This window comes from Streptomyces sp. SID13031 (assembly GCF_010548305.1).
In the GTDB taxonomy this organism is placed as follows: domain Bacteria; phylum Actinomycetota; class Actinomycetes; order Propionibacteriales; family Kribbellaceae; genus Kribbella.
Genome location: NZ_JAAGLV010000007.1, coordinates 1 through 226,135, shown reverse-complemented (window position 1 = coordinate 226,135; position 226,135 = coordinate 1). Strand labels below are relative to the sequence as shown.

Here is a 226,135-nt window from a genome sequence, read left to right as displayed (position 1 = left end):
ACTTCCGGCAGATGTTCAAGGAGGAGGGCGAACTGTGAGAACCCGCCTCAGCCGCAAGATCGTGCTGAACCTCGTCGGCCTGGGCGTCTTCGCCTTCTCGGTCTTCCCCGTCTACTGGATGGTGCTGACCGCGTTCAAGCCGACCAGGGAGATCCAGGCCGAGACGCCGTCGTTCTTCCCGACGCACGTCACCTTCACGCACTTCAGTACCGCGGTGCACGCGGACGGCTTCTGGACCTTCTGGCGCAACAGCGGGCTGGTCGCGATCAGCGCCGTCCTGCTGTCGCTGGTGGTCGCCTGCCTGGCGGCGTACGCCGTCGGCCGGATGAAGTGGAAGGGCCGGCAGGGGTTCATCCTGATGGTGTTCATCGCCCAGATGACGCCGTGGGAGGCGCTGCTGATCCCGATGTACGTGATCGCCCGCGACACGGACATGCTGGACAAGTTGCCGATCCTGACGCTGATCTACTTCATGATGACGCTGCCGTTCACGATCGTGACGCTGCGCGGCTTCCTGAAGGGCATCCCGGTCGAGCTCGAGGAAGCAGCCCAGGTCGACGGCTGCAACCAGTTCGAGGCGTTCCGGCGGATCGTCTTCCCGCTGCTCGCACCCGGCCTGCTGTCGACGTCGCTGTTCGGCTTCATCACCGCGTGGAACGAGTTCGCCTTCGCGAACCTGCTGATCATCAAGAACCAGGACCAGCGCACGCTGCCGGTCTGGCTCTCGTCGTTCAGCAACACCTTCGGCACGGACTGGGGCGCGACGATGGCCGCCGCCACCTTGTTCATGCTGCCCGTCCTGCTGATCTTCCTGGTCCTGCAGGGCCGCGTCACCTCCGGCGTCGCCGCGGGCGCCGTCAAGGGCTAGTCAGCCTTCAGGCTGTATCAGTCTGGAAAGGTCAACCGCGTCGTGATCCGGTACCGGTCTCCTCGATAGATGGAGCGGGTGTACTCGATCACGGCGCGGTTCGCGTCGCGCGTCGTGCGCTCGAAGAGCAACGCCGGTGAATGCAGCGGTACGTCGAGCAGCGCGGCCTCCTGCGCGTCGGTCACGGTCGGCTCGGTGGTCTGGACCGCGTCTCTCGCGGCGACCCCGTACCTCGCCTTCAGCAACCCGTAGAGCGAGCCGACCTCGAAGTCGCGCCCAGTGATCCCAGGGACGAAGGCGGCCGGGATCCGGATCCGCTCGATGCACATCGGTGCGCCGTCGACGAACCGCAGCCGGACCACCGAGACGAGCTGGTCGCCGGGTGAGATCTCCATCCGCTGCCCGAGCCGCGCGCCGGCGGGTTCGAGCTCGAAGCTGACCAGCTTGCTCTGCCAGGGCGTGCCCTCGGCCGGCGGTACGTGGAAGTCGCCATCCACCGTCGGCTCGAGCGCCTGGTGGATCTTGCGCGAGCTGGTGAACGTGCCGCGGCCGTGCTCGCGGATGATCAGCCCGTCGCGGGCCAGGTCGTCCAGCGCCGCGCGCAGCGTCGGGCGGGACACCCCGAGCGATTCGCTCAGATTGCGTTCGGACGGCAGGGCCTCACCCGGGTTGCGCAGCTCGATCAAACGCAGCAGGCGGTCCCGCGCCTCGGTCCTTCTCATGTGGCGCCTCCAGGATCGCATTGCGGCTAGTGCAACCCTAGCAATACTTACCAGTGGTTTTACCTATGTGAGCGTGTTCATTCCGTGGCAAGGGCTTGACTTGACCAATTGGATAGACCACTTTATGAGGAGATCTCCGCCCCGAGACAAAGGTGTGTGACCCCCATGGCTCGTTCACGCAAGCTCCGCATCACCGCGACAGCCGTAGTACTGGCTGCTCTCGCCGCCGCCGGTGCCAGTACTACGGCGAGTGCCCGCCCCGGCCCTGAGAAGGCGCAGAAAGCGGCTGCCTGTGGTGCGTTCTTCGACGACTTCAACTACAGCTCCCGGACCGACCCCAACTTCACCGGCCACAAGTGGAGCGTCCGGACCGGCGGCGGTGGTCCCGGCATCGAAGGCACCTGGACCGCGAGCAACGTGACCTTCCCGACCGTGGACGGGCAGAAGTCCCTGCAGCTTCGCGCCGCGACCAACGGAACTGTCGGCGGGACCACGCAGTCCCAGGTCCAGCAGAACGATCTGCGCTTCTTCGAGGGCACCTATGCGACCCGGTTCAAGTTCAGCGACACCCCGTCGAGCGGCACCGACGGCGACCACGTCAACCAGACCTTCTACACGATCTCGCCGCTCGACTACGACTGGGAGCCGACCTACAGCGAGCTCGACATCTCGGAGTACCTGCCGAACGGCGGCTGGGGCGAGACCGGCCCGGTCAACTTCATCACCAGCTGGAACACGTACCAGGTCGACCCGTTCGACGGCTGGCGGATCAGCGCCGCACGCAACTACAGCCACGCGGGCTGGCACACGCTGGTCGCCACGGTCGGCGGCGGCCACGTCAAGTACTACATCGACGGCACCCTCGCCGCCGACCACACCACCGACGGCAACGGTCACTCGGTCTACCCGCGCCGGCCGATGACCCTCAACTACAACCAGTGGTTCATCGACCTGGCCGGGCACACCGGTGGTACCAGCGCCTACGTGCAGTCGGCGGACTGGGTGTACTACGCGAAGAACGAAGTACTTTCGCCGGCGACGGCCACCGCGCGGGTGAACTCCTACCGCTCGGCCGGGGCGACGCACGCGGACACGATCAGCTGCTGAATCAGTGACCCGTCAGTACGGTGAGACGGCTCCCATGACCCATGGACAATCGGTTCCGGACTGAGTACGGTCCGTAGCGGCGTCCGCACCACGCCACCGTAGGAGAAGGACTTCACCGTCCTCCTCCCACCAGTCGGTGAGGTGCCGCCCGCCAGTGGTGCCTCACTGGTGGACGGGCTAGCAGCCCGTGGCAGCCGCCGCGAGCTGATGGGGGCCCGTACACCTAGGTGGGGCGGCCGAGCGCCAAGCGCTCCCGCCCCACCGACTCAACTCCCACGCTGCTGACACCTTCCGGCCTACCCCCAACGGTGCACCGTCCCTGTTCGTCATGATGGCTGACAGAGAAACCTACGGATGGTGCTCATGGCTGACTGGGAAGACGCGTTCACCGAGCTACTCGCAGCTCGCGGCGCCGCGCTGCGGTCCTACGCCTATCTGCTGACCGGCGAGAGGGCAGCAGCGGGCGACCTCGTGCAGGACGCTCTGCTGCGAGTGTTCAGCCGGCTGCGGCTCGGCAGCGACGTACTACAGCTCGAGGGGTATGTCCGGCGAGCGATCCTCAACCAGTACATCGATGGCCGCCGCCGCGCCAAGCTCTGGGCGGCGTCCCGGCATCTGCTGGTAGAGCCGCCCGTGCACGAGGACGCGGATGCCACCGTCGCCGACGAGGTCAGGCAGGCGCTGTCGACTCTGTCGCCCAAGCAACGTGCCTGCGTCGTACTGCGGTACTACGAGGACCTGACGGTCCCCGATATCGCCGAGCAGCTGGGCTGCGCCGAGGGCACGGTGAAACGCCATCTGGCCGACGCGAGGGTCAAGTTGGCCGCTCAGCTCGGCACGACCGAAGAGAGCATGAGATGACCTCCCGCGACTTGAAAGACCTTCTCCAGACCGTGGCCGCCAACGGCACCGACCGGGTGGCCGTCGACGAGCAGACACTGATCCCCCGCATCCGCTCCCGCCGCCGTCGTCGCGCGGGCCTGGCAGCTGCTGTCGGCGCCTCGACCGCGGTGGTGATCGCCGCGGCCGCGTTCGCAGTACTGCCGAACGGCGACCAGAAGCAGCCGCCGGTCGCAGCGCCGAATCCCGTACCGACGGTGACCCTCAAACCTGACCGGGTCAAGGGATTCGCCTGCGGGTCCCCGTTGACCGGGGCGATCACTGGCGATCCGTCGCTGCGGCTCGACCTGAACGACAAGGTGCTCACCGTTGATGCCCGTGGGTTCGCCGGACCGTTCAACGCCCAGCTGACCAACACCGGCAGCAAATCGCTGGATCTCTTCGGTACCCCTTACGGACCGTGGATCGTGGTTGTCAAGGACGGAGTCGTGGTGGGCGGCACCTTCGTTGAAGCCCAACCCGGAAAGGGGTGGAAATTCGCCCCCGGTCAGACCATCACCGTGCCGACATCCTTCAGCGCACGCCAGTGCACTCCCGACGGTCTGGAGGGTTCTGCCCGGCTCGCTCCGGGGACCTACCAGCTCTACGCCACCAAGGATCTCCGCCAGAAGAGCGACCTGCCCTCGGGAATCGTCGCCGCCGGCGGACCCTGGACAGTCGAGCTGAAGTAGCGGTCATCCGGGGTTTGCCGGATTGTCGGACAAACTTTGCCCGGTTTTGACGTTCAACCGGTGCGTGTGGCGGGCAGACTGACTGGCAATGCAGTGGTTCCCAACCGCCCCTGGGAGATTGCCGTGACTGCCCTACGTTCACTACGTCCTGTTGTGGTCATCGGCGTGCTGCTGGCGCTGATCGGCTTCGGTGTCACTCCGTCCACCGCCGCGACGACGGCGAACCTCACCGTGAGTGCCGCGATCGGCCAGCAGAACGGGTCGGTCGGCACCGTCGAGGGGTACGTCGTCGGCCAGCCGACGGCGGCCAACACGGTGATCCGGAGCAGCTACACCGCCGACACCGCGCTCGCGCTGGCCGACTCCGCCTCGCAGACGAGTACGGCGTCGATGCTCTACGTGCAGATCCCGAGCGCCTTCCGGGCGCAGTACGGGCTGAAGACGAACCCGGGTCTGCTGGGGACCAAGATCACCGTCACCGGGACGCTGACGCCGTACTTCACGCCGCATGCGGGGCTGAAGGATCCGACCGCGTTCAGCGGTGGGGGCGGTTCGGATCCGGGCGACCCGGGTGATCCGCCGGACCCGGGCGACTACTACTACGCAGCCGCCTCCGGCAAGACCGGCGCGGCCTTGAAGTCCGCCTTGCACACGATCATCTCGAGCCAGACCAAGCTGACCTACGACCAGGTGTGGAACGCGCTCAAGGACACCGACCAGGATCCGGCGAACTCGAACAACGTGATCCTGCTGTACTCCGGCCGCTCGCAGAGCAAGACCACCAACGGTGGCGGCGTGAACGACTGGAACCGCGAACACGTCTGGGCCAAGTCCCACGGCGACTTCGGTACCGCGACCGGCCCCGGCACGGATGTGCACCACCTGCGTCCCGAGGACGTCTCGGTGAACGGTGCGCGCGGCAACCTCGACTTCGACAACGGTGGGTCCACCGTGTCGGAGTGCCCGGGGTGTGCCGCGGATGGCGACTCCTTCTCGCCGCGGGCCGCGGTACGGGGTGATGTCGCGCGGATGATCCTCTACATGGCGGTGCGCTACGAGGGTGGCGACGGCTGGCCGAACCTGGAGCCGAACAACTCGGTGGGCAACGGCTCCGCGCCGTACATCGGCAAGCTCACGGTGCTGAAGGCGTGGAGCGCGGCCGACCCGCCGGACACGTTCGAGAAGCGCCGCAACCAGGTCATCTTCGACACCTGGCAGCACAACCGCAACCCGTTCATCGACCACCCCGAATGGGTCACCTCGATCTGGCCGTAAGCCCGCACGCCTCTTGCTTACGTCCGAAGAACTGGAGGGACGTCATCGTCACTTCTTCGGACGTAAGCAGCGGACATATGGTCGGGGGATGACGATTCCCCGGTTTCACCTCGCCGTGCCGGTCGACGACCTCGCCGCCGCCGCGGAGTTCTACGGCTCCGTGGTCGGCTGCGAACGCGGTCGCAGTTCCGACACCTGGATCGACTGGAACCTGCGCGGCCACCAGTTCGTGACCCACCTGGCCCCCACCCGCCAGCAGCCGATCCACAACCCGGTCGACGGCCACGACGTCCCCGTCCCCCACTTCGGCCTGATCCTGGAAATCCCCGACTTCCACCTCCTGGCCACCCGCTTCCGCGAGGCAGCCACCCCCTTCGTCATCGAGCCCTACCTCCGCTTCGAGAACCAGCCCGGCGAGCAATGGACCATGTTCCTCCACGACCCCGCCGGCAACGCCCTCGAGTTCAAGGCCTTCGCCCACGACGAAGACGTCTTCGCCACCTGAACTGCCCCACCCCTGCCCATCGATCTGCACCGACCCCGATACAGGTCGATGGGATCGTCAGCGATTTGGTGTCAGAGCAACGGCGATGACTACCTCTCGGCAGGGACCAGGCGGCGTAGTTGGCTGGATCACTCCGCCTGAGTCCGCCGCACCACGGACCGAACCTACAAGCGCACTAGCGAACCCGGATCGATACACCTTCCGCTGAATACATCGGTTGCTGTACTATCCTCGCTGTGGACACGATCAGTCGCGGTGAGGTGCTGGCCCGTTTCGGGCATGCGTTGTCGGATCCGACCAGGACCCAGGTCATGCTCGTCCTCACCGAGGGCGCGAGCTACCCGGCCGACCTGGCCGAGCGGATCGGCGTCAGCCGCCAATCCCTCTCGAACCACCTCGCCTGCCTCCGCGGCTGCGGCCTGGTAGTAGCCGAACCAGAAGGCCGCCGCACCCGCTACGAACTGGCCGACCCCACCCTCGGCACCGCCCTGACCCACCTCCTCAACGTCGTCCTGGCAGTAGACCCAGCCTGCTGCCGCCCCGACGCCACCGGTGAATGTCAATGAGCGACCACCCCACCACCGCCCGAGAGCCGCGTCTGCTCCCGCTCACCACTTCGCCTGTGACGGCGCAGGCGTCGGCTGAGGAAGTCGCGAGGCGCAAGAAGCTCGGGCGACGGGCACAGCTGCTCGCCGGGGCGAGTGTCAGTTACAACGTGGTTGAGGCTGCGGTGGCCATCGCAGCCGGCACCATCTCCGGGTCGGTGGCGTTGGTGGGGTTCGGGCTGGACTCGATCGTTGAGGTCGCGAGCGGGCTGATCATCCTGTGGCAGTTCCGGAGTGCGTTGCCTGAGAGTCGGGAGCGGCGGGCGTTGCGGTTGATCGCCTTGTCGTTCTTCGGGCTGGCGCTTTACGTCGGCGTCGAGTCCGTCAGGTCGCTGGTCACCGGGTCGACGCCCGACGCGTCCACGGTCGGGATCGGGCTGGCGATCGCGTCGCTGGTCGTGATGCCGGTGCTGTCGGCTGCGCAACGGCGTACCGGGCGGGCGCTCGGATCCAACTCGGTAGTTGCCGATGGCACCCAAACGCTGCTCTGTACTTATCTGTCGGCGGTGCTTCTGGTCGGGCTGGTGCTGAACGCGACCCTCGGCTGGTCCTGGGCCGACCCGATCGCCGGACTCGTCATCGCCGGTATCGCCCTCCGTGAAGGCATCCAGGCCTGGCAGGGCAAAGGCTGCTGCGCCCCCACCAAGGCGGGCTCCAGCGGGCACGCCTGCGCAGACGGCTGCTGCTAGCCAACCTGCTACCCAGCCCGGTGGATGAGCTGGCGCTGAACCCCTCAGAACACTTGATGCAGATTCGGGGCAGAAAGTTGCGGGAAATGCAGAATTGATTCTCTATTGGTCATCCAAAGGTAGTACAGAATCAATCCTGAATGGCATCCCGGACAATCAACAGTGAAACTCTAGGCAATTGCCGAGCCTTATGTCATCCTGCGGAAATGGACATAGGGGCGAGGAAGTTGCGGGTGGGAATAGCGGCGCTGACGGCGGTCATGTCGATGACGGCGGTGCTGGTCGCGGCTCCGACAGCGACAGCCACCACCACGGCGGTCCCCAGGGTGGCTCAGTCGCCCGATGAGAGGCTGACCGTCAGCGATGTGGACCTCGGCCGGACGACGGTCACCGTCTCAGGGCTCAACCGGGTGGCCGTACCGGTCACGGTCAAGGCCGGCTACCACTCCGACGATCCGGGCGATCAGGGCATGACGCTCGTCGTGATGCTGAAGCGCTCCGGCGGGACCGGCGCGGTGAATCAGATGGTCGCCGGTCGCCTGCCCCGGACCGCCGGAACACTGAAGAACGGCACCTGGACGGGCGCGGTGGAGGTGCCCTCGACCGCGAACGGGACCTTCAAGGTCTACGGGCTGTACCCCGGTTACGTGCTGGACGATGTCGGCAGCATGCTCACCGAGACGCCGTTCGACGGGCCGAGCCTCACGGTCAACGGCGTGCACCAGCCGAAACTGGCGGTGCAGGTGCTCCCGCGGGTGGTGCCGTTCGGTTCGGCGTACAAGGTGAAGGCGGCGATTTACGACTCGGCGACCGGCAAGCCCTACGGCAGCCGGATCCTGCTCCAGGTGGCGGTCGACAACCTGTGCGCGGAGGGCGACGCCCCGTCCCAGAGGTTGACCGACAAGGCAGGCATCCTCGTGACGTCGTTCAAGGCTGAAACTGCCGATTGGCTCAACTGCGTCCGGGTACGCGGCAAGTTCTTCGACACCCTCGGTCTCGGCTTCTTCCCGCTCCGGCCGGGCATCGTCGGCGCCACCCCGTCGAAGACCACCGCGCGGGTCGGGACGATCGTGCCCGTCAACGGCACCGTGGCGGGGGCGCCCTATCGCTGCCCAGTGGCTCTACAACGTCTCTACGGCTCCAGCCGGTGGCGCGGAGTGAGCCTGGACACGGTCCGCCAGAGCGGCCGCTTCACCGTCCTGGCCCAGCCGCCGTACAAGGGCAACGTCATCTACCGCGTGTACTTGCCCACTTGCAACAGGTTCCAGGCAGGCGTCAGCAAGAGCTTCGTGATCCGCGGGACCTGAGCGTTTGGGCGGGGTGGGTTAGCCTGACTTAGGTATGCCTAACTCATTCCGCCCGACCGTCGAGAGGACCGTGCTCGCGTGAGTACCCCCGCACCCCGTAACCGCCGCGCAAAGCTGGGGATCGTCCTCAGGACCGAGCGCGTCACCCCGCACATGATCAGGGTGGTGCTGAGTTGCGACGAGTTCGTCGACAACGGCTCGACCGACCACTACGTCAAGCTCCTCTTCCTGCAGCCGGGGGTGGAGTATCCGGACCCGCTCGACATGGGTGTCGTCCGCGAGCAGCTCCCCTCCGAGCACTGGCCGACGATGCGGACCTACACCGTCCGCTCGTGGGACGAGGCCGCCAAGGAGCTGACGATCGACTTCGTCCACCACGGTGACGAGGGCATCGCCGGTCCATGGGCCGCGGCTGCCCAGCCTGGCGACAAGCTCTGGTTCAACGGTCCCGGCGGCGGTTACGCGCCGCAGGAGACGGCCGGCTGGCACCTGCTGGTCGGTGACGAGAGCGCGCTGCCGGCGATCAGCACCGCGATCGAGGCTCTGCCCGCGGGCGCCCACGCCAAGGTGTTCATCGAGGTCGAGGACGAGACCGAGGAGCAGAAGTTCAGCGGCTCCGGCGATGTCGAGCTGACCTACCTGCACCGCGCCGGTACCACCGCGGACCGCGGCGAGGGCCTGGTCAAGGCGGTCGAGGGGCTGGAGTTCCCGGCCGGCGACGTCCAGGCGTTCGTCCACGGCGAAGCAGGGTTCGTACTGCGGTTGCGCCGCCACCTCTTCACCGAGCGTGGCCTCACGCGCGACCAGGTCTCGCTGTCCGGCTATTGGCGGCTCGGCAAGAACGAGGACGGCTGGCAGGCCGAGAAGGCCGACACAGCCCGCAAGGAACGGGCAGCCGCCGGCAACTGAGTAAGGCGACCTGATCAGTGCGTGCGTGCCGTGGCGATGCGGCGTTCGAGGATCTCGGCGATAGCTGGTGCCTCGTTCTGCGGTAGTACCCAGTCCTGGCCCTGTGCTTGCAAGATGAGCGCGGGGCCGGGGCTGCTCGCGGGAGCGAGCTTCATCGCCACCGGATACTTGAGCCGTTCAGCCCCCGACAGCGTCACCGCGTAGACGCCCGTGACGGCGGTGAGCGGGTAAGACTTCTCGCGTACGGTCGTGTCCCCCTCGACGGTCTGCAGCACCATCTGCTCGTGCAGGGTGACCTGATCCGCGCTGATCGAGAGCCGCAGCCGGGTCAGCCCGCGCATCCGGAAGCTCAGCTCGTACTGCGATTCGGCCAGCTCCGGGATCGCCGGGCTCATCAGGACCCGGAACCCGTACCGCCCGAACCCCGCACCGAGAATCGCGCCCACCACCGCGAGCAGGACGAACCACCCCGCGAGCGGATGCGAGTCGAGCACGACCGTGAAGTACGACGTGAACAACCCCGTCACGCCACCCATCAAGCTCCCGGCCCGGCTCCAGCGGATCGGTTGGTAGCGACTCTTCTCGCGCCGCCACCACCCGAGAGCGAGCACCGCGAGCGGAACCAGCGCGCCTGCCAAGTCGACCGCATCGCCGCCGGCCGCGCCGATCCACAGGACCAGTCCCAGGAAGATGACCGGGATGCCGAGGTAGATGAACGACACGACGAGCTGCGCCTGCCGGTGCCTTGTCTCCAGTGAGCTCACCGGAAAACCCAAGCACATCGAGTCGCCGACAACTAATGTTGCCGCCGATGAGCCTCTTCGAAGTACCGGCCCCGCTGTTCGAAACGCTCGCCGACGAGGTGTCCTGGCTGGAGGCTGCCCCCGAGCTGGCCGCCGAGTACCTCGAACGCTGGAAGCTGCAGCTCGACGGGAAACCACTGCATGGCATGGCCTCGGTCGTGCTCCCGGTACTGCGCACCGACGGCACCCCGGCGATGCTGAAACTGCAGCCGCCCAACGACGAGAACGAGAGCGAGGCGCTCGCCCTCCGGACCTGGCCTGACGACGCGGTCGTCAGGGTGCTCGAGGACGACCAGGCCAGCGCGACGATCCTGCTGGAGCGGCTTGAGTCCCGCGCGCTCGACGACCTCCCCGACGACACCGAGGCGACCCGCATCCTCGCCGAACTGCTCGCCCGGCTCAGCGCAGTACAGGCTCCTCCCGGGATCCGCGGGCTGGACGATGTCGTGGCGGAGCTGCTCGACGACGCCCCCGGCCTGATCCCCCAGCTGGCCGACCCGGACCAGCAAGCCCTCGTACGCCGGTACGTCGCGCAGGCGGCCGAGTTGGCGCAGGAGCCCGGCGATCGCTTGCTGCACTGGGACCTGCACTACGGCAACGCGATGGCGGGCGGGCGTGAGCCCTGGCTGGTGATCGACCCGAAGCCGCTCGCGGGTGACCCGGGGTTCGAGCTGTTCCAGGCGCTGAACAACCGCTGGGACGACCTGGTGGCGACGGGTGATCTGCCGCGGGCGATCCGGCGGCGGTTCGACCTGATGGTCGAGGTGGCCGGGCTCGAGCGGGACCGGGCGGTCGGCTGGACGATGGTCCGGATCCTGCAGAACGTGCTCTGGGATCTCGAGGACGAAGAGGACGAGATCGACCCGGTCCAGCTGGAGATCTCGCTGGCCCTGACCCCCGCCGCCTGATTACATAGTTACATGACGACGCCGACGGTATACGACTGGGCGGGCGGTGCGGAGGCGTTCCTCCGGCTGACCGAGGTGTTCTACGACAAGGTGGCGGTCGATCCGATCCTCGCGCCGGTCTTCGCGCAGATGAGCGACCAGCACAAGGAGCACGTCGCGATCTGGCTCGGCGAGGTCTTCGGCGGCCCGAGCCGCTACACCGACGAGCTCGGTGGCTATCCCGCGATGCTCGCCCACCACCTGAATCTCGGCCTGACGGAGGAGCAACGCTCCCGTTGGGCCGCCCTGATCGCCGCCAGCGCCGACCCGGCCGGTCTCCCGGCCGACCCCGAGTTCCGCTCGGCCTTCGTCGCCTACGTCGAGTGGGGCACCCGCCTGGCCCTGGCCAACTCGCAGCCCGGCGCGATCCCGCCTCCGAAGGCTCCGGTTCCGCACTGGGGTTGGGGTGAAGCACCGCCGTACCAGCCCTGAAAGCTGTGACCCAACCGGTGCGACGGCGGGCTTTGAGCGTGGGTACAGGGGGGTAAGACCTGGTAAAGGTTGAAGTGTCAGACACCCGTCGGGGGAAACCGGGAACCGGGGCTTCGATATTGTCGGCGGTTCACGACGAACCCGGTGGCCGGGATGCGAGGGTGAACCATAGTGACCGCTCAGCTCGAGTACCCCGACTTGCAGGACAGCGAGGCACTGCTGTCGATCCAGGGTCTGTGGAAGGTGTTCGGGCCGAAGGCGGCCCGGGTCCCCCGCCGGCCGGAGCTGGCGGCGCTGAGTCGCGCCCAGTTGCTCGACCAGACCGGCTGTACCGCGGCCGTCCGCGACCTGAGCTTCAATGTCGCCCCGGGCGAGGTCTTCGTCGTCATGGGCCTGTCGGGTTCCGGCAAGTCCACCCTGGTCCGCTGTCTGACCCGGCTGATCGAGCCGACCGCGGGCAGCATCTTCTTCGAGGGTGAGGATCTGCGCGCCGCCGACGAGAAGCGGCTGCGGACGCTGCGCCGGAGCAAGTTCTCGATGGTGTTCCAGCACTTCGGTCTGCTCCCGCACCGCAAGGTGATCGACAACGTCTCGTACGGCCTCGAGGTCCGCGGCGAGAGCAAGCCCGACCGCAAGCGCCGCGCCCAGGAGGTCATCGACCTGGTCGGCCTGCGCGGCAACGAGAACCTGTACCCCGAACAGCTCTCCGGCGGGATGCAGCAGCGCGTGGGCCTGGCTCGCGCGCTCGCCTGCGACCCCGACGTACTGCTCTTCGACGAGCCGTTCTCCGCGCTCGACCCGCTGATCCGCCGCGAGATGCAGACCGAGGTCGCCCGGCTGCACCGCGAGGTCGGCAAGACGATGGTGTTCATCACCCACGACCTGTCCGAGGCGCTCAAGCTCGGCGACCGGATCCTGCTGATGCGCGACGGCGAAGCGATCCAGCTCGGCACCGGCGACGAGCTCGTCGGCGCCCCGGCCGACGACTACGTGCGCGATTTCGTCCGCGACATCCCGCGCGCCGACGTCCTCACCCTGCGCTGGATCGTCCGGCAGCCGCGCGACGGCGAAGAGCTGGCCAACCTCGAACTCGGGCCGGACCTCCTGGTCCGCGAGGCGACCCGCCAGGTGCTGGAGTCGCCGCATCCGGTCAAGGTGGTCGCCGACGGGCAGTTGCTCGGCGTGATCGGAGACGAAGAGATCCTCGCCGTCGTCGCCGACCGGGACACCTCTCCTTCCCCTGCGCGGCCCTGACGTGGCCTCCATCACCGGCTCGGTCGAGATCCGGGTCCGCAAACCCCGCCGTGGGGTGATCGTCGGCGTCCTGCTGGTCGCCTGGGTCGCCGCGTGGTTCGTGCTCCGGGGCGTCAACACGCTTGCGCTCGGCGGGCAGGAGACGACCGGGCTGCATCGCTGGCTGACCGACAACCGCGATTTCCTCGGCAACGGCAACGCGTTCTTCGACGCGATCCGGGTCGCCGTCGACCAGTTCGTCATCCTGTTGCAGGCGGTCATCGCGCAACCGTCGTACGGGCGGCCGGTTCCGGTCATCGGCTGGCTCGGCGTGGTCGCGATCTCGGCGTACCTGGCCTGGGCCTTCGGGAACTGGAAGGTCGCCCTGCTGACCGCGGCCGGGCTGACCTTCATCGGTCTGCAGGGGTTGTGGCAGCAGAGCATGGACACGCTCTCGCTGACCATCGCGGCCGTCATGCTCGCGCTGCTGGTGGGCATCCCGCTCGGCATCTGGGCCGGGTTGTCGAACAGGGTCTTCAAGGTCGCGACGCTGATCCTCGACCTGATGCAGACCCTGCCGACCTTCGTGTACCTCGCACCGCTCACGTTGTTCTTCGCGATCGGCCCGGCGGCGGCGACGATCGCCACGCTGATCTACGCGGCGCCTCCGGTCGTGAGGCTGACCGCGCACGCGATCCGCTCGGTGCCACGCGAGAGTGTCGAGGCGGCGCGGTCGCTGGGCTCGTCGGGCGGCCAGACGCTGATGAAGGTGCTGCTGCCGATGTCGCGAAGTACGGTCGTCGTCGGCATCAACCAGACGATCATGGCCGCGCTCTCGATGGTCACCGTCGCCGCGCTGATCGACGCGCCCGGCCTCGGGCAGACCGTGCTGAAGGCGCTCCAGACGCTCGACGTCGGTGTCGCGTTCAACGCCGGCCTCGCGATCGTCGTACTGGCCATCGTGCTCGATCGGGTCACCACCGCCGCGGGCGACCGGCCCTGGCGTACTGCGAGCCTGCGGCGCAGGGTGCTGCTCGGCGTTGGTGCTGCGGCTGTGCTGGTGGCCGTCTGGTTCTCGCGGACCTACCTGTGGGCGGCCGAGTTCCCGACCGGGGCGAACGTCGGCTCCAAGATCGCCGTCGCCGCGAGCGACGTGACGAGCTGGGTGCAGGACGTCTTCGGCGGCTTCACCTACGGCCTGCGCGACGCGGTCACCAATGGTGTGTTGAACCCGCTCGAAGCCTTGCTCACCGAGTCGCCCTGGTGGCTCGTGACCGTGGTGATCGTCGGGCTGGCCGCCCTGCTGGGGAGCTGGCGTGGCGCCGTACCGGCCGCTGTCTGCCTCGGGCTGCTGGTGGCCACTGGTGTCTGGCACGACAGCATGGTGACGCTCGCGTCGACGCTGCTCGCCACCGTCGTGGTCGTCGCCGTCGGGCTCGTGCTCGGCGTGTGGACCGGGCGCAACCATCGCGCCGACAGCTGGCTCCGGCCGATCCTGGACGCGGGCCAGACGATGCCGCCGTTCGTGTACCTCGTACCGTTCCTGGCGCTGTTCGGGACCAGCCGGTTCACCGCGATCGCGGCAGCGGTGGTGTTCGCCGTACCGGTGACCACGAAGATCGTTGCCGATGGCATCAGAGCTGTCCCGGTCGCGACCGTCGAGGCGGCGAACTCGGTCGGCTCCAGCACCTGGCAGGTGATCAGCAAGGTGCAGCTCCCGGTGGCCCGGCGGGCGATCACGCTCGCGGTCAACCAGGGCCTGATCTACGTACTCTCGATGGTCGTCGTCGGCGGCCTCGTCGGCGCCGGCGCACTCGGGTACGACGTCGCCGCGGGCTTCGCGCAGAGCGAGCTGTACGGCAAGGGACTCGCCGCCGGGCTGGCCATCGTGCTGCTCGGCGTGATGCTCGACCGGATCACGCAGGCCGCGGCCGCGCGGACCCGGAAGTACAAGGGAAGATCTAGAGGAGACAACCTGTGGTGACCAACAAGCTCCGTACTGCTGGAGTGCTGACCGCTCTGGCCCTGGCTCTGACCGCCTGTGGGGGCGCCAAGGTCGGAGAGGCCGACAAGCCGGCCGCCGGTAGCAGTGGCAAGGAGTGCGGCACCTTCAACCTGACCGTCAGCCCGTGGGTCGGGTACGAGGCGAACGCGGCCGTGGTCGCGTACGTGGCGACCAAGGAGCTCGGCTGCAAGGTGGTGAAGAAGAACCTCAAGGAAGAGATCGCCTGGCAGGGATTCAGCACCGGCGAGGTCGACGCGAACCTGGAGAACTGGGGTCACGAGGATCTGAAGAAGAAGTACATCACCGAGCAGAAGGTCGCCGTCGAGGCCGGGCCGACGGGCAACAAGGGCGTGATCGGCTGGTACCTCCCGCCGTGGCTCGCGGCCGCGCAGCCGGAGCTGAAGGACTGGAAGAACCTGAACAAGAACGCCGCCCTGTTCAAGACCTCCGAGTCCGGCGGCAAGGGTCAGTTGCTGGACGGCGACCCGTCCTTCGTCACCAACGACGAGGCGCTGGTGAAGAACCTGAAGCTGGACTACAAGGTCGTCTACGCGGGCTCGGAGACGGCGCTGATCCAGGCGTTCCGGGACGCGGAGAAGAACAAGAAGCCGGTGATCGGGTACTTCTACGAGCCGCAGTGGTTCTTCAACGAGCTGAAGCTGGTCAAGGTCGACCTGCCGGCGTACACGGCCGGCTGCGACGCCTCGCCGGCGAAGGTCGCGTGCGACTACCCGGCGTACGACCTGGACAAGATCGTCTCGAAGAAGTTCGCCGACTCGGGCAGCCCGGCGTTCGACCTGGTGAAGAAGTTCAACTGGACCAACGACGACCAGAACGTGGTCGCGAAGTACATCGCCGAGGACAAGCTGACGCCGGACGCGGCCGCCGAGAAGTGGGTCAAGGACAACCAGTCGAAGGTCGACGCCTGGCTCGGCAAGTAGGTCAGAACATCTTCGGTCCGGGAGTCAGAATCCCGGCCGGGTCTGCCTCTTGCTTCAGCGCCTGGAGTTGCGGCCAGCGGTCGCCGTAGTGGTCTGCCCAGTCGTCCTGGGTGAAGGCGACCGACTCGATCGGGTACCGCGTGCCGCCGAGCGCGCGGGCCCGGTCGTACAGGCGGCGGTTCCTGGCCAGCATCTCGTCGCCGAACTCGGTGCTGGCCGGTCCTGCCGTCATGAGGGTGAACAGGTAGACCCACTCGCTGTCGTCCTGGGGTAGGCGCAGCGACGGTCGGGTCAGCTGGGAGCGGCGGTGGGCGTAGAGCAGTACGAAGCCGCCGTTGCCGACGTCCCTCGGGGTGAGGTTCTGGACCACCTCGGTGACGTACTGCTCCACGGATGCCTCGGGGAGCCAGAGGGTCAGCCACGGTTTCGCCAGGTGATCCCAGTCGAGGACCTCCCGGAGTTGCTCGACGGCGACGTCGATCCGGGTGACATGCGGGAGGAAGTCGCTCTGGCTGACCACGGTCTCTGCGGGCGTGAGGCCGCGTAGTACGTGCTGGTCGTCCGGCGGTGTGGCTGCGGAGTGGAAGGTGAAGGCGCTGAGGTGCTGGACCTCGCCGTGCTCACCCGGCCGCCACCAGTCGCCGTAGATCTCGCTGATCTCGGCCCTGGTGAGCAGGGTCCGGAAGTCTTTGAAGAAGTCGGTTATGTCGGGGTAGGTGAGCTCGTGCCCACGGACTTTCGCCGGTGCCGGCCCGAGCCGGACGGTGGCCTTGGTGATGATCCCGTACTGCCCGAGGCCCGCCAGGACGGCTTCGAACAACTCACGGTCATGCTGTTCCGAGCAGCGACGCAGCTCGCCAGTCCCGGTGACGACCTCCAGCTCGATCACGCTGTCCACCTGAGCACCCGACTGAATCGCCGGCGGCACTCCGCCAAACGACAAGGTGCCTCCAAGACTGAGCCCGAGGAAGCCGGTCAATGCCGGTGGGGCGAGCCCTCTCGCATGCGCCGCATTGGTCAGCTGTAGCCAATCAACCCCGGCGTCGACGACTGCGCGGTCCTCGCCGATCTCGTGGATGGTGTTCATCGACCGCATGTCGATCAGTACGCCGTCGACCAAGCCCTGGCCATCGGTGGTGTTGGCCAGCCCGCGAGCCGCGACCGGGATCCCGTACTGCGCGCAGAACCTGACGATCTCCTGGATGTCCTCGACAGACCCCGGCCGAAGCACGCCTCGGGGCACCTTCGTGCGGTATCGCCCCGCGTCCTGCGAGAACTCCTGGCGGCTGGACTCGTCGAGCAGCAGCTCGCCGTCCAGCGGTCTCCCGAACCTATGCATCACGTCGCTCATCCAATCGCCGCCCGTCAGCTCTCTCGCCCTCAGGCAACGGCACACCGACCCTCCGCCGCAACTCCGGCTTCCCGGGATCACCGGCGGCCTGATCGCTACCACGGACTGCCCACGGCGTACAGGTTGAAGGGTGGTTGAGCTTGTTCGGGGCTGCTGGCAATTATCACGCGGCGCGCGAGCAACGCCGACGACACGCCGGAAATTGGAGGGAACCGGGTAGCGTCGGTCCCATGATCATCGTGACAGCTGCACTGAAGGGCGGGGTAGGTAAGACAACCACGTCGGTGTATTTGGCCGCGCTGGCATCTTCCAACCGTCGCACAGCCACCCTCATCGATGCCGATCCGCAGGGGAGCGCGGCAGACTGGATCGCCGACTCCGACGACGAACACCTGGCCAGGATCGAGATCGCCGAGGCGCCGACCGAGCGGCTCCTGACGAAGGCGCTGGACCGGGTACCACCGGAGGGCATCGGGGTGGTGGACATGCCACCATCACACGAGCGGCTACTGAACAAGGCACTCGAGCGGGCCCGGATGGTGGTCATCCCCACTCGCGTCGGCGGGGTGGAAACCCCCCGGGTGAAGGCGGTTCTGGAGCTGGTCCCCAAGGAGATCCCAGTCGGCCTGGTGATCTGCTCGGCGCGGACGTACACGCGCAGCTACCAGGAAGCCATGCAGCAGTACGCCGAGGAGAACATCCCGGTCTGGGGCACCATCCCAGAGCGAGTCTCCATCACCGCCGGCCCCACCGGACCCCTGGCCGAAGACGGCCTGGAGTCCTACCGCAAGGTCTGGCGCAAAATCCTGGCAGCCGCCCGCAGCTGATCCACCCCCACAACCGCCCTTCCAGCCACCACAGCCGGAGGGGCGGTTCCCCACGCCCACCTCACCAGCAGCCCGACAGGTCAGCGGGTAAGTGGTGGTTCGCCTTTGACGTAGGAGCGGATGACTGTGGTGGCGGCGCCTCGGGCCCAGTCGTCGAAGGTGTGGGAGCGGAGCATGAGGCGGCAGTCGCCGGCTGCGCCGAAGGCGTGTTCGGCGAAGGCTTGGCGCATTCGCTGGTCGTAGAGGTCGTAGTCGGTGACGCCTTCGCCGGCGATCACCACCAGCTCTGGGCCGACGAGGTTCACCATCGCGGCCAGCGCTGAGCCGATGACCTCGCCTGCGCGGTCGAAGGCCTCCCGCGCGTGCGCGTCTCCGCTGTGCGCCAGGTCGATCGCGCCCGACAGATCCAGATCCTGCTGGCCAGTGGTCTCCCGCACCCGCGCCAGGATCGCGTCCGACGAAGCCACCGTCTCGACACACCCCCGTCGTCCACAGGTACAGACGAGATCCCCAGGCGCCAACGGCAGATGCCCGAGCTCACCAGACACCCCGTGCGCACCCGACACGACCTCGCCGTTGATGTAGAGCCCGCACCCGACTCCGGACCCGATCGTCACCACCGCGAACGAGTCGGCATCGACCCCGACCCCGAACCAGTGCTCAGCCACCGTCAGCGCGCGCACATCGTTCGACACCACGACCGGAACCTTCACCTGGTCGGACAGCAGCGAAGCGACCGGAATATCCCGCCAGCCCATGAACGGCGAGTCCCGTACTACGCCGTGCCGCGCGTCCACGTCACCGGAGACAGCGACCCCGATCCCGATCAGCGGCCCGGCGGGGTCGGCGGGGTCGGCGAGCGTCTCGATCAGCTCCTTGGCCAGCTCGGCCAGCCGCTTGATCACCGACTCGGGAGATGTGTCGGTCACCTGCTGGTGCCGGACCGCGCGAATCCCCGCGCGGAAGTCCGTCGTCACGCCGATCAGATCCGTCGGCGTCACCTTCAGCCCGATCACCGAGATGCTGTCCGGGATCACCGTCAGCGGGCTGACCGGCCGCCCGATCCCCAGCTCGGCCCGGATTCCACCACCGCCACCATCACCGTCGGCCGGTCCGGGGACCGGCTGGTCGGTCACGAAACCCGCCTCGATCAGCGGCGCGACGGCCTTGGTGACGGCAGCCTGCGAGAGTCCGGTGCGGCGCGCGATCTCGACCCGCGGGATCGGTCCCTGGGTCAGAATCCTGGTCAGCACCTCGACCCCCGCCGGAGTAGCGAGAGGCAGCGGGCGGTTCGGGCGCAACGACACAGGAACAAACTACCGGCGCCGGGCGCCATTCATCGCTCCTGGCGCACCTCTCATCGCAAAACAGTGCAAAGACCTCGGCACTCACCAGGGGATGGCGTGCAATCCGCGCGACGGCAGCGAGAGGAAAGCCCGGCCGCCGGCCTCCGCGCAGGCGCCGGCCAGATCCTGTACTGCGGCCTCGCGCGCAAGCCGTAAACCTCAGGGCGATTTGTCGACACTCATCGCCGCGCTGAGTGTCGGCGAGGCCAGCGCCCAGCGGATCGTCCGGGTCAACCCTTCACCAGCAGCCCGTACCACCGTGCTCTCAGCCAGCGGCAGGAGCGGCAGCCGCAGTGGCCACCGCGTCCACCAAGGCAACAGACCAACCGCCGCAGTCGTCAGTACTGCGTACGCGGGCCGCGCAGCGAGTGGCACCGGCGGGTGCACCAGGATGAAGCGCGCCGCCTGCCGAGCTTCCGTCGTACCGCGTAGCTCTGGCCGGTACTCGTCCAGCATCTGGCGCAGCTCCACCTGGGTGGTCGGCGGGTCCACAACCCCCAACGCGCGAGCCACCCGAGCCGTGTCCTCGACGTACCCGTCCCTCTCGCCCGAGTCGAGCGGTGCAGCGCCGTACTGCTGGTGGGCCGCCAGGAAGCTGTCCACCTCGGCCAGGTGCACCCACTTGAGCAGATGCGGGTCAGACGCCTTGTACCGCTCGCCATCGGGGCTGGTCCCGCGCACTCGCTCGTGCACACCGCGCACGCGGGCGACGGCCTCCTCCGCGTCAGTAGCGGCGCCGTACGTCGTGACGGCCAGGAAGTAGCTCGTCCGCTGCAGCCGCCCCCAGGGGTCGCCGCGGTAGCCCGAGTGCGCCGACACCGCCGCCATCGCCAGTGGGTGCAGCGACTGCAGCAGCAGCGCCCGGAGACCGCCGGCGAACATCGAGGCGTCTCCGTGCACGCGCCGGATCGGCCGATCCGGCGCGAACCACCTAGGCCCCTCGGTGTTGTGAACCCGATCCCGCTCGGCCAAGGGATCTGGGCCGGCCACCTTCGTCAGGATCATCCGAGCGAGCCCGTCCCTTAATGGGGTGAGCAGGTTCTCCTGGGGCGTGGCGGACATACCACCAGTCTGCCCACCACTCCAAGCCCTCCACCATGGTCAGTGGCTGACATCCACGAACACTGGGTTCGTGTAGAGCCAGGTGTCGAGCCACGGGTCGCCATCGCCGTTCGGGTGCTGGATCGGGCCGGCCGGGTCGATCTTGCGGCCCAGGTAGCCGGGACCGTTCCGCCGGCCGTCGCTGCCGCGCAGGCGGACGTAGTGCGACCGCTCTGCGCGTCCAAGCGGGATGCGCAGCGTGTAGGTGCCGGTCTTGCGGTGCACGTCGACCTGCTCGACCACTCGGGTGTCCGGTGCACGCCAGCTGTCCTTGTCGGGCGCAGTACCGGTGACGACGCCACGGATGACGTCCAGCTGAGCAAGCCGAGGCAGTAGGCCGTGGAAGTTCGGCCGGGTCGCACTTGTCACCGTGACGCGCAGCTCGAGCCGCTCACTCCGGCGGACCTTCAATCGGCCGCCCAGCGTGACCCCTGGATGCGACGAGCCGGCTGGAGCCACCCGTACATCGATGCCGTCGACCAGCTGCCCGTGATCCACCCAGACCCGCCCGGCCCGCAGACCGGCCATCACGTCCAGGTAGCCGTACTTCGTCACCCCCACGTGCGTCCTGCTGAACTGACCGGGCCAGAAGTCGCTCCCCGCCTGCGGCACCCCCGAGTCGGTCGGGGACGGCTTCCACCCGAGCGAGTCGAAATTCTGCCCGGCCGGGAACACCCCGTCCGTCCAGGTGTCCCAGATGGTCCGGTGGTTGTCGCTATTCGAGGTGATCGAGAACAGCTTGCCCTCGGCGAGCATGGCGTCCCACAGGCCACCCACGGTCGCCGTGGCCCAGTCGAAGCCGCCATACGTGCGGTAGGCGTCGTTCGGGTACCCCGGGAAGCTGCCGGTACCAGGGTTGTTCACGTACTCGCCGCGCTGCGAGTTGGTCGTACCGCGGTAGGCGACCCAGGCCGGATCCGCGTCGCCCTGCGAACCGGGCGCGCCCTCCATACCGATCATCACTCCGCTGTCGCGCCAGCCCCGGAGCTCGTGCGGCGAATCGATGCCGAGCCGCAGCGGATGGTTCGCCAGGACGAGCACGTCGTCGACAAACCCGCTCCTCTTCTGGGCGGCCAGCCATTGGAGCGCCTTGAGCGCGTGCAGCTCGTTCTCGGCGGTGTCGGCCGAGCGGCTGGTCAGCTTGCCGTCGTACTCGCGCTCGAACTGCTGGAGCAGCGCGACGTTGTTCGGCCCCGGCGCGACCAGGACGGTGCCGTGCTCGGCGGCCGGGATGTACCACTCGAGGCCCTGGAAGATGAGCATCCGCGGGTTCTCCGCACGAGCCTTCAGCACCTCGGCGTTCTCCGCCTGCGCACCCTTGTCGGCGTGCCCGAAGTTGCTGTGCTCGGTGAACGCCATCCAGTCCAGCCCGAACTGTGCCCCGCGCTGCGCGTGCTGGGTGAAGTCGTACTTCGCGTCGTGGCTGTATCGGGTGTGCACGTGATGGTCGCCCACCAGATAGACCAGCTCAGGATCCCCGTACGACGTACCGCTGGTCGCCGCCGCCTCGCCGGCTCCCGTGACACCGCTGATCCCGGCGGCCGCGAAGCCCGCACCGAGCAGCCCGGCACCCCGGATCAGCCCACGACGCGACACCCCCTGCGGATCGAGCGCCTCTTCGGGAACGTCGGGGTCGGCCCACTCGGGGACTTGCTGCTCGGTCATGACGGAACCTTTCTTGTGCTGACAAGGCACTGTCAAGGCCCGCGATGACGCGAAGATGTGCACCAGGTGAACTGTCGGCCGAGAAGGCTCAGCCTGCCGGGAACTCCGTATCGAGCACCGAGTAGAGCAAGGAGTCGCGCCAGTCGCCGTTGGTGAAGACGTGGTGACGGATCCGGCCCTCGTAGCTGAAGCCGAGGCGCTTGACCACCGCCACCGAGGCCAGGTTCTCCGGGCCGATGGCCGCGCTGACCCGATGCAGGCCGAGCGTTCCGAACGCGAACTTCACCATCGTCCGGGCCGCGTCGGTGGCATGGCCGCGGCCCCAGTGGTCCGCGGCGATCGCGTAGCCGAGGTGGGCGGCCTGGATCCCGGTGGGTCCGAGGCGGGCGAAGCCGATCAGCCGGTCGTCGTCCAGGCGGGTGACGGCGAGGGTGTAGTCCGGCCGATCGGCGAGCGCCGCGCGCTCCACCATGGCGCCGAGGGATTTCTCCGCGGCGGCACGGTCGCGGCTGTCGAAGGACAGCCAAGTGGTTACCCGGTCGTCACCGACGACGGCGAGATAGTTGTCCAGGTCGTCGAGCCGGAACTCGCGCAACCTGACGCCATCGCCGGTGAGGGGGTCCATCCCGCCTGCTACTGCGGGAAGGTCTGCATCGGCGTACGGGTGAACATCTCGATCTCTTCCTGCAGGTCTCGGGCGTCGTCGCCGTGCCCGGACTGCCGCAGCGCTTGGTGCACCCGGCGGGCCGAGTGCACGACACCGTTGATCCGGCGCTCGGTCGGCAGACCGAGAACCGGGGCGAGCGCGTCGGCGGCGCCTTCCAGCTCACCGTTCGCGATCCGGGTGATGGCCATGGCGGCGTGGCTGCCGGCGGCGTCGCCGAAGGCCCACTCGGGGTGCGATTGGTCGGTGTAGGCGTCCACTGCCTGCCGAGAGTACTGCTCGGCGGTCTCACGCTCACCCGGAAGCCAGGCGAGGGCGTCGGCCGCGTAGTACAGCTGACGGTTGCGGCCGAAGGTGCACAGGCCGCCCATCTCGTCGAGCTCGTCGGCCTGGACCGTGCCCCACGCGTTCTCCGCGCGGACCAGGGCGGCCCGGGCGGCGTCGGCGTTGCCCAGCGCGGCCCAGGCACGGGCCTCGCTGACCGGGAGCCAGACGCCGGTGGTGCTGTTGGCCTGCTCGGCGTAGCCGGCGCCCAGCTGGGCGTACCGGACCGAGTCGTGCGGGTTACCGGCCCAGTAGGAGACCAGCGACTGCAGCCCGCGGACCCAGGCGCGCAGCCCGTGGTGGTCGGCGTTGTCGGCGCACAGGAAGGCGGTCCTGGCCTGGGTCAGCGCGGCATGCGGGTTGCCGAGGTCGTGTGACGCCTTGGCGAGCAGACCACCGGTCACGCCGCCGAGGAAGTACAGCTGCCGCAGGTGTTCCGGACGCTGCCGGCTCTCCAGCAACGCGAAGACCAGGTCCTGCGTCTCGACCAGTTGGCCGAGGATCTCCGGCAGCGGCCGCTGCGGATAGGCCTTCGCGACGTGTCTCACGTCGTCGTACACCTGTTCCATGGCCTCGCTTCCGAGACCGGTCTGGGCCGCGAGGGCGAAAGCCCGCGCACGGCTGGCAGCCATGTCGAGTACCTCCATCTCATTACCTGTCGTGATTCGTCCACTTGCAGCCGCCGGCACCACCTGGGCGACCGGCTCGGGGACGTACGGAGCGAGGAGTTCCTCGACCGGCTTACCGAACATGCGTTGCAGGGTGCGCCGAGTCTGTGGCGTGGTCCCTGCCCGCTCGCCCGATGCGAGACGCCGCAGATGCCGCTCGGTGATGGTTCCACCCAGCTCGACGAACTCGGCGACGATCTCGGAGTAGGTCTGGTTCCGGCGCTGGATCAGGTGCGCCAGGACCGTTCTTGGCGTATACCTACCCGCCATCGTTCCTCCCGTTCACGTCAGGTAGACGTTGTCTCGACTGATGCCCCACGACAAGGTGCAGTCCTCAAGATGTCCGCCAGAGGTCCGGGAGAGGTCCGGCAAAGGTCCTCTCCAGGTCCTAGAGCGGTCACGGTCGGTCTGTGCACCATTACTGCCATGACAACCAGTAAGTCCAACTGGTTGCAAGGGCTGAGAGTTACGGGGTGAGCAAGCAGTGACTGTTGCGGAAATGACGTCGAGGCAGCACCGGCGCCGAGTTCGGGTCTGGTTCGGCGAGCATGTGATCGCGCAGTACGTCGCGGAAGCCCCGCTGGCAGCGCGGTACGAGCAGGCGATGCGGCGCCGGTTCGCCGGCCTCCGGGTCACCAACGACCTGCTCGGCCCGCAGCAGGAAGCGGATATTTAACTCTTCAAAAAGCTTCCGGGTCCTCCTCAGACCCGGAGCTGCTCCTGGGGTCTCCTCACGTCCAGGAAGCAGCAATCGAAGGTCCGGGGCACTCCTCAGCTCCGGACAAAACCAGAGGTGCGGTCCGGGGCGTCCTCAGCTCCGGACCGCACCGCCCAACAGCCCGGCTGGGCTGGCGGTTGAGTCCCTGTATCGCCGCCGCCCAGCCGTTCCAATCCACCTCCTGGCCGACACCTCGGGCCGGGCGGGGCAAGTGGCTCCTGACACCTCACCAGGAGCCGCACTCCGAGGTGGCCGACTCCGTTGTGTGACCACCGCGCCTGGGTGGTCACACAACGGAGTCATTTGCGTCCGGCGGCCGAGATTCGCGGCCATCCGGCGGAGTACGTCGACCGTCTGCAGGTACTCCGCGTCGACGATCCCGTTCGTCACCCGCCGCCGCTGCGCCTGCACCTTCTCGGTCAGTACCGCGTGCGCGGCCGCTCCGGCCGGCGTGAGCCGGTCGCCGTCGAGCCAGCCACGGGCGGTCAACGGGGCTGTCAACGATGCCACCTCGGGACGAGACCGTGTTTGTGCCTTCGTAATCGATTGACTACGGTCTGTGCGTCTGGTTCGGCCGCCTTCGGGCAGACGCGCTCTGTTCATAACGAATCCCTGGAGGACCACCCCATGAAGAACCTGACCCGCCGCATCACCGTCGGACTGGCGACAGCAGCGCTGGGAGCGTTCGCCGCCGCGGCGCTGTCCGCTCCGACCGTGGCCAACGCTGGAATCATCGACGGCTCCCTCAACAACGCTCACGTTGCCGCCGGCAGCAACGTCCTCGGCGTCCTGGCCAACTCGCAGGTCTCGGACATCTCCAACGCGAATGCAAACGTGAAGGTCAGCTCGGTCGGCAACGGGCTGTACCTCTAGCAACGCTTCACACGTCGGCAGCAGCCCGGCGGCTGGCGCCGGGCTGCTGTTCTGGGTGGACCCCCAGGTTGATCCCGTCTCGCGAGGAGGACCGCAAATGCCTCAACTCGGCCAGACTCTGTCGTTCGCCTCGGGCCTTTACCGACAACGCATCAACACTCTGTGGGCGGGCTACGCCCTGGATGATCCGATGGCGCTGCTGCAGTTGCGGCCCGGCCGCGACAACCCGTACCGCATCTACGAGCGGCTGCGTCGCGACGGCACAGTGACCCGCACCCGATTGGGCAACTGGGTGACCACCAGCCATCCCGTCTGCGACCAGGTACTCCGCGACCGGCGCTTCGGCGTCCGCCCGGCCGGCAACCCGATCGGCGAAACGCCCTCCGACGACCTCGACCTGTCGTTCCTCGACCTGAACCCGCCTGATCACACCCGGCTGCGCCGGCTCGCCCAACCGGCGTTCAGCCCGAAACAGATGGCCGGATACCGGCCGCGGATCGAAGCCACGGTCAGCCAACTGCTGGACCGCGCCGCCGCGGCCGGGAGCTTCGATCTCGTCAGCGCGCTGGCCGCGCCGCTGCCGATCGCGGTCATCACCAACCTGCTCGGCATCCCGGACCCGGATGCGGAGAACTTCGCCCGGTACGGCGGCGTCATCGGCGGCGCGCTCGACGGGGTCCAGTCGCTGTCCCACGCAGCCCGGCTGCAGAAGGCCGACGCCGAGTTGAGCGCGCTGTTCACCGACCTGTTCGCGCTGCGGAGGCGCGAACCCGCCGACGACATCGTCTCCCGTCTGGTCGCCGCGGAAGGCGACCAGGTGCAACCCGCGGAGATGGTGCCGATGTGCGTACTGCTGCTGGTCGCAGGCTTCGAGACGACCGTCAACCTGATCGGCAACGCGGTCAACGCCCTGCTCGACCACCCCGATCAATGGGATGCGCTCCGCGCCGATCCGGCAACCATGGCGCCCAAGGCCGTCGAGGAGACCCTACGGTTCGATCCGCCCGTCCAACGCACCGGCCGATTCGCGCTGCAGTCGCTCGAACTGGCGGGCAAGCCAGTCCGGGAGGGGGAGTTCGTGGTGACGCTGATCGGCGCGGCCAACCGCGACCCGCAGGTGTACGCCGATCCGGACCGGTTCGATATCACCCGCAAACACACACCGCCGACCACCTCGCCTTCTCCAGCGGCATCCACTACTGCGTCGGCCAGCCACTCGCCCAACTCGAAGCCACCATCGCTCTGCAGACACTCGCGGAATGCATGCCAACGCTGCGGCGCGCCGGCCCGACCCGCCGACGCAACTCGCGCACCATCCGCGGGCCCATCCACCTCCCGGTTCGCGTCGGCCTCCCCGCACACCACGCGCCGACCACCATCCGATGACGAGCCGCTGGCAGACTGGCGGGTATGCGTGCGGATCGGGCGGTTCTGTTCAAGCTGGCGACCAACGAGCGACTCGAGCAACTGGTGAAGGGGCTCCCCGGCGGGGAGGAGAACGCCTGGCGGGCAGCCTCCCGGTATGTCGCCGGCCGGACCCGCGACGAGGCGCTGCAGGTGGCAGCGGCCCAGGTCGCCAAGGGCCACGGCATCAGCGTCGACCTGTTCGGTGAGATGTCCACTGACCCCGCAGACGCCGCCCGGGTAGTCGACGAGTACTTAGAGCTGGCCGACCTCCTCCCGGAGCCGCCCGCCGACGTCTGGTTGTCGCTGGACCTCTCGCATCTCGCACTGGACGTCGATCCCGCCGGTGCCGCCGACCTAGTCGCCAGGATCGCCGCGGCACTCCCGCCCGGCAGACTGCTCCAGATCGGCGCCGAGGACACCGCCCGGACCGACAGCATCCGGCAGTGCGTCCTGGAGGTCGCGAGTCGCGGTCTCGCGGATCGCATCGGCGCCACCGTCCAGGCGAACCTCCACCGCTCCCCTGGCGACATCGATGCGCTGACCGCGGCCGGCGTACAGGTCCGGCTCGTCAAGGGTGCGTACGTCGAACCAGTCGGCGCTCACCCGTACGGCGAGCCCACAGACATCGCGTACCTCCGCCTGGCTCACCAGTTGGCGGCCAGTGGCGGCAGGTGGTCCCTCGCCACCCACGACGGCCGCCTACGCGAGGCAGTACTGCTCTCAGTCGGCCCTACCCCTGTCGAGCACCTACTAGGCGTCCGCCCCGACGTACTGGACGACCTGCGCACCCGGGACATCCCCACCCGCGTCTACATCCCCTACGGCCCATCCTGGTTCCGCTACTGGCTCCGCCGGGTGGCAGAGTCCCGCGGTGCCTAGCCCACGCCCCAGTCGATGAACCGCGGTGCGACTGGCAGCGAGAGGATGCGCTTCGGGTGGCCGTGACCGTTGGCGGGTAGCTTCATCAGCGAGAACTTGCCGTGGTCCTCGAGCCGGTAGGCGATCCAGCAGCCGTCCGGTGAGTACGAGCCGGTGAGCGCGTTGATCTCGCCGCCGCGGTGGTTGGTGAGCATCCGCAGCCCCGAGCCGTCCGGCCGGATGGTCGCCACGTTCGCCGAGGTCCCGGCCGGCTGGCGATCGGCGTTGGCGATGATCGCGATCCGGGAGCCATCCGGCGCCCAGTCGTGCTTGATCCCGACATCCAGCGAGTACGGCGTCAGTTGGCGCAGCCGGCTCCCGTCGACCCGTATCGAGAACAACGCCTGTTCCTTCTCGGGCACCCTGATCCGGACGAAACTGATGAACCGGCCGTCCGGTGAGACATTGGCGTCGGTGTCGTACCCGACCCCCGGGAACGGATTGTGCGTCAGCGTTCGCCGGCCGGTGCCGTCGGTCCGGATGATCTCGACGTTGCCCGATTCGGAGTCGAACACGACGTGCCGGCCATCGGCGGTGAACGCCGGATTGCCCTGGAACCCGATCGGCGTCAGATCCCGCAGACCGGACCCGTCGCGGTTGATCAGGAAGACGCCCGCGTGGGTTTCGCCGCCGAACTCGAAGACCAGCCGGTGGCCGTCGCGCGACCAGTCCGGATGAGCGGCGTCCCCGTCGACCCGGGTGAGTTGCCGTACTCCGCTGCCGTCCGGGCGGACGGTGAAGAGCTGGAGACCGGCGCTGGTCTCCGCCGCATAGACGAGCCGGCCGTTCCTGCCGGGTGCTGTCGCCTGTGCCACTGATGGCACGGACAGCCCCGCGAATGCTGCCAGCGGAATCAGTGTCAGTCGCCCGACTTCACGTCGGGTCAGTCTGGTGTTCATGAGTGCCCCCTTCGACTCCTCGAAGTGTCAGCGCCAGCAGGCCTTGCCCACACTCCCTACTTCTCGGGATGCCGTCTGGGTGTCACGATGGCCAGATGGGGGCTACCGTTCGCGCTGCCCGGCAACTGATCGCAGAGACCGTGCCTGCGGCGCTGCCGGGACTCCCGTTCGCCGAAGAGGTGATGCGGTCGGTGAACAGCGCGGTCGGGTTCGATGGCTACTACCTGTTCGCCGTCGACCCGATCACCCAGCTGCGTTGCGCGATGTACGCCGAGAACGGCCTGCAGGTCGCGACCCGGCGGCTGATCCTGAACGAGACGGTCGAGCAGGACTTCAACCGCTACACCGAGTTGTTCCGGCGGCCCGGTCACGTCGGCGTGCTCGCCTTCCGGGCGGCTCCGGAGCCGCACAGCCCGCGACTGCACGAGATACTCCGCCCGCAGGGGTTCATGTCCGAGCTCCGGCTCGTCCTGGTCGACGGCGGCCGGTACTGGGGTGCACTGTCCTTGTTCCGCGACGAGCGACGGCACCCGTTCACCGACGCCGATGCCGAGGTGGCGACCGAGCTGGCCAAGCCACTCTGTACTGCGGTTCGCCGGCACCAGGTACGCCGTACCGGAGGAGAGCCGGTGCCTGGTGCGGCCGGGATTGTCCTGGTCGGCCGAGACGGCGAGTTTCTCTCAGTGAGCCCTGAAGCCAGGACCTGGCTGGGGTATCTCAGGTCTGACGGCTTGAACTTCGACGACGTGAGCAGGGTGGTGCACGAGGTGGCTCAAGCCGCTCGCGCCGGCCGACCGAGCCCACTGTGTCGGGTACGCACCAACGACGGTCACTGGTTGGTGATCAGCGGTACCCGGTCTCTAGCGGGGCCGGTGGAGGTCACTGTCGTCATCCAGCCGGCCAGCGTCCGGCAGGTGCTACCGGCGTTCGCGGCCTGGTCCGGGCTGTCCGTGCGCGAGTCCGAGGTGCTGGACCTCGTCGCCGACGGTCTTGCGGCCAAGCAGATCGCCCGCAGGCTCGACTTGTCCGTCCTCACCGTGAACGACCACCTGCGCTCGACGTACCGCAAGACCGGCGTCACCGGCCGCGACCAGTTGCTCGCCCTGACGAGTTAACCCCGGGGCATCTCCGTGACGCGGTTGGGCATGAACATCACTGCGACGACGAGGAGTACCGCGGCCGCTGCGGCGCCGTAGTACACGTCGTGGATGGCGGGGGCGAGGACCTCGCCGGGGAGGTTCCCCAGGTCCTCGTGGCTGTTGCCGAGGCGGCTGGCGACCATCGCGTTGGCGACCGCGCCGAAGATGGCGACGCCGACCGCGCTGCCGACCGAGCGGGCGAACATGTTGGCGCCGGTCACCACGCCACGGCTCTTCCAGTCGACCGACGACTGCGCGGCCACGACGGCGGGAGACGCGGAGAAGCCGAGGCCGATGCCGATCACGAAGCAGGCGAAGGCGAGGTAGCCGACCGAGCTCGTCGGCTTGACCGTGAGCAGCAGGCCGGCGCCGATCACCACGAAGACCGAGCCGATCACCATCGTCGTGCGGAAGCCGAGCCTCAGGTAGATCCGGCCCGCGAGCGACGCCGCGATCGGCCAGCCCAGCGTCATCGCCGCGAGCGCGAAGCCGGCCACCAGAGCGGACGTTCCGAGCACGCCCTGCGCGTAGAGCGGTACGTAGGTCGACAGGCCGATCATCAGTACGCCGACCAGCAGGGCCGATGCGTTGGCGGAGTTCAGCACGCGGTGGTTGAGCACCCACAACGGCAGGATCGGCTCGGCCGCGCGGCGCTCGACGAACCCGAAGACGGCCAGCAGCAGGACGGCGACGGCGAGGATCGCGATGCTGGTGACGGAGTCCCAGGACCACATCACGCCGCCTTCGAGCAGGCCGAGCAGCAGCAGCGAGCCGCCGACCGCGAGCAGGATGGTGCCGGCGTAGTCGATCTGGTGGCGGGTGGTCTGGACGACGTTCTCTTTGAAGCGGCGGTAGAAGACCACTCCGGCGGCGAGACCGAGCGGCACGTTGACGAAGAAGATCCAGCGCCAGGAGATGTAGTCGGAGAAGATGCCGCCGAGGGTCGGGCCGACGAACGAGGCGATCCCCCAGACGCTCGCGATGTAGCCCTGCACCTTGGCGCGCTCGGCGACCGAGTAGATGTCACCGACGATCGTCATCGCGATCGGCTGGATCGCGCCGGCGCCGAGCCCCTGGATCAGCCGGAACGCGATCAGCGCCGGCATGCTCCAGGCGAACCCGCAGAGGACCGAGCCGAGCACGAAGAGCAGGATCCCGAACAGCATCAGCGGTTTGCGGCCGCGCAGATCCGCGAGCTTGCCGTAGATCGGTACGGAGACGGCCTGGGCCAGCAGATAGATCGAGAACAGCCACGGGAACTGGGTGAACCCACCCAGATCCTCGACCACCGAAGGCACCGCCGTCGCCAGGATGGTCGCGTCGATCGCCACCAGCCCGACACTCAGCATCACCGCGAGCAGGATCGGTCCCCGCTCGGACCGCAACCCCACGCTCGCCCGGTCGATCCGCTCAGTAGTCATGACAAAGGCAACTTACGTGACGGGACATCGATTCCCGTAGGCCAGGATCACGGGCTGGACGCTCCGGTACCAGGGGCGGTGGGGCTGGTTGCTGGGTACTCTCCGTGGGTGAGGATGCACGGGATGGTCAGGGTTGTCGTGCTCGTGCTGACGATCTCGTTGACGCTGGTGCTGTTGCCGATCGCGATCAACGTGGGGACCGGGGGCACCGCGCCGGAGTTTCTCGAGCCGTACGTCGGGTGGACCTGGCCGGTCATCGGGGTGCTCTGGCTGGTCGCGATCGGCACCGGCCTGGCGCAGTACCGGAGCCGGAGAACCGTCGGGCAGTCGGCTCGCTCGGCTGACCAGCCGCGCAACCGGCCCAACGCACTCGCCCGCGTCGACCGCTATCTCGCCGACCGGTTCGCCGGCTCACTGGCCTCGCAGACCCGGCTCGCGCTGGCGCTCGACGTCAGCCCCGAGGCGGTGATCCGCCCGTACGACCTGCTCGTCCAGCCGCTCAACAGCAACGTCACCGAGGTCCGCGAGGACGCCGACATCGGCGCGGCCTTCGACGACCTCCAGGACTCCATGCTGATCCTCGGAGCCCCCGGCGCAGGCAAGACCACCCTGCTGCTGGAGCTGGCCCGCACGCTCGCAGCCCAGGCCCGCAGCAACCCCAACAGCCCGATCCCGGTACTGGTCGACCTGTCCAGCTGGACGGCGAGCACGGCGAGAGCAGAGGAGGACGCGCCAGGCGACAGTCCCCTGCTCGCCGGCTTCATCCGCTGGCTCCTCACTGAGCTCACCAACCGGTACCAGATCCCCGCCGCAGTAGGTCGAGTCTGGCTGAGCAAGGGCCGCCTCGGCCTGCTCCTGGACGGTCTGGACGAAGTAGCCCTAGCCCACCAAGAGAAGCTCGCCCCGGTACTAGCCGAGCTGGGCCAGCGCTACCTGGTCGGCCAGATAGCCGTCACCTGCCGCATCCAGGAGTACGAGGCACTCCAGCACCGCCTCAAGCTGTACGGCGCAGTCCGCATCCGCCCACTCAGCAGGCAACAGGTACTCGATTACTTCGCCTCCGGCGGTGCCGAGCTGGCCGGTGCACTGGCCGCCATGGAGCGAGACGGCGACCTGTGGGACCTGGTCAACTCCCCACTGATGCTCAACGTCATGGCCCTCGCCTACCAAGGCCGCGACGCCCGCGACATCGCCGGCGGAGTACTGGCCGACCACCGACGAGAACTGTTCGACACCTTCATCTCCGAGGTCCTTGCCCGCTACCGACCCAGTAGCCCGCAGTTCGAGTCCCGCGCAGCCGTCCGCTCCCTCTGGTGCCTCGCCTGGTGGACCCGCACCAGAGCCGGCGACCGCATCGAAGTACCGCGTCGCCTGACACCCAACGGCTGGTACGGCCTGATCCTGCCCGCCGTCGGCTACCTGGCCCACATGGTCTGCCTTCCCGGCCTCTTCGCCGGACTGGCCGCCGGAGCCGCAGTAGGCGCCACAGCCCTGTACGGCGTCTCGGCCGGTCTCGCTGTCGCCGCCACCGCACTAGCGCTCGTCCACGTGCGGCCGCACACCTGGTGGACCCTCCAGCAAGGCAGCGACCAACCACGATGGCAACTGCTGGCAGTCATGGTCTGCCTGGGCGCCGTGGCCGGCTTGGCGTCGGTCCTCATCGTCACGACCATCGCCGAGAGCCTGCCGTCGTGGATAGGGCTGGCATTCGAAGGCGCCGTGGTCTGGGTGTCCTATGGCCTGGAGTACATCCTCTCCGGCAACAACCGGCGCCGGCTGCTACTCAGCGTCCGGCTGCTCGGCGTGACCGTGGCGAGCTGGTTCGTCTTCGCCACCGTCGACCACCCCCAGGACTTCGTCGCGGGGGGCGCCATCGGCCTGGTAGTTGCCCAAGGCATCCGTTTCGTCAAGGCCTTGCCGATGGACCACCTGGTCTATCCGCACAGCAAGGAGGAGAACGCCGACGACCGCTGGCGGATGGGCAAGTGGACCGGTGCCGGCGCCCTGGCCGGCACTCTCGTCGCGGCCGCCCTCGGAGCCAGCCTGTGGTGGTCGAACGGACCCGAGGCAATCCTCGGCATCATCGCCGGAACCGTCGCCTCAAAGGCCTGGCGCCGCCGCGCCCCCTTCTTGGCCGGTGGCCTCTCCCGCGGCCTGCACGGCTTCCTGCTCCGCTGGAGCGGCTACCTCCCCTGGCGCCGCGGTGCCTTCCTCCGCTACGCAGCCGAGCGCTACGTCGTCTCCAAGACCGGCCGCGGCGAGTACGCCTTCATCCACCTGCTAGTGCGCGATCACCTGGCCGAGTGCGACCCAGACGCCCTGGCAGCCAAGGTGGACCAGCGCATAGCCGCGAGGACCAACCGCAACAACCTAACGCGCAGCCGCTAGTACCTGGTCGAGGATCAGCGACCACTGCCGCACGATGCCGCGTCGCCGAGCCGCATCGTCAGTCAGCAGGTCCGCGAGGCCCAGCCCGCGGGCCATGTCGAGCACACCCTGCACGGTCTCCCGCACCCCAGGTGTGCGCTCCTCAACCTCGAGCACCTCTAGCAGAGCCCGGTGCGCCTGCCGGCCGACATGCGCCTCCAGCCGCACGATCTGTTGCCGCAGTGGCTCCTCAGTAGACGCCGCCACCCACAGGTGCAGCGCTGCACGGAACAGCGGACCCGTGTAGACGTCAGCGAGCATCCCGACGATCGCCTCGGTCCGCCCCTTGCCACTGGGCAGTCCGACAGCCTGCTGGCGGATCTCAGCCAGCCGCACCTCGGTCATGTACTCCACTGCAGCCGCAAACAGATCCGCCCGCGTCGGGAAGTGATGCTGCGCCGCCCCACGCGAGACACCCGCCCGGGCCGCCACCACCGCGACAGTGGTCGCCGCATAGCCCACCTGCGACAAGGACTCGAGCGCAGCCTCCAGGAGCTTCTGCCGGGTCGCCCGGCTCCGATCCTGCTGCGGCTCGCGCAGCACCTCGCTCACAACGAGTCCAGGAAGATGTCCTGCGCCAGATCCTCTTCCGACGCCGCCAGCCGGTACTGCGAGAAGTCGGTCACCCCGGCGCCGGCGAGCACCTCGTCATCGATCAGGAACTCCCCGGTCCGCCGCCCGGTCAGTACGACGTACGCCGCATCGGCCACGATCTCCGGCGACCGCGACCGCGAGATCGCCTCCGGCCCGCCCAGCAGGTTCTGCACGGCGGCCGTCGCGATCAGCGTCCGCGTCCAGAGCGAGTTCACCGAGATGCCGTCGGCCCTGAGCTCCTCGGCCAGCCCGAGCGTGGTCAGGCTCATCCCGTACTTCGCCATCGTGTACGCCAGATGCGCACCGGCCCAGCGCGGATCCAGGTTCAACGGCGGCGACAGCGTGAGGATGTGCGCCTGATGGTCCTCGGCCGCCGACTTGCGCAGCCACGGGATGCACAGCTTCGACAGCAGGAACGTCCCGCGCGCGTTGACGTCCTGCATCAGGTCGTACCGCTTTATCGCGATCTCCGCCGTCGGCGTCAGGTCGATCGCCGACGCGTTGTTCAGCACGATGTCGATCCCGCCGAACTCCTCCGCGGTACGGCGGACTGCCTCGGCCACCGACTCGTCCGAGCGCACGTCGCCGACGATCGGCAGCGCGTGCCCACCGGCCGCCTCGATCTCCGCGGCGGCCGTGTAGATCGTGCCCGGCAGTTGCGGATGCGGCTCGGCGGTCTTCGCCAGCAGCGCCACGTTCGCGCCGTCGCGGGCCGCCCGCAGCGCGATCGCCAGGCCGATCCCGCGACTGCCGCCGGACATGATCATCGTCCGCCCGGCCAGGGTCTCACTCACGCGCAGCCTCCCGTGCTCTCAGCTCGCGCCGCAGAATCTTGCCCGAAGCGGCCTTCGGGACGGCGTCGATGAACTCCACCTGCCGGACCTTCTTGTATGGCGCGACCCGCTCCGCGACGTACTCGATCACGTCGGCCTCGGTCAGCTCGATGCCGGGCATCCGCACCACGAACGCCTTCGGCACCTCGTTGCCCTCGGACTGGACCCCGATCACGGCGGCATCCGCGATCCGGGTGTCGGTCAGCAGGACGGCCTCCAATTCGGCCGGCGGCACCTGGTACCCGTGGTACTTGATCAGTTCCTTGAGCCGATCCACGATGTACAGATAGCCGCGGTCGTCGACCCGGCCGATGTCGCCGGTGTGCAGCCAGCCGTCCAGGTCGATGGTGGCGTCCGTCTCCGCGGGCCGGCCGAGATACCCCTTCATCACCTGCGGCCCACGGATCCAGATCTCGCCCTCGTCCGCATCGTTGCCATCGGCACCGACCAGCCGCATCTCGGTGGACGGGAACAGCTTGCCCACGGCACCGGCAGGGGGATCCAGATCGTCCTGCGGTACGGCGTGCGTCCCCGGCGACAGCTCGGTCATGCCATAACACTGCAGGATCGCGTGCAGCCCGAGCCGCTTGGCGCAGGCTGCGGCCAGGTCACCGTCGAGCGGCGCCGCCGCGGAGGTCACGTACTTCAGCGCGGACAGGTCCACGCCGTCGACCGCCGGGTGCTTCGCCAACGCCAGCACGATCGGCGGCGCGACGAAGGCGCGGGTGATCTTCTGCTCGTCCAGCACGGTCAGGAACTGCTGCAGGTCGAACTTCGGCAGCACCACCACGGTCGCGCCGAGCCGGAACGGCAGGTTCATCAGCACGCTCAGCCCGTAGATGTGGAAGAACGGCAGGATCGCGATGATCCGCTCGCCCTCGCCGAGGGAGAAGGTCGCTTCGGCCTGGCTGAGGTTCGTGCCGATGTTGCGATGGGTCAGCATCACGCCCTTGGCCGCGCCCGTCGTCCCGCTCGAGTACGGAAGTACCGCGACGTCGTTCACCGGGTCGATTTCCACCACCGGCTCCGGCCCGGTCGACGCCAGCAACTCCAGCACCGACCGGTACCCCTCGGCCTGGTCGCAGACGAGGATCTCCTGGACGTCTGTCCCCTTCACCGCTTCGGTCGCCACCGGCAGGAAGAGCGAAATTGTCACCAGCAATTTCGCCTTCGAGTCCACCAGTTGCTTGTGCAGCTCGCCCGCCGTGTAGAGCGCGTTGACGGTCGTCACCGTGGCACCCGCACGCGTTGCGCCGTAGAACACCGCCGGATAGAGGATCGTGTTCGGGCTGTGCAACGCGATCGTGTCCCCGTGCACGACGCCCAGTTCGGCGAAGCCGGCCGCGATCCGCCGGCTCATCCCGTCCAGCTGGGCGTAGCTGATCTCCCGCCCGCTGACGCCGTCCACCAGCGCGATCCGGTCGCCGTACTCCTGGGCGCGACCCAGCACCGCGTCGTGGATCGGCACGTCCAGGATCTCGACTGGTGGGTACTCACTCTGAATGACCACGGGCGGGGTCCTCTCTGCACGTCGATGGTTGGAGGAACGATGACGCAATCAGTACGACTTCGGTAGGCCCAAACTGTGCTGCGCAACGAAGTTGAGGATCATCTCCCGGCTGACCGGCGCGATCCGGCTGGCCCGCGCGGCCGCGACCAGCGACGCCACGCCGTACTCGACGGTCATCCCGTTGCCGCCGAGGGACTGGACCGCCTGGTCGGCAGCCCGCACGGTCGCCTCACCGGCGGCGTACTTGGCCATGTTCGCCGCCTCGCCCGCACCGAGGTCGTCGCCGGCGTCGTACAGGGCGGCGGCCTTCTGCATCATCAACCGGGCGAGCTCGAGCTCGATCTTGTTCTGCGCGAGCGGGTGCGCGATGCCCTGGTGGGCGCCGATCGGCACCTTCCAGACCTGCCGCTCCTTGACGTAGGCGACGGCCTTGCCGAGCGCGTGCCGGCCGATCCCGATCGCGAACGCCGACGCCATGATCCGCTCCGGGTTGAGCCCGGCGAACAGTTGCATCAGGCCCGCGTCCTCGGAGCCGACGAGCGCCTCGGCGGGCAGTTGGACGTCGTCGAGGAAGAGCGAGAACTGCTTGTCCGGGCTGATCAGGTCCATCTCGATCTGCCGGAACTCCACCCCCGGAGCATCGGTCGGCACGATGAACAGCGCGGGCTTGAGCCTGCCCGTCTTCGCGTCCTCGGTCCGGCCGACCACGAGCACGGCGCGCGCGACGTCGAGGCCGGAGATGTAGACCTTCCGCCCGGTCAACGACCAGCCGTCGCCGGTACGCCGGGCCGTCGTGGTGATCCCGTGCGAATTGGAACCCGCGTCAGGCTCGGTGATCGCAAACGCCATCGTGGTCGTCCCGTCGGCCAGCGACGGCAGCCACTGCTGCTTCTGCCCGTCGGAGCCGAACCGCGTGATCACCGTGCCGCAGATCGCCGGCGACACGACCATCATCAGCAACGGGCACCCGGCCGCGCCGAGCTCCTCCAGCACGATCGACAGGTCACCCATCCCGCCGCCACCGCCGCCGTACTCCTCGGGCAGGTTCACCCCGAGATAGCCGAGCTTGCCCGCCTCCTGCCACAGCTCGGTCGTCTGCCCGCCGGACCGTGCCCGCTCGTTGAAGTACGCGTAGCCGTACTTCTTGCCCAGCTCGCTCACCGCCGACCGTAGTGCGCGGCGTTCCTCGGACTCGACGAAGCTCATGCGTTCTCCTCCACTTGTACTACGGCCAGTACGGCGCCCACTTCGACCTGCTGGCCGGCGGCGACGGCAAGCTCCACCAGAATCCCGTCGGCGGGCGCGGAGATGGTGTGCTCCATCTTCATCGCCTCCAACCACAGCAACCCCTGCCCCGCGGTCACCTTGTCCCCAACCTCCACCCCGACCCGGACCACAGTCCCCGGCATCGGCGCCACCAAAGACCCAGCCACCAACTGCTCCGAAGGATCCGAAAACCGCTCCACCGGCGTCAGCGCCACAGACCCCACGCAAACCAGCCCGGGATAAGCAGCGACCTGGTACGCCCGCCGCACCCCGTCGACTTCCAGCACCACCCGCTCGGCACTGGCCGCGACCACCTCGGCACCGTCGACCACCACCCCATCGCGGGTCACCCGATAGTCGACGTCGTACTGCGTCTCGCCAACCCGATAACTCTTCCGCTGCCCCTGCGAAGCCAGATTCCGCCACCCACCAGGCAGACCACGCTGTACCTTCGCGCCCTCCCGCCGCCGAGCAGCATCCGCAAGCGCGGCCACGATCGCCGCCAACCGCTCCTTGGCCTCATCGACCGGCTCCCCGATCCCGTGCTGGTCGAAGAACGAGGTGTCGGTGTCACCCGCGAGAAACGCGGGATGCCTGAGAATCCACACCAACAAGTCCCGGTTGGTCTGCACCCCGTGGATCTCAGCCTGCTGCAACTCAGCAGCCAACCGCGCAGCAGCCTGCTCCCGGGTAGCACCCCACACGATCACCTTGGCCAACATCGCGTCGTAGAACGGCGAAACCACCGAACCGCTGACCACTCCTGAGTCGACCCTCAGCCATGGCATGCCTTCTCGTGATCCCCCTGGGCCAAAGGCAGCTCCAGGAAGTACAAAGCGATGAAGCGTGCCCGTCTGGGGTTGCCAATCCTTGGCCGGGTCCTCGGCGTACAGCCGCACCTCGATCGAGTGACCAACAGCAGCCGGCGGCTCAGCAGGTAGCGCCTCGCCAGAAGCAATCGCGAACTGCAGCGCCACCAAATCCAACCCAGTAGTCGACTCCGTGACCGGGTGCTCCACCTGCAGTCGCGTGTTCATCTCGAGGAAGTAGAAGCCACCCTCCTCATCAGCCAGGAACTCAACCGTCCCCGCCCCGACGTACCCGATCGCCTCAGCCGCCTTCCGCGCCGCCTCGAACAACCGCGCCCGCATCCCCGAAACCCGTTCCACCAAAGGCGAAGGAGCCTCCTCCACCACCTTCTGGTGCCGCCGCTGAATCGAGCACTCCCGCTCGCCGACAGCCCAAACGGTCCCGTGCTGATCCGCCAGCACCTGTACTTCGATATGCCGGCCAGTAGCGAGGTACGGCTCGCAGAAGACGGTCCCATCGCCAAAGGCGGACAAAGCCTCGGCAGATGCAGCATCGATCTCCGTCGAGAGATCCTCCAGCCGCCGCACGACCCGCATCCCACGCCCGCCGCCACCCGCCGACGCCTTCACCAGTACCGGCAGATCGGCAGCGCTCACCTCGGCCGGCGTCAACTCGGCCAGCACCGGCACCCCGGCCGCCGCCATCAGCTTCTTCGCCTCGATCTTCGACCCCATCGACGAGATCGCCTCGACCGGCGGCCCGATCCAGGTCAGTCCCGCGTCGATCACCGCCGCCGCAAACCCGGCGTTCTCGGACAAGAACCCGTAGCCAGGATGCACAGCGTCCGCCCCAGCCTTCAGCGCCGCCTCGATCACCAGCTCACCACGCAAATAGGTGTCACCTGGCGCAGTACCGGGCAGATGCACCGCCGCATCCGCCTCAGCGACGTACGGCGCAGCAGCATCCGCCGTCGAGTGCACCGCCACACACTCCACCCCGAGTGCCCGCGCAGTCCGGAACACCCGCCGCGCGATCTCCCCGCGATTAGCCACCAGCACCGACGTGATCATCGCCATCACATCCTGAAGACGCCGAAATTGGCGCCATCGAAGCGGGTGCCCTCAACAGGCGCGGAGTGGATAGCCGACAGGCACAGGCCGAGTACGGTCCGGGTGTCGCGGGGGTCGATCACGCCGTCGTCGTACAGGCGTCCGGACAGGAACATCGGTAGCGACTCCGCCTCGATCTGGCCTTCCACATAAGCCCGCATCGCGGCATCACCGTCCTCGTCGTACGGCTGCCCCTTCGCGGCCGACGCGGCGCGGGCCACGATCGACAACACGCCGGCGAGTTGCTGCGGGCCCATCACCGCCGACTTCGCCGACGGCCAGGCGAACAGGAAGCGCGGATCGAAGGCCCGCCCGCACATCCCGTAGTGCCCGGCACCGTACGAAGCGCCCATCAGGATGGAGATGTGCGGCACCTTCGAGTTGGAGACCGCGTTGATCATCTGCGCACCGTGCTTGATGATCCCGCCCTGCTCGTACTCCTTGCCGACCATGTAGCCGGTGGTGTTGTGCAGGAAGATCAACGGCGTGTTCGCGCGGTTGGCCAGCTGGATGAACTGGGCGGCCTTCTGCGCCTCCTCGCTGAACAGCACCCCGCGCGCGTTCGCCAGGATCCCGACCGGATACCCGTGCAGCGTCGCCCACCCGGTCGCCAGCGACGATCCGTACAGCGGCTTGAACTCGTCGAACACCGACCCGTCCACCACCCGGGCGACCACGTCTCGCGGGTCGAACGGGATCTTCAGGTCACCAGGCACGATCCCGAGCAACTCGTCCTCGTCGAACAGGGGCTCCCGGTACTCCGGTGCAGGTGCCGGCCCGAGCTTCTTCCAGTTCAGCCGGGACACGATCTGCCGCCCGAGCCGGATCGCATCCCGCTCGTCCACGGCGAAGTAGTCGGCCAGCCCCGACTGACGCGCGTGCATCGTCGCGCCACCGAGCGACTCGTCATCGGCGTCCTCGCCGGTCGCCATCTTGACCAGCGGCGGCCCGGCCAGGAACACCTTCGCGCCGCCGTCGACCATCACCACGTAGTCGCTCATGCCCGGGATGTACGCGCCACCGGCGGTCGAGTTGCCGAAGACCAGCGCGATCGTCGGGATCCCCTCCGCCGACAACCGGGTCAGGTTGCGGAACATCGCGCCGCCAGGGATGAAGATCTCCTTCTGCGTCGGCAGGTCCGCGCCGCCCGACTCGACCAGGCTGATCACCGGCAGCCGGTTCGCCCGGGCGATCTCGTCCGATCGCAACGCCTTCCGCAGCGTCCACGGGTTGCTCGCGCCGCCCTTGACCGTCGGGTCGTTCGCGGTGATCAGGCACTCGACGCCTTCCACCACCCCGATCCCGGTGACCAGGCTCGCGCCGACGGTGAAATCGCTGCCCCAGCCCGCGAGCGGAGACAGCTCGAGGAACGCGGTGTCCGGATCGAGCAGCAACTCGATCCGCTCCCGCGCCAGCAGCTTGCCGCGCTTGTGGTGCCGCTCGACGTACTTTTCCCCGCCGCCCGCCAATGCCTTGTGGTGCTCGGTCTCCAGCTCGGCGAGCTTCGAGAGCATCGCGGAGCGGTTGTCGGTGACAGTCATGGCGTGAACCCCAGTCGTTTGGCTGCCAGGCCCGTCATGATCTCGGTGGTACCGCCGCCGATCGCGAGGATCTTCTGGTCGCGGTACTGGCGCTCCACCTCGGCCTCGCGCATGTACCCGAGCCCGCCGTGCAACTGCAACGCCTGGTCGCACACCCACGCGCCGGCCTCGACCGCCGTGTTCTTGGCGAAGCACACCGCCGCGATCACCTCCTCGCCCGCCTCGGCCCGGCGGACCGTGTCGTGCACGTAGACCCGGGCGACGTCGATGCGCCGCGCCATCTCCGCCAACGTGTGCTGCACGGTCTGCCGCGAGATCAGCGGCCGCCCGAACGTCTCCCGCGCGCGGCACCACTCGACGGTCAGATCCAACGCGCGCTGCGCCCCCGCATAAGCCTGTACTGCGAGGTTCAACCGCTCGGAGACGAAGTTCTGGGCCAGCTGGACGAACCCGGTACCGGCCTCGCCGACCAGGTTCGCCGCCGGAACCCGGACGTCGGTGAAGGAGAGCTCAGCCGTGTCCGAGCACAGCCAGCCCATCTTCTCCAGCTTGCGCGACACCTCGAAACCCGGCGTACCGCGCTCGATCACGAGCAACGAGACGCCATGGGAGCCCGGCCCGTCGGTCCGTACCGCCGTGGTGACGAAGTCCGCCCGGCAGCCGGACGTGATGTAGGTCTTGGCGCCGTTGACGATGAAGTCGTCACCGTCGCGGCGTGCGGTCGTCCGGAGCGAGGCGACGTCGGAACCGCCGTCGGGCTCGGTGATCGCCAGCGAGCCGATCAGCTCGCCATCGAGCGTCGGGCGCACCCAGCGCTCGATCTGGTCTTTGTTGCCAGCAGCAACGATGTGTGGAAGCGCGATACCGCAGGTCAACAGCGAGGCGATCAGCCCGCCGGAGGCACCCGCGTAGTGCAGCTCCTCGGTCACCGCGATCGCGTCGGCGAGCGTTCCGCCGCCACCACCGGCCGTTTCGGGGAACGCGACCCCGAGGATCCCGAGCTCGCCGGCCTTCTTGTGCAGCTCGCGCGGCAGCTCTCCGTCGCGCTCCCACTGCTCGAGATTCGGCAGCACCTCGGCGACCGTGAACCGCCGGACGCTGTCCCGCAGCGCCTTCTGCTCGGCGTTCACAACAGCACCTCCGGTACGTCGACGTACCGCGATCGCAGCCATTCGCCGACGGCCTTCGCCTGCGGATCGAAGCGCGCCTGCGAGGCGACTCCCTCGCCCAGCAGCCCGCCGACGACGAAGTTGAGCGCCCACAGTTTCGGGAAGACGTGCCTGGTCACGGCCAGGCCCTGCGTCTCCGGGAGCAGTTCCTGGAACAGCTCGACCGTCAGCGTGTGCGCGAACCACCGCCAGGCGGTCTCGTTCCGCACCCACACCCCGACGTTCGCGTCGCCGCCCTTGTCGCCACTTCGCGCCCCGGCGACCCGCCCGAGCGGTACCTCGCGGGTGAGTGACCGCGCCGGCCGTCCTGCCGCGACCAGCTGCGGCAGCGGCATCGGGAGCGCGCCGCCGTCGGCAAGCTGCAGCTCCTGTGTGTCTTCGGAGGGCTCGATCGCGACACGAGTGCCGTCGGGGAGCACCACCACATGCTCGATCTCGTGCGCATCGACGTACCCGGCGGTGAAGACGCCGTACGGCGCGGCGTCCCCGGGTGGAGCCGTCACATGGAAGCCCGGGTAGCTCGACAGCGCCAGCTCGACCGCGACACTGGTGAAGGCGCGACCGGCGACCTTCGGATCGGGGTCCTTCACGGTGCACTTGAGCAGTACGCTCGCCTGCTCCTCGGTGTCCGCATTCGGCTGCTCGGTCCAGACGAGGGACCACTTCAGCTCGGCCGGCTTCTTCCGGAGCCCTTCCTCGAGCTGCCGCTTGACCAGCTCGGCCTTCGCCTCCAGCTCCAGCCCGGTGAGCACGAAGCTCACCTCGTTGCGATACCCGCCAATGCTGTTCAACGACACCTTGTATGTCGGTGACGGTGGCTCGCCTTCGACGCCGCTGATCCGGATCCGGTCGGGGCCGTCCTCGGACAGCTCGATGGAGTCCATCCGCGCGGTCACGTCGGGACCGGCGTACCGGGCGCCGGTGATCTCGTAGAGCAGTTGCGCCTTGACCGTGTCGATCGTGACCGCGCCGCCGGTGCCGTCGTGCTTGGTGATCACGCTGCTGCCATCGGCGTGGATCTCGGCGATCGGGAAACCGGGCCGGCCAAGGTTTCGGAGCTCGTGGAAGAAGGCGTAGTTGCCACCGGTCGCCTGGCAGCCGCACTCGATCACGTGCCCGGCGACGACGGCGCCCGCGAGTTCGTCGTACTGATCCCGCCGCCAGCCGTGATGCGCCGCGGCCGGTCCGACGATGACCGAGGCATCGGTGACGCGCCCGGTGACGACCACATCGGCGCCGGCTTGCAGCGCCTCCGCGATGCCCCAGGCGCCGAGGTAGGCGTTGGCCGTCAGCGGCTGTCCGAGGTCGAGCTCCTTGGCGCGCGGGAGCAGGTCGTCGCCTTCGACGTACGCGATCTTCGGGTGCAGTCCGAGCTTGTCCGCGACCTCCTGGATCGCCTGCGCGAGGCCCGCGGGGTTGAGGCCGCCCGCGTTGCTGACCACCTTGACCCCGCGATCGAGCGCCTCGCCGAGACCGGCCTCGAGCTGCTTGAGGAAGGTCTTCGCATAACCCAGCGACGGGTCCTTCAGCCGGTCCCGGCCGAGGATCAGCATCGTCAGCTCAGCCAGGTAGTCACCCGTCAGGACATCCAGCGGCCCACCGGTCAGCATCTCCTGGAACGCGCTGAACCGATCCCCGTAGAACCCCGACGCATTCCCGATCCGGATCGGCGTCGTCTCACCCGAACTCATCCGAACTGCCCCCGCTCCCGGCCCTTGCCCGGCACCCCGGCGAACGCCTGGATGATTCCCAGCCACTCGTCCGCCTCGGCCCCAACGGCTTGTACGTCGAGGTCATCGCGATGCCGCCGCTGTGTCGCCAGCAAACAGAAGTCCACGGCCTTGCCACTGACCCGCTGCTCAGCATCCTCCGGACCCCACGTCCACAGGTCACCCTCCGGCCCGGAGAGTTCCACGTGGAACGGTGCGGCAGGCGGTTTCCGGTCATTCAGCAGATACGAGAAGTCCCGGGTCCGTACTGCGAGGTGCGCGACGTTCCTGAGCCGATTGGACGGCTTCCGCGCCACCCCGAGCGCATCGAACACATCCTGCGCATGCGCCCAGGTCTCCATCAACCGAGCAGTCGCCATCGAGGTAGCACTCATCGGCGGCCCGAACCAGGCCACTTTCTGCCCAGCCGGCACCGCCCGCAACGCCTCCTGCAACTCGCTCCGCGTCTCCCGCCAGTACGTCAGCAATTCGCCCGGCGTCAGCGCAGCACCCTCAGCAGCCCCGTCATCCACAAACCCGGTCGGGTTCTCCACAGCCTTCCGCAGCTCAACCTGAAACTCCTCAGGCTCCGCCGCCGCCAGCCGCGCCGCCTCATCCGTCCAAGCCAGATGCGCGATCTGATGCGCAATAGTCCACCCCACAGCAGGCGTAGGCGTCGCCCACCCACCCGCAGCCAACCCACCCACCAGCAGATCCAGCTCCACGTTCTCAGCACTCAGATCAGCCAGCACATCATCCAACTGCACGCGACTCTCCCGCCGTAGCCCAGTCCACCGAGCCTCCCACCCCCACCCCAAAGAATCAAGCACGCGTGCTTGTTTTCACGAAAGTGTGCATAACGGCAGGAAGTAGTGCCCGTACTGCGGCCGGGCGCCGCCTCCGTGAGCGTGGCGCCCGGCCGAACGCCCGACTACTTCCTGCCCTTGTGTACAGCCACTCTGTTGCACGCTCTTGGAATAGGTTCCCGAGGGCCCTCGGGGGTGTTAGGCAGGGTGGATGCACAGTTCGTTGCCCGGGAAGGCCGCTGAGGTTCGGGCGCTGTTGCTCAGTCTGGTGGATGGGTTGCCTGAGGGGGCTGCGTTGCCGCCTGAGCGGGTGCTGGCGGTGCGGTGGAGCGTTGCCCGGATGACTTTGCGGCGAGCTGTCGATGAGTTGGTGATCGAGGAACTGCTGGTTCGGCGGCATGGGAGTGGGACCTATACCGCTCGGCCGAAGGTGGCGAAGTGGTTGGGGGTGATGGGATTCTCCGAGGACATCCGGCGGCGCGGGATGGAGCCGGGGAGTCGGACTCTGGAGTTTCGGCGGGGGAAGGCTGAGCGGGCGGCTGCTCGCCGGCTTCGGATTCCGGTTGGGGATCCGGTGCTCACCTTTACCAGGCTTCGGCTCGCGGATGATCTGCCGATGGTGGTCGAGCGCACCACGTTGCCCGGCAGCTACGTACCGGGGCTGGAGGCCGAGGACCTGAGCGGCTCGCTGTACGAGCTGCTGACCAACCGGTACGGCATCGAGCTGGTCAGCGGTACGTCGAAACTCGAACCCGTGATGCCCGACGCCAGGACGGCCGAATGGCTCAACATCCCCTGCACCCAACCGTGTCTGGCGTTGCATGGCGTCAGCTTCGACCGGCGCGAGCGCGTTTTCGAGTACACCTCGGCCGTCTATCGCGGCGACCGCTACGCCTTCACTGCCGAACTCCGGATGACCCCGACCCTGCACGCCGAAGGCCCGTAGCTTCGGAGCCGTGGTGGGTTAGCGATTCCGTTGGTGCTCGACGATGTCCTGGAAAGCAGCTTTGAAGGCCGCGTAGTTCTCCCGCCCGAGCCTGCGCGCGTGCCGCTCCTGCATCGCCGCCAGAATCTTGTCGGCCGCTGCCTGCTCGGCCTGGCCGCGCTCCGTCGGGCAGATCAGCTTCGCGCGCCGATCGGCCGGATCCGGCCGCCGCTCGACGTACCCCAACGCCTCCAACTCATCGACCATCGTGCCGATCACCTGCTTGTGCTGCCCCGACTGCCACGCCACGTCGGTCGCCCGGACGCCCGCCGGCTCCAGATAGGCGAGCACCGCACCATGCCGTGGACGCAGATCGTCGTACCCGAGCTCCGCCAGCTTCCCGAACAGCTCCCGCTGAACGGCGAACAGCAACTGCCCGGACAGTATGCCGAGGTCCATACGCTTGACAGTCATGAATAGTGACTATCACAAACCAACGGTAGTTGCGTCGTCACCCGAATGGTCTAGTCCAAACTCTGTTCCTGCACCGGTCGTTCCGGTTAGCGTTCGGCATGCAGTGGATCGCGGAGCTCGAGGTCGACCGGGAACACGGTCGCGTCTACGAACACGGCTGGCAGAGCTGCGATCCGAGCAGCGACCGCCCTGTCACCGGCAGTGGTTTCAGTGGCTTCCAGGGCGAGGGCTTGCTGGCCGTCAGCCCGTCGCCCGGCACCACGCACCTCTTCGCGACGACGAGCCCGTACGTCGTACCGTCGATCCGCGCCACCCTCACCGGCACCAAGCTCGTCATCGAAGCCGACGGCCCCGTCGAGCACCTGACCGTCGACCGCTCCCCGTACGACGCCCTCGGAGCCTGGGCCGAGTCGTTCGCCGCGGCACCCGCCGAGATTCGCGCGGCCCCGACGGGGTGGAGCTCCCGGTACGAGTACCGCGCGGCCGTCACCGACGCCGACATCCGCGAGAACGTCGAGGCGATCGCGAAGCACGACCTCCCCGTCGACGTGATCCAGCTCGACGACGGCTGGCAGTCCACGATCGGCGACTGGCTGCGCCCCGCGCCACGCTTCGACCCGTACAGCACCTTCAGCTTCCACGGCCACCGCCCGCGTCGATCGTCATTGGAAGGCCTGACCGGCCTCACCGACTTCATCCGCTCATCAGGCCACCGCCCCGGCATCTGGGTCGCCCCCTTCATCGCCGGCTCCGACAGCGACCTACTCCGCCGCCACCCCGACTGGGCCGGCCCGTCCATCGGCACCGGCTGGAACCAAACGATCCACGCCCTGGACCTGACCAGCGACGAGGCCCGAGCCCACCTCATCGAGGTCTTCGCCGAGCTGGCGCAGTACTTCGACTACTTCAAACTCGACTACCTCTTCGCCGGCGCCCTCGCCAACATCCCCCTGTACCGCCACACCCTCGCCGAGATCCGCGAAACCCTCGGCACGGCCTACCTGGTGGCCGGCCGCGCCCCGCTCCTCCCCACCATCGGCCTGGTCGACGCGATGCGAGTCAGCGCCGACATCACCCCCGACTCCCAGGAAGCCGCCACCCTCAACACCAAGGGCCGCGCCTGGCAACACGGCCGCCTGTGGGTCAACGACCCCGGCCCGCTGATGGCTCACCCCGAGGTGGAACACCGAGCCGACTGGGCCGACACCATCACCCGCCACGGCGGCCTCCGGACCACCTCCGACCGAATCCAGTCCCTGGACGGCTGGGGCCTGGCAATCACCAAAGCCCTCCTCAGCTCGACCCCACCCCCGACACCCTTTCCATCTGTCTGACGCAGCTCACTGAAGGAGGAGAGCCACGACGGGTGCGGGGACTGCCCACACGTCGTCTACTCACAAAACACCAGAACCCCCCTGGTTCTGGTGTGCAAATCCACACCAACCCCCCGGGTTCTGGTGTATTGCCTGCCTGGAAGGCTTAGCCGGTGACCGAGTCCGGCGCTTCTACCCGGCTGAGTAGTTGTTCTGCAGCGTGAGCCGTGGCGGTGGCTATGGCGCCTACGAGGCTGCCTCGGTCGCCTAGGGCGGAGCGGACGATTGTTGGGGGGATGGGGAGGGCGGCGGCCAGTTCGGCGACCCGGGTGGCGAGGATGTCGTTGTCGCCGATGCCGCCGCTGAGGATGACCACCTCTGGGTCCACCACCGCGCAGATCGCCGCGACGATCTCGCTGATCCGGCGGCACTCGTCCTCGACCAGCGACAACGCCTGCGACTCGCCCAACCTGGCCCGCTCGAACAGATCCGCGACATCCTTCAACGCCGGGTCGAGCGCCTGGGCCTCGCGTAGCAGCGCTTTCCCGCCGGCCTCGTCTGCGCTCGACGGCGTGCCACTGCGGTGGGCGTGGCCGGTAGGCAAGAACGCGACCTCGCCGGCCGCGCCATGCGCTCCACGCAACAACGCGCCGTTGTGCATGATGCCTGCGCCGACGCCGGTACCGATGGCGATCACCGCGAACATCGACGCCTCGGTGCCGGCGCCATGCCGCTGCTCCCCGATCGCGGCGAGGTTCACGTTGTTCTCCAGCAGTACCGGCCCGTCGATCGCGGCGGACAGCTGGGAGTAGAAGTCGTACGGCTGGTCCTGCCCGACATTCCACGCGTAGCGGACCATCGGATCGTGCGGGTTCACCACCCCGGGGATCGACACCCCCGCCGCCAGCAACGGAACGTCCACCCGATCGGCAGCCGCCCGCGCCTCGGCGAGTAGCTCGACGGCCTGCCGTACGACGCTCGCCGCGCCCTTCGCGCGAGTCGACCGCTTCAGCTCGGCCAACGGGGTACCGCTGAGGTCACAAACGGCTGCCCGAAGGTTCGTTCCGCCGATGTCGATCGCGGCAACGCAACCAGCGGCAGCCGGTACGCCGTACAGGGTGGCCGTGCGTCCGGGTAGACCACTTCGTTGTGCCACCGGCTCCGCGAGACCGAGCGATTCGAGCCGTTCGACCGCGGCGAACACAGTCGGGCGGGACAACGCGCACGCCACCGCGAGCTCCGACCGGGTCTGTGGTCCAGAAGCCGCCAGCAACTGGGTCAGCACGACGCTCGCGCTGGGAGTGCCGCTCACAACACGGTTCATGCTCACCTCCGGATAGGCCTTGACTCCCCCTCGGGGCCTGATAATACTTCCCGTAAGTTAGGCAGGCTGCCTAACAAACTCGGAATCGGAGTGTGTCATGGCAGACAACCTCTCCCGGCGGACCGCCCTGCAGGCGGCGGGTGGACTCGGGCTGGCCGCGTTCCTGGCGGCGTGCGGCGGTGGCAAGGGCGCCTCGACCGGCGACCAGGGCAGCGGCAAGGGCGAGGTCCGTGCGCTGTTCATGAAACAGGCGGGCTACTCCGAGGACGACATCACCAAGATGACGGCCGCCTTCGCCAGCGCGAACCCGGACATCACGATCAAGCCGGAATTCGTCGCCTACGAGGCGCTGCACGACAAGATCGTCGCGGCCGGTCCGGCCGGCACCTACGACGTGGTGCTGATCGACGTGATCTGGCCGGCCGAGTTCGGCGGCAAGAAGATGGTCACCGACGTGACGAGCCAGTGGCCGGGTGAGTGGAAGTCGGGCATGCTTGCCGGCGCGGTCGCCACCGCTGAGTACGACCAGAAGCTGTACGGCGTGCCGTGGATCATGGACACCAAGTACCTGTTCTACAACGAAGCCCACCTGCAGGCGGCCAAGGTCGACGCGGCCAGCCTCGACACCTGGGACGGTGTGCTCGCCGGTGCCCGGAAGATCAAGGAGACCGGCGCGGCGAAGTACCCGCTGATCTGGTCCTGGCAGCAGGCCGAGGCGCTGGTCTGCGACTACGCGCAGCTGCTCGGCGCGATGGGCGGCAAGTTCCTCGACGATTCGGGCAAGGCGGCCTTCAACACTGGCGGAGGGGTCCAGGCGTTGGAGTTCATGCGGCAGACGATCGTCGACGGGCTGACCAACCCGGCGTCGACGCAGTCGCTCGAGGCGGACGTCCAGCGGGTGTTCCAGGCCGGCCAGGCGAGCACGGTGCTCAACTGGACCTACATGTACGGCGCGGCCAACGACGCGAAGCAGAGCAAGATCGCAGGCAAGGTCAAGGTGCTGCAGACGCCCAAGGGGTCGGCGGGGAGGCCGGGCGTCAACGGCGGGATGGCGCTCTGCGTGACCACCGGCAGCAAGAACCAGGCGGCGGCGTTCAAGTACATCAGCTATCTGACCAGCCAGGCGGAGCAGAACAAGTACGCGCTCGACTCGCTGCCGGTCTGGAAGACCTCGTACGACGACGCGGCGGTCGTGAAGACCAATCCGGCCGTTGTTCCGCAGGCCAAGAAGCAGCTCGACGACCTGATCCTGCGGCCGCAGGCGCGCAACTACAACGCCATGTCGCAGGCGCTGCAGGCCGAGCTGCAGAACGCGTTGCTGGGCCGCAAACCCGCCCAGAAGGCGCTGGACGCCGCCGCCGACAAGGCGAACAGTCTCCTGCAGTCGTGAGCCGAAGCAAGCAGGTCGTAGTCCGCGGGGAGGGCAAGTTCGCACTGTTCTTGCTGCTCCCCGCGGCTTTGGTCGTCTTCGGCGTCGTCCTCTATCCCGTCATCCGGACCCTGCTCATCTCGCTCTACAAGGTCGACAGCGCGATGCCGGGCAGCTACCCGTTCGCGGGGCTGAGCAACTACACCAAGGTCTTCAGCGACCCGTCGTTCTACCCGGTGCTCGGCCACACGGCGTACTTCACGTTCGTCTCGACCGCGGCCGAGCTCGCCCTCGGCATGGGCATCGCGCTGCTGCTCAACGCGCCCCTGCGCTTCCGCTGGCTCTGGCGGAGTCTCGTCGTACTGCCGTGGGCGTTGCCGACGATCGTCAACGGCGCCTTGTGGCGCTGGATCTACAACGGCCAGTACGGCGTACTGAACCAGCTGCTCGGCACCGACACCCAATGGCTGGGCTCGCCGTTCATGGCGCTCAACATGGTGATCGTCGCCGACGTCTGGAAGAACACCTCGATCGTCGCGTTCTTCCTGCTGGCCGGCTTGCAGACGATCCCGGCCGAGCTGCGCGAGGCGGCCGTGATGGACGGCGCGAGCACGATGCGCACCTTCTGGTCGGTCGTCGTACCGCTGCTCAAGCCGAGTATCGCGGTCGTCCTGGTACTGCGCACGATCGAGGCGTTCAAGGTGTTCGACATCATCTACGTGATGACCGGCGGCGGACCCGCGTCGGGCACCCAGACCGTTGCCTTCTACACCTATCTGCAGGCGTTCTCGAACCAGCTCTTCGGGTACGGCGCCGCGCTCGCCTACCTGATCGTGATCGCCGTCGGCGCGCTGGCGATGTTCTACCTGCGCATCCTCCGGCAGAACCAGTTGGCAGGTGTCTGATGCGCAACCGTCCCCATCCCGTGCTCTATCTCTTCTGCGCCGTGCTCGCGGTGGTCGTGCTCGCGCCTTTCGCCTGGCTGGTCATCTCCAGCATCTCGCCGTCGAACGAGCTGACCGCGGGCACGCTCTGGCCGGATCAGCCGACGCTGTCGCGCTACCGCGACATCTTCACGTCGTCGGCCGGTGGCGACAACGTGGCCGGCACCTTCCGGATCGCGATGCTGAACAGCCTGATCGTCGCGTCCGGTACGACGGTGATCTCGCTGATCGTCGGATCGCTCGGGGGCTACGCCTTCGCGCGGCTGCGGTTCCGGTTCCGCCGGACGACGCTGTTCGCCTTCCTGGCGATCTACATGCTGCCGCCGATCGCGCTGGTGATCCCGCTGTACCTGGCGATGGCGAACCTGCAGTTGCTCGATACCAAGCTCGGCCTGATCGTCACGTACTGCTCGATCGTCACGCCGTTCTGCCTGTGGACGATGAGCAACTTCTACCTCAGCCTGCCGATCGAGCTGGAGGACGCCGCCCGCGTCGACGGCTGCTCGCGGCTCGGCGCGCTGCTGCGGATCGTCCTTCCGCTGGCTCGTCCCGGTATCGTCGCGACGGCGATGTTCGGCTTCCTGCTCGCCTGGGACGAGTTCCTCTACGCGCTGATCTTCACCTCGACCACCAGCGCGAAGACGATCCCGGTCGCGATCGCCGAGTTCACCGGCAAGTTCTCGTCGGACTTCGGCCTGGTAGCCGCCGGCGGCGTCCTGGCCGCGCTCCCGCCGGTCATCCTGGCTCTGCTCTTCCAGCGCTACATCGTCAGCGGCCTCACCGCCGGCTCGGTCAAGGGGTGATGAATTGCCGACCATCCACGTCATCGGCGACCTGCAGCTCGACGTTCTGGCCGACCCGGTCACCGCTCTCCCCCGTCCCGGTGGCGATTCGGTCATCGACCGCGTCGACGTCCGCCCGACGGGCGCGGCCGGCAACGTCAGCCTCTCGCTGGCCGCCCTCGATACTCCGCACCGGTTGTTCGGGGTGGTCGGCGACGACGTCGAACCCCCTCGACACCACCGGCGCCGGCGACAGCCTCGCCGCAGCCCTCCTCGCCGAACTGGCCGCCGGCAAGCCCCTCCCCGAGGCCCTGACCTTCGCCGTCGCCTACGCCTCGGCAGTGGTCGCCCGCCCCTCCGACAACCGCCACCCCACCCGCGCCGCCCTAATCCCCTAGCCCGGGCCTTCTCGTCGACCAGGCACTGGCGATGCCCCGCTGACGCAGAGTGATCGACCGGTCACTATGATCACAAAAGTGATCACGTACGCAGAATTGTGGGCACGGTAGCCGGTGGACTTCAGTACTCCGATCAGCACCGTCGTCCCCTCTCTCGACGGTCCCGTGCTCCAGGTGCTCGCGCGTTCCGACCGGATGCTCTCGGGTCGCCAGGTGCACGCCGAGGCCGGCGCCGGCAGCGTGGCAGGCGTTCGCCTGGTCCTCCAGCGACTGGCCTCGACCGGGCTGGTCCACGTCGACGAGGCGGGAAGCTCGCTGCTCTACAGCCTCAACCGCGCCCACCTGGCAGCCCAAGCAGTCGAGCTGCTGGCGAACCTCCGCGCCACCTTCGCCGACACCCTCTCGGCCAACATCGGCGCCTGGCGCATCCCGCCGCTGCACGCCAGCCTGTACGGCGCTGCCGCTCGCGGCGAAGGCGAACTCACCAGCGAGGTCTCCCTGCTGCTGATCCGTTCCGACGAAATTGCCGCCGGCAACTTTCTCTGGGAGGAGCAGGTCGGCGGCCTGATGAGCGACATCGTCGAACTCACCGGCAACCCCGTCGACGTCGACGAACTCAGCCTCCGCGACCTCGCCAACCACCACCACGCCGCCGTCCCCGTGATCCAGGACTGGCTCGACCAGCCCACGATCCTGGCCGGCCCGCCGCTCCAGGTCCTGCTCGCGGCCCGCGCGAGCGTCGAACGCCCGATCCTCGCCGACCTGCCGTTGCTCCCGAACCTCGCGAACTTCCCAGCCCTCCCCGCCCTGACCCGGGCCGGCGGCTAACCGGCGGGAACCCACTTCGCGATGGCTTCGACGAGCCCGATGATGTCGGCCTCGGTCTGGTGCACGGTGATCGTGATCCGCAGCCCCGACCGTTTGGACGGTACGGCGGGATAGCTGGCCGCGTTGACGAAGTACCCGGCCTCCTGCAGCCGGCGACCGAGGATCGACGCCGTCTCGGCATTGTGGGCCGCCGAAACGTACCGGATCGGCGTCTCCGACCGGTGCAGCAACGGCAGTCCCCGCCCGGCCGCTTCGCGGTTGAACAGCCGGATCCGCTCGACCAGCCGGCTCTGCCGCTCGGCCAGCTCGTCCGACAGGTGCAGCCGCGCCGAGGCGAGGATCCCGGCCAGCATCGGCGGTGGTACCGGACCGGAGAAGATCATCGGCCAGCCGAGACTGAAGACCCGATGCCGCAACGCGTCGGTCGGAAACGTCATCACCCCGCCGGCGACCCCGAACGACTTGTTCAGCGACCCGATCACCACCGTCTTCTCCAGTGCGGCCGGGCTCAGCTGCTCGAGCACGTGCCCCCGGCCGTTCCGCCCGGTCCAGGAGATGGAGTGCGCGTCGTCGAAGTACAGCCAGAGCTTCTCGTACCGCTCGGCAAGTTCGCCGAGCTCACGGACCGGCGAGAAGTCGCCGAACATGCTGTAGAGCCCGTCGGCGAGGAACCAGACCTTGTCGTACTCCGCGGACAGCTCGCGCACCCTGCGCTCGAGAACCTCCAGGTTGCTGTGCGGTATCGCGCGGGCCGGCGCATCGGTCAACCGCGCCGCCATCCGCACGCTGCGATGCACCTGAGAATCGAGCAGCAGCACGTCGCCACTGCCCACCAGGATCGGAAGCGCTGCCAGGTTGCCCATGCTCGTGCTGGCAGAGATCGCCGCCGGCCGCCCGAAGAGCGTCGACAACGCGGCTTCGGCGTCGGCGTACTGCGGAGAGGACAGGAAAGCTCGCGTGGTGGAGAACTGGGTGCCGTAGCGCTGGACCGCCTCGGCGACCGCGTCCTTGAGCGCCGGGTGCATCTCCAGTCCGGTGTAGCCGCAGGAGCCGAAGTTCACCAGTCGCCGGCCGTCGACGGTGACGATGCGACCGTCCAGCCGATCGTCCTGGGCGGCCGCGTGGACGACGCCGAAGCCTTCTCCGATCGTGAGGATGTCCATGACGTCCTGGGTTGGGTGGACAACAGTCATCGCGGCGCCTCCTGGCGGGTTGGCTGGTGAAACCCTAACCAGAGCGAGCGTTTGTTTCCTGCCCCAAAGGGCAGCCCTCAGGTCAGCCGCCGAGTAGCGGAGACATCAGCCGGGCGATGCGGCTGTCGTGCCGGGTCAGCTTCTCTTCCGTGTCCGCGACGGTCATCGCGCGAAGACCGGCGTTGATGCCGAGCCAGCGCAGCGGCTCCGGTTCCCAGCGAGGGGAGCGGTGGTCGACCCAGGGGAGATGGATCAGTCGGGTATCGCGGCGGAGGATGAGGTCGGTCAGCGTCCGCCCCGCCAGGTTCGTAGTACTGACGCCGTCGCCGACATAACCGCCGGCCCACGCCAGGCCCGACTGGTGATCGATCCCGACCGACGCGCACCAGTCCCGCGGTACGCCGAGCGCCCCGCCCCACGCATGCGTGAATGCAACGTCATCCAGCCCGTCGAAAAGCTCCCGCAGCGTCGCCTGCAGTGCAGCGAAGACCCGCGGCTCCGTATCGAACGACGGCTTGACCCGCGAGCCGAAGTGGTACGGCGCACCCCGGCCACCGAAGGCCAGTCGCCCATCGGCCGTCCGCTGCCCGTAGATCACCAGATGGCGGTGATCGCTGAAGGTCGGCCGATCCGCCAGCCCGATCCGGTCCCACGTCGCCGCACTCAACGGCTCCGTCGCCACCATCAACGAGTAGACCGGCGCCACCGTCCGCGCTTCGCCGGCCAGCGAAGGAGTGAACCCTTCCGTAGCCCGTACGACGACCTCAGCCCGTACCGCCCCGTACTGCGTAGTCGCCCGGCCGGCCTCGATCGAAAGTACCGGCGTGTGCTCGTGGATCGTCACCCCGAGCCCCTCGACCACGGCCGCGAGCCCGCGAACGAGCTTGCCCGGGTGAATCACCGCGCAGTGCGGCGTAAACGTTGCCCCCAGCACCTTTGTCGCGCGGACCTGCGACGCGACCTCATCGGGCTCCAGGAAGCGCAGATCGCCCGGCCCCCACTCACCCGCCTCCGCCACCTCGGCCCGCGCGCGAGCCAGTTGCGCCGCTGAACGAGCCAGCACGATCGTGCCACCCTTGTGGTAATCGCAGTCGATACCCTCCGCGGCACTGACGAGACCGACCTCGTTGACTGAGGCCTGCATCGCCCGGTGCATCGCGATCGCCGAGTCACGACTGGACCCCGGGAGTGAAGCGAGTCGGTGGGAGGACACCGGGAACAACGCGGAACACCAACCACCGTTGCGTCCGGACGCGCCGAATCCGACCGTCTGCGCTTCGAGGATGACGATCCGAAGTGAAGGATCGGCCTTCGCCAGGTAGTACGCCGTCCACAGGCCCGTGTACCCGGCGCCGACGATCGCTACGTCAGCATCCCGGTCACCGGCGAGCCCCGGCCGTTCGGCCGCAGGCGATGAGGTCTCGCTCCAGAGGATCAGCGCACACCCCACGAGTAGGTCTGCTTGACCAGCTTCAGGTAGACGAACGTCTCGGTCACCTTGACGCCCTTGATCGACCGGACCCGCTCCGACAGCACCTTGAGCAGTTCCTCGTCGCTCTCGCACAACACCTCGGCGAGCAGGTCGAACGAGCCGGCCGTGATCACGACGTACTCGATCTCGTCCATCGCTGCCAGCTCGTCGGCGATCGGCTCGAGCGCACCCTCGGCCTTGATCCCGATCATCGCCTGGCGGGCGAATCCCATCTCCAGCGGATCGGTGACCGCGACGACCTGCATGATGCCGGCGTCGGTGAGCCGCTGGACGCGTTGCCGGACGGCCGCCTCGGACAGGCCGACCGCCTTCCCGATCGCGGCGTACGACTTGCGGCCGTCCAGCTGCAGTTCGCGGATGATCGCCTTGGCCGTGTCGTCGAGCAGTACTGCGTTCTTCTCGGGGTTCCCCGTGCGTCCGGTCACCTGCAGATCCTGTCAGCGTCACCGGGGGTAAGCAAGCAGGAGTGCCGGAATCCGTTGCGAAATGACCCTTGAACTGCGGAATCCCTTGTCTTGGCGGAAAGCCTTTGACAGTATCGCCCGCGAACCACCCTCAGGAAAGACTGTGCCAGGGAGGCCTCGATGAGCCCACGTCCGCAGCCTGTGATCGGGCGCCGGGCCGTCCTCCGTGGGGCCGCGCTCGGGCTGGGCGCCGCCGGGCTGCTCAACGCGTGCGGTATCCCGGCCGCGAAACAGAGCGCCGGCAGTTGCGTCAGTACGGACAAGTCGGACAGCGAGAAGACGCTGATCTTCTCGAACTGGCCGAGCTACATGGACGAATCCGAGGAGAAGGTGAACGGCAAGACGGTGCTGCCGACGCTGGAGGAGTTCGAGAAGAAGTCCGGCGTCCAGGTCACCTACACCGCCGATGTCAACGACAACTCCGAGTTCTACGCCAAGGTGCGCGACCAGCTCGGCGCCTGCCAGCCCTGCGGACGCGACATCTTCGTGCTGACCGACTGGATGGCCGCCCGTACGGTCGGGCTCGGCTGGATCCAGAAGCTCGACCACGCCAAGATCCCGAACGTCGACAAGCACCTGCTCAAGCAGCTGAAGGCGCCCCGCTGGGACCCCGGCCGCGACTACAGCGTGCCGTGGCAGTCCGGGCTCACCGGCATCGCGTACAACGCGAAGTACACGAAGGAGGTCGGTAGCTTCGCCGATCTGCTCACCCGCGGCGACCTCAAGGGCAAGGTCACCATGCTGTCCGAGATGCCCGACACGATGTCGTTCATGCTGCGGCTGGTCGGCGCCGATCCGGCCAGGTTCGACGACGCTGCCTGGAGCAAAGCGCTCGACCGCCTCAGCGGGTACGTCGCCTCCGGACAGGTCCGCCGCTTCACCGGTAACGACTACGTGCAGGACCTGAACGCCGGCAACATCGTTGCCTGCCAGGCCTGGTCGGGAGATGTGCTCGCCCTCCAGGCGGACAACCCGGACGTCAAGTTCGTCGTACCGGAGGAGGGCCTGGCGCTCTGGTCGGACAACATGCTGGTGCCGAACAAGGCGACCCACAAGGCGAACGCCGAAACGCTGATGAACTACTACTACGACCCGGAGGTCGCGGCCACGCTGGCGGCCTGGGTCAACTACATCTGCCCGGTCGAGGGCGCCCGGACGGCGATGGAGAAGATCGATCCCGAGCTGGTCGACAGCCCGCTGATCTTTCCCGACACCGAAGTGCTCGAGAAGACCTTCGCATTCATGCCGCTGGACACGGCCAAGGCGAAGCTCTACGAAACCGACTTCAACCTCGCGATCGGGGGCTGACCGGATGACCAGTGACCTAGTGCTCAGCGGTATCAGCAAGCAGTTCGCCGGCCACCGCGCCGTGCACCAGCTGGACCTGACCGTGCCGCAGGGCGAGTTCTTCGCGCTGCTCGGTCCGTCCGGGTGCGGCAAGACGACGACGCTGCGGATGGTCGCCGGGCTGGAGGAACCGACCAGCGGGACGATCAGTCTCGGTGAGCAGAACATCACCGGCCTGCGCCCGTACAAGCGGCCGGTCAACACCGTCTTCCAGAACTACGCGCTCTTCCCGCACCTCGACATCTTCGAGAACGTCGCCTTCGGGCTGCGCCGGCGCAAGGTCAAGGACGTCAACCAGAAGGTCGACGAGATGCTCGACCTGGTCGAGCTCGCGACCTACGGCAAGCGGAAGCCGAGTCAGCTGTCCGGCGGCCAGCAGCAACGCGTCGCGCTGGCCCGCGCGCTGATCAACCGGCCGCAGGTGCTGCTGCTGGACGAACCACTCGGCGCGCTCGACCTCAAGCTCAGACGGCAGATGCAGATCGAGCTGAAACGGATCCAGACCGAGGTCGGTATCACCTTCGTGCACGTCACGCACGACCAGGAAGAAGCGATGACGATGGCCGACACGATCGCCGTGATGAACGGTGGCGTGATCGAGCAGCTCGGCTCACCGGCCGAGCTGTACGACCTGCCCGCCACCACCTTCGTCGCCAACTTCCTCGGCCAGTCCAACCTGGTCCGCGCGAGCATCGTCGGCCAGACCGACGGCAACCTCGTCGTCGACGTGCACGGTGGCAAGGTGATGGTGCCGGTCCCGCGCTGCCGGGTGACCGAGGGCGACGTCTGGATGGGGATCAGACCGGAGAAGGTCTTCCTCGCCGCGGCCGGCTCCGAGGAGGACGCGGGCTCCAACGTCCTGCGCTCCGCGGTGGTCACCGATGTCAGCTACATCGGCGTGAGTACGCAGTACCTGGCGAAGCTGCCGTGGGGGCAGGAGCTGACGGTGTTCGAGCAGAACACCGGGGCGCGGGAGGCGCTGAAGACCGGGGACGCGGTCGATCTGCACTGGCAGCCGTCGCACACGTTCGTGCTCGACGCGGCGCAGGACGCCCTGGCCGGCGTCGAGGACATCGCGGACGCGGGATGAGCGCCCTCGGCCAGCTTCCTACGCCGGCCACCGGTACGCCGCCGCCGGCGGCCAAGGCTGAGCGGCAAGGCAGCCGGTTCACGGGGTACCTGCTCCTACTCCCCGGCGGGCTCTGGCTGCTGCTGTTCTTCGTCGTACCGATCGTGTCGCTGCTCGCCGCCAGCCTGTACGACCCGAACGGCTCGATCGAGTCGGGCTTCTCGATGACCTGGAGCTTCCACAACTACGTGGACGCCCTGGTCGACTACGCGCGACCGTTCGGGCGATCGCTGTGGTATTCCTTGCTGACAACGGCTTTCTGCCTGCTGCTCGGCTATCCGCTCGCCTACGCGATCGCGTTCAAAGCGGGCCGGTGGAAGAACGTCATGCTGGCGTTGGTGATCGCGCCGTTCTTCACCAGCTTCCTGATCCGCACGCTGTCGTGGAAGCTGCTGCTCAGCGACAACGGCTTCGTCGTGGATGCCTTGAAGACCGTGCACATCCTCGGCTCCGACGGTCGCCTGCTCGCCACGACGGCGGCCGTCGTCACCGGCCTGACCTACAACTTCCTGCCGTTCATGATCCTGCCGCTCTACGCCAGCCTCGAGAAGATCGATCCCCGCCTGATCGAAGCCGGTGGTGATCTGTTCGCCGGGCCGTTCACGACCTTCCGTACGGTGACCTTGCCACTCTCGATGCCGGGTGTCGTCGCAGGCACGCTGCTGACCTTCATCCCGGCGGCCGGCGACTACATCAACGCGCAGCTGCTCGGTACGCCGAAGCAACGGATGATCGGCAACGACATCCAGCGGCTCTTCGCAGCCGGCGCCTATCCAACGGCCGCGGCCCTGTCGGTCACGTTGATGGCGGCGATCGTCGTACTCGTCCTCTTCTATGTACGCCGCGCCGGGACGGAGGAGCTGGTATGACGAAAGTCGGCCGCTGGATCGGCCAGCACCTGATCCTCTTCCTCGGATTGCTCGTCCTGCTATACCTGTTCGCGCCGATCTTCGTCGTGATCCTGATGTCGTTCAATGCACCCAAGAGCAAGCTGTCCTACACCTTCGACGGCTTCACCTGGGAGAACTGGCAGCATCCGTGCCGGCCGTTCGGGCTCTGCGACGCGGTGGGCACCAGCCTGCAGATCGGCCTGGCCTCGACCATCGTGGCGACCGCGCTCGGCACCTTGATGGCGTTCGCGATGGTGCGGCAACGGTTCCGCGGCCGGGCCGCGATGAACCTGTTCATCTTCCTGCCGATGGCGTCGCCGGAGATCGTGCTCGGTTCGTCCCTGCTCGCGTTGTTCGTCTCGTCCGGTTTCGGCGGCCAGCTCGGGTTCTGGACGATCCTGATCGCGCACGTGATGTTCTGCCTGTCGTTCGTCGTCGTCACGGTGAAGGCGCGACTGGCAGGGATGGACTCGCGGCTTGAACAGGCGGCGATGGACCTCTACGCCAACGAATGGCAGACCTTCTGGCGGATCACGTTCCCGTTGGTCTTCCCCGGCATCATGGCCGCCGCGCTGCTCAGCTTCTCGCTGTCCTTCGACGACTTCATCATCACCAACCTGAACGCCGGAACGACGGTGACGTTCCCGATGTTCGTCTGGGGATCGGCACAACGCGACATCCCACCCCAGATCAACGTCATCGGTACTGCGATGTTCCTGCTCGCGTTGGTCCTGGTACTCGGCGGAGAGCTGGCCCGCCGCCGGCGAAGCACTCGTGCTCGATGAGTGGAGTGCGCACTGAGAGCGCCTTACGCGACGCCCAGCCTCACGTCTTCTGGCTGGACGATCCTGCTGCACCCGATGCCGCGGAACAGCTCGCCGGGGAGCAGCGAGCCGATCTCGCGATCGTCGGTGGCGGCTATACCGGCCTGTGGACAGCACTCCGAGCCAAGGAGCGCTACCCCGAGCTGGACGTCGTCGTACTGGAGTCGGGGACCTGCGGGAACGCCGCGAGCGGTCGCAACGGTGGGTTCTGCGACGCGAGCCTGACGCACGGGTTCGGCAATGGGCAGGCGCGCTGGCCGGACGAGTTGCCGGCCCTCGAGCGACTCGGCGAGGAGAACCTGGACGCGATCGGCGCGACCATAGCGAAGTACGGGATCGACTGTGACTGGCAGCGGACGGGCGAGCTGACGGTCGCGACCGCACCGCATCACCTGGAAGGGCTGGCCGAGGAAGCCGTCGCCCGGCAGGCACTCGGCCACAAGGTGACTCTGCTCGATGCCGACCAGACCCGCGCCGAGGTGAACTCTCCGACGTACCTGGGCGCGCTTGCCGATCACTCCGGTACTGCGCTCGTCGAGCCGGCCAGGCTCGCCTGGGGACTGCGACAAGCCTGCCTCGACCACGGCATCCGGATCCACGAGAACTCGCCGGTGACCAGCCTGCGCGGCGACTTGTTGCTGACAGCAACTGGTTCGCTCAGAGCGGGCCGGATCGCCCTGGCCACCAATGCGTTCCCGTCGCTGCTCCGGCGGCTGCGTCTCTACACCGTGCCCGTCTATGACCTCGTGCTGATGACCGAGCCGTTGTCGGACGAGCAGCTGACCGCGATCGGCTGGCGCGACCGCCAAGGCATCGGCGATGCGTCAAACCTCTTCCACTATTACCGCCTGACCCGCGACAACCGGATCCTCTGGGGCGGGTACACCCCCCTGTACTACTTCGGCAGCCGCATCGATCCGGCGCTGGAGCAGCGCGACAGCATCCACGAGATGCTCGCCCGGCACTTCTTCGCGACCTTCCCACAACTGGAAGGCCTGCGCTTCACCCACCGCTGGGGTGGCGTGATCGACACCAGCACGCGCTTCTGCGCCTTCTTCGGCACAGCCTCCGAAGGCAGGATCGCCTACGCCCTCGGCTACACCGGCCTCGGTGTAGCCGCCACCCGCTTCGGCGCCGACGTGATGCTCGACCTCCTGTACGGCGAAACCTCGGAGCGCACGCAACTCCGCATGGTCCGCCAGCGCCCCCTCCCGTTCCCACCAGAGCCACTCCGCGCAGCCGCCATCCACCTGACCCGCTGGTCAATGTCCCACGCAGACTCCCACGCCGGCCACCGCAACCTCTGGCTAAAAACCCTAGACCGCCTAGGCCTAGGCTTCGACTTCTAAACCCATCGTCGGTCCGTTGTTCCTCGGCGTGTCGCCGTTCATCGGTCCGTCGTTGCAGTCGCCGTCGGCGAAGCAAGTCGCCGGGCTGGGTTCTCGAGAGACGGCAGCTAGGGACCGATGAACGACGACACGCCGAGGTACAACGGACCGACGAACGGTTTTAGAGCTTGGATTCTGCTTCGGTGAGGACTGTGCGGAGGATTTGTTCCATCTCGTCGAAGTGGGTCTGGTCGCAGATCAGCGGCGGGGAGAGTTGGATGACCGGGTCGCCGCGGTCGTCGGCGCGGCAGTAGAGGCCGGCGTCGAAGAGGGCTTTCGAGAGGAAGCCGCGGAGCAGGCGCTCCGACTCCTCGTCGTTGAAGGTCTCCTTGGTCGCCTTGTCCTTGACCAGTTCGATCCCGTAGAAGTACCCGTCACCGCGGACGTCGCCGACCAAAGGCAGGTCGAGCAGCTTTTCGAGCGTCGCACGGAACTCCCCCTCGGTGTCCCGGACGTGCTCGTTGATGCCCTCACGCTCGAAGATATCGAGATTCGTGAGTGCGACGGCCGCGGAGACTGGATGGCCCCCGAAGGTGTAGCCGTGGGCGAACGACGCGTTCTGCTGCAGGAACGGCTCCATCAGCCGGTCCGAGGCGATCATCGCGCCCAACGGGGAGTAGCCGGAGGTGAGACCCTTCGCGCAGGTGATCATGTCCGGCTGGTAGCCGTACCGCTCGGCGCCGAACATGTGGCCGAGCCGCCCGAAGGCGCAGATCACCTCGTCGCTGACCAGCAGTACGTCGTACTGGTCGCAGATCTCGCGGACCCGCTCGAAGTACCCGGGCGGTGGTGGGAAACAGCCGCCCGCGTTCTGGACCGGCTCCAGGAACACGGCGGCGACGCTGTCGGGGCCTTCGTTCTCGATCGCGACGGCGATCTGGTCGGCGGCCCAGCGGCCGAAGGCGACCGGGTCGTCGCCGTGGATCGGGGCGCGGTAGATATTCGTGTTCGGCACCCGGAAGGTGCTCGGCACCAGCGGCTCGAACTGCTGCTTGAGTTCCGGCAGGCCGGTGATGGAGAGCGCGCCGTGAGTGGTGCCGTGGTACGCGATGGCGCGGCTGATCACCTTGTGCTTCATCGGCTTGCCGGTCAGCTTGAAGTAGTTCTTCGCCAGCTTCCAGGCGGTCTCGACGGCCTCGCTGCCGCCGCCGGTGAAGAAGACGCGGTTCAGATCGCCCGGTGCGTAGCCGGCCATTCGCTCGGCGAGCTCGATCGACTTCGGGTGCGCGTAGGACCAGAGCGGGAAGAACGCCAGCTCGGAGGCCTGCTTGGCCGCTGCCTCGGCGAGCTCGGTGCGGCCGTGGCCGAGTTGGCTGACGAAGAGTCCGGCCAGGCCGTCCAGGTAGCGCTTGCCGCGGGCGTCGTAGATATAGGCGCCGTCGCCGCGCACGATGACGGGAACCTCGGACGTCTGGTAACTCCCCATCCTGGTGAAATGCATCCAGAGGTGGTCGCGCGCGGACTGCTGCAGACGGTCGAAGTCGGCGTCGTCAAGGGCGTCGGACGGCATCATCGGGTTCCTCATCTCGGGCTGGCCGTTCCCGCCATCCTGCCTGCCAGCCTCGCGAGTGGCAAGTGATTTCGTTCCGATGTGGCCAATATCCTGTCGATGTCAGCAGTGGAAGCCGGGATCTGGTTCGGAATCCGTACTGCGAGAGGATGCTCGGGTGGACACCCTCTTCGTCAACGGCGCAGTCTTCGACGGCCACGCCCACCGCCCCGGCTGGTCGGTCGCGGTCAGCTCCGGCCGAATCACCTGGGCCGGCCCGCAACTCGCCGCAGTCGGCCCGGACACCGAGGTGGTCGACCTGAAAGGCGGGTTGCTGTTACCCGGCTTCGTCGACGCTCACATCCACCCGGTGCAAGGCGGCTTGGAACGGGCCCGCTGCGACCTCTCACCACTGTCCGGCCGGGTGGCCACCCTGGCAGCGATCGCCGCATATGCCATCGCGCACCCCGAGGCCGAGTGGATCCTCGGCGGCGGCTGGCACCAACCCGACTATCCCGGCGGCTCCCCGCTCGCGGCCGACCTCGACCGCGCCGTCAGCGACCGCCCGGTCTTCCTCGCCAACGCCGATCACCACGGCGCCTGGGTCAACTCGCGCGCACTCGCCCTGGCCGGCATCGACGCCCGTACGCCGGATCCCGCCGACGGCCGGATCGAGCGTGGCCCCGACGGCTCCCCTACCGGCACGTTGCACGAGGGAGCGATGGATCTCGTCGGCCGTCTGGTCCCGCCGACCACCCACGAAGAACAGGTGGCCGCCCTCCTGGGCGCACAGGAGTATCTCCACTCCTTCGGCATCACCGGCTGGCAGGACGCGATCTTCGGCGACTACGCGAACCTCGACGACTCGACTCCGGCGTACGTCGAACTGGCGCGCGACGGGCGCCTGACCGCCCGGGTGAACGGCGCCCTCTGGTGGCGACGCGACCTCGGCGCCGAGCAGCTCCCGTGGCTGATCGAACGCCGCGAAGCCCTGCAGTTCCCGCGACTCCGGGCAGGCAGCGTCAAGATCATGCAGGACGGCGTCGCCGAGAACTTCACCGCGAGCCTCCTCGACCCGTACTACGACGGCTGCGGCTGCCGCACTGCGAACGCGGGCCTTTCCTTCGTCGACCCTCTTGCCCTTCGTGAGCATGTGACTGCCCTGGATGCCGCCGGCTTCCAGGTCCACGTCCACGCGATCGGGGACCGCGCTGTTCGTGAAGCACTCGATGCCTTCGAGACCGCGCGGGCTGCGAACGGTGGTGGCGGCGACTTGCGGCACCACATTGCCCACCTGCAGGTCATCCACCCAGACGACATCGGTCGGTTCGCCGAGTTGGGAGTGGCCGCGAACATGCAGGCGTTGTGGGCGGTCTACGAGCCACAGATGAACGAGTTGACGATCCCGTTCCTCGGCCCGGAGCGGACGCGGTGGCAATACCCCTTCGGCGATCTGGCGCGCTCGGGCGCACGGCTCGCGGCCGGCTCCGATTGGCCCGTGTCGAGCCCGGACCCGCTGGCCGCAGTACAGGTGGCTGTGAATCGGCGGACCGGCGACGGGGAGTACGAGGCCTTTTTGCCGGAGCAGGCGCTCGACCTGGCGACGGCGCTCGCGGCGTACACGTCGGGGAGTGCGTGGGTGAACCATGCCGACGAGACCGGGCGGATCGCTGCGGGAATGCTCGCCGATCTGGCGGTGCTCGATCGCGACCCGTTCGTGGAGCCGGTGGGCGAGATCGGTGCGGCGCGCGTTGTGGCGACCTATGTCGAAGGAGTGCGTGTCTTCGGCCACTGAATCCGTTGCGAGATTCAGAGAGGCCTACCGAATTCGTTGTCGATCCAGCTAGGCTCCCGGGCATGCAGACGCTCTCGAACCTTGTGGATGGCAAGCCGGCCGGCGCGCTCGGCGGTGCGACGTACGACGTGATCGACCCGACGACGGGTGAGGTCTATGCGCAGGCGCCGAAGTCTGGCGCGGAGGACGTCGACCAGGCGATGAAGGCGGCGGACCGGGCCTTCGAGACGTGGCGGGACACGACGCCGGCGGAGCGGCAGCGGATGCTGCTGAAGATCGCGGATGCGCTGGAGCAGCGGTCGGACGAATTCACCCGGGTGGAGAGCGAGAACACGGGCAAGCCGCTGGCGTTGACGGCCTCGGAGGAGTTGCCGCCCTGCGTGGATCAGCTGCGATTCTTCGCCGGGGCGGCCCGGGTGCTGGAGGGGCGGTCCGCCGGGGAGTACCTGGCGGGTCATACGTCGTGGATCCGGCGCGAGCCGATCGGTGTCGTCGGACAGGTGACGCCGTGGAACTACCCGTTGATGATGGCGATCTGGAAGATCGCGCCGGCGTTGGCGGCCGGCAACACGATCGTGCTGAAGCCGAGCGACACGACGCCTGCGTCGACCGCCTTGCTGGCCGAGCTGTGCAACGAGTTCCTGCCGCCGGGCGTGTTCAACGTCGTCTGCGGCGATCGCGATACGGGCCGTGCGTTGGTGGACCACGAGATCCCGCAGCTGGTCGCGATCACCGGCTCGGTGCGGGCAGGCATGGAGGTGGCGTCGGCTGCGGCTCGGCAGCTCAAGCGAACGCACCTGGAGCTCGGTGGCAAGGCGCCGGTGGTCGTCTTCGATGACGCCGACCTGGAGGCAGCCGCCGAAGCGATCGCGGTAGCCGGCTACTTCAACGCCGGCCAGGACTGCACCGCCGCGACCCGGGTGCTCGCCGGACCGCGCATCCACGACGACTTCGTCGCGGCGCTCACCGAACAGGCCCGGGCGACCAAGACCGGGCGACCCGAGGACGATGTCGCGTACGGCGCGCTGAACAACGCCGACCAGCTCAGCCGCGTCAGCGCTTTCGTCGACGGCCTCCCCGACCACGCTCAGCTGCAGACCGGCGGCACCGCGGTAGGCGACCGCGGCTACTTCTACGCCCCCACGGTGGTCTCAGGTCTGAACCAGGACGACGACGCCATCCAGCAGGAGATCTTCGGCCCGGTCATCACCGTCCAGCGCTTCACCGACGAGGACGAGGCGCTGCGCTGGGCCAACGGTGTCGACTACGGCCTGGCCTCCTCGGTCTTCACCCGCGACCACGGCCGCGCGATGCGGATGGCCCGCCGCCTCGACTTCGGCTGCGTCTGGATCAACACCCACATCCCGATCGTCGCCGAAATGCCCCACGGCGGCTTCAAGAACTCCGGCCACGGCAAGGACCTGTCCATGTACGGCCTGGAGGACTACACCCGCATCAAGCACGTGATGTCGAACATCGAGATCTGACCTCAGCGGTAGGAGTCGAGCTTGGCCGTCACCTTTTCGAAGACGGCCAGCTCGTGCTCCTTCGGTGCGTAGACCACGATTTCGTTGAAGCCGATTCCTTGGTAGCGCTCGACCAGGCGTGCGAATCCGTCCTCTGACGCCCATGGGTCGATCTGCCCGTAGGCCAGGAGAATCCGCCGGATTTCCCGCCCGCCGAGTCCCTCGTCCAGCGTCTTCGCGCGCTCGATCGACTTCGCGTAGAACTCCTCTTCGGTCGCAGCGCCAGGGAACGTCACCCAGCCGTCCGCATGAGCGGCGACCACCGCGAGCGCCCGCGGAGCATTCGCCGCCACGATCAAGGGCAAGCGCTCCTGTACGGTCCCGGGCGTCATCGCGGCCAGCGTGTACGGGTAGTACGGGCCCTCGTGGTCGGTCACATCGCCTGACAGGAGCCGGTCCACCACCGCCACGAACTCGGCCAGCCGGTCGGTCCGCTCGCGCGCGGTCCAGGCCGGCGTACCGGCCATGCCGTGGTCGGTCGGCCAGACGCCGGAGCCGATGCCCAGGTCGAACCGGCCGCCCGATACGTGGTCGAGTGTCGTCGCGGCCTTGGCGAGCACGGTCGGGTGCCGGAACACCATGTTCGCGATCAGCAACCCGACCCGGATCCGGCTCGTCGTCGCGGCCCAGCCGGCGATCACGGTCGGCCCGTCGTGCACCGGGATCGCGGCGTCACGCGGGTTGCGCAGGTTGTCGCCGGTCCACAGACCGTCGAACCCGAGCGACTCGGCGATCCCCGCCCACCGCGACGCGTCGTCCCAGCCCGCCGGATTCACCTTGAGCCCGAATCGCATGTGTTTCCCTCCTGAGGTCCTGGTCCGTCCAGCCTCGCACGGCATCGGCCCCCCGAGTCCCGAACCCTGCCAACGCTGCCCGGAAGACCGCCGAAAGCGCCTCAGTGGTCTACTCGGTTTGCTTCGCCCACCCTTCTACTCCCACTGGATCGCCGCATGACTCACCTAGCCTTCGATGGCGGCCAATCAGCCATCCGCCTCCGCGTACTCCCCACCCGAGTGACTGCGGAAGGCCCGGGCCACACCCATGGCGCCAACAGCTTGCAGGCGACGCTGGACGCCATCCGGTTCGCGGCGGACAAGGCAGGGCTGGGTGAGCGGCCTAGCTCCATCGAGATCGTCGCGCTCGGTTTGACCGGGTTTCCCCAAGACCCGGGGATGGCGCGGAAGCTTGCAGGGGGCATCGCTGGGCTTTTGCAGGCGGGCGAGGTTCGCCTGACGCAGGACATGGTGACGGCGCATGCCGGTGCGCTGCCCGATGGGTACGGCGTAGTAGTTGCCGCAGGCACCGGATTGGTCTGCCTGGGGGTCGATCGGGATGGCTCGTGGCACAAGGTCGACGGGCACGGGTATCTGTTCGGCGACGCGGGGAGCGCCTTCGCGATCGGGCGCGCGGGGCTCGTCGCAGTACAGCGGGCCAGAGATGGTCGTGGTCCGGCAACCACGCTGACCGAGACCGAGCTCGACCCGGTCACGTTGTACTCATCCCCGACCATCGTGGATGACGTCGCCCGCTTCGCGCCCGCAGTACTGCGCCGTGCGGCCGAGGGTGATCTCGTTGCCCAGGGCATCGTTCTCAAAGCTGCCGCCGACATCGCCGAGACGATCGGCGCTGCGGTAGGTCAACTGGCCGGCGATGAGCCAGTACCAGTCGCCTGCGTCGGCGGCCTGTTCGCGGGGGCAGGCGAGCAACTCACCGGACTGCTGCAGGCGGCCCTCCCACCACGCGCACACCTCGTCAAGGCCGCCGGCAACTCCCTCGACGGCGCCGAACGTCTCGCCATCGAACCACCCGGCCCGTACGCCGACCTACTCGTGATCCATCGCTCGCGGTGAAGCTGTCGCCGCGGGCGAGCGGTCTCTAGGCTTGCACTTTCTCGGCCCGCGAGGTTTGGCGGGCGTCGTTGTGACGCAGAGTTATCGCAGGGACTTCTCCGGGCTTCTCGCCGTACCGACCATGACCGCTGGAGCGTTGAGATGAGTGAGCTGCTGCTGGCGGCGGTGTCCTTGGACGTGACTCCACCGCCGGGTCACCGCCTCGACGGGTACTCCGCGCGCGAGGGCCTGGGCCTGGCCACCGGTACTGCGGATCCGTTGCGCGCGACGATGATCTGGCTCAGTACGGCGGACTCGCCCGGGGTGCTCTGGCTGAGCCTGGACGCGATCGCGATCGGTACCGAGCTGGCGGCCGAGCTGTCCGCCGCGGCCGGGAGGGCTGCGGGGATCCCACCCGAGTGCGTGCTGGTGTGTGCGTCCCACACCCACTCGGCGCCGTCAGGCTGGACCGGCCAGATCCACCCGGTCATCCCGGCGTCGCGAGAACCCTCGTTGTATTCGGTGCTGGTCGATGCTGTCGCTTCAGCTCCCTTGGAGCGCAGGCCTGCCCGCGCCTCGTGGCGCTCGATCGAGGTCATCGGCGTTGGTACGAACCGGCACCGGCGCAACGGACCGCACGACAACACCGCAGGCGTTCTAACGTTGCATTCCGTCGCCGACAACTCACTCCGCGCAGTGCTCCTCGACTTCGCCTGCCACCCCACGACGTACGGCCCGGAAAACCTCCTGTACTCCGCGGACTGGCCCGGCGCCGCCAGAACTGCCCTCGGTGCAGACGTAGTGGTGGGCTTCCTGCAAGGCGCGGCGGGAGACGTAAGCCCCCGCTTCACCCGCCAAGGCCGAGGCGCCCCCGAGGTCGAACGCCTAGGCGGCCTGCTGGCAGCCCGCGTCATCGAGGCCATGGCCGAACCAGGCCTGGACCTACCGTCCGTAGCGCCCACCATCCGCCGTACGACCGTCAGCCTGAAGGTCCGCGACCTCCCCAGCCCAGCAGACCTGAAAGCCATCGTCACCACCGCCGAAGCTGACCTCCACGGCGGCCCCGACGACCCAGCCCAACGCATCACCCAAACCCGCCTGGACGGCGCCCGGGGCCAAGCCCTGATGGCAGCCGCCAACCTCCCACCCACCCTTGACCTCCCCGTCAGCGTCGTCCTCCTCGGCGACGTCGCCTGGGTCCACCTCCCCGTAGAACTCTTCGCCAGCCACGGCTGCTACCTCCAAGCCGAAAGCCCCCACCCCACAACCCGCGTAATCGGCTACACCGACGGCTACTACGGCTATGTAGTAGACCCAGACGCCGCCCACCACGGCACCTACGAAGCCCTAATCACCTACTTCGACCAACCCACCACCCAACACCTACTAACCACCGCCACCAACCTCCTGAGCGCGAGCCCCCCTCAGTAAGGTGTTTGATCGTTCGAAGCCACCCAGAGTGAGACCTGGTTCTCGGTTACACAGAGTGTTACGGTCCCCGCGGGGACGTCGCAGTAAGCGACGTCTGGGGAGGGTCAGCCATGAAGCACGGCGGCAATCAGCAGCAATCGGATGCAGGTCGGGCGATGCCACCCGAGTGGCTCGTTGACTGGCAGTACAACTCACCGCCGAACTGGCCGCCGCCACCGCCCGGCTGGGTGCCGCCACCGGATTGGCGCGCTGATCCGGCTTGGGGGCTGCCGCCGGCCAACTGGGTCTTCTGGCTTCCACGGCAGGGCGGACTTGTGACACCGGTCGCTGTACCGCCCGCGCTACCGGACGTACAGATCTCGGCGCCTGAACCGGTGCCGCCTCCTGCGACGCCTCCTGCGACGTCTCCGCCCGTGACGGTGGCGGCAGAGCAGTCCATCGGGCTGTTCGGAGCTCGCGGGAAGGCAAAAGAGCTCGCGGCCGAGGTTCAGCAGTTGGCGGCGAAGAACGAGCAGCTGCGGGGTCAGCTGGAGAAGTTCGGTGCGCTGTCCCTGGTGGAAATCGAGGAGCGCAAGGTCGAGCTGACCGCCGACCTGGAGAACCAAAGGCTCACGTTGACACGTGAACTCGAGGCCGAGCAGGTACGGCGTACGGCCGTTGTCAGCGCGCTCGTCGCCGAGGAGTCCGCCACTGCGGAGCGGCTGAAAGCCCTTCAGGACAAGGTCGTCGTGACCGAGGACACGCTGATTCTGCAGGAGGTGGGCGTCTATGCGTACACCCATCCGCTGGACGACTCCGTTGCCTACAAGGCCGAGCTCGCCAAACTGCAGGACCAGATCAAGGCGATGACCCGCAAAGACGGCGGCGCGGTGGCGGGCTCGGAGCAGACGACCATGAACGGGTCGCTGGCCCAGGGGCAGAAGATGGTCCGCGAGTTCTCCAAGCTGTTGCTCAGGGCCTACAACAACGAGGCGGACAACCTCGTCCGCGGAATGCGTCCGTACAAGCTGGCGACCTCGACGGACCGGCTGGAGAAGGCCAAGGCGACGATCGAGAAGCTCGGCCAGGGGATGAGCATCCAGATCGGCAGCCACTACCACGCGCTGCGTCTCAAGGAGATGGAGTTGACCGCGGACTACCTCGAGAAGGTGGCCCGGGAGAAGGAGAACGAGAAAGAGAAGCGAGAGCGGCTGCGCGAGGAGCGGCAGGCGCAACTGGAGTTCGAGCGGCAGCGGGAGAAGCTGGAGCGGGAGCGGGCGCACTACGTCAACGCGCTGGCGGCCCTGGAGGCAAAGGGTGACCTCGAGGCGGCGGACCGGATGCGGGTGGAGATGAGCGAGATCGACAAAGCCATCGAAGACGTCGACTACCGGGCCGCCAACATCAGGGCCGGCTACGTCTACGTCATCTCCAATCGAGGAGCTTTCGGTGAGGGCATGGTGAAGGTGGGGATGACGCGGCGGCAGGTACCGCTGGACCGGGTTCGCGAGCTGTCCGACGCCTCGGTCCCGTTCAACTTCGACGTCCACGCCATTCACTTCTCCAACGACGCGGTCGGCGTCGAGGCCGAGATGCACCGCCGGCTGGCGGATCGGCGGGTCAACCGGGTGAACCTGCGCCGGGAGTTCTTCTACGCCACCCCGATCGAGGTCCGGGACCTGCTGGCAGCCGTGGCCGGCGACCTCCTGGAGTTCACCGAGGCCGCCGAGGCGTTCGAGTACCACCAGTCCGTCAACGCGTCCACCGTGGAGGCGCCGGCGACGACCTGAGTCGTCCTGCCGAGCCTGATGCGACTGTAGGTATCACGCATCGGGCGTTAGAGGACTAGTTCTGGTTGGAGTTTTTTGGCGGGCCAGACTCGTTGTTTGCGGGCTGCTAGGGAGGAGGCGGCTAGGCCGGCGGCGAGCCAGATTGCTAGGACCAGGAGGTCTTTGGGGAGGCTGGGGCCGGGGCCGCCGTACATGAGGTGGCGGACGCCGTCGATCGCGTAGCTCATGGGGAGTACGTGGTGGAAGAAGTAGAGCGGGGCGGGGATGGTCTGCCAGGGGAAGGTGCCGCCGGCGGAGACGAGCTGGATGACCATCAGGACCAGGCCCAGGAACTTGCCGACTGCGCCGAACCAGGCGGAGAGGGCGTGCAGGATGGCTACGAAGGTGATCGAGGTGAGCATCAGATAGCCGACGGTCAGCCAGGGATGGGCTGTGTCGATGCCTAGGCCGAAGATCACTGCCGTGAAGACCAGGGCTGCTTGGATCGAGCCGAAGATCGCCGGGGGAAGCCAGCCGCCGAGGGCTACGCGGACGGGGGCCTGCAGGCCTGCGAGGGCGCGTGGCGACAGCGGACGGACGAGCAGGAAGAGGACGTACGCGCCGATCCAGCAAGAGAGGCTGAGGAAGAACGGAGCCAGGCCGGCGCCGTAGCTGTCGGCCGTCGCTTGCGAGTCGTTCTTCAGGCCGACCGGGGCGCCGAGAGTTTCGGCGACCGCCTTGCGTGCTTCGGGCGACGGGTCCGGGATCTGCTTCGCGCCGTTGGTCAGTGCGGTGTTCAGGTCGGTCGCGCCGGTCTTGAGCTTGCCGACACCCGTCGCGAGGCTGTTCGCGCCAGTGAGCAGCTGCCCTTGCCCGGTGACCGCCTGCTGCTCGCCGCTAGCGAGCTGCGATGCACCCGACTGCAGCGTGCCGATCCCGGTCTTGAGCTGCCCAGCGCCCGCGTTGAGCTGCGTTGCGCCAGTGGCAGCGCTCCTGATACCGGCGGTCAGCGCAGGCGTCGCCTTGGCGAGCGTCTCGGCGCCGTCTGCAACCTGTCGAGCCCCGCCCGCGAGCTGGTTGAGCTGCTTCGAGGTCGACTGGATCTTGGTATTGGCGGCGAGCACCGGACCGCGCAGTTTGGCGGTCTCGGTGAGTACCTGGTTGATCTGCGTCTGGGTGAATCCGCGTGCCTTGAGCCGGGCGGCGAGCCCCTGGTCGAGCGTGGTCAGATCCGACACCAGCGTGCTCGATGCCGTTGCCACCTGCTGCCCGACGCCGGCGATCTTTTCGTTGCCATCAGCAACTTGATCGGCGCCGGTGGCAAGCTTCTGGGTCTCGGCGGGCAACGTGGCCGTCTTGTTCTTCAGCGTCGTCAGCCCGGAGTTCAGCTGGCTCGCGCCGTTCGCGAGATCTCCCGCGCCCTGCGAGGCCTGAGTGAGCCCGCTACTCAGCTTGGTCGCACCGGCTGACAGCTGCTGCTGCGCAGTGTTCAACTGGCTGGCCCCGGTCTGGAGCTGACCCACACCCGTCGCGGCCGACGTGAGACCGCTCTGCAACTGCGCAGCGCCGCTCGCAGCCTTGGTGATCTGGCCGTGGATCGTGCTGAATCCGGCCAGCAGCTTGCTCGCCGCCGTCTCGCTCACCTGCGCCGCGACCGACTTGGTCACCTGCGCGACGACCTGGTTCGCGATCGTGTGGGCGAGGTAGTTGTTGGCGTCGTTGGTCAGCAGCTCGAGATTCGCCTGCCGCGGCTTGAACTCGGCACTCGACGCGAGATCCGCCGAGAACGACTTCGGCAGTACCAGCGCGAACTCGTACTTCCCGTTCTCCACGCCGGCCAGCGCGTCGGCGCGATCCACCCGGTGCCAGTCGAAGCTCTTGGACTCCACCAGCTCATCGGCGACCTGCGGCCCGACCGACAACTTCTCGCCGGTGGACAACGTAGTACCGGCGTCTTCGACCACGACCGCGGTCGGCACCTTGTCGAGCCGGCCGTACGGGTCGTGGTTGGCGTACAGGTAGAGGCCGCCGTACAGCGTCGGGACGAGGATCATCGCGATCACGGCCAGCCTGGGCAACCGCCCCGCGGTCAACCGCCGCAGCTCGCTCATCGCCATCCGGATCGACGTCATGCTTCGTCCTTCTTCTCGTCAGCTTCCTCAGCCTCGACCGCAGGCTCTTCCTCGACCACCGCGGCAGGCTTCTCAGCTTCGATCGGTACTACGGCCGGCGCGGGCTCCGCAGGCTCTTCAACCTCGATCGGTACTACGAGTTCCTCAGCCTCCGCAGGCTCTTCAACTTCGATCGGTACTACGGGGTCGACCGGCGCAGCCGCTGCTACCTGGACCGGTTCGGGCTGGTTCACCGAACCCATCTGTGCCGCCTCCACGCCGAGCAACCGTGCCGACGCATCCGCGCAGGTGATGATCACGCCGTACCCGCGCGACGCCAGCTCGCGTCCCACGGCGTACCACTCGTGCGGATCCCCGCCGAGCCGATCCGGCATTGTCAGGATCACGAACTTCACCTCGGGCCGCGCCACCGTCAGCTCGGCGAGCATCTCCGTCCGCACCCCGACCGGCAGGTGCTCGAACCGCCTCTCCGCGAAGCCGGCCCAGTCGTGTTCGCGCAGCCACTCGTCGACCGCCTTGCGCCCAGCCTTGTGCCCAGCGATCGCCAGCTCCTCGCCAACGACCGTCTGCACCGACAGTGCGTCCTCGGGCTCAGTGATCCCCGGTGCGTCGACGACAGCAATCCGGCGGCGCAGTACGCGCCCAGACCTATCGCCATCCAGCTGAACGTCGCCACCATCCGGCTTCAATCGCCCGGAGAGCCCTAAGGCGAGTGCCACGTGACCAGGCCCGGGGTATCCCGCCAGCAGGACCAGCTGATGGTCACTGATGCTGACCGACGTCGCATGCAGCATCGGTGCGTGCGGACCCTGCACGCTGATCGCGTGAGCCTTGAGCTCCATCGTGAACTACCCCGTTCAATACGGTTGTGTATTCAATACAGAACTGTATCCTACTGCTATGGAACCGCCCAAGCGACGTCGCTCCGCCACCCGGGCCCGGCTGCTCGAAGGTGCCCTCGAGGTGTTCGCCGAGCGCGGCTTCCACGGCGCCTCGGTGGAGGACATCTGCGACCGGGCCGGGTTCACCCGCGGTGCGTTTTACTCGAACTTCGGGTCCAAGGACGAGCTCGTGCTCGCCCTGTTCCAGGCGACCACGGATCGCCTGCTGGAGCAGATCGCCGCGCTGCTGCCCGACCTTGCGAATCAGCCAGGGACCCTGCTGGACGCAGTACTGGGCCTGCTCGACGAGGCCGCGCCGGACCAGCGCCAGTGGCATCTCATCTCCACCGAGTTCACCCTGCACGCGCTGCGGCATCCCGAGGCCGCGGCGGCGCTCAACCTGCAGCGGGCGATGTTCCGCGATCAGCTGACCAGGCTCGTCGAGGAGATCACGAAGGCGAGTGGGTTCCGGATGACCGTCCCGCCGCAACAGTTCGTACGGCTGGTGATCGCCGTCCACGAAGGCGCCCGCGCCCAGAGCCTGCTCGAGCCCGACCAGGTCCCGGCGGGCTCCCTGGAGCACACGTTCCTGCCGCTCGTCCTCGACGCGGTCTCCAAAGGCCGGTAAAGCCCGGTAAGCCCGGGCCGAGCCTGGTAGAGCCCGGTACTAGCCGACCTTGACGTCGACGCTGTGCAGCCCGGTCGAGCCGTCCGGTGCGGGCGGGGCCTGCGACTCGACCTGGGGGTTGCCCTTGGCATCGAACGCGCGGACCTGTAGGACGTGGTTACCGCGCGGCGCATCCCAGCTCCAGTGCCACTGCCGCCAGGTGTCGATCGACGCGTCGGTCGCCAGCTCGGCCTGTTGCCAGGCGCCACCATCGACCCGTACCTCGACCTTCGAGACGCCCACATGCTGGTCCCACGCGACGCCGGCCACCGTCACCTGACCACTCGACGCCTTCGACCGCGGTACGTCGATCCGCGACGACAGCTTGATCGGCCCGAGCGCCGACCAGCCGCGCGGAGTCCAGTACGCCTCGAACTGGTCGAACCGGGTCACCTCGATCTCGGCCAGCCACTTCGTCGCCGACACGTACCCGTACAGACCCGGTACGACGATGCGCACCGGGAACCCGTGTTCCACCGGCAGCGGCTGCCCGTTCATCGCGAACGCGAGCATCGCCTCCCGATCGTCGGTGAGCGCGCCCAGCGGCGTACCGGCGGTGAAGCCGTCCTTCGACGTCGACTTGATCGCATCGGCATTGGCTGACACGCCGGCCTCGGCCAGCAGGTCCTTCAACAGGACACCGGACCAGAGCGCGTTGCCGATCAGGTCGCCACCGACCTCGTTGCTCACACAGGCCAGCGTGACCCACTTGTGCACGACCTTGCGCTTCAGCAGAGCGGCGAAGTCGAGCTCGATCTCGCGGTCGACCATGCCGTGAAGTCGCAGCTTCCAGTCGGCCGGCATGATCAGCGGCACGGACAACGCCGTGTCGATCCGATAGAAGTCCTCGTTCGGCGTCGCCCACGGACCAGCACCGACAGCCTGTACTCCGGCCGGCGGGTCGAGGGTCGGCGGCAAGGGCAACCGGAGCGCATCGCGGGCGTCGCTGACGGCCGTCCGTCGTCCACCGACGACCCGGCCCAGCGCGCCGACCGCGACCGTGCCGAGCGTCACTCCCGCCGTGAGCTGGAGGAAGCCGCGGCGGCTGACGCCGTCCTCTGGAAAGCGAGCGAGGCCGGACAGCCTGGTGGCGAAGAGCCTGAGGATGATCAACGCGGTGACGCCGGCGACGAAGGACGGCGCGAACCCGGTCTGTCCGGTGTCGGGCCGCGTCGCCGCTGCGAGCACGGCGACACCCGCGAGCACGATGACGACGGCTGCGCCCGCCCAGTACCGGAGTACTGCCAGAATCCCGCCAACGGCGGAGAGGGCGAGCAGGACGATCAGGATGCCGGCCTTGAGCGCGGTCTTGTCGTGCGTCCCGAAGAGGGAGATCGCCAGGTCCTTCAGCCACGGCGGGACCCGGTCGATGAACGCCGAACCGATGGCCACGACGGGGGTCTGGCGAGTCCCGAGGAGCGCGGCCGCGACTGAGCCAGTGGCCAGGCCTGCGAGGGCGGCGAGCACACCGCCGATGGCTGACCTGAGGAAGAGTCCGCTCCGGCCAGAGCGCGCCGGAACGCCGCTTCCTGGGTCGCTCAACTCATGGGGAGATCGGACCAGTGGATGGTTCACATCTCAACGATCGCTCGGAGCGGCGTCCGACACCAGCCAGACGCCGCATCCGTTAGTAGCGGGTAATGCGATGGAGTGGTTCAGATCCGGTCGGCCGCGGACAGCGAACCGAGGTTGGGCCGGCCGTTGGGCCAGCGACGGGCATTGTCGCGAACGCGACGGAGCTTGCCGAGGACGAGCTCACGCTCATCCGCCAGCTGGGACATCCACAGGCTGTCGATCTCCAGGAGGTGGTCCGGCAGCGCTTCGCGCAGCCGCCGCTTTCCCTCCTCCGTGAGGACCGCATACGAGCCGCGGGCGTCATCGGGACAGGGCTCCCGGCGCACCAGGCCGAGGTTCTCGGCGCGGTCGACCAGCCGGGTGATGCCGCCAGTGGTGACGGTCAGCTCCCGGGCGAGTGAGGTGAGACGCTGCTTCTCCCCGTGACTGCGGGCAAGCCGCAGCAACAGTTCGAACATTGCCATTTGCAGACCACTGCGCTTGAGGGAATGGCGCATCAGGTGATCGAGTTCGGCTGCTGCTTCTCGCAACAGGCCGTACGCGGTGATCACGTCGCTTTCCCAAGGTTCGGCGGCGTGAGTGGGTTCTGCATCGGCGAGCGCTAGGGGCGAGCAAAGCGAAGGCGCGATGGTCATGCGCGGACTCTATTAGCTGACCCGGTCACTTCGCTACACGGGGTGACCTATCGGCTACAGGTCGAGACGCGATCGATGGCAGATTGAGCGTGACTTAAGCCTGTCCGGGGGCTACCTGTGGATAACTTCCGCGGCGCCCGGCCGATTTTTGTCAGGCTTTCCCTGGTCAGTCCGGCACCGGGGAAAGCAGGAACCCAATGAGTGAGAACGAAGCCCAGTCGCCCTTCGGGCGGGGGTTCGTCGCAGCCTCCATCATCATCACCGCAATCCTCGCCTGCGCCGCCCTCCTCCTCATCACCGCCTTCACCTCCAACCCCCAAACCACCTCCACCCCAACCCAACCTCCACCTGCAACCCAACCTCCACCTGCAACCCAACCAACAGCACCTCCAACGGCGGCTCGCCAGGCGACGAGCCGGGCGGCGCCTCCACCGACGCCCCGCCGAGCGACGAGCGGGGCGGCACCACCCGCGACGGCCAACCGGGTAATGGCTCCGGCGGTGGGGCGTCTGCTGGCGACTGCATGGCTTCCACGCCGACCTCTGGTCAGCCCGGTGCGGATGCCGGCGCCGCACCGCCCGCCGGCGAGGCCGTAGGTCGGTCGGCTGGCCCCGGTTCGGTGGGTGGTCGTGGGGACGGGTGTGGGTTGCCCGAGGGCGATCAGGGCATCCCCTCCAGCAAGGCGCCCGCCGCCGACGGGTGGGATGTGAGCCGTCGAGTGGTGGTTCCCCGCTCCTCGGCGTACGGGCCGGGGACGACCGACCCCGACGGCTTCCGCCGGTGTTTCGCGCATTCGCCGACCGGCGCGGTCTACGCGGCGTACAGCGTGCTCGCCGCTCTGGCCGACCAATCCAAGACGGTCCCCACCGCGACCAAGCTGCTACTCCCCGGCCCCGACACCGACGCCCTGCTCCGGGAAGCGCGCAAGGAGACGCCGAGCGAGTCGTCGAACCCGCCGCAGATCGCCGGCTACCGGGTGCTGGACGCCGGCCGCGAGCGCGTCACGATCATGCTCGCGATGCCCGTGCAAACGGAGTTCATGAGCGCCACCCTGACCCTGACCTGGTACGACGGCGACTGGCGCCTGATCCCGCCGCAGGGCGCCGGCCCGGTCGGTGCGCCGTACGCCCGGCACCGCAACCTCAACGACTTCGTGGCCTGGAGTGGGGTCTGATGTGCGGGAAATTCGATGTCGGTTGCCAGATCGCCGATGGTTTCGGTGCGGCGGTCGGCAACGCCTTCGAGGCGCTGATCCGGCAACTGTCGGAGGCCTCGCTCGCCTCCCTGCACTCGGCGTCGACCTTCTGGATCAGGATCGACAGCCCGGACCTGTCCGCCGGCGAGGGGAACAGCGGGCCGATCGCCTTCCTGCAGGGGCAGGTGCTGTGGGTCTCCGGGGTGATCTTCGGCTTGGCGATCATGATCGCCGGGATGCGGATGGCCTGGGAGCAACGCGCCGAACCGCTCAAACAGTTGCTCAAGGCAATGATGACGTTCGCGCTCGTCTCGGCGGCGGGGAGTGCGGCGCTGAACTTGCTGGCTGCCTGGTCGGACGAGTTTGCCGTGAGCATTGTCGAGATGGCGCTACCGGAGCGGGAGTCCTTCGAGCAGGCGATGACGGCGGTGACGATGGGCGGCCACACCACTGCAGGGCAACAGTTGCCGATCTTCCTGGTCCTGCTCGGCGCCATGACGGTGTTGTTCGGGTCTCTCATCCAGATCGTGCTGCTGCTGATCCGTTCGGCGATGCTCGTGCTGCTCGCCGGGTTGTTCCCGCTGGCGGCGGTCGCGACGAACACCGAGATCGGCCAGGCCTGGTTCAAGAAGTTCTGTGGCTGGGCGCTGGCCTTCCTCGCGTACAAGCCGGCCGCGGCGTTGATCTATGCCGCCGGGATCCGGATGAGCGACGACGGCATGTTCAACCAGTCCGGTGACGGGGTGGTACAGACGCTGACCGGCCTGATGATGATGGGCCTCGCGATCGTCGCGCTGCCCGCCCTCCTCCGCTTCATCGTCCCGCTGACCGCAGCAGCCGCCGGCGGCAGCTCCGGCGGCGGCGCCTCAGCAGCCGACCCCGGCGGCCTGGCCTCCGGCGCCGTCAACGTAGCCCGCTCAACCAGGACCCGCTCCGGCGGAGGGGGCGGCAGTGGAGGTGGCGGTGGAGGCGGTGCAGGCGGTGGTGGAGGCGGCGGCAGCGCATCAGGCGCGATCGGCGCCGCAGCAGGTACTGCCGGTGTAGCCCTCGCCGCCACCAAGAAGGGAGCAGCCGCCGTCTCCGGAGCCGTCTCCCACTCAGCCGGTGACCCCGCCGGCGGCACCTCCTCGGGCGGCACCTCCTCCAGCGGCTCAGGCAGCCCCCGCTCAGGAGGCTCCCGCTCGGGTGGCTCCAGCAGCTCCAGCCCCCGAGGCAGCTCTACCCCACCCCGCGCCAAACCCCCGCCCCCGCCACCCTCGTCCTCCAACTCCAACACCTCAGAACCAGGCGGCCCGTCCGGCAACTGGTAGCCATCACCCCTCCAGCCCCGTCCGCCGCCTCCAGTACGGCGGAAACCAGCCGACTTCTCCGGCAACCGGTGGCGACCAACCCCGACCGGCCGCCCTCACCCCCTGAGCGGAGAGGATGGACCTCATGCAACGGATCGCGCTCATCTCCGATGTCCATGGCAATCTCTCGGCGCTGGAGGCGGTGCTGGCGGATATCGACCAGCGCGGGATCGAGCGGATCTTCAACCTCGGCGACTACGTCGGCAAGGGACCGCGCGGGAGTGCGGTGGTCGACCTGTGCCGCGAGCGGTGCGAGGTCAACATCCTCGGCAACTGGGACGACTTCCTGCCGGACCCCGAACGGGAGCTGGACAGCGAAGGTCTGCGCTGGTGGAAGAACGAGCTCCGCGAGGACCAGTGGACCTGGCTGCGCGCGCTCCCCTTCAGTCACGACTTCGTCCTCAGCGGTCGCAACATCCGCCTCTTCCACGCCTCGGCGGAGACCGTGCACCGACGTGTCCGGTTCGATCACGACGAGGCGGAGTTCGTCGGGATGTTCCAGAACACCGCGGCCACCGGCGACGGCCCGATCCCGACGGTGGTCGGGTACGCCGACACCCACGACGCCTTCTACGAGGTCGACCTCGACCGGCGAACCCTCTTCAACACCGGCAGCGTCGGCAACAGCATGTCCGACCCCACCCCGGTCTACGTCATCCTCGAAGGCGTCCCCGACACCCCCGACGACGCCCCCTTCTCGATCCAGTTCGTCCGGGTCCCGTACGACGCCCCCGCCGAACTCGAAATCGCCCGCTCCCTAGGCATGCCCGAACTGAACGGCTACGAAGCCGAAATCATCCACGGCCTCTACCGCGGCAACCTCTACGCCAACGAGGCTCCGACCTACCACCGCCGTTCCCCCGCAACCGTCCAGCCCGCCCAGTAAGCCGAGTCGCGTCATCCGCGCGGCTGCCGACTCGCTTGTGCTCGGGCGACGACCTCGTCGGCGGTGAGTGCGCTGGGCGGATGGTGGCTCAGGCACATCGGGATCTGCAGCTTCTCGAAGCCCAAGCCCTCACTCGTGGCATAGAACTCCCCGGACCGGAGCCGCGCGATGTCGTCGACGCGACCACCCTTCGCCTTGGCCAGTTCGATGGCGGCACTGATCTGGGCGCCGGCGTTCAGCAGCCCGAAGAACTGGGTGGTGGCGTTGCCGGGGATCCGGTTGTGCAGTCCCTTCGGCGCCTGGGTCGCGAAGACAAGACCGAGCCCGTACTTCCGTGCCTGCGCAGCCAGCACCAGCGTGCTCGCCGTACAAGCGGTCGCCGCGCCGGATGGCGCATAGGTCTGGGCCTCGTCCATCACCAGCAGCCCGCCGAGTGGACGGTCTCCGGCGGGGTTGCGCTTGATCCACGCGAACAGCGCCATCTGCAACTGATTGACGAAGCTCTGCCGCTGCTCCTCAGCCGGCAGCCCGACGAAGCTGATCACCGAGATCCGCGCTCGATAGCCCGGTGTCGGAGTGAGCAGAACGCCGGGATCCAGCGCCTCGCCGCTTCCGCCGAACAAGGGGTCGTTCACCGTTTCGGCGTTGAGGGATTCGGCGACCTCGGCGGCGACCTTGTGAGCACTGCGCAGTTTGCTGACCCCGTGCGGGAGATCGGCCAGCAGATCGATGAAAGCGGTCAGCTCGGTACCGCCGTCCCGGGCGAAATACTCCAGCGACTCCCGGAGTACGGCCTGCCCGGTCTTCACCTTGCGCCCGGTGAGCTGGGCCCGCGGCAGCAGGCCGGCGACGGCCGCCTCGAGCGCGTCGCTCAACTCGTCGGGGTCGTCGAGGATGTCCGCGAAGTCCGGCAACGGGCGGAAGGCCAGCGGGCGGCCCTTCGCGCGTCGCGGGGTCCAGACCACGACCTCGGTACTCCGCAAGTACGCGGCGGCTCTGGCCTCGTCGCCCGCGACCCAACCCGCGGGCGGGCTCGGCCAGGCGTCGCCCAGCCGGGCCAGATCGTTGTTGGGATCGAGCACGATCGAGGAGACCCCGTGCAGCGCGCACTCCTCGAGCAGCCGTCGCAGCAATACGGTCTTTCCCGACCCAGACCCCGCAAACGCCACCGTGTGCTTGCGCAGTTGCACCAACGGGACCCCGAAAACCCGCCCCGACGAAACCCCGGTACCGACAGCAACAACCGGCTCCGCGTCCGGCCCGACATCCGTCTGAGCCGCTTCAACCGCCGGTTGCGCCGCTTCAGCTGGACCGGGCGGCGTGAGCGGTTGTGGCGTGGCGGTGTGTCCGGTGGCGGCGGTCGGTGCGGCTGTAAGTGCGGTCGGCTGGTTCGGGGTGTCGAAGACTCGGCGGAAGAGTTCTGAATTGGCGGCCGGGCGGCGGACCTCGAGCCATTGGAGGAAACCGGGGTCGGGGTGCCGGCGCAGCGCATCGAGGGCGGCGAACGTCTTCAGGTCCTCGACTGTGATCGGCAAGGACAGCCCACCCGCAGTGGTGAACTCCGCGACCTCCCGGTTCGTCATCGGCCCGGCCGACCAGCGGGTATTGCGCAGGATGACGAGCTTGCGCTTGGCCACGCCCGCCTCGAGTCCGGCCTCCGTCCGCGCCGCCCGCAACCGGGTCAACGCCGCCCGGCCGTGCTCGCTCGCGATGGCCCGGAACCCCCAATGCATCTCGTCATCGGTCTGCTCATCCAGAGTCCGCCGCAACCGCGCATGCAGTGCCGGCTTCGTCCCCGGCGGCGGATCCAACTCGAACTCCTGACCGGCGTCGCCGAGTTCGGCGATGTAGGAGCTGAGCCCAGCCGCCAGCAGGATGGGCATCTGGAGGTCTTCGGTCTTCGGATCTAGTGCGGCGCTGAAGTCAGCCAATTCACGCAGCTCGGCGAACCGTGCGTCCAGGCGTCCGAGGCCGGTGGGTGCGGCGTGCTTGCCTGGCCGGGCGAACTCGGGCTCCTTGGTGATGTCGGTGAGCTCCACCACCAGGTCGGTTTCGAGGCATCGGCGGATATGGCGGTCGACACGCTGGAGCAGCCGACGTGGCGTGAAGTCTCTGGCGCCCTCGTCGTCAAAGGCGGTACGCAGTACGGGCCAGGTCGGGTACGCCGGTGTGTAGCCCGCGGCCGAATACAGACCCGCAAGCCGGCGAGCCACCAGATCCACGGCGATGCCCGGGTCGGGCAGTCGGCTCTGCATGCTCACGGTGCGGAAACGATCGGCAGCCGGGCTGGTTGCCAGAGCCTGGATCAATTGCCACGTCGTCGGGATGCACGCAACCACCGACAGCGTCCGCTGGGTTTGTTCGCGGAGCTCCATCAGCCCGTCAGCGAGCTCGTTCACCAGTCTCACGCGGGCCTGCTGGCTGTCCGCGGTGTCGCTGCGGCCCGTAGAGACCTGTGCCATCACACTGTCGATCTGGTCGACCGCGATGACGCTGGGTCCGGTGAGGGCAAGCAGTCGCGACAGGTCGCCCAGAATCTGCTGGGGCAATCGGCTCCCTCGCCGGAAGCCCCAGGTCTCGCGCTCCGCGTCCGGCACATCGCCATCCAGCTCGAAGTAGCTGTAGCCGACTTCCTGAGCTGCTGAGTCCGGGCTGCGGTACAAGACGAGCGCCCGGGCTGTGTTCTGGCAATCGGTACCGACCTTCGAGTCGATCTGCTTGAGCCCCGCAATGAACTGATCGAGGTCCGCGCGGGTGGCCGGCTGCTCGCCCCGTAGCCGGCTCTGCAGGCTTTCCGGAAGACTGGCCTGCTCACCGAGCCGATGGAGCAGCAGAGTGAGCTGGTCTCCCTGCCCGGCGTGAAAGCCGTCGATGACTCCGCGAACGGCGCTGGGCCAGAAGGACGAACCGTTCACGAGCTTGATCAAGAAGAAATACCCGCCACTGTCCTGGACGCGTTGCCTGACCCAACCGAGGAGGTGGGTCTTGCCGACGCCCTTCTCGCCCTCGAGCGCGATTCCAATCGGGCTTCCACTGGTACTGCGTCGCGCCAAGGCGACCGAGGCCATCACGGTCTGGACGACGTTGGCGTGCAGGCCGTCGACGTGGTGTTCGGCGGGACTCCAGATGGCGTCCGGCGTGACCGCCCAGTTGAACTGGACCGCGGCCAGGGCGGCGCGCTCGTCGTCCCTCATGGATTTTCGATCTTCAGCAGGTGACGGCTGCTGTCACCGAAATTGACCGCGGCCTCGTGATCGGCCGCGGTCAGCGCTTGCTGGTTCGCCTCGGCTTGGACATGCACTCCTGGCTGTCGCGAGAGCAGCTGAAGGGCCGCATCCAGGTCGTCCCGGGGAACGTCGCTCAAGGCCGGTCGCAACGTCACCAGACCGACCCAGGTGGACCCCGACTTGGAACTCAGAACTTTGTAGGCAGCGCGGATCCGCGTTTCGAGGTCTTCGACCGGCACGACCTCCTCGACCTCCCCGGCCGGCTCGGGTGGCTGGAAGAGGTCGGCCAGTGCCTGACCTGTTCGCTGCAGGTAGCGCTGCAGACCCGCGAGGATCGCGTACAACGCTCCGCCTCCGGCTCCCGACCGCTCGGGCCGTTCGGCCGTCAGTTCGTCCGCACACCAGGCCGCGCCGTCGTCGGTGATTTCGTGGACGAAGGAGCGGCCTTCTTTCACGCTCGTCACGAGTTTGAGGTCGTTCAGCTTGAGCCGGCTGGCCCCGTCCAGCCGGAGGCCTGCCGACTCCTGGAGCTCCGCATTGGTCAGCGGGCGAGCCTCGGCCAGCAGCGCGAGCAGGACGGCTCGCTCTTTCAGGTTCAGCGGTTGAGCAGGCACGGATTCCATCCTTTGATCAGGGGTTGTCGACGACGCGCAGGCCGTCCAGGCCGGCGATGATGCGCACGCGGTTCGGTGCCGTTTCGGTCCACAGACCGGCGATCTGGACCTGCTGGTGGTTGCGATGGGCGGACAACGCCACGTCGTACGCGTCCTGTCCTGGCAGCCGGACCCAGAGCACCCGCCGCATCGAGGCGCTGCCTTCGGCCAGTACGGCGCCGCGGATCTTCACCCGCCACCGATCGGAGCCGGTCTCGTTGTCGTGCAGGGCCTCGACCTGGCCGGTGATCGTCACCGGCCCGGACCGGACCGGCAGTTCACGGGAAGCGGCCGGGAACCGGGCGCGTTGGGCGTTCCGCAGCCGGTCGGACAGCTCGCGGATCTGCCGGCCGCTGCCGGTGGGAAAGTCCACCACTCGATCGGGCAGCTGCGAAGGAATGCCCCGAGCCCACCGGAAACCCAGCTCGAAGGACTCGTCGCCGGCCCCCAGTGCGGTCAGGGCGGTGCAGAAGTCCGGCGACACCGACTCCGGTAGGGAATCGATGCCAGTCGGCCGCGCTTCGCCGTCAGCGACGGCCCGGCGTACGGCGAGAGCGGCTTCGGACAGCTCGACGAGCACCCGACGTCCGGGTGGGGGCTGGATCGTCTCCTCGCCCAGCGGAACCAGTAGCGTGACGCTGAACTGCTGCGAGGTCGTCGTACCGAGGTGGACGCCGCTCAGCAGCTCGGACACGAGAGTCCCGCTCCCGAAGTACGGGGATCGAAGGACCGTCTGGGCTGCCATCCGGAAGAGGTCGTGCAGGCCCTGCAGAGCCCCGAGCCCGGATTCGAGCGGGACGAAGCCAGCTGGTTGCGAGGCCGTCGGCGCCCGGTACGACGCGGTGTCCAGCAGCGGGTAAGCGATGTCTCGGGCGATCTCCCCGACCGGTCGCTTCTCGAAACTCTCCAGTGCTCGCAGCAGGTCCTTCAGGCGGGCAGCGCTGTCGCCCAAGCCGTCGCGCGGCGGAACCAGCACCTCCTCCAGGCCGTTCGACCAGATCGCGGCGCCGTTCCAGGTCTGATCGCTGCGGGACCAGCCGGCGTCGGCCAGGTACGAGCTGACCGCCCCGACTCCGAGGTCAGCCATCGATGAGCTGCCGCAGGGTGGTGACCGTGAGAACGTTCGCGGTCGGCACGGACACCCGGACGTGGCGGCTCTTGTCCGGCTCCTCGAAGGGCGTCCTGTCCCGCAGCGACACGTAGTACCCGACGTCTCTGAGCAGCAGGCCGGTCGTGTTCAGGGCGGCGTACTCGTCGGTTTTCGTCGGGACGATCACCAGGAACAGGTACCGGTGGACGAGGAACTCAGGCCCGGCGAGCTTGTTGAACTGGGACTGGTTCAAGCCGTCGAAGTCGAACGCGGCGGCGCGGCGTTTCGGCCGCGAGGTGGTCTTGACCTGGACCTCGATCCGCGGTGACCAGCCGGTCGCGGTGTGCATCTTGATGGTCAAGTCGACGCCGTCGTAGTCGACGTCGTCCTGAGAGATCAGCAGGCCCGCCGCGGACGCCAGGACCCGCACATAGTCCTCACCGAATTTCCCCTGATGAACATGCGCATCCAGCATCCGACCCCCGGGACTACGAAGCATCCCCCGCGCTCTGTGCCATCGACCCTAGGGGCACCGTGGCCAGTTGTCAGCCCGAAGGTGTTTCGCGGCAGCTACTTCACGAGGAGCGCCTCGGAGCCGACTGGCTGGTAGCCGGCGGAGAGGAAGGTTCGGGTGGAGGCTGCGTTGCCGGGGGAGACCTGGGCCCAGATGTGGGTGCTGGGTGGGATGAGGGCTCGGGCGGCGCGGGCCAACTGGCGGCCGTGGCCTCGGCCTCGGGCGGAATCGGGGACTTCGAGGGCCACCTCTAGACGGCCGGCCAGGCCTCGGCCGGTGAGGACCAGGCCGCCGTACGGAGCGGTGTAGGCGTGTACGTCGTCGCGGTAGCGCCAGGCGCGCTCGATGCGGGGGTGGTCGCGGTCGGTCAGCTCGACCAGGCCCTCGACGGCGGCGGCGCGCTCGGTCGGGTCGGTGAGTGCGGGGGCCAGGAGCATTTGGTCGATGGCGCTCACCCGGCGGCCGGTGAGTTGCTCGAGGGCGTACAGGAACGGCGGGTTGAGCGGGGCGGACAGGTTGCCGTCCGGGATCCGCTCCGCAACCCAGGTCGGGGAGACGTCCGCGGCGATCACGATGTGGGCTGTCAGGGCCACGACGCAGGCCTCGCGCCCGGACGGCGCCGGTACAACGGTGATGCTCAGGTCCGGGGCGGGGAAGACGCCGCCTTCGATCCCGCGCAGAATGTCAGCCAGAGTTGTCATCACGAGCCATTGTGGAGGAGACCCCTCCCGGCCCCTTTCGGAAGGGAGCCCGGCTCATGAATTGGAGGCACACGTGCGTAAGCCTGAGCTGGTCGGGGCCGAGGGCCTGCCCGAGCGGGTGACGATCTACGAGGTCGGCCCGCGGGACGGGTTGCAGAACGAGGACGCGATCGTCGACGTGGCGGTGAAGGCCGAGTTCATCCAGCGGCTCGCCGCGGCCGGGCTGACCACGATCGAGACGACCAGTTTCGTGCACCCGAAGTGGGTGCCGCAGCTCGCGGACGCGGCCGAACTCCTCGCCCGGCTGGACCTCCCGGAAGGCCTCCGTACTCCGGTACTGGTGCCGAACGAGCGTGGACTCGACCGCGCGCTGGAGGCCGGCGTCAGCGAGATCGCGATCTTCGCCAGCGCGACCGAGACCTTCGCCGCCAAGAACCTGAACTCGACCGTCGACGAGCAGTTCGCCATGTTCGCGCCGACCGTGCGGCGCGCGCTCGACGAGGGATTGAGCGTCCGCGGGTACGTCTCGATGTGTTACGGCGATCCGTGGGAGGGCGACGTACCGATCGACCAGGTGGTCAAGGTCGGTGCGCGGTTGATCGAGCTCGGCTGCCACGAGCTCTCGCTGGGCGACACGATCGGGGTCGCGACGCCGGGGCAGGTCGTCGCGCTGATCCACGCCTTCGAGAAGGCCGGCGTCGGCGTCGACAAGTTGGCCGTGCACTTCCACGACACGTATGGGCAGGCGCTCGCCAATACGCTCACCGCGCTGCGCGAGGGTGTCACAACCGTCGACAGCTCCGCGGGCGGCCTTGGAGGTTGCCCGTACGCCGAGAGTGCGACCGGCAACCTCGCCACCGAAGACCTGCTCTGGCAACTCGACGGCCTCGGCATCGAGACCGGCGTAGACCTCGAAAGCCTCGTCAGCACGAGCGCCTGGATGGCGAAGCAACTCGGCAAACCCTCAGCCAGCCGCGTAGTACAGGCCCTCGCCGGCTAACCGCCCCGAGCTGCCCTGCGCCCAGCCGGACCTGACCACGGCCGTGACGTCCTCGGCGGTGGGCGCTGGCCCTGTCTCGCCTAGCGGGCGCTGCCTCTACACCTCTGCCGGTTCGCGGCGGGTCAGGGGCAGGCGTTCGCGGGTGCGGGCGTCGGCTGGGGTCTCGACGAACATGATCAGGTCCGGGTGCGCCGGCACGGCCAGCTCCGTCACGGTGAACGACAGCTCCCCGGCGATCGGGTGGACGACCCGCCGCAGCCGTGGCTCACCGTCGGCGACCTCGTGCTTCGACCAGAGTTGCGCGAACTCCGGGCTCAGCTTCCGCAGCCGGGCCAGGTCGGTCTCCCACTCCGGGTCGCCGATGTGTTCGACGTACGCCGAGCGCATCCGCGCCACCAGATAAGGCACCTCGGTGTCGTAGTTCAGCAGCTGGTCGCGCGCGAGCGGCTCGGTCACGATGCACCACAGCAGGTTGCGGTGGATGCACGGCAGCGTGTGCCAGTCGTGGAAGAGATCCCCGTACGCCTGGTTGGACTGGAGTATGTCGTACCGCTTGTTCGTGACCAGTGCGGGCAACGGATCGAGCGCCGCGATGATCTCGGTCAGCACCACCTCGTTCGCGCAGACCCCGGTCTTCGCCCGGACCGTTGTCGCCTCGGCCAGCGAGTACAGATGGGCCCGCTCCAGATCGTTGAGCCCGAGCGTCGTCGCGACGGCGTCGAGCACCTGACCGCTGACGTTGATCGGCCGGCCTTGCTCGAGCCAGGTGTACCAAGTGACCCCGACGCCCGCGAGCTGGGCTAGCTCTTCGCGCCGAAGGCCCGGAGTACGGCGGCGTCCGCCCGGAGGCAGGCCGACGGCTTCGGGCGTGACCTTGGCGCGGCGCGCCTTCAGGAATTCCCCGAGCTCAGCTCGTCGAGTGCTCACCCGACCATGCTGACACCCAGCACCGACAGTTTCACCGGAATTCCCGCGGCCCTGCCTCGGTGGCAGAGCCGGTGAGGCAGAACCTACGGCTCGATCGGGCGCCGGATCCGCCGGACCAGGCTCTTGTCGGCGTACTGGCCGATCCGGTACGTCGACCAGCCGTCGACCCCCGCACCCACGGCGCCACCGAGCAGCGGTACGCGCCGGGTCACCATCAACCCCATCCGCTTGCCGCCGATCCGCGCGATCAACTCGCCCACCACCTCGCCGGCCACCAGCCGGTCCAGCTCCGGGTCGAAGACGGGCGCGGTCGCGATCGCCAGCGGCGACGTCGGCAGGCTCGCCTTCTTCAGCCGATCCGTCACGCCGTCCTCGCCGAGCAAGCAGGTGATGACGGCGGTACGGACGCGAGGATCATCCAGGTCGTACCCGCGCAGGTGCGCGATCGACGCGACCATCCGGGCCTGTACGACGGCGAGGCCGGTCAGGTTCGCGGGCAGCGCGACCGGCAGCGTGACGAGGCCGCCGATGCTCGTGACGAATCCCTGCACGCTGGCCAGCCTGATGTGCTGCTCCATCACGGTGTCGACCGCAAGCTCCGCGTCACCGCCGTGCTTGGCCAAGTGCCGCTCGGCCACCTTCTCGGCACCGGGGAAACGCTGGTACCCATCGATGGCGATCTCCATGACCTGACGGAGTACGCCGGCCGCGGCCTGCGGGGCGAACCGCTGGGCGGCAGGCGCGAGACTGCTGGCAACGAACCTGGCTACTCCGGCCACAGCACTCCTTCAAAACTCGGACACCCACCCCCGGAGTCCCGCGGGCGGGCGCAGCACTGCCAACTCTACGTGCCACCCCAGCACACGCCACTCGGGAGAAACCCGGGTTCACCCCTTGATCACCCACAGCCAGCGAATCAACTGCAGGCGGCCTCCGAAGCGGGATCACGACAGGCGTGCGCGGGTGCAGCGGGTGATGTAGGGCATGGTGAGGTTCTTGCGACCGCGGAGGTCGAGATGTGAGTCGAGCAGTTCGCCGACCTGGTGCATCAGCTCGTCGCGATCCTTGGCGGCCATCGTGATGACGTACGAGCGCGACGCCACCAGGTCGAGCAGTTCGGGCCGGGTGAGTGCGTGCTCCCAACGGACGTCGAGTCGCTCGACCTCGTGGAACGGCGTACCGATCGATGGTGCCGTGTCGATCTCCTGGCGGGTGTGCCGATGCAGCACGCGATCCAGCTCGGCCACCCACGGCACGCGGTGGTCGCGGATGTTCCACACCAACCCCAACGTCCCACCCGGAGTCAGCACCCGAGCGATCTCCGGCAACGCCGTCGCCGCGTCGAACCAGTGCCACGCCTGCGCCACGACGACAGCGTCAACAGCCTTGTTTCCAAGGGGAATCGTCTCGGCAGAACCATCCCGTACGTCGGCCGAAGGGACCGTCGCGACCAGCTCCTCGCGCATCGCCGGCAACGGTTCGACCGCGGTCACCGCAAGGCCTTCCCGGGCAGCCAGCAATTGGGTGAGCTTGCCGGTCCCGGCGCCAAGGTCTAGTACCGACTTCGCAGTACTGGGGACCAGCCAGTCGACAGCTGAGGACGGATACGGCGGTCGCCCACGCCGGTACGCCGCGGCCGCGTCGCCGAACGAAGTCGCCTGCGCCTGCTGCGACCATCGCCGGCTCGCGCCCTGCCGGGTCATGCCGCACGCCTGCCCGATCTCCTCCCAGCTCGCGAGCCGCTGGGACCTCAACTGCTCGATCAGCTCGGTCCGCCGGGTCTCCAGCGCGGCGATCACCTCGGTCATCCGCGCGACTCCGCCGAGCCCGCCCGAACCTTCGATCTCCTCGACGATCTCCATGCCATGCAGCATAGGTTGCGCCATCCACGCCTTGTCAACAGATGTTGCGGTGGTGGCCGAGCGTTTCGTCCGTTGAGGGGTAGGTCAGGATGGTGGCGTGCCAGTCGAACCATCTGCCTCCGTGTGGGACTTCCCGCCGGTCGCGGTCGCCGGTCCCAGCGACGTCGTCGCGGCCGGGGCGGATCTCGAGCCGGGCACCGTGCTGGCGGCGTACCGGCGGGGGCTGTTCCCGATGCCGGACAGCCATGGGCCGTTGCTCTGGTGGTCGCCGGTGGATCGCGGCGTGATCGACGTCGAGGACTTCACGCCGTCGCGGTCGCTGCGGCGGGCGCGGCAGCGGTTCGAGATCAGGGTCAACACGGCCTTCGACGAGGTACTGCGCGCCTGCGCCGACCCGCGTCGCCCGGGCTCGTGGATCGACGAGGACATCATCGCGTCGTACACGCGGCTGCATCAGCTGGGCTGGGTGCACTCGGTCGAGGCCTGGGACGGCGACGAGCTGGCCGGCGGTCTGTACGGGGTGGCGATCGGCGGGCTGTTCGCGGGCGAGTCGATGTTCCACCGCAAGACGGACGGGTCGAAGGCGGCGGTGGCCGGGCTGGTCGAGCTGCTCAGCGACAAGTACGCCGCCCATCGCGTGCTCGACATCCAATGGGTGACCAGCCATCTGGCGACCCTTGGCGCTGTCGCGATCCCACGCGAGAACTACATCGAGCGCTTGGAGCGGGCGCTGGCCTACCCGCTGCCCGACGCCTTCAGCTGAGGCCCCCACTCGAGGACGAGGCCGTCAGTTGAGGTTGAGGCCGAGGCGGTTAGTTGAGGCCGAGGAAGGCGGCCAGCTGGCCGGTCGCGTCGGCGAAGAACTCGTCGGCCGGATCCATCGTGCCGACCAGTTGGCCGAACAGCTCGAAGCTGATCATCCCGAACAGCTGGGTCCACGCGATCGTCGTCCGGGCGAGGACCTTCAGCGGTACTCCGGGGGCGACCTCGGCAAGGGTCTGCAGCTGCTCGGCCAATCGCGGATTGGGCTCTGGCGCGTCGCTCGGCGGAACCAGTACGCCGGAAGCGTGCGCCCGGGCCAGGATGCCGAACAACACGATGGCGACCCGGCCCGCCGGCTGAATCGTGCTCTGGGGCGCTTGGTAGCCGACGACGGGTGAGCCGTAGATCAGCGCGTACTCCTGCGGATGCTTCCGCGCCCAGGCCCGGACGGTCTGGCAGACGGCGAGCCAGGCGGCGCGTGGTTCGGTGACCTTCTTGGCGATCGCCTCGGCCTCGGCGCCCACGGCGTTGTAGGCGTCGATGATGAGCGCGGTGAGCAGGTCGTCGCGGCTGGGGAAGTACCGGTAGAGGGCTGACGAGACCATCCCGAGCTCGCGGGAGACGGCGCGGAGCGAGAGCCGCTCGGCGCCTTCGGTGGCAAGCTGGCGGCGGGCGACGTCCTTGATCTCCTGCGTCAGCTCGGCCCGGGCGCGGTCACGGGCAGTCCGTCCGGCGTTCATGCCGGTCAGTCTGTCACGAGCACTGAACTAAATCGAGAGCACTGCTCTTGACTCGTGCCGCGAGTTGCTGTTCACTGATCACAACAGAGAGCACCGCTCTCGCAAATGACGGAGGCGATCCTGATGCAGGAGTACAACGACAAGCGCGTGGTGACCAGCGGCCGGCGTTCGATGCTGGTGATGAACAAGATGGTCGCCGGACTGACCAACCTCGGCGTCAGCCTGATGGGCAGCCGGGTGCTGTCGGTGCAGGGCCGCAAGTCGGGCGAATGGCGCAGCAACCCGGTCAACCTGCTCGTCCTCGACGGCCAGCGCTACCTGGTCGCCCCGCGCGGCCATGTCCAGTGGGTCCGCAACCTTCGCGTCAGCGGCAACGGCACCCTCCGCGTCGGCCGCCGGATCGAGTCCTTCCGCGCCGAGGAGGTCCTCGACGCGGACAAGGCCGACGTCATCCGCCTCTACCTGAAGAAGTGGGCCTGGGAAGTCGGCGCCTTCTTCGGCAAGGACGTCCGCGCCGACTCCCCCGTCGAAACCCTGCTGCAGGTGGCCCCCGGCGTACCGGTCTTCAAGATCCACGCCACCTGAGCCCGACGCCCCCGCACCGGATCACAACTCGTCCGCCCCGGCGGCCAGCTCAGCCTCCAGTACTTCGACACTCGGCAACGCTGACTCGAATTCGGCAGGCAGGGAGCTGTTGATCGCGCTCGTCCACTCGGCCACCCCGATCGGCGCTTTGAATCCTCGGAGCGCGTACTCCGCGACGACTTCCTTCTTGTTCTTGCACAACAGCAGACCGATCGTCGGCTTGTCGCCCTCCTTCGCGAGGATGTCGTCGACAACCGCCGTATAGAGGCCAAGCTGCCCGAGGAAGGCCGCGTTGAACGGCACTGCCTTGAGCTCGACCACCACGTAGCAGCGCAGCTGCAGGTGGTAGAAGAGCAGGTCGCAGAAGAACTCTTCGCCGGCCAGCTCCAGCCGTACCTGCTGCCCCACGAACGCGAAACCCTGACCTAGCTCCAGCAGAAACTTGCCAACGTGCTCGACGAGCTTCTCCTCCAGCTCACGCTCCCGCCAGCCGTCGGTCGAGCCGAGGAAGTCGAAGAGGTACGGATCGCGGGTTGCCTGCTGGGCGAGGTCGGACCGCTCGTCCTCGATTGCGGTGGCGAAGTTGGTCACCGCCTTGCCTGATCGCTGGTGGAATCCGCTCTCGATCTGGAGGGCGAGCACGTCTCGGCTCCACCCGTGTTCGACCGCCGCAGCGGCGTACCAGAGGCGAAGAGAGTCGTCGTCCAACTTCTGCAGTAGCGCCAACTGGTGGTACCAGGGCAATTGTGCAAGCGGCTCTTGCACAATTGACTGGTCGGGCCAGGCGGCGGCGAAAGCGCGCATGTATTTCAGGTTTCGAGGCGAGTAGCCCTTCGCGGCGGGGAACCGTGACTTCAGGTCGGTGGACAGGCGATCGATGACCTTTGAGCCCCAACCTTCAGAGTCCTGGCGGTTCAGGATCTCCCGGCCGATGGCCCAGTAGCTTCTCAGGACCTCGGTATTCGCGGCGGAGACAACACGGCGGTGGCCGGTGGCGACGTGACTGGAGATGCGGTCCAGAAGGTCTGGATACCAGTCGGGGAGGGTTGAGCGGGCAGGGGTGGTGGGGAAGCGGGGAACGGAATCGTTGGACATGCCGACCAGGATCTGCTGAGTGGGCGGCGCGACACGAAGGCCTTTGTGGGGCAGGTTTGGGGCAAGATGGCGGGCATGATTACGCAGGAGGAGTTGAAGGCCGCGCCGAAGGTTTTGTTGCACGACCACCTGGACGGTGGGCTGCGGCCGGAGACGGTGGTGGAACTGGCGGCGGAGGTCGGGCACAAGCTGCCGCGGACCGATGCCGGCGAGCTCGGGCAGTGGTTCGTCGAGTCGGCCGACTCCGGATCGCTGGAGCGGTACCTGGAGACGTTCGACCAGACCGTCGCGGTGATGCAGAATGCCGAGGCGATCAAGCGGGTGGCCAGTGAGTGCGTTCAGGATCTGGCGGCCGACGGGGTCGTGTATGCCGAGATCCGGTACGCGCCGGAGCAGCACCTGACCGCTGGGCTGAGCCTCGAGCAGGTCGTCGATGCCGTCCGCGAGGGGTTCGAGGACGGGATGGCCAGGGCCGAGCGGCCGATCGTGGCGCGGCAGTTGCTGACGGCGATGCGGCACCAGGCGCGGTCGATGGAGATCGCCGAGCTGTCGATCGCCTATCGAGACGGTGGCGTCGTCGGCTTCGACATCGCCGGGGCCGAGGCCGGTTATCCGCCCACCCGGCACCTCGACGCCTTCGAGTACCTGCAGCGCGAGAACGCGCACTTCACCATCCACGCCGGCGAGGCGTTCGGCCTGCCCTCCATCTGGCAGGCGATCCAGTGGTGCGGCGCCGACCGGCTCGGCCACGGCGTCCGGATCATCGACGACATCTCGTACGACGAGAGCGCCGGCCCCGACGGCAAGGTCGAGCTCGGCCGGCTGGCGGCGTACGTGCGCGATCGGCGCATCCCGCTGGAGATGTGCCCGAGCTCCAACCTGCAGACCGGTGCGGCCGACTCGATCGCGCAGCACCCGATCGGGCTGCTCGCGAAGCTGAAGTTCCGCGTCACGGTCAACACCGACAACCGGCTGATGAGCGGTACGTCGATGAGCCGCGAGCTCGCCCTGCTGGCCGACGCGTTCGACTACGGGCTGTCCGACTTCCGCTGGTTCGCGATCAACGCGATGAAGTCCGCCTTCATCCCCTTCGACGAGCGGCTGGCGATCATCGACGGCACCATCAAGCCCTGGTACGCCGAGGCCCTGAAAGATGGCGGTCTGAACGAATAGCGGCCTAAACAAATAGACGCCGGGCCGCCACGAGCAGCAGCATCAGCGCCATGACGCCGAAGCAGATCAGATTCGTGGAGTTGTCCGGTACGACGATGGCCGCGTTGCTCGCCGACGACCTCCCACTGGCCAGCCGGGAGGCCGGCGTCGAGCTGACCGACTTGTTCACCAACGTCGAGTCGAAGTGGTTGTGGAACTACCGGATCGCCCAACTCGAGGACGAGCCCGAAGCCGCCCGCTGGATCGTGCGGGCGGCCGTCTCGGAACCGGAGGGCATAGTGATCGGCCACGGCGGCTTCCACGGCCCACCCGACGAGAACGGCATGGTCGAGGTCGGCTACACCGTCGACGAGCCGTACCGCCGCCAGGGCTACGCGAAAGCGATCCTCACCGCGCTCATCGAGCGAGCCGCCGCCGAGCCCGGCGTACGGATCGTCCGCGCCTCGATCAGTCCGACGAACGCCGCCTCCCTCGCCACCATCGCCGGCTTCGGCTTCCTCGAGGCCGGCGAGCAATGGGACGAGGAAGACGGCCTGGAACTCCTCTTCGAGCGACCGCTCTGATTACTTGACATCGAGTACCCGCGACCTAATACTCGATTTAGAGTACTTGAGATCGAGGAGGTGGTGGCGTGGTCAAGCGCAAGGTGGCCAATCCGTTGGCGTTCGCTGTGCTCGGCAGCCTCGCCGAGCGGCCGATGCATCCGTACGAGATCTCCACGACGCTCAAGACCCGCGGTAAGGACCTGAGCATCAAGCTCAACTACGGGTCGCTCTACTCGGTCGTGGCCGCGCTCGAGAAGAACGGCTACATCGAGGCGGTCGAGACCGTGCGCCTCGGCAATCGCCCGGAGAAGACCGTCTACGCGATCACCGAGGCCGGGCGGGCTGAGTTCCAGGACTGGCTGGCTGAGCTGCTCGGCAGCCCGGAGCGCGAGTTCAGCCAGCTGGAGGCGGGGTTGGCCTACCTGCCGGCGATCTCGCCGGATCGCGTGGTCGAGCTGCTCGACCAGCGGGTACAGAGCCTGCTCGCCGAGGTCGAGCAGCTCGAGACCGCGCACGCCTCGATAGAGACGATGAAGCTCCCCCGGATCTTCTGGGTCGAGTCGGAGTTCCGGCTCGCCCTCGTCCAGGCGGAGATCACCTATGTCCGGGGACTCGTCGAGGCGATCCGCACGGACGACCTGGAGGGATCGGCCTTCTGGCGCAAGGGTTTCGAGATCGTCGAGCAGCTCGGCATCCAGCCGGGCGAGCTGTTCAAGGATCCGGTCAAGTACTTCGGAGAGGAGTTCCCCTGGCAACACCTGATCTCACCGGAGGCCCAGTAGCAGGCACTAATTAGCACGGCCCCCGACCAAGGCGCGGCAACGCCAGGGTCAAGGGCCGCAGTTCCTCGAGTCGATCCCGCAAGCGAGACCTGACACCCAAGGCGCACCGTCAGGATAGCCGGATCGACTCCTCATCACTCATCCTGAGGAGTCGTATCACCATGGCATCACCCCCTGCCCTCGAGGCAGCAGAACTGGTCAAGACCTATCCCGCCGGCCGCAAGAAGCCGCCGCTGCGGGCGCTCGACGGGTTGAGCTTCACCGTCCCGGAGGGCGTGGTACTGGGGTTGCTCGGCCCGAACGGCGCCGGCAAGTCCACCACCGTGAAGATCCTCACCACGCTGTCCCGCGCCGACTCCGGTACTGCGCGGGTAGCCGGCTTCGACGTCGTGAAGCAGCAGGAGGAGGTCCGTCACGCGATCGGCTATGTGCCGCAGAAGTCCAGCTCCGACCCGATGGCGACGGGCGTCGAGAATCTCGTCCTGAGCGGCCGCATCTACGGCCTGTCCAGGCAGGAGTCGGTACGCCGGGCCGCCGAACTCCTGGAGCGCTTCGACCTGCAGGACGCCGGAACCCGCCAGGTCCGGACGTACTCCGGTGGCATGCAGCGCAAGCTGGATGTCGCGCTCGGGCTGGTCCATCGCCCGCGAGTGCTCTTCCTCGACGAGCCGACCACCGGCCTCGACCCGGAAGCCCGCGCGGACCTGTGGAACGAGGTCGAGCGGCTGTCCGGCGCGGAAGGCCTGACCGTCCTGCTGACCACGCACTACCTGGAGGAAGCCGACCGCCTGGCCGGCCAGCTCGCGATCGTCGACCACGGCAAGATCGTTGCCGAAGGCACCCCCGAGGCGCTGAAAGCCGAGCTCCGCGGCGACTCGGTGCAGGTCGAGCTGGTCGATGCTGACACCGACGGCTCTGTCCGCCGGCTGCTCACCGCGCTCCCCGGCATCGGCGAGATCGTTGTCGATGGCAACACTCTCAGAGCGCGGGTCGATCGCGGTGCGACCGCGGTGCCGGCGGTGCTGGGAGCCCTTGAGGAGAAGGCGATTCCGGTCACCGCGGTGACGGTTTCGCGGCCGTCGCTGGATGACGTCTACCTGCAGTACACGGGCCGCTCGTTCAAGTCGGCCGAGAAGGATGAGGAGAGGGCGGCATGAGCGCGCTGACGGTAGAACGAGTCACCACCAACGGGTCGGTCCGCCGGGGTAGCTTCCTCGGTCATACCGGGTTCATCACCGGCCGGTGGCTGCGGGCGCAGTACCGGTCTCCTGCTCTGATCGCCTTCACGCTCGTGCAGCCCGCGATCTGGTTGCTGTTGTTCGGGCAGCTGTTCAAGGGGGTCGTCGCGCTGCCGGGCTTCAGTGATTCGTCGTACATCGCGTTCCTGACCCCGGGCATCGTGATGATGACCGCGCTGATGACGAGCGGCTGGAACGGCACCACCTTCATCGCCGACATGGAGCGCGGCGTGATGGACCGGATGCTGACCTCGCCGGTCCGCCGGGGCGCGCTGATGGCCGGCCAACTGATCAGCAACGGCACCACCACGGTGATCCAGACCATCCTGGTGTTCGCGATCGGGTTCGCGGCCGGCGCCCGGTACGACGGCGGCGTGCTCGGCTACGTCGTCACGATCGTCGTGTCGATGCTCGTCGGCACCGCGTTCGGCTCGCTCTCGAACGCGGTCGCGCTGCTCACCCGTCAGCAGGACGCGCTGATCGGCATCTCCCAGTTCATCTCGCTGCCGCTGACCTTCATGTCCTCGATCATGCTCGACCCGAAACTCGCCCCCCACTGGGTTGGCGTCGCGGCCCGCTTCAACCCCGTCGACTGGGCCGCCATCACCGCCCGCCAAGCCCTCTCAGCCAACCCCGACTGGAACTCAGCCACCCGCCACGGCCTCTACCTCCTAGCCTTCACCCTCCTGGTCGGCTACCTCTCCACCCGAGCCTTCCGCACGTACCAGCGCTCGGTCTGAAGAAGACGGTCGAAGCTGTGCCCTCCGGCAGGCCCGAAGGGCAACCCACCCCCACCTGCGGACACAATCCTCCCCAAACCGGTTAAGCGACTCCCCCTTTTCGGGCTCGGGCGCCGGCCGCTAGCAGGTCTCAGTACCGCTGGCGCGCTACTTCACGCCAGCGGTACAACAACCCGCCAGCCGACCCCGGCCGGACCGCTTTCGCGCCCTCCGCCACGCGTGAGACGCCGAGGAGATCAGCTGGCGGTTTGGAAGGTTCGGCGGTAGTCCTGGGGTGGGACGCCTACTACGCGGCGGAAGTGGTGGCGTAGTAGGGCTGCTGTGCCGAAGCCGGCTTCTGAGGCGATCTGTTCGATGCCTAGTTTTGTCTGCTCCAGCAGGGTTCTGGCGTGGAGGACGCGTTGCGTCGTGACCCATTTGAGTGGGGTTGTGCCGGTTTCGGCGACGAAGCGGCGGGCGAAGGTGCGGTCGGACATCTGCGCGCGCCGGGCGAGCTCGGGCACGGTGTGCTCGATCATCAGGTTGTCGACCATCCAGTCGAGCACCGGCTGCAGGCTCTCCCCGGACGATTCAGGCACCGGTACTTCGACGTACTGGCGCTGGCCGCCGTCTCGCTGCGGCGGGACGACCATGCGGCGGGCGATGCGGGTCGCCACCGCGCTGCCGAGCTCGCGGCGGACGAGGTGCAGGCAGGCGTCGATGCCGGCGGCCGTACCGGCGCTGGTGATGATGTCGCCGTCGTCGACGAAGAGCACGTCAGCGTCGAGCTTGGCCAGGGGGAACTGCTCGCGGAACTTGTCCGCATAGCGCCAGTGCGTCGCGCAGCAGCGTCCATCGAGCAGCCCGGCCATCCCGAGCACGAAGGCGCCCGAGCAGACCGTCAGCAGGATCGCGCCGCGCTCATGTGCCTTGCGCAGCGCGTCCAGGATGCGTTCGTCGTACTCACCGCGCCAGGTGGTCGCCGGCAGCGCGACCAGGTCGGCGTCCTCCAGCTCCTCCAGCCCGTACGGCGCGATCACGGCCGAGTGACTGCTCGTACACATCGGCACGCCCGGGGTGGTCGAGCACACCTTGAAGTCGAACGCCGGTACGCCGTCGTCGGTCCGGTCGATCCCGAACACCTCCGACAGCACGCCGAACTCGAACAGAGCGACGTCCTCCATCAGGACAACAGCGATCTTCCGCAGCATGCGAGCCAGTATGGCAGAAATTTGTGCAGGACTGTCAATAGTGCCAATTGTGGCTGGATCTAGTTGGTAGCATGATTACTGCCATGACCGGAATCATCGTCCTCGCAGTACTCGCGCTGGTAGTCATCGCGGCTCTCGAAGGCAGCAACAGGCGGAACGCCACCGGGCTCGGACACGGGCCCGCAGGTAGCTGGGTTGCCGACGACCGCGATCTCGCCAGGTCCAAGCTCGACCTGCTCGCCCTCGGTGGCGCGGCAGAGCCGTTCTCCCACAAACCGATCGCCAACGCCGGCAGCGTCGTCAGCATCCGCCGCGCCCGGGCCTTCATGAACGAACACAGCACGCACCACGGCCGCCACGCGGCCTGATGCGCAGACAGCAATGGCCCGGAGAGACTCCTCTCCCCGGGCCATTCGTCTGTTCAGCCGGTACTACGGGCAGGTGCCGTTCACCGGAGTCGCCAGCCCGGTCCACATGAACGCGTCGGTGACCCAGGTCCCGTCGCTCAACCGGTTCCACAGGCTGGTGGTTCCCCAGCGGCCCGTGTGCGAGGTGCCGTTCTTCGAGCAGGAGACGTTCACCGTCGTGCCGTCGGCGACGCTGCCCGCCAGGGCGTAGTTGGTGCCCGGCCCGGTCCGCTTGTTGACGGTAGTACCGCCGAACGAGTCGATGATCCCCTGCGTGAAGCCCAGCGCTCCGTAGTTGTAGAGCAGCTGACCCGGGCTGCGCAGGGTGCTCCCGTGCAGTGCGGTGCCGTTGTACGCCGACGCCGCGTTCTGGAACACCCAGCCGCCGGCGTTGTGCCCGGCGATCCCGACGTACGCGCTGTTCTGCCGCAGCGCGAAGTGCACGTGGTTGCCGCTGGCCGACCCGCCGCACGACACATCCGTGCCGATGTTGCCGAGGAACGTGCCCTCGCTGACGGCCAGTCCGTTCGCCGCGATGTTGTTGAACAGGTGGTAGTAGTCCGTCGCGTAACCGCGGTCGTGGATGACCCGGATCCAGCCCCGTCCGTTGCCGCACATCGTGTACGCCGTACCTCCGCGCGCCGCGAGCACCTGACCGTTGCCGCCGGCCAGATCCACTGAGCTGTACGGCGTATCGGTGCCGGCCCAGCCGTGCGGGCCACCCGGCATGCTCCAGGAGGCGCCGGTCGCGAACGGCAGCCGCATGCCGGTCCGGAAGTCGCCACCGGCGGCCTGCGGAGCGAACGACTGCCCGAAGAGCTGCTTCTCCTTCGCCGAGACCACCGGTGAGGCAGCGGTCAGGTCGTTGAAGGCACGCTCGCCCTCGAGCCCGACCTGCCACTTCCCGTCGACCAGCCGAGCCGCGAACAGCCAGCCCTCGGGGTGCGTGTCCTGACCCGTCGGGGTGAGCGCGACGGTGGTACCGAAGACCGAGCCGGTACCGGCGCCGCGGGTCACGTTGACCTGGATACCGGCCGTCTTGGCCTTACCGGACTTCGCGCCGTTGACTTTGGCGGTCACCGCTTGCTGAAGATCTGGCTGCGGTTGAGGTGCTGCGCCTGCAGCCGTGGCGGGAACTGCCAGAACTCCGGCGAACAGGCCAGAACCGAGCACAACTGCCCAGCGCCCGCGCGAGTTGAACGTCATAACAAGCCTCCTGATGGGACGGAACAGGGTTGGTGGCTCGAAGCTATCGATCGGTCACGGAGCGTCGGTTATGTTGTGGGTTGGATGCCGTCCAGAGACTGTCCATCGGGGTGAGGTGAGGCAATGGACAGCTCCGCCCTGGCGACGCTCGGCGCTGCCATGTTGCGCTACCGGTTGGCCCGCGGCCTGTCGCTGCGGCAGCTCGCCGCGCGGCTCGGCATGCAAGGACATGGCGGGTTGTCCGACTACGAAAAGGGCCGCCGCCTCGCGCCGGCGGATCTGATCGAGCGCTACGAGGAGCAGCTCCGGATCACCGACGGAGAGCTGCGCGCACTCCGCGCGGCGGCGCTGGCCGAACGCGCAAGTGAGAAAGGCGACCAACAGCCACGACCGCCCGCGTTCGCGATAGCCGAGCTGCCGGCGGCGCCCGCAGACTTTCAAGGTCGTAGTGCCGAGGTGGCGAGTGTGCTGGGTGCTGCTGCTGACTGCTTGGCCGGGAGTGGGCCGATCACGGTGGTAGTCGCAGGACAGCCCGGAGCCGGCAAGACGACGCTTGCTGTTCGTGCGGCCACGCATGCTTTCGCCCTGGGCCTGCGCGATGCCCAGTTCTTCGTGGAGCTCGGCTCGGCTGCTCCCGAGGTGGTGCTGCATCGCTTGCTGCGTGCGCTCGGCGTGCCGGACGTGCAGTTGCCGCCCGACGTGGATGGCGCGGCGGCGATGTTCAGGTCGCGGCTCGCTGGCCGTCGGTGCGTGCTGGTGCTGGATAACGCGCGCGATGAGGCACAAGTACGCGCCCTGCTGCCGGGTCCTGGCCCTGTACTGGTTGTTGTCACCAGTCGTCAGCGGCTGACGGGTCTGGCCGGGGCAAGGCGAGTGGAGCTTGCTGAGTTGGCGGAGGACGATGCGCGGGCGTTGCTGACGGACATAGTCGGTGCTGGTCGCGCTGCTGCCGAGCCTGCAGCTGTCGCCGAGGTTGTAGCCGCGTGCGGACGACTGCCGTTGGCAGTGCGGATCGCTGGCAATCGCTTGGCCTGTTGGCCCGACTGGTCGATCGCACACCTCGCTGAGCTGCTCAGAGACGAGCAGAGTCGGCTAGGGCGGCTCACAGCGGGCGACCTGGCCGTGCGGAGCGCCTTCGCCTTGTCCTACAGGGAGATGTCGCCAACGGCGGGGCGGCTGTTCCGACGGCTCGTGCTCGCGCCGGGGGCCGACTTCGAAGTACAGGCGGCTACCGCTCTGCTGGGTGAGCCGGCTGAGGGTGCATTGGAGGCGTTGGCTGGTGCGAGTCTCATCGGGCTCGCCGCGGCGCCGGGGCGTTACCGCCTGCATGACCTGCTCAGGCTCTATGCGTCCGAGCTCCTGCAGGAGGAGGGGCAACGGGATAAGGCCGAGAAGGCCTTGTTTGATTGGCTTTTCGGCCAGGCGCGGTGGGCGGCGGCCGCACTTGCCCCGGAGTCGTCGGACTACCCCGGTGGCCGCTCTGCCGCGTTGGCCTGGCTCGACGCCGAGGCGGGTGCACTGCTGGGCGCAGTACGGCGTACTGGCGAGCGTGTTGACGGAGAGCTCGATCCGTTGCTGAGTGATCTTACCCAGCGCATCCCCTGGTACTACGACCTGCGCTGCCGGTGGTCCGACATGGTGGAGGTCGCCAACCACGCTCGGGTCGTCGCCGACCGATCAGGTGATCTGGCAGCGCGCGCCTTCGCCCACAGCATGCTCGGACTCGGGCAACTCGGCCAGCACCACTACCGCGCAGCCCTGGCCTCCTGCGAACTCGGCCTGGCCGACGCCCGAGCAGCAGGACTCGCCGCCGAGGAGGCAGAGCTCTTCGGCCGGCTGGGACTCGCCTACGAAGGCCTCGGCCGGTACTCCGAAGCAGAGGCTCGCCATGCCGACCACGCCGAGCAGTGCCGGGTCCTGGGCGACCAGTGGGGCGAGGCGGCGGCCATAGGCAGGCGGTCTCACGCGCTGCGCATGCTCGGCAAACACAGCGAGGCTGCCGCCTGCCTGCGCCTGGCCCTGAAGATGCGCTCCGACCTGGGCGACGAGCGAGGAGTGGCCATGGCTGAGTACCGCTTCAGCGCTCTCCGCAACGACCAGGGCAACTACGAAGAGGCCTTCCAACGGGGGCGCCGAGCCCTGTCCGCCTTCAAGTCCCACGACGACCAGTGGGGCACCGCAGTAGTCCACTACGAACTTGGCCGGTCCCTTGCCGGCCTCGGTCGGCTCCGCGAGGCAACGGCGGCGTACAGGACCGCAGTACAGGGCCTGGACCAAGTAGGAGAGTGGCAGCGTCTGGCTGAGGCATCGGCAGCGCTAGCCGACGCACAAGCGAGGGCCTAGAAAAGCGCAGGCGTGAGTCGTGGGTGCTGTGCCAGAGTCGGGGGCATGGACGACTACCGCACGGTGAACCGGGCCAGCTGGGACGAGCGGGTCTCGGCGCACGCCGCGTCTCCCGACTACATGCTGGACAAGTTCGCGGACCCCGAGTACCTGAGCCAGGTCGTGCAGTTCGACCTACCGCGGCTGGGTGACATCGCCGGGTTGCGTGGCGTGCACCTGCAGTGCCACATCGGGACCGACACGGTGTCGCTCGCGCGGCTCGGCGCCCGGATGAGCGGGCTGGACTTCTCCGGCCCGGCGATCGAGCAGGCGCAGAAGTTCGCCGACGGGCTCGGGCACGAGGTCGACTTCCACCAGGCCGACGTGTACGACGCGGTCGAGGTGCTCGGCGAGGCGCAGTACGACCTGGTCTTCACCGGGATCGGCGCGATCGGCTGGCTGCCGAGCATCGAGCGCTGGGCCGCCGTCGTGGCGGGGTTGCTGAAGCCCGGTGGGCGGCTGTTCATCCGCGAAGGGCACCCGATGCTGTGGTCGCTCGGGGTCTCCAAGACGAGTGGCGAGATCGTGCTCGACGCCCCGTACTTCGAGACCGAGGCGCCGCAGGTCTGGGACGAGGGCGGCACCTACGTCGAGACCGACGTCGAGTTCAGCCACAACACCACCCACGAGTGGAACCACGGGCTCGGGGAGATCTTCATGGCGCTGAAGAAGGCCGACCTCGAAGTGACCGACCTGGAGGAGCACGACAGCGCTCCCTGGATGCCGCTGGAGGGGCACATGACGCGCGACGAGCAGGGCGAGTGGCGCCTCACGGATCAACCGGAGCGTCTCCCCGCCACCTACACCCTGCAAGCACGCCGCGTCTGACAACTGTCAGACGGGTGTTTCAGAAGGTGCCTAGTGACCGCTCCGGCGCTGCTGCACCTTCTGGAACATTTCCTTGGCCTTGCGCTGGTTCTCCGGCTTGCTGAGCTCGCGCTGCGCTACCTGCAGCAGCTTGGCGACCACAGCGCCCTTGACCAGTGACTTGACGAAACCCATCGGGGGCCTCCTTCTCTACTTCCTACGACGGTAGCGGTACCCACAACCATTCCCCATGGGTGATCCCCCGTAGTGGTCCCTCAGACGTGGTCGCTGTAGGCCAGGTGGGTGCCGCAGTGCAGGCAACGGAACAGGTAGCCGGTCGCCTCGCCCGTCGCGGACAGGGCCCGCGTGTAGTCGTCGCGCTTCCCCAACCCATAGCTGGCCATGCCTTGCTGGACCATCTCCAGCGCCTCCGGGATGGCCAGCAACTCCTCGTAGCCGACCTTGCCCAGGTATGCCGCCGCGTCGGCGCAGTGGAACATCCAGTGCTCCTGCTGCCAGCCGCTGAACCCAGGAGTCCGGGTGAGCACCTCGGTCAGGACCGGTCGCGGTACGTCGTCGGAGACGGTCGGCACGTCGGTGAACTCGGCCTCGAAGAGCGTCGCCGCGGAGCCGTCCGCGATGCACCACAGACAGAGCTCCTCGACCACCTCCTCGGCGCTGTAGACCGGCCCGGTGTAGATGAATCCCCGGTGCCGGCCGCAGCAGCGGCAGGGGGCATCGCTGGTGATCACCTCGCCGGTGCCCACCGGATCGGGGTGGTAGCGAAAGGTCGGTACGTCGGTCACACCAAGACCCTGGCGGACCGGAGTACCGGGTGCAAGTCACCGGCCCCACTCCTCGTCTTCCCGGTGTCCCCGCTCCTCGTCTTCCTTCCTTTCTTCCCTTGTACTGGACGTGGTGTAGGGCACACTTGGGAGGTGCCCGAGTTGCCGGAGGTTGAGTCGCTGGCGGGGTTCCTGCGGGAACGCGCCGTCGAGCGGGCGTTCGTGCGCGCTGACATCACCGCGATCAGCGCGCTGAAGACCTACGACCCGCCGATCTCGTCGCTGGTGGGCCTGCTGATCGACGACGTGCAGCGGCACGGCAAGTTCATCGACATCTCCGCGCAGGGGATCCACCTGATCATCCACCTGGCCCGGGCGGGCTGGCTGCGCTGGCGCGAGGAGCAGTCCACCGGACTGGTCCGCCCCGGCAAGGGGCCGATCGCCTGCCGGGTGGTGCTCGACGACGGCTCCGGCTTCGACCTGACCGAGGCGGGCACCCAGAAGAAGCTCGCCGTGTACGTCGTCCGCGACCCCGCCGAGGTGCCGGGCATCGCCAAGCTCGGGCCGGATCCGTTCACGCTGACCACCGAGGAGTTCGGCGACATCCTCAAGGCGGCGGGCCGGGTCCAGCTCAAGGGCGTCCTGCGCAGCCAGTCGGTGATCGCCGGGATCGGCAACGCCTACTCCGACGAGATCCTGCACGTGGCGAGGATGAGCCCGTTCAAACCGGCGTCGAACCTCTCCGTCGACGAGCTCCAGCAGCTCTACGACGCGATGCAGGAGACCCTGCGCGACGCGGTCACCCGCTCGGCCGGCCTCGCAGTACAGGACCTGAAGTCGGAGAAGAAGAGCGGAATGCGCGTGCACGGCCGCAAGGGCCAGAAGTGCCCGGTCTGCGGTGACATCGTCCGCGAGGTCAGCTTCGCCGACTCCTCCCTGCAGTACTGCGCCACCTGCCAGACAGGCGGCAAGCCGTTGGCCGACCGCCGCCTGTCCAAACTGCTCAAGTAGCTCAGGTGCAACTGCTCAGGTAAGTCAGGTCATCTGGTTGAACATGTCCAGGACCTCGGAGTTGAACGGTGTGGCCAGCAGGACCTGTGGGCCACTGGTGGTTCGCCGCGACGTCGCGGCGAAGATGTAGCCGAGGTTCTGGTCGATCCGGTCCTTGAGCCATGGGCCGCCGCTCGCGCCGCCGTTCATGTTGCAGCCGAGGGCCGCGTCGGTCGAGCCCCAGGCGGAGGTGGTGCCGTCGCAGTAGTACGGCACCTCACCGTTGAACGGCGCTTCGGCGGGCCAGCCCCAGATCCGGGTGTTGCCCTGGTTGCGGCTGTTGTTGATGGCCAGACCGTTGCCGCCGACGGCGTCGATCAGGTTCCGGCCGTTGCGCTGCCAGACCGTGAAGAAGGCCTGGTCGTAGCTGAAGTTGCTGTTGTTGATCCACGCGTTGAAGGTGCGGACGGTGCTCCAGTTCCACAACCCGGCACCGGACTGGCCGTTGTAGTAGGACGGCGCGAAGACGATGTTCGAGTGCCAGTTGCCACCCTGACCGCCGTGCACGCAGTGGCCGGCGGTGACGACCAGGTTCTTGTGGCTGTTGTTGACCGCGGCGGCCGAGCAGACGTAGTTGAGGCCGTTGTACGAGAAGAAGACCTTGCCCGCGGTGCTCGGGACCGGGTCGTTCAGGGGGGTCCGGCCCAGCGGCGCGACCGGGTGGGAGGCGATGCTCGGCGGTCCGGTCCGCGGCGAAGGCTCTTGTTTCGCAGGGGTTTTGGCATCACCCGGCAGGTCGGCCGGGATGGCGTTCCGCATCTTCTCAGTGGTCCAGTAGCCGGTCTCCTCCAGCGCGCCGGCGGGCGTCTTGGATGGCAGAGCAGGCGCCTGTACTGCGGACGTCGCGGCCGGCCCGTCGGTGGGTGTGGCGGCGATCGCCGGCGCGGTCGCGGCGGTGCTGGCGAGTAGGAGGCCGGCGACGACCAGCCTCAGTGATCGTTTTCCGGGCAGCACGAAATTGCGCATGGTGGCTCCTCATTCGGGGCGGAACAGAGTCACTGCGTGATCACTGACAGTAGAGGGGAAACGTTCCCAAAGAGCAAGCACCAACCGCAGATCCGACCCACCGCCAGCCACCCGCCCCGCGACGTTCGAGGGGTTAACCCCTCGGAGTGTGGGTTGCCCGGCCAGAGACTCAGGGGGCAACCAACACCCTCGGGGGTTAACCCCCGAGACGTGTCGCGCCGGCCGATCTGCGGACCAGGGGGCGCGCCGACCGGCGGGGGCTGCGATGATCAGGGGCATGACTCCGGAGATTCCCGCAGTGGTGGTTGCCGACGTCGATGACGCGCTGCTCGCCGAGGCGTTCGTGCTCGACGTCCGCGAGCCGGACGAGTGGGCCCGCGGGCACATCGAGAACGCGGTGCACATCCCGCTCGGCCAGCTGCAGGAGCGCGTCGGCGAGGTGCCGCTGGGCCAGAAGGTGCTCTGCGTCTGCGCGGTCGGCGGCCGGTCCTCGATGGCGACCCAGTTCCTGGCGTCCCAGGGTCGCGACGCGATCAACCTGGACGGCGGGATGACCGCCTGGGAAGGCGCCGGGCGCCCGGTCTCCGTCGACTGATTCAGGCAATAATCTTCCGGTAGCCGATCAAAGACGTTACTTTGTCACCGATCGGTTGACCGGCGTACACCTGCGCCTCACACGGCGGTAGGTCGCACGGCGTCGGATGGCCGCGTCCGCCCACGCCGAGGAGGCCCTGTGTCCAGCGCTGTGTCCAGGCATGTCCCGCTCCGCCGTACCGCGATCAGTGTCGTGCTGGGCGGCCTCCTCGCCGGCTCCGCGCTGAGCCCCGCTGCTGCCGCGCCCGGGCTCGACTTTCTGCAGACGCCGATCGAGGCGCAGCGGCACTCGTCCAGCGGCTCCGATCTCGCTGATGTGGCGATCGCGCCGGCGGGCGAGGGGCTGGTGACGAGCCGACAGGACAGTCCGGTCGCGCCGGGCGTCAACTACACCGCGTTCGAGCGGCTCGACGCCCGCGGCTGGTTGCGCGGTGACATCCTCGTCGCCGATCTCAACCAGCACGGCGTGACCGTCGACTACGTGAACACCGGCAAGGTCTCGGGTGGTCAGCCGCTCAGCCAGCAGCTCGCGCGCAAGGGCGCGATCGCCGGCGTCAACGGCGACTTCTTCGACATCAACGACACCACCGCGCCGCTCGGCGTCGGCATCGAGCGCAGCGGTACGGGCGGTCGGCTGGTCAACGCACCCGCGGCCGGCCACAACGACACCGCCGTGATCGGCAAGGACGGCCTCGGCCGGATCGCCCAGGTCTTCCTGCAGGGGACCGCGACCGACGACGACGCCACCAAGCTCGACCTGACCAACCTCAACTCGCCCGGCGTCAACGCGGGAGGCATCGGCCTCTACACGCCCGAGTGGGGTGACACGTCCCGGACCAGAACCGTCGACGGCGTGGCGTCGGTCCGCGAGGTGCTCCTCCGCGACGGCGTAGTCGTCGCCTCGACCACCACCCCCGGTACTACGCCGCTGACCGCCAACGAGCTGGCGCTGATCGGCCGCGATACCGGTGCCGCCGCGCTCGCCGCGTTCGAGCCCGGCGACAAGGTCGACGTCCAGTACGGCCCGCGCGCCGACGCGATCGACGCTGCCGTCGCGATCAGCGGCAACGTGCAACTGGCGCACGACGGTAAGGTGCCCGACGGCGTACCGGATGCCGACCTCGCACCGCGGACCGCCGTCGGCTTCACCGAGAACGGTCGCCGGATGGTGCTGCTCACGGTCGACGGCCGGGCGACCGGCTCGCGCGGCTTGTCGTTGAAGGAGATGGGCCAGCTGATGGTCGGCCTCGGCGCCGACGACGTGCTCAACCTCGACGGTGGCGGCTCTTCCACGATGCTCGCGCGGTCGCCCGGCCAGGTCGCACCCGAGGTCGTCAACGACCCGTCCGATGGTGGCGAGCGACTGGTGCCGAACGGCCTGGGACTCCTTTCCGCCAAGGGATCCGGCAAGCTCAAGGGCTTCCAGCTCGAAGCAGCCGGTACTGCGGCCGAGGACGCCGACGCCGATGTCTCCAAGAGCTCCCGCGTCCTCACCGGCCTCAGCCGCGTTCTGACCGCTCGTGGCCACGACGAGACCTACGCACCCGCCGCCGGTACGCCGTACTGGTCGGTCGGCAGCAATGCCGCAGTCAACAACCAGGGGATCGTCACAGGACGCCGTGCAGGCGACCTGGTCGTCACGGCCTCGAAGGGATCGGCCCGCGGCCGGTTCCCGATGACAGTCCTCGGTACGCCGATCCGCCTGGCGCCCTCGACCCGTCAGGTGTCGTTGCCTGGCGCAACGGCCAAGGGCTTCTTCACCGTCAACGGCTATGACGCCGACGGCTTCTCCACCTGGGTGGAGCCGCGTGACGTCAAGCTCAGCTACGACGGCGCGCTCGTCACGGTGGTTGCGCGTGGCAACGGATTCGACGTGACGGCGGCCGGCGCCGATGCCGTCTCGACGGTCGTCACGGCGAAGGTGGGAGCGCTGACAGCCCAGCTCAGTGTCACCGCGGGGCTGACCAGCCAGATCGTCGATGAGGTCGACGACCCGGCTCACTGGCAGGCCAACGCAGTACCGGCCGGTGCCGCGACGGCATTGCGATCGGTTGCCGAGGGCCACGATGGTGGTCAGGCGATCGCGCTCGACTACTCGTTGACGGGCAGCACGGCCACGCGGGCGGCGTACCTGTCGCAGACTCCGCAGCAGACCCTGCCCGGGCAGCCGCAGAAGCTCGGGGCCTGGGTGTACGGCGACGGCAAGGGCGCCTGGTTGCGCGCGAACGCGTACGACGGCGCGGGCGGCTCGGCGCAGACGCTCAACCTCGCGGCGGCGGTCGACTGGACCGGCTGGAAGTACGTCGAGGCGGACATCCCGCCGGGGCTGACGATGCCGCTGCGGTTCTGGCGGATCTACGTGGTCGAGACGGTACCGACCCGGCAGTACTCCGGCCGGATCGTGATCGACGACCTGACCGTGCGCGGCGCTCCGCCGGTGACGGTCGCGCCGCCGGCCAAGGTGATCGACCCGATGGTGGTCACCGACGGTACGGCGACCGGCGGCGGGCGCTGGAGGTTCGCGGTGATGTCGGACGCGCAGTTCACCGCCGACGACCCGAACTCGGACTTCGTGAAGCAAGCCCGCCGGACGATCCGCGAGGCGCTCGCTCAGAACCCGGACTTCCTGGTGATCAACGGCGACTTCGTCGACCGCGGGTTCGCTCAGGACATCGCGCTGGCGAAGAAGATCATCGACGAGGAGGTCGCCGGCAAGGTGCCGGTGCACTACGTGCCGGGCAACCACGAGAGCTACGGCCCTGGTGACCTTTCCGAGTGGACGAAGGTGTTCGGCGCTCCGACCAGCACGTTCGACCACAAGGGCACGCGATTCATCCTGCGCGACTCCTCGCTCGGGTCGCTGCGGGCGGGCGGGTTCGCGCAGATCCTCGACCTCAGGCAGCAGCTGGACGACGCCCGGTCGAACCGGTCCATCCGCAACGTGGTGGTGATGGCGCACCACCCGATCGACGACCCGTCGCCGACGCAGAACTCGCAGCTCGGCGATCGCAAGGAGGCCGAGCTGCTGGTTCGCTGGCTCGCGGACTTCCGCGCATCGACGGGCAAGGGTGCTGCGTACATGGCAGCGCACGCCGGTACCTTCGCAGCGACTCGGACCGATGGGGTACTGCTCCCGCTGACCGGCAACTCGGGCAAGGGGCCGGCGGCTGCCCCTGACGCCGGTGGCTTCACCGGGTGGGCGCTGGTCGGCATTGACCCGTCGGCGAAGGAGGCGGCTGCTGGCGAGCGGCACTGGTCAGCACCCGAGCGCTCGTGGTTCCAGGTCGAGCTGCGGGCGCATGTTGATGCACTGGAGCTGTCGGCGCCGGTATCGGTCAAGATGGGCAAGACTGCGGCGGTGGCGGCGACCGTCGTACAGGAGAACCGGCGAGTGCCGGTGTCGTTCCCGGTGTCGGCCGACTGGTCCGGGTCGTCCTTGCTGCACCTCGGACCGATCCGTACTGCGCCCTTCTGGGCCGTGGCCTCCTACGACCCGGCTACCGGCACCCTCACCGGCCTACGCCCAGGCACTGTCCAGCTAGGAGTCACCGTCAACGGCACCAGCAAGAGCGCCAGCGTCCGCATCGACTGGTAGCCCTCACACGATCGGCATCGCCGGCGTTCAACGCGCATGAAGCGAATCGTCGAACCCAAGGTCCTGTACTTCGGCACGCCGGTGGTGCTGATCAGTTCGCGGAACCCGGACGGGAGCACCAACCTCGCGCCGATGTCCTCGGCGTGGTGGTTGCACTACTCCGCGATGCTCGGGATGGCCGCGGGCTCGCAGACCGTGCGGAACCTGCAGGAGCGGCCGGAGTGCATCCTCAATCTGGTCGAGCCGGCGATGCTCGCCGGGCTCGACCGGATCGCGCTGCTGACCGGATCCGAGCAGATGTCCGATGCCAAGCGGGCGCGCGGCTACCGCCACGAGCCGGACAAGTTCGCGGTGGCGGGGTGGACCAGGACGCCGGGCAGCCTGGTGGACGTGGACGCCGTCGAGGAGAGCCCGATCAACCTCGAAGGGCGGATCGAGGCGATCCATACCGTCGGCGGTCCCGGCTCCACGCTGCGGTCGCTGGAGATGTCGATCCAGCGCGTCCACGTGCGCGAGGACCTGCTGATGCACGACGACCGCTACATCGACCCGCTGCGCTGGGACCCGCTGATCATGAAGTTCACCGAGTACTTCGCCGGTGGCGCACCGGCGTACGAGTCGTCCCTTGCCCGCGGCTGGCAGATGCCGGCCCTACAACTGAGGTGAGCTAGCGTCGAGTGCATGACTGAGGTGAGGCGGCCGCGGCGGCTACGTGGTGGGGATCGGGTTGCGGTAGTGGCGCCGGCGGGGCCGTTGGTGGCGAGTCGGTTGGAGGCAGGGTCGGCGCATCTGCGTGACTGGGGTTTGGAGATCGACGTCATGCCGGCTGTACTGACCCGGCACGAGCGCTTCCCCTATCTGGCCGGTGACGACGCTGCGCGAGCTGCCGACTTCCGAGCCGCCTGGCTGGACCCGCAGTACGCCGCTGTCTTCTGCGGCCGCGGCGGGTACGGCGTGCAGCGGCTGCTTCAGCACCTGGACCTGGATGAGCTGGCCGGAGTCGACAAGGTGCTGGTCGGCTTCAGCGACATCACCGCGCTGCATGAGGCGCTGAATGCGCAGGGGCTGGTCACCATCCACGGCCCGATGGCCGCAGCCGTCGAGCAGCTCGGTGCACTCGAGGGGCGGGAGCGCCTGCATGACCTGCTGTTCGAGCCCGAGTCGGTCAAGGACCTGCTCGCCCCGAGATCCGCCCGGACGATGGTGCCCGGTACTGCGGACGGCCGGCTGCTCGGCGGCAACCTGGTACTCCTGGCGGCCAGCCTCGGTACTCCGACCTCCGTGCGGCCGGACGGCATCGTCGTCCTCGAGGACGTGAGCGAGGACGGCTACCGGGTCGACCGGCTGCTCACCCAGCTGCTGCGATCCGGCTGGTTCGACCATGTCACCGGTCTGGTGATCGGCGACTTCAGCGAAACCGACGACCAGGGGCTGGTCTCCGAGGTCGTTCGTGAGCGGCTCGAGCCGCTCGGCGTGCCGATGGTCGAAGGCGCTTCGATCGGCCATGAAGAACTCAACCTGGCGATCCCGCTCGGCCTCCCGGTCCGTCTCGACGCGACCGCCGGCACCCTCACACCGCTGCTGCCGCCACTCAGCTAGACAGGTGCTCGCGGAGGAAGGCGAAGGCCTGCGGGTAGGCATCGAGCCGGTTGGCGCGCTTCGCCAGGCCGTGACCTTCGTCGGGGTAGACCAGCAGCTGACACGGAACGTCTCGCTTGCTGAGCGCCTCGACGATCTGCTCCGCCTCCGACAACGGCACCCGCGGATCGTTCGCGCCGTGGATGACGAACAGCGGCGCCCGGATGTCGTCCACCCGGTTCAACGGACTCGCTGACTCCAGGAACTCGCGGTCCTCGGCCAGTACGCCGTACTCGCGTTCACGAGCCACCCGCCGGTACGCCGACGTGTTCTCCAGGAACGTGACGAGCGAAGCGATCCCGACGACATCCACCCCGGCTGCCCAGCGCTCGGGCTGGAACGTGAGACCCGCCAGCACCATGTAGCCGCCGTACGAGCCGCCCCACAGGCCAGTGCGCTTCGGGTCGACGCCAATCGACGGCAGCCAGTCGTGGATCGCCGCAAGGTCCTTCACGGAGTCGAGCCGCAACTCCTTGTCGTCCAGGGAGTACCAACGCTTCCCGTACGCCGCTGAGCCGCGCACGTTGGGCACGATCACCGTGTGGCCTTCCGCAGCGAGTGCGGTGACCACCGGGTTCCAGTTGCGCATCGCCATCATCTCGGGGCCACCGTGCACCCACACGACTGCCGAGCCGTTGCCGCTGTTGCCGATCGGCCGGTAGACGAACACGGGCACCTGCTCGCCGTCGAAAGACGTCACCCGGTGGCTCACCGGATGCGCGAGCCCGTCCGGAAGTACAGGGCCTGCAGGGGACTGGACGGCGGTGATCTCACCGGTCTCGCGCGCGTATCGGAACACCGAGAGCGGCTCGATCGGCGAGCTGTGGTTGAACAGCGCATAGCTGCCGTCCACCGACCACAGGGGATCCGGAGCCATCAGTAGCCGGGCAGCGCAGCCACCTGCCGGTAGATCGAGCTGTGCGACGAAGGAGGCGTCCGCGAGCATCTGCAGGGCCAGGGTGACGACACCGTCGTCGGTAGTCCCCACCAGCAGGTGCTCGCCGTCAGGGCACACCCAGCCGTCCAGGTCGTGCTCGTCGTCGATCAGTAGATCGCTCCACGTCGCAGTACCGACGTCGTACCGGCGCAGGGCGAGTCGCTCGCGTCCCGCATCAGTCGCGACGACGAACCCGGAGGAGTCGGGCAGCCACGAGGGAGCCTCCTGGTACGTCGGGTCGGCGTACCCCGTGAGCTCGGTGACGGTCTGGGCGGCTACGTCGGCCAGCAGGAGCTGCACCGAGTTGCCAGGGCCGCCGGCCAGGCGGATGGCGACCCAGTGTTCGTCCGGCGACACGTGCGCCGACGTCAGGTAGCCGCCGCCGTCGTACAGGACTGTCTCGGAGCCAGTGCCGAGGTCATGCATCACCAGGTCGAAGTCCACCCCGTTGCGGCGGTTGGTGGTGAAGAAAACCCTGCCTGGCTTGGCATCCACCAGGTGATGGAAGTAGGCGAGGTCCTGGACGAGCGGAGACAACACCGGGAGCCCATCGGGCCCGCTGGTGTCGTCCAGGTCGAGCAAGGACAGCTGGCCGCGCTCATCGCCACCACTGTCGTGCTCCACGACCACCTGGCGACTACCTGGTACAAATCGAGTGTTGCGGGCCGTGTCGCCCAGGGCAGTCAGCGCCCGCCAGCTCCCGTCAGCCGCGACCTCATGGATCTGCCGGATCCCGCTCCCGTCGTATCCGACGAGCAGCCTCCCGTCCGGGGCGACATCGAAGGCCATCGTGGTCGGCAGCGAGAGCAGTGTCGTCAGCACCAGCCAATCCTCACACGCGCCCCACCCCATGCAACCTGCCCGCGGACCTCGCCGTCTTTACGATCGTCAACCAGTGGACGAGAGGCGCCCGATGAGTGTGCGTGACCAGGAGTTCTCGGACTTCGTGCAGGCGCGGCGATCGCGGCTGGTAGGAGCTGCCTACCTGCTGTGCGGTGACCGGCACACGGCCGAGGACTTGGTACAGACGGCACTGGCCAAGCTGTACGCCGCCTGGCCGAAGATCCACAGCCGTGGCGCCGAGGACGCCTATGTGCTCAAGATCCTGGTCAACACGACCATCGACGCGGGCCGGCGGAGGTGGCGGCGGGAGCTGATCTCGGACGAGTTGCCCGAGCAGTCCGTGCCCGGCCCCGATCTCGACGGCCGCGACGAACTCGTCCGCGCGCTCGCCACGCTCGGGCCGAAGCAACGGCGGATCGTCGTCCTGCGCTACTGGCTCGACCTCAGTGTCGAGGAGGTCGCCGCCGACCTGAGGATCAGCCACGGAACGGTGAAGAGCCAGTCCTCGCGGGCCCTCGACCACCTCCGCGCCCGGTTGACCGCCGAAAGAATCGACGCACTGACCGAGGAGCGAGCATGAACGAGCAGGACCTGCGCGAACGAATGGAACTCAGCGTCGAGAGCGACCTCGGCGAGCCACCGATCGACCCGACGGCGGACATCCGCCGCGGCCGCACCCGACTGCGCCGAAACCGCATCGCCACCGGGTTCGCTGCGGTGACGTCGGTGGCCGCTGTGGCCGCCCTGGGCCTGCAGCTCGTGCCCGCCTCATCGGCCGATGGCCAGAGCGCCCCGCCGGCCGCCCAGCCGACGACGACCCATCCCACTGCATCCTCCGGGCACGTGACAACAACCCAGCGGCTGGCGGACCTCACGGGCGCACTGCTCGACTCGACGGTGCACCGGCACGTCGACCCGGGCCGCAAGTACACGAGGGCGACCACCAGCGGGGTCTCCTCGACTTCCGTGATCGACTCGTCGAACAAGCTCACTCAAGTGGGAATCATTCAGCAGTGGCGGCAGAGCGGTGAGGTCGGACAGCTCCATGTCTCGGTGACCAACGGGAAGCAGGCGCAGTCGAAAGATGAGTGGTGCGGGGTCAAGTCGGTGGTGACAGGCCCGCTCAAGAAGACCTGTACGACCAGGACGGCCCCGAACGGCCGTCCGATCGTCACTGCGACGTTCGTGCCGACGGCGAACGGTCGCCCCGTCGGGCCAGACGGTGGGTTGTACGTCCGATACGTCCGGCCGGACGGCCAGGTCGTCATCGTCTCCGTGACCAGGCTGACCAAGCCGGCCGTGACGCTGCAAGAGCTCATCGCGGCCGCGATCGACCCTGGGATGAGTTTGCCGAAGAAGTAGCCGGTTGAGGGGCAGACGGAGTGCCTGCCCCTCAACCGATGTGGTCAGCGTTCGCCGTGCCAGCTGTGCCAAAGGGCTGCGTACGGGCCTTCGGCACCGACTAGCTCGTCGTGGCCGCCGAGCTCCACGATGCGGCCGTCCTCGACTACTGCGATCACGTCGGCGTCGTGGGCGGTATGCAGCCGGTGGGCGATCGCGACGACCGTGCGACCTTCCAGTACTCCGGCCAGCGACCGCTCCAGGTGGCGAGCGGCTCGCGGGTCCATCAGCGAGGTCGCCTCGTCCAGGACCAGCGTGTGCGGGTCGGCCAGGACCAGCCGGGCCAATGCGACCTGCTGAGCCTGTGCCGGGGTCAGCGACACTCCACCCGACCCGACCTCGGTGTCGAGCCCGTGCTCGAACCCGGCGACCCAGGCATGCGCATCCACGGCCCGCAAAGCAGTCCACAGCTCAGCATCGGCTGCAGCAGGCCGGGCCAGCCGCAGGTTGTCCCGCATGCTGCCGACGAACACGTGGTGCTCCTGGTTCACCAGGGCCACGTGGCTTCGTACCTGCTCGGCCGACATCTTGTCGAGGGCTGCCCCGCCCAGGGTGATGTCACCGACCCGTGGCGAGTAGATGCCGGCCAGCAGCCGGCCGAGCGTCGATTTCCCTGCTCCTGAAGGGCCTACCAGCGCAACCCGGGCACCGGGCTCGACGGTCAGTGTGACGCCGTGCAGCACGTCGCGGCCTTCCAGGTACCCGAAGCGGACCTCGTCGGCCAGCACGGTCCGGCCATCCGGCTCGTCCTGGTGACCGGCCTGTTCCGCCTCGATCTCACGGACGCCGACCAGTCGCGCCAGGGAGACCTGGGCAACCTGCAGCTCGTCGTACCAGCGGATCATCATGTTGACCGGCTCGACCAGCATCTGGATGTAGAGCGCACCCGTCGTCAGCGCGCCGACAGTGATCCAGCCCTCGATCGACAGGCCGCCACCGATGACCAGCACCGCGGCCAGCGCGACCGTGTGGGTCATGTTGATCACCGGGAACAGGATCATCCGCAAGGAGAGCGTGTAGCGCTCCCAGGCCACCCACTGGCCGATCCGGGTGTCACCCATCTTGATCCGGCGGTCGCCAAGCCGGTGGGACTCCACAGTCCGGCCGGCGTCGACAGTCTCGGCCAGTGCCGAGGCGACGGCCGCATAGCCCGCCGCCTCCGACCGGTACGCCGATGGCGCCCGGCGGAAGTACCAGCGGCCACCGATGATCAGGATCGGCGCAGCGATCACAACAGCCACGGCCAACTCCGGCGCAGTGACGATCAGTGCGCCGATCAGCAGCCCTGCCCAGATCACCGCGATGGTCAGCTGCGGTACGGCGTCCCGCATGGCGTGCGACAAGCGGTCGACGTCCGTGGTGATCCGGGACAGCAGGTCACCCGTCCCGGCGCGCTCCAGCACACCCGGCGGCAGCGCGACCGCACGGACGAGGAAGTCCTCCCGCAGGTCGGCGAGCATCTCCTCACCCAGCACTGCGCCGCGCAGCCGGGTGAGCCGGACGAAGACCGTCTGCACGGCGAGGGCGATGACGAAGCCCAGCACCACGTAGGGAAGGTCGACATCCGTCTCGCCGACTGACAGCTTCTCCACGACGTTGCCGAGCAGCCAGGGCCCGACCATGCCGCTCAGTGCCGCCGCCGCGTTGACCAGTGTCAGCCAGCCGAACGCACGCCGGTGTCTGCGGAACAGGGTTTTCAGATAGGCCTTCACCGTCGGGGTGCCGGCCACCGGCAGGCGAGCCGCCTCCTGCGGGGCTGCCGGGTCGTACTCGGGGCGCTTCACAGCGACTCCTCAAGAGTTGGCTCGTCTTCACGGGTGACGACTGCGCGGTAGCGCGGGTTGGTGTGCAGCAGTTCGTGATGGGTGCCGACGGCATCGACCCGGCCATCCGGCACGAACACCACTCGCTCCGCCCGGTCCAGCATCAGCGGGCTCGAGGTGAACACCACGGTGGTCCGGCCCGACCGGAGTAGCCGCAGGCTGTCTGCGATCCGTGCCTCCGTGTGGGCGTCCACGGCACTCGTCGGCTCGTCGAGCACGAGCAGCGCCGGGTCGACGTACAGGGAACGGGCCAGAGCGACCCGCTGTCGCTGTCCACCGGACAAGGAACGGCCGCGCTCGGTCAGTAGCGCTGCAGTGGCATCGGTACCGCCGTCGGGCAGCGACTGACGTAGTACGTCGAGGATGTCGGCGCACTGGGCTGCATCGAGAGCCTCCTCGACCGAGACGGCTCCACTGGCCGGTACGTCGAACAGGTCGCGCACTGTGCCCGACAGGAGCACAGGGTCCTTGTCCTGGACGAGCACGGCTGTCCGTGCGGAGTACAGCGGGAGGTCGTCGAGTGCGACGCCTCCCAGCAGGACAGACGGGTCCTCCGGGTCGGCCTCCGGACTGTGGCCACCAAGACGATCCGCGAGCAGACCGCCGGCGTCGGGGTTGCCACAGACCACGGCGGTGAAGCTCCCGGACGGAACCTCCAGCCCGGACAGCGGGTCGGCCAGATCGCCCGTGGGCACCTCGGCGTCCGCCGTCCCCTTGTCGTCGTCCATCCGCTGCAGCGACAGCACGCGCGCCGCGCGTCGGGCCGACACCTTGGAGAAGATGAACGCGCTCGCCGTCTCCTCGAACGTGTGCAGCGGAACGAGCATGAAGGTGATGAACCCGTACGCCGTGACGAGCTCGCCGACGTTGATCTTGCCGGCCGTGACCAGGTTGATGCCCATCCAGACGATCAGCACCAGGAACAACCCGAACAGCAGCACCTGGATCGCCGCGATCAGCGACCACATCCGGGCGCTGCGGACCGCGCTCGACCTGTACTCCTGGGAGGCCGCGCGATAGCGGTCGAGGAAGAGCTGCTCGCCGCCGATACCGCGCAGCACGCGCAGACCGGCGACCGTGTCGGCGGCCAGCTCGGTGGCGCGACCGCCCTTGGCCCGCTGGGCGTCGGCGCGACGCTCGGCGGGCCCCATCAGCGGCACGATCGAGAAGGCCAGGATCGGTACGGCGATCAGCACCACGAGCCCGAGCTGCGGCTCGTAGAAGAGCAGGCCGATCACGACCGCGAAACAGGTCAGCAGCGCGGCCGCGAACCGGCCGAGCACCTCGACGAACCAGCCGATCTTCTCCACGTCGCCACTGCTCACGGCGACCACCTCACCGGCCGCGATCCGGCGGGTCAGCATCGAGCCCAGCTCGGCGGCCTTGCGGGACAGCAGTTGCTGGAGACGCGAGGCCGTGCTGATCCAGTTGGTGACGACGGCCTGGTGGAAGAACGCGTCGGCGCCGGCCTTGGCGGCACCCATCGCCAGCAGCAACAGGCCGGCCAGGATCAGCTTGGTCCAGGACTTGTCGATCACGGCCTGGACGGCTAGCCCGACCGCGACGGGCGCGGCGGCGATGCCACCGAAGTACAGCAGACCCCAGCAGAGCGCGACGCCCTGACCACGGAGCTGCTGGTGCTCTAGCCAGAGAATGAGTCGGAGGCCGGACCGGGTGTCTGGCACACCTGGGTCGGCGAACGGAATGAGGCGCAGCGACATGACGTCCCAAAGGAACTAGAGGGGTTTTCGAGGTACCTGAGCAGGCGAATAGAGCAAGCCTAGGCGGCCCCGCCGACAGCCCGTCAAACCCTTTATCAGCCCGTGGGCAAGGGCTGTCCACGCCAAGTAGTACAGTCTTGAACGAATTCTGGAGAGGAAGACGAGTGCAGGAACCGAGTCGGCGGCGTCGGTTGCTGGTGCTGGCGATCTGTTGTCTGAGCCTGTTCATCGTCGGGCTCGACTCGACCGTGGTGAACCTGGCGCTGCCCTCGATCCGGTCCGAGCTGAACGCCTCGGTGTCCAAGCTGCAGTGGACGATCGACGCCTACACGCTGCTCGACTCGGCCGGCTGGCGGTTCATCTTCTGGGTCACGTGCCGGTGGTACTGGTCGCGTTGGTGCTGACGGCGTTCTTCGTACCGGAGTCGCGGGCCGCGGTCGCGCGCCGGCTCGATCCGGTCGGGCAGGTGCTGGTGATCCTGTTCCTGATCGGGCTGACGTACTCGATCATCGAGGGGCAGGCGGCCGGCTGGGGTTCGCCGCTGATCGTCAGTTGCTTCGTCGTGGTGGTGCTTTCGCTGGTGTCATTGGTGTTCTACGAGCGGCGTCGCGAGCAGCCGTTGCTCGATCCACGGTTCTTCCGCAGTGCGCCGTTCTCCGGGGCGACGCTGATCGCGGTCGCCGGGTTCGCGGCGCTGTCCGGCTTCCTGTTCCTGAATTCCCTTTATCTGCAGGAGGTTCGGGGCTTCTCGGCGCTGCATGCCGGTCTGCTCACGCTGCCGATGGCGGTGATGACGGTGATCTTCGGCTTGGGCTTCGGCATGCTCAGCTCGCCGATCACCAACGCGGCCGTCTCGGGGATGCCTCGCTCGCAGGCCGGCGTGGCCGCGGCGATCGCCTCGACGAGTCGACAGGTCGGCGCCTCGCTGGGCGTCGCGATCGTCGGCACCGTCTTGACCGCCAGACTCTCCGGGCCGCTCGAGACCGGGTTTGTCGCCGCCGCGCAGCTCGCCTGGTACATCATCGCCGGTTGTGGCCTGCTGGTGCTCGTCTTCGGCCTGATCACCAGCGGGCGCTGAGGCGCGCAGTACTGCAGCTCGCGTTGCTGACAATGTCGCTTGACGAGGGGTCGCTTGACAGACCGTCGTCGCTCCCGTTCGATCGGTAATCGACGATTGGGGCGCGATGCTGCGGGTGATCTTCACTGAAGCCGACCTTGCACAGGTCCGCGTCGCGCCCGCCGCCGACCCCCTTTGGGAGATCGCCAACAGCCTCGACCGCCTCCAAACCAAACGCGGCCGCTGGGCCTACGCCCCCTGGTACCGCGCGGCGTCCGAGACGCTGACCGACCCGGTACTGCGGAAACAGGTCACCTCGTTGCTCCTGCCACTGTTCCCAAGAGCCGCATACTTCCCCGACTTCCTCACCCCACCCGCAGCCCTCAACGGCCTCGAAGCAGGCATCGACGCCATCCTCTCAACCCCCACGGAGCGAGTCACCAGCGAACTCAAGACTCTGGCCCTGGTTCACCAGGCACCCTCCTGGGCTCCTCGACTAGCCGCCGGCGACCTACACTCCGACCTCGGCGCCGCCCTGCGGATGTACCACCATCGCGTGATCGAGCCCCACTCGGATCTGATCTCCGCAGAGCTAGCCGCCGACCGGGCAACCCGCGCCCGCGCACTAGCCCGAGGCGGCCCCGACAGACTGCTGAACAGTTTCCAGCCCCTCATGCGCTGGCGCCCACCAGTCCTCGAGGTCCGCTACCCCATCAACCGAACCATCCACCTGGCCGGCCGTGGCCTACAACTAACCCCGTCCTACTTCTGCTGGCAAAACGCCATAACCCTCGCAGACACAGACCTCTCCCCAGTCCTCGTCTACCCCGTACTACGGGAGCTCCCCACGTCCCAAACCAGCGACGCGACGGCCGCCGCCCTGCTCGGCAAAACCCGAGCCGCCATCCTCCGCGCAACCATCCCCGGCCGTACCGCTGCCGAGATCGCCACCCAGATAGGAATCGGCGCCCCCACCACCAGCCACCACCTGACCGTCCTCCGAGACAGCGGCCTGATCACAACCCAGCGCGCCGGCAAGGCACTCCTGCACGTACTAACCCCACTCGGCGCAGCCCTGCTGCGGCAGCAGCCAGTGCGCTAGCCCTCAAGTACACCGGCGTTGCCGTCGCCATCGCCTCAACAAACCGCCAGATATTGCCTGACAGGCACTGGCCCCTGTTACTTCGGCAGGCCGTACCGGTAGATCTTTTCGCATTCGCGATCGGCGATGACCAGGTCGCCGTCCCACAGCGCCAGACCTTCGATCTCGCTCAGGGGGGCTGCCAGCAGGTCACCGATCGGCACCTGGGCACACTGCGTCGCAATCCTGGTCTTCCCTCTCAGGAGAAGCTTCGGATCGGCTCCGGGAGTGGCGTGAACGACAGCTGCGTGCCCGTCCATCGCGACATACGCGCCACCCTTGCCGTCGGCGATCATCGTGCCTGGTGAGTATCCGGCCAGGAGGTCGAGCCCACGGAGGGACATCCGGGCAGTCACCTTGCCTCCGGCGATCCGGACGACTTCATCCTTGGTCGCCACCAGCAAGTCTTCCCCATCGGCCGCAATGGCTGACGGCACGACCGGCAGCGTCACCGTCGATACCTTCCCGGCGTCGGAGACTGCCAGTACTTGGGACCCGCGCTGGACCCACCATTGCTCGCCACGCCGCAGAATTCCGTCACCAGTTGCCGCACCCGCCTGAGCCGCCAGCGCGGGAAGATTGGCCAGGTCCTTGACGGTGCCATCCGACGGATTCAGTGTCATCACACGCCGTCCATCTGCCAAGAACCCAACCTGGTCAGCCGCAACTGCCGCTGCCAGAATCCGCTCAGTCCGGCCTCCCCAGCCGAGGTCCGTGAGCTGCCCCGCAGAGTCGAGGCGCAAGACCTCCGGCGCAGCCTCTGTAGTGATCAGCAAGCCGCCGTTCGGCAGGGTAGCCACCGGCCCGACATCCCCGACCCCGTGCCCAGCAGCGGGACTCTTGCCGTCCCACCCGATACCAGTGCCATCGCCGGCGATACTCACCATCTGCCCAACCCCAGGTGTTGGCGCAGCGATAGGTTCCGGCGACTTCACCGGCTCCGACTCATCACACCCAGCCAGGCCGACAACCAAACACAAGGCAACAAGCAACGCCCCTGCCTGTACCTCCACGCTCCGCATGTTCCGACCGTACCCGGGTCGCCACGTGTAGCACGCGAGCGGAGCTGGTGCGGGGGAGTCGTCTGCAGCTTCCTGCAATTGGTGCCGTTGCGCGATCTCGCGAGGCGGTGCGGCGATAGGGTCCGATGACTGGCTGGATCTGACCCGTTGCGTTCGGCGAGGGCTGGGGGCGGCTCAGGATCAGGGGCAGGAACTCGGGGAGGGGACCGCTGGTGACCGATTACGTCAGTGCTTCGGCTAGTCGGATGCGTAGTTTGGCGCGAGAGATCAAGGAATGCTCGGACGCGATCCTGTCCGACGAGCCCGGTATCAAGAGCGGGATCGAAGGCTGGGAAGCGGGCGTCGACACCAACGCCCTTCGGAATCTGGCCGGGTGGCTGAAGGACGAGGCGGGGCCGATGCTGGATCGGGCTGCCTGGGCTGAGACCGCGCTGAACCAGCCGGGGCCGGTGACGGTCAACCGCGCTGGGGATTGGCGCACGGTTCCCTGGAACATCACGCCTGAGCTGCAGCGACAGGAAGGGTACGCCGACAGCGCCCAGTTGGCTCGCCTGATGCAGAGCAAGGATCCGAAGGTTCGCGATCAGGCCGCGCGGGAGGCCGCTTGGGCAATGGAAGCCCACGTCGACGACCCCGAGTGGCTCGAGGCGTTCTTCACTACCGGTGGCGCGCAGGTGCTGTCATCCCTCCCGCGGCATCTGCTTGCACGCGACGGCGCGACTCTGTCGGAAGACTCGAAGCAGACCCTGCGCTGGTACAGCCTCGGCATTGCCAAGGCCACGAAACTGCAGGAGCAGCACAAGATCACCCTGCCAGGAACCGTATGGGACCCCATTTTTCATCCTGCGGGCGATGATCTGTGGTCGTCGGGGATGCTGGTGGCGCACGGCCCGAAGGGTGATCAGTACGGCTCCCAGTTCCTCGCGGGACTTGCGGGTGGGGCCTTGGACTGGAAGGAAGAGCACGGGCCGATGCGGCCGTCGTACTCTGCGCCGAGAATGGCCGGGAACACCTTTGTTCCCGGTGGATATGTTCAGAACGACGGCGACTGGTGGACCAGCCTGGGAATCGACGTCGATTACCTCGACACCGACGCGAAGGACGCGGAGGCCGGGATCGCCAAGATCAGGGCCAATGACCCGTTGAGCTTCATTCTCGGTCGTACTGGTGAGAACCCGGAAGCCAGCAGGGCTTTGCTGTCCGTGCCGAACGACCCGACGCGCGCCAAGCAGTTGGTCGACGTGCATTGGCAGACGCCCGGACCGGTGCCGCTGGATGATTCGGGGCCGGCGTCGTTGGTGATCCGGGCGGCGACGTTTGATCGGAAAGAGCATGGCAAAGATTCGGCTAATGCTGCGCTCAATGTGATCAGGGCTGCGAACTTTGCGTATCGATCAGAACGGAATGCCTACGACAATGAGCAGTACCCGAAGCTGCCGTCGGCGCTGACCAAGGGGCTGTCGTTCGTCGCCGCGACTTACGGCGACGACCTTGCTGGTAGCACCGATACGGCAGATCTGATCAATGGAGTGGCCGATCGCGGCGTTGGGGGGCTCCATTTCCAGACCAACTCGACAGAGATCGATGGATTTCTCCATGCACTGATGTCGGACCCGGCGGCTACGGGAGCCCTCGAAGGCGCTCTTCGTGCGCGGCTGACCCTGTCGGCGCAGTTGCAGTCCACTGATCCGAGCCTGCCCGACTATCTCGAGGACCTCGGGCGGCTGCTAGGAGCGATGAACCTGACAGCCAATGATATGAAGTTCGATGCGGCGGAGGCCAAAGACAAGGACAACGCGAACCACCGGGTCTACTTCGATGCTTTGACCGGTGTCGCGAGCGGCTTGCCGGGTCTCCCTGATGCGCAGACGTTCCTGGTTGTGATTTCGAGCGAACTGGCGGCGGCGAACGGCGATGCCCTGTTCCCCACCGACAATGCGACCAAGGCGGCCGACGCGTCGCAGGCGGTGACGTACAGGAACTTGCAGGGCATGCGTATCGAGATTGCGCAAGGGTTGCTGCAGAGCGGAACGCTGACGCCGCCAGTGGGTCGCAGTTTCTGTCAGGGTGGCGTGATCAAGATCAGGACAGAGCAAGAAGCAGTGGAGTTCAAAGACTGGTGGTCGACCGTCGGTTCGCAGGCAACCGACTTCGAGGATCGGGCCCAGAAGGGTTTTATGGAAGCGAACGCAATATTCGCCGCCAATGCTAATAAGCACGGGAAGTGAGGGTTTTCTGATGCCAGTTCCCTATGTGCAGGAGTGCCGGGAGTCGATGGCGGCGGTCTCGGGCAAGGTTGAGGCGATTCGGAAGGCGATCAAGGAGTTGCAGGGGTTTGCCAATGTGGACACCTGGTCTGGGACGCAGGCTGACAAGTGGATGGCTGACTTGAATCATCGTGTCAAGGCGGTTGAGGCGTGCCTGGATGTCAAGGTGCCTGCGGCTAAGGCGGAGTGTTTGAAGAACGCTCAGCGGATGCAGTCCGCGTCGTCGGCCGGAGCCGTCAAAGCCCAGTAGCTAGTTGGGTCAGGTGCTCTGTAGGCCGGCGCGGCCGAGGGCTTTCAGGCGGCCGCGGAGGATTTTTTGGCGGCGTTCTTCTGTGGGGAAGAGGTCCACGTACTCTGCGCCTCTGGCCGCCAGGAGGTCGTCGTCGAGGCGGCGGACTGTGCCGGCTGGGAAGCGGTGGGTCATTGCTGCCTGCACCGCGTTGCTGTCGATGTCCTGCAGCAACGCCGTCAGTTGGTCCTCGGTGGTGACGCCGAGTTGGGCCAGGATGCCGAGGATCCACGCGTAGTGGTTCGTCTTGGCGTGCGGGGCGTCGGGATAGCGCCTGGTCAGGTACGTGGTCAGCGTCGCCGTCGTCAGGTCCATCGGCGCGGCGTCGGGCTCGGCGGCGGCCAGTTCGCGGTACAGCTTGTCGATCTCGGCGAACTCATTGTCCGCGAGCTCCATCAGCGCCGCCGCGAGCAGGAAGCGCCGGTCGAACTCGGGTTTGCGGTCCGGCGGGATGTCCAGCTTGTACCTGATGTCGTGCTCGAACTCGGCCCACGCGTGCTGGACCGCGGTCCGGACCTGGATCTCCATCGTCAGGTTCTTCAGTACGGCGTACTCCGGCAGCTCCCGGCGATGCGCGTTCAGCCGTACCAGGTAGTGCTTGCTCGCGTAGCCGAAGGCGCCCTGCGCGCGGGTGTGCGCACCCATGTCGGTGTGCTCGACGATCTCGAACTCCGACTCGATCACCTCGCAGACCCGGTCGACGGCCTCGACCAGGAAGGTGATGATCCGGGCGGCGACCAGGTCGGTGATCTGCTCCAGCGGATCGTCGTACTTCGGCTTGGCCGGGTCGTCCGGATGAGCTTTCGAGGCCTTCGCCAGGAACGACTCGGGATCCTTGGCCCGGGCGGTCGCGCTGAGGTAGTTGATGCCCTCTTCCTCGCCGATCAGCTCGTTGATCAGAGCTTCCAGCTTGCGCGCGCCACCGACGTACTGCTGGTGCGTCCGCTCGTACTGCGCAGCGGCCTGCACCGTCCAGTCCTGCAGCTCAGCCCCACCCATGCGCAGACCATAGTGCTGATCGCGGTCCCTAGGCTGCGCTACACGTGTCTAGTGGTCTCTAGTATTTTTGCTAGATATCCGCAGAAGCTGACAGAACAGCGACACGCGATCGGGTTGACTAGCGAAATCTAAGGAAAACGCTAGACAGCCTCATAGAGTGAAATGCATGGATCCGATCCGGAATCCCTATGCGCCCGGCGCCGGCCAGCGCCCGCCCGAGCTGGCCGGACGCGACACCGAGGTACGGCAGTTCGAGGTGGTCCTCGAACGCGTCGCGGCGGGGCGGCCGGAGCGCAGTCTGGTGCTGTCGGGGCTGCGCGGGGTCGGCAAGACGGTGCTGCTCAACACGCTGCGGAGCCAGGCGATCAAGCGCGCCTGGGGTACCGGCAAGATCGAGGCGCGGCCCGACCAGAGCATCCGGCTGCCGATCGCCCAGGCGATGCACACCGCCATGCGCGAGCTCGGGCACCGGCATCGGGATTCCGAGCGAGTCGACGAGTTCAGCGCGGTGCTGAAGGCTTTTGCGCTGCGTACCGGCCTGAACGATCGCAAGGGCATCCGCTGGCAGCCCCCGGTCGACGTGGTCGCGGCGAAGGGGCGGGCCGACTCGGGTGACCTCGAGATGGACCTGATCGAGCTGTTCGCCGACGCGGCCGACCTGGCCGGCGACCTGTCCGTCGGCGTCGGCCTCTTCATCGACGAGATGCAGGACATCAGCGCCGACGACCTGTCGGCCCTGTGCGCCGCCTGCCACGAGATCTCTCAGCAGAGCGCCGCCCTGGTCGTCGTAGGCGCCGGGCTGCCACACCTGCCCGCCGTACTGTCCGCCAGCAAGTCGTACTCCGAACGTCTCTTCCGCTACGTCCGCGTGGACCGCCTGTCCCGCGAAGCCTGCGACCGAGCCCTGATGATCCCGGCCGAAACCGAAGGCGTCGTCTTCGAAGAGGAAGCCCTGGACGAGCTCTACGCCCAGACCGACGGCTACCCGTACTTCGTCCAAGCCTTCGCCCACGCCACCTGGGACCACGCCCCCGCCAGCCCGATCACCATCAAAGACGTAGCCGTCGCAGGCCCCGAAGCCTCCGCCGAACTGACCGTCGGCTTCTTCGGCTCCCGCTATGAGCGCGCGACTCCTGCCGAGCGCGAATACATGCGCGCGATGGCCGAGCTCGGCGTCAACGCCGACGACGGCCCGGTCCCCACCGCCGAAGTAGCCACCACCCTCAACCGCAAACCCCAGTCCCTCTCTCCAGCCCGAGACGGCCTCATCAAAAAGGGCCTGATCTTCTCCGCCGAACGAGGCACCGTAGCCTTCACAGTCCCCCACTTCGGCAAATTCCTCCGCACCCGCACCGCCTAGCACGACGCCACGCAGCTCCTCCGTCGGCCGGTTGTGCGGGAAACTTTTGGTCGCCAGCTGCAAGTTTGTTTCCACTCAGCAGCGATGGAAGGAGCGGGTATCGGAGGCCGCGCGATGAAAAACCCGGTGTCGCGGAAGTTGCCCTTTTGTGATGTAACTGGGAGTCGATAGGGTGCCTGTATATGACTACCGGGCGGAGCGAGCGGCGTTTGGGGAGTCGTGCGCGCCGGGCCCGGGGTGGGCGGCACAGCCGGCGGAAGTCGTACAAGGCGCAGTGGTTCTCCGTGACCGCGTTGGCGGTGCTCGGGATGGTGATGGTGGTTCATCCGGACGCCACCAAGCAGCGCAATCTGGCCGCGCAGTTCAGTGGGAGTGCGGTGGCGGCGAGCGAGCCGACGAAGGCTCCGGTCGCAGCCGTGCCGACGATTGTGCCGACGCCCACGGCGACGTTCACCATGCCGTTGCGTCCAGCACCGACTCTGACGCGACAGCCGCGTGGGTCCAAGCCGAATGTCACCGTCTCGACCGGGCGACTGCTGGTCGTGCCCGGGTTCGTGAAGGCGACCGGGCCGCACGACAAGCTCACCTACCGGGTCGAGATCGAGGACGGGCTGTCCCTCAATGGCGTGCTCGTCGCGGCGGCGATCCACAAGACGCTCACGGACGCACGCGGCTGGCAGTCGCTGGGGCCGGTCAGGTTCGAGCGGACCGACAAGATCGACGCCGACCTGCGCGTGATCGTGGCGACGCCGTCACTCACCGACAAGCTGTGCCTGCCGCTCGACACCGGCGGTGAGGTCTCCTGCCGCGTCGAGAACAGGGTGGTCCTCAACGCCAAGCGCTGGATGTACGCCGTCCCCGCGTACGCCGGCAAGGTCGACCTGTACCGGAGCTACCTGGTCAACCACGAGGTCGGCCACGCCCTCGGCCACGGCCACTCGGCCTGCACCAAGCCCAACACCCCCGCGCCGGTGATGATGCAGCAGACCAAGGGCCTGGGCGGCTGCCTCCCCAACGCGTGGCCCACGATCAAAGCCACCTAGATCGCCTATAGCCGTGAGAACCTGTCCGGAGACGGTCTGAGCGAGCGGGAGGGTGTAGCGAATGTCGTCACAGGACTTCCCCACCTACGGCCGGGGTGAGAACCCCGACGAGTCCCGCGAGGACGAGCACTACGCCAAACCGGCCCCGTACGGCGGCAACACCTTCGGCCAGGGCACCTACGCCGACCCGAGCCAGCCCGGCGCGTACCAACCCCAGCCCGGCCCGTACCAATCCCAGCCCGGCCAACCAGGCACCTACCCGCCGCCGGGCCAGCCAGGCCAACCGAGCCAGCCACTGCCGCAGTACGGCGGACCAGGCCAGTACGGCGAGCCGCAGCAGCCGCCGGAGCACCTCTACAACCAGCCGCCCGCTTATCGCCCAGGCACCCCGTACGGCACGCCGGCGCAACCGCAGCCCCACGAGCTCCCGGCGTACGGGCGTGAAGGCGAGCCAGCACCCCGCGACCCGCGAGCAGCCCGCGTAATACTGCTCGCCGCGGTCATCGCCGCCGTCTACGGCCTGCTGGTCATCTCCATCCAGCGAGTCTCGCTCCGGGACATCTCCCAGCTCCCCGGCTCCCCCCTGAACCACCCGCTGCGCACAGACGCCATAGACACCATCGGCCAACTCCTGACCCTCGTGGTCGGCCTGGCCGCGCTAGGCATGTGGCTTCGCGACGTACTGAGTCGCCGCAAGGTCAACCGCCAGCCCGACCCGATCGAGCTGGGTGGACTAGGCCTGGTCGCCCTCTCCCTGATCCCGCTGCTGATCTGGCTGGTGATGGTGCTGACCACCGGCATGGGCTCCATCGACGACTCCCTGGACCGCCTGCCCACGGCGTACGCGTGGGGCGGCGTCGGCCTGCTGATGCTCGCCGCCGGCCTGGGACTCGGCTACAACGCGCTCAAGCCCCCAGTACGCAACCCCGTCGTCCAACAGGCCCCGGACCGCCCACCTTGGGAGTGACCACTCCCCTCGTACTGACCAACGGCCCCGAGGTTGTGACGTTCATCAAGCGGGCGGCTGGTGTATACAACGGGCAATGACGCGATATCGTTGACGGCGTAACAAACTCCGCGGGAGCTCGCACCGAAATTCTGGCGGGCTGAGAGGGTGACGAGCTGCGTCCGAGCAGCCGGGTCGCCGACCGCCTGAACCTGACCGGGTAATGCCGGCGTAGGGAGCAGGTCAGCCATGACCACTACCGCTGCACGCACGTCGTCCACCGCCACCGAGGCGCCGCTCGTCCTGACCACGGACGCGCCACGCACCCTCGGGTTCCTCGACCAGTTCACGCTCTGGGGCAACTTCGGCATCTCGCTGTTCGGCCCGGTGACCGGCGCGCTCGTCGCGGCGTACACCGGATCGCTGGTGAAGGGCCTGATCGCAGTCGTCGTCGGCTGCGGGATCGGCGCCCTCGTCCTGGGCGGCGCCGCCGTCTTCGGTTCGCACACGGGTGCACCGGCGATGGCCAGCCTGCGCGGCTTGTTCGGCCGCCGCGGCTCGATCGCGCCGACCGTGCTCAACATCGCGCAGAACATCGGCTGGGCCACGATGGAGATCATCGTCATCTCCCAGGCCGCCGTCGCGGTGACGAGTGAGAGCTGGCGCTGGCTGTTCGTCCTGATCGCCGGCTTCATCGCCACGGCGATGGCCGTCCGGCCACTCGGCAGCGTGAAGCTGCTGCGCAAGTTCATGGTCTGGCTGGTCCTGCTGGCCTCGGTCTACCTGTTCATCCAGGTGCTCAGCAAGCCGGTGCACGACCTGCCGCAGGACGGCATCTTCGGCTTCTGGCCGGGTGTCGACCTGGCCGCGGCCGGCGTCGTCTCGTTCGCGCCGCTCGCCGCCGACTACACCCGGCACTCGCGCACCAACAAGGCCGCCTTCGCTGGTTCCGCCTTGGGTTACGGCCTCGCCGCGATCCTGTACTACGCCCTCGGCGTGATCGCCGTCGCCACCCTGCAGACCAACAGCACCGACGTGATCACCGCGCTGGTCACCTTGCCGGCCGGCGCGATCGCGTTGTTCGTGCTGCTGGTGGACGAGGTCGACGAGGCCTACGCGAACGTCTACTCGACCACGATGGCCGCGCACAACCTGATCGGGCAGATCGACCGGCGCTGGATCTCGGTCGCGATCGGCGTGCTCGCCACCGTGCTCGCGCTGTTCGTTGACCTGGGCAACTACACGCAGTTCCTGTACCTGATCGGCTCGGTCTTCATCCCGTTGTTCGCGGTCGCGATCGCCGACTTCTTCGTGGTCAGCAAGATGAACTGGGATGTCTCCGACACCGCCCGGTTCCGCTGGCAGCCCACGCTGGCCTGGGTGTTCGGCTTCATCGCCTACCAGCTCGTCAACCCCGGTACGGTCGAGGGCTGGTCGCCGTTCTGGCTCGACCTTCAGCAGGCGCTGTTCAACAACCAGCCGGTACCGGGCTGGCTCGGCGCGACCTACACGTCGATCGTGATCTCGATGCTGGCCGCGATCGTCCTCGGCCGATTCGGGCGCAAGACCGGGAAGGTCTCGATCTAGCAGCTTGTACTGACAGTGACCCAGCGTGGCCGGAATACTGGCGGAATGCTGAACTCCGCACTGCGCAGCCGCGCCGAGTACGAAGAACTCGGGGTCGAGGGGCTGGCCAGTCGCACCACGCCGGAAAGTGATGCCGCCATCACCCAGGCCGTCGAAGAACTCCTGGCGGGCCGGGAGTCCGTGCTCGACCTGTGCTGCGGCTACGGCCGGATCAGCCTGCCGTTGCGGCGGGCCGGCAAGGTCGTGCGCGCGCTGGACATCTCCCCGAACCTGGTCGAGGCCGGCCAGGCCAAGGCCAGGGAAGAGGACCTGTCGATCGACTGGGCGATCGGGTCGATGACGGATCTCCCGTACAAGTCGGACTCGTTCGACGCGGTGATCTGTTTGTGGACGGCGTTCCACGAGCTGTTCGCCGAGGACGAGCAGATGTCGACGATCTGGGAGATCTCCCGGGTACTACGGCCGGGTGGGCTGGCCGTGATCGAGGGACCGGTCTGGGGTCCCGCGACCGCGTCGGAGATCGCCAACGGGCTGCGGCAGGGCCCGGAGCACCGGATCGTCACCACCGAGCACTACGGCACCAGCAGCGTCCATTTCATCCACGACGAAGCCAGCTACGGCCGCCTCTGCGCGGCGGCGGGCATCAAGGACTACAAGGTCTACAAACGCGAATGGGGCGGCCGCCGCCGGCTCATCCTGGAAATCCGCCAGCCCAGCCACGATTAGTAAAACAGCAGGTCCCCACTCCACATTGGGGACCTGCTGCTTTCTCCCGAGTATAAAGAAAACGATCGACCGGCGGAAAAGTTAACTTTTCGATTCAAGATTCAGCAAAAAGCGTTTGGCGTCCAGCCCGCCGGCGTACCCGGTGAGCGCGCCGCTCGCCCCGATCACCCGGTGGCAGGGAATCACCACGCACAAGGGGTTCGCGCCGAGCGCGGTACCGACTGCCCGGGCTGCCTTCGGCCGGTCGATCTCCCCCGCGACCTGCCCGTACGTCGTGGTCCGGCCATAACTGGTGTGGTCCGGAAGGTCGGTCAGGACCAGTCGCTGAAATGGTGTCGCCAGCGTCAGATCGAGCGTCAATTCAAACGCTTTTCGCTGACCGGTCAGGTATTCGTCCAATTGCCGCCGTACGCCGTCCAGCGCGGCCGGCTGGCGTAGTACGCGGGGGGAGATCGCCCGGGCCAGGCGGTTGGTCAGCGTCTCCTCGTCGCCGAAGGAGCTCGCCACCACCCGGTCGCCCGCGACCGCGAGCAGCAGGGTGCCGATGGGGGTGTCGTGCAGGGCGTAGGAGACGTCGGCGGTCGGTAGTACCGGCGGTCGGGCGCCTCCGGGGGGCAACCGGCTCAGCCGGCCTTCAAGATCAGACACTTCGAGGTCAGTCATGGTCCACTCCGAGTTTGGTGCGCAAGGTCGCGAGCGCATCGCTGACGAGTCGGCGGGATGCGGCGGGCGTGGTGTCCAGAGCGGCGGCCACGCCGTGGTGGTCCAGGTCGCCGACGTATTTGAGGGTGACGGCGACGCGTTGCCGTTCGGGCAGGGCTTTGACGGCCCGCCAGAGGTCCGGATCGGGCCACTCGGCGGCGTCTGGGCCGTCGATGGCGATCGGGGGCGCGTCGTCCAGGGGGGTCTGTGGTTTGCGGGCTCGATGCACGTCTGTCGCGCAGCGGGCGGTGATGGTGAGCAGCCAGCTGCGCAGGTTCTTGGTCGAGGTGAGGTTCGGGTAGGCGGCGAAGGCCTTCTCCCAGGCGCGCTGGGCCACGTCGTCGCCGTCGACCGGTCCGGCCAGCGCCCGGGCGAGCCTGGCGACGTCTCGCCAGTGATCGTCGATGAGCGCCTGGAACGGCGGCAGCCTGACCTTCTCCGAAACCATCACGCCAGTAGAACGCACGCACGCTCAGGGATGTGAGGGCAACCCGTCTGCGTGTCGTTCCAGTAGGCGGTCAGATTTGGACAATCATTCCGAATACCGAGATTGTCTAGTTTTCCAGTCGACTTTGATGAGAGAGTCGTTGACATGACGACGAATTTGCCGGTGCTGATCAGCAGTCTGCTGACGCGCCGTCGCGTCATCGACCAGATGCGCACGTCCAGCGCCACCTGTCGCTAGTTACCTCCGTACCACCGCCCTGTCCTGCGACGGGCGAAGACGCCTCCTGGCCTGAGAGCCAGCTGCAACTCCATCCGCCCGGTCGCGGCCAAGAATTGCTAGAGCTTGGCTGTCCGCTGCCGGTCGTCCCTGCCCCGTCCCGAGGGAGAGACATGTCCGTCCACGCGTTCAACCCTGCCCTGGCCACCCGGCCCGGCCTCACAGTCGTACCGGATCCAGCTGACACCGAGCGCATCGTCGATGCCGACATCTTCCGTTCGGTGTTCCGCCGGCATGCGGCCGGCGTGGTGGTGATCACCGCGGATGCGGGCAACGGCCCGGTCGGCTTCACCGCGACCTCGCTCGTCTCGGTCAGCCTGCTGCCGCCGCTGGTGTCGTTCTCGATCGCCACCAGCGCGTCCAGCTGGCCGACCGTGCACCGGGCCGACAGCCTGGTGATCAACTTCCTCGACGCCGGCCAGCACGAGATCGCCGGCCGGTTCGCCACCAGCGGTGTCGACCGGTTCGCCGAACCGACCCGCTGGTCCCGGCTGCGTACCGGGGAACCCGTCCTGGACGAGGCCCCCAGCTACCTGCGGGCACTCGTCGAGCACCGCTTCGCAGTGGCCGATCACCACATCGTCGTGGCCCGGCTCGCCACCCACGCCGAACGCCGCGAGCACGAGCCGTTGCTGTACCACGACGGCCGTTACGCGACCACCGACCGGCCCTCCTGAACCCCTGTCTGGAAGAAGCTCATGCCTAAGAAATCCCTTGCTGTAGTAGCCGCAGCGGCCCTGGCCGCACTCACCCTGCTGTCCGGCTGCGGCGGTGACGCCGAGGCCGGCGGTGGCCCGAAGCTCGCGCTCGACGCCGCGCTGCCCACCGAGGTCCCCGACGGAACCAAGATCGTCGTCGGCGATCCGGCCACCCAGGTGGCGTTCAAGCTGTCGGGTCAGCTCGACAAGGTCTCCAAGTACGTCGAGTTCGCGAACCTCAGCGGCGGTCCACAGACCACCGAGGCGTTCCGCGCACATGCTCTGGACCTCGGCGCGGTGGCGGAGATCCCGTCGATCCACGCCACCTGGACCGGGCTGAACGTCAAGATCGTCGCCTCCAAGTACCGCCTGGACCCGATCAACCACCCGATCTACCAGCTCGGTATCGCGCCCGGCGTCCAGGTGAAAACGCTGGCCGACCTGCGCGGCAAGAAGATCGCCTACAGCCCGGGACAGGCCCAGGGAGCACTCGTGCTCAAGGTGCTGAAGAAGGCCGGGCTGACGAAGGAGGACGTCAAGCTCATCGAGCTGCCGAGCACGGGTGACATCTACCCGAACGCGCTCGCGGCCAAGCAGGTCGACGTCGCGCCGATCGGCGGGGTCTCGATCAAGCGGTACCTGACGAAGTACGGCAAAGACGGCGGTACCACCATCCAGCACGGTCTCCGGGACGACGCCGGTCACCTCTATGGGCCGACCGAGTCGCTCGAGGACGCGGGCAAGGCGGCTGCGATCCGGGCGTACGTCGCTGCCTGGGGAGTCGCCCAGGACTGGATCGACAAGCACCCGAAGGAGTGGATCGAGGGGTACTACGTGAAGGACCAGGGCCTGACCGAGGCGGACGGCCAGTGGCTGGTCGACAACGCCGGGCACCCCGACATCAGCGCTGACTGGAGCGACGCGATCAAGCGGCAGCAGGAGACGATCGAGCTGCTCGCCAAGGAGACCAACAAGCCGGTGATCCAGGCCAAGGATCTGTACGACCTGCGCTTCCAGTCGGTCGCCACCGACGCGATCAAGGCGGCGGCCAAATGACGCAGCTGGCGATCCCGGGCATCCGCGCCGAACGTGACCGTCGGGCGGTTGCCCAGCCGGTACGCCGCCGGCGCCGGCTCGGGCCGGGCCAGCAGATCAAGTTCGGCGCCGCGATCGGCCCGATCCTGCTGCTGGTCATCTGGTCGATCGGTTCCGCGACCGGCTGGCTCGATCCGCGCGTGCTGTCGGCGCCGTGGACGGTCGTCACCACGACCGGCGACCTGATCGCGGACGGCCGGCTTCAGTCGAACCTGCTGACCTCGGCCCAGCGAGCCTTCGCCGGTCTCGGCCTCGGTGTCCTGCTCGGCACGGTCCTGGCCCTGTTGTCCGGCCTGAGCCGCCTCGGTGAGGCGATCCTGGACGGCCCGATCCAGATCAAGCGCGCGATCCCGTCGCTCGCCCTGCTGCCGCTGCTGATCCTCTGGCTCGGCATCGGCGAATCGATGAAGGTCACCACCATCACGCTCGGCGTCTTCGTGCCGATCTACATCCACACCCACAACGGCCTGCGCACGATCGACAGCCGGTACGTCGAACTCGCCGAGACGGTCGGACTGTCCCGCTGGGAGTTCATCCGCCGGGTGGTGCTGCCGGGCGCGTTGCCCGGCTTCCTGCTCGGTCTGCGGTTCGCGGTGACGGCCGCCTGGCTGTCGCTCGTGGTGGTCGAGCAGATCAACTCGACCAGCGGTATCGGCTACATGATGGAGCTGGCCCGCACCTACGGACAGACCGACATCATCATCGTCGGCCTGGTCCTGTACGGCATCCTCGGGCTGCTCTCCGACGGCATCGTCCGACTGGTCCAGAGGAGGACGCTCTCATGGCGACGCACACTGGCGGACTGACACTGGAGAAAAGCAAGGGGAGGAAGGAAAGAGAGGGCGGGGGGCCGAAGACTGTCGAGGTCCGTGGTCTGACCAGGAAGTACGACGACCGCGCGGTCGTCGACAACCTCGATCTCAGCATCCAGCCCGGCGAATTCGTTGCTCTGCTGGGAAAGAGCGGCTCCGGCAAGAGCACCTTGCTGCGCGCGCTCGCCGGGCTGGACTACGGCGTCGAGGGTGACGGCGAGCTCGTCGTACCGGAGAACGTGTCCGTCGTCTTCCAGGACTCGCGATTGTTGCCCTGGGCCCGCGTTCTGGACAACGTGCTGCTGGGTCTCCGGGGCGCCGATGAGCGAGGCCGGGAGAGTCTCGCCGAGGTCGGGCTGGCCGGGCGCGAGAAGGCCTGGCCGAACGAGCTGTCCGGTGGGGAGCAGCAGCGGGTCGCGTTGGCGCGGTCGCTGGTCCGTGAACCGGCGTTGCTGCTCGCGGATGAGCCGTTCGGTGCGCTGGACGCCCTTACCAGGTTGAAGATGCACGTCCTGCTGCGGAAACTCTGCGCCGCGCATCAGCCGGCCGTGCTGCTCGTCACCCACGACGTGGACGAGTCGATCGTGCTCGCCGACCGGGTGATCGTGCTCGACGAGGGCCGGATCGTCGCCGAGGAGTCGATCGACCTCGCCCAGCCGCGCAGCCCCGCCGATCCAGGGTTCGCTGCCGTCCGTACCAAACTTCTCGATGCGCTGGGAGTATCGCTGTGAGCCGTCATCTGCATCTGAACGCCTTCTTGATGAGCACCGGGCACCACGAGGCCTCCTGGCGGCTGCCGGAGAGCAACCCGGTCGCCAACACCGACGTGGCGCACTACCAGAACCTCGCCCGGATCGCGGAGCGCGGCAAGTTCGACTCGGTCTTCTTCGCGGACTCGCCGCAGCTGATCGGCGACATCGGCCGCCGCCCGGCCGGGGCACTGGAGCCGACCGTGCTGCTGACCGCGATCGCGGCGGCCACCTCGCGGATCGGGCTGATCGCGACCGCCAGTACGACGTACAACGATCCGTACAACCTGGCGCGGCGGTTCGGCAGCGTGGACCACGTGAGTGGCGGGCGCGCGGGCTGGAACGTGGTGACCACGGCCGGGCCGGAGGCGGCGAAGAACTTCAACCTGGCGGACCAGCCGGCGCATGCGGAGCGGTACGACCGGGCGGCGGAATTCCTGGAGGTCACCTACAAGCTGTGGGACTCGTGGGAGGACGACGCGACGCTGGCGGACAAGGAGTCCGGCGTCTGGGGCGACAACAGCAAGGTCAAGCCGATCGAGCACGTCGGGCGGCACTTCCAGGTCCGCGGGGCACTCAACCTGCCACGCTCGCCGCAGGGGCATCCGCTGATCGTGCAGGCCGGGTCGTCCGAAGACGGCAAGGGGCTGGCGGCTCGCTATGCCGAGGCGGTCTTCACCGCGCAGCAGACGCTGGAGGATGCGCAGGCGTTCTACACCGATCTGAAGGCGCGGACGGCTGCGCTGGGGCGCGACCCTTCGACGATCAAGATCCTGCCCGGCATCGTGCCGGTGATCGGTTCGACCGAGGAGGAGGCGCTTCGGTTGGAGCGTCAGCTGGACGAGCTGATCAAGCCGGAGTACGCCCGGCAGCAACTGGCCAAGACGCTGCGGGTGCGGCCCGAGGATCTGCCGCTGGACCAGCAGTTGCCGGCCGACCTGCCCGACGAGGACGAGATCGAGGGCGCGAAGAGCCGCTACACGCTGATCGTCACGCTGGCCCGCCGGGAGAAGCTGACAGTCCGTGAGCTGATCGGCCGCCTGGGCGGTGGACGCGGCCACCGAACCTTCAGCGGCACACCGGAGCAGGTGGCCGACGCGATCCAGGAATGGTTCGACGCAGGCGCCGCCGATGGCTTCAACATCATGCCGGCGGTACTCCCCTCAGGCTTGGAAGCCTTCGCCGACCACGTAGTACCGATCCTGCAGCAGCGTGGGTTGTTCCGGACGGAGTACACGGGCGTCACCTTGCGCGATCACTACGGCCTGGCCCGCCCAACAGGCCGAACCCGCTCCCTACAGGAAGCCGTCAGCTAGCCATTCACAAACTTGCCCACCGCGTCACCATCCTCCGTGATGCGGTGGGCAACTCCTCAGGTGGCCGCCGGCCCCGCCCCGATTAGTTGCCATGGGCACCTTGTGCACCGGGTGAGTGTTTGCCTGCCGCGGAAACGCTCACACGGTGCACAAAGTTGCCCGTAGGAGCTGCCGTAGGAGCTGCCGTAGGAGCTGCCGTAGGAGCTGCCGCAGGCGGGCGTCAGTTGATTCGGACGACGAGTTTGCCTACTGCGGCGCCGTCTTCCATGACGCGGTGGGCTTCGGCGATCTCGTCGAGGGTGAAGACGCGGTCGATCCGGATCGGGAGTTTGCCTGCGGCAACTAAATCGACGTAGCGCTGGAGTGACTCGGCGGGGAGGTCGCTGCTCTCGCCGCTGTAGGCGGTCAGGCGGACGCCGTTCGGCAGGTAGCCGATCGGGTAGAAGTCGGGGATCGTCCAGGCGTCGCTCAACATGCCGGTAAAACAGACTGTTCCCCGGACCGCGGTGGAGCGCAGGGTGTCCGGCAGGACGTTGGTGCCGACCAGTTCCAGTGCCGCGTCGACGCCTTCGGGGAGGATCTCGCGAACCTGGGCGGCGATGTTGCCGTCATCAACCAATGGGTGGTCGACGCCGAGCTCGCGCAGCATCTCCAGCCGTTGCGGGTTGCGGGTGGTCGAGAACACCGTCAGCCCTTGCTCCTTGGCCAGTACGGCCGCGGCCACGCCGATTGACGAGGTGCCGCCACGGACCAGAATCGTCTGGCCTGCCTGGATTCCGAGCGCGGTGTGCAGCGACCCGTGAGCCGTCTGGAGCATCTCCGGCAGGGCGCCGAGGGTGGCCCAGTCGAGGTCGGTCGTCACGGGGACGACCGACCCGGCCGGTACGACGGTGTACTCGGCGTACCCGCCGTCGAACTCGCGGCCCATCCCGCCCATCATCGCGACGACCTGCTGCCCGACCTCGAACTCACCGCCCGGTGCGAGGTCCACCGTGCCGGTCGCCTCGATCCCGGGGATGATCGGGAAGGTCGCGTTCGTCGCCATCCCCGCCCGCAGGTGGTACTCGGACCGGTTCAGCCCGAACGCCTCCACCTTGATCCGCACCCAGCCCTCGCGTGGCTCAGGTCGGTCGACGGTGCTGACCGTGAGTGATTCCGGCGGCCCCGGCTTTTCCAGAACGACTGCTCGCATCTGCGTCACCCGAACAGTGTGACTCACCCCAGCCGGACGTCAGGGACAGCCGAGCGTGGGTTGTGCCCCGCGGCGACCAGCCGCATCACGAAGCCAGCTGCTTCCTCGAGCTGACGAGCACTGCTCAAGCCGCCGACCGTCGCGGTCGCGCCACCTAGGTCGCGGATGAGGTCGCTGGTGGTCGACAAGGCGTCCGCGTCGTCGCCGCAGATGGCGACCGTTGGCTTGGGGCCGCCGCCGGAGCCTTGCCAGGAGGTGCCGGCGAACAGGTGCAGGGCCTTCACCACGTGCGCTCCTGGAGCCAGTGAGGCGACGAACTCGGCGGCCGACCCGCTCTCGAGCTTGAGCCGTCCGGTGCTGAAGTCGACCGCGTTCGTGCAGTCGATCACCGTCTTGCCTGCCAGGCTGCCCTGCGGGGCGCCGGCCAGCGACAGGATGTTCTCCAGGCCCTCCCAGGCCACCGCGACCACGACGACCTCCGCTTTCGCTGCCAGGCCGGCCGCGTCAATCGGCGTACCGGCGAACTCACCGGCTACCTTTGTTGCATTGTCCGACGATCGTCCCGCGACAAAGATATCGTGCCCGGCCGCCGCCCACACCTTGCCGAGCGCAACGGCCAAGTTGCCCGTGCCCAGAATGCCAATCCGCATTTGATCAAATCCTCCACTCGTCCAGTTATCTGGATTAACACTAGGAAGCGATCTCCGACCGGTCGGTAGGTGAGTTGCTGCGACAATCGATCGGGTGGACAACGGCGGATGTGAGACCTTCGTGGCGGACTGCCGGCTACGGCAGGCGACCGAGCTGATCGCGCACACCTGGGACCCGCTCGTGCTGGTGGCGTTGCGGCGCGGCGCCACCAGGCGCCGGGACCTCCTTGGCGCGATCGGCGATGTCAGCGACAAGGTGCTGAGTCAGGCCTTGACCCGGCTGACCTCCCACGGCCTGATCGTCCGTACTGCGGTGCCTGCCGATCAGCGCGGCGTCAGCTATGAACTCACTGCTGTCGGCCACTCGCTCGCAGTTGGTCCGTTGGCGGTGCTGGCCCAGTGGGCAGCTGACAACAGCGAGATACTGGAGTCTGCTTAGTGGCCTGGTCCGGATCTCGGCAGGTAAGGGTCTTGCGGCAGGTCGGCGTGCCTGCGTGAGTTGTTGACAAGACGGCGTGCCAGAGTTGTTCCATGGCGAAACGCCCCAGCGTGGTGGCCCACCGTGGCGCCAGCGAAGTCAGTCCCGAGCACACGCTGGCGGCGTACCGCCGAGCCGTCGAGGCCGGTGCGGACGGGCTGGAGTGTGACATCCGGCTGACCGCGGACGGGCACCTGGTCTGCGTCCACGACCGGCGGATCGACCGCACCTCCAACGGCCGCGGCGTGCTGTCCACGATGAGCCTGGAGGAGCTGGACGGCCTCGACTGGGGGTCGTGGAAGAACCCCTGGGCCGAGCTCGACGACGAGGCGGAGCTGCCCGACCCCGACCTCACCAAGGTGCTCACGCTCGAGCGGCTGCTGGAGACGGTCCGGGACGCGGGCCGGCCGCTGGAGCTCGCGATCGAGACGAAACACCCGACCCGGTACGCCGGACTGGTGGAGCGCCGCCTGATCGAGATGCTCGACCGCTTCGGCTGGGCGCACCCGAAGATCGGCTCGGAGTCGCCGATCCGGGTGATGAGCTTCTCCTGGCTCTCGCTGCGCCGGATGCGCGTCCTGGCGCCCGGTCTCCGCACGGTGCTGCTGATGGACCGCGTCCCGCTCCGCTTCCGCGACGGCTCGCTGCCGACGGGCGTCTCGTACGCCGGCCCGAGCCTGGAGATCGTGACGGCCCACCCGGAGTACGTCGACCGGGCTCACAAACACGGCCACCAGGTCCACGTCTGGACCGTCAACACTGAACAGGACGTCCGTCACTGCCAGGAGATCGGCGTGGACGCCATCATCAGCGACCGCCCCGAGCTGGCCCTCCAAACCCTCGCAACGCCGCCGCTGCCGGCACCGGCCCTCTCCGCCCAGCCCTCCCGCCGCAAGCTCCACCTCCCCGTCCGTCGCTCCCACCGCCCGGACTGAGGTTCGAGCCGGTCCGCCCGCTCATTCGAGCGCGGTGGTTGCGGAGCGTTTGTGGACTGCGTCTCACTTTGTCGTTCTGCGTGACGGGCCGAATGCAACGGGTTATTTGCACGTTCAATTCCGTTCGAATTGTCTCGGTTTCTCTGCTAAACGTGTGATCTTCAGCGCCGCTATGTAACGGAATACACACCGGTGTTTTCACCGCCTCGATCGGGGGCAGAAGGTTGAGTGTTGTTCCGACCTGAGGAGACCCTGCTTGTCTTCTGCGACCTTGCCCGCCGACGTGAGTGTTGTTGACGTCGTACTGCCGCACGAAGTGTCCGCGGTAGCGGACGCCCGCCGCCGTCTGGCCGGCTATCTGAAACGGCACCGGGTGGCAGAGCACGCTTGCGACGATGCGCAGCTGGTCCTCTCGGAGCTGCTCTCCAACGCCATTCGGTACGCCCCGCCGCTCCCCGGTGGAGAGGTGCGTGCCGCCTGGTGGATCGACAAGGCCGGAATCCACCTGGAGGTCGTCGACGGGTGCGGCGAGACCGAGCCGCAGCGGATCACCGACGCCCACCCCGAGTCGATCGGTGGGCGGGGTCTGGCGATCGTCGACACGCTCACCTCCGAGTGGGGCGTCCGGACCGCGCACGCCCGTCGTACCGTCTACGCCCTCGTCCCGCGCTGACCCCGATTCGTCCGGGTTGGTGACGGATGGGCGAGTACTGCAAGACTGCGGGGTATGGGAAAGAAGTCGCGCAACCGCGCCAACAACACCACGACCGTCACGCTGGATCCGGCCGACCTGGTCGACGTCGGCCCGCGCGAGCCCTGCCCGTGTGGCTCCGGCAAGCGGTTCAAGCAGTGCCACGGGCGTGAGCAGGCGCAGGCGGCCGACACCTTCGTGGTTCGTCCGTTCGAGGGCCTGCCGTCCGAGTGCGACCTGATCGCCTTCCGTGAGATCGTCCCCGCCGGTACTGCGGAGCTGACGCTCGGCGGCGACCACTTGGGCAAGACCGTCAACCTGGTCACCTTGCTGCCGATGGCGATGCCCGGGCTGGTCCGCGATGACGAGACGATCTGGATCGGCTTGCAGACGCACGCCTCCTCCGGTGACCCGAGTCGCGACGTCGCGCACGCCATCACCGCGGCGCTGGCGACCGAGCCGGGCAACCCGATCCAGCTCGGCGACCTGCTCAAGGACGGGCCGCGACTGCAGGACCTGGTCGACACCTCCAAGCCGATCACCGTGAAGGTGCACGAGGGCTTCGACTACTGGGTCGGCGAGAACGTCGACGACCCGACCGGTGAGGTGGCCGCCGGCCTGGAGCGTGCGAACGCGGCAGCTGCCCCGACCGTCCGGCTGGAGTCCGTCGAGGCGGCGTACTGGACGCAGATCGGCGACCGCCGGTACCTGCGCTGGGTGCTGCCGCACGCGGAGGACACCGTGCTCGACGCCCTCGCCCGGCTGCACGCGGCGGGCTCGTCCGCGCTGACCGAGGGGAGCCGGCTGATCGGCTCCTTCCGCGCGCTCGGCGTGCTCGCGCCGGTGTGGGAGCTGCCGGCCGACGCCGAGGCCGCCGACCTGGAGAAGCCGGCCGCCGAGTTCGCCGTCGCGCTCGACAAGGCGCTGGCGACCGAGGCCCCGCTGAGCATCGAGGAGCGGGCTGCTCGCGCCGGTCTGGCGAGCCGTCAGCTGACCATCCGTTAGGACATGACAAAGGCCCCCGCACTCGATGAGTGGCGGGGGCCTTTTCACGTGGACGGCCCAAGTCCTGCTGACGGGGGAGCAACAGGGCCTGGGCCTAGCCATGAAGAGTACTCATAACAGGCCCCGACGACAACCCCCGATTTCACTCAGCGTGTCGCCGCCGCTGCCTGCGTTGTCAGGTACCTCTCCGGATGCGGCATCGCTGCCACATCCGGAGCTGTCGCCGGCGCTCTGGCCTCCGCTTCAGGGTCTGCTTCAGGGGCCGGTTCAGACCGTGGTCACCGGGTCCCGAAGTACCGGGCAGGACATGCAACGAGGGCCGCCCCGGCCGGAGCCGAGCTCGGAGCCGGCGATGCGGATGACCTCGACGCCGGACTCCTCCAGACGCGCGTTGGTCTCGACCGTACGTTCGTAGGCGATGCAGACGCGCGGGGCCAGTGCGAGGGTGTTGTTGCCGTCGTCCCACTGCTCGCGTTCCGCGGTGACCGGGTCCAGCCCGGTGTCGATCCGGCGCAGCGTGTCGATGCCGAGCGCCTTGGCCGCGGCGACCAGGAACGGCTCGGACTCCGCAACGTGCAACTCGTCGCCCTCGGCGGTGACGGCCAGCGCGCGCATCTCTTCAGCCATGTTCGGATACATCAGCACGGCGTCGACATCGACCATCGTGCAGACCGTGTCGAGGTGCATCGTCGCCCGCTGCTGCGCGATCGGTACGGCGAGAACGGTGTGCGCCAGGCCCTTCGAGAACACCCGCCGCGCGAGCCGCTCGACACCGGCCGGCGTGGTCCGCTCACCGACGCCGACGGCCAGTACGCCGGGCCCGAGCGCGAGCACGTCACCACCCTCGACATGCTCCAGGCTGTGGTCGTACACCTTGTCCGCCCCGGCGAACCGCGGGTGGTACGTGTAGATCAGCTCGGTCAGCTGTGACTCGCGGACCCGGGCGGGCATCGCCAGTGAGGTGACGGCGACGTTGTCTTTGATCCAGACGCTCGAGTCCCGCGTGAAGAGCAGGTTCGGCAGCGGGTCGATCAGGAAGTCCTCGTGGGCGAGCAGTGACGTGACGAGCCCACCGCCGGCCCGTACTTCGTCATTGCGCACGCCGGCCATCAACGCCTCGGCGAGTTGAGCCGGGTCGAGAGCGGTCAGGCTCGCCTGGAGGTAGTTGCGCAGCGTGTCGCCGAGGCGCAGGTCCTCGGTCGCGCCGGAGACGGCCACCCCGCGGGCGGCCGGGTCGCTGAGCGCCTCGGCCAGCAGTTTGTGGAGGTAGAGCACCTCGACGCCGCGGTCGCGGAGCACCTGGGCGAACGCGTCGTGCTCGTCCTGTGCGCGCCCCACCCACGGCAGCCCGTCGAAGAGCAGCTTGTCGTTGTTGCGCGGGGTGAGTCGGCGGAGCTCGTTGCCCGGCCGGTGCAGCATCACCGTCCGCAGCGGCCCGACCTCGCTGTCGACGCCATACGCGCGGTCGCCATACGCCTCAGTCATCTGCCTGCCCTCTCGTCCGGATCCCGTCCCACCAAGCTACGGCAGCGTCGCCGTGAGCGTGGAGCTTGCCGTGATTCTGTCTGATTGTCCGACAATTTTTCGGCAATGCCAACTCGGTGACCGGGTGCCGGGAGCTCGGTCGAAAGGACGAGATATCCCCAGGGCGCGGGTACGGAGGCGGCGATCGGCCGCTGAACAACTAGGCTGCGGTGCTGTGTCCGGTACTGATCTGCCTCCCGTCGAGCCCGCGCAGGGATCCGTGGCGTGCGTGATCCCGGCCAAGGACGAGGCCGAGCGGATCGTCGCGACGATCGACGCGGTGCGCAAGATCTCCGGCGTGGACCTCGTCGTGGTCGTCGACGACGGCTCGACCGACGGCACCGCCGAGGCGGCCGAGCGGGCCGGAGCGATCGTCGTGCGGCACTCACAGAACCGCGGGAAGGCCGCGGCGATGGAGACCGGAGCGGCCGCCGTGGCGGAGCGCGATGGCGCCATCGCGCGGCATCTGCTCTTCCTCGACGCAGACCTGGCCGACTCCGCGACTGGTGCCGAGCCGCTGCTCGAGCCGGTGCTCGCGGGCCGCGTCGACATGACGATCGGGACTCTGCCGGCTCAGGTCCGCCCTGACGGCAGCAAGGCCGGCGGGCACGGCTTCGTCGTACGGCTGGCGCGGTCCGGGATCGAGCAGGCGACCGGCTGGGCGCCCGACCAGCCGTTGTCCGGGCAGCGCTGCCTGACCAGGGTCGCCTTCGAGGCGGCGCTGCCGCTGGCGCAGGGGTTCGGCGTCGAGGCCGCGCTGAGCATCGACCTCGGGCGCAAGGGTTTCCGCATCATCGAGGTGCCGATCGACGTCCGGCACCGCGCGACCGGCACCGACCTGCGCGGGCAGTTCCACCGCGGCCGCCAGTTCCTGCATGTCCGTCGTGCGCTGGCCGCGCGAAGCGCACTACCTTCCCGCGGACCAAGATGAGTACTGAAAAGGCTGAAGAGGTGGTGGTCGCCTCTCCGACGGCCGACCGCGACGGCAACCGGGCGGTCGGGCTCTATCTGGCGTCGACGATCCTGGTCGTCGCGGCGGGGTTGCTCGGGCCGTCCGTCGTGGTGCTGACGCTGACCAACCGGCACGCCTGGCTGCCGCCGTACTGGTTCAGCACCAAGCCGAACGACTGGCTCGTCACGATGATGATCTACGTCGGGATCCTGCTCGGCGGCTACGGGGTTTTCCTTGCTGCCCGGGCGATCAAGAACGGCTGGGCCCCGCGCGTCCGCCGATTGGTTGCCCTAGGCATCGGTACGACGGCGGCCGTCACGCTGGTCCCCCCGATGGCCTCCGGCGACGTGCTGATCTACGCGGCGTACGGGCGGATCATGTCGCTCGGCGGCAACCCGTACACGACGGCGCCGGCCGACACCATCCGGCTCGGGTACGACCCGGTGATCGCGGCGACTGAGCGGCCGTGGCAGGGCGCGAAGAGCGTGTACGGCCCGATCGCGACCTGGATCCAGTGGTTCTCGTCGTGGGTCGGCGGCGACTCTATGCAGCTCACCGTCTGGATGCTGCAGTTGTCCGTCGCGGTCAGTCTGATCGTCTCCGGCCTGCTGCTGATGAAGCTGGTCGGCCCCAACCTGCCCGCCAAGCGCCGGGTCGCGATGCTCGCGCTGGGCAACCCGCTGCTCCTGTGGACCGTGCTGGCCGGCGCGCACAACGACGCGATCGCGGTGATGTTCGCGGTGATCGCGCTGGTGCTGTTCCGCCGGCACATCTTCTGGGCCGGCATCATGCTCGGCATCGCGGGCTGCACCAAGCTGTCGATCGGCCTGGTCGGCGTCGCGATGCTCTGGTCGCTGCGCGCGGACCGGCGCAAGGCGCTCATCTTCTGCGCCGGCGGCGCGGTGTCGATGGTCGGCCTGTACGCCGTGGTCGGCATCGAGGCGCTGCAACAGGCCCGGTCGAACAGCTCATTCATCTCCACCGGTACTCCGCACAAGGTGCTGCTCAGCTTCTTCACCCTGTTCCTGCCGAACGGCCTGGTCCGTACGGTGATCGCGATCGCCGCCTGGGTCGGCCTGATCGTGGTGGCGATCCTGCTGTCCCAAGTGTTCCCGAAGTCGCTCGTCCCGCGGACCCATCCGGAGGACCGGACACCCGACGCGATCCGCTACACCGCGATCTACGGGATCGCCTGGATCGTCACCGCGATGTACTCGCTGCCCTGGTACGACGTGATCGCCTGGGTCGCGCTGGCGGCGGTGGCCGCGTCGAAGGTGGACAAGTGGATGGTCATCCGGACCACCATGATCGCGATCGCCTACGTGCCCGGCCGCGATCCCAACGCCCGCCAGGTGGCGCCCTTCCTGTCGGACTCGCTCGAGTGGTTCAGCACCCGCCTGCGCGACACGATCTGCCCGGCGATCGAGCTCGGCGTCCTGATCGGCCTGATCGTCTGGGCCCGCCGCGGCGGCGCCCAGTGGTGGCCCTACGACTGGCCGAAGCGCAAAGCCAAGCCCGAGACCGAAAAGGCCAGCACGCACTAGCGCCCTGTGTCCTTGCGAAACGGTCTGCGGGCCTGGCCGCCGGCGGTCAGCTCCAGAGTTCGTGGCCGGCCGCGATGGCCTTGGCCAGGACGGACTTGATCGGCTTCTTCAGGACCGAGGCGGCCGCGGCGACATCGTCGTACTCGGGCTGCACGTTGACCACCTGACCGCCGTACCGGGCGATCTTGACGTGGATCCGCTGGCCCTCGACCTCGACGCTGGCGAACTCGCGGTCGGCCGCATGCTTGCGCACCGACGACTCGCGCAGGCCGATCGCCGACGTCTCGGACAGGATCACCGAGCGGACCTCCTCGGCGTTCGCGCCGCCGACCAGGACCGAGAGGGTGTGCGCGGGCCGGCCCTTCTTCATCAGGATCGGCGTGAGCCAGGCATCGGCCGCGCCGGCCTCCATCAGCCGGGCGAGCACCTGCGGCCAGATCCGCGGGTCGAGGTCGTCGACGTTGGTCTCGTAGACGAGCTCGGTGGCGGGGCGCTCGAGGGCGTCGCCGACGATCACCCGGACGATGTTCGGCACCTCGACCGGGTCCCGCCCGCCCGCGCCGATACCGGTCTGCTGGATCCGCATCGGCGGCAGCGGACCGAACTCGTTGGCCAGCGAGGCGAGCAGAGCCGCGCCGGTCGGTGTCGTCATCTCGTACGGCGCGGTGCCGCCGACCACCGGTGCATCTGCCTCGGAGAGCAAAGCCAGTACTGCGGGCCCCGGCACCGGGATCCCACCGTGCTGCCCACGAACCTGCCGCCCGCCCCCCAACGCGATGGTGGAGACCACGATCCGATCAAGCTCGAGCGCAACCGAAGCCGCGGCTACGCCCACGATGTCAGCAATCGCATCCAGCGCACCGACCTCATGAAAGTGCACCTCATCAGGCTCCACCCCATGAGCGGCCCCCTCAGCCCGAGCCAACCGCGCAAAGGTGTCCAACGCCCGATCCCGCACAGCATCAGCCAACCCAGCGCCCTCGATCAACCCCCGAACCTCACCCCAAGTCCGCGTATGCCCACCACCGTCACCCACGTGCGCATGACCATGCCCAGCATCGTCGTGCCCATGTCCATGTCCGTGCCCAGCCGCATCGTGCTGCTGCCCGGGCGGGTCACCAGCCGGCGCCAGGTTCGGGAAGTTCTCCGCGTGGAGCTCACCAGCGACTCGTACCGATGCTTTGGTGGCGGCGATCTGGTGGCGGGTTGTCTGATCGACGGTGACGGACAAGGAGGCGTCCACCGCGGCGACTGCCGCGTTGACGAGCTCGAGGTCGGCTCCGGCGGACAGGAAAGCGCCTAGGAGCATGTCTCCGGAGGCGCCGGCTGCGCAGTCGATCCAGGCGATCCTCACTGCGACTTCACCTCCGCCGGCTCGGCACGGCGCGCCACCCGAGCGGCGAACACCCCGGCCCCGAAGCCGTTGTCGATGTTCACCACGGTCACGCCGGGCGCACACGAGTTGAGCATCGCCAGCAACGCGGCCACGCCGCCGAAGGAAGCGCCGTACCCGACAGACGTCGGTACTGCGACCAGCGGCACCCCGACGAGGCCACCGACGACGCTCGGCAGGGCACCCTCCATCCCGGCGACCACGATGAGGCAGTCGGCAGCGTTGAGCCGCTCCCGCACGCTCATGATCCGGTGCAGCCCGGCCACCCCGACATCGGTGATCAGATCGACGTTCGCACCGAACACACCGACCGTCGTCGCAGCCTCCGCCGCCACCGGGGCGTCCGAAGTACCGGCTGCCACGACGGCCACGGTGCCACGGAGTACGGGTGCTGAGCCGATGACCGCAGTACGGCCTACTGGGTCTACCACTGCGTGCGGCAGGGCGGAGGCGACCGCGTCCTGCGCCTCGACGCTCAGGCGGGTCGCCAGGACGGCATGCCCCGGGTGGGTCTCGTGCAGGGTGCGCAGGAGCTCTACGACCTGCTCAGGCGTCTTCCCCGCGCCGTAGACCACCTCGGCGTCGCCCGTGCGCTCCAGGCGATCCGTGTCGAGGCGTGCGTAGCCGAGGTCGTGCACTCCGGGCAGTGGGCCGCCACCAGGGCTTGAGTCAGGCAAATGAGTCACCCCGCGAATCTACGTGGCCCGGCAGGAATCACCCGCTTCGGACCCCGTCGATGCCCCGCGCTGCCCCGGCCGGCGCCTCGTACTGCCACGCAGCGCAGCCACCTGACCACGCAGCCATTAGGCTGCGGTGCGTGTCTTCGACGTTAGCCGGTGCTTTCGGGATCGCTGCTCTGTTCGTGGCGGTGCTTGCCCTCGTGTTCGCCATCCAGGCGCTGAGGGCGCAGTCCGGCGCGCCCAAGCCCGCGGCGAAACTCCCCACCACGCCCGCGCCGCACGCCCAGGCCGAGGTGCAGCCCGCTCAGCCAGAGGCCAAACCGGGCACGGTGAAGTCGGAGCTGCGCCGCCTGAGCAAGGAGCTGGAGGACGCCCGCAGCGAGCTCCGCGACACGCTGCAGCACCTCGCGGTGGTCCGCTACGACGCGTACGGCGACATGGGCGGCCGCCTGTCCTGGTCGATGGCCCTCCTCGACGACAACGGCGACGGCGTCGTCCTCACCTCGATCAACAGCCGCAACGACGCCCGCTCCTACGCCAAGGAAGTCAAGTCCTTCGAAAGCGACTCCAAACTGTCGCCCGAAGAGGAAGAAGCCCTCGAAACCCTCCGCAAAGAGGCCGCCCAACCCCGAGAAACCCCAGAACCCCAGTGAGCGAACGTCTGAGGGGTTAACCCTCCAGACGGTGGGTTGCCCCCTCGGATTCTCGCTGGGCAACCCACCGACTCAGGGGTTAACCCCTCAGACGTCGCGAGCCAGGTGGAGAACTAGCGGCGCTTGGGGACCCGGACCACCAGGGAGCCGGGCTCTACCTCGGCGGTGAGGGTTCGGCCGGGGCCGATGCCGTCGCCGTCGAGTTGGCGCTGGACGTCTACCGCGGCGGTGATCTCCACCTTGCGGCCGGTGAAGCGTTCCAGGTACATCTCGGTGCGCTTGGTGCGGGTCATCACGCGCCAGAAGACCAGCGGCCACTGGGTCACCCGGCGTGGGGCGATCACCACGACGTCGATCAGGCCGTCGTCGGGGCGGGCGTCGGGGAGTAGCGGGATGTTGGCCTGGAGCATGCCGACGTTGCCGATCACCACCGTACGGACGCGGCGCTCGACCGGCTCGGCGTCGTCCAGCGCGATCTGGACCCGGACCGACGGGTGGTTGATGTTCTTCGCCGCCGAGACCAGGTACGCCGTCCAGCCGATCTGCGCCTTGAGGATCGGCGGCGCCCCGGTGATGATCGCGGCGTCCAGCCCCAACCCGGCCATCACCGCGAAGTGGTCCGTGTCGAGCCCGTCGCCGGAGACCTTGACCAGGTCGATCCGCCGGTCCCGGCCGTCCAGGATGCGCTCCAGCGCGTCGTCCAGGTCGAGCGGGATGTGCAGGTTGCGGGCCAGCAGGTTGCCGGTACCGGCCGGGATCACCCCTACCGGGATGCCGGTGCCGGACAGCGCGGCACAGACCACCCGGACCGTACCGTCGCCACCCGCGACCAGGATCAGGTCGGACTCGTTCTCGATCGCCCGCTTGGCCATCGCATTGCCGGGGTCGTCAGCGCGCGTCTCCAGCCAGAGCGGGTCGTCGAACCCCCGTACGGCCAGCGCCCGGGTCACCTTGCGCCTGAACGCGACCCCGTCACCGACCTTGATCGGGTTGACGATGACGGCGGCCCGCGCTGGTACCGACCTATCGTTCCCGTCCGCCGGAGTACGCCGCCGGCGCCGGCGCAGGCCGGGGCGCAGCCCGAAGCCGATCGACGTCGCCGTGAGGATCGCCAGCCCGAGCGCCCAGCCGCCGAGGACGTCGGACACCCAGTGCACGTTCAGCACCACCCGGTCGACGGACGCGATCCAGACCACCGCGATCGTCGGCAGCGTCACCAGCAGCCGGAAGCGCCGTCGCCAGCCGCGGACTGACGGCAGCACCACCCCGAGCGCCCCAGCCATCACGAAGGCGGCGGTGGCGTGCCCGGAGACGTACGACCAGCCGCCGGACTCGACCAGCATCGGAGCGGGCCGGGGGCGGGAGAAGATGTGCTCCACCGCCTGGACCAGGCCCAGCTCGGCGCCCGCGGAGACGATCAGCCAGACGGTCAGCAGCCGGGCCCGCCGGTGCCACAGGTAGATGGCCACGAGCAGGATGACGGCCCGCGAGGTCCAGGGCAGGACCACCGCGCCGATCACCTGCCAGATGTCCACCATGTTGCCGTGCGCGGCCCCGTACGTCGCCACCCGGGATGCGACGGACTCGTCCCAGTGACGCAGCGGCGGCCAGTCCCCGAACACCAGCAAGGTCACCACGGTGAACGGCAACGCACCCAGCACAACCGTCAGCGCACGGCCAACTGGAGTCGGTGGGTGGTGGTTCATACCGTCTGATTTCCCCCTTTGGAGCACCGCTTACGGGACTCTTGTGACGTGCTGGTGCCAGCTCATCATCCCGAATACACTTCGCCGCCGGTGACACGCCCCGATACCCTGCCTCTGTGATCGATGCCAAATTGCTCCGTGAGAACCCCGATGTCGTCCGTGCGTCCCTGACCAAGCGCGGCGAGAGTACCGACCTGGTCGACCAGGTCCTGGCGGCCGACGGTGATCGTCGATCGTCCATCGCGGCGTTCGAGGCGTTGCGCTCGGAGCAGAAGGGCCTCGGCAAGCAGGTCGCCCAGGCCAAGGGTGACGAGCGCGCCGCGCTGCTCGAGCGCACCAAGACGCTCGCCACCGAGGTGAAGGCCAACGAGGCCGCCGCCACCGACGCCGAGACGCGCTTCAACGAGCTGGCCGGCCGGCTGCCCAACCTGGTCTCCGACGAGGCCCCGGTCGGCGGCGAGAAGGACTTCACCGTCGTCGAGGAGATCGGCAAGCCGCGCGACTTCGAGGCCGAGGGTTTCCAGCCGCGCGACCACCTCGAGCTGGGCGAGCTGCTCGGCGCGATCGACATGGAGCGCGGCGCGAAGGTGTCCGGCGCCCGGTTCTACTTCCTCAAGGGTGTCGGCGCGCTGCTCCAGCTCGGCATGCTCCAGCTGGCCATCGCCCAGGCGGTGGAGAACGGCTTCACCCCAATGATCACGCCGAGCCTGGTCAAGCCCGAGGTAATGGGCGGTACCGGCTATCTGAACGCCCACGACGACGTGTACCGGCTGGAGGAGCCCGAGCTCTACCTGGTCGGTACGTCGGAGGTGCCACTGGCCGGGTACCACATGGACGAGATCATCGATGTCTCCAACGGCCCGGTCCGGTACGCCGGCTGGTCGTCCTGCTACCGGCGCGAGGCTGGGTCGTACGGGAAGGACACCCGCGGGATCATCCGCGTCCACCAGTTCGACAAGGTCGAGATGTTCTCCTACTGCACCCTGGAAGACGCCGCCGCCGAGCACCAGCGGCTGCTCGGCTGGGAGAAGGAGATGCTGGACAAGATGGAGCTGGCCTACCGGGTGATCGACACGGCGACCGGTGACCTCGGCGCCTCGGCGTACCGGAAGTTCGACTGCGAGGCCTGGGTGCCGACCCAGGGCGCGTACCGCGAGCTCACCTCGACGTCGAACTGCACCGACTTCCAGGCCCGCCGGCTGAACATCCGGTACCGCGACGCCGACGGCAAGCCGCGCCCGGTCGCCACCCTGAACGGCACGCTGGCCACCACGCGCTGGCTGGTCGCCATCCTGGAGACGCACCAGCTGGCCGACGGCTCGGTCCGGGTGCCGGCCGCTCTCCGCCCGTACGTCGGTGGCCGTGAGGTCCTCGAGCCGGTGGGCAAATGACGGAGGGCTGGCGGCCGAAGGCCGTTGCCCTCGACATCGACGGCACGCTGATCGACCACGACGAGCGCCTGTCGCCCGCCGTGGTCGACGCGGTCCGCCGGACTGCTGCCCAGGTGCCGGTCATCCTCTGCACCGGGCGCGCCTGGCAGACCACCCGGCCGGTGGCCGACCTGCTCGGCCTGCCGGACGGATTTGTTGTCTGCAGCAACGGTGCGCGAACGCTCCGGCTGCCGGACGGCGAGGTCGTCGACGAGCGGACCTTCGACCCGACGACGGTGATCGCGTCGGTGCGCAAACACGCGCCGAACGCCCGGATGGCGGTAGAGGAGTACGACGGCGGCTATCTGGTCACCGAGCCCTTCCCGGACGGCGATCTGGGCACCGGCGCGACGGTCCGGGTGGTGACGGACGCCGAGCTGGCGCCGCTACCGGTGACCCGGCTGATCATCCGCGATCCGGAGCAGTCCGAGGGCGACTTCGTCCAGCTGGCCGAACGCCTCGGCCTGCACGGGGTCAGCTACTTCGTCGGCTGGACCGCCTGGCTCGACATCGCGCCCGAGGGCGTCGACAAGAGCACCGGGCTGAAGGTCGCGCTGGCGCAGTACGGGCTGGAGGCGGCGGATCTGCTCGCCTTGGGCGACGGGCGCAACGACATCGAGATGCTCGTCTACGCCGGGCTGGGAGTTGCGATGGGTTCGGCCCCGGACGAGGTCAAGGCGAGAGCTGACGAGGTGACCAAGTCGGTCACCGACGACGGCGCCGCCGCGGTGCTCAACAGATATTTCTGAAGCGCACTATTAGACCAGGGTCGAATAGCCGCCGGAGATAGTTTCTCGAAGCAACCAAAAAGCCCGGGACTCCTGCTGGTGCAGGGGTCCCGGGCTTTTGTCGAGCCGGAATGACCGATAGTCCGCTGGCGGGCCGAGTATCGGGGTCAGGCGACGCGAGTACTGCCGGAGCGAGGTGTCGCGCACGGCTGGTCCACCACGGCGTCGAACGCGTCCAGGACGGCGCTCATCTCCGGGCGGGCCCGCGGAGCCTTGGTGGCCGGGCTCTGCCCCCGACGGGCCCGGCGCAGGTGACGCTTGACGGTCGACAGCGAGCAACCCAGCCGCATGGCCAGGGATTCCAGGCTGTCGTTGGGGTACTGCGTCCGCAGTCGCAGGACCTCTTCGTGGCTGACGGGCCGGCGAGTGCCCCGGGCGCCTGCCAGCTGGTCGAAATCGTCTGCCTGGACCTCGACGTCCAGCAGGTTGCGCATCGAGCGTCGCTGCGCGGCCGTGGTGCCGGCGACGAAGCCGCTGACATCGTGCTGGGCGACGGCGCTGAACAGGCAGTCGGTGAACAACGGGCAGGACGCGCAGACGGCCTTGGCCTCACGGACCAGCTGGTCGTAGCGTTCCCGGGTCCGCCGGGTCGCGGATGCGGGTGGCGGCTCTTCCATCAAGCGGTGCTGGAAGATGTCCGTGCGTGCGGTGCAGCCGGTCATCGCCCCTTCCAGGATGGAAGGTGTGTCGACAGCCGCAGGAGAGCCGCTGCTCCCTTGCCCCGCTATCTTGGCGCTGTTGACGATCATCGTGGCTCCCCAAGTTCCAGGACCCGGATGAACGAACGGTGAATGACGTTCGAACACCTGAGCCCACTAGCTGATGGACCGATCTGTTGCCGACCCACCCTGGTCGTCCCGGCGCGGGACGCACCGATCCATAACTGTTGACGCTGCGGATGTGGATTTGGTTGCACCCAATTCCACATCGATATGTCGATGGTGTTTGTCGGGGTGGGCTGCGCCGGACCGCGTGATCCGGAACAGGTCTAGGACGCGAATCAATCGCCTCTGGTTCCCCACTAGCCACCGCATGAAATCACGCGGAAACCCTGCTGTGCATGGGAACTGGCTGCCTTTGCAGCTTCCTGCCGTAACGGTCTGGTGACGTTGTTCAACGGTCAATCAGATTGCAGCTTTAGCCATGTCCAAATGGTTGCGCCCGAGCCCCTCGGAGGGGTATAGGCGACTCAGTCGCAAAAAGATACGGTGGTCCGGTGCCGATCCCCGAAGCAGTCCGCCCACCCCGTCTGGTCGCGACCGATCTTGACGGAACCTTAGTACACAGTGATCGTTCGATCTCGCCACGGACCAGAGCAGCAGTCCTTGCGGTGCAGGAAGCCGGGGCCCAGTTCGTCATGGTCACCGCCCGGCCGCCGCGCTGGATGCACGATCTCGCCGACCTGGTCGGCGCGCACGGCGTAGCGATCGTTGCCAACGGCGCCATTCTGTACGACGTCGTGCAGCGCAAGGCGATCCGGACCGCGCTGATCGATCCGCGGATCGCGTTGGAGGTCGCGCTCGCGATCCGCGCCGAGGTACCGGAGGTCGAGTTCGCGATCGAGCGAACGGACCGTTACGGACAGGAACCGCGGTATCTCAATCGGTGGCCGACGCCCGACGACACCTTGTTCGCCGAGGTTGACGAACTGCTGTCCGAACCGGCCGCGAAGTTGCTGGTTCGCCATCCCAGTTGGCATTCCGACGACCTGCTGGCGCGGATCGGTCCACTGGTCGGAACGCGGGTGACCGCCAGTCACAGTGGCGGCAGCAGCCTGGTGGAGATCTCGGCGAGCGGGGTGTCGAAGGCGGCGATGCTCGCCGAATTCGCTGCCGAGCAGGGGATCACGGCCGATCAGGCGATCGCGTTCGGGGACTCGCTGAACGATCTGCCGATGCTCGCGTGGGCCGGCACGTCGTACGGGATGGGCAACGCGCACGCCGACGTACTGGCGATGGCCGACGTCGTCTGCCCCACAAACGACGAGGACGGTGTCGCCACCGTCCTCGAAGAACTCTTCAACCTCGCCTGAGGTTTACAGGTACATCCCGCCGCTGCCCGGGCCGTCCGTGGTGCCGGGCTGAGGCGGGCCGGTCTGAGGTTGGCCGGGGAAGGGGGAACCCTCGTCAGGCATCGGCATCTGCTGGCCGCCGGGCAGTGCGCGGCGCATCTGCTCCAGCTGCTGGCGGGCCGCCATCTGCTGGGCGAACAACGCGGTCTGGATCCCGTGGAACAAACCCTCCAGCCATCCCACCAGCTGGGCCTGCGCAATCCGCAGCTCTGCCTCGGTGGGAGTGCTGTCCTCGGTGAAGTCGAGGGTCAGCCGCTCGAGCTCCTCGACCAGCTCCGGGGCCAGGCCGCTCTCGAGCTCCTTGATCGACGCCTCGTGGATCGCCCGCAACTGCTGGCGTGAAGCCTCGTCGAGCGGTGCGGCCTTCACCTCGTCGAGCAGCTGGCGGATCATGTTCGCGACCCGCATCACCTTGGCCGGCTGCTCGACCAGCTCGGTCACCGACCGGGGTTCGTCGGTGTGCTCATCGGTCCGGTCGCGCGGCGGTCCTTCGACGGCCATACCGTCCGGACCGACGATCAGGATCTTGCCGTCCTCGGTCTGGGCGCCCGTCATCTGGACTTCCCGCTCGTTCTCGCCGCCGCTCTCGCTCATTCCCCCATCCTAGGTCCGCAGGGGTGAGCGGCTTTGGCGGCCTCAAGCGGTCTTCGAGCGATGCCGACGCACGGCGTCACGGTTCGCACACGCAGGGCTGCAATAGCGCTGACGCCCGCCTCGCGACAGATCGGCGTACACGTTGTCACAGCCGTCCGCCGCGCAGCGGCCGAGCCGGGAGATGCCACGGCCGGCCAGGTGCAGCGCCGTGCCAGTGCTGATCAGGGTCGCGACCAGCCGTCCGACCGGTACGCCGTCAGGCCGGTAGTGCATATGCCACCCGTCGCCAGCGTGGTTGGTCAACCGGGGATGCTCCGTGTACTTCGCCAGCATGGCGTTGACCAGCCGCACCCGGCTGTCCTCGTCGGGAGCGTCCACTACTTCCAGCCACTCGTCGAGTGCGACCCGCACAGCGGCCAGGTCGGCGGAGGTCACGCGTCTGGCCCGGACCAGGCGGCTCTCGACGCCGCTCTCCTCGCAGCGCTCGGCCAGCTCCACCGCGGTGGAGGCCGGATTGGTGACCAGGTTCACGGCCAGCAGAACCGCGTCGGCGCCGTAAGGGTTGAGATGCACAATGCCATTACAGCACGATGGACTCATGACCACCAGAGAAGAAGCTCACCGGCACCGTTGGCACGTCGCGTCGTCACATCCCGTCAGCGAAGGATTGCTCACCTATCAAAGCTGCGAGTGCGGCCAGTGGCGGGTCACGAGTACGCCGCTGCACCCGGTCGCCCACCCCGACCTGGCCAGGATCGCCAAGTAGGTGCTGAGGGCAACAAGTTGCAGCGGTGTCCGTAGTACTAGTCCACCCGGCTGACCATCGGCAGCCGGGACCTGGTCAACAGGCTTCGAGCGGACTCGAAGTGCCCGGGCGCCGGCCTCAGGTGGTGAAGAGGCGACCGAGATGCGCGTCGAGCGAGTCGACGAGAAAAGGCGGGCGGAGCTCTGCGGGCATCGCCAGTGATTGGACGACGAGCCCGTCCAGGACGGCGAGCAGCAGGGCGGCTTCCGTCTCGGTGTCGGTCACCTCGGGCAGGTCGCCCTCGGCGGCCGCGGCGTCGAGGAGGCGGGCCAGGGCGCCTCGGAGCTCGTTGTCGGTCGCCGCGGCGATCTCCTTGAGCGTGGGCGAGGTGGCTGCGGCCGCACTGAAGGCCAGCCAGACTCGTGCGTCCCGGGCGCGTGACTCGTCGATCGGCAACCAGAGCTCGAGCGCCTCGCGTAGTACCCGGCGGGGTGGTCCGGACAGGTCGACCGTGGCGAGCTTGAGGTCGAACAGCTCGGTGACGTGCTGGAACGCGGCGGCGACGAGCTCGTCCTTGCTGCGGAAGTAGTACTGGACCTGCGCGAGCGAGATCCCGGCCGCGGCGGCCACGTTGCGCATGGTGGCGGCCTCGAGGCCGCGCTCGGCGATGACGTCAACCACTGCCCGCAGTACATGCGCCCCGCGCCGAACCTGTTCCACAGTCACCCTCTTGACGGTACTAATCTTCGCGCACCAATCGGCGGACCAGCCGGGTTGTGACGGCATCGACGTCATATCGACGGCCGACGCCGGGCGTGAGTTGGTCGAGGATGAGGCCGTCGATGGCGAAGTGCAGCAATCGGACCTCCTCGGCGCCGCCCGGGAGACCCGCCTGGACGTGGAACGACACGTCGGCGTCGAAGCCCTGCTGCAGCGTGCGCGAGAGGATCTCGTTCAGCCCTGGCCGGCGGACTGCCTCCAGGCGCAGCTCGAACAGCGCGAGCGAGAGCTCGGGCCGACCGAGCAGCCGCTCGACGATGTAGCGCACGTAGTCGACGACCAGGTCGATCGACGGCGTCCGCTCGGCCAGCGGGGCCAGCACGGTCTCATCGGGGGCGAGTCGCTCGAAGATCCGCTCGCCGAGGGCCCCGAGCAACGCGTCGCGGCTGCGGAAGTAGTTGGACGCAGTACCGGCGGGGAGCCCGGCGGTGGCGTCGACCGCGCGATGGGTGAGTCCGCGCGCGCCTGACTCGGCCAGTACGGCGAGGCCGGCGTCGGCCAGCTGGGTGCGGCGTTCGGGGTTTCTCGGCACGTTGACAAGGTTAGCAGCTATGCACTACAACTGTCGTACTCAACCACGACACCTGTTGTTGTCAGTCAAGGAGATCTATGCAACCCGCTTCGTTCGGCGCAACCGTCGTCACCGCCCGCCCGGCGGAGGTCGCCGCGTTCTACCAGCAGCATTTCGACCTGGAGATCACGCTCGATATCGGCTGGTTCGTCTGCCTGCGCCGCGGCGACGCGGACTGGGAGCTGGCCATCACCGAACGCGGCCACGAGTCGGTGCCGGCCGCGGTCTCGGCGCTGCCGGACAGTACGAACGTCTTCGGCTTCATCGTCGACGACGCCGACCGGGTCGCCGGTGCGCTCGCCGCCGCCGATGTCTCGTTGGAGACCGAGGTAGTGACCGAGGTCTGGGGCCAGCGCCACTTCTTCGTGCGCGACCCCGAGGGCACCTGGATCGACGTCATCCAGCTGGTCGCCCCCGACCCGGCCTGGCTGGCCGCCAACTTCCCGCCGGCCGAGTGATCAGAGGGTGAGCAGGATCTTGCCGATGTGGTTGGACTGCTCGAGGTCCTCGTGCGCCCGGGCGACGGCCTCGAGCGGGTAGACGCCGTGCACGATCGGCCGTACCTTCTTCGCGGTGACCAGCGGCCAGACGTGGCCGACCACCTCGGCGAGGATCTGCCCCTTCTCCACCACCGACCGCACTCGCAGGCCGGTCCCGGTGATCGAACCGCGCCGGGACATCAGCCGCCCGAGATCGAGCTCACCCTTGGTGCCGCCCTGCATCCCGATCACGACCAGCCGGCCGTCGTACGCGAGGGTTTTCACATTGTCCTGCAGGTACTTCGCGCCCATGATGTCGAGGATCACGTCGGCGCCGGCCTTGCCGGTCGCCTCGTTCACCACCGACGCCCACTCGGCTTCCTTGTAGTTGATCGCGACGTCCGCGCCGAGCCGGGTGCAGAATTCCATCTTGTCCTTGCTCCCGACAGTGCAGAGCACCCGCGCGCCATGCGCGACACCGAGCTGGATCGCCATCGTGCCGATCCCGGAGGAGCCGCCGTGGACAAGCAGCGTCTCGCCGTCCTTCAGGTGGGCGTTCATGAACACGTTGGACCACACGGTCGCGACCACCTCGGGCAGCGCGGCCGCGCTCACCAGGTCGATACCGTCCGGAACGGGCATCACCTGCGGCGCCGGGACGACCACCTTCTCGGCGTACCCGCCGCCGGCCAGCAGTGCGCAGCACTCGTCACCGACCGACCAGCCCTCGACCTCGGACCCGACCTCGGCGATCGTGCCTGACACCTCGAGCCCGATCGTGCCCGGAGCGCCGGGTGGCGGCGGGTAGAAGCCCTGTCGCTGGAGTAGGTCCGCCCGGTTCACCCCGGCGGCGACCACGTTGATGACGACCTCGTCCACCGCTGGGGTGGGGTCCTCGATCTCACCGATCGTCAGGACCTCGACGCCACCAGCACCCTCACAAACGACAGCTCGCATGCCAGCCACGGTACTGCGTCTCGTGGTGTCGCGCGTCGTGGCTGAATTCACCGGCGGACGATCTTCGCGATGTCGCCGGCGATGCTGTCGAGTGGATCGACGGTGCCTATCGACTTGAACCAGTCCCATAGCTCGAGTGAGTGGTAGAGCCGATAGAGCGTGGTGCGGGCGCGCCAGTCGGTGGGGAGATCGCCGTAGCCCTCGGTGAGCCCGGCGAGCTTGTCGGCGTTGCCCCAGATCGAGTAGCACTCGGTCTTGGCGAGGTCCATCAACGGGTCCGCGGCGATCGCGTTCTCGACGTCGATGAAGCCGTGTACCTGCCAGGTCTCCGGGTCCACGAGCACGTTGCCTTCGTGGAAATCGTTGTGGCAAAGGACTGGTGCGGTGTTGTGGCTGAGCAGTTCGGCGTGCTGGTCGACGTACCGGCTGATGTCTTCGGCCAGCTGCGGATCACCGTCGAGCTCGCCGAACTCCCGGAGCTTCTTGGCGAACTGGCGGCGCATATAGGCGTCGTTGGTCGGCAGCGGTTCGAGCACTTCGTCGGTGAGATACCCGTACGCCGGCTGCGGGATGCGGTGGATCTTCGCGAGCAGTTGGCCGAGCTGGACGTAGACGGCCTTCCAGTCGGGCGGCTCCGCCTCGGAAAGCGGGACGCCGTCGATCTTCGTCAGCACGGTGAAGGCCGGCTCGCCTTGCTCGGCGTGGATCACTTTCGGGACGGCCACGCCGAGGTGGTCTTTCAGTAGCCCGTAGATGTGGACTTCCTTCGCCTGCTTCCAGGCCCACTCCGGCTCGTAGACCTTCACGATCACGGGCTCGGCGGCGTTCCGGCGTACCTCGAAGACCTTGCTCAGCTGGCCGCCCGACCGCTCGACGACCTCCTCGACAGCGCTACCGAGGCAAGACTTCTCAACCATTGCGGCGATATCCATCGAGCGCCAACCTAGAGTCTCGGGCCGGCGGGTGTCGAAGGGTTTTAGTCGTCGAGATCGGCCCACGAATCGACGTCGTCGCCGGCCCTGCTCGGTGCGGACCAGGCGAGATCCAACCCGAGGAACAGCCGCCTGACCGACTTGTCCCGCGGATCCCCGATCCGCTTCAACGCCTCCACCAACGCCGTACGCCGGTACGCCGCCGCCAGCCACTGCTCCCGCCCGCCGCTGTCGAGCAAGCCAAAACCGTCCCGCCCGCTTGTACTGTCGCCGACGCCGTCGACCAGCTGAGCGACCTCGTCGGTGGTGATCCAGGGCAGATCGCAGGAGAGCAGTACTACGACGGGCGACCGTCCGAGGGCGATCCCGGCCGCGATCCCCGCCACCGGCCCACCACCCGGCGGATTCTCCAGCGTCCAATCGACCGGCCGGCAGACGGCACGCTCCGGCCCGACCACCACGGTCGACTCCGCGGCGATGGTTGCCGTCAGCACCCGATCGAGCAGCGACACCCCGTCCAGCACGAGCAGCGCCTTGTCCACCCCACCGAACCGGGTCGACCCACCCCCAGCCAGCACCACCGCATCGAATTCCACCACCCCAGTCTGCCCCCGGAGCACCTCGGACAGCGTGAGGATCAAGCTGGCCCTGAAGTTGGCTCTGAAAAGCTTGCCGTTGATGGGGCACCATGGAGGGGTGAAGATCGCCGTGGTGCAGACCGCCAGCTCGGACGACAAGGCCGCCAACCGCGAGCTGGTGACCCAGTTCGTTGCCGACGCCGCGGCCGGCCGGCCCGATCTCGTCGTGCTGCCCGAGGCGATGATGGCGGACTTCGCCAGTGCGGGAGGTTCGGTCGGTGAGCTGGCCGAGGCGCTCGACGGCGAGTTCGTCAGCACGCTGCGCAAGACCGCGGCCGAGCATGGCGTCGCGATCGTGGCCGGCATGTTCGAGCGGAGCTGCGACGAGGCCCGGCCGTACAACACACTGCTCGCGGTCGGCGCGGACGGCGATCTGCTCGGTGCCTATCGCAAGATCCATCTGTACGACGCCTTCGGCTATCGCGAGTCGGACCAGCTGACCCCGGGAGACGTCGCGCCGGTCGTAGTACAGATCGCCGGGCAGAAGCTCGGATTGATGACTTGCTACGACCTGCGCTTCCCCGAACTCTCGCGGGCGCTGGTCGACGCGGGCGCAGAGGTCTTCGTCGTACCGGCTGCCTGGGTACGCGGGCCCCTCAAGGAGCACCACTGGACCACGTTGCTGACGGCGCGCGCGATCGAGAACACCTGCTACGTCGCCGCGGCCGCGCAGAACGGCAAGAAGTACTGCGGACTGAGCCAGATCATCGACCCGCAGGGAATTGCCGTCGCCGCGGTAGGTGAGGCAGACGGGATCGCCGCGGCGGAGATCTCGACGGACCGGCTGACCGAGACCAGGCTGCGCAATCCGTCCCTGCAGAACCGACGCTTCACGGTGACTTCGCGCTAGGTTTCCTGAGATCCACCGCCCAAAGTTCGGACAAGCGGGTTAGCCTCCTGCATGTGACGCAGCGGCCGGATGGTTTCGACCTCGACCACCATGGCGATCTCGAGGTCGGCCATGGCTTGGTCGATCTTGCCGTCAACGTCCGAGCCGGTACGCCGCCGGGCTGGCTGGTCGAGGAGATCGGCGCGAGCCTGACCGACCTGGCCGCGTACCCGCGGCAGGACGCCGCGCTCGCCGCCGTCGCGGCCCGGCATCACCGGGCTCCGTCGCAGATCCTGCTCACCGCGGGAGCGGCCGAAGCCTTCGTGCTGATCGCGCGCGCGTTCCGGCCGCGGCACCCGGTGGTCGTCCACCCGCAGTTCACCGAGCCCGAGGCGGCGCTCCGGTCGGCCGGTCACCTGGTCGACCGGGTGATCCTGAGCCCGGAGAACGGCTTCGTCCTCGATCCCCGCGCGGTACCGGCGGACGCGGACCTGGTCGTGATCGGCAACCCGACCAACCCCACCTCGGTCCTGCACAACGCCGACGACCTGCGCGAACTCGCTCGCCCCGACCGCATCCTGGTCGTCGACGAAGCCTTCATGGACGCGATCCCGGGCGAACCGGAGTCGCTCGTGGGCGCGTCGATTCCTGGGCTGGTGGTGGTGCGGAGCCTGACCAAGACGTGGGGGCTGGCCGGGTTGCGGGTCGGGTACGTCGTGGCGGCGCCCGGGTTGATCGAGCAGCTGGCGTCGGTACAGGCGCAGTGGCCGGTGTCCACTCCTGCGCTCGCGGCGGCGATTGCTTGCAGCAACGAGCGAGCGCTGGGTGAGGCTGCGCAGGCGGCAGTCGAGCTGGATCGGCAACGGGCTCATCTGCTGGCCGGTTTGGGGTGCACGGCCGGCGTTACGACGTACGGGATTGCTCGTGGGCCTTTCGTGCTGGTGCATGTGGCCGGTGCGGCGGTACTGCGGGAGCGGCTGCGGGAGAGTGGATTCGCGGTACGGCGAGGGGACACGTTCCCTGGGCTGGGGCCGGATTGGCTGCGGATCGCGGTGCGGCCGGAGTCGGTGACGGACGCGTTTTTGAAGGTCTGGCAGGACGCGCTCGGCTGACTCGCTGATCGCTGCGGAACCGAGGGCCCGCTGTAACGCGCTCAGGGGTTTAGCCCCGGTCTACTTTGCGCACAGGAGGGTCGGCAGGACACTCCGGGGTACTTCGAAGGGAGCAGCATCATGGGTTTGAACGACGACGACATGACCACCTCGTCGGCCGACAGCGAGGGGCCGGCCGACGGCGGTGCGTCGAGTGGCGCGACCGACGGTGGCGCTGACAGCGGCGCTGGTGGGAGCTCCTCCGGCGGCTCGGGACTGCCCGGGAACGCCGAGGGTGAGGGTTTCGCCGACGGCGGCGCGACGATCGGCGGCCACGATGGTGGCGCTGACGGCGGAGCCGATGGTGGCGCCGGCGGTGAAGGACCGGCCGACGGCGGCGCAGTAGGCGGCGGTACTGACGGTGGCGCCGACGGCGGAGCTGACGCTGGGGCTGGCGGTGAGGGTCCTGCTGATGGTGGGGCCAATGCCGGTGGGACTGACGGCGGCGCCGACGGTGGAGCGGATGGCGGAGCCGACGGTGGCGCAGAGGGACCTGCGGACGGTGGCGCCTCACCGGGTGCGACCGACGGTGGTGCTGACGGCGGTGCCGGCGGGAACTCCGGGAGTTGATGATGCCGGTGCCGGAGACCGGGCTGCCGCCGGACGGACGCCCGGCTCTCCGGCGCTGCGTGGCCGGTGAGCTGGACCTGGACGAGTTCGGCCGCTCGTACTGGGGTGCCCGCGCACTGCTCTCACACGGCGGCGACTACAGCGACCTGTTCAGCCTGCAGGCCGCTGACGAGCTCCTGTCCCGCCGCGGCCTCCGTACGCCCTTCCTGCGCCTGGCCAAGAACGGAACGGTCGTCGGCGACAGCCAGTTCACCGGCCCGGCGGGAGTCGGTGCGGAGATCGGCGACCAGGTACGCGACGACAAGGTGGCTGCGCTGTTCGCGAGCGGCCACACCGTAGTACTGCAGGCTCTGCATCGCACCTGGCCCGCGCTGGTCGACTTCGCCACTCAGCTGTCGTCAGATGCCAGACACCCCGTGCAGATCAACGCCTACATCACGCCGGCGGAGTCACAGGGCTTCTCCGCGCACTACGACGTCCACGACGTCTTCGTGCTGCAGGTAGCGGGCGAGAAGCACTGGACCGTCCACGAGCCAGTGCACGTCGACCCGCTTCGCAACCAGCCCTGGACCGACCACTCCCAGGCAGTCGCAGCAGCAGCCCGCGAGCGTGCCCCGGTGATCGACGAGGTACTGCGCCCTGGCGACGCGCTCTATGTCCCACGCGGCTTCCTCCACTCGGCCAAGACGCTCGGCGGCGTCAGTGCGCACCTGACCGTCGGCATGCACACCATGACGCGCTACCTACTCGTCCAGGAGTTGGCGGCACTCGCAGCCGATGAGCCGTCGCTGCGGGCTGCCCTACCTCTCGGCTTCGACCCCGGCGACCCTTCGCAGCTCTCTGGGGTATTGGAAGAGGTGGCCTCGCTCCTGATCAAGCGGATCGAGCAGACCACCCCTGACGACCTCGCTCCGCGACTACGCCGCCGCACCTGGTCAGGCAACCGCCCAGCCCCGCTGGCGCCTCTGGCCCACGCCGCTGCAATTGCCGCGCTAGAGGTCGGTACGACGGTCCGCCTGCGCGCCGGCCTGCGCCTCCACCTGACCGATGGTGACCCAGTCCGGCTCCAACTCACCGATCGTACAATCTCCTTGCCTACGGCAACTTATCCCGCAGTGCAACGCCTCTGCTCGGGTACCGCCGTCAAAGTCGGCGACCTCCCCTCCATGGACGAGCCGGACCAACTGGTCCTGGTCCGCCGTCTCCTGACCGAAGCAGTCCTCGTAGTACAGAGCCCGCGTGCCGTCAGCTGAGGAAGTCGCAGAGGCCCTGGGCCTGCGCTGCGCCGCGGCCGCAGAACAGCGAAGCGATCCCCTCTATGCAACAGCCCCACCCGCTTCGCGCTGGCTCTTGATCGAACACCGCGACCCTTGGCCTCGCCAGGCGCTGGCCGCATTGACGAGCGCCTCGGTAGTCGACCTGGCTACCAAGGTCTCGCGTTTGTGCGCGGCAGCCGGGATCCGCCCGGTCCTCGTCAGGCGCCATGGCCGGCAGGACCGCAGTACTCCGCGCCGCTGGGCCATGGTCGACTGCCGTCCTGGCAGCGAGTCGGTAAGCTGGGGAGATCTCCCCGCCGACGACCACCTCTTGCAAGTCCTGGACGGTACCGACCCGGGCACTCGAAGCGCCGACCCGGTCTACCTGGTCTGCACCCACGGCCGCCACGACGCCTGCTGCGCCATCCGCGGCCGTCCCGCCGCAGCCGCCCTCACCGCTGCCTTCCCCGACCAAACCTGGGAATGCAGCCACATCGGCGGCGACCGCTTCGCCGCCAACCTCGTCTTCCTCCCCCACAGCCTCTTCTACGGCCACGTCCCCACCACCGAGGCAGTAGCGGTCGCCACCCGCTACAACGAAGGCTTCGTAGTACCTAACTACCTCCGAGGCTCAGGCGCCCACCCACCCCCAGTCCAAGCAGCCCAACACTTCGCCCGCGCAGCCGGCGCCTCGCTGTCCGCCAACGCCCTACTCCCGATCCAGGTGAACAGGCCGAACGCCGCCACCTGGCAGATCCACCTTGCGGCAGACGCTGACGCCGAGCCCTCGGTGGTGACGCTGACAACCGCCACCACCACCATCAATGCCGCCATGACCTGCGCATCGGAGCCCCCGGGCCAAGTCGCGACCTACACCCTGGCGGCGCTCGAGTAGCTGAACCAGACCGCACCACGCTGGACTACCCCTGGTCGGGGAGTTGCTGGTCTTGGTGGTGATGGCCGTAGTACTCCGACTGGCCGGCCATGATGTCGCGCATGGTGGTGGTGGGGCCGGCGCTGTAGACGGTGCCGGGGAAGTTGAGGGTTTGCTGGATTTTCCAGAGGGCTTCGTGCTGGTCGGGGGAGAAGAGCTGGGCTGGGTCGCCGACCGCGATCCAGCCGATCGGCAGGACGGTGCCGGCGGCGAGGCGGGAGTTGACCTGGAGCACGCTGTTGATGCGCAGTTCGGCGCCGGTGCCGGCGAACGAGCCTGGGAACAACGAGGCGCCCGTGGCGATGAAGACTTCATCTTCGACCGTGGCGCCGTTCACGTGGGCGTGCGGTCCGACCATGACCGCAGCACCGATCACCGCGGGATGAGCCGCCCGGCCGCGGACCAGGGCGTTCTCCATCACCACGCTGTTCTCTCCGAGGTGGACCTCACCGTCTTCCGCCGTCAGTACAGCGCCATGCAGCACCCGGCTTCCTTCGCCCACGACGACGGCTCCACACAGCACGGCTGAGGGCGCGACGTACGCGGACTCGGGCACGACCGGTCTCCGGCCACGGTGTTCGAGCAACATCGGCGGATCCTTTCGTCGGGCATCACCTCGGGCTTCCTTTAGCAGTTGTACTTGGCAGCGGGCGGAACTCCACAGCCCGGGCCCTCACTGCCCGGGCGGCCATCGCTCGGTACCGGCCGTCCACGTCGGAGGTGGGAGGTTCGGCCGCGTCGAGCGAAGGTTTGGGGTGGGAGTGAAATCCGCGAGCTACGAGTAGGACATTAGAACACCTGTTCGAAGACTGCAAGAATGCCTGACCCGTCAATCGCAGCGCCGTCAGGCCCCGCCCAAAGCCACAATCAAGGCCGCCTTCAAGGCTGCGCTCAGGTACGGCGGGTGGCGGCGTCGGGCAGTACGCGCTCGAGCACCACGATCACCCCGCCGGCCACCAGCGCCAGTACCGAGATCGCCAGCCAAGGAAGCTCGTGCCGCACCTCGAAGAGCTGCGTGAAGAAGGCGGGTGCCAGCACGCTGGCGAAGGTGAACGAGTACTGCCAGTAGGACAGGTACTTCCCGTGCCCGTTGGTGGGCGCCACGGCAGCAGCGAGCGCGTTCCCGGTGGCTGCGTGAAGGACGTCGGCGGCAGCGAACACCGCCGCCGCCAGGATCAGCCCAGGCACCACCAGCCCAGCGGGCACATGCAGCAACCCGGCCATCAAGACTCCCCACACCGCCCACACGACCCCAGCGAGCACAAGCACCTGCGTACGCCGCCGCTTCTCGGTATGCCGCACCACCAGCGTCTGCCCGGTCGCCAGTACCACCGAGATGGCCGCCAGGAGCACCCCCACGATCCACTTCGGAGCCTCCGGCAGCGCCTCGGTCACGTAGACCGGCAACCCCACACCCATCACCATCGTGCACAGCGCCAGGATCGTGTTCGCCGCGATCAGTACGAGGAAGGCCTTGTCCTTCCGCAGCAGGGGCGCCGGGCCGCTGTCCTGAGCCGCCGCCGCTCGGGCGTCGTGCGCCGCGCGCAGCCGGAGCAGCAGGAACCCCGTGATGAAGAACGTCACCGCGTTGACCGCCATCCCGATGAGGAACGGCCCGTCCCCGTCGAAGCTCAGCAGCACGCCCGCCGCCAGTGCGCCGAACCCGAAGCCCGCCGCCTGCATCATCCCGCCGAGCCCGAACCAGCGATCCCGGTCGCCCGGATCCGCGATGTCCGACAGCAGGCTGAAGATCGCCGACCAGAACACCCGCTGCCCGGTCGTCGTCACCAGCGCGCAGAGAAACAGCAGCCACAGCGACCGCCCGAAGAAGAACCCGGTGAACGCGAGCCCCTGCGCGAACTGCGCGCCGATCACCAGGTTCCGCGGCCCGACCCGGTCGATCACCAGTCCGACCGCGGCCGGCGCCGCGACGGAGAACATGGTCGCGATGGTCAGTACCAATCCCGCAGTACCGAGTGGGACCTCCGCGACGCGCACGAAGAAGAGCAGCAGCAGCGGGCCGGCGCAACCGCCGCCGAAGGAGTCGATCGCCAGCCCGGCCAGCAGCGGAGCGCGGCCGCGCATGTTCGGCAGGCCGAGGGACATCGCTGTTGGCATTTGGGTTCCCCGGCCGATGTTGGAAGCTCTCGACCGGGAAGAGTAACAAGTCCCGGTCGAGAGGCTCCAGCTCATTTTGAGCCTCCACCACCGGCTCCCGCCGATCCCCGATCCACCCGCCAACCTCGAGGAGCGCTATCCTCGATCCTCGGCAGTCCCTCCGGGTGACGGCCTGGAGGGCTCGCATAGTGGCCGAGTGCGCTGGTCTTGAAAACCGGTATTGCGGGTGACCGTAATCGTGGGTTCGAATCCCACGCCCTCCGCTCAGCAGGCACCAAAAGGGCCTCTCACCTGCGGAAACGCAAGCGAGAGGCCCTTCCTGCAACAGTCCGGCCGTGTCCGGCCATGCCCGGCTGAAAGCCGCCAGTTTCGGCCATTCATGCAGAATGCGTGAAATGAGTTTGCTGTGCTGGCTGACCTGCACCGAGTGGCTGGCGGGCCTCAACCGGCCCTGTGGAGTTTCGCCCGACACAACACCTGTGACGCGCTCTGAGAGCTGCTGAGCATGGCTGCCAGGGGAGATGCCCCCGCCCCGGCGAGGTGGGACGGCAGGGCCGGCGGCGGCTGCTAGCGAGGAGGCGCGGGCATCTCAATCGGCTCACACCACGTTTGAGCCGCTGACCGAAGCAGACCAGCGGCTCAAACGTGGCTCAAACGTGGCTCAAACGGGGCTGACCTGCGGAAACCTCGAACCAGCGCCCGACTCAGACGCGACGCCCGACAGCGGCCCTATGCGCGCAGGCGCACCCGCGCACGGGGCGGACGGCGAGCCCGCGCCCGCCAGCGCCCTCAACTTGGCCTGACAGAACTGACAGAACTGACAGAACCCCCTCGACCACATCCCGAGTTGGCCTGACAGAACTGACAGAACTGACAAAACCCCATCGACGGCGAGGTTTTGTCAGTTCTGTCAGTTCTGTAGGCCATCCCGCGACGCGGCAGGCCCGTGGGCCTCTGACCGTTGATGGCGGCGAGCGTCTGGATCTGTCTGCTAAGCGGGTATACGCTGAAGGGCCTGTAGTGCTAGGACCCTAAGGAGTTTGGTGCGCACCATGAGCCGCGTTTCTCTTGATCCTTCGGCTGATCGTTCCCTGACTGACCAACTGGCAGACATGTTGCGCGGCGAGATTAATTCGGGCGAGCGTGAGCAGGGGAGTCAACTGCCGAGTGAGCGTGAATTTGAGCAGGACTACGGGATTAGCCGGACGGTAGTCCGTGATGCCTTGGATGAATTGGTGCTTGAAGGCATCGTCGTCAAGAGGAAAGGGTACGGGTCCTTTGTGCGCGAACAACCACCGGTACGCCGGATTTCCTCCAACTCACGACATGACGTCCACCGCAACTCAGGCAAGCCAGTATTCGATGCAGAAGCGGATTTACAAGGCAGGGTGCCGTCTCGCCGAATTCTCGGAGTTGAGCGCGGCCCGGTGCCTGCGGACGTGGCCGCTTGGCTCGAATGCTCCCCCGGAACTCAGGCCGTCATAAGGCGACGCCTGCAATTGCTTGACGATCGGCCGGCCGTTTTGTCTACCAGCTATTACCCGCTTTGGCTGGCTGCCGACACAGATTTGGAGTCACCGGATGCGCTGAAGGTCGGACCAGACGCAACGATTGAGAACCTGGGACATCAGTTCTCATGGGGTACTGAAGTCTTCCGGGCTCGGATGCCTACGCCTCATGAGCGCCGCCTGCTGAAGCTGGATCCGGGCGTCCCTGTTGTCCGCATGTTCCACATCGACTATGACCCGGAGAGTCGCCCGCTTCAGGTGGCTGACGATTTGTACGCGGCGGACCAGCACGAGTTCGCCTTTCTCTGGTCTGAATCGGAAGGTGGCAGTAAATGACGGCGCTCGAATGGCCCGCGAACTGGCAAGACAGAATCTCGGGTGCTAGTTGTGAGTTCTGTGAAGGTGGAGGCCAAGAGAGAAACGACTACGGAGCTCGGATCTTCCTTGGAGAATATGTAGATGGATATTTGCAAAGTGCCGACATCCAGCGGGGATACACGCTTGCTATCTGGAAGGCTCGACATGTGGTCGAGCCCACCGAGCTGAGCGACGAAGAGGCGACGGGCTATTGGGCGGAAACGCTCATCATTGCTCGCGCGCTAATAGAGTTCTATAAGCCAATGAAGATGAATTACGAGACGCTAGGAAACACCGCTCCACATCTTCACACTCACCTGCTGCCTCGATTCGAGATCGATCCGCGTCCCGGCCAGCCCTTCCCGCTGCTCGCGCAGACTGACAACGAGGCTCAGATGCCAGAGGATCGGTTCATCTCCGAAGTGACCGGCCTCCGGAGTCTTCTGCAAGCCGACTAGGCCGGCGCTCCTCCAAGCCCCCCTCCGCCCGCTGTCACGCGGGCGGAGGGGGCTTTTGCATGCCTAGGACTACCAGTGCTTGACAACCTAAGGACTGGTAGTCCTAGGATGACCAGCATCGACAGCACGCGACGCCACGGCGGTTGCAGCCGCCGCGGCGTCCGGGTCGAACTAGTCCATTCGTAGAGGAGCGCAACCCGTGAACATCATCCACCTTTCGCCCGTCAGTGGCGAAGAGCCCACCGCTGCCGACCTGGCTGCGATCGAGGCTGAGATGCCGCTGATCGAAGCCGAGCAGGCCCTGCTCGAAGCCGAGATCGCGGCCTTGACGACCGGTCCGGCTCTGTCGGAGCTGGCCCGCCGCCGGGTCCGCAACGCTGAGCGACGTGTCGCCCAGGTCGGCCGCGAGCTGGCCGCCACCCACCCGCACTCGCAGGACGCGGCATGACCGCCGCCTTTGCCGCCTACCTCGCGGCGCTCCTCACCGCCCACACCGTTGGCGACCACTGGATTCAGACTCACCACCAGGCCACCTGCAAGGGCCAGCACGGCTGGGTCGGCGCGCTGGCCTGCCTGCGTCACGTCGCCGCCTACACCGCGACCACCGCCGCTCTCGGTCTGCTGGTCTGGCAGGTGCTCGACCTGGAGCTGAGCTGCCTCGGTTTCCTGACCGGGCAGCTCTTGTCGGCCACGACTCACTACCTCGCCGACCGCAGGGTGTACCTGGAGCGGTTCGCCCGCTGGATCGGCAAGGCCGACTTCCTGCGGCTCGGAGTGCCCCGGAGCGGGCTCGACCGCAACGGCAACGCCTACGACGACAACCCGTCCCTCGGGACCGCTGGCTACTCCCTCGACCAGTCGTTCCACCACCTGTGCCTGTTCGCTGCGGCTCTGCTGACGGTGACCCTGTGACCGGCCGCGCGATCGACCTGGCCGGCGCCTACGCCGAACGCCTCGGAGTCGAGACCAGCGACCACGTAGGCAACGAGCTCGTCGCCCAGTTCGAGCACCTGTCCCAGCTTGTCCTGTCGGGCGACCTGGCGGCGATGCGACCCGGCGCGATGTCGGCCGAAGCCGCGACCGCCTACGGCGAACTGTGGGTGCTGACCGCGTTCCTGTCCGACGCCTGCACCGCCCTGACCGGATCGGAGGCAACCCGATGACCACGACCGAAGTTGCTACGAGCAACCAGCCGACCAGCGTCGATCGGCTGCGGACGCAGGCCGTCGAGGCGTCGCAGGTCCGGGCGCTGTCGACTCACCCTGACGTGGTGGCTCTGCGGGTGGAGTCGATCCGTACGCAGGTTGACCGGTGCATGTGGCTGGGAATCGTTCTGGGCTTGGCGTTCACGATGGTGAACGTGCAGGCGTTCGCCGCTGACGGCGCTTCGGTGGGATCGTTGCCGTGGATCGCCGCATGGCTGCTCGACCCGATGGTTTCGCTGGTCCTGATCGCCGTACTGCGGGCCGAGCAGATCACCGCCCGGTACCAGGTGACCGACGCTGGCCCGTGGATTCGCCGGACGAAGCGATTTGCGTTCGCTGCGACCTACGTGATGAACACCTGGTCCTCGTTCGGCCACGGCGATGCCGCCGGGATCGTGCTGCACTCGGTTCCGCCGCTGTTGGTGTTCTGCGCTGCCGAGACCGCCCCGGTACTACGGGACCGGCTGACCGAGGCAGTACTGCGGGCCGAGCAGGCCGCCGCTCTGGCCGACCCGCACAAAGCTACTGAGCCCCTGTCAGAAGGCGCGCCGGAACCGGCGGAGACCCGGGAGATGCCCCCGCCGCCTGATGAGGAGTCGGCACCTGACGAGGCGGCGGGGGCATCCCCCGAGACCCCCGCCAACACCAAGGCACCCCGGACGCCTCGCAAGCCCTCACAACCCCGCAAGAGGCCCGGCAAGGCCAAGGGCGGCCGGATGCTGCTGGCCGACTACGTGGCGCTGGGCCTGGCCAAGGCTGACCCCGAGATCGCTGCCGATCAGGTCACCCCGGCGTGGGCACGCAAGACGACGGGTTGCTCTGCGGGCCTGTCGGCCAAGGTCGCCGCCGGCGTCCGCGACCAGCTCGCACCGGTCGCCGCTGCGGTCGAGTCGATCGAGAGGGCGGCTGCCTGATGACCGTCTACGTGGACGACATGCGCCGCCGCGCCCGCGTCGGCCGGACGGTGGCCCGCTGGTCGCACCTGGTCGCGGATCACCCCGCCGAGCTCGCAGCGTTCGCGGCCCGGCTCGGGCTGAGGCCGGAATGGCTTCAGGACAAGGGAAAGCCGAGCGAGCACTACGACGTGACCGACCCGAAGCGCTTGCAGGCTCTCGCGCTCGGCGCGGTGCCGATGTCCTACCTGACCGAGATGGGCCGCTTCATCGCAGCGAAGCGCCAGAACGCCAACGCAGACAGGGGGAATGACCGATGACGATGGCGACCAAGCGCACTCGCGTGATGGCGACCAAGCGCACTCGCACGGCCTCGCACCGCCCGGCTGTCCGGCAGCGCCAGTTCCGGCACGACACCCTGACCGCTGTGGAGCTGTTCGGCGGGTACGGCGGTATGACGCAGGGCATCGAGCGGGCCGGGATCGACGTGATCATGGCCGCCAACCACAACGCCTACAAGGTCGAGATCCACGAGGCCAACCACCCTACCGCTGAGCACTGGATCGCTGACCTGGCCAACCCGGACTCCGGCGACTACCACGACGTACGTGACCTGCCTCCCGGCGATCTGCTGACGGCCGGCGTCTCCTGCGTCAACCACTCACCTGCCAACACCATGAAGGCCTACGCCACGGGCGGGACGTTGTTCGAGGTGGAGGACCCCGACTACGACGAGCGGGTGACCCGCTCGGAGCGCGACCGGGCGACGGCCAACTGCGTGCTGCACTACGCCGCCGTTCATCACCCGAGAATGATCCTGGTCGAGTGCACGACGCAGTTGCAGTCGTGGGGCAACCTGGTCCCCGGCAGCCGCAAGGTCGGCGACGGCTCGACGCACCGTTGGTGGCTCAAGCAGTTCGAGAACCTGGGCTACCGCTTCAAGATCCTGTACCTGAACTCGATGTTCTTCGGTGTCGGTCAGTCACGTGATCGCGGCTACTGGGTGTTCTGGGACAAGTCCCTCCCAGCCCCTGACCTGGAGCACCGCCCGCTGACCTGGTGCGGCAAGTGCTCGAACGTCACCGAGGCCCGTCAGGTCTGGAAGACGGGTATCCCGCCGACCGGGACCGTCTGCTACGGCAAGCAGTACGAGTACCAGTGCCGGTCCTGCCGCCGTGCGGCGATCCCGCAGTTCACGCCGTCGCTGGACGCCCTTGACCTGTCGAACCTGGGCACTCGCATTGGCGACAAGCCGATCCGGAAGTTCAAGGACGGCACGTCCGGGCCGATGGCAGCGACGACGATGGCGCGGGCTGAGCGGTGCCGTCAGCGGTTCGCGGAGTTCCCGGCCGTGCTCATGCCCGCGAAGGCGACGCGGGGCACGGAGCGGCACCCGTGGCAGCCGATGTCCACCCAGACCAGCCAGCAGGAGACCGCGATTCTGTCGACCGGTGCGCTGATGGCGGCGGCGGGCAACACGTTCGAGCGTGTGGGGTCGGACTGCCGTACCCGTGACCTGTCCCAGCCGCTTCCTGCGCAGACCGCGACCAACGGTATGGGGCTGATCGTTCCGCCGGTGGCGCTTGCCGTGGACAACTTCCAAGGTGCTGCGCGTGGCGCGGGTGAGCCGCTGCCGACCCAAGGCGGCTCGGAGACGATGGCGCTGTTGTCGAGTGGTGTGGTCCCGTTCCGGAAGAACACCGTTCCGACGATGCATGCAGAAGCGATGCCGACTGTCACTGCCGAGCAGATCCCCGGCCTGATGTTCTCCGGCTGGTACAAGCAGAACGGCTCGACCGGGACCGAGACCGCCGCGCACCCGGTCACCGATCCGCTCGGTGCACTGACCTCTCGCGACACCACCGCCTTGCTCACCGCCGAGTGGCATGCCGCACTGGCCGAGCTCGCGTTGGAGGACTGCTACTTCCGGATGATGGCCCCCCACGAGATCGGCCGGGGCTGCGGTTTCGACGTGACGTTCGGCAACCACCAAGGCACCTACATCGTGTGGGGATCGGCCCGCGACCAGGTCGACGGCTACGGCAACGCCGTCACCCCGGCGGTCGGTGAGTGGATCGGTGCCCGGATGCGCGCGGTGCTCCACAGCGAGGAGGTGGCGGCATGAACTTCAACTTCGGCACCGAGTTCACGCCCGCAAGCTCAACGCTGGCAGGAGAAACCCCGATGCGCATGAACCTTTACCTGCTCACCCGCACCGATGACGTGGACTACGACGAGGCGTCGGCGATGGTCGTCGCTGCGGTCGAGCTGTGGCCGGCGCGAGGGATCGCCGCCGCGTCGCACGCCGCCGAGCCCGACTCGGTGTGGACCTCACCGAACCACTCCACCTGTGACCTGATCGGCACCGCCGCCGAGGGCATCGCGCCTCGCGTCCTGCTGGTCGATGTGAAGGGAGCATGACCATGCCCGACAACAACCACAGCAACGTTCACCGGCTCTACGACACCGACCACACGACCGATCACGAGACCGTTCAGGACAGCGTTCACGGCGGCGTTCAGGACGATGTTCACGACGACGCTCAGCCGATTGTTCACGGGGACGCGGAGCGGGTAGACGGTGACCAGGTTCATGACGCCGACGTGATCGAGGGCGAGGTGCTGTCCGAGGAGGAGTCGGCTGAGCTGGACCGCCGTCTTGAGTCGCGCGGGGCGCTGGTCGTGCGCCGTGCGACGGCGCCGGTTCGGGTCGCGAAGTCGGCAGCGGTAGCGGTCAGGGGCCACGAGCCGACGATGAAGGCCGGTAAGGCGACGATGCGCCACACGTGGACGGTGGTGCAGGGTGCAACGTCGTTCGCCAAGCGCGCTTACGACGGCTCGACTTTCGGGACCTACAGGCGCCAGATGCGGGCCGCTGAGGCGGCCGGTGACCGCGAGGCGCTGAAGGAGTGGGCCGACCGTAAGGAGATGGCCACCGAGCGCCGCCACAAGCGCCTGATGGACCTGCCCCGGCTGTTCATCGGCCTGGTTAAGGTGCTGGCCGCGACGCTGATCGGTATCCCGCTGGCGGTGTTCGTGATCGCCGTCTTGACGAAGCTCACCGGCAACGGATCGTTCACGGGTGTCTGGCTGGGGTTCTTCGCCGTGATCGGGTTCATGATCGCCGCTGTGTCAGTGGTGTGGGGCCTGTTCGTGATGGCGCTGCCGTTCCTGGTGGTGCTGGCCTGCTACCGCGAGGGCAAGCGCCGCGCCGAGCCTCCGAACTGGCTCGTGGTGAACGCCGCATCCGAGTGGGATCTCGACATCGATGAGTCAACGATCGCCAGCGCGCTGGAAGCGCTGCGGATCCCGAACATCACCCGCTACCTGAAGGAGGGCTACAAGCTCACCTACATCACGCCGGCGCGTGAGTCCGGCCGGGGTACGCACGCGGTGGTGCGGCTGCCTGGTGGTGTGGCTGCTGAGAAGATCTGCAAGCGCCGCACGGACCTGGCCACGAGCCTTCACCGGGCCGCGTCGGAGACCTGGCCGACCGTGGGCGACGAGGCCGGAATCCTGGATCTGTGGGTCGCGGACAAGGGCGCGCTCGCCGAAGGCGCCGGGCCGTACCCGTTGCTCGCGGAAGGTCTGGTGGACGTGTTCAAGGGCGTCCCCGCTGGCCGGACGCTGCGCGGTGACGCCATGTTCGTGCCGATCATCGGCCGCAACACGATCGTCGGTGGCGCACCGGAGCAGGGCAAGTCGGCTGCGGCCCGGACGACGATGATGGGCGTTGCGCTCGACCCGACCGCAGAACTGCGGATCTGGGTGCCGGTCATGAACTACGACTTCGAGCGGTTCCGGCCGCGTTGTGCTCGCTACGTCCGTGGCGCCGACAACGACTCGATTCGCCAGATCCGCGATGACCTTCAGGAACTGCACGACGAGATGCAGCGTCGCGGTGACCTACTCGACAAGTACGAGCTCGCCGAGGTGAACCGCAAGATCGCCGACCAGAACGTCGGCCTGCACCCGATCGTCGCGCTGCTCGAAGAGGCGCACGTGGCCTACAACCACGAGGAGTACGGCAAGGAGATCAGTGCGCTCGCGACGCTGATCGTGCAGCTCGGTCGCAAATACGGCATCCACCTGATCACGTCCACGCAGGCACCGACCGCGACGTCGATCCCGCGGGACATCACCCGCAACTGCACCAACGGCATCGCGTTCTACGTCGGCGACCACCACGCCAACGACGCGCTGCTGGGTCAGGGCAAGTACAAGGAAGGCATCACCGCCACCGTCCTGATCCCCGGCAAGGACCGGGGAACCTCTGTCACCAAGGGATTCAGCTCCAACCGTTCCGAGATCATCCAGTGGTACTTCCTGTCCGTTGCCAAGGACAACGACCAGGTCACGCCGCTGATCGAACGAGCGCTCGATGCGATCAAGAAGCGCGGCCTCGGCGAACCGACCGACATCAAGCGCCCGCAGATCGAGACCCGTGACCTGCTCGCCGACCTGGACGAGGCGCTAGGCACCGACACGGTCGGGGTCGCCGACGTGCCCGCTCTGCTGCGTGACCTGGCACCGACCTGGACGCCGTACCAGAACCTGTCCGGCAAGGCCCTGGTCAAGATCCTGGCTGACGAGCACGGCATCAAGGTCCCCTCGACCGGCAACAAGTTCCCCCTCAATCCCGCTACCGTCCGTGACGCGATCGTGCTCCGGGAGCGCGACGCCGGCGCGGACGACGACGAGACCAGCACCGCGACCGACAAGGCCAGTTAGCCGCAAGCCACGGTGCCTCGAACAGGCTCACAGTGCCCGGTCAGGGCCTGTCCGAGGCGGCGGTTAACTCGGCTAACTCGGTAACTAACCGCAGGTCAGAGCCACATTGACCCGATCTCACTCACCGAGTGAGGAACCTAACCCGATTCCCGCCACCTAACTCACTCCCGATATCTCCGGCGACGACCCAACGGCAGTCCTCGCCTCCACCCGTCACGCCCAGACTCGACTACAGAAGGTGACTGACTGTGGTGCCCGCCAATCATCTGGTCTGGCTCTTCGCCTCGACCTTCCTGCCCGCCTCCGTCGTCACCGAGACCCAGCCACTCACCCACACCCAGCGCGCCGCGATCTGGACCGGGACCGGGATCGCCGCCGCCGCGCTCTACCTGCTCGGCTGCCTGATCTTTCCCTACTCCAACTGCACCAAATGCGCAGGCACGGGCAAGTCCCGCGCCCCGCAAGGCAAGGCGTTCCGCAACTGCCGCCGCTGCAAAGGAACCGGCCGCCGAACCCGGATCGGCCGGCGCCTGATCGACCACCACCGACGCAACCGCTGAAGGAGACACACACCGTGGCAAGCAAGAAAAATAGCCCTGAGGCCCAGGCGATCATCAACGAGTACGAAGCCGCCGCCCGCGAGTCGATGAAGTACGCCACCAACGACAAGTCACCGGCCGCCAAGAAGGCACACACACGGTTCGACAAGGCCGACAAGCGCCGCTGGAAGTGGCGCTGATGGCCACCCGACGCAAGCCCCGCGCCAAGGCCAGCCGCACGCCCGACACGGCAGACGAGGCACTGACCCCGTCCGAGGAGTATCGGGCCGCGCTGGCTGACTTCACCAGCTACTCCGCCGACAACGAGACCGCCGAAGCGCTGGCCGCGCGTGACCGGCTCGACACCGCTGAGCGGCGCCGCCGGTGGTGGCACTTCTGATGGCCGCGCCGCTGATGGAACGCGCATCGTTGCACCCGGCCCGGTCGCAGTGGATCGAGCTGTGGGACGGCAAGTACGCACTCGGCTGGGACCACGGCGGGACGCCTGTGTTCCGGTTCAAATGGGCGCCGGGTGGTCTGGCCACCCGCAGGCAGCTCCGCGCGATGCGGATGTGTCCGGGCGGCCACGAGCCCTACGCGTTGCTGGTGTGGCGCAACGGGCAGCGCTGGGCCTGGCTGTACCGCCTCGACCTGGCCAAGCCGTCCCGCGTCGCCTCCCCGGACCAGCTCAACGCCCTGGACAAAGCCATGCGAGCTCGGCGCCGTTGCCGACTCTGTGGCCTGGTCTGGGACTACTGCATCCCGACATCGGACGGCCGGTGTGAGGCCTGCATCGCTCACGCCGACCACGACGGCACCGACCCCGATTGCCCGATGTGCGACCACGCGCCCCGCGCCCTGGCGCAAGCCAACGCCGCCTGACTTCCTCGAGTAAGGGATTCCCGCTGTGACAGATCTCCTGACCGCCGCCCTGGACGCCGCGATGCGCGGCTGGCCCGTGTTCGCGCTCGGACGCTCCAAGCGCCCCGTGGCCAACTGCGACGCCTGCCCGCCCGATGCGCACGACCCCGCGAGCTGCGGTCACCTGACCTGCCACGGCTTCTACGCCGCCACCACCGACCCCAACCGCCTGGCCGCCATCGTCGCCGCCGTCCCGCATGGTCAGCTCGCCGTCCGGACCGGTGCCGCGTCCGGCCTGCTCGTGATCGACGTGGACCCCGCCCACGGCGGCGACCGCAGCCTGTCCGCCCTGATGGCCGAAGGACTCGTACCCAGGACCCTGCACGTGCACAGCGGTTCCGGCGGCTTGCACCTGTACTACCGCCACCCCGGCCACGACATGCCGTCGCGGCCCATGCCCGGTCGCCCCGGCATCGACATCAAGGCCGACGGCGGCTACGTCGTGCTGCCGCCCTCGATCCACCACCGCACCCACCGCCCCTACGCATGGGGCCAGACCGCGACCGACGTGGAGATGCCCCCGCCTGCACTCCTGGCCGCCTGCGAGCCACCCGCGCCCGTCCACGCCGCGCCCGCCGGCGTACCGACCACCCGCCCCGGAGGCGGGGGCATCTCCCACCCGGACAAGCTCCTCAGTGCCCTTGTGACCGCCGTACGCAATGCCCCGGAGGGTAAGCGGCGCACGACCCTGTACGGAGCTGCCAGAGGCGCTGCGCGGATGGTCGCCGCCGGAGCGATCGACACCGCCGATGCCATCGCCTCACTGACCGATGCAGGACACGCAGCCGAGCAAAGCGACCGAGACATCCGAGCCGCCATCAACGGAGGCTTTCGAGCCGAAGGGATCGCCGCCGCATGAGCACCGAACACATCGACTGGCACCTGATCGAGCCACCCGAAGACCTCTACGAACCCGAGCCGATCACGCCACCCACACCGATCAGACCAACCCAAAACCTTCAGCACACACCCATGCATCACGACCAAATGGGCACTCCCGCGGGCGCCGATTCCGGGCCTGTGTGGGACGGCGAACCGGTGCCGCTGAAGACCGATCGGATGCTCCGGCCGTTCCCGGTCGATGTGTTCCCCGAGTGGCTGGCCGACCAGGTCAGCGCTGTCGCCGAAGCCACCCAGACACCGACCGACCTGGCCGGATGCGTCGCGCTCGCGTGCCTGTCCACCGCCGCCGGCGGCAAGGTCCTGGTCCAGGTCGATCGGTCCTGGCTCGAACAGGTCAACCTCTACACGGCCATCGCGCTGCCGCCCGGCTCGCGTAAGTCACCGGTGTTCCGGGTCATGACTAGCGCGCTCAACGCCGCCGAAACCGCGTTGCAGGAAGCCACCGCAGAACTTCGAGTTGATGCCGAGCTCGCCGCACGGATCGCCCACGCCAAGGCCGAGAAACTCGCCAAGCATGCCGAGGTATCAACAGCCAACCCACAGGAGGCATTGGCCGACGCGACCGCCGCCGCCAAGGAAGCCGCCGCCATCGTCGTACCCGCCGCACCCCGGCTCATGACCGACGACGTGACGCCGGAAGCGTGTGTGTCCCTGATGGCCGCACAGGGCGGCCGGATCGCCGTCCTGTCGGCCGAAGGCGACGTGTTCGCGACCCTCACCGGCACCCGCTACTCCGCGTCGGCCAACCTCGCCGTTTTCCTCAAGGCTCACGTTGGCGACCCGATCCAGGTCGACCGCAAAGGCCGCGAATCCGAAGCCATCGAGCGACCCGCCATGACGCTCGGAGTCACCACCCAACCCGCCACCCTGCAAGGCCTCGCCTCACAACCAGGATTCCGCGACCGGGGCGTCCTGGGCCGCATCCTCTACAGCCTTCCCGTCAACACCGTCGGACAACGCAACAACACCCCAACCCCCGTCCCCGAAGCGACCGAGACCACCTACCGCGACGCACTGCAAACCCTCGTCCTGCTCCTGGCCGACCACGAGACCCCGCACCACCTCGAACTCACCCCCGATGCCCGCCAAACCCTGCTCGACTTCCAAGACTGGATCGAACCGCGACTCCACCCCCGGACCGGGCAACTTGCACCCATCACCGACTGGGCCTCCAAGCTCGCCGGACACGTCGTCCGGATCGCCGCCCTGCTCCACCTGGCCCACACCTTCACCACCGGTTACGCCGGCCCCATCACCGACGACACCATGCACGCCGCTGAACGCATCGGCCGCTACTACCTCGACCACGCTCTAGCCGTCTACGACCTCATGGGCCGCTCCCACCCCGACCTGGACGACGCCCGCGACGTACTCGCCTGGATCACCAAATTCTGCGACCGAACCGGCCGCGACACCTTCGCCCGCCGCGACGCCCTACGCGGCCTCCAAAGCAACCGATTCCCGACCGCCGAAGACCTCGAACCTGCCCTCAGGCTCCTCGCCGAACACGGCCACATCCGGCCCAAGGCAGCTGAGAAGAACAGCAAGGGCGGCCGACCCTCACACACCTACGAAGTGCACCCGCAGGTCTTGAACACCCCTGCGGAGAACCGATGACCACGGAGGTTTTGTCAGTTTTGTCAGTTCTGTCAGGCCATCTCCGGCCCAGAGCCGTGCTCGAACACCAGAAGGAGACACCAGACGTGAGTGCCACCACGACGGCGATCACCAGCCGTGCGCGACTGACCGTCACCGAGGTCTGCGAAGACCTGGGCGTCTCCCGATCGACCTTCTACGAATGGCGAACGAAGGGCGTCGGGCCGCGCTGCATCAAACTCCCCAACGGGGAGATCCGCGTTCGCAGAGTCGAGCTTGAACGCTGGCTCGATAGCCGGGAGGAGGCTGCCTGATGGAGACGACGTTTGATGTTCGGCTGTCCGAGACATTGATGGTCAATGACCTTGCCAAAGGCAAGCACAGTTACACCCTTCGCTGGAGAGTTGCCAAAGAGGGGTTCAGTCTGACCAGGACGAACAGGACTCTTGCCAACAAAGAGCTAGCGAAGCTGGTCAGTGCCGTCGGTCGTGGTGAGGCCTTCTATTGCGACACCGGGCGGCCGATCTCCGAGGCGCGAGTTACCGCTAGCAAGGTGAGCTTCTACGACTTCGCCTGCCAGTACATCGACATGAAGTGGCCAAGCGCGGCGGCAAACTCCCGACGTAGCATCGTGGACGCCTTGGTTGCCGTCACCCCGGTCATGTTGAAGGGCCGGAAGACTGGCAAGGAAGCCAAGGCGCTGCGAGGTGCGCTGTACAAGTGGGCTTTCAATACCGGCCGTCGCAACGACGCGCCGGAGGATGTTCAGGCATTGCTTAAGTGTGCTGCCGGAAACAGTAAACAACTCAATGATCTCGCCAAGGCCGAAACGATCCGGGCCGCCCTCGCTGCGGTCGGGACCAAACTCGACGGAAAGCCCGCGTCGCGCACCTACATGGCACGCCGGCGTGCGGTGTTGTGGAACCTGTGCGAATTTGCAGTCGAAGAGGGTCACCTAGCAGCTAACCCGATCACGACCATCAAGAAGGAACGGCGGGCGAAGTACACCGCAGATGTAGTTGATCCGGCGACTGTCCCCAATCCACAACAGGCTGAGGCACTACTGCAGGCCGTGGGCAGCCTCCCCGGCAGCGGGCCGCGAATGGTCGCCTTCTTTGCCAGCATGTACTACGCCGCGCTGCGGCCCGGCGAGGCGGCGGAGTTGACCAAGGCCAACCTGCACATTCCCGACGAAGGCCGGGGCAAGCTCTATCTGACCGGCTCCACCCCATTCGCGGGCGGTGCGTGGACCGATGATGGCGAGGAGCGAGACAAGCGACAACTGAAGCATCGCGACGTAGGGACGGGACGGTGGACACCGTGCCCCTCAAAGCTGACCGGGATCTACCACCAGCACCTAGAGCAGTTCGGCGTTGATCCGCACGGACGGCTGTTCTGGGGACAGCGAGGTGGAATGGTGCCCGGCAAGACCTATCAGACAATCTGGAGCGCCGCCCGAGTTGCGGCGTTCGGTGAAGAGATGGCCCGCGCCTCCAAGCTGGCCAAGCGCCCCTACGACCTGCGGCACGCTGCTGTCTCGACTTGGCTGGCCAGTGGTGTCGAACCGAAGCGCGTTGCCGACTGGGCAGGGCAGTCACTGGAGGTGTTGATGCGGATCTACGCCAAATGCCTCGACGGTCGCGAGGAACAGGCGATGGACCGGATCGAGACGATGCTAGGCGGGTGAGCAGCGGCACCCAGTCAGCCCCCAACCAGATCGCCAGGTTGGGGGCTGACTCATGTCGTTCAGGGTGCGACTCTGATCACGTGACTTCAAACAAGATCGAGCCACCGGGGCACGTGCAAATCTGGGGCCGGGCGCTACTCGGAATGGTGCCTGTAGTAGGCGCAGGGGCAGTCGAGATTTGGGATGGATATCGGAAGCGCTACGAGTATCGAGCTTTGCAGACGCTGGGAGTGATCGGCGAGAAAGTCACTCCCGAGCAACTCCAAGAGCGACTTGCGGAATCCGAGGATCTAGACGCCGTCTTCGGGCGCGCGATCCAAGCTGCTGCCAACTCAGGCCTAGAGGCAAAGCGGCTGTTGCTGGGCCTGGTGGTTGCCGACGCAGTTCTGGATGACGCAATGATCGACGATGCAATCCTGATGACCGATGTGTTGTCGCAGATCGAGGCTCCCCACGTCCGCTGCCTCGAAGACATCTGGCGAGTCCAGCAGGAGGTCGAGTCATCCGGGGAACGGCCGCAGGCCGCTCGCGGAGCTGAGCGAGAGATCAACCAGCGGATACTCGACGTCGGTCGCAAGTATCCATCGCCCCTACTGCAAACTCTCGTCAACCTCAGCCTGCTAGACGCCCGAACGTCGTGGGACCAGGGGATGGACTTCGTGCATGGGTTGACCACGTTTGGCGAAGACTTCCTGCGCGAACTTCACGGGGCCACAGAGGCCGGAGACAGCTCCCCAGGCGCGGCCCGAGACGGGTGAACGGCCAGTTCCTGGCTTTTCTGCGTCCGACGCGACACTAATCCACTCGTCACCCTACGGTGCGGCTATGAACCTGGCATCTGAGAGACCTACCCATCACGTGTGCCCGACCTGCGGCGCGCCCGTCCTTGCCCTGACGATCGACTCTCATCACTACGGGCGCTCCACCCGGCACGCAGCCGGCGGCTTCATCTGTTCCGACGATAGGTGCGCCTGGGAGGCCAGCTCGACCCACTTTGATCAGCAGTAGTTGTCGCCAGATGGGGGCCGGAAACGGCCAGCCCGGTACTGCCGGAGTCGGAGTCGGCTGCTGTCCAGGCCGGGCTTTCGTGGCATCCGTGCAGAATGCGTGCAATGGAGCCGCCTCGCTGACCCCTAGCGCCCGACGTTTGTGCAGGTCAGAGCCACTATCGGGCGCTCCGGGCAGCTTGGTCTTGAAAACCGGTATTGCGGGTGACCGTAATCGTGGGTTCGAATCCCACGCCCTCCGCTACAGGATGCGGATCAGGTGATGCTGGTCCAGATCTTTGTGCTGGCCTCGGCACCGAGGAAGGGGTTGTTGACGGCCCACAGCAGGCCCTCGTTGTTCTCCGGCACGTCGAAGTCGCACATCACCCATCCGCCGGCCTCGCCGCGGCGGTTGAAGCACTCCCGGTACCAGCTCGACGACGATTCCTGGTCCTGGAGCGTGGCGGCGGCGGATTGGCCGTTCGCCTTGGTGTCCTTCACCCAGACGCGGTCGCCGTACTCGGCGAAGCACGCCTTCGCGCCGGTCACCGACACACACCAGACACCGAGACCGGAAGGCGGCGCACCACTCGGCGCCCCGTCCGCAGCCGACGCCACGGTCGTCGTCCCGGCCATGATGAGTACTGCCGCTGCAGGAATCCCGATCAGCGCGCGCGTAAGCCTGTTCACGCGACCTCCTCTACTTCTCAGCCCCGTTCATACGTTTGACCCGCGAGATTCAACCACGACCCGATCAGTCATCCGCTGGTGGCCCGGCGTCGGCGCGACGTATCTCACCCGCGACCTTGTGCACGAGGTGAGCGGATCGCGCCCGCCAATCTACTCACGTCGTGCACAAAGAGGCCGGATCGGCCGGAGGGGCGGCGGGTGTCGCCTAGGGTTCGTGGGCATGGTGGATTCAGCTTCAGTCGCCGCTACGCGGGACTCGTACGACGCTCTCGCGGCCGAGCATGCCGACGTGGTGGCCTCGGGGCTGGAGCTGCCATTCGGGCATGAGTCAGTCGTCAGCCTGGACCCCTTTGTCAGTAAGGGGTTTGGTGGTCTCGGCTAGCGGTCTGAGGAGTCTGTACCGGCTCGTTAACTCTTTGCGTGGCCGGGTGGCGCTCCGTAGTCTGCGCGGTATGAGTCTGGATCCGTACGGGGATGAGCGACTGGTCGGCTTGTACGACGAGGACAACGGGGCCGGGGAGGATCACGACTTCTACCTCCAGCTCGCTGATGAGCTCACGGCCAAGAAGGTCGTCGACTTCGGCTGCGGTACCGGCCTGCTGACCCGGGCCTTCGCCGTGCCTGGGCGCGTTGTCATCGGGGTCGATCCGAGCGCGACGATGCTCGGCTACGCGCGGAGGCAGCCGGGCGCCGAGGCTGTCACCTGGGTGGATGGCGACGCCAGTGCGGTCGAGGGCGCCGGCGATGCGGAGCTGGTGGTCAGCAGCGGCAACACGATGATGCACATCAGTACGGAGGACTTCCCCTGGGTGCTCGGAGCGCTGGCGGCCGCGCTGCGACCTGGTGGCGTGCTCAGCTTCGAGAGCCGCAATCCGGCGGCGCGGGCCTGGGAGCAGTGGGGAGCGGAGGCGACGTACGGCGAACGCGATACGCCGGCCGGTCATCTCCGGGAGTGGATGGAGGTCACCGAGGTCGACAACGGGCGGGTGGTCTTCGACGCCCACAACGTGTTCGAGGACGGCGTCGACACTGTCCTCACCACTGCCCTGTACTTCCGCACGGCCGACGAGATCCGCGCCGGCCTGGAGAGCGCCGGCTTCGGTGAGATCGAGGTCCACGCCGGTTGGCGCCAACAGCCGTTGGCCGACGATTCCCGCCTACTTGTGTTCCGGGCTACCAAAACCGCGTGAGCTCTGGGAGGGGTGGTTCACCCCCTCCTCCGTTACCGCACGTAATACTCCAGGCATGGTCTACGAAGGTTCATATCTCTGGCAGTTGCGGCAGGTAGTCGGCCAGCAGTTGCTGCTGATGCCGGGTGCTCAGGTGGTCGTGGTGGATGACCGCGACCAGGTGCTCTTCCAGCAGCGGAAGGACTCCGGCCTCTGGGAGCTGCCCGGTGGCGCTGCTGAGCCGGGGATGAGCTTCCGTGAGACCGCAGCGCAGGAGTTGCTGGAGGAGTCGGGGCTGCGGGTTGAGCCTGTTGACCTGGTTCCGTTCGGGTCGCTGTCGGAGGCCGAGTTGCACACGATCACCTATCCCAACGGCGACCGGCTGCAGTGCTACGCATTGCTGTTCGAGGCGAGGCAGTGGACGGGTGACCTGGTCCCTGGAGCCGATGAGGTCATCCAGGCGCGGTTCTTCGAGGCCGGTGAGGCACCGGAACCGCTGCAGCCGCAGACGGAGGCCGTCTGGCAGATGTACGCCGCCTACCGCGCCACCGGCCTCTTCCAAGCGCGCTAGCTCGCTGGGTCAATGGGTCGCTATGCGCGATCCAGCGCGCCCAGCCTCACGAGACCAGGGTTGCGGCGAGAGCAAGGCGGGTCAGGACACCAGGGCCGTGGCGACCTCCCAGAGTCGCTCGGCGTTCGCCGGATCGAGCGCGAAGGGGGCGACCCCGCCGCCGAACATCACCGGTGGGCCGGTCAATACGGGAGCCTCGGCGCAGTCCTCGTAGTACCGGCCGCCGCTGGTGAGTGTTGCCGCGAGGACGGACGTGGCAGCGCCCTGCTCGACGGTTTTGCGGCGCTCGACCGGCGTACGGAGTCCACCGGTGTGCTTCTGCAGGTTGGTGGCGATCGCGCCGGGGTTGACCGCGTTGGCGACGATGCCATCGCTCGACCAGCGCCTGCTCGCCTCGACGGCGAGGAGGATGGTGGCGGTCTTCGACTCGCCATACGCCCCGATCGGGTTGTACGGGCGGTAGACCCAGTCGAGGTCGTCGAAGACCGGCGGCGCCATCAGGTGAGCGTTGGAGCTGAGCGAGACGATCCGGGCGCCGCCCGCTTGGGTGAGGGCGTCGTGGAGTCCGGTGGTGAGGGCGAAATGGCCGAGGAAGTTCACGGCGAACTGGAGCTCGCGGCCCTCCGCAGTACGGGTGAGCTCGGGGACGCCCATGATGCCGGCGTTGTTGACCAGGAGGTGAAGCGGTCCGTCCCACGCTGCGACGAACGAGCGGATCGAGGCGAGATCAGCGAGATCCAGCTCGGCGACCTGGGCGTTCTCGATGGCCGCGGCGATTTCCTTGCCTGCGACAACGTTCCGGACGGCGAGTACGACGTCGGCACCGGCTGCCGCGAGCGCGCGGGCGGTCTCGGCGCCGATGCCCGAGTTTGCCCCGGTGACAAGGGCACGCTGGCCGGACAAGTCGACCCCGGCCAGTACTTCGCTAGCGGTTGAGGTGAAGCCAAAGGTGTTCATACCTTGATGATGTGTCGGTTTGCGAAGGCCAAGAAGGCCCTGCCGACACTGGTAGCGACAGGGACAGGATGAGTCACCACGAGGCCTCTACTCTGGAAGCATGAGCAATCTCGGCGAGTACCTGAAGGTACGCCGCGAGCGGCTGCGCCCAGAAGACGTAGGCCTGCCAGGCGGCAGCCGTAGACGCGTACCGGGCCTGCGGCGGGAGGAGGTCGCGCTGCTAGCCGGTATCAGCGTTGAGTACTACCTGCGGCTGGAGCAAGGCCGCGACCGCCACCCCTCGGACCAAGTGCTCGACAGCCTCTCCCGCGCGCTCCAACTGGACACCGACGCCGAGACCTACCTCAAGAAGCTCTCCACCCCGACCAAACCGGTTCGCCGCCGCGCGGCTCGCCCCGAGCAGGTCAGCGCCGGAGTACAGAGCCTGATCGACAGCTGGACAACCACACCGGCGCTGGTCCACGGCCGCTACATGTCCACCCTGGCAGCGAATCCCATGGCCATTGCGTTAAGCCCCTATTTCGCGCCCGGCATCAACACCTTGCGCGCAGCCTTCCTGGAACCGGAAATGCGCGAGTTCTACGAAGACTGGGACGAGACGACCGCGAAGGCCGTCGCCTACCTCCGCTCGATCATCGTCCCCGCGATCGACGACCCCCAGGTGATCGACCTCATCGGCGAACTCAGCCTGCACAGCGACCGCTTCCGCACCTTGTGGGCCAAACAAGACGTCCGCCAGAAAACGAGTGGCACCACCCGCCTGAACCACCCGCAAGTAGGCACCCTGACCCTGAACTACGAAAAGCTGTCCCTACCGGGCGCGCCCCAGCAGATGCTCATCACCTACCACGCCACCCCCGGCACACCCTCCCACGAGAAGCTGCAACTACTGGCTAGCTTGACTACTCCAGTCGGCTGAGGAACGAGTCTTCAGTCCCATAGAAACCCTACTCCGTACACTTCTCGTGGATGGCATCTCTCGACAAATGTGTGCTCAATGGATTGGCCGACGATGGGTAGCCATCGATCGCTATCTGCAGGCGGGGGCTTCCGGCGATCTCGCACGGTTTGCTCCGCATGCCACCAACAGCCAGCAGGTACGTGGCCCTCATCGAATTGAACCCGGATGGTGAGGCCCCTGACTGGAGTATGGCCACGAACCAACTCCCCGGGGGCGATCCCGTGATGGTCGACCTCGACGTCGACACCCTCGCGCTCGGCCCGCAACTCGTTGTCTATAGCTTCGGATGAGAAGAAGTGCTTTTCGTCGATCCGCAATGAGCGTGGAAACACGAGTTTGGTCAGTACGGGCTCGCCGTGCCTGCGAGGTGTCAGCTTGACGGCTCTGCAGCCCCAGACTGCGCGGACGGCGGGGGCGAGTCCAATTGTGCCTGAAACCGCAACTGCGACATAGCTTGTAAGTCCATCGATTTTAGAGGTGATCAATCGCTCCGTAATTCGACGATGGGCTGTTCGATGCTTCATTATCACCGTGGTGACCATTAGGTCCATAAATACTGGTTGAGCGCCCTCGGATGGGAGCCTATTGAGAGCGCGGCGCGAGCCAGGATCCTTCTTGCCCTCGGCAGGCGACTCCCGGCTCTCGGTCATCGAGGCTTCCGTATCGATCCCGATGTCGGTAGACGAGTCGCCCTCAGTCCGCCGAGCCAGGTCCGCGTAGAACGCCCATCCGGAGCCGTTCTCGGCGAGCAGTCGCAACTTGATGGTGAGAACCGGTACGAGTCTCTTGGTTAGGGCGTCTGCCCATGCCTTATGGATGGGGGTTGTGGTAACCGGGTTTCCAAAAACGGCACCGAGATCGTTCTTCAGCTGAGCAAATCGGCCACCCAGGGTCGCCTCCCATGGTTCTGTGATCTCTTGCCGCCGGTGCAGACGAAATGCGGCCCGCAGGGCATTGCGGCCACGCGAGTTCTCCGACGGTCCGAACCTCTCGATCTCATGAACGATCAGGCCCCAAGCGGCGAATGCGCGCGACTGCGGCGTACCAGTCGGCATGGAGGCTGTCGGTTCGATCATCAATCGAAGTGCTGCAGCAACCTCGGTGGTCGGATCCACGATCGCGTACATGAACAGCTCTGTTGGAAGGGCGTCGTTCCTGGTGGCGAGCCATCGGAGCGCATCCTCCAGGGATGACGATGGGTTCTGTGTTCGTCGCACTGGCTGCTCCCGCTCACGCTCGCCCGACTACAGATGACGACAGGTGACCACAGATGGCGACGGCTGACAAGAGCGGACAATAGTCCGGCTATTAAGTGACCAATAAGTATGATTTCCTATTATGCCATCCATTGCATTTGCCGATCTACTATCTGTGGTGTCGATCGCTATCCAAATGCAATGGATGGGAGCTCGTGATGACCAAAGGTGCAAAGGGTGCTGCGTCAGGGGTGTCTTCGCCTGGACGGTTGTGGAGTTCGAGGGCGTTGCGGCGATTCGTGAGTAGCCTCCTAGGGGCGATCGGACTGCTCTACCTGCGGACCGGCTCGCTGGTCGTGACTATCGTCGGAGCACTGATGGTGTTGATCGCCGGCGTACTGTTCCTGGTCCTTGGGCGGCACTATCGCTGGCTGTAGCCGCGGATGTAGTCGATGACGAACTCGGGCACCCGGTCATCCAGCGGGCCGTCGTCGGGGAAGTCGAAGACGGCGAGCATCAGTTGCAGGGGGTAGGACGGGGGATTCGGGCAGGTGCGGATCAGGACGTCGTCCACGTAGAAGTCGACTTGGTCGGGGGACCAGTCTGCGGCGTACAGGTGGAAGTCGGTGGGGTCGAGGGGGAGGCGGGGAGCGGCGAAGTCTTCGGGGACGGTGGGGTCTCGGAAGGTGTGGAGGCCCATGCCGACCTCGACCGATTCGCCTGCCACGACCGATTTGCCGAACATCTCGGTTATGCAGATCTCGGCGCAGCGTTCGGGGGTGTCTTCCAGGCCGACCATCCACAGGGCGACCATCGAGCGGGGGGAGACGACGGCGCGGGCGCGTAGCTCGATGTAGCCGCCGGTGGGGGTCCAGCCCCAGAACGGCTTCTGTTCCTCGCGGACGAGCAGGCCTTCGCGGTACGGCTGCTGGCCGATCGTGCTGCCGGCCGGCCCCGAGAAGTTGCCCGACTGGATGCCCGAGACGCGCATCCGCGGCGTGTGGTCGTCCTCACACCACAGGGCCTGGCCGGGCGGGATGAACAGCCGCAGGCAGGAGTCCGCCAGCTCGTACTGCGCGGCTGTCGCGGCGCGGGAACTCCACTGGGGAAGGTAGTTCGGGACCCAGACGGCGGGATCGAGGGTCGGTCCGTCGAAGTGGTCCTCGAAGACGAGCTGACGTTCGGTCATGGCGGTAATGATCAGCGGACGCGGGCCGGTTGTCACATGATGGGCCTTCCGACCGTCAAGGTGTTGACGGACCGCGACGGGAGATTGTGACCTGTGGACGACTTTGACCAACTGGCCGGCAAGTTCGAGGAGAATCGCACCCAGCTGCGGTCGGTGGCGTACCGGATGCTCGGTTCGGTCAGCGAGGCCGAGGATGCCGTCCAGGAGGCCTGGCTGCGGCTGAGCCGGTCCGACGTGAGCGAGATCCAGAACCTCGCCGGCTGGCTGACGACCGTGGTGTCGCGGGTCTGCCTCGACCAGCTGCGCAGCCGCAAGTCACGCCGCGAGGACCCCCTCGACGTGTTCGTACCCGATCCGATTTTGAGCCCACTCGACCCCGCGGAAGAGGCAGCTCAGGCCGACGCGGTCGGGCTGGCGATGATGGTCGTCCTGGACAAACTGTCGCCGGCCGAGCGGCTCGCCTTCGTGCTGCACGACATGTTCGGGTTGAGCTTCGACGAGGTCGCCGAGATCGTCGGCAAGACCCCGGCAGCCGCCCGGCAGCTCGCCTCGCGCGCCCGCCGCCGCGTCCAGGGCGCCCCGGTCGCCGACAACGACGTGAACCGTCAGCGCGAGGTCGTCGACGCGTTCATCGCCGCCTCCCGCAGCGGCGACTTCGAGGCATTGCTGTCCATCCTCGACCCCGACGTCGTCCTCCGGGCAGACGCCGGTACTACGCAAGCCAACGGCCCCGCCGTGACCAAGCTGGTCCGCGGCGCCCTGGCCGTCGTCGAACAAGCACTCACCTTCACCCGCCTGGCCCCGAACACCCGCCCAGCCCTCGTCAACGGCTACCCCGGCATGATCACCGTCGTCGGCGACACCCTGGTGGGCGTCATGGGCGTCGCCGTCCACAACGGCAGGATCACCGAGATCAACATCCTCGCCGACCTCTCCCGCCTCAAATCCCTCCCGATCCCGGTCTGACCGAAATAGTTCCAAGGGTCGTGTCTATCTGAGCCGATCCGCTTCGACGTGTGGATAAGAGGCAGGCACACGCGAGGGAGCGGCACGATGAGCACGCAGACGATCTTCACGGCAGAGACGAGCGGTAGCGACGTTGTTGCGAGCCTTCTCGGCGCTGGGTTCCAAGGAGCGGTTCACCGGCCGGGCGACGCCGAGTACGACGTACTGCGGCAGTCGGTGGTACCGACGTTCGACTCGCGGCCGTTGGTGGTTGCCGAGGCGTGCAGCAGGTCGGACGTACAGCGGGCAGTACGTGCTGCCCGGCAACTCGGGCTGCCGCTCGCAGTACAGGCGACTGGGCATGGGACTCGAGTGCCGGCCGATGGGGGCATCCTGCTCAAGACCTCTGCGATGACGGCCGTGCTGGTCGATCCGCAGCGCAAGATCGCCAAGGTCGGCCCGGGTACCCGCTGGGGCGCAGTGATCGACGCGGCCGGGCAGTTCGGGCTGGCGCCGCTCGCAGGGTCCTCACGGGACGTCGGGGTCACCGGCTACACGCTCGGCGGAGGCGTCGGCTGGCTCGCTCGGAAGTACGGGTTCGCGGCTGACAGCGTGATCCGTGCCGAGGTCGTCACCGCGGACGGCCGCGTGGTCACCGCGAGCGCCGACGAGCACCCCGAGCTGTTCTGGGCGATCCGCGGCGGCAGCGGCAACTTCGGCATCGTCACCTCACTCGAGTTCCGCCTGTACTCCGTTCCGCAGGTCCACTCCGGCATCGTGTACTTCGGCGTCGACAACGCGGCCGAGACGCTCAAGTTCTATCGCGACTGGTCAGCCACCATCCCCAACGAGCTGAGCACCGCCATCGTGCTCACCCGCACGCCCGAGGGAACCCGCGCTCTCGCGATCAAGGCCTCGTACTCCGGTGAGGCCGAACTCGCCGAGCACCTCCTGAAGCCCCTGTTCGAGGAGGCCGGCCCGGTCCTGGCCGGGGAACTCAAGACGACCCCGTACGGCGAGTCCGCGATGGGCGGTACCCCGGCCCGCTACCTGGACCTGCTCGACACGCTCCCGGACGATCTACTCGACGCGCTGGCCGAGCTGCCCAGCGCGACCGTGGAGATCCGCCACTGGGGCGGCGCGATGGCTCACCCCGGCCCCGGCGCGGGCCCGGTCGGCCACCGCGAGGCGACGTACTCGCTGATCATCGACCAGGAGGTCCCCGACCTGGAGCCCGTACTGCGGAACACCGGTCGCACCTTCCTCAACTTCCTGGCCGACCCGTCGCGCGCGGCCTCGGCGTACTGCGAAGCCGACCTGACCCGCCTGCGCGCGGTCAAGCGTGCCTATGACCCGGACAACTTCTTCCACCTGAACCACAACCTCGAACCCTGACAACGCAGAAGGCCCGGCTCTCCAAGGAGGAGGAGCCGGGCCTTCGAACGCGTTGATCAGGCGGTGCCGGAGTTGCCGTAGACGCTGACGTGCACGTGGTCGTAGTGGTTGGCCGTGGTGCCACCACGGTCCTCCATCGCGCGCCAGCCTTCGCTGCTGCGCTGGACCGTCCAGATGTGCTGCTCCCAGATCAGTTCGCTGACGCCCATGGCCTTGCGGTTGGCCCGGAGCCAGTCGGCGATCTCCTGGCCGGTCTGACCGCTGACCATGATGTCGAGTGCGCGGCCGCTGGAGTGCTCGCTGCCGCTGTCGCCGCTGCGCAGACCGCCGTACGAGGTGACGGAGGGGAACAGGTTGCAGATCGCGCGGTGGACGCGGATGGCGTCCGCCGTGAGGCCTTCCTCGACGCTGGAGCCGGACTTGCAGGCTGCCTGCGACGCGGTGCCTTCGACGGCCCCCTCCACGGGCTTGGTCGCGGCCAGGTACTGCGCCTTGACCCAGCGGGAGACGCCGCTCTGGACGATCTCGGCCCAGATGCCGTCGACCTTGCCGGTGACGGAGACCTTGCTGCCCTTCTCCAGGACCGTGAGCAGGGTGCCGGTGACGGGAGTGGACCACACGTTCACATCGGTGGTGGTGAACTTGCTGCCGGTGATCTTCGGCGGCAGGACCGTCTTCACGCTCTCGGCCGCCCGCGTCTTGACCGACGACGGCTTCGGGATCGGAGCCTGCTTCTTCAGGTGCTTCGCACCCGGCGTGGTCTTCGCCTTCGGCGCCGTGGTCGGAGCCAGGTCGAGCGACGGACGAAGAGCGTCCCGGCTGGTCGGTACCTCACGCTTCAGCTGCAGGGACGAGCTGGCGGTAGGTACATCCTGCTTCGGGGCTTCGTCGGGAAATGCGACTGCGGATCCGGTGGCCAGGAGCGCCACCGCGGCACCGGGGATCGCAACCTTCACGATGCCTGGGCCGATCACCTTCGGGCGCGGTTGACGGTGCCGCGCCTGTCTATGCCGTCCTTCAGCCACTGCTTCACCCAATCGGTCGAGATCAAAACGTTATCGACTGGAGGAGTGAAGCACACTTCCTGACGAGTCCACCAACCGGCGCGGAGTTTTAACGAATTGCGAACATGGCGCACGCTCAGCGATGTGATTTTCCCTGCGGCGCCGGGCGGTGGTCTCTGCTTGACTGCGCGTTATGGACGACCTCGGGTTCAGTGTCGAGACCGGTACGGTGGCCCGGCTCGTGATCGACCGGGTACCCAAACGGAACGCACTCACTCGGGCGATGTGGGAGGCACTGCCGGGGCTGCTGGCGGAGCTGGCCGCGGATCCGTCGGTCGAGGTCCTCCTGGTCACCGGCGCCGGCCCGAGCTTCTCAGCGGGCGCCGACATCGGTGAACTCGTCTCCGGCGCCGACCCGGCCGATCCGATGGCGGAGCTCCGCGCGCACAATCTGCGCGCCCAGGCCGCTCTGCGCGAGTTCCCGAAGCCGACGATCGCGGTGGTCCGCGGGCACTGCATCGGCGGCGGCCTCGAGATCGCTGCCAACTGCGACTTTCGGTTCGCGGCGAGCGGTTCGACGTACGGGGTGACGCCGGCGCGGATCGGAGTGGTCTACCCGCCGGCCGCGATCAAGGTGCTGCTCGATCTGGTCGGGCCCGCGACCACGAAGTACCTGCTCTTCAGTGGTGAGCTGCTGACCGCCGAGGAGGCGTACGCGAAGGGTCTGGTCGATCGGGTCTTTGCTGAGGATGCGCTCGACGAAGGAGCGGCCGACTTCGCCGCGACGCTGGTCTCGCGCTCGCAGTTGACCATCCGCTCGGCGAAGGAGACCGTCAACGCGCTCCTCGCCGAGACCGACGCGGATCCGCTCGCCTTCCGGCGGTACCAGGAGACGATCGCCAGTGGCGAGCTGGTCGAAGGCATCACCGCCTTCCAGGCCAAGCGTCCGCCGCGGTTCCCCTGGCGAGGCTGACTCCGATCCGTCCGATTAGCGGGGATTACGGGTGGGCACCAGGTGTTGGTGCCGCCAACCCCCGCCTGGCGGCCTGAGGAGATAAGGGAGGCTTCATGCTCATCCTCGGTCTGGTCCTGTTGTTACTGGGATTCTTGTTGAGTGTCCCGATCCTGTGGACGATCGGCATCATCTTGCTCATCGTCGGAGCAGTGTTGTTCCTGCTGGGATCGACCGGTCGCGCTGTCGGGGGACGACGCCACTGGTTCTGATCGGCCGAAGTAACCAGAACCCCGCGAGCTCTCGGGCTCGCGGGGTTCTGTCGGTCCGGGTGGTTACGATCCGGCGGTATGAAGTACCTCGTACTGATCTACGGCGACGACACCTTGACCGGATCCCCAGCGGATCTCCAGGTGACGCGTGAGCTGACGAAGCTCAAGGACGAGCTGGCCGGCACCGGCGAGCTGGTCAGCTCCGAGGGGCTCGACTTCCCGGGCGAGGGCCGGGTGGTCCAGATCCGCGACGGCGTCCGGGTGATCACCGATGGGCCGTTCGGCGAAGCCAAGGAGCAGCTCGCGGGCTTCTTCCTGGTCGACGTCGCCGACGACGAGCGCGCCCAACAGGTGGCCGGTCGGGTCTCGACTCTCGTCGGCGACCGAGTCGAGCTCCGCCCCACCGTCCTCAGCACCTAAGCCCACCCCAACCCACCAACCCTCGCCGTTGCGCCACCCCACTCCCTTGCTCAGGCGCCGAGGGCTACTGCTTCGCGGGCTGCCGCGCGCTTCTTGCCGACCAGCAGGCTGGTGCCGACCAGACCGACCGCGATGAACGCCCAGCACGCCGCGAACGCGACCCGGTAGCCCGAGACGAGCGCGGCCGGCGTCAATCCGTTCGTGTTCCCGATCGCTACCGCGGACAGGATCGCGATCCCCACCGCGCCACCGATCTGGAACGACGCGTTCTGCAGCCCCGACGCGACGCCGGAGTCCTTCTCGGCGACCTCGCTCAGCGCCGCGATCGACCCGGCCACGGACCCGGCGCCGAGTCCGGCGCCGAAGATGGTCAGCCCCCAGAACGCCACTTCGAAGTACCCGGAGGAGACCGAGAGCAGGCTCATCACCGTGCTCCCGATCCCGGCCAGGGTCAGCGAGCCGGCAGCCACTGGGCGCGGCCCGATCCGGGTGACCAGGTTCTGCCCGACGATCGATCCGCCGACGGCCGCCGCCGCGAGAACGGACGACATCAGCCCGTACCGGATCGCCGATGCCCCCAGCGCCAGTTGGGCGTACTGCGTGTAGACGAAGTTCAACCCGAAGGCCGCCAGCCCCCACGTCATCCCGATCAGGTTGCCACCGACCACCGCGCGCGACCGGAAGATCCGCAACGGGACGAGTGGTGCCGCCGACCGCTTCTCCACCAGCACGAACAACGCGAAGAGGGCCGCGGACGCGAGTGCGAGCAACGTGGTCCGCCCGGCCGATGAGGTGGGCGCCTCGATCACGGCGTAGACGAGAACGATCAGCGCAGCGGTCACCGTGACGGCGCCGGCCAGGTCGAAACCGCGTCTCCCGGGTCCACGGCTGTCCTTGAGGAGTACCGGCGCCAGCGCGACCACCAGCAGGCATACGGGCACGTTGATGAAGAAGATCCACTGCCAGCCGAGCCCATCCGTCACCGGGCCGCCGACGAGTGAGCCTGCAGTACCGCCGACTCCGCTGGTCGCTCCCCAGATCCCCAGCGCCTTGTTCCGCTCAGCACCGTCGGGGAACGTCGTCATCACGATGGAGAGCGCACTAGGAGCCAGTACTGCGGCAGCGATCCCCTGGAGGCCGCGGGCGAACACCAGTGCATCCCCTGACCAGGCGAACCCGCACAGCAGCGAGGAGGCCGCGAACAAGAGCAGCCCTGCGACCAGTACGCGCCGCCGGCCCAGGAGGTCCGACACGCGGCCACCGAGGAGCAATAGACCGCCGAACATCAGCGCGTATCCGCTGGGTACCCACTGCACCCCGCCGGTGGAGAAGGTCAGCTCGCGCCCGATCGACGGCACCGCGACGAGAACGATCGACGCGTCCAGGATGATCATGAACCCCACCAGGCAGAGCAGGGCGAGAGCGAACCACCGCTTCGGATCGGGGTTGGTTTCCATGCTGCCGTTCTCCATGATGCAGGGCCTCCGGTACTGCGGACGCCCGGGCTGAGCGTCACTTGCCCAGTACGTCGGACCCCAGATCAGGGACTCGACATTCTGGAGATCTCGCTCGTCGCCATGTCGAAATCACGGCGGGTTGCTACGACGTACCGGGTGAGAGGGGGTCACCGGGACCTCTGCGACCCGTCAGGATGGTGCCTGTGAAGTACATGCTGCTGATCTACAGCAATGAGGAGAGCTGGGCCGGACTGTCGGCCGAGCAGCGCGAGGGCCTGGCCCGGTCGCACGCCGAGCTGATGCAGGAGCTGACCGAGCAGGGCATGCTGGTCAGCGCCGCCGGACTCGCCGATCCGATCACCACCAGGACCGTCTCCGTCCGCGACGACACCCGGACGACCACCGACGGCCCGTACGCCGAAGCCAAGGAACACCTGGCCGGCTTCTACCTGGTGGAGTGCGACAACATCGACGAGGCGATCGACTACGCCGCCCGGATGCCGGACGCGAAGTACCTCGCCGTGGAGGTGCGACCTGTGATGGACAGCTCCGGGCTGGAGATGTGAGCGACTTCGAGCACCTGCTGCGGGAGGAGACGCCGCAGGTGCTCAGCGCGCTCGTCCGGCACTACGGGCACTTCGACCTGGCCGAGGAGGCTGTGCAGGAGGCCCTGCTCGCGGCTGCCCAGCAGTGGCCCGAGGAGGGCGTTCCGGACAACCCGCGCGGCTGGCTGATCAGAGTCGGTTCGCGGCGGTTGACCGACCTGCTCCGGAGCGAGTCGGCGCGGCGGCGGCGTGAGGAGAACGCGGCCAATCTCGCGGCGCCGGAGGAGTTCGTCGCTTCGGCGCCCGATGTCGATGACCCGGGTGGGCGGGACGACACGTTGACATTGCTGTTCCTTTGCTGCCATCCGGCGGTGTCGGCTGCATCGCAGATCGCCTTGACCCTAAGGGCTGTCGGCGGTTTGACCACGGCGCAGATCGCGGCCGGGTTTTTGGTGCCTGAGGCAACGATGGCGCAGCGGATCTCGCGGGCCAAGCGGAGTATCAAGCAGGCGGGCAGTACGTTCGAGATGCCGCCCGAGGCTGAGCGTGATGCCCGGATGGGCGCTGTGCTGCACGTTCTCTATCTGATCTTCAACGAGGGCTACACCGCCTCGTCCGGGGCTTCGTTGCACAGCGCAGAGCTGACGACGGAGGCGATCCGGTTGGTGCGTGGGGTTCGCCGGTTGCTGCCCGACGACGGTGAGGTCGCGGGGTTGCTGGCGTTGATGCTGCTCACCGACGCGCGGCGGCCGGCCCGGACCGCTGCCGATGGCGGGCTGATTCCGCTGGCCGAGCAGGATCGCTCGTTGTGGAACAGGGCCGCCATCGTCGAAGGCGAGGCGCTGGTCACCGAGGCGCTCTCGCGCACCCAGCTGGGGCCGTACCAGGTGCAGGCCGCGATCGCCGCCGTCCATGGAACCGCCGAGCGGGCCGAGGACACCGATTGGCCGCAGATCGTCGCGCTCTATCAGGTGCTCGAACAGATCTCCGACAATCCGATGGTGACGCTCAACCACGCCGTGGCGGTGGCGATGGCGACCGGGCCGAAGGAAGGGCTGGTGCTGCTGGAGCCCCTCGATTCCGACCACCGGATCACCGAACACCACCGCCTCGAAGCGGTTCGCGCGCATCTGCTGGAGATGTCGGGTGACCTCGACGGAGCCCGCGCGAGCTACCTGCTGGCGGCCCGCCGGACGACGTCGATCCCCGAACGCAACTACCTCCAGTCCAAGGCGGACCGGTTGAGCTAGGGCGCCGAGTCGCGCCGGAGCCCCAGGTGTGTCAGTTTTGAAGGGTGGATCTCACCAAGGCGTCGCTCCTGCGCGAGATGCTGACCGGGACGGAGCTCGGCAGCCGGACGACCGCGTTCGCCCACTCGCTGCGCAGGTTCACCACCCGTACGGGCGGCCTGATGCTGTTCGGCCCCGTCGACGACGAGCCGTGGCACCTCACGGCCCACCTGGACGACGAGCTGCACCGCGCCGGCATCGAGGACATCCGCCCGTCCCTGGTCCGCTGGGCGCCACCGCCGGATGCGCCGCCACACCTGTCCATCGGCCTCGACCGCCTCCGCGAGGCGGGTCGCGGTGAGTCGCTCCTGGTCGTCACCGAGCAGACGCCGGCCGACACGTTGCTGGAGCGCATCGACGACGTCCGCCGCCGCGGTACGACGATCTTCAGCATCGACAACGGCAACAAGGACCTGGCGTCCCTCTCGCACGAATCACTCGTACCGGAACTCCTGGTCCCGAACAGCTTCGGCGCAAGCTGGGTCAGTCACCCGGCCGGCCAGGACCACGACGAACCGGACCACGGCCGCCACGCAGTACCGGAAGAAACCCTCACGGCCCTCCGCGAGGCCGTAGCCGGCTTCGAAATGACCCAGCACCTGGTCAGCCTCGCCATAGCCGACGAGGACCCCACCCAACCAGCCGGCTGGCGCCGCTCCCTCCGAACCTTCATAGAACGCCTCAGCGGCGAACCAGCCTGAGCTCCGTCTGACCCCTCACCGTCCCGACCGACAGGACATAGTGCCCGTACTGCGGTAGGTCAGGGCTTCCGTGAGCGTGGGACTCGGCCGCGGACCTCACTATGTCCTGTCGGTCGGGACAGCCCTAGCTGTCCAGGAGTGCGGCCAGGAGGGGGTAGCGGGTCTCCATCTCGGCGCTGTCGTCGAAGTCGAAGTTTTGGCCGATCGGGATATCCGGGGTGTCGATGCCGGCCGCTTCGACCGCTTCCCAGTAATCCGAACTCGAGCCACCCGCCGCCTCGTAGGCGTGCTGGGCGACGCTCAGCGTCCCCTCGCCGTCGAACCCCTCGAACCCCTCACCCAGGTCCTCGTCGACCACATCGGCGAGCGAATCAGGGTCGGCCATCGCCGCTTCCCAGACCTCCCGCCCCTGCGCGACCAGCCAGCCACGGAAGAAATCGAACCCGTCATCGGAGGCGCCGTCGTTGATCAGGTACGCCGCACCCCACAGATCCTGCCGGTACGACTCCGCGAGCAACCGCTCCAGCTCCACGCCGAACCCGGCGATCTCCTCCAGCGCCAACTCACCCAGCGCCTTCCTCAACGCGTCAGCGACCCCATCAGGATCCGCGACGGTGTCATCCACCTCAGCCCGAGCCGCCTCGACAAGCTCCCAGAACCCATCCCTGTCCACCCCGAAATCGTGTCACGAAACCCGCTCCACAGACACGGGGTGAACTGAAATTCGGACCAACCGAAATGGTCACCAGGGTTCGAGCCGGCGGTGAGCCAGGCGATGGCCAGGTGGCTTTCGGTTGATCTCGTTGACCGGTTAGCGAGACGTGGGGTATCGAATACTGGATATTCGGGGCAAGCTGAGCGTGTGGGCAGCGGCTTCAGTGAGCGTCTCGCGCCGCGAGAGGGCATTCGGATACTGGGGGGACAGGGGTAAGGTTTGTTTCCTTCGGCCCTGGGCCGGCTGCACTTACCGGCGTCCGCAGGGGTACGTCGGTCAGACGACCGGCCCGGGACCGAGGCAGAACCAGCCTCACGGCCAGGTCGGTGTCTTCTTCGCGTCCGCGACCCGAACGCAGGAGCCTGCCCCAGCTCGACACAGCGATCGAACACCCGCCACCCCAACGGTGGTCTTTCCAACGCCCGGCGGGCCGGACAGTACGAGGGCGGGTGTCCTATGCATTGCCGCGGGTAGATGTTCTGACGATGAGTTCTGGGGTGAAGGTGACGCGCTGGTGCTCGTGGTCGGGGTTGGAGGACTCGTCGAGGAGTAGCTCCGCGGCGGTACGGCCGAGTAGTTGGCGTGGTTGGCGCACCGAGGTCAGCGGTACTGCGGCCGCGGCGGCGAACTCGATGTCGTCATAACCGACGATGGCGAGATCCTCCGGCACCCGGAGCCCCAGGCTCACGCATTGCTGGAGCAATCCCAACGCCAGCAGGTCGTTCGCGCAGAAGGCCGCGGTCGGTCGCCGGTCCGCGGGCAGCCCGGCAAGTCGTTGCCCAGCGCCCCTACCTTCGGCGACTGTCAAGGCGCCGGTCAGAACGTCGACCAGGTTCTCGGCCGGCAGCCCGGCCTGCTGTAGCGCCGCACGCGCACCCGCACGCCGATCGGTGACCTGGCCGATCGTGTTCGGCCCGCCCACGAAGGCGATCCGCTGATGGCCGAGCTCGATCAGATGAGTCAGCGCGACCTCGCCGCCCAGTACGTCGTCGACCGCGACCGAACAGTGCTCGCCGTCGTCGATCGCACGGTCGACCACGACCACCGGCGTACCGCGGTCGGGCAGGTTGCGCAGGCGTGACGAGTCGGGATCGATCGGCGTGATCAGCACGCCTTGGACGCGTTGCTGCTCGAGCAGATCGAGGTAGTCCGCCTCGCGTGCCGCGTCCTCGTTGCTGTTGCAGAGGAAGACCGACAAGCCGGCCTTCTGCGCCGCCTCCTCCACACCGCGCGCGACATCGGTGAAGAACGGGTTGCCGGCGTCGAGCATCAGGTAGGCGATGATCCGGCTTGAACCGGCCCGCAGTTGCCGCGCCGACTCGTTCCGGACGAAGCCGAGCGACGCCATCGCGTCCTCGACCTTCGCGCGGGTCGTCGGGCTGACCATTTCCGGCCGATTCAGCACGTTCGAGACCGTACCGAGCGAGACTCCCGCCGCGGCCGCGACATCCTTCACGCCGGCCGCCGATCGCGCCGGGACGGCCGGTCGCCGCTTGCGTGGGGTGATTGGTCCGCTGCCCGGATCCCCTGCCCGCAGCGCCCTCGCCGACCTCGACCGGCCGGTCACGGGTTTCGCCGTACGGGCCGGGTCCGGCGTCCGGCGTGCGCGGTCCGCAGCGCCACTCGGTGTCACGCGGCCTCCCCGGGGTTGAAACGTGATAGCTGACGAAGCGTACCCGCTTTCCTGTGGAAAACCGCAGTGTTCCTCCGTGGTTCTCCACAGACTTGCGATCAGGTCTTGACGCCCGGAGCGGCCCACGATTACCTTCGTGCAATCTTCTTGAAACCTTTCAGCAACACCCTTGATCAGGACCACCGAACCCGCCGGAGGTGAGCATGCCGACCGAAGCCCCAGTACTACGGGTGCGTGAGGTGTCCAAGTCGTTCGGCGCCGTCGCCGCCGTCCAGGGCGTCTCCTTCGACCTGTACGGAGGTGAGGCGCACGCGCTGGTCGGGGAGAACGGCGCGGGCAAGTCCACCATCGTGAAAATGCTGGCAGGCGTGCATCGCCCCGACTCCGGCACGCTCGAGCTCGACGGCGCGCCGATCGAGCTGACCACCCCGGCCGGCGCCAAGGCCGCCGGGATCGCGGTGATCTACCAGGAGCCGACGCTGTTCCCGGATCTGTCCGTCGCGGAGAACATCGCGATGGGCCGGCAGCCACTGGGTCGTTTCAAAACCATCGACCGGGCGGCCATGATCAAGCAGCACGAGCAGCTCTTCAACAGGCTCGGCGTCGCGATCGAGCCGAGCCGTCCGGCCCGCGGTCTGTCGATCGCCGACCAGCAACTGGTCGAGATCGCGAAGGCACTCTCCGCGGACGCGCGCGTCGTGGTGATGGACGAGCCGACCGCTGCCCTGACCGGGGTCGAGGTCGAGCGCTTGTTCGCGGTGGCCCGGTCGTTGCGTGACGACGGTGCCGCTCTGGTCTTCATCTCGCACCGGTTCGAGGAGATCACCGCGTTGTGCGAGCGGGTGACGATCATGCGCGATGGCAAGCACGTCTCCACCGATCTGGTCAGTGCGGTCAGCGTCGACGAGATGGTCCGCCGGATGGTCGGCCGCGAGCTGGGTGCGCTGTTCCCCAAGCAGGAGGTGACGCCCGGTGCGGTGGTGCTGAGCGTGACCGGATTGACCCGCGACCCCGTCTTCGCCGACGTCTCCTTCGAGGTCCGCGCCGGGGAGATCGTCGCGCTGGCCGGGCTGGTCGGCTCCGGCCGGTCCGAGGTGGTGCAGTCGATCTTCGGCGTCGATCCGCGCGACGCGGGCACGGTCAAGGTCGGTGGCAAGACGCTGAAGCCGGCCTCGCCGCGTGCCGCGATGGCCGCCGGGGTCGCGCTGGTCCCGGAGGACCGTCGTCAGCAGGGCCTGGTGATGGAGCTGTCGATCGAGCGCAACGTGACGCTGCCCAGGTCGCGCTCGCTCTCCCAGCTCGGCTTCCTGACCGGCAGCAGCGAGCGACGGTCGGCCAAGGAGTGGACCGAGCGCCTGAAGACGAAGTACGGCCGGCTCCAGGACGAGGTCGGCACCTTGTCCGGTGGCAACCAGCAGAAGGTCGTGCTGGCCAAGTGGCTGGCGACGGCGCCGAAGCTGCTGATCGTCGACGAGCCGACCCGAGGTATCGACGTCGGCACCAAGGCCGAGGTGCACCGGCTGATGTCCAGCCTCGCCGCGGAAGGAGTGGCCGTCCTGATGGTCTCGTCGGAGCTGCCCGAGGTGCTCGGGATGGCCGACCGGGTGCTCGTGATGCGCGAGGGCCGGCTGGTCGCCGAGCTCGACCGCGAGCGGGCCACCGAGGAGTCGGTGATGTTCGCCGCGATGGGACAGGAGGCCTCGGTATGACCGCCGCACCCACCCGCGCGAGCGTCGCGCCGGCCGTCGACCTCCCGGGCGGCGTGACCACCCGGCGATCCCCACTCGATCTGGTACTGCGCGCCCGCGAGCTGGGCATCGTGCTGGCGCTCGCGGTGCTCGTCGCCGTGACCGCGATCTCCAACCCACGGTTCCTGTCCGGCCAGAGCATCCGCGACATCCTGCTCGGCACCGCGATCCTGGCCGTTCTGGCGGTCGGCCAGGCCGTGGTGGTGATCACCCGCAACATCGATCTCTCGGTGGGGTCCGTGCTCGGCCTGAGCGCGTTCACCGTTGGCACGCTGCTGCGCGACAACCCCGGACTGCCCGTCGTGCTGGCCCTGCTGATCGGCGCTGCCGTCGGCGGAGTCTGTGGCGCGGTCAACGGAGTGCTCGTCCGCTACGGCAACGTGCCCGCCCTGGTCGTCACCCTCGGCACGCTCTACGTCGTCCGTGGCATCACCTACTTCTGGGCCGGCGGCCAGCAGATCAACGCGGATGAGCTGCCGTCGGGCTTCCTCGACTTCGGCAACGCGACCTTGCTGGGCGTCCCGTACCTCGTCCTGATCGCGCTGCTGGTGCTCGTCGTCACCGGAATCGTCCTGCGGAACTACCGCGTCGGCCGCGAGCTGTACGCGATGGGCTCGAGCCCGCAGGCGGCGAAGCTGGCCGGTATCTCGGTCGGGCGGCGCACGATCGGCGCCTTCGGCGCGAGTGGCGCGCTGGCCGGCCTGGCCGGGGTGCTCTTCGCGGCCCGCTTCGGAACGATCGACGCGGCGGCAGGCACGGGGTACGAGCTGAACGTCGTCGCCGCGGTCGTGGTCGGCGGGGTCGCCGTCTTCGGCGGTAGCGGTTCGGTCTGGGGTGCGGCGCTCGGTGCGCTGCTGCTGACCACGATCGGCAGCTCGCTCGCGGTGCTGGAGATCAACCAGTTCTGGCAGCAGGCGATCGTCGGCGGCCTGATCCTGCTCGCCATCGGCGCCGACCGGCTGGTCGCCGCCCGGGTGGCGACCTCCCTGAAGAAGCGAGGCAGTCATGTCAGCTGACACCAGCATCGCTCCAGACCGAACCCCCGCCTCTGACGGTGGCGGCGCAGGCAGCGGCAGCGCAGCCGCCGGCTTGGCCGGGCGGTTCGCCAACTGGAACGTAGCGATCATCGCCGTCACCGTGGTGGTGCTGATCGTTGCCTCAGTCACCGTGGACAACTTCGGAACGTCGCAGAACTTCGGCTTCCTCATCCTCGACCTGCTGCCGATCGCGCTCGTCGCCCTGCCGATGACGCTGGTGATCGTGACCGGTGAGATCGACCTGTCGGTGGCGAGCACGCTCGGCCTGTCCAGCGCCGTGATGGGCTCACTCTGGAACGCGAACCAGCCGATCGAGACGATCATCCCGATCTGCCTGCTGCTCGGCGCCGTGCTGGGCGCGGTCAACGGCTTCTTCGTCACCGTGCTCGGCCTGCCGTCCCTGGCCGTCACGATCGGCACCCTCGCCCTGTATCGCGGCCTGGCGTTCGTAGTACTGGGTGATGGAGCGGTTGCCGACTTCCCGGCCTTCTACACCGACTGGGTGACCGGCAACATCGCCGGTACGTCGATCCCGAACGTGCTGCTCATCATCTTCGTGCTCGCCATCGTCTTCGGTGTGGTGCTGCACGCGACCCCGATCGGCCGGGCCGTCTTCGCGGTCGGTGCCAGCGAGCAGGCCGCAAGGTTCGCCGGCGTCCGCCCGGGCCAGCTCAAGTTCTGGCTGTACGTCGTCAGCGGTCTCGTGGCCGGCCTTGCCGGAGTGCTCTGGACGCTGCGCTACTCCAGCGCTCGTGCAGACAACGGCGCCGGACTCGAGCTGGCGGTCGTGGCAGCTGTCCTGCTCGGCGGTGTCTCCATCTTCGGTGGCAAGGGCGCACTTCCGGGCGTGATCGCCGGCGTCGTCCTGCTCGCCTCGCTGCAGAACGCTCTGCGGTTGTCCGACGTCTCCAACGAGGCGCTCAACGTCGTCACCGGCGTGCTGCTGATCGCCTCCGTCCTTGCTCCCAAGCTCGCCAATGCCGTCCGCGGCTCGGTCCAGCGCCGCCGGCACCGGACTACCCATCCCCTGTAAGGCCGCTTGTCCAGAAGGGACAGCCCATGTCTTTCCGCATCTCTCGCCGCCTGGCGGTACCGCTGTCGACGGTGGCCGTCGCCTCGCTCGCGCTCACCGCGTGCGGTGGTGGCACCACCAAGTCGAGCTCGGCGAACGACGCCACCGGCGCGCCGAGCAGCACCGGATCGGCCGCTGCCGACCCGAACGCGCCGCTCAAGGAAGGCCTCAAGATCGCCTACCTGCCCAAACAGCTGAACAACCCCTACACCGACGTCGAGGTCGGCGGCGGCAAGGTCGCGGTCGGCGAGATCAAGGGCGAGTACAAGCTGGTCGGCCCGAACGACGCGAGCGCGTCCTCGCAGGTCAGCTACATCAACACGCTGATCCAGCAGCAGCAGGACGTGATCGTCGTCGCCGCCAACGACCCGAACGCGGTCTGCCCGTCGCTCAACCAGGCCCGCAAGGCCGGGATCAAGGTCGTCTCGTTCGACTCCGACGCCTCGAAGAACTGCCGGGACGCGTTCATCAACCAGGCCACCACGCAGGGCATCGGCGAGAGCCTGGTGAAGATGGCGAGTGAGCTGGCCGGTGGTTCTGGTGAGATCGCCGTCTTGTCCGCGACGCCGAACGCGACCAACCAGAACTCCTGGATCGCGGTGATGAAGACCGAGCTGGCCAAGCCGGAGAACGCCAAGCTCAAGCTCGTCAAGGTTGCCTATGGCAATGATGACGACCAGAAGTCGTTCACCGAGGCGCAGGGTCTGCTGCAGACCTATCCGAACCTCAAGGTGATCGTGTCGCCGACGACGGTCGGCATCGCCGCCGCCTCGCGGTACGTGAGCTCCTCCAACTACAAGGGCAAGGTCGCGATCACCGGCCTCGGCCTGCCCAACCAGATGCGCAAGTTCGTCAAGGACGGGACGGTCAAGAAGTTCGCCCTCTGGAACCCGGCCGACATCGGGTACCTCGCTGCGTACGCCGGTGCCGCGCTCAAGTCGGGGCAGATCACCGGCGCCGCGGGGGAGAAGTTCAAGGCGGGCAAGCTCGGCGACTACACGGTCGGCGTGGACGGTGAGATCGTGCTCGGCCCCCCGACCGAGTTCACCGCGGCCAACATCGACAAGTTCGACTTCTGAGCCACACCACCCCGGTCATCGCCATGAACCGCTACTGCTTCTGCCTCCAGGTCAAGCCGAGCCGGCTGGACGAGTACGTCGAACGCCACCGCGACGTGTGGCCGGAGATGCAAGCCGCCCTCCGGGACTCCGGCTGGCACAACTACTCGCTCTTCCTCCGCGATGACGGCCTGCTCGTCGGGTACGTCGAGGCCGACGACCTGGAGGCGGCGCAGAAGGCGATGGCGGCGACCGAGGTGAACAACCGCTGGCAGACCGAAATGAAGGCCTACTTCAGCGAAATCGAGGGTCGTCCGCCGGACGAGTCGTTCGTGCTGCTGCCCGAGATCTTCCATCTGACTCCGAGTACCGAGGACTGATATGACCAGCGTGACCGATGCACTGAGCCGTCAGGAGATCGAGCTGCCCTCGTGGGCGTTCGGCAACTCGGGCACCAGGTTCAAGGTGTTCAGCCAGCCCGGCGTCCCGCGGTCGCCGGAGGAGAAGATCGCCGACGCGGCCGTCGTGCACAAGTACACGGGGGTGGCGCCGAGCGTCGCGCTGCACATCCCGTGGGACAAGGTCGACGACTACGCGGCGCTCGAGGCCTACGCCAAGGAGCAGGGCGTCCGGCTCGGCGCGATCAACAGCAACGTCTTCCAGGACGACGACTACAAGCTGGGCAGCGTCACCAACCCGGATCCCCGGATCCGGCGGAAGGCGACCGACCACCTGCTCGAGTGCATCGAGATCATGGACGCCACCGGCTCGCGGGACCTCAAGCTGTGGTTCTCCGACGGCACGAACTACCCCGGCCAGGACGACATGTGGGATCGGCAGGACCGGCTGGCCGCGGCGCTCAAGGAGGTCTACGACCGGCTCGGCGACGACCAGCGGATGCTCCTGGAGTACAAGCTGTTCGAGCCGGCCTTCTACGCCACCGACGTCCCCGACTGGGGTACGTCGTACGCGCACTGCCTCGAGCTCGGGCCGAAGGCCGTGGTCTGCATCGACACCGGGCACCACGCACCGGGGACCAACATCGAGTTCATCGTGGCCTTCCTGCTGCGGGCCAAGAAGCTCGGTGCGTTCGACTTCAACAGCCGGTTCTACGCCGACGACGACCTGATGGTGGGCGCGGCCGACCCGTTCCAGCTGTTCCGGATCATGAACGAGATCGTCCGGGGTGACGCCCTCGACCCGAGCGGCGGCATCGCCTTCATGCTCGACCAGTGCCACAACATCGAGGCGAAGATCCCGGCCATCATCCGCTCGGTGATGAATGTCCAGGAGGCGACGGCGAAGGCGCTACTGGTCGACCGCGACGCGCTCCGCAAGGCCCAGCAGGACGGTGACGTGCTGGCCGCGAACGCCGCGATGATGGACGCCTTCAACACCGACGTCCGTCCGTTGCTCGCAGACCTGCGGACCGCGCAAGGGCTCGACCCGGATCCCGTGGCGGCCTACCACCGCAGCGGCTACTTCGAACAGATCAGCAAGGACCGAGCCGACGGCCAGCAGGCCGGATGGGGAGCATGACCGTGCCGGACAGTCCCGACGTCGCCGCCGAGCTTGTTGCTAGGAGCAACAGGTTGGGCAGCGACCCGCGCAACACCAACTACGCGGGCGGCAACACGTCCGCGAAGGGCACGGCCACCGATCCGGTGACCCAGCAGCCCATCGACCTCGTCTGGGTGAAGGGTTCCGGCGGCGACCTCGGCACCCTCACCGCCACGGGTCTCGCGGTACTGCGACAGGACCGGCTGAACGCCCTCATCGAGGTGTACCCAGGCGTGGACCGCGAGGACGAGATGGTCGGGGCCTTCGACTACTGCCTGCACGGCAAGGGCGGGGCGGCGCCGTCGATCGACACGGCGATGCACGGCCTCGTGGACGCGCCGCACGTCGACCACCTGCACCCCGACTCCGGCATTGCGTTGGCGACGGCGGCCGATGGCGAGAAGCTGACCGCGGAGTGCTTCGGCGACCGGGTCGTCTGGGTGCCGTGGCGTCGACCCGGGTTCCAGCTCGGCCTGGACATCGCCCAGGTGAAGAAGGACAACCCGCAGGCGATCGGCGTCATCCTCGGCGGCCATGGGATCACCGCCTGGGGCGACACCTCCGCCGAGTGCGAGGCGAACTCGATCGACATCATTCGCACGGCGGAGCGCTTCTTGACCGAGCAGGGCAAGGCTGAGCCGTTCGGCGCCGTAGTACCGGGGTATGAAGCGCTGCCTGAGGCGGAGCGGCGGCAGCGGGCGGCGGCGTTGGCGCCGGTGATCCGCGGGCTGGCGTCGACGGACAACCCGCAGGTCGGGCACTACAACGACTCCGACGTCGTGCTGGAGTTCACGGCACGTGAGCGGTTGGCCGAGCTGGCCGCGCTCGGTACGTCCTGCCCAGACCACTTCCTGCGCACCAAGGTGCGGCCGCTCGTCCTCGACCTGCCCCCGGCGGCTTCGGTCGAAGAGGTCACGCTGCGGCTCAGGGAGCTGCATCTGCAGTACCGCGAAGACTATGCGGCGTACTACGACCGCCACGCGACTCCCGACAGCCCGCCGATGCGCGGCGCCGATCCGGCGATCGTGCTGGTGCCCGGCGTCGGGATGTTCAGCTTCGGCAAGGACAAGCAGACGGCCCGGGTGGCCGGCGAGTTCTACCTGAACGCGATCAACGTGATGCACGGCGCCGAGGCTGTCTCGACCTACTCGCCGATCGACGAGAGCGAGAAGTTCCGGATCGAGTACTGGGCGCTGGAGGAGGCCAAGCTGCAGCGGATGCCCAAGCCGAAGCCACTCGCCACCAGGGTCGCCTTCGTGACCGGCGGCGGTTCCGGCATCGGCAAGGCGATCGCTCAGCGGCTGGCCGCCGAGGGCGCCTGTGTCGTCGTCGCCGACCTCGACCTCGCCGCAGCTGAGGCGGTAGCGAAGGAGATCGGTACTTCGGACCAGGCGGTGGCCGTCGGTGCAGATGTATCGGACGGCGCCGCCGTCGACCAGGCGATGCAGGAGGCCGTGCTGGCTTTCGGCGGGGTCGACCTCATCGTCAACAACGCCGGCCTGTCGATCTCGAAGCCGCTGCTGGAGACCACCGAGAAGGACTGGGACCTCCAGCACGACGTGATGGCGAAGGGCTCCTTCCTGGTCTCCCGCGCCGCTGCGAAGGTGCTGATCGACCAGGCCATCGGTGGCGACATCGTCTACATCTCCAGCAAGAACGCGGTCTTCGCCGGTCCCAACAACGTCGCGTACGGCGCTGCCAAGGCCGACCAGGCACACCAGGTCAGGCTGCTCGCGGCCGAGCTCGGCCAGTACGGCATCCGCGTCAACGGTGTGAACCCCGACGGGGTCGTCCGCGGTTCCGGGATCTTCGCCAAGGGCTGGGGTGCCCAGCGTGCCGCGGTGTACGGCGTACCGGAGTCGGAGCTGGGGGCGTTCTACGCGCAGCGCACGCTGCTCAAACGCGAGGTGCTGCCGGAGCACGTGGCGGCAGCCGTCTTCGCTCTGGCCGCTGGGGACCTGTCCCAGACGACCGGCCTGCACATACCCGTCGATGCCGGCGTCGCCGCCGCCTTCCTGCGCTGAGGAGTTGGCCATGTGGAGCAGTGATCCGAGTCGTTCGGTGGACGGGCATGGCCTGCTGCCATGGGCCGAGCCGCGGAAGACGCGGATCGGCCTGGTCGCGGGTGGGCTCGGCGCGTACTGGCCGCAGTTCCCCGAATTGCTGCCGCAGCTGCAAGCCTCGGCGCGACGCGTGTCGGAGCGGTTCTCCGCGCTCGACTGCGAGGTGATCGACGTCGGCTTCATCTCCGACGCCACCGAGGGCGCGGCTGCGGCTGAGAAGCTCAGGCTCGCGGACTGCGATCTGATCGTCGGCTTCCTCACCACCTACATGACCGCGTCGATGCTCGTCCCGATCGCGCAGCGCAGCGGTGCACCGGTGTTGCTGCTCAACCTGCAGCCGACCGAATCGATGGATCATGCCTCCTTCGACACCGGTGCCTGGCTCGCATACTGCGGGGCCTGCCCGCTGCCGGAGATGGCGAACGCCTTCGAGCGCTGCGGGATCGACTTCCGCTCGGTCTCCGGGTATGTCGAGGACGAGCGTGCGTGGTCCCGGATCGAGCGGTGGCTCAAGGCGGCGGGTGTGCGGGCCGCGTTCCGGCACGGGCGGCACGGCCTGCTGGGGCATGTCTACCCCGGCATGATGGACGTGATCACGGACCCGACGCTCGTCTCCGCGCAGCTCGGCGGGCACGTCGAGAACCTGGAGATCGACGATCTGCGGGTCCGGGTCGAGAAGGTCACCGAAGCCGAGACGGCCGAGCGGATGAAGGTTGCCCGGGATGTCTTCACCCTCGACGATTCGGTAGTCGAGGACGACTTCCGCTGGGGGGCGACGGTGTCGGTCGCGCTCGACCGGCTGGTCGAGGACTTCCAGCTGGACACGCTGGCCTACTACCACCGCGGGCTCGACGGCGAAGCGCACGAACGCGTCGCCGCCGGCATGATCCTGGGCGCATCGTTGCTCACGGCAAGGGGTGTGCCGGCCGCCGGGGAGTACGAGCTGCGGACGTCGCTGGCGATGCTGGTGATGGACAAGCTGGGCGCGGGCGGTTCGTTCACCGAGCTGCAGGCGCTGAACTTCCACGACAACGTGGTGGAGATGGGGCACGACGGGCCCGCCCACCTCGCGATCAGCGCGAAGAAGCCGCTGCTGCGGGGGCTCGGGGTCTATCACGGTAAGCGTGGCTGGGGGGTGTCGGTCGAGTTCGACGTGAAGCACGGACCAGTCACCGCGCTCGGTCTCGGCCAGCTTCGCGACGGTACGTTCAGGCTGATCGCCTCCGAGGGCGAAGTCGTCCCCGGCCCGCTCCTCCAGATCGGCAACACCACCTCTCGCGTCGACTTCGGCTGCGATCCCGGCGAGTGGACCGATGCCTGGTCCGCCTCGGGCATCGCCCACCACTGGGCCCTCGGCACCGGCCATCACGTCGCGGAGCTGAAGGCAGTAGCCGACCTCCTCCACCTCGACCTCCGCATCGTGAAGGTCTAGGAGCCGACCATGGGCGTGAACCTCGCAGCAGTAGACCTCGGCGCCTCCAGCGGCCGGGTCATGCTTGGTCGCGTGGACGCCCGCGCCGGGCTACTGGAGTTGAGTGAGGCGCATCGCTTCTGGAATGGGGCTGTGCGGCTGGGAGGCACGCTGCACTGGGACATCCTGGCGCTCTACCGCGAGACGCTTGTCGGGCTGGCGGCGGCTGACCGCCTCGTCCGTGCCGCTGGTTCGGCCGGCGCCCTCGACGGTTCTGATTCGGCCCGGCTGGGTCTGGCCGGGGTCGGGATCGACTCGTGGGCTGTCGACTACGGGTTGCTTGATGCCAACGGCAAGTTGCTCGGGAATCCTGTGCACTACCGCGATGCCCGGACCGAGGGGGTGATGGAGCGAGTGCTCAAGAGCATTTCCGCGGACGAGTTGTATGCGGCGACCGGGTTGCAGCAGTTGCCGTTCAACACGATTTATCAGTTGGCTGCCGAGGAAGGGCTCGAGCGGGCGGCGACGTTGTTGATGATCCCGGATCTGCTCGGGTACTGGCTGACGGGCGAACGGGGTGCCGAGGCGACGAACGCTTCGACGACACAGCTGTACGACGTACGGGCTCGTGGGTGGGACGAGGGGCTCGCCCGGCGGATCGGAGTACCGGCTGGGTTGTTGCCGGAGATTCGGGAAGCGGGGCAGCTGGTCGGGGCGTTGCTGCCGGCGGTCGCCGAGGAGACGGGGCTTGATCCGGCGACGCCGGTGATCGCGGTCGGTTCGCATGACACCGCGTCGTCGGTGGTCGCGGTGCCGGCCGCGGAGGGGGAGCGGTTCGCCTACATCTCCTCGGGGACGTGGTCGCTCGTCGGGCTGGAGCTCGACGAGCCGGTGCTCACCGCCGAGGCGCAGGCGGCGAACTTCACGAACGAAGGGGGTGTCGACGGCCGGATCAGGTTCCTGCGGAACGTGATGGGGCTGTGGATTCTGCAGGAGTGTCTGCGCGTCTGGGGGGACGATGACTTGGCAGGGCTGCTGCGCGCGGCGGCCGCGGCGCCGGCCTTCGCGGTACTGATCGATCCGGACGATCCGAGTTTCCTTGCTCCCGGCAACATGCCGGGCAGGATCGAGGAGTTCTGTGCGCGATCCGGGCAGGACGCTCCGCGGTCCCGGGCGGCGGTCGCCCGGTGCGTGCTGGAGAGTCTTGCGCTGGCGTACCGCCGGACGCTGCGGCTGGCGCAGGAAGTCGCCGGGCGGGAGATCGACGTCGTCCACGTGATCGGTGGTGGCTCGCAGAACGAGTTGCTCTGCCAGTTGACCGCGGACGCCTGTGGACTACCTGTCCTGGCAGGCCCGGTCGAGGCGTCGGCGCTCGGCAACGTCCTGGTGCAGGCACGAGCACTCGGCGAACCGCTGCCCGACCTGACCGCGATGCGCGAACTGGTCCGCGCGACCCATGAGCTGCGGCCCTACCAGCCGCAGGGCAAACCGGCCGACTGGGACGCCGCCGAGTCCCGGATGTTCGGAACAAGGTGAATCAGATGACCATTCTCCAGAACGACCCCCTCGCCCCGGAGAACCGCGACCAACCTCACCCCCGCCCACCCGAACCCCACCTCCGCGACGTCAGCCGCGACCTGCACGCGCTCGATCACGACCCACTCAACCGGGACCTGGCGGCCCGGGAGGTGCCCCCGCACGAGCCGCTCGGGCGGGACGTGCGGGCGCGGGAGGCGCTGGCCCGGGTCGGGCGTGGGGCGCATCGCGAGATCAGCCACGACGACCTTCAGCTCCTCCGACTGCTCGCGACCGGTCTCCCGATGGACTCCGTCGCGCGCCGCCTCGATCTGTCCGAACGCACCGTACGCCGGCGCACCCGCGCCGCCTGTGACCGTCTCGGCTTCGGTACCGCCGTAGAAGCCATCGTCTGGGCCGCCCGCCGCGGCCTCCTCTAAGCCCCTCGCGACCGTCTCCGGCGGTCTCCCTGCAACCCTTCGCGACCGTCTCCGCCGGCCGCGCACAACTGGTCCCACCTGCATCCGCCTGTCGATCAACCGGCCGACAGGTCTGATTCCGCTGCCCGCTGTCATCCGCGGCCTCGCCTCTACCGAGTGCCGTGCTCGGCCTGAAGATCCCGCCCGTATCTCCCGAGGAGTCCGTCCTGATGTCTCTCCGCTTACGCATCGGCAGCCTGCTGGCAGCCGCAGCCCTGCTGACCCCGCTCCTGCCCGCGACAGCCGCGCCACCGACCTCCGCAGCAGCAGCCGCAGCGGCCACCGCAGTGGTGAAGCTCAAGACCAACAGCCTCGCCAACCCACTCGGCATCGCCCCCGGCGCACCCCGCCTGAGCTGGCAGCTCGACGGCAGCCGGCGAGGCACTACCCAGACGAAGTACGAGATCCACGTCGCCTCCACCGCAGCCAAGACCTCCACCCCGGACGTCTGGAACAGCGGAGTCGTCAGCTCCGACCGCTCAGTCGACGTCCCGTACGGCGGCCCAGCCCTGACGCCGTACACCCAATACTTCTGGCAGGTCCGCGTCTGGGACGACACCGGTACTGCGTCCGCCTGGTCGCCAGTCGCCACCTTCGAGACGGCCAACCTGAAGCCGGAGGACTGGCAAGGCGACTGGATCGGCGCCGACAGCCAGCCGGGCGCCGAGTGGACCGACTACACGATCGGCGCCGACCTCACGCTGACCAAGGACGCCGTCGGAATCTTCTTCCGTGGCCGCGGTGGCAACGGCTACATGTGGCAGCTCAACCAGGAGAACGACGCCCGCCCGCTGCTCCGCCCCCACGTGAAGCTGGCGACCGGCTACAGCCTCCTCGGTGAGATCCCGCTGACCGGCGTCAACCTCAAACAGCGCCACCACGTGAAGATCACCATCGCCGGCCACACGATCACCACCTGGATCGACGATGTCCAGGTCGACCGGCGCGAGCGCTCCGATCACGACGCCCCCGGCCTCGTCGGGTTCCGTACGAACGGTGTCGAGGCGGGCATCGTCCACACCCTCAAGGTGACCAACGCCGCCGGCAAGAACCTGGTCGACACGGCCTTCCCGGCAGGCGACCAGACCTTCCCCGACGGCACCGTGCTGCAAGCGGGCGGTCTCCAGGTCAAGGGCACCACCGACCTCTGGCTGCCGGGCAAGGCGGTCCCCGTCTTCCGCAAGAACATTTCGTTGCCCTCAGCAAAGAAGGTAGCCAAGGCCAGGATGTACGCCGCGGCGCAGGGCATCTACGAGCTGAGCCTGAACGGCCAGAAGGTCGGCGACCAGGAGCTCGCCCCCGGTTGGACCGACTACGCGCACCGGATCCAGTCCCAGAGCTATGACGTGACGAAGCTCGTCACCAAGGGTGCCAACACGGTCGGCGCCGAGCTCGCCAGCGGCTGGTTCGCGGGCAACGTGGCGATGTTCGGCTCGAACAAGTACGGCAGCGAGACGGCCCTCTCGGCGCAACTCCGGGTCACCTACACCGACGGCAGCACGGACACCTTCGCCACTGACCCGACGTGGGAGACGGCGCCTGGCGCAGTACAGGCTGCAGATCTGCTCAATGGCGAGACCTATGACGCGCGCAAAACGGCCACCGACTGGTCGCCGGTGAAGGTCCGCCCGAGTGCGATCTCGAAGCTGGCTCAGCAGACGGATCAGCCCGTCAGAGTCACCGAAGAGCTGCAGGCCAAGGCGATCGCATCGCCCACCCCGGGCGTCTACCTCTACGACCTCGGCCAGAACATGGTCGGCGTAGGCAAGTTCCAGCTGACCGGCGCGCCTGGGCAGACCGTCAAGATCCGGTACGGCGAGGTGCTCAACCCCGACGGCACCCTATACACGGACAACCTGCGCAGCGCGAAGGCCACCGACCGCTACACGTTCGGCACCGCCGGCCCGGAGACGTACCAACCGCGATTCACCTTCCACGGCTTCCGGTACGTCGAGCTGAGTGGCCTCCCCACAGCCCCGCCGGCCAGCGCCGTCACCGGTGTCGTGATGGGCACCGACGGAGCCAAGACGAGCAGCTTCATCACCAACTCGGCCCTGGTGAACAAGCTGCACAACAACATCGTCTGGGGCCAGCGCGGCAACTTCCTCTCGATCCCGACCGACACCCCTGCTCGCGACGAGCGGATGGGCTGGACCGGTGACATCAACGTGTTCGCCCGCACGGCCGTCTACAACCTGGACTCGCAGGCGTTCCTGACCAAGTGGCTGCAAGACCTCCGCGACAGCCAAGCCCCCAACGGTGCCTACGCCAGCGTCGCGCCGACCGTGCCGAACTCCTTCGACGGCGGTCTCGGCAATGCGGGCTGGGCCGACGCGGGCGTCAATGTGCCGTGGACGCTCTGGCAAGCCTACGGCGACACGTCCGTCATCAGTCAGCACTACGACTCGATGCGCCGGTACGTCGATTACCTGGTCGCCAGCTCCAATGGACTGATCCGCGGCGGCGGCGACTATGGCGACTGGCTGAACCTCGACGACCCGACCCCGGGTGATCTGATCGGCACCTCGTTCATCGCCAAGGGTTCCCGCCAGTTGAGCCAGATGGCGGCGGCGATCGGCAACCAGGCCGACGCCGCGAAGTACCAGAAGGTCTACGAGGACACGCGAACTGCCTTCGCGGCCCGCTTCGTCGGGGCGGACGGCAAGGTGGGGACGGACAGCCAGACCGGATACATCCTCGCCTTCACCAACGACCTCGTCCCAGCCGACAAGGTCACCGCGGCAGGCGAGCACTTCGCCAACGCGATCCTCCGTCGCGACACCCACCTGTCGACCGGCTTCCTCGGGGTCGACGGACTGCTGCCGGTGCTCACCAAGATCGGCCGCTCCGACCTGGCGTACAAGCTGTTGCAGAACACCTCGTACCCGTCCTGGGGTTACGAGATCGGCAAGGGCGCCACGACCATCTGGGAGCGCTGGAACTCGATCAACCCGGACGGCACCTTCAACGACGTCGGGATGAACTCCTTCAACCACTACGCGTACGGCGCTGTCGGCGAGTGGATGTATCGCACGCTGGCGGGCGTCTCCGCGGCCGAGCCGGGCTACCGCAAGGCCGTGATCGCGCCGACGCCGGGCAACGGCATCGACTCGTCCGACTACCGGTACCAGACCCCGTACGGCGAGATCGCGAGCCGGTGGAAAGGGACAGCCGACTACGGCCTGACGCTGGATGTCACCGTGCCGGCCAATACCACGGCGACGGTACGGATCCCCGCGCCGAGCGTCGGCGCGATCACCGAGAGCGGCGGTTCGCTGGCCACCGCGGACCACGTGAGCAACGTGGTCGACGAGGGTTCGACGGTCGCCATGACGGTTGCCTCAGGCACCTACCAGTTCGTGGTCACACCCGCCCCGATCCGGCTCAGCGCGGCCACTGCGCCGACGTCCGGTGAGCCTGGTACGACCACCACGCTGTCGGCGGTCGTGAAGAACCGCTCGACCGCCCCGGTCACCGGCAAGCTCGAGGTGACCGTGCCGGAAGGCTGGACCGCGCCCGTGACAGAGCCCGTCACCCTGGCACCGGGCACCCAGACCACGGTCACCGCCCGGATCGCGGTGCCGGTCGAGGTCAACGCGGCCCCGGTGGCGTTCGGGGTGAAGTTCCTCGATGCGGTCACGCCCTCGATCGGCTTCACCGTGAACCAGTCGCTGGAGCCGGCGAACGCCATCGACTACGTGGATCTCGGTGCGATGGCGTCCGAGGCGGCACACTCGCTCACGGCTGCGCCCTCGTCGGGAACGACTGTCGAGAGTGGACGGACGCGACGGTACGCCGGGATGTTCGTGCCCGGGGCCTGGTTCGAGTTCAATCTCGGGGTCAAGGCGGGTCAGCCGTTCGTGATGCGCCTGGTGGAGACGTATGACAAGGCGCAGGTGAAGGACTACGAGGTGCTGGTCAACGGCAAGGCCGTCAAGCACCGGGTGATCAGCAGCCCGGGCGCCGGCCTGCAGACGTACCAGTTCGTCGTCGACGACCCAGCCGTGCTGACCGGCTCGACCGTCCGCGTCCGGATCCAGCACAACGCGACGGCCTCGGGCTACGACCCGTCGATCGCCGACGTCTGGTCACTGCCGCTGCCATAAGAGCTAGATCAAGTAGCGGAATTCGGCCGAATCGGGCTTGATCCGTTCAATGTCGAGAGGGGCCGCCTCCATCCGGTCGAGCAGACCGGTGAGGTCAGTGGGGCGGCCGATCTCGATGCCCACCAGGGCGACGCCGGTCTCCCGGTTGTTGCGCTTCACGTACTCGAACAGGGTGATGTCGTCGTCCGGCCCGAGCACTCCGTCGAGAAATTGCCGCAGAGCACCCGGTTCCTGGGGGAAAGTCACCAGGAAGTAGTGCTTGAGCCCCTTGTGGACGAGTGAGCGCTCCAAGATCTCGCCGTACCGGCTGACATCGTTGTTCCCGCCCGACAGCAAGCAGACGACCGTCTGACCCGGCTCGATCTCGATCCCGTTGCCCAGAGCGGCGGCGGACAAGGCTCCGGCCGGCTCAGCGATCAGCCCATCTGTTTGGTAGAGCTCGAGCATCTCCGAGCAGACCAGGCCCTCGGGCACGGACATCATCTTCACCCCAGCGGCAGCAGCCAGCGGGAGCGTCACGTCACCGACGCGGCGTACGGCGGCGCCATCCACGAAACTGTCCAGCTGCGGCAGGGTCACCGGCGCTCCGGCGGCCAACGCAGCAGCCATACTCGCCGCGCCGGCCGGCTCCACCCCGACCACCCGTACGCCGGGGTGCCGCTGCGCCAGCCAGGTCGCCACCCCCGCGATCAGGCCGCCACCACCAACCGGCACAACCAGTACGTCGGGAGCGTGGCCGAGCTGGTCGACGAGCTCGACGGCGACCGTGCCCTGCCCCGCAACGGTTCTGGGGTCGTCGAAGGCGGGAACGAGCGTCGCGCCGGTGGCGGCGGACTCCGCGAGAGCGGCAGCGGCTGCATCGTCATAGGTATCGCCAGTCACGATGACCTCGATCTGCCGGCCGCCGAGGGCCGCGATCCGGTCCCGCTTCTGGCGCGGCGTCGTACGGGGCACGTAGACGCGGCCATGGACGTCGAGGGTGTGGCACGAGTACGCCAGGCCCTGGCCGTGGTTTCCGGCGCTCGCGCAGACCACGCCGGCCTTCTTCGAGGCTTCGTCGAGCTGGGCGATCAGGTTGTAGGCGCCGCGCAGTTTGTAGGAACGGCCGATCTGCAGATCCTCGCGTTTCAGCCAGACATCGGCGCCGATGCGTGCGGAGAGTCGCGGGTTGCGCTGCAACGGAGTACGGATCGCAACCCCGTCCAGCCGCTTGACCGCGTCCTCGATCCGCTCGGCGTCGACGGTGCTTGAAGCGACTGAATGACCTGCCTGCATGACGTTCCTTCCCGTGCATCTGCACGTTCTTCACCGATTTGCTCGCAGCACAAGACACCCTTAGTCCAGAGTGCGGACGGTCGGACACCGTTGCGCAACGGGTCCTTTTTTTAGGAGTGAAATGGGTCTGGCGTGGGCAGTCTAGTTCTCATACGCTCACTCGGTGTAACGGCCAGGGGTCTGGACGGGATGAGCCGAGTAAACCGGTCAACGGGGACTGGAGGGCAGAGATGGAATCGATTCCGTTCAGTCTGTGGGGCGATGCGTTGTGGTGTGGGCAGGAAGTGGTGCGGGAGGCTCCGCACGAGCAGGCGATCCGTCGCCTGTTTCCTGACCCGATCCCAGCGCGTGGCGCAGACCTGGACACCACCGCGGACCTCGTCCCGGAACCGCGGAACCGCTTCGACCCGCGCTCGATCGCTGTTCGGGTGCAGGAAAAGGTGGTCGGCTACTTGCCGAGGGACGACGCACACCGGTACCACCCGGTGCTGTCGGAACTGGTGGCGCAAGGCCTGCAGCCGCAGGTCCCGTGCCACTTGTGGGTCAGCGAATGGGAACCCGCCGATTGGGAGGGCAAAGGCGATCAGGGCACTCAGTTCCACGCGAGCGTCGCCGTCGCCCTGGGCCAGCCGCACATGCTGGTCCCGGTGAACCTGCCACCGCCCGGGAGCTACCACCTGCTGCCACCGGGCAGCGGGATCGTAGTACCGGGCAGTGAGGTCCATCCGGACGTCCTCACGCCGCTCTTCCGGCCGGAAGGCGAGTGCTGGGCGTACGCGACGATGCACGCGGTCGAGGAGGAGGACGGGTTCCAGGACCGGCACCGGATGGTGGTGGAGATCCAGCTGGACGACGAACCTGTCGGCCGGCTGAGTCCTCGCCTGAGTGCCGAATTCCTGCCCGCCATCCACTATCTGGCGGACATGCGTGCCGAGACAGCCGCCCGAATCGCCGTCCGCGGCGACCGGACAGCATCGGAGGTGATCTTGTACGCAGCTCGGAGTCATGACCTGCCGGCGACTTGGCCGGACGGCCTGACCCGGTCTCCAGTGGCTTCTCCACCGTGGCACTACTGGGTCGGTAAAGAAGCGAACTGACCTCAAGGCGGCCGCGCAGTACTCGCCAAAAAGGTGGTGGCGGGTACTGCGGGGCTACCGAGGGGGTCCGTACTAGAGCTTCTGGCCCAACGATTGGTAGATCTCGTCGAAGGCGCCCGGCAGGTCGTCGTGGCCGAAGTCCGGGTAGACGCGGAGCTGCTTCGGGCTGGTCAGCTTGTTGTAGGCCGCGTACTGCGTCGACGGCGGGCAGACCTGGTCCTCCAGGCCGACGTAGAGCGTGACCTCAGCCTGGATCCGGTCCGCCAGGTTCTGCAGGTCGATGTACCCGAGCGTCGTGAACACCTCCTGCTCGCGCAGGTGCCTGGGGTCGCGCTTCTTGAACCAGGTGGTGATCTCGTTGTACGGGTCCGTGTCCAGGTTGAGTTCCCACGCGCGCTGGTAGTCGCTGAGGAACGGGTACACGCTCGCCGTGTACTTGATCCCCGGCGTCAGCGCCGCGCAGACCAGGCTGAGCCCGCCGCCCTGGCTCCAGCCGGTGGTACCGATCCTGGTCTCGTCGACCTCGGGCAGCGCGCCGATGATGTCGGCGAGCCGGCGGGTGTCCAGGAAGACGTGCCGGTAGAGCAGCGTGTCCGGGCCGCCGTCGAGGCCCTCCACGAGGTGGTAGCGCAGCGAGAAGCTGTTCGGCTGCTGGGACTCGCTCCGGTACGCCACCTGCTCGCGCACGTCCAGGGCGGCCACGGTGAACCCCTGAGCGGCGTACGGGAGCAGGTCGATCCATTTGGGCTGCTCGCCGCCGTACCCGTGGAAGATCAGCACGGCCGGTCCCGTGGCGTTGTGCGGGCGGATCACCTTCGCGTGCACCCGGTAGCCGCCGGTACCGGTGAAGTAGAGGTGCTCGGCCGTCGCGAACGGCAGCGGGAAGTCGGTCGCCTCGGCGAACTCGGTCTCCGGGTCGGTCGCGGCCAGCTCGGCCAGCGCCTTCTCCCAGAACTGGTCGAAATCGGCCGGCCGGGGATTGGTCCCCTGGTAGGCCAGCAGTTCCTCGGACGACATCTCGAACGACAGCACGGTCTCCGGACTCCCTTTGTCAGCTCAAACGAATGACCATCATTCTGCGGGGTCGGCCGGCTCCGCGGCAGTGCCGTCCCAGATGGTGTAGCCGTTGGCCTGGTTGAGCCGCTCCCGCAGCTCCGCCTCGAGCTTGTCCAGCTGCGCCGGAGCGAGCCAGTGCACCGGGATCAGGACCGAGTGCTCCTGCTTCTTGGTCCGCAGGACGACGGCCTCACCTTGCGTCGTACCGATCCGGCCGACCTCGGTGATGTCCGTCCAGGCGGTCCGCAGTCCCCGCACCTGTACGTCGTCGGAGCCGAGCTTGAGCAGCACCGGCGGCCGGGCAAGGACCCACATCCCAGCCAGCACGACCAGCCCGCCCAGTACGACGAACACGGCCACCACGGCATCCGGCACCCCGACACCCCAGAGCACCGCCGCCACCCCGAGCAGGATCAACCCAACAGCCGGAATCCCGAGGAACCGCCCCGGCCGCATCCGGTACGTCGTACGCATCCGCCAAGGATCTCAACACCCGCCGCCGACTCAGAAGGCGGGTGCCTTGCTGGTCAGTTGCCGGTCTGGCTCGGGTCGTAGGCGCAGGCGTCGTTCAGGTTCTGCGGCTGGCCGGCTGCGGGCTTGGAGGTCGTCGAGGACGGCTTCTTGGTCGGCTTCGTGGTCGTCGAGGCGGACGGCTTGCTGGACGGCGTCGAGGCGACCGGCTTGGTCGGCGGCTGGATCGCCTTCTGCACCAGCTCCTGCATCGCCTCGTAGTTCGGGTTCTGGCCGGTCGGGAAGTTCTTCGACTTGTCCAGGTCGACGTTGGTGACGTTGGCGTTCTTCACCTTGAGGCCGAGGTCGATGAAGTCCGCCAGGATGTCCTGCGGGATGTCGGTGCGCAGCAGTTGCTTACCGGCTGCGGCGATCTGCTGGTAGCTCGTCACCAGGGCCTTCGGGTTCGCGCTGCTCACGAGCGCGTGGATCGTGCAGCGCTGGCGCTCCTGGCGAGACGGGTCGCTCAGGCCGTACCGGCCGCGGGCGAACCAGAGGGCGTCGTGACCGTTCAGCTTCTGGTCCGGGCCGGGTTGCAGGTAGCCGGAGGGCTTGCGGGCCGTGTTCGAGCCGGGGCCGTCGCCGTAGTCGCCGCCGATCGGCACCTTGTAGTTGATGTTGACGGTGATCCCGCCGAGGGCGTCGATGATTTGCTCGAAGCCCTTGAGGTTGACCTGCATGTAGTAGTCGATGTCGAGGCCCAGAGCCGCGCCCGCCGACACCTTGAGCACGTCCGCGCCCTCGTTGTCGGTCGCGCCCAGGATGCCCGGGTACTTCTTCGGGATGTTGTCGTACATCGAGTCCAGGTAGTACTCCGGCTGCTCGGCCGGACCGCTCGGGTCGTAGTACCCGTCGGGGAACTTCGCGTACAGCGGGGAGTCCTCGGGGAACGGCATCCGCATCCAGTTACGGCTGAGCGAGATCAGCGCCGTATCGCCGGTCTTGGTGTCGATGCTGGCGACGATCACCGTGTCGGTCCGGGTGCCCTCGCGGCCGACGCCGTCATCGGCGCCGAGCAGGACCAGGTTCAGCCGGGGCTTGTTCGCCCAGGGATCCTTCTTGTCGAGGTTCGGCCGGGTGGCGCTCTTGGAGTCCTTCTCGGACTTGAAGACGCCGCCGACCAGGTCGCGCTGGGCCATCACGGTCTGCGCGGCGAACGTGGTCGGGACCGCGATACCGAAGCAGAGCAGCCCGACGAAGGCCGAACCGGTGAACCGGCCGACCGAGGTCAGGCTGATCGGGCGGAGCAGCTTGTGCGACGAGACCACGATGCAGATCCAGAGGAAGCCGGCCACCAGGACGCCACCGGTGGCCAGCAGCAGGCGGCTCGGGTTGACGGCGAGCTCGACGATCGAGTCACGCTGGGTGAGGGCGAAGAACGCGGCGATCAGCAGCAGGCCGGCGTACAGCGTGATCACGAACGCGCCGAGCTTCTTGCGGCCACCGAGGACGAAGCCGAGGCCGGGGATCAGGGCGCTGAGCAGCGTCAGACCCATCGCCTTGGAGACGGATCGGCTGCGATAGGCGCGCTGAGCGCGCTGGCGGGACCGGTTGGCGCGAGGCGCGGACCTGTGTCCAGCTGCGCGAGTACTCCGCGTCATGGCTCCGTTCCCTGCTCGACGACGTGGCGGCGTGGCGGGACCGTCAGAGTAGGTCCCAATACATCAGACGCCGACACGGCCTCCTTGGTTGACGTCACGTTACGACCCCCGTCGATTCGGCAAGGTTACAGGGCAACGAAACCGACCCCCAAGACGGCCGCCGAGAGGCCGGGCACCCCGCTTTGCTGCCGGACGGGTTGTCCCTATAGTCTTGGCCGTCGTCGCATCGCAGTGAGATGCGCGGAGGAGGCGTCGCCTAGTCCGGTTTATGGCGCCCGCCTGCTAAGCGGGTTGAGGGTAATCCCCTCTCGGGGGTTCAAATCCCCCCGCCTCCGCAACAAAGAGAGAGCCGCCAGCGCGCGCAGCACGCTGGCGGCTCTCTTTTGTTGCGGAGAGAAGGGGGGATTTTGGGAGGCGCAGCCGGTTCCCCCCGCCTCCACACTCAATACGAGCCGCCTAACGCAATGCGCAGCAGCCGGCTCTTGGGGACGCCTTCACCTGGCCGACGAGTGGGGGCGGCGTGTCAGCGGTGGCGTCAGCGCGATGACCGGGCGGTGTCAGGGCGGCAGGCGAATGTTGCTCCCATGAACAGCTCACCGATTGCGACCACCGCCAACACCGCCACCCCGACCAACGCCCAGGAGCAGACGACGCAGAACTTCGACACCCTCGCCCCGATCTCCGTCGTCCTCGACATCCCCGCGGGCCGCGTTCAGTTCGTCGCCGCCGACCGGGCCGACACGACCGTCGAGATCCTGCCCGCGGACGCCTCGAAGGGGCGGGACGTCAAGCTGGCCGAGCTGACCAAGGTCGGGTACGCCGACGGCGTCCTGCGGATCGAGGCCACGGCGAAGAACCAGCTGCTCGGTACCTCGGGATCCATCGAGGTGACCGTCCACCTGCCCGCCGGTTCGCAGCTCGACGCGAAGGCGGCCAGCGCCGAACTCCGTACCGTCGGGCGGTTCGGCGACATCGCCTTCGAAGGTGCGCACGGCGCGATCAACCTCGACGAAGCCGCGAGCGCCCGGCTCACCACCCAGGCCGGCGACATCTCGGTCGGCCGCCTGACCGGATCCGCGGAGATCAGGACCAGCAAGGGCGACATCCGCATCGCCGAGGCCAGCGGCGGCCCGCTCGTACTGCGTACCGAGGCCGGCAACATCTCGATCGCCGCAGCCCCCGGCGTATCAGCCACCCTGGACGCCGGCACCTCGTACGGCCGGATCCACAACGGGCTGAAAAACAGTGAAGGCGCCGCCGCCCAGCTCGCCATCCACGCGACCACCGCGTACGGCGACATCTCCGCCCGCAGCCTCTGAGCATCACCAGCACAACCGCATCGGGCGCGGGATGCGCTGGCCCAGACCGGCGGCCAGCACATCCCCGCGAGGGCTCGCAATCAGCCGAAGGCGAGGTGTTTGGCTTCGGCCAGCCGCTCGGCCGAGCGGACCGTCGGCGGCTCGGTGCCGGCGATCAGGTGGGTTACGCCCAAGGCCTCGTACTGGAACTGCCCACGCGCCTGGTCGCGCGCGAATCAACGCTGGGGTTGGCCAATCTGGACAGCGAAGCGCCCCAACCGGTGGGCGGGTTCTCATGGTCGTCGCAACACCTTGATTTGAGGAGTTGCGGCGGCCATGTCGTTTGTGGAGGACTTTGAGTGTCACGGTGATGCGTTGTTGCGGTTGGTGGATGCGGGGGTTTCGGTTACG

The 226,135-nt window shown here is 67.8% G+C and carries 217 protein-coding genes, 2 tRNA genes, 3 pseudogenes and 1 riboswitch (1 of these 223 cut by a window edge); of the genes and pseudogenes, 139 read left to right on the top strand and 83 right to left on the bottom strand.

All coding sequences use genetic code 11. The features are described 5' to 3' along the window. Both G3I17_RS16550 and G3I17_RS16545 read left to right on the top strand, forming a co-directional pair. Positions 1-38, top strand: the final stretch of a protein-coding gene (locus G3I17_RS16550; protein ID WP_239062623.1) for a sugar ABC transporter permease. The gene continues 850 nt to the left of window position 1, outside the view; only the last 38 of its 888 coding nucleotides appear in the window; the start codon falls outside the window, past its left edge; its stop codon occupies positions 36-38. An 80-nt stretch (positions 39-118) separates the two neighbouring features. Next, the gene (locus G3I17_RS16545) at positions 119-868 is read left to right on the top strand and encodes a carbohydrate ABC transporter permease (protein WP_203590345.1); all 750 of its coding nucleotides are present in this window, start codon (positions 119-121) and stop codon (positions 866-868) included. Positions 869-885: 17 nt separating this feature from the next. Here G3I17_RS16545 and G3I17_RS41645 read toward each other — a convergent pair whose 3' ends face one another. Beyond that, entirely contained in the window at positions 886-1,590 is a 705-nt protein-coding gene (locus G3I17_RS41645) for a GntR family transcriptional regulator (protein WP_164597043.1), read from the bottom strand. A 165-nt stretch (positions 1,591-1,755) separates the two neighbouring features. Here G3I17_RS41645 and G3I17_RS16535 point away from each other — a divergent pair, with 165 nt between their 5' ends. The 10 genes and pseudogenes from G3I17_RS16535 to G3I17_RS16495 all read left to right on the top strand — a co-directional run bounded on the left by G3I17_RS16535 (position 1,756) and on the right by G3I17_RS16495 (position 9,558). Then, complete coding sequence (locus G3I17_RS16535; RefSeq protein WP_164597041.1) at positions 1,756-2,697, top strand: glycoside hydrolase family 16 protein; 942 nt, start codon at positions 1,756-1,758, stop codon at positions 2,695-2,697. A gap of 363 nt (positions 2,698-3,060) precedes the next feature. Next, positions 3,061-3,558 carry a SigE family RNA polymerase sigma factor gene (locus G3I17_RS16530; RefSeq protein WP_164597039.1) on the top strand — a complete coding sequence of 166 codons (498 nt, stop codon included), beginning with the start codon at positions 3,061-3,063 and terminating at the stop codon, positions 3,556-3,558. Next, the gene (locus G3I17_RS16525) at positions 3,555-4,268 is read left to right on the top strand and encodes a hypothetical protein (protein WP_164597037.1); all 714 of its coding nucleotides are present in this window, start codon (positions 3,555-3,557) and stop codon (positions 4,266-4,268) included. Before G3I17_RS16530 ends, G3I17_RS16525 begins: the two co-directional genes overlap by 4 nt. 60 nt (positions 4,269-4,328) lie before the next feature. Continuing rightward, positions 4,329-4,793, top strand: a pseudogene (locus tag G3I17_RS40790) (DUF6359 domain-containing protein); the annotation flags it as partial. Between the two features lie 72 nt (positions 4,794-4,865). After that, positions 4,866-5,543, top strand: a pseudogene (locus G3I17_RS16520) (endonuclease); the annotation flags it as partial. An 88-nt stretch (positions 5,544-5,631) separates the two neighbouring features. Further along, positions 5,632-6,048 (top strand): VOC family protein, encoded by a 417-nt coding sequence (locus G3I17_RS16515; protein ID WP_164597035.1) that lies wholly within the window; start codon positions 5,632-5,634, stop codon positions 6,046-6,048. A gap of 236 nt (positions 6,049-6,284) precedes the next feature. After that, positions 6,285-6,614, top strand: a complete 330-nt coding sequence (locus tag G3I17_RS16510; RefSeq protein ID WP_164597032.1) for a metalloregulator ArsR/SmtB family transcription factor — start codon at positions 6,285-6,287, stop codon at positions 6,612-6,614. After that, on the top strand, positions 6,611-7,342 hold the full coding sequence (locus tag G3I17_RS16505; RefSeq protein ID WP_164597030.1) for a cation transporter: 732 nt from the start codon (positions 6,611-6,613) through the stop codon (positions 7,340-7,342). Before G3I17_RS16510 ends, G3I17_RS16505 begins: the two co-directional genes overlap by 4 nt. A gap of 206 nt (positions 7,343-7,548) precedes the next feature. Then, entirely contained in the window at positions 7,549-8,649 is a 1,101-nt protein-coding gene (locus G3I17_RS16500; protein ID WP_164597028.1) for a hypothetical protein, read from the top strand. Between the two features lie 78 nt (positions 8,650-8,727). Next, the gene (locus G3I17_RS16495) at positions 8,728-9,558 is read left to right on the top strand and encodes a siderophore-interacting protein (protein WP_164597026.1); all 831 of its coding nucleotides are present in this window, start codon (positions 8,728-8,730) and stop codon (positions 9,556-9,558) included. Positions 9,559-9,572: 14 nt separating this feature from the next. On the opposite strand, the gene G3I17_RS16490 is transcribed toward G3I17_RS16495, so the two are convergent. Then, on the bottom strand, positions 9,573-10,322 hold the full coding sequence (locus G3I17_RS16490) for a hypothetical protein (protein WP_164597024.1): 750 nt from the start codon (positions 10,320-10,322) through the stop codon (positions 9,573-9,575). Positions 10,323-10,369: 47 nt separating this feature from the next. Here G3I17_RS16490 and G3I17_RS16485 point away from each other — a divergent pair, with 47 nt between their 5' ends. The 5 genes from G3I17_RS16485 (at position 10,370) to G3I17_RS16465 (ending at position 15,919) form a co-directional block, all read left to right on the top strand. Further along, positions 10,370-11,269 carry an aminoglycoside phosphotransferase family protein gene (locus G3I17_RS16485; RefSeq protein ID WP_239062587.1) on the top strand — a complete coding sequence of 300 codons (900 nt, stop codon included), beginning with the start codon at positions 10,370-10,372 and terminating at the stop codon, positions 11,267-11,269. Between the two features lie 12 nt (positions 11,270-11,281). After that, positions 11,282-11,740 (top strand): group II truncated hemoglobin, encoded by a 459-nt coding sequence (locus G3I17_RS16480; RefSeq protein WP_164597020.1) that lies wholly within the window; start codon positions 11,282-11,284, stop codon positions 11,738-11,740. A gap of 171 nt (positions 11,741-11,911) precedes the next feature. Beyond that, entirely contained in the window at positions 11,912-12,994 is a 1,083-nt protein-coding gene (locus G3I17_RS16475) for a glycine betaine/L-proline ABC transporter ATP-binding protein (RefSeq protein WP_164597018.1), read from the top strand. A gap of 1 nt (position 12,995) precedes the next feature. After that, complete coding sequence (locus G3I17_RS16470; RefSeq protein WP_164597017.1) at positions 12,996-14,957, top strand: ABC transporter permease subunit; 1,962 nt, start codon at positions 12,996-12,998, stop codon at positions 14,955-14,957. After that, positions 14,954-15,919: an ABC transporter substrate-binding protein gene (locus G3I17_RS16465; RefSeq protein WP_343238331.1), complete on the top strand. Its 966-nt coding sequence runs from the start codon at positions 14,954-14,956 to the stop codon at positions 15,917-15,919. The genes G3I17_RS16470 and G3I17_RS16465 overlap by 4 nt, the downstream gene beginning before the upstream one ends. A gap of 1 nt (position 15,920) precedes the next feature. Here G3I17_RS16465 and G3I17_RS16460 read toward each other — a convergent pair whose 3' ends face one another. Beyond that, positions 15,921-17,258 (bottom strand): FAD-binding protein, encoded by a 1,338-nt coding sequence (locus G3I17_RS16460; RefSeq protein ID WP_164597012.1) that lies wholly within the window; start codon positions 17,256-17,258, stop codon positions 15,921-15,923. 242 nt (positions 17,259-17,500) lie between these two features. Here G3I17_RS16460 and G3I17_RS16455 point away from each other — a divergent pair, with 242 nt between their 5' ends. Continuing rightward, positions 17,501-18,097 carry a ParA family protein gene (locus tag G3I17_RS16455; protein ID WP_164597010.1) on the top strand — a complete coding sequence of 199 codons (597 nt, stop codon included), beginning with the start codon at positions 17,501-17,503 and terminating at the stop codon, positions 18,095-18,097. A gap of 80 nt (positions 18,098-18,177) precedes the next feature. Here the strand turns inward: G3I17_RS16455 and G3I17_RS16450 are convergent, their stop codons facing one another. The 5 genes from G3I17_RS16450 to G3I17_RS16430 all read right to left on the bottom strand — a co-directional run bounded on the left by G3I17_RS16450 (position 18,178) and on the right by G3I17_RS16430 (position 24,135). After that, positions 18,178-19,404, bottom strand: coding sequence for an ROK family transcriptional regulator (locus G3I17_RS16450; RefSeq protein WP_164597009.1), 1,227 nt, complete (start codon positions 19,402-19,404; stop codon positions 18,178-18,180). Between the two features lie 198 nt (positions 19,405-19,602). Then, positions 19,603-20,505, bottom strand: coding sequence for an oxygenase MpaB family protein (locus G3I17_RS16445; protein ID WP_164597008.1), 903 nt, complete (start codon positions 20,503-20,505; stop codon positions 19,603-19,605). A 39-nt stretch (positions 20,506-20,544) separates the two neighbouring features. Beyond that, complete coding sequence (locus G3I17_RS16440; protein WP_164597007.1) at positions 20,545-22,209, bottom strand: PHP domain-containing protein; 1,665 nt, start codon at positions 22,207-22,209, stop codon at positions 20,545-20,547. 88 nt (positions 22,210-22,297) lie between these two features. Then, complete coding sequence (locus G3I17_RS16435) at positions 22,298-22,834, bottom strand: GNAT family protein (protein ID WP_164597006.1); 537 nt, start codon at positions 22,832-22,834, stop codon at positions 22,298-22,300. An 8-nt stretch (positions 22,835-22,842) separates the two neighbouring features. Further along, complete coding sequence (locus tag G3I17_RS16430) at positions 22,843-24,135, bottom strand: XRE family transcriptional regulator (RefSeq protein ID WP_164597005.1); 1,293 nt, start codon at positions 24,133-24,135, stop codon at positions 22,843-22,845. Between the two features lie 229 nt (positions 24,136-24,364). Here G3I17_RS16430 and G3I17_RS39830 point away from each other — a divergent pair, with 229 nt between their 5' ends. Then, on the top strand, positions 24,365-24,541 hold the full coding sequence (locus G3I17_RS39830) for a hypothetical protein (RefSeq protein WP_203590300.1): 177 nt from the start codon (positions 24,365-24,367) through the stop codon (positions 24,539-24,541). Positions 24,542-24,676: 135 nt separating this feature from the next. Here the strand turns inward: G3I17_RS39830 and G3I17_RS16425 are convergent, their stop codons facing one another. After that, positions 24,677-25,084, bottom strand: a complete 408-nt coding sequence (locus G3I17_RS16425; RefSeq protein ID WP_164597004.1) for a hypothetical protein — start codon at positions 25,082-25,084, stop codon at positions 24,677-24,679. A gap of 126 nt (positions 25,085-25,210) precedes the next feature. Here G3I17_RS16425 and G3I17_RS16420 point away from each other — a divergent pair, with 126 nt between their 5' ends. The 3 genes from G3I17_RS16420 to G3I17_RS16410 all read left to right on the top strand — a co-directional run bounded on the left by G3I17_RS16420 (position 25,211) and on the right by G3I17_RS16410 (position 27,742). Further along, positions 25,211-25,456 carry a hypothetical protein gene (locus G3I17_RS16420; RefSeq protein ID WP_164597003.1) on the top strand — a complete coding sequence of 82 codons (246 nt, stop codon included), beginning with the start codon at positions 25,211-25,213 and terminating at the stop codon, positions 25,454-25,456. Positions 25,457-25,553: 97 nt separating this feature from the next. Then, positions 25,554-26,930 carry a cytochrome P450 gene (locus tag G3I17_RS16415; RefSeq protein WP_203590299.1) on the top strand — a complete coding sequence of 459 codons (1,377 nt, stop codon included), beginning with the start codon at positions 25,554-25,556 and terminating at the stop codon, positions 26,928-26,930. Then, positions 26,867-27,742: a proline dehydrogenase family protein gene (locus G3I17_RS16410; RefSeq protein ID WP_164597002.1), complete on the top strand. Its 876-nt coding sequence runs from the start codon at positions 26,867-26,869 to the stop codon at positions 27,740-27,742. Before G3I17_RS16415 ends, G3I17_RS16410 begins: the two co-directional genes overlap by 64 nt. On the opposite strand, the gene G3I17_RS16405 is transcribed toward G3I17_RS16410, so the two are convergent. Further along, positions 27,739-28,680: a hypothetical protein gene (locus G3I17_RS16405; protein WP_164597001.1), complete on the bottom strand. Its 942-nt coding sequence runs from the start codon at positions 28,678-28,680 to the stop codon at positions 27,739-27,741. The two genes, G3I17_RS16410 and G3I17_RS16405, sit on opposite strands and share 4 nt — an antisense overlap. A gap of 95 nt (positions 28,681-28,775) precedes the next feature. Between G3I17_RS16405 and G3I17_RS16400 the strand changes: the two genes are divergently transcribed. Next, positions 28,776-29,795: a LuxR C-terminal-related transcriptional regulator gene (locus tag G3I17_RS16400; RefSeq protein WP_164597000.1), complete on the top strand. Its 1,020-nt coding sequence runs from the start codon at positions 28,776-28,778 to the stop codon at positions 29,793-29,795. Here the strand turns inward: G3I17_RS16400 and G3I17_RS16395 are convergent. Beyond that, positions 29,792-31,240, bottom strand: coding sequence for an MDR family MFS transporter (locus G3I17_RS16395; protein ID WP_164596999.1), 1,449 nt, complete (start codon positions 31,238-31,240; stop codon positions 29,792-29,794). The two genes, G3I17_RS16400 and G3I17_RS16395, sit on opposite strands and share 4 nt — an antisense overlap. 123 nt (positions 31,241-31,363) lie before the next feature. Between G3I17_RS16395 and G3I17_RS16390 the strand changes: the two genes are divergently transcribed. Then, positions 31,364-33,628 carry an NACHT domain-containing protein gene (locus G3I17_RS16390; RefSeq protein WP_164596998.1) on the top strand — a complete coding sequence of 755 codons (2,265 nt, stop codon included), beginning with the start codon at positions 31,364-31,366 and terminating at the stop codon, positions 33,626-33,628. On the opposite strand, the gene G3I17_RS16385 is transcribed toward G3I17_RS16390, so the two are convergent. Genes G3I17_RS16385 through G3I17_RS16345 form a run of 9 tightly spaced genes read right to left on the bottom strand, consistent with a single transcriptional unit; the run spans position 33,611 to position 44,975 of the window. After that, on the bottom strand, positions 33,611-34,219 hold the full coding sequence (locus G3I17_RS16385; protein ID WP_343238330.1) for a TetR/AcrR family transcriptional regulator: 609 nt from the start codon (positions 34,217-34,219) through the stop codon (positions 33,611-33,613). The genes G3I17_RS16390 and G3I17_RS16385 overlap by 18 nt on opposite strands. After that, on the bottom strand, positions 34,216-35,055 hold the full coding sequence (locus G3I17_RS16380; RefSeq protein ID WP_343238329.1) for an NAD(P)-dependent oxidoreductase: 840 nt from the start codon (positions 35,053-35,055) through the stop codon (positions 34,216-34,218). Before G3I17_RS16380 ends, G3I17_RS16385 begins: the two co-directional genes overlap by 4 nt. Next, positions 35,048-36,604 carry an AMP-binding protein gene (locus G3I17_RS16375; protein WP_164596997.1) on the bottom strand — a complete coding sequence of 519 codons (1,557 nt, stop codon included), beginning with the start codon at positions 36,602-36,604 and terminating at the stop codon, positions 35,048-35,050. Before G3I17_RS16375 ends, G3I17_RS16380 begins: the two co-directional genes overlap by 8 nt. 48 nt (positions 36,605-36,652) lie before the next feature. Then, complete coding sequence (locus tag G3I17_RS16370) at positions 36,653-37,810, bottom strand: acyl-CoA dehydrogenase family protein (protein WP_164596996.1); 1,158 nt, start codon at positions 37,808-37,810, stop codon at positions 36,653-36,655. Further along, complete coding sequence (locus tag G3I17_RS16365; protein WP_164596995.1) at positions 37,807-39,750, bottom strand: biotin carboxylase N-terminal domain-containing protein; 1,944 nt, start codon at positions 39,748-39,750, stop codon at positions 37,807-37,809. Before G3I17_RS16365 ends, G3I17_RS16370 begins: the two co-directional genes overlap by 4 nt. A 5-nt stretch (positions 39,751-39,755) precedes the next feature. Continuing rightward, a complete protein-coding gene (locus G3I17_RS16360; protein ID WP_164596994.1) occupies positions 39,756-41,330 on the bottom strand; it encodes a carboxyl transferase domain-containing protein in 1,575 nt (524 codons plus the stop codon). Then, entirely contained in the window at positions 41,327-42,460 is a 1,134-nt protein-coding gene (locus G3I17_RS16355) for an acyl-CoA dehydrogenase family protein (RefSeq protein WP_343238328.1), read from the bottom strand. The genes G3I17_RS16360 and G3I17_RS16355 overlap by 4 nt, the downstream gene beginning before the upstream one ends. Further along, a complete protein-coding gene (locus tag G3I17_RS16350; RefSeq protein WP_164596990.1) occupies positions 42,457-44,190 on the bottom strand; it encodes an acyclic terpene utilization AtuA family protein in 1,734 nt (577 codons plus the stop codon). Before G3I17_RS16350 ends, G3I17_RS16355 begins: the two co-directional genes overlap by 4 nt. Further along, the gene (locus tag G3I17_RS16345; RefSeq protein WP_164596988.1) at positions 44,187-44,975 is read right to left on the bottom strand and encodes a TIGR03084 family metal-binding protein; all 789 of its coding nucleotides are present in this window, start codon (positions 44,973-44,975) and stop codon (positions 44,187-44,189) included. Before G3I17_RS16345 ends, G3I17_RS16350 begins: the two co-directional genes overlap by 4 nt. A gap of 250 nt (positions 44,976-45,225) precedes the next feature. Between G3I17_RS16345 and G3I17_RS16340 the strand changes: the two genes are divergently transcribed. Beyond that, positions 45,226-45,960, top strand: coding sequence for a GntR family transcriptional regulator (locus tag G3I17_RS16340; RefSeq protein WP_164596986.1), 735 nt, complete (start codon positions 45,226-45,228; stop codon positions 45,958-45,960). Positions 45,961-45,978: 18 nt separating this feature from the next. Here G3I17_RS16340 and G3I17_RS41640 read toward each other — a convergent pair whose 3' ends face one another. Beyond that, on the bottom strand, positions 45,979-46,413 hold the full coding sequence (locus G3I17_RS41640; protein ID WP_203590297.1) for a MarR family transcriptional regulator: 435 nt from the start codon (positions 46,411-46,413) through the stop codon (positions 45,979-45,981). A gap of 98 nt (positions 46,414-46,511) precedes the next feature. On the opposite strand from G3I17_RS41640, the gene G3I17_RS16330 reads away from it, so the two are divergent. After that, on the top strand, positions 46,512-47,747 hold the full coding sequence (locus G3I17_RS16330) for a glycoside hydrolase family 36 protein (protein WP_164596984.1): 1,236 nt from the start codon (positions 46,512-46,514) through the stop codon (positions 47,745-47,747). A 145-nt stretch (positions 47,748-47,892) separates the two neighbouring features. On the opposite strand, the gene G3I17_RS16325 is transcribed toward G3I17_RS16330, so the two are convergent. Next, entirely contained in the window at positions 47,893-49,050 is a 1,158-nt protein-coding gene (locus tag G3I17_RS16325) for an ROK family transcriptional regulator (RefSeq protein WP_164596981.1), read from the bottom strand. 97 nt (positions 49,051-49,147) lie between these two features. Between G3I17_RS16325 and G3I17_RS16320 the strand changes: the two genes are divergently transcribed. Genes G3I17_RS16320 through G3I17_RS16310 form a run of 3 tightly spaced genes read left to right on the top strand, consistent with a single transcriptional unit; the run spans position 49,148 to position 52,166 of the window. After that, positions 49,148-50,440, top strand: coding sequence for an extracellular solute-binding protein (locus G3I17_RS16320; RefSeq protein WP_164596978.1), 1,293 nt, complete (start codon positions 49,148-49,150; stop codon positions 50,438-50,440). Continuing rightward, positions 50,437-51,324, top strand: a complete 888-nt coding sequence (locus G3I17_RS16315; protein ID WP_164596976.1) for a sugar ABC transporter permease — start codon at positions 50,437-50,439, stop codon at positions 51,322-51,324. Before G3I17_RS16320 ends, G3I17_RS16315 begins: the two co-directional genes overlap by 4 nt. Beyond that, positions 51,324-52,166, top strand: a complete 843-nt coding sequence (locus tag G3I17_RS16310; RefSeq protein ID WP_164596974.1) for a carbohydrate ABC transporter permease — start codon at positions 51,324-51,326, stop codon at positions 52,164-52,166. Before G3I17_RS16315 ends, G3I17_RS16310 begins: the two co-directional genes overlap by 1 nt. Here the strand turns inward: G3I17_RS16310 and G3I17_RS40775 are convergent. Continuing rightward, complete coding sequence (locus G3I17_RS40775) at positions 52,156-52,383, bottom strand: hypothetical protein (protein WP_239062644.1); 228 nt, start codon at positions 52,381-52,383, stop codon at positions 52,156-52,158. The two genes, G3I17_RS16310 and G3I17_RS40775, sit on opposite strands and share 11 nt — an antisense overlap. Before the next feature lie 274 nt (positions 52,384-52,657). On the opposite strand from G3I17_RS40775, the gene G3I17_RS16300 reads away from it, so the two are divergent. After that, entirely contained in the window at positions 52,658-53,371 is a 714-nt protein-coding gene (locus tag G3I17_RS16300; RefSeq protein WP_164596970.1) for a hypothetical protein, read from the top strand. Here the strand turns inward: G3I17_RS16300 and G3I17_RS16295 are convergent. From G3I17_RS16295 to G3I17_RS16285, 3 genes are all read right to left on the bottom strand, one after another. Beyond that, positions 53,368-54,564, bottom strand: a complete 1,197-nt coding sequence (locus tag G3I17_RS16295) for an aminotransferase class I/II-fold pyridoxal phosphate-dependent enzyme (RefSeq protein WP_164596968.1) — start codon at positions 54,562-54,564, stop codon at positions 53,368-53,370. The two genes, G3I17_RS16300 and G3I17_RS16295, sit on opposite strands and share 4 nt — an antisense overlap. Before the next feature lie 82 nt (positions 54,565-54,646). Continuing rightward, entirely contained in the window at positions 54,647-56,014 is a 1,368-nt protein-coding gene (locus G3I17_RS16290; RefSeq protein ID WP_164596967.1) for an FAD-binding oxidoreductase, read from the bottom strand. Further along, positions 55,999-56,481: an Lrp/AsnC family transcriptional regulator gene (locus G3I17_RS16285; protein WP_164596964.1), complete on the bottom strand. Its 483-nt coding sequence runs from the start codon at positions 56,479-56,481 to the stop codon at positions 55,999-56,001. Before G3I17_RS16285 ends, G3I17_RS16290 begins: the two co-directional genes overlap by 16 nt. Before the next feature lie 159 nt (positions 56,482-56,640). Here G3I17_RS16285 and G3I17_RS16280 point away from each other — a divergent pair, with 159 nt between their 5' ends. From G3I17_RS16280 to G3I17_RS16260, 5 genes are read left to right on the top strand one after another with little or no spacing between them, the layout of a single operon-like run. Beyond that, complete coding sequence (locus G3I17_RS16280; protein ID WP_164596962.1) at positions 56,641-57,828, top strand: spermidine/putrescine ABC transporter substrate-binding protein; 1,188 nt, start codon at positions 56,641-56,643, stop codon at positions 57,826-57,828. A gap of 4 nt (positions 57,829-57,832) precedes the next feature. Continuing rightward, complete coding sequence (locus G3I17_RS16275) at positions 57,833-58,957, top strand: ABC transporter ATP-binding protein (protein ID WP_164596960.1); 1,125 nt, start codon at positions 57,833-57,835, stop codon at positions 58,955-58,957. Continuing rightward, positions 58,954-59,865 carry an ABC transporter permease gene (locus G3I17_RS16270; RefSeq protein WP_164596958.1) on the top strand — a complete coding sequence of 304 codons (912 nt, stop codon included), beginning with the start codon at positions 58,954-58,956 and terminating at the stop codon, positions 59,863-59,865. The genes G3I17_RS16275 and G3I17_RS16270 overlap by 4 nt, the downstream gene beginning before the upstream one ends. Next, on the top strand, positions 59,862-60,671 hold the full coding sequence (locus G3I17_RS16265) for an ABC transporter permease (RefSeq protein WP_164596956.1): 810 nt from the start codon (positions 59,862-59,864) through the stop codon (positions 60,669-60,671). The genes G3I17_RS16270 and G3I17_RS16265 overlap by 4 nt, the downstream gene beginning before the upstream one ends. After that, complete coding sequence (locus G3I17_RS16260; protein ID WP_164596954.1) at positions 60,668-62,059, top strand: FAD-dependent oxidoreductase; 1,392 nt, start codon at positions 60,668-60,670, stop codon at positions 62,057-62,059. Before G3I17_RS16265 ends, G3I17_RS16260 begins: the two co-directional genes overlap by 4 nt. A 160-nt stretch (positions 62,060-62,219) precedes the next feature. Here the strand turns inward: G3I17_RS16260 and G3I17_RS16255 are convergent, their stop codons facing one another. Further along, positions 62,220-63,608 carry an aspartate aminotransferase family protein gene (locus tag G3I17_RS16255; protein ID WP_239062615.1) on the bottom strand — a complete coding sequence of 463 codons (1,389 nt, stop codon included), beginning with the start codon at positions 63,606-63,608 and terminating at the stop codon, positions 62,220-62,222. 157 nt (positions 63,609-63,765) lie between these two features. Here G3I17_RS16255 and G3I17_RS16250 point away from each other — a divergent pair, with 157 nt between their 5' ends. Both G3I17_RS16250 and G3I17_RS16245 read left to right on the top strand, forming a co-directional pair. Beyond that, positions 63,766-65,382, top strand: a complete 1,617-nt coding sequence (locus tag G3I17_RS16250; RefSeq protein WP_164596949.1) for an amidohydrolase — start codon at positions 63,766-63,768, stop codon at positions 65,380-65,382. Positions 65,383-65,444: 62 nt separating this feature from the next. Then, the gene (locus tag G3I17_RS16245; RefSeq protein WP_164596946.1) at positions 65,445-66,869 is read left to right on the top strand and encodes a gamma-aminobutyraldehyde dehydrogenase; all 1,425 of its coding nucleotides are present in this window, start codon (positions 65,445-65,447) and stop codon (positions 66,867-66,869) included. Positions 66,870-66,871: 2 nt separating this feature from the next. On the opposite strand, the gene G3I17_RS16240 is transcribed toward G3I17_RS16245, so the two are convergent. After that, positions 66,872-67,702 carry an LLM class flavin-dependent oxidoreductase gene (locus G3I17_RS16240; protein ID WP_164596944.1) on the bottom strand — a complete coding sequence of 277 codons (831 nt, stop codon included), beginning with the start codon at positions 67,700-67,702 and terminating at the stop codon, positions 66,872-66,874. Between the two features lie 156 nt (positions 67,703-67,858). Here G3I17_RS16240 and G3I17_RS16235 point away from each other — a divergent pair, with 156 nt between their 5' ends. From G3I17_RS16235 to G3I17_RS42115, 3 genes are all read left to right on the top strand, one after another. Further along, positions 67,859-68,758 (top strand): BadF/BadG/BcrA/BcrD ATPase family protein, encoded by a 900-nt coding sequence (locus G3I17_RS16235; RefSeq protein ID WP_164596942.1) that lies wholly within the window; start codon positions 67,859-67,861, stop codon positions 68,756-68,758. A gap of 141 nt (positions 68,759-68,899) precedes the next feature. Continuing rightward, a complete protein-coding gene (locus G3I17_RS16230) occupies positions 68,900-70,168 on the top strand; it encodes a hypothetical protein (protein ID WP_164596940.1) in 1,269 nt (422 codons plus the stop codon). A 413-nt stretch (positions 70,169-70,581) separates the two neighbouring features. Further along, positions 70,582-71,937, top strand: a complete 1,356-nt coding sequence (locus tag G3I17_RS42115) for a DUF4041 domain-containing protein (protein ID WP_203590293.1) — start codon at positions 70,582-70,584, stop codon at positions 71,935-71,937. A 47-nt stretch (positions 71,938-71,984) separates the two neighbouring features. Here the strand turns inward: G3I17_RS42115 and G3I17_RS16220 are convergent, their stop codons facing one another. Together G3I17_RS16220 and G3I17_RS16215 are read right to left on the bottom strand one after the other, a co-directional pair. Beyond that, positions 71,985-74,048 (bottom strand): YhgE/Pip domain-containing protein, encoded by a 2,064-nt coding sequence (locus G3I17_RS16220; protein WP_164596936.1) that lies wholly within the window; start codon positions 74,046-74,048, stop codon positions 71,985-71,987. Beyond that, a complete protein-coding gene (locus G3I17_RS16215; RefSeq protein WP_203590292.1) occupies positions 74,045-74,890 on the bottom strand; it encodes a hypothetical protein in 846 nt (281 codons plus the stop codon). Before G3I17_RS16215 ends, G3I17_RS16220 begins: the two co-directional genes overlap by 4 nt. Positions 74,891-74,948: 58 nt before the next feature. Here G3I17_RS16215 and G3I17_RS16210 point away from each other — a divergent pair, with 58 nt between their 5' ends. Next, positions 74,949-75,557 carry a TetR/AcrR family transcriptional regulator gene (locus G3I17_RS16210; protein ID WP_164596934.1) on the top strand — a complete coding sequence of 203 codons (609 nt, stop codon included), beginning with the start codon at positions 74,949-74,951 and terminating at the stop codon, positions 75,555-75,557. Positions 75,558-75,596: 39 nt separating this feature from the next. On the opposite strand, the gene G3I17_RS16205 is transcribed toward G3I17_RS16210, so the two are convergent. From G3I17_RS16205 to G3I17_RS16195, 3 genes are all read right to left on the bottom strand, one after another. Further along, complete coding sequence (locus G3I17_RS16205) at positions 75,597-77,138, bottom strand: molybdopterin-dependent oxidoreductase (protein ID WP_203590291.1); 1,542 nt, start codon at positions 77,136-77,138, stop codon at positions 75,597-75,599. Positions 77,139-77,251: 113 nt separating this feature from the next. Continuing rightward, on the bottom strand, positions 77,252-77,806 hold the full coding sequence (locus tag G3I17_RS16200; RefSeq protein WP_203590290.1) for a MarR family transcriptional regulator: 555 nt from the start codon (positions 77,804-77,806) through the stop codon (positions 77,252-77,254). A 166-nt stretch (positions 77,807-77,972) separates the two neighbouring features. Continuing rightward, complete coding sequence (locus G3I17_RS16195) at positions 77,973-78,137, bottom strand: hypothetical protein (RefSeq protein WP_164596930.1); 165 nt, start codon at positions 78,135-78,137, stop codon at positions 77,973-77,975. A 192-nt stretch (positions 78,138-78,329) separates the two neighbouring features. Here G3I17_RS16195 and G3I17_RS16190 point away from each other — a divergent pair, with 192 nt between their 5' ends. The 3 genes from G3I17_RS16190 to G3I17_RS16180 all read left to right on the top strand — a co-directional run bounded on the left by G3I17_RS16190 (position 78,330) and on the right by G3I17_RS16180 (position 81,236). Continuing rightward, positions 78,330-78,980, top strand: a complete 651-nt coding sequence (locus tag G3I17_RS16190) for a hypothetical protein (RefSeq protein WP_164596928.1) — start codon at positions 78,330-78,332, stop codon at positions 78,978-78,980. Then, the gene (locus tag G3I17_RS16185; RefSeq protein ID WP_164596926.1) at positions 78,980-80,311 is read left to right on the top strand and encodes a hypothetical protein; all 1,332 of its coding nucleotides are present in this window, start codon (positions 78,980-78,982) and stop codon (positions 80,309-80,311) included. The genes G3I17_RS16190 and G3I17_RS16185 overlap by 1 nt, the downstream gene beginning before the upstream one ends. Before the next feature lie 124 nt (positions 80,312-80,435). Continuing rightward, positions 80,436-81,236 (top strand): metallophosphoesterase family protein, encoded by an 801-nt coding sequence (locus tag G3I17_RS16180; protein WP_203590289.1) that lies wholly within the window; start codon positions 80,436-80,438, stop codon positions 81,234-81,236. 11 nt (positions 81,237-81,247) lie between these two features. Here G3I17_RS16180 and G3I17_RS16175 read toward each other — a convergent pair whose 3' ends face one another. The 5 genes from G3I17_RS16175 to G3I17_RS16155 form a co-directional block, all read right to left on the bottom strand. After that, the gene (locus G3I17_RS16175) at positions 81,248-84,430 is read right to left on the bottom strand and encodes a DUF87 domain-containing protein (protein ID WP_164596922.1); all 3,183 of its coding nucleotides are present in this window, start codon (positions 84,428-84,430) and stop codon (positions 81,248-81,250) included. Then, positions 84,427-85,077 (bottom strand): hypothetical protein, encoded by a 651-nt coding sequence (locus G3I17_RS16170; protein ID WP_203590288.1) that lies wholly within the window; start codon positions 85,075-85,077, stop codon positions 84,427-84,429. The genes G3I17_RS16175 and G3I17_RS16170 overlap by 4 nt, the downstream gene beginning before the upstream one ends. A gap of 16 nt (positions 85,078-85,093) precedes the next feature. Then, a complete protein-coding gene (locus tag G3I17_RS16165) occupies positions 85,094-86,203 on the bottom strand; it encodes a hypothetical protein (RefSeq protein WP_164596918.1) in 1,110 nt (369 codons plus the stop codon). Continuing rightward, positions 86,196-86,681, bottom strand: coding sequence for a DUF4365 domain-containing protein (locus tag G3I17_RS16160; protein ID WP_164596916.1), 486 nt, complete (start codon positions 86,679-86,681; stop codon positions 86,196-86,198). Before G3I17_RS16160 ends, G3I17_RS16165 begins: the two co-directional genes overlap by 8 nt. A gap of 95 nt (positions 86,682-86,776) precedes the next feature. Next, a complete protein-coding gene (locus G3I17_RS16155) occupies positions 86,777-87,421 on the bottom strand; it encodes a GNAT family N-acetyltransferase (protein ID WP_164596914.1) in 645 nt (214 codons plus the stop codon). A gap of 73 nt (positions 87,422-87,494) precedes the next feature. Between G3I17_RS16155 and G3I17_RS16150 the strand changes: the two genes are divergently transcribed. Next, complete coding sequence (locus tag G3I17_RS16150; protein WP_343238327.1) at positions 87,495-88,421, top strand: hydroxymethylglutaryl-CoA lyase; 927 nt, start codon at positions 87,495-87,497, stop codon at positions 88,419-88,421. A 96-nt stretch (positions 88,422-88,517) separates the two neighbouring features. Here G3I17_RS16150 and G3I17_RS16145 read toward each other — a convergent pair whose 3' ends face one another. The 3 genes from G3I17_RS16145 to G3I17_RS16135 all read right to left on the bottom strand — a co-directional run bounded on the left by G3I17_RS16145 (position 88,518) and on the right by G3I17_RS16135 (position 91,210). Beyond that, positions 88,518-89,348, bottom strand: a complete 831-nt coding sequence (locus G3I17_RS16145) for a helix-turn-helix transcriptional regulator (RefSeq protein ID WP_203590286.1) — start codon at positions 89,346-89,348, stop codon at positions 88,518-88,520. 83 nt (positions 89,349-89,431) lie between these two features. Next, the gene (locus G3I17_RS16140) at positions 89,432-90,127 is read right to left on the bottom strand and encodes an EcsC family protein (protein ID WP_164596910.1); all 696 of its coding nucleotides are present in this window, start codon (positions 90,125-90,127) and stop codon (positions 89,432-89,434) included. Positions 90,128-90,292: 165 nt separating this feature from the next. After that, the gene (locus tag G3I17_RS16135; RefSeq protein ID WP_239062586.1) at positions 90,293-91,210 is read right to left on the bottom strand and encodes a class I SAM-dependent methyltransferase; all 918 of its coding nucleotides are present in this window, start codon (positions 91,208-91,210) and stop codon (positions 90,293-90,295) included. A 97-nt stretch (positions 91,211-91,307) separates the two neighbouring features. Here G3I17_RS16135 and aat point away from each other — a divergent pair, with 97 nt between their 5' ends. Further along, positions 91,308-91,973: a leucyl/phenylalanyl-tRNA--protein transferase gene (aat, locus tag G3I17_RS16130; RefSeq protein WP_203590285.1), complete on the top strand. Its 666-nt coding sequence runs from the start codon at positions 91,308-91,310 to the stop codon at positions 91,971-91,973. A gap of 49 nt (positions 91,974-92,022) precedes the next feature. On the opposite strand, the gene G3I17_RS16125 is transcribed toward aat, so the two are convergent. After that, on the bottom strand, positions 92,023-92,712 hold the full coding sequence (locus G3I17_RS16125) for a TetR/AcrR family transcriptional regulator (protein WP_164596906.1): 690 nt from the start codon (positions 92,710-92,712) through the stop codon (positions 92,023-92,025). 105 nt (positions 92,713-92,817) lie between these two features. Between G3I17_RS16125 and G3I17_RS16120 the strand changes: the two genes are divergently transcribed. Further along, positions 92,818-93,297 carry a nitroreductase/quinone reductase family protein gene (locus G3I17_RS16120; RefSeq protein ID WP_343238326.1) on the top strand — a complete coding sequence of 160 codons (480 nt, stop codon included), beginning with the start codon at positions 92,818-92,820 and terminating at the stop codon, positions 93,295-93,297. A 21-nt stretch (positions 93,298-93,318) separates the two neighbouring features. Here the strand turns inward: G3I17_RS16120 and G3I17_RS16115 are convergent, their stop codons facing one another. After that, positions 93,319-94,392, bottom strand: a complete 1,074-nt coding sequence (locus G3I17_RS16115) for a PDDEXK nuclease domain-containing protein (RefSeq protein ID WP_164596904.1) — start codon at positions 94,390-94,392, stop codon at positions 93,319-93,321. A gap of 75 nt (positions 94,393-94,467) precedes the next feature. Between G3I17_RS16115 and G3I17_RS16110 the strand changes: the two genes are divergently transcribed. The 5 genes from G3I17_RS16110 (at position 94,468) to G3I17_RS16090 (ending at position 98,870) form a co-directional block, all read left to right on the top strand. Then, positions 94,468-95,565 (top strand): adenosine deaminase, encoded by a 1,098-nt coding sequence (locus G3I17_RS16110; RefSeq protein ID WP_164596902.1) that lies wholly within the window; start codon positions 94,468-94,470, stop codon positions 95,563-95,565. Positions 95,566-95,615: 50 nt separating this feature from the next. Beyond that, complete coding sequence (locus G3I17_RS16105; RefSeq protein WP_164596900.1) at positions 95,616-96,128, top strand: GNAT family N-acetyltransferase; 513 nt, start codon at positions 95,616-95,618, stop codon at positions 96,126-96,128. Between the two features lie 68 nt (positions 96,129-96,196). After that, positions 96,197-96,892, top strand: a complete 696-nt coding sequence (locus G3I17_RS16100) for a helix-turn-helix transcriptional regulator (protein WP_164596898.1) — start codon at positions 96,197-96,199, stop codon at positions 96,890-96,892. Positions 96,893-97,053: 161 nt separating this feature from the next. Next, entirely contained in the window at positions 97,054-98,049 is a 996-nt protein-coding gene (locus G3I17_RS16095; RefSeq protein ID WP_164596896.1) for an ATP-binding cassette domain-containing protein, read from the top strand. Further along, positions 98,046-98,870 (top strand): ABC transporter permease, encoded by an 825-nt coding sequence (locus G3I17_RS16090; RefSeq protein WP_164596894.1) that lies wholly within the window; start codon positions 98,046-98,048, stop codon positions 98,868-98,870. Before G3I17_RS16095 ends, G3I17_RS16090 begins: the two co-directional genes overlap by 4 nt. A gap of 236 nt (positions 98,871-99,106) precedes the next feature. On the opposite strand, the gene G3I17_RS16085 is transcribed toward G3I17_RS16090, so the two are convergent. Further along, positions 99,107-100,060, bottom strand: coding sequence for a helix-turn-helix domain-containing protein (locus G3I17_RS16085; protein ID WP_164596892.1), 954 nt, complete (start codon positions 100,058-100,060; stop codon positions 99,107-99,109). Positions 100,061-100,143: 83 nt separating this feature from the next. Here G3I17_RS16085 and G3I17_RS16080 point away from each other — a divergent pair, with 83 nt between their 5' ends. Further along, complete coding sequence (locus G3I17_RS16080; RefSeq protein ID WP_164596890.1) at positions 100,144-100,428, top strand: hypothetical protein; 285 nt, start codon at positions 100,144-100,146, stop codon at positions 100,426-100,428. Positions 100,429-100,491: 63 nt separating this feature from the next. Here the strand turns inward: G3I17_RS16080 and G3I17_RS16075 are convergent, their stop codons facing one another. Beyond that, positions 100,492-101,547, bottom strand: a complete 1,056-nt coding sequence (locus G3I17_RS16075) for a peptidoglycan DD-metalloendopeptidase family protein (protein WP_203590283.1) — start codon at positions 101,545-101,547, stop codon at positions 100,492-100,494. A gap of 249 nt (positions 101,548-101,796) precedes the next feature. On the opposite strand from G3I17_RS16075, the gene G3I17_RS16070 reads away from it, so the two are divergent. Together G3I17_RS16070 and G3I17_RS16065 are read left to right on the top strand one after the other, a co-directional pair. Beyond that, positions 101,797-104,016, top strand: a complete 2,220-nt coding sequence (locus G3I17_RS16070) for a helix-turn-helix domain-containing protein (RefSeq protein WP_164596888.1) — start codon at positions 101,797-101,799, stop codon at positions 104,014-104,016. A gap of 45 nt (positions 104,017-104,061) precedes the next feature. Then, entirely contained in the window at positions 104,062-104,883 is an 822-nt protein-coding gene (locus tag G3I17_RS16065; RefSeq protein WP_164596886.1) for a class I SAM-dependent methyltransferase, read from the top strand. Positions 104,884-104,913: 30 nt separating this feature from the next. Here the strand turns inward: G3I17_RS16065 and G3I17_RS39825 are convergent, their stop codons facing one another. Next, the gene (locus tag G3I17_RS39825; protein ID WP_203590282.1) at positions 104,914-105,057 is read right to left on the bottom strand and encodes a hypothetical protein; all 144 of its coding nucleotides are present in this window, start codon (positions 105,055-105,057) and stop codon (positions 104,914-104,916) included. An 80-nt stretch (positions 105,058-105,137) separates the two neighbouring features. Beyond that, positions 105,138-105,668, bottom strand: a complete 531-nt coding sequence (locus tag G3I17_RS16060; protein WP_164596884.1) for a CbrC family protein — start codon at positions 105,666-105,668, stop codon at positions 105,138-105,140. A 132-nt stretch (positions 105,669-105,800) separates the two neighbouring features. On the opposite strand from G3I17_RS16060, the gene G3I17_RS16055 reads away from it, so the two are divergent. After that, a complete protein-coding gene (locus G3I17_RS16055; RefSeq protein WP_164596882.1) occupies positions 105,801-106,658 on the top strand; it encodes a DNA-formamidopyrimidine glycosylase family protein in 858 nt (285 codons plus the stop codon). Positions 106,659-106,682: 24 nt separating this feature from the next. On the opposite strand, the gene G3I17_RS16050 is transcribed toward G3I17_RS16055, so the two are convergent. After that, positions 106,683-107,663 (bottom strand): hypothetical protein, encoded by a 981-nt coding sequence (locus tag G3I17_RS16050; protein ID WP_164596880.1) that lies wholly within the window; start codon positions 107,661-107,663, stop codon positions 106,683-106,685. A 277-nt stretch (positions 107,664-107,940) separates the two neighbouring features. Here G3I17_RS16050 and G3I17_RS16045 point away from each other — a divergent pair, with 277 nt between their 5' ends. The 4 genes from G3I17_RS16045 to G3I17_RS16030 all read left to right on the top strand — a co-directional run bounded on the left by G3I17_RS16045 (position 107,941) and on the right by G3I17_RS16030 (position 113,451). Next, positions 107,941-108,258: a rhodanese-like domain-containing protein gene (locus G3I17_RS16045; protein WP_164596878.1), complete on the top strand. Its 318-nt coding sequence runs from the start codon at positions 107,941-107,943 to the stop codon at positions 108,256-108,258. A 138-nt stretch (positions 108,259-108,396) separates the two neighbouring features. Further along, positions 108,397-111,852, top strand: a complete 3,456-nt coding sequence (locus G3I17_RS16040; RefSeq protein ID WP_203590281.1) for a phosphodiester glycosidase family protein — start codon at positions 108,397-108,399, stop codon at positions 111,850-111,852. Between the two features lie 36 nt (positions 111,853-111,888). Further along, positions 111,889-112,518 (top strand): flavin reductase family protein, encoded by a 630-nt coding sequence (locus tag G3I17_RS16035; RefSeq protein WP_164596876.1) that lies wholly within the window; start codon positions 111,889-111,891, stop codon positions 112,516-112,518. A 15-nt stretch (positions 112,519-112,533) separates the two neighbouring features. Then, positions 112,534-113,451 carry an LD-carboxypeptidase gene (locus G3I17_RS16030; protein ID WP_164596874.1) on the top strand — a complete coding sequence of 306 codons (918 nt, stop codon included), beginning with the start codon at positions 112,534-112,536 and terminating at the stop codon, positions 113,449-113,451. Here the strand turns inward: G3I17_RS16030 and G3I17_RS16025 are convergent. After that, on the bottom strand, positions 113,444-115,249 hold the full coding sequence (locus tag G3I17_RS16025) for a S9 family peptidase (protein ID WP_164596872.1): 1,806 nt from the start codon (positions 115,247-115,249) through the stop codon (positions 113,444-113,446). The two genes, G3I17_RS16030 and G3I17_RS16025, sit on opposite strands and share 8 nt — an antisense overlap. A gap of 91 nt (positions 115,250-115,340) precedes the next feature. On the opposite strand from G3I17_RS16025, the gene G3I17_RS16020 reads away from it, so the two are divergent. Both G3I17_RS16020 and G3I17_RS16015 read left to right on the top strand, forming a co-directional pair. Continuing rightward, entirely contained in the window at positions 115,341-115,850 is a 510-nt protein-coding gene (locus tag G3I17_RS16020) for a SigE family RNA polymerase sigma factor (RefSeq protein WP_164596870.1), read from the top strand. Beyond that, complete coding sequence (locus G3I17_RS16015) at positions 115,847-116,632, top strand: hypothetical protein (protein ID WP_164596868.1); 786 nt, start codon at positions 115,847-115,849, stop codon at positions 116,630-116,632. Before G3I17_RS16020 ends, G3I17_RS16015 begins: the two co-directional genes overlap by 4 nt. Before the next feature lie 44 nt (positions 116,633-116,676). On the opposite strand, the gene G3I17_RS16010 is transcribed toward G3I17_RS16015, so the two are convergent. Next, positions 116,677-118,455, bottom strand: a complete 1,779-nt coding sequence (locus G3I17_RS16010) for an ABC transporter ATP-binding protein (protein WP_164596866.1) — start codon at positions 118,453-118,455, stop codon at positions 116,677-116,679. Continuing rightward, a complete protein-coding gene (locus G3I17_RS16005; RefSeq protein ID WP_164596864.1) occupies positions 118,452-120,215 on the bottom strand; it encodes an ABC transporter ATP-binding protein in 1,764 nt (587 codons plus the stop codon). Before G3I17_RS16005 ends, G3I17_RS16010 begins: the two co-directional genes overlap by 4 nt. A 164-nt stretch (positions 120,216-120,379) precedes the next feature. On the opposite strand from G3I17_RS16005, the pseudogene G3I17_RS16000 reads away from it, so the two are divergent. Together G3I17_RS16000 and G3I17_RS15995 are read left to right on the top strand one after the other, a co-directional pair. Further along, positions 120,380-121,336 (top strand): annotated as a pseudogene (locus G3I17_RS16000) (hypothetical protein). 63 nt (positions 121,337-121,399) lie between these two features. Beyond that, positions 121,400-122,374: a winged helix-turn-helix domain-containing protein gene (locus G3I17_RS15995; protein WP_164596862.1), complete on the top strand. Its 975-nt coding sequence runs from the start codon at positions 121,400-121,402 to the stop codon at positions 122,372-122,374. Between the two features lie 77 nt (positions 122,375-122,451). On the opposite strand, the gene G3I17_RS15990 is transcribed toward G3I17_RS15995, so the two are convergent. Next, positions 122,452-123,036 carry a hypothetical protein gene (locus G3I17_RS15990; protein ID WP_164596861.1) on the bottom strand — a complete coding sequence of 195 codons (585 nt, stop codon included), beginning with the start codon at positions 123,034-123,036 and terminating at the stop codon, positions 122,452-122,454. Between the two features lie 611 nt (positions 123,037-123,647). Here G3I17_RS15990 and G3I17_RS15985 point away from each other — a divergent pair. Continuing rightward, complete coding sequence (locus tag G3I17_RS15985) at positions 123,648-125,663, top strand: hypothetical protein (protein WP_164596859.1); 2,016 nt, start codon at positions 123,648-123,650, stop codon at positions 125,661-125,663. 10 nt (positions 125,664-125,673) lie between these two features. After that, on the top strand, positions 125,674-125,952 hold the full coding sequence (locus G3I17_RS15980; RefSeq protein ID WP_164596856.1) for a hypothetical protein: 279 nt from the start codon (positions 125,674-125,676) through the stop codon (positions 125,950-125,952). Positions 125,953-125,961: 9 nt separating this feature from the next. On the opposite strand, the gene G3I17_RS15975 is transcribed toward G3I17_RS15980, so the two are convergent. Then, positions 125,962-126,990, bottom strand: coding sequence for a (p)ppGpp synthetase (locus G3I17_RS15975; RefSeq protein WP_164596854.1), 1,029 nt, complete (start codon positions 126,988-126,990; stop codon positions 125,962-125,964). 166 nt (positions 126,991-127,156) lie between these two features. Between G3I17_RS15975 and G3I17_RS15970 the strand changes: the two genes are divergently transcribed. The 5 genes from G3I17_RS15970 to G3I17_RS15950 all read left to right on the top strand — a co-directional run bounded on the left by G3I17_RS15970 (position 127,157) and on the right by G3I17_RS15950 (position 132,652). Continuing rightward, entirely contained in the window at positions 127,157-128,350 is a 1,194-nt protein-coding gene (locus G3I17_RS15970) for an ATP-binding protein (RefSeq protein WP_164596852.1), read from the top strand. Between the two features lie 182 nt (positions 128,351-128,532). Further along, positions 128,533-129,393: a DUF3152 domain-containing protein gene (locus tag G3I17_RS15965; protein WP_164596850.1), complete on the top strand. Its 861-nt coding sequence runs from the start codon at positions 128,533-128,535 to the stop codon at positions 129,391-129,393. 61 nt (positions 129,394-129,454) lie between these two features. Beyond that, complete coding sequence (locus G3I17_RS15960) at positions 129,455-130,360, top strand: hypothetical protein (protein WP_164596742.1); 906 nt, start codon at positions 129,455-129,457, stop codon at positions 130,358-130,360. 100 nt (positions 130,361-130,460) lie between these two features. Continuing rightward, positions 130,461-130,594: riboswitch (TPP riboswitch) on the top strand. Then, entirely contained in the window at positions 130,589-131,926 is a 1,338-nt protein-coding gene (locus tag G3I17_RS15955; RefSeq protein ID WP_164596848.1) for a cytosine permease, read from the top strand. It overlaps the preceding riboswitch by 6 nt. A gap of 45 nt (positions 131,927-131,971) precedes the next feature. Further along, a complete protein-coding gene (locus G3I17_RS15950; RefSeq protein ID WP_164596847.1) occupies positions 131,972-132,652 on the top strand; it encodes a class I SAM-dependent methyltransferase in 681 nt (226 codons plus the stop codon). Positions 132,653-132,733: 81 nt separating this feature from the next. Here G3I17_RS15950 and G3I17_RS15945 read toward each other — a convergent pair whose 3' ends face one another. Both G3I17_RS15945 and G3I17_RS15940 read right to left on the bottom strand, forming a co-directional pair. After that, a complete protein-coding gene (locus tag G3I17_RS15945; RefSeq protein WP_203590280.1) occupies positions 132,734-133,315 on the bottom strand; it encodes a methylated-DNA--[protein]-cysteine S-methyltransferase in 582 nt (193 codons plus the stop codon). Continuing rightward, complete coding sequence (locus G3I17_RS15940; RefSeq protein ID WP_164596846.1) at positions 133,308-133,802, bottom strand: sigma-70 family RNA polymerase sigma factor; 495 nt, start codon at positions 133,800-133,802, stop codon at positions 133,308-133,310. Before G3I17_RS15940 ends, G3I17_RS15945 begins: the two co-directional genes overlap by 8 nt. A 389-nt stretch (positions 133,803-134,191) precedes the next feature. On the opposite strand from G3I17_RS15940, the gene G3I17_RS15935 reads away from it, so the two are divergent. The 5 genes from G3I17_RS15935 to G3I17_RS15915 are packed head-to-tail and all read left to right on the top strand — an operon-like array spanning position 134,192 to position 138,748. Continuing rightward, the gene (locus tag G3I17_RS15935) at positions 134,192-134,755 is read left to right on the top strand and encodes a flavin reductase family protein (RefSeq protein WP_164596844.1); all 564 of its coding nucleotides are present in this window, start codon (positions 134,192-134,194) and stop codon (positions 134,753-134,755) included. 21 nt (positions 134,756-134,776) lie between these two features. Beyond that, positions 134,777-135,832 carry an ABC transporter substrate-binding protein gene (locus G3I17_RS15930; RefSeq protein ID WP_164596842.1) on the top strand — a complete coding sequence of 352 codons (1,056 nt, stop codon included), beginning with the start codon at positions 134,777-134,779 and terminating at the stop codon, positions 135,830-135,832. Next, complete coding sequence (locus G3I17_RS15925) at positions 135,829-136,677, top strand: ABC transporter permease (RefSeq protein ID WP_164596840.1); 849 nt, start codon at positions 135,829-135,831, stop codon at positions 136,675-136,677. Before G3I17_RS15930 ends, G3I17_RS15925 begins: the two co-directional genes overlap by 4 nt. Then, positions 136,653-137,414 carry an ABC transporter ATP-binding protein gene (locus G3I17_RS15920; RefSeq protein ID WP_203590279.1) on the top strand — a complete coding sequence of 254 codons (762 nt, stop codon included), beginning with the start codon at positions 136,653-136,655 and terminating at the stop codon, positions 137,412-137,414. Before G3I17_RS15925 ends, G3I17_RS15920 begins: the two co-directional genes overlap by 25 nt. Next, complete coding sequence (locus G3I17_RS15915; RefSeq protein ID WP_343238325.1) at positions 137,411-138,748, top strand: LLM class flavin-dependent oxidoreductase; 1,338 nt, start codon at positions 137,411-137,413, stop codon at positions 138,746-138,748. Before G3I17_RS15920 ends, G3I17_RS15915 begins: the two co-directional genes overlap by 4 nt. Positions 138,749-138,968: 220 nt before the next feature. On the opposite strand, the gene G3I17_RS15910 is transcribed toward G3I17_RS15915, so the two are convergent. After that, positions 138,969-139,940: a zinc-binding alcohol dehydrogenase family protein gene (locus tag G3I17_RS15910; RefSeq protein WP_164597308.1), complete on the bottom strand. Its 972-nt coding sequence runs from the start codon at positions 139,938-139,940 to the stop codon at positions 138,969-138,971. Between the two features lie 23 nt (positions 139,941-139,963). Further along, positions 139,964-140,590, bottom strand: a complete 627-nt coding sequence (locus G3I17_RS15905) for an NAD(P)-binding domain-containing protein (RefSeq protein ID WP_164596838.1) — start codon at positions 140,588-140,590, stop codon at positions 139,964-139,966. 94 nt (positions 140,591-140,684) lie between these two features. On the opposite strand from G3I17_RS15905, the gene G3I17_RS15900 reads away from it, so the two are divergent. From G3I17_RS15900 to G3I17_RS15885, 4 genes are all read left to right on the top strand, one after another. Continuing rightward, positions 140,685-141,029: a helix-turn-helix domain-containing protein gene (locus G3I17_RS15900; RefSeq protein ID WP_164596836.1), complete on the top strand. Its 345-nt coding sequence runs from the start codon at positions 140,685-140,687 to the stop codon at positions 141,027-141,029. A 92-nt stretch (positions 141,030-141,121) separates the two neighbouring features. Next, positions 141,122-142,003 carry a glycerophosphodiester phosphodiesterase family protein gene (locus G3I17_RS15895; protein ID WP_164596834.1) on the top strand — a complete coding sequence of 294 codons (882 nt, stop codon included), beginning with the start codon at positions 141,122-141,124 and terminating at the stop codon, positions 142,001-142,003. A gap of 256 nt (positions 142,004-142,259) precedes the next feature. Further along, positions 142,260-142,676 (top strand): ATP-binding protein, encoded by a 417-nt coding sequence (locus G3I17_RS15890; RefSeq protein ID WP_164596832.1) that lies wholly within the window; start codon positions 142,260-142,262, stop codon positions 142,674-142,676. Positions 142,677-142,730: 54 nt separating this feature from the next. Continuing rightward, the gene (locus tag G3I17_RS15885; protein ID WP_164596830.1) at positions 142,731-143,699 is read left to right on the top strand and encodes a DUF5926 family protein; all 969 of its coding nucleotides are present in this window, start codon (positions 142,731-142,733) and stop codon (positions 143,697-143,699) included. A 267-nt stretch (positions 143,700-143,966) separates the two neighbouring features. On the opposite strand, the gene G3I17_RS15880 is transcribed toward G3I17_RS15885, so the two are convergent. Further along, positions 143,967-145,184 carry an arginine deiminase gene (locus G3I17_RS15880; RefSeq protein ID WP_164596828.1) on the bottom strand — a complete coding sequence of 406 codons (1,218 nt, stop codon included), beginning with the start codon at positions 145,182-145,184 and terminating at the stop codon, positions 143,967-143,969. A gap of 214 nt (positions 145,185-145,398) precedes the next feature. On the opposite strand from G3I17_RS15880, the gene G3I17_RS15875 reads away from it, so the two are divergent. Continuing rightward, on the top strand, positions 145,399-146,154 hold the full coding sequence (locus tag G3I17_RS15875; protein ID WP_164596826.1) for a glycosyltransferase: 756 nt from the start codon (positions 145,399-145,401) through the stop codon (positions 146,152-146,154). Then, complete coding sequence (locus tag G3I17_RS15870) at positions 146,151-147,719, top strand: DUF2029 domain-containing protein (RefSeq protein ID WP_164596824.1); 1,569 nt, start codon at positions 146,151-146,153, stop codon at positions 147,717-147,719. The genes G3I17_RS15875 and G3I17_RS15870 overlap by 4 nt, the downstream gene beginning before the upstream one ends. 46 nt (positions 147,720-147,765) lie before the next feature. On the opposite strand, the gene larC is transcribed toward G3I17_RS15870, so the two are convergent. Beyond that, positions 147,766-149,073: a nickel pincer cofactor biosynthesis protein LarC gene (larC, locus tag G3I17_RS15865; RefSeq protein ID WP_164596821.1), complete on the bottom strand. Its 1,308-nt coding sequence runs from the start codon at positions 149,071-149,073 to the stop codon at positions 147,766-147,768. Beyond that, positions 149,070-149,798 carry a nickel pincer cofactor biosynthesis protein LarB gene (gene larB, locus G3I17_RS15860; RefSeq protein ID WP_343238324.1) on the bottom strand — a complete coding sequence of 243 codons (729 nt, stop codon included), beginning with the start codon at positions 149,796-149,798 and terminating at the stop codon, positions 149,070-149,072. Before larB ends, larC begins: the two co-directional genes overlap by 4 nt. A 131-nt stretch (positions 149,799-149,929) precedes the next feature. On the opposite strand from larB, the gene G3I17_RS15855 reads away from it, so the two are divergent. Continuing rightward, positions 149,930-150,445: a DUF4446 family protein gene (locus G3I17_RS15855; RefSeq protein WP_203590278.1), complete on the top strand. Its 516-nt coding sequence runs from the start codon at positions 149,930-149,932 to the stop codon at positions 150,443-150,445. Between the two features lie 113 nt (positions 150,446-150,558). On the opposite strand, the gene G3I17_RS15850 is transcribed toward G3I17_RS15855, so the two are convergent. Beyond that, positions 150,559-152,106 carry a diacylglycerol kinase family protein gene (locus G3I17_RS15850; protein ID WP_203590277.1) on the bottom strand — a complete coding sequence of 516 codons (1,548 nt, stop codon included), beginning with the start codon at positions 152,104-152,106 and terminating at the stop codon, positions 150,559-150,561. 161 nt (positions 152,107-152,267) lie between these two features. On the opposite strand from G3I17_RS15850, the gene serS reads away from it, so the two are divergent. Further along, positions 152,268-153,542, top strand: a complete 1,275-nt coding sequence (gene serS / locus G3I17_RS15845) for a serine--tRNA ligase (RefSeq protein ID WP_164596815.1) — start codon at positions 152,268-152,270, stop codon at positions 153,540-153,542. Further along, positions 153,539-154,330 carry an HAD family hydrolase gene (locus G3I17_RS15840; RefSeq protein ID WP_164596813.1) on the top strand — a complete coding sequence of 264 codons (792 nt, stop codon included), beginning with the start codon at positions 153,539-153,541 and terminating at the stop codon, positions 154,328-154,330. The genes serS and G3I17_RS15840 overlap by 4 nt, the downstream gene beginning before the upstream one ends. 146 nt (positions 154,331-154,476) lie before the next feature. On the opposite strand, the gene G3I17_RS15835 is transcribed toward G3I17_RS15840, so the two are convergent. Next, the gene (locus tag G3I17_RS15835; protein ID WP_203590276.1) at positions 154,477-155,118 is read right to left on the bottom strand and encodes a WhiB family transcriptional regulator; all 642 of its coding nucleotides are present in this window, start codon (positions 155,116-155,118) and stop codon (positions 154,477-154,479) included. Positions 155,119-155,585: 467 nt separating this feature from the next. On the opposite strand from G3I17_RS15835, the gene G3I17_RS15830 reads away from it, so the two are divergent. Further along, a complete protein-coding gene (locus tag G3I17_RS15830) occupies positions 155,586-156,401 on the top strand; it encodes an HAD family hydrolase (RefSeq protein ID WP_164596811.1) in 816 nt (271 codons plus the stop codon). Positions 156,402-156,404: 3 nt separating this feature from the next. Here the strand turns inward: G3I17_RS15830 and G3I17_RS15825 are convergent, their stop codons facing one another. Together G3I17_RS15825 and G3I17_RS15820 are read right to left on the bottom strand one after the other, a co-directional pair. After that, complete coding sequence (locus G3I17_RS15825) at positions 156,405-156,995, bottom strand: bacterial proteasome activator family protein (RefSeq protein WP_164597302.1); 591 nt, start codon at positions 156,993-156,995, stop codon at positions 156,405-156,407. Between the two features lie 81 nt (positions 156,996-157,076). After that, positions 157,077-157,607, bottom strand: a complete 531-nt coding sequence (locus tag G3I17_RS15820; protein ID WP_164596809.1) for a CGNR zinc finger domain-containing protein — start codon at positions 157,605-157,607, stop codon at positions 157,077-157,079. A gap of 25 nt (positions 157,608-157,632) precedes the next feature. On the opposite strand from G3I17_RS15820, the gene G3I17_RS39820 reads away from it, so the two are divergent. Continuing rightward, positions 157,633-157,800: a hypothetical protein gene (locus tag G3I17_RS39820; RefSeq protein WP_203590274.1), complete on the top strand. Its 168-nt coding sequence runs from the start codon at positions 157,633-157,635 to the stop codon at positions 157,798-157,800. 117 nt (positions 157,801-157,917) lie between these two features. On the opposite strand, the gene G3I17_RS15815 is transcribed toward G3I17_RS39820, so the two are convergent. Both G3I17_RS15815 and G3I17_RS15810 read right to left on the bottom strand, forming a co-directional pair. Continuing rightward, entirely contained in the window at positions 157,918-158,505 is a 588-nt protein-coding gene (locus G3I17_RS15815) for a TetR/AcrR family transcriptional regulator (RefSeq protein WP_164596807.1), read from the bottom strand. A 13-nt stretch (positions 158,506-158,518) separates the two neighbouring features. Further along, positions 158,519-159,091, bottom strand: a complete 573-nt coding sequence (locus tag G3I17_RS15810) for a TetR family transcriptional regulator (RefSeq protein WP_164596805.1) — start codon at positions 159,089-159,091, stop codon at positions 158,519-158,521. Positions 159,092-159,168: 77 nt separating this feature from the next. On the opposite strand from G3I17_RS15810, the gene G3I17_RS15805 reads away from it, so the two are divergent. Further along, entirely contained in the window at positions 159,169-159,588 is a 420-nt protein-coding gene (locus G3I17_RS15805; protein ID WP_164596803.1) for a VOC family protein, read from the top strand. Here G3I17_RS15805 and G3I17_RS15800 read toward each other — a convergent pair whose 3' ends face one another. Genes G3I17_RS15800 through G3I17_RS15790 form a run of 3 tightly spaced genes read right to left on the bottom strand, consistent with a single transcriptional unit; the run spans position 159,589 to position 162,094 of the window. Next, a complete protein-coding gene (locus tag G3I17_RS15800; protein WP_164596801.1) occupies positions 159,589-160,566 on the bottom strand; it encodes an NAD(P)H-quinone oxidoreductase in 978 nt (325 codons plus the stop codon). It lies immediately after the preceding gene. A 47-nt stretch (positions 160,567-160,613) separates the two neighbouring features. Further along, on the bottom strand, positions 160,614-161,483 hold the full coding sequence (locus G3I17_RS15795; protein ID WP_164596799.1) for an aminoglycoside phosphotransferase family protein: 870 nt from the start codon (positions 161,481-161,483) through the stop codon (positions 160,614-160,616). 59 nt (positions 161,484-161,542) lie between these two features. Beyond that, positions 161,543-162,094 (bottom strand): NTP transferase domain-containing protein, encoded by a 552-nt coding sequence (locus tag G3I17_RS15790; RefSeq protein WP_203590273.1) that lies wholly within the window; start codon positions 162,092-162,094, stop codon positions 161,543-161,545. A 100-nt stretch (positions 162,095-162,194) separates the two neighbouring features. Between G3I17_RS15790 and G3I17_RS15785 the strand changes: the two genes are divergently transcribed. The 5 genes from G3I17_RS15785 (at position 162,195) to G3I17_RS15765 (ending at position 166,837) form a co-directional block, all read left to right on the top strand. Then, entirely contained in the window at positions 162,195-162,986 is a 792-nt protein-coding gene (locus G3I17_RS15785) for a carbon-nitrogen hydrolase family protein (RefSeq protein WP_164596795.1), read from the top strand. 53 nt (positions 162,987-163,039) lie between these two features. Beyond that, entirely contained in the window at positions 163,040-164,077 is a 1,038-nt protein-coding gene (cobC, locus tag G3I17_RS15780; RefSeq protein WP_164596794.1) for an Rv2231c family pyridoxal phosphate-dependent protein CobC, read from the top strand. A gap of 120 nt (positions 164,078-164,197) precedes the next feature. Next, a complete protein-coding gene (locus G3I17_RS15775) occupies positions 164,198-164,686 on the top strand; it encodes a BatC protein (RefSeq protein WP_239062584.1) in 489 nt (162 codons plus the stop codon). Positions 164,687-164,688: 2 nt separating this feature from the next. Then, positions 164,689-165,939 (top strand): cupin domain-containing protein, encoded by a 1,251-nt coding sequence (locus tag G3I17_RS15770; RefSeq protein WP_203590271.1) that lies wholly within the window; start codon positions 164,689-164,691, stop codon positions 165,937-165,939. Beyond that, the gene (locus tag G3I17_RS15765) at positions 165,926-166,837 is read left to right on the top strand and encodes a sucrase ferredoxin (protein ID WP_203590270.1); all 912 of its coding nucleotides are present in this window, start codon (positions 165,926-165,928) and stop codon (positions 166,835-166,837) included. The genes G3I17_RS15770 and G3I17_RS15765 overlap by 14 nt, the downstream gene beginning before the upstream one ends. 25 nt (positions 166,838-166,862) lie before the next feature. Here the strand turns inward: G3I17_RS15765 and G3I17_RS15760 are convergent, their stop codons facing one another. Together G3I17_RS15760 and G3I17_RS15755 are read right to left on the bottom strand one after the other, a co-directional pair. After that, positions 166,863-167,465, bottom strand: a complete 603-nt coding sequence (locus G3I17_RS15760) for a gamma carbonic anhydrase family protein (RefSeq protein ID WP_164596791.1) — start codon at positions 167,463-167,465, stop codon at positions 166,863-166,865. Between the two features lie 302 nt (positions 167,466-167,767). Then, complete coding sequence (locus G3I17_RS15755; RefSeq protein ID WP_203590269.1) at positions 167,768-168,994, bottom strand: MFS transporter; 1,227 nt, start codon at positions 168,992-168,994, stop codon at positions 167,768-167,770. 174 nt (positions 168,995-169,168) lie between these two features. Here G3I17_RS15755 and G3I17_RS15750 point away from each other — a divergent pair. From G3I17_RS15750 to G3I17_RS15655, 20 genes are all read left to right on the top strand, one after another. Further along, positions 169,169-169,257 (top strand) — tRNA-Ser (locus G3I17_RS15750). Between the two features lie 789 nt (positions 169,258-170,046). Next, on the top strand, positions 170,047-170,838 hold the full coding sequence (locus tag G3I17_RS15745) for a GntR family transcriptional regulator (protein WP_239062598.1): 792 nt from the start codon (positions 170,047-170,049) through the stop codon (positions 170,836-170,838). Then, positions 170,835-171,317, top strand: a complete 483-nt coding sequence (locus G3I17_RS15740; protein WP_164596789.1) for an HIT family protein — start codon at positions 170,835-170,837, stop codon at positions 171,315-171,317. Before G3I17_RS15745 ends, G3I17_RS15740 begins: the two co-directional genes overlap by 4 nt. Positions 171,318-171,516: 199 nt before the next feature. After that, positions 171,517-171,765 (top strand): DUF6284 family protein, encoded by a 249-nt coding sequence (locus G3I17_RS15735; RefSeq protein ID WP_164596788.1) that lies wholly within the window; start codon positions 171,517-171,519, stop codon positions 171,763-171,765. Beyond that, positions 171,762-172,229: a DUF3307 domain-containing protein gene (locus tag G3I17_RS15730; RefSeq protein WP_164596787.1), complete on the top strand. Its 468-nt coding sequence runs from the start codon at positions 171,762-171,764 to the stop codon at positions 172,227-172,229. Before G3I17_RS15735 ends, G3I17_RS15730 begins: the two co-directional genes overlap by 4 nt. After that, the gene (locus G3I17_RS15725; RefSeq protein ID WP_164596786.1) at positions 172,226-172,480 is read left to right on the top strand and encodes a hypothetical protein; all 255 of its coding nucleotides are present in this window, start codon (positions 172,226-172,228) and stop codon (positions 172,478-172,480) included. The genes G3I17_RS15730 and G3I17_RS15725 overlap by 4 nt, the downstream gene beginning before the upstream one ends. After that, positions 172,477-173,436 (top strand): hypothetical protein, encoded by a 960-nt coding sequence (locus G3I17_RS15720; RefSeq protein ID WP_164596785.1) that lies wholly within the window; start codon positions 172,477-172,479, stop codon positions 173,434-173,436. The genes G3I17_RS15725 and G3I17_RS15720 overlap by 4 nt, the downstream gene beginning before the upstream one ends. Next, the gene (locus G3I17_RS15715) at positions 173,436-173,735 is read left to right on the top strand and encodes a DUF4031 domain-containing protein (protein WP_164596784.1); all 300 of its coding nucleotides are present in this window, start codon (positions 173,436-173,438) and stop codon (positions 173,733-173,735) included. Before G3I17_RS15720 ends, G3I17_RS15715 begins: the two co-directional genes overlap by 1 nt. After that, complete coding sequence (locus G3I17_RS15710) at positions 173,732-175,540, top strand: DNA cytosine methyltransferase (protein WP_164596783.1); 1,809 nt, start codon at positions 173,732-173,734, stop codon at positions 175,538-175,540. Before G3I17_RS15715 ends, G3I17_RS15710 begins: the two co-directional genes overlap by 4 nt. Before the next feature lie 59 nt (positions 175,541-175,599). Further along, on the top strand, positions 175,600-175,836 hold the full coding sequence (locus G3I17_RS15705) for a hypothetical protein (RefSeq protein WP_164596782.1): 237 nt from the start codon (positions 175,600-175,602) through the stop codon (positions 175,834-175,836). A gap of 2 nt (positions 175,837-175,838) precedes the next feature. Further along, positions 175,839-178,145 carry an FtsK/SpoIIIE domain-containing protein gene (locus tag G3I17_RS15700; protein WP_164596781.1) on the top strand — a complete coding sequence of 769 codons (2,307 nt, stop codon included), beginning with the start codon at positions 175,839-175,841 and terminating at the stop codon, positions 178,143-178,145. Between the two features lie 251 nt (positions 178,146-178,396). Further along, positions 178,397-178,705, top strand: a complete 309-nt coding sequence (locus G3I17_RS15695) for a hypothetical protein (RefSeq protein WP_164596780.1) — start codon at positions 178,397-178,399, stop codon at positions 178,703-178,705. Between the two features lie 14 nt (positions 178,706-178,719). After that, complete coding sequence (locus G3I17_RS15690) at positions 178,720-178,884, top strand: hypothetical protein (protein ID WP_164596779.1); 165 nt, start codon at positions 178,720-178,722, stop codon at positions 178,882-178,884. Continuing rightward, positions 178,884-179,084, top strand: coding sequence for a hypothetical protein (locus tag G3I17_RS15685; RefSeq protein ID WP_164596778.1), 201 nt, complete (start codon positions 178,884-178,886; stop codon positions 179,082-179,084). The genes G3I17_RS15690 and G3I17_RS15685 overlap by 1 nt, the downstream gene beginning before the upstream one ends. After that, positions 179,069-179,566: an RRQRL motif-containing zinc-binding protein gene (locus G3I17_RS15680; RefSeq protein WP_343238323.1), complete on the top strand. Its 498-nt coding sequence runs from the start codon at positions 179,069-179,071 to the stop codon at positions 179,564-179,566. Before G3I17_RS15685 ends, G3I17_RS15680 begins: the two co-directional genes overlap by 16 nt. Before the next feature lie 25 nt (positions 179,567-179,591). Then, positions 179,592-180,464 (top strand): bifunctional DNA primase/polymerase, encoded by an 873-nt coding sequence (locus G3I17_RS15675; protein WP_164596777.1) that lies wholly within the window; start codon positions 179,592-179,594, stop codon positions 180,462-180,464. Further along, entirely contained in the window at positions 180,461-182,125 is a 1,665-nt protein-coding gene (locus G3I17_RS15670; protein ID WP_164596776.1) for a YfjI family protein, read from the top strand. The genes G3I17_RS15675 and G3I17_RS15670 overlap by 4 nt, the downstream gene beginning before the upstream one ends. An 86-nt stretch (positions 182,126-182,211) precedes the next feature. Next, the gene (locus tag G3I17_RS40760) at positions 182,212-182,418 is read left to right on the top strand and encodes a helix-turn-helix domain-containing protein (protein WP_343238322.1); all 207 of its coding nucleotides are present in this window, start codon (positions 182,212-182,214) and stop codon (positions 182,416-182,418) included. Beyond that, complete coding sequence (locus tag G3I17_RS15660; protein WP_164596774.1) at positions 182,418-183,791, top strand: site-specific integrase; 1,374 nt, start codon at positions 182,418-182,420, stop codon at positions 183,789-183,791. The genes G3I17_RS40760 and G3I17_RS15660 overlap by 1 nt, the downstream gene beginning before the upstream one ends. Before the next feature lie 80 nt (positions 183,792-183,871). Beyond that, complete coding sequence (locus G3I17_RS15655; RefSeq protein ID WP_164596773.1) at positions 183,872-184,549, top strand: hypothetical protein; 678 nt, start codon at positions 183,872-183,874, stop codon at positions 184,547-184,549. Between the two features lie 504 nt (positions 184,550-185,053). Here the strand turns inward: G3I17_RS15655 and G3I17_RS15650 are convergent. Then, positions 185,054-185,467, bottom strand: coding sequence for a hypothetical protein (locus G3I17_RS15650; RefSeq protein ID WP_164596772.1), 414 nt, complete (start codon positions 185,465-185,467; stop codon positions 185,054-185,056). A 452-nt stretch (positions 185,468-185,919) separates the two neighbouring features. On the opposite strand from G3I17_RS15650, the gene G3I17_RS15645 reads away from it, so the two are divergent. Continuing rightward, positions 185,920-186,657 carry a class I SAM-dependent methyltransferase gene (locus G3I17_RS15645; RefSeq protein ID WP_164596771.1) on the top strand — a complete coding sequence of 246 codons (738 nt, stop codon included), beginning with the start codon at positions 185,920-185,922 and terminating at the stop codon, positions 186,655-186,657. A 55-nt stretch (positions 186,658-186,712) separates the two neighbouring features. Then, the gene (locus G3I17_RS15640; protein ID WP_164596770.1) at positions 186,713-187,207 is read left to right on the top strand and encodes an NUDIX domain-containing protein; all 495 of its coding nucleotides are present in this window, start codon (positions 186,713-186,715) and stop codon (positions 187,205-187,207) included. A gap of 81 nt (positions 187,208-187,288) precedes the next feature. Here the strand turns inward: G3I17_RS15640 and G3I17_RS15635 are convergent, their stop codons facing one another. Next, positions 187,289-188,164 carry an SDR family NAD(P)-dependent oxidoreductase gene (locus G3I17_RS15635; protein WP_164596769.1) on the bottom strand — a complete coding sequence of 292 codons (876 nt, stop codon included), beginning with the start codon at positions 188,162-188,164 and terminating at the stop codon, positions 187,289-187,291. Positions 188,165-188,264: 100 nt separating this feature from the next. On the opposite strand from G3I17_RS15635, the gene G3I17_RS15630 reads away from it, so the two are divergent. Then, positions 188,265-189,083 carry a helix-turn-helix transcriptional regulator gene (locus G3I17_RS15630; RefSeq protein ID WP_164596768.1) on the top strand — a complete coding sequence of 273 codons (819 nt, stop codon included), beginning with the start codon at positions 188,265-188,267 and terminating at the stop codon, positions 189,081-189,083. An 11-nt stretch (positions 189,084-189,094) separates the two neighbouring features. On the opposite strand, the gene G3I17_RS15625 is transcribed toward G3I17_RS15630, so the two are convergent. Further along, the gene (locus tag G3I17_RS15625) at positions 189,095-190,252 is read right to left on the bottom strand and encodes a hypothetical protein (RefSeq protein ID WP_164596767.1); all 1,158 of its coding nucleotides are present in this window, start codon (positions 190,250-190,252) and stop codon (positions 189,095-189,097) included. A 368-nt stretch (positions 190,253-190,620) separates the two neighbouring features. On the opposite strand from G3I17_RS15625, the gene G3I17_RS15620 reads away from it, so the two are divergent. Next, entirely contained in the window at positions 190,621-190,758 is a 138-nt protein-coding gene (locus G3I17_RS15620) for a hypothetical protein (protein ID WP_164596766.1), read from the top strand. On the opposite strand, the gene G3I17_RS15615 is transcribed toward G3I17_RS15620, so the two are convergent. Then, complete coding sequence (locus G3I17_RS15615; protein WP_164596765.1) at positions 190,743-191,510, bottom strand: glycoside hydrolase family 16 protein; 768 nt, start codon at positions 191,508-191,510, stop codon at positions 190,743-190,745. The two genes, G3I17_RS15620 and G3I17_RS15615, sit on opposite strands and share 16 nt — an antisense overlap. 93 nt (positions 191,511-191,603) lie before the next feature. On the opposite strand from G3I17_RS15615, the gene sigJ reads away from it, so the two are divergent. Together sigJ and G3I17_RS15605 are read left to right on the top strand one after the other, a co-directional pair. Next, positions 191,604-192,476, top strand: a complete 873-nt coding sequence (gene sigJ / locus G3I17_RS15610; RefSeq protein WP_164596764.1) for an RNA polymerase sigma factor SigJ — start codon at positions 191,604-191,606, stop codon at positions 192,474-192,476. 87 nt (positions 192,477-192,563) lie between these two features. Beyond that, positions 192,564-193,850 (top strand): FAD-dependent oxidoreductase, encoded by a 1,287-nt coding sequence (locus G3I17_RS15605; RefSeq protein ID WP_164596763.1) that lies wholly within the window; start codon positions 192,564-192,566, stop codon positions 193,848-193,850. Between the two features lie 56 nt (positions 193,851-193,906). Here G3I17_RS15605 and G3I17_RS15600 read toward each other — a convergent pair whose 3' ends face one another. Further along, the gene (locus tag G3I17_RS15600; protein ID WP_203590268.1) at positions 193,907-194,875 is read right to left on the bottom strand and encodes an SH3 domain-containing protein; all 969 of its coding nucleotides are present in this window, start codon (positions 194,873-194,875) and stop codon (positions 193,907-193,909) included. Positions 194,876-195,047: 172 nt separating this feature from the next. On the opposite strand from G3I17_RS15600, the gene G3I17_RS15595 reads away from it, so the two are divergent. The 3 genes from G3I17_RS15595 (at position 195,048) to G3I17_RS15590 (ending at position 196,498) form a co-directional block, all read left to right on the top strand. Further along, positions 195,048-195,827: an enoyl-CoA hydratase/isomerase family protein gene (locus G3I17_RS15595; RefSeq protein ID WP_164596762.1), complete on the top strand. Its 780-nt coding sequence runs from the start codon at positions 195,048-195,050 to the stop codon at positions 195,825-195,827. A gap of 95 nt (positions 195,828-195,922) precedes the next feature. Further along, the gene (locus tag G3I17_RS39815) at positions 195,923-196,078 is read left to right on the top strand and encodes a DUF6131 family protein (protein WP_203590267.1); all 156 of its coding nucleotides are present in this window, start codon (positions 195,923-195,925) and stop codon (positions 196,076-196,078) included. Positions 196,079-196,156: 78 nt separating this feature from the next. Continuing rightward, positions 196,157-196,498: a YciI family protein gene (locus G3I17_RS15590; RefSeq protein WP_164596761.1), complete on the top strand. Its 342-nt coding sequence runs from the start codon at positions 196,157-196,159 to the stop codon at positions 196,496-196,498. A gap of 50 nt (positions 196,499-196,548) precedes the next feature. Here the strand turns inward: G3I17_RS15590 and G3I17_RS15585 are convergent, their stop codons facing one another. Beyond that, positions 196,549-197,955, bottom strand: a complete 1,407-nt coding sequence (locus G3I17_RS15585; RefSeq protein WP_164596760.1) for an MFS transporter — start codon at positions 197,953-197,955, stop codon at positions 196,549-196,551. A 212-nt stretch (positions 197,956-198,167) separates the two neighbouring features. On the opposite strand from G3I17_RS15585, the gene G3I17_RS15580 reads away from it, so the two are divergent. The 3 genes from G3I17_RS15580 to G3I17_RS15570 are packed head-to-tail and all read left to right on the top strand — an operon-like array spanning position 198,168 to position 200,490. Beyond that, the gene (locus G3I17_RS15580) at positions 198,168-198,521 is read left to right on the top strand and encodes a YciI family protein (protein WP_203590316.1); all 354 of its coding nucleotides are present in this window, start codon (positions 198,168-198,170) and stop codon (positions 198,519-198,521) included. Continuing rightward, positions 198,518-199,750 (top strand): DUF6596 domain-containing protein, encoded by a 1,233-nt coding sequence (locus G3I17_RS15575; protein ID WP_164596758.1) that lies wholly within the window; start codon positions 198,518-198,520, stop codon positions 199,748-199,750. Before G3I17_RS15580 ends, G3I17_RS15575 begins: the two co-directional genes overlap by 4 nt. Positions 199,751-199,794: 44 nt before the next feature. After that, positions 199,795-200,490 carry a hypothetical protein gene (locus G3I17_RS15570; RefSeq protein WP_164596757.1) on the top strand — a complete coding sequence of 232 codons (696 nt, stop codon included), beginning with the start codon at positions 199,795-199,797 and terminating at the stop codon, positions 200,488-200,490. Between the two features lie 124 nt (positions 200,491-200,614). Here the strand turns inward: G3I17_RS15570 and G3I17_RS15565 are convergent, their stop codons facing one another. Next, a complete protein-coding gene (locus G3I17_RS15565) occupies positions 200,615-201,163 on the bottom strand; it encodes a DUF4240 domain-containing protein (protein WP_164596756.1) in 549 nt (182 codons plus the stop codon). A 496-nt stretch (positions 201,164-201,659) separates the two neighbouring features. Further along, positions 201,660-202,712, bottom strand: a complete 1,053-nt coding sequence (locus G3I17_RS15560) for a LacI family DNA-binding transcriptional regulator (RefSeq protein WP_343238335.1) — start codon at positions 202,710-202,712, stop codon at positions 201,660-201,662. A gap of 323 nt (positions 202,713-203,035) precedes the next feature. On the opposite strand from G3I17_RS15560, the gene G3I17_RS15555 reads away from it, so the two are divergent. From G3I17_RS15555 to G3I17_RS15505, 11 genes are all read left to right on the top strand, one after another. Beyond that, positions 203,036-204,547, top strand: a complete 1,512-nt coding sequence (locus tag G3I17_RS15555) for a sugar ABC transporter ATP-binding protein (protein WP_343238321.1) — start codon at positions 203,036-203,038, stop codon at positions 204,545-204,547. After that, a complete protein-coding gene (locus G3I17_RS15550; protein WP_164596754.1) occupies positions 204,544-205,602 on the top strand; it encodes an ABC transporter permease in 1,059 nt (352 codons plus the stop codon). Before G3I17_RS15555 ends, G3I17_RS15550 begins: the two co-directional genes overlap by 4 nt. Further along, entirely contained in the window at positions 205,592-206,656 is a 1,065-nt protein-coding gene (locus tag G3I17_RS15545) for an ABC transporter permease (protein WP_203590266.1), read from the top strand. Before G3I17_RS15550 ends, G3I17_RS15545 begins: the two co-directional genes overlap by 11 nt. A gap of 26 nt (positions 206,657-206,682) precedes the next feature. After that, positions 206,683-207,774, top strand: coding sequence for a rhamnose ABC transporter substrate-binding protein (gene rhaS, locus G3I17_RS15540; protein WP_164596753.1), 1,092 nt, complete (start codon positions 206,683-206,685; stop codon positions 207,772-207,774). 23 nt (positions 207,775-207,797) lie between these two features. Continuing rightward, positions 207,798-208,133, top strand: coding sequence for an L-rhamnose mutarotase (locus tag G3I17_RS15535; RefSeq protein ID WP_164596752.1), 336 nt, complete (start codon positions 207,798-207,800; stop codon positions 208,131-208,133). A gap of 1 nt (position 208,134) precedes the next feature. Next, entirely contained in the window at positions 208,135-209,292 is a 1,158-nt protein-coding gene (rhaI, locus tag G3I17_RS15530) for an L-rhamnose isomerase (protein ID WP_164596751.1), read from the top strand. After that, complete coding sequence (locus tag G3I17_RS15525) at positions 209,289-211,337, top strand: bifunctional aldolase/short-chain dehydrogenase (protein ID WP_164596750.1); 2,049 nt, start codon at positions 209,289-209,291, stop codon at positions 211,335-211,337. Before rhaI ends, G3I17_RS15525 begins: the two co-directional genes overlap by 4 nt. Positions 211,338-211,347: 10 nt before the next feature. Continuing rightward, the gene (locus G3I17_RS15520; protein WP_164596749.1) at positions 211,348-212,808 is read left to right on the top strand and encodes an L-fucose/L-arabinose isomerase family protein; all 1,461 of its coding nucleotides are present in this window, start codon (positions 211,348-211,350) and stop codon (positions 212,806-212,808) included. 9 nt (positions 212,809-212,817) lie between these two features. Continuing rightward, positions 212,818-214,323 (top strand): rhamnulokinase family protein, encoded by a 1,506-nt coding sequence (locus G3I17_RS15515; RefSeq protein WP_164596748.1) that lies wholly within the window; start codon positions 212,818-212,820, stop codon positions 214,321-214,323. Positions 214,324-214,328: 5 nt separating this feature from the next. Continuing rightward, on the top strand, positions 214,329-214,742 hold the full coding sequence (locus tag G3I17_RS39810) for a LuxR C-terminal-related transcriptional regulator (RefSeq protein WP_203590265.1): 414 nt from the start codon (positions 214,329-214,331) through the stop codon (positions 214,740-214,742). A gap of 209 nt (positions 214,743-214,951) precedes the next feature. Further along, the gene (locus G3I17_RS15505; RefSeq protein ID WP_164596747.1) at positions 214,952-218,887 is read left to right on the top strand and encodes a family 78 glycoside hydrolase catalytic domain; all 3,936 of its coding nucleotides are present in this window, start codon (positions 214,952-214,954) and stop codon (positions 218,885-218,887) included. A gap of 3 nt (positions 218,888-218,890) precedes the next feature. On the opposite strand, the gene ilvA is transcribed toward G3I17_RS15505, so the two are convergent. Next, positions 218,891-220,162 (bottom strand): threonine ammonia-lyase IlvA, encoded by a 1,272-nt coding sequence (ilvA, locus tag G3I17_RS15500; RefSeq protein ID WP_164596746.1) that lies wholly within the window; start codon positions 220,160-220,162, stop codon positions 218,891-218,893. A gap of 230 nt (positions 220,163-220,392) precedes the next feature. Between ilvA and G3I17_RS15495 the strand changes: the two genes are divergently transcribed. Next, positions 220,393-221,259 (top strand): hypothetical protein, encoded by an 867-nt coding sequence (locus tag G3I17_RS15495; protein ID WP_164596745.1) that lies wholly within the window; start codon positions 220,393-220,395, stop codon positions 221,257-221,259. Between the two features lie 72 nt (positions 221,260-221,331). Here the strand turns inward: G3I17_RS15495 and G3I17_RS15490 are convergent, their stop codons facing one another. Genes G3I17_RS15490 through G3I17_RS15480 form a run of 3 tightly spaced genes read right to left on the bottom strand, consistent with a single transcriptional unit; the run spans position 221,332 to position 224,426 of the window. Continuing rightward, on the bottom strand, positions 221,332-222,291 hold the full coding sequence (locus G3I17_RS15490; protein WP_164596744.1) for an acetylxylan esterase: 960 nt from the start codon (positions 222,289-222,291) through the stop codon (positions 221,332-221,334). A 39-nt stretch (positions 222,292-222,330) separates the two neighbouring features. Beyond that, positions 222,331-222,789, bottom strand: a complete 459-nt coding sequence (locus tag G3I17_RS15485) for a hypothetical protein (RefSeq protein ID WP_203590264.1) — start codon at positions 222,787-222,789, stop codon at positions 222,331-222,333. Between the two features lie 53 nt (positions 222,790-222,842). Next, positions 222,843-224,426: an LCP family protein gene (locus G3I17_RS15480; RefSeq protein ID WP_203590263.1), complete on the bottom strand. Its 1,584-nt coding sequence runs from the start codon at positions 224,424-224,426 to the stop codon at positions 222,843-222,845. A gap of 245 nt (positions 224,427-224,671) precedes the next feature. Here G3I17_RS15480 and G3I17_RS15475 point away from each other — a divergent pair. Next, positions 224,672-224,761, top strand: a tRNA-Ser gene (locus tag G3I17_RS15475). Between the two features lie 249 nt (positions 224,762-225,010). Further along, positions 225,011-225,745, top strand: a complete 735-nt coding sequence (locus G3I17_RS15470) for a DUF4097 family beta strand repeat-containing protein (RefSeq protein WP_164596743.1) — start codon at positions 225,011-225,013, stop codon at positions 225,743-225,745. Positions 225,746-226,135: the final 390 nt, after the last annotated feature.

What these genes read in the sequence shown, in the direction of transcription:
- G3I17_RS15580 (WP_203590316.1), top strand. Translation starts at nt 198,168, where the DNA reads ATGCTGCTGATCTACAGCAATGAGGAGAGCTGGGCCGGACTGTCGGCC.
- G3I17_RS15625 (WP_164596767.1), bottom strand. Translation starts at nt 190,252, where the DNA reads ATGTACGCGATCGTGGATCCGACCACCGAGGTTGCTGCAGCACTTCGA.
- G3I17_RS16390 (WP_164596998.1), top strand. Translation starts at nt 31,364, where the DNA reads ATGGTCAGGGTTGTCGTGCTCGTGCTGACGATCTCGTTGACGCTGGTG.
- G3I17_RS16535 (WP_164597041.1), top strand. Translation starts at nt 1,756, where the DNA reads ATGGCTCGTTCACGCAAGCTCCGCATCACCGCGACAGCCGTAGTACTG.
- G3I17_RS15745 (WP_239062598.1), top strand. Translation starts at nt 170,047, where the DNA reads ATGAGCCGCGTTTCTCTTGATCCTTCGGCTGATCGTTCCCTGACTGAC.
- G3I17_RS15550 (WP_164596754.1), top strand. Translation starts at nt 204,544, where the DNA reads ATGACCGCCGCACCCACCCGCGCGAGCGTCGCGCCGGCCGTCGACCTC.
- G3I17_RS16455 (WP_164597010.1), top strand. Translation starts at nt 17,501, where the DNA reads ATGATCATCGTGACAGCTGCACTGAAGGGCGGGGTAGGTAAGACAACC.
- G3I17_RS15520 (WP_164596749.1), top strand. Translation starts at nt 211,348, where the DNA reads ATGTGGAGCAGTGATCCGAGTCGTTCGGTGGACGGGCATGGCCTGCTG.
- G3I17_RS15715 (WP_164596784.1), top strand. Translation starts at nt 173,436, where the DNA reads ATGACCGTCTACGTGGACGACATGCGCCGCCGCGCCCGCGTCGGCCGG.
- G3I17_RS15700 (WP_164596781.1), top strand. Translation starts at nt 175,839, where the DNA reads ATGCCCGACAACAACCACAGCAACGTTCACCGGCTCTACGACACCGAC.
- G3I17_RS16310 (WP_164596974.1), top strand. Translation starts at nt 51,324, where the DNA reads ATGCGCAACCGTCCCCATCCCGTGCTCTATCTCTTCTGCGCCGTGCTC.
- G3I17_RS16180 (WP_203590289.1), top strand. Translation starts at nt 80,436, where the DNA reads ATGCAACGGATCGCGCTCATCTCCGATGTCCATGGCAATCTCTCGGCG.
- G3I17_RS15775 (WP_239062584.1), top strand. Translation starts at nt 164,198, where the DNA reads ATGGGTTTGAACGACGACGACATGACCACCTCGTCGGCCGACAGCGAG.
- G3I17_RS39825 (WP_203590282.1), bottom strand. Translation starts at nt 105,057, where the DNA reads ATGGGTTTCGTCAAGTCACTGGTCAAGGGCGCTGTGGTCGCCAAGCTG.
- G3I17_RS16105 (WP_164596900.1), top strand. Translation starts at nt 95,616, where the DNA reads ATGACGCCGAAGCAGATCAGATTCGTGGAGTTGTCCGGTACGACGATG.
- G3I17_RS16420 (WP_164597003.1), top strand. Translation starts at nt 25,211, where the DNA reads ATGAAGAACCTGACCCGCCGCATCACCGTCGGACTGGCGACAGCAGCG.
- G3I17_RS16200 (WP_203590290.1), bottom strand. Translation starts at nt 77,806, where the DNA reads ATGACCATCGCGCCTTCGCTTTGCTCGCCCCTAGCGCTCGCCGATGCA.
- rhaS (WP_164596753.1), top strand. Translation starts at nt 206,683, where the DNA reads ATGTCTTTCCGCATCTCTCGCCGCCTGGCGGTACCGCTGTCGACGGTG.
- G3I17_RS16160 (WP_164596916.1), bottom strand. Translation starts at nt 86,681, where the DNA reads ATGCTGGATGCGCATGTTCATCAGGGGAAATTCGGTGAGGACTATGTG.
- G3I17_RS15950 (WP_164596847.1), top strand. Translation starts at nt 131,972, where the DNA reads ATGCTGAACTCCGCACTGCGCAGCCGCGCCGAGTACGAAGAACTCGGG.
- G3I17_RS16135 (WP_239062586.1), bottom strand. Translation starts at nt 91,210, where the DNA reads ATGGAGATCGTCGAGGAGATCGAAGGTTCGGGCGGGCTCGGCGGAGTC.
- G3I17_RS16360 (WP_164596994.1), bottom strand. Translation starts at nt 41,330, where the DNA reads ATGACTGTCACCGACAACCGCTCCGCGATGCTCTCGAAGCTCGCCGAG.
- G3I17_RS16050 (WP_164596880.1), bottom strand. Translation starts at nt 107,663, where the DNA reads ATGCGCAATTTCGTGCTGCCCGGAAAACGATCACTGAGGCTGGTCGTC.
- G3I17_RS16485 (WP_239062587.1), top strand. Translation starts at nt 10,370, where the DNA reads ATGAGCCTCTTCGAAGTACCGGCCCCGCTGTTCGAAACGCTCGCCGAC.
- G3I17_RS16505 (WP_164597030.1), top strand. Translation starts at nt 6,611, where the DNA reads ATGAGCGACCACCCCACCACCGCCCGAGAGCCGCGTCTGCTCCCGCTC.
- G3I17_RS15590 (WP_164596761.1), top strand. Translation starts at nt 196,157, where the DNA reads ATGAAGTACCTCGTACTGATCTACGGCGACGACACCTTGACCGGATCC.
- G3I17_RS15995 (WP_164596862.1), top strand. Translation starts at nt 121,400, where the DNA reads ATGCTGCGGGTGATCTTCACTGAAGCCGACCTTGCACAGGTCCGCGTC.
- G3I17_RS15805 (WP_164596803.1), top strand. Translation starts at nt 159,169, where the DNA reads ATGCAACCCGCTTCGTTCGGCGCAACCGTCGTCACCGCCCGCCCGGCG.
- G3I17_RS15825 (WP_164597302.1), bottom strand. Translation starts at nt 156,995, where the DNA reads ATGACGGGCGCCCAGACCGAGGACGGCAAGATCCTGATCGTCGGTCCG.
- G3I17_RS16500 (WP_164597028.1), top strand. Translation starts at nt 7,549, where the DNA reads ATGGACATAGGGGCGAGGAAGTTGCGGGTGGGAATAGCGGCGCTGACG.
- G3I17_RS16325 (WP_164596981.1), bottom strand. Translation starts at nt 49,050, where the DNA reads ATGAACCGTGTTGTGAGCGGCACTCCCAGCGCGAGCGTCGTGCTGACC.
- G3I17_RS16430 (WP_164597005.1), bottom strand. Translation starts at nt 24,135, where the DNA reads ATGGCGGGTAGGTATACGCCAAGAACGGTCCTGGCGCACCTGATCCAG.
- G3I17_RS15760 (WP_164596791.1), bottom strand. Translation starts at nt 167,465, where the DNA reads ATGTTGCTCGAACACCGTGGCCGGAGACCGGTCGTGCCCGAGTCCGCG.
- G3I17_RS16415 (WP_203590299.1), top strand. Translation starts at nt 25,554, where the DNA reads ATGCCTCAACTCGGCCAGACTCTGTCGTTCGCCTCGGGCCTTTACCGA.
- G3I17_RS16255 (WP_239062615.1), bottom strand. Translation starts at nt 63,608, where the DNA reads ATGCCGTCCGACGCCCTTGACGACGCCGACTTCGACCGTCTGCAGCAG.
- G3I17_RS15740 (WP_164596789.1), top strand. Translation starts at nt 170,835, where the DNA reads ATGACGGCGCTCGAATGGCCCGCGAACTGGCAAGACAGAATCTCGGGT.
- G3I17_RS16190 (WP_164596928.1), top strand. Translation starts at nt 78,330, where the DNA reads ATGGCTTCCACGCCGACCTCTGGTCAGCCCGGTGCGGATGCCGGCGCC.
- G3I17_RS15525 (WP_164596750.1), top strand. Translation starts at nt 209,289, where the DNA reads ATGACCGTGCCGGACAGTCCCGACGTCGCCGCCGAGCTTGTTGCTAGG.
- G3I17_RS15515 (WP_164596748.1), top strand. Translation starts at nt 212,818, where the DNA reads ATGGGCGTGAACCTCGCAGCAGTAGACCTCGGCGCCTCCAGCGGCCGG.
- G3I17_RS16435 (WP_164597006.1), bottom strand. Translation starts at nt 22,834, where the DNA reads ATGGACCCCCTCACCGGCGATGGCGTCAGGTTGCGCGAGTTCCGGCTC.
- G3I17_RS16230 (WP_164596940.1), top strand. Translation starts at nt 68,900, where the DNA reads ATGAGTGAGCTGCTGCTGGCGGCGGTGTCCTTGGACGTGACTCCACCG.
- G3I17_RS15645 (WP_164596771.1), top strand. Translation starts at nt 185,920, where the DNA reads ATGAGTCTGGATCCGTACGGGGATGAGCGACTGGTCGGCTTGTACGAC.
- G3I17_RS15905 (WP_164596838.1), bottom strand. Translation starts at nt 140,590, where the DNA reads ATGCGGATTGGCATTCTGGGCACGGGCAACTTGGCCGTTGCGCTCGGC.
- G3I17_RS15895 (WP_164596834.1), top strand. Translation starts at nt 141,122, where the DNA reads ATGGCGAAACGCCCCAGCGTGGTGGCCCACCGTGGCGCCAGCGAAGTC.
- G3I17_RS16085 (WP_164596892.1), bottom strand. Translation starts at nt 100,060, where the DNA reads ATGCTGCGGAAGATCGCTGTTGTCCTGATGGAGGACGTCGCTCTGTTC.
- G3I17_RS16165 (WP_164596918.1), bottom strand. Translation starts at nt 86,203, where the DNA reads ATGGCTGACCTCGGAGTCGGGGCGGTCAGCTCGTACCTGGCCGACGCC.
- G3I17_RS16095 (WP_164596896.1), top strand. Translation starts at nt 97,054, where the DNA reads ATGGCATCACCCCCTGCCCTCGAGGCAGCAGAACTGGTCAAGACCTAT.
- G3I17_RS39815 (WP_203590267.1), top strand. Translation starts at nt 195,923, where the DNA reads ATGCTCATCCTCGGTCTGGTCCTGTTGTTACTGGGATTCTTGTTGAGT.
- G3I17_RS16525 (WP_164597037.1), top strand. Translation starts at nt 3,555, where the DNA reads ATGACCTCCCGCGACTTGAAAGACCTTCTCCAGACCGTGGCCGCCAAC.
- G3I17_RS16065 (WP_164596886.1), top strand. Translation starts at nt 104,062, where the DNA reads ATGGACGACTACCGCACGGTGAACCGGGCCAGCTGGGACGAGCGGGTC.
- G3I17_RS15585 (WP_164596760.1), bottom strand. Translation starts at nt 197,955, where the DNA reads ATGGAAACCAACCCCGATCCGAAGCGGTGGTTCGCTCTCGCCCTGCTC.
- G3I17_RS15960 (WP_164596742.1), top strand. Translation starts at nt 129,455, where the DNA reads ATGTCGTCACAGGACTTCCCCACCTACGGCCGGGGTGAGAACCCCGAC.
- G3I17_RS16330 (WP_164596984.1), top strand. Translation starts at nt 46,512, where the DNA reads ATGCAGTGGATCGCGGAGCTCGAGGTCGACCGGGAACACGGTCGCGTC.
- G3I17_RS15795 (WP_164596799.1), bottom strand. Translation starts at nt 161,483, where the DNA reads ATGGTTGAGAAGTCTTGCCTCGGTAGCGCTGTCGAGGAGGTCGTCGAG.
- G3I17_RS16410 (WP_164597002.1), top strand. Translation starts at nt 26,867, where the DNA reads ATGCGTGCGGATCGGGCGGTTCTGTTCAAGCTGGCGACCAACGAGCGA.
- G3I17_RS16270 (WP_164596958.1), top strand. Translation starts at nt 58,954, where the DNA reads ATGAGCGCCCTCGGCCAGCTTCCTACGCCGGCCACCGGTACGCCGCCG.
- G3I17_RS16530 (WP_164597039.1), top strand. Translation starts at nt 3,061, where the DNA reads ATGGCTGACTGGGAAGACGCGTTCACCGAGCTACTCGCAGCTCGCGGC.
- G3I17_RS15835 (WP_203590276.1), bottom strand. Translation starts at nt 155,118, where the DNA reads ATGATCGTCAACAGCGCCAAGATAGCGGGGCAAGGGAGCAGCGGCTCT.
- rhaI (WP_164596751.1), top strand. Translation starts at nt 208,135, where the DNA reads ATGACCAGCGTGACCGATGCACTGAGCCGTCAGGAGATCGAGCTGCCC.
- G3I17_RS15710 (WP_164596783.1), top strand. Translation starts at nt 173,732, where the DNA reads ATGACGATGGCGACCAAGCGCACTCGCGTGATGGCGACCAAGCGCACT.
- G3I17_RS16515 (WP_164597035.1), top strand. Translation starts at nt 5,632, where the DNA reads ATGACGATTCCCCGGTTTCACCTCGCCGTGCCGGTCGACGACCTCGCC.
- G3I17_RS15945 (WP_203590280.1), bottom strand. Translation starts at nt 133,315, where the DNA reads ATGACTGACCTCGAAGTGTCTGATCTTGAAGGCCGGCTGAGCCGGTTG.
- G3I17_RS15910 (WP_164597308.1), bottom strand. Translation starts at nt 139,940, where the DNA reads ATGCGAGCAGTCGTTCTGGAAAAGCCGGGGCCGCCGGAATCACTCACG.
- G3I17_RS15885 (WP_164596830.1), top strand. Translation starts at nt 142,731, where the DNA reads ATGGGAAAGAAGTCGCGCAACCGCGCCAACAACACCACGACCGTCACG.
- G3I17_RS16445 (WP_164597008.1), bottom strand. Translation starts at nt 20,505, where the DNA reads ATGTCCGCCACGCCCCAGGAGAACCTGCTCACCCCATTAAGGGACGGG.
- G3I17_RS16260 (WP_164596954.1), top strand. Translation starts at nt 60,668, where the DNA reads ATGAGTGGAGTGCGCACTGAGAGCGCCTTACGCGACGCCCAGCCTCAC.
- G3I17_RS16210 (WP_164596934.1), top strand. Translation starts at nt 74,949, where the DNA reads ATGGAACCGCCCAAGCGACGTCGCTCCGCCACCCGGGCCCGGCTGCTC.
- G3I17_RS15595 (WP_164596762.1), top strand. Translation starts at nt 195,048, where the DNA reads ATGGACGACCTCGGGTTCAGTGTCGAGACCGGTACGGTGGCCCGGCTC.
- G3I17_RS16090 (WP_164596894.1), top strand. Translation starts at nt 98,046, where the DNA reads ATGAGCGCGCTGACGGTAGAACGAGTCACCACCAACGGGTCGGTCCGC.
- G3I17_RS16295 (WP_164596968.1), bottom strand. Translation starts at nt 54,564, where the DNA reads ATGACTGTTGTCCACCCAACCCAGGACGTCATGGACATCCTCACGATC.
- G3I17_RS41645 (WP_164597043.1), bottom strand. Translation starts at nt 1,590, where the DNA reads ATGAGAAGGACCGAGGCGCGGGACCGCCTGCTGCGTTTGATCGAGCTG.
- G3I17_RS16115 (WP_164596904.1), bottom strand. Translation starts at nt 94,392, where the DNA reads ATGTCCAACGATTCCGTTCCCCGCTTCCCCACCACCCCTGCCCGCTCA.
- G3I17_RS15970 (WP_164596852.1), top strand. Translation starts at nt 127,157, where the DNA reads ATGGATCCGATCCGGAATCCCTATGCGCCCGGCGCCGGCCAGCGCCCG.
- G3I17_RS41640 (WP_203590297.1), bottom strand. Translation starts at nt 46,413, where the DNA reads ATGACTGTCAAGCGTATGGACCTCGGCATACTGTCCGGGCAGTTGCTG.
- G3I17_RS15505 (WP_164596747.1), top strand. Translation starts at nt 214,952, where the DNA reads ATGTCTCTCCGCTTACGCATCGGCAGCCTGCTGGCAGCCGCAGCCCTG.
- ilvA (WP_164596746.1), bottom strand. Translation starts at nt 220,162, where the DNA reads ATGCAGGCAGGTCATTCAGTCGCTTCAAGCACCGTCGACGCCGAGCGG.
- G3I17_RS16265 (WP_164596956.1), top strand. Translation starts at nt 59,862, where the DNA reads ATGACGAAAGTCGGCCGCTGGATCGGCCAGCACCTGATCCTCTTCCTC.
- G3I17_RS16370 (WP_164596996.1), bottom strand. Translation starts at nt 37,810, where the DNA reads ATGAGCTTCGTCGAGTCCGAGGAACGCCGCGCACTACGGTCGGCGGTG.
- G3I17_RS16020 (WP_164596870.1), top strand. Translation starts at nt 115,341, where the DNA reads ATGAGTGTGCGTGACCAGGAGTTCTCGGACTTCGTGCAGGCGCGGCGA.
- G3I17_RS15470 (WP_164596743.1), top strand. Translation starts at nt 225,011, where the DNA reads ATGAACAGCTCACCGATTGCGACCACCGCCAACACCGCCACCCCGACC.
- G3I17_RS16175 (WP_164596922.1), bottom strand. Translation starts at nt 84,430, where the DNA reads ATGAGGGACGACGAGCGCGCCGCCCTGGCCGCGGTCCAGTTCAACTGG.
- G3I17_RS15755 (WP_203590269.1), bottom strand. Translation starts at nt 168,994, where the DNA reads ATGCCAACAGCGATGTCCCTCGGCCTGCCGAACATGCGCGGCCGCGCT.
- G3I17_RS15480 (WP_203590263.1), bottom strand. Translation starts at nt 224,426, where the DNA reads ATGACGCGGAGTACTCGCGCAGCTGGACACAGGTCCGCGCCTCGCGCC.
- G3I17_RS16280 (WP_164596962.1), top strand. Translation starts at nt 56,641, where the DNA reads ATGAGCCCACGTCCGCAGCCTGTGATCGGGCGCCGGGCCGTCCTCCGT.
- G3I17_RS15980 (WP_164596856.1), top strand. Translation starts at nt 125,674, where the DNA reads ATGCCAGTTCCCTATGTGCAGGAGTGCCGGGAGTCGATGGCGGCGGTC.
- G3I17_RS15800 (WP_164596801.1), bottom strand. Translation starts at nt 160,566, where the DNA reads ATGCGAGCTGTCGTTTGTGAGGGTGCTGGTGGCGTCGAGGTCCTGACG.
- G3I17_RS15720 (WP_164596785.1), top strand. Translation starts at nt 172,477, where the DNA reads ATGACCACGACCGAAGTTGCTACGAGCAACCAGCCGACCAGCGTCGAT.
- G3I17_RS16070 (WP_164596888.1), top strand. Translation starts at nt 101,797, where the DNA reads ATGGACAGCTCCGCCCTGGCGACGCTCGGCGCTGCCATGTTGCGCTAC.
- G3I17_RS16035 (WP_164596876.1), top strand. Translation starts at nt 111,889, where the DNA reads ATGAAGCGAATCGTCGAACCCAAGGTCCTGTACTTCGGCACGCCGGTG.
- G3I17_RS16125 (WP_164596906.1), bottom strand. Translation starts at nt 92,712, where the DNA reads ATGAACGCCGGACGGACTGCCCGTGACCGCGCCCGGGCCGAGCTGACG.
- G3I17_RS16400 (WP_164597000.1), top strand. Translation starts at nt 28,776, where the DNA reads ATGGGGGCTACCGTTCGCGCTGCCCGGCAACTGATCGCAGAGACCGTG.
- G3I17_RS15685 (WP_164596778.1), top strand. Translation starts at nt 178,884, where the DNA reads ATGGCCACCCGACGCAAGCCCCGCGCCAAGGCCAGCCGCACGCCCGAC.
- G3I17_RS16320 (WP_164596978.1), top strand. Translation starts at nt 49,148, where the DNA reads ATGGCAGACAACCTCTCCCGGCGGACCGCCCTGCAGGCGGCGGGTGGA.
- G3I17_RS15730 (WP_164596787.1), top strand. Translation starts at nt 171,762, where the DNA reads ATGACCGCCGCCTTTGCCGCCTACCTCGCGGCGCTCCTCACCGCCCAC.
- G3I17_RS15925 (WP_164596840.1), top strand. Translation starts at nt 135,829, where the DNA reads ATGACGCAGCTGGCGATCCCGGGCATCCGCGCCGAACGTGACCGTCGG.
- G3I17_RS15630 (WP_164596768.1), top strand. Translation starts at nt 188,265, where the DNA reads ATGAGCAATCTCGGCGAGTACCTGAAGGTACGCCGCGAGCGGCTGCGC.
- G3I17_RS15770 (WP_203590271.1), top strand. Translation starts at nt 164,689, where the DNA reads ATGCCGGTGCCGGAGACCGGGCTGCCGCCGGACGGACGCCCGGCTCTC.
- G3I17_RS15660 (WP_164596774.1), top strand. Translation starts at nt 182,418, where the DNA reads ATGGAGACGACGTTTGATGTTCGGCTGTCCGAGACATTGATGGTCAAT.
- G3I17_RS15975 (WP_164596854.1), bottom strand. Translation starts at nt 126,990, where the DNA reads ATGGGTGGGGCTGAGCTGCAGGACTGGACGGTGCAGGCCGCTGCGCAG.
- G3I17_RS16460 (WP_164597012.1), bottom strand. Translation starts at nt 17,258, where the DNA reads ATGCATAGGTTCGGGAGACCGCTGGACGGCGAGCTGCTGCTCGACGAG.
- G3I17_RS16045 (WP_164596878.1), top strand. Translation starts at nt 107,941, where the DNA reads ATGACTCCGGAGATTCCCGCAGTGGTGGTTGCCGACGTCGATGACGCG.
- G3I17_RS16030 (WP_164596874.1), top strand. Translation starts at nt 112,534, where the DNA reads ATGACTGAGGTGAGGCGGCCGCGGCGGCTACGTGGTGGGGATCGGGTT.
- G3I17_RS15485 (WP_203590264.1), bottom strand. Translation starts at nt 222,789, where the DNA reads ATGCGTACGACGTACCGGATGCGGCCGGGGCGGTTCCTCGGGATTCCG.
- G3I17_RS16440 (WP_164597007.1), bottom strand. Translation starts at nt 22,209, where the DNA reads ATGACCGAGCAGCAAGTCCCCGAGTGGGCCGACCCCGACGTTCCCGAA.
- G3I17_RS15880 (WP_164596828.1), bottom strand. Translation starts at nt 145,184, where the DNA reads ATGACTGAGGCGTATGGCGACCGCGCGTATGGCGTCGACAGCGAGGTC.
- G3I17_RS16235 (WP_164596942.1), top strand. Translation starts at nt 67,859, where the DNA reads ATGACTCACCTAGCCTTCGATGGCGGCCAATCAGCCATCCGCCTCCGC.
- G3I17_RS16220 (WP_164596936.1), bottom strand. Translation starts at nt 74,048, where the DNA reads ATGACGTCGATCCGGATGGCGATGAGCGAGCTGCGGCGGTTGACCGCG.
- G3I17_RS16155 (WP_164596914.1), bottom strand. Translation starts at nt 87,421, where the DNA reads ATGACAACTCTGGCTGACATTCTGCGCGGGATCGAAGGCGGCGTCTTC.
- G3I17_RS15935 (WP_164596844.1), top strand. Translation starts at nt 134,192, where the DNA reads ATGTCCGTCCACGCGTTCAACCCTGCCCTGGCCACCCGGCCCGGCCTC.
- G3I17_RS16080 (WP_164596890.1), top strand. Translation starts at nt 100,144, where the DNA reads ATGACCGGAATCATCGTCCTCGCAGTACTCGCGCTGGTAGTCATCGCG.
- G3I17_RS16110 (WP_164596902.1), top strand. Translation starts at nt 94,468, where the DNA reads ATGATTACGCAGGAGGAGTTGAAGGCCGCGCCGAAGGTTTTGTTGCAC.
- G3I17_RS15605 (WP_164596763.1), top strand. Translation starts at nt 192,564, where the DNA reads ATGAGCACGCAGACGATCTTCACGGCAGAGACGAGCGGTAGCGACGTT.
- G3I17_RS16185 (WP_164596926.1), top strand. Translation starts at nt 78,980, where the DNA reads ATGTGCGGGAAATTCGATGTCGGTTGCCAGATCGCCGATGGTTTCGGT.
- G3I17_RS16340 (WP_164596986.1), top strand. Translation starts at nt 45,226, where the DNA reads ATGCACAGTTCGTTGCCCGGGAAGGCCGCTGAGGTTCGGGCGCTGTTG.
- G3I17_RS15990 (WP_164596861.1), bottom strand. Translation starts at nt 123,036, where the DNA reads ATGACACTGAATCCGTCGGATGGCACCGTCAAGGACCTGGCCAATCTT.
- G3I17_RS15930 (WP_164596842.1), top strand. Translation starts at nt 134,777, where the DNA reads ATGCCTAAGAAATCCCTTGCTGTAGTAGCCGCAGCGGCCCTGGCCGCA.
- G3I17_RS16545 (WP_203590345.1), top strand. Translation starts at nt 119, where the DNA reads ATGGTGCTGACCGCGTTCAAGCCGACCAGGGAGATCCAGGCCGAGACG.
- G3I17_RS15870 (WP_164596824.1), top strand. Translation starts at nt 146,151, where the DNA reads ATGAGTACTGAAAAGGCTGAAGAGGTGGTGGTCGCCTCTCCGACGGCC.
- G3I17_RS16275 (WP_164596960.1), top strand. Translation starts at nt 57,833, where the DNA reads ATGACCAGTGACCTAGTGCTCAGCGGTATCAGCAAGCAGTTCGCCGGC.
- G3I17_RS15495 (WP_164596745.1), top strand. Translation starts at nt 220,393, where the DNA reads ATGGAATCGATTCCGTTCAGTCTGTGGGGCGATGCGTTGTGGTGTGGG.
- G3I17_RS15705 (WP_164596782.1), top strand. Translation starts at nt 175,600, where the DNA reads ATGCGCATGAACCTTTACCTGCTCACCCGCACCGATGACGTGGACTAC.
- G3I17_RS39810 (WP_203590265.1), top strand. Translation starts at nt 214,329, where the DNA reads ATGACCATTCTCCAGAACGACCCCCTCGCCCCGGAGAACCGCGACCAA.
- G3I17_RS15965 (WP_164596850.1), top strand. Translation starts at nt 128,533, where the DNA reads ATGACTACCGGGCGGAGCGAGCGGCGTTTGGGGAGTCGTGCGCGCCGG.
- G3I17_RS16120 (WP_343238326.1), top strand. Translation starts at nt 92,818, where the DNA reads ATGACGGAGGCGATCCTGATGCAGGAGTACAACGACAAGCGCGTGGTG.
- G3I17_RS15670 (WP_164596776.1), top strand. Translation starts at nt 180,461, where the DNA reads ATGAGCACCGAACACATCGACTGGCACCTGATCGAGCCACCCGAAGAC.
- G3I17_RS15840 (WP_164596813.1), top strand. Translation starts at nt 153,539, where the DNA reads ATGACGGAGGGCTGGCGGCCGAAGGCCGTTGCCCTCGACATCGACGGC.
- G3I17_RS16350 (WP_164596990.1), bottom strand. Translation starts at nt 44,190, where the DNA reads ATGAGTTCGGGTGAGACGACGCCGATCCGGATCGGGAATGCGTCGGGG.
- G3I17_RS15635 (WP_164596769.1), bottom strand. Translation starts at nt 188,164, where the DNA reads ATGAACACCTTTGGCTTCACCTCAACCGCTAGCGAAGTACTGGCCGGG.
- G3I17_RS16240 (WP_164596944.1), bottom strand. Translation starts at nt 67,702, where the DNA reads ATGCGATTCGGGCTCAAGGTGAATCCGGCGGGCTGGGACGACGCGTCG.
- G3I17_RS16365 (WP_164596995.1), bottom strand. Translation starts at nt 39,750, where the DNA reads ATGATCACGTCGGTGCTGGTGGCTAATCGCGGGGAGATCGCGCGGCGG.
- G3I17_RS15940 (WP_164596846.1), bottom strand. Translation starts at nt 133,802, where the DNA reads ATGGTTTCGGAGAAGGTCAGGCTGCCGCCGTTCCAGGCGCTCATCGAC.
- G3I17_RS15545 (WP_203590266.1), top strand. Translation starts at nt 205,592, where the DNA reads ATGTCAGCTGACACCAGCATCGCTCCAGACCGAACCCCCGCCTCTGAC.
- G3I17_RS16480 (WP_164597020.1), top strand. Translation starts at nt 11,282, where the DNA reads ATGACGACGCCGACGGTATACGACTGGGCGGGCGGTGCGGAGGCGTTC.
- G3I17_RS16245 (WP_164596946.1), top strand. Translation starts at nt 65,445, where the DNA reads ATGCAGACGCTCTCGAACCTTGTGGATGGCAAGCCGGCCGGCGCGCTC.
- G3I17_RS16405 (WP_164597001.1), bottom strand. Translation starts at nt 28,680, where the DNA reads ATGAACACCAGACTGACCCGACGTGAAGTCGGGCGACTGACACTGATT.
- G3I17_RS15640 (WP_164596770.1), top strand. Translation starts at nt 186,713, where the DNA reads ATGGTCTACGAAGGTTCATATCTCTGGCAGTTGCGGCAGGTAGTCGGC.
- G3I17_RS15955 (WP_164596848.1), top strand. Translation starts at nt 130,589, where the DNA reads ATGACCACTACCGCTGCACGCACGTCGTCCACCGCCACCGAGGCGCCG.
- G3I17_RS16005 (WP_164596864.1), bottom strand. Translation starts at nt 120,215, where the DNA reads ATGTCGCTGCGCCTCATTCCGTTCGCCGACCCAGGTGTGCCAGACACC.
- G3I17_RS39830 (WP_203590300.1), top strand. Translation starts at nt 24,365, where the DNA reads ATGACGTCGAGGCAGCACCGGCGCCGAGTTCGGGTCTGGTTCGGCGAG.
- G3I17_RS16015 (WP_164596868.1), top strand. Translation starts at nt 115,847, where the DNA reads ATGAACGAGCAGGACCTGCGCGAACGAATGGAACTCAGCGTCGAGAGC.
- G3I17_RS15615 (WP_164596765.1), bottom strand. Translation starts at nt 191,510, where the DNA reads ATGACCGAACGTCAGCTCGTCTTCGAGGACCACTTCGACGGACCGACC.
- G3I17_RS15920 (WP_203590279.1), top strand. Translation starts at nt 136,653, where the DNA reads ATGGCGACGCACACTGGCGGACTGACACTGGAGAAAAGCAAGGGGAGG.
- G3I17_RS16395 (WP_164596999.1), bottom strand. Translation starts at nt 31,240, where the DNA reads ATGACTACTGAGCGGATCGACCGGGCGAGCGTGGGGTTGCGGTCCGAG.
- G3I17_RS16215 (WP_203590292.1), bottom strand. Translation starts at nt 74,890, where the DNA reads ATGGAGCTCAAGGCTCACGCGATCAGCGTGCAGGGTCCGCACGCACCG.
- G3I17_RS15535 (WP_164596752.1), top strand. Translation starts at nt 207,798, where the DNA reads ATGAACCGCTACTGCTTCTGCCTCCAGGTCAAGCCGAGCCGGCTGGAC.
- G3I17_RS39820 (WP_203590274.1), top strand. Translation starts at nt 157,633, where the DNA reads ATGACCACCAGAGAAGAAGCTCACCGGCACCGTTGGCACGTCGCGTCG.